212 protein-coding genes, 7 tRNA genes and 1 riboswitch (2 of these 220 running past the window's edge) are annotated in these 229,115 nt (G+C 55.9%); of the genes, 115 read left to right on the top strand and 104 right to left on the bottom strand.

Annotation, left to right across the window (positions count from 1 at the left end):
* Together E5C26_RS18355 and E5C26_RS18350 are read right to left on the bottom strand one after the other, a co-directional pair.
* On the bottom strand, nt 1-1,318 hold the 5' portion of the coding sequence (locus tag E5C26_RS18355) for a hybrid sensor histidine kinase/response regulator (RefSeq protein WP_135317580.1). The gene continues 467 nt to the left of window position 1, outside the view; the window shows 1,318 of its 1,785 coding nt (coding positions 1-1,318); it begins with the start codon at nt 1,316-1,318; the stop codon falls past the left edge of the window.
* Nucleotides 1,315-1,947, bottom strand: a complete 633-nt coding sequence (locus E5C26_RS18350) for a response regulator transcription factor (protein WP_135317579.1) — start codon at nt 1,945-1,947, stop codon at nt 1,315-1,317. Before E5C26_RS18350 ends, E5C26_RS18355 begins: the two co-directional genes overlap by 4 nt.
* A gap of 177 nt (nt 1,948-2,124) precedes the next feature.
* Between E5C26_RS18350 and E5C26_RS18345 the strand changes: the two genes are divergently transcribed.
* Together E5C26_RS18345 and E5C26_RS18340 are read left to right on the top strand one after the other, a co-directional pair.
* Nucleotides 2,125-2,439, top strand: coding sequence for a hypothetical protein (locus tag E5C26_RS18345; protein ID WP_135317578.1), 315 nt, complete (start codon nt 2,125-2,127; stop codon nt 2,437-2,439).
* Nucleotides 2,440-2,655: 216 nt separating this feature from the next.
* The gene (locus E5C26_RS18340) at nt 2,656-5,691 is read left to right on the top strand and encodes an autotransporter outer membrane beta-barrel domain-containing protein (protein ID WP_135317577.1); all 3,036 of its coding nucleotides are present in this window, start codon (nt 2,656-2,658) and stop codon (nt 5,689-5,691) included.
* A 23-nt stretch (nt 5,692-5,714) separates the two neighbouring features.
* Here the strand turns inward: E5C26_RS18340 and rluF are convergent, their stop codons facing one another.
* The gene (gene rluF, locus E5C26_RS18335; protein ID WP_135317576.1) at nt 5,715-6,515 is read right to left on the bottom strand and encodes a 23S rRNA pseudouridine(2604) synthase RluF; all 801 of its coding nucleotides are present in this window, start codon (nt 6,513-6,515) and stop codon (nt 5,715-5,717) included.
* Nucleotides 6,516-6,566: 51 nt separating this feature from the next.
* Here rluF and E5C26_RS18330 point away from each other — a divergent pair, with 51 nt between their 5' ends.
* The gene (locus E5C26_RS18330) at nt 6,567-7,022 is read left to right on the top strand and encodes a YcgJ family protein (RefSeq protein ID WP_312847933.1); all 456 of its coding nucleotides are present in this window, start codon (nt 6,567-6,569) and stop codon (nt 7,020-7,022) included.
* A gap of 30 nt (nt 7,023-7,052) precedes the next feature.
* Here E5C26_RS18330 and E5C26_RS18325 read toward each other — a convergent pair whose 3' ends face one another.
* Nucleotides 7,053-7,502: a winged helix-turn-helix transcriptional regulator gene (locus tag E5C26_RS18325; RefSeq protein WP_135317575.1), complete on the bottom strand. Its 450-nt coding sequence runs from the start codon at nt 7,500-7,502 to the stop codon at nt 7,053-7,055.
* Nucleotides 7,503-7,598: 96 nt separating this feature from the next.
* On the opposite strand from E5C26_RS18325, the gene E5C26_RS18320 reads away from it, so the two are divergent.
* The 4 genes from E5C26_RS18320 (at nt 7,599) to E5C26_RS18305 (ending at nt 12,018) form a co-directional block, all read left to right on the top strand.
* Entirely contained in the window at nt 7,599-8,834 is a 1,236-nt protein-coding gene (locus E5C26_RS18320; RefSeq protein WP_135317574.1) for an MFS transporter, read from the top strand.
* 116 nt (nt 8,835-8,950) lie between these two features.
* Nucleotides 8,951-9,658 (top strand): GntR family transcriptional regulator, encoded by a 708-nt coding sequence (locus tag E5C26_RS18315; RefSeq protein ID WP_135317573.1) that lies wholly within the window; start codon nt 8,951-8,953, stop codon nt 9,656-9,658.
* A gap of 9 nt (nt 9,659-9,667) precedes the next feature.
* The gene (locus E5C26_RS18310; protein WP_135317572.1) at nt 9,668-10,645 is read left to right on the top strand and encodes a TIM barrel protein; all 978 of its coding nucleotides are present in this window, start codon (nt 9,668-9,670) and stop codon (nt 10,643-10,645) included.
* Nucleotides 10,646-10,752: 107 nt separating this feature from the next.
* Complete coding sequence (locus E5C26_RS18305) at nt 10,753-12,018, top strand: MFS transporter (RefSeq protein WP_135317571.1); 1,266 nt, start codon at nt 10,753-10,755, stop codon at nt 12,016-12,018.
* 38 nt (nt 12,019-12,056) lie between these two features.
* Here the strand turns inward: E5C26_RS18305 and E5C26_RS18300 are convergent, their stop codons facing one another.
* Nucleotides 12,057-12,482 (bottom strand): GNAT family N-acetyltransferase, encoded by a 426-nt coding sequence (locus E5C26_RS18300; protein ID WP_135317570.1) that lies wholly within the window; start codon nt 12,480-12,482, stop codon nt 12,057-12,059.
* A 67-nt stretch (nt 12,483-12,549) separates the two neighbouring features.
* Nucleotides 12,550-12,641: riboswitch (TPP riboswitch) on the top strand.
* Between the two features lie 36 nt (nt 12,642-12,677).
* Here E5C26_RS18300 and thiM point away from each other — a divergent pair.
* The 4 genes from thiM (at nt 12,678) to E5C26_RS18280 (ending at nt 16,208) form a co-directional block, all read left to right on the top strand.
* Nucleotides 12,678-13,472: a hydroxyethylthiazole kinase gene (thiM, locus tag E5C26_RS18295; RefSeq protein ID WP_135317569.1), complete on the top strand. Its 795-nt coding sequence runs from the start codon at nt 12,678-12,680 to the stop codon at nt 13,470-13,472.
* Nucleotides 13,469-14,269, top strand: a complete 801-nt coding sequence (gene thiD / locus E5C26_RS18290; protein WP_135317568.1) for a bifunctional hydroxymethylpyrimidine kinase/phosphomethylpyrimidine kinase — start codon at nt 13,469-13,471, stop codon at nt 14,267-14,269. Before thiM ends, thiD begins: the two co-directional genes overlap by 4 nt.
* Nucleotides 14,270-14,356: 87 nt before the next feature.
* Nucleotides 14,357-14,815 (top strand): inhibitor of vertebrate lysozyme family protein, encoded by a 459-nt coding sequence (locus E5C26_RS18285; protein WP_135317567.1) that lies wholly within the window; start codon nt 14,357-14,359, stop codon nt 14,813-14,815.
* Nucleotides 14,816-15,173: 358 nt separating this feature from the next.
* Nucleotides 15,174-16,208, top strand: coding sequence for a methyltransferase (locus E5C26_RS18280; protein ID WP_061069179.1), 1,035 nt, complete (start codon nt 15,174-15,176; stop codon nt 16,206-16,208).
* Between the two features lie 57 nt (nt 16,209-16,265).
* On the opposite strand, the gene gutQ is transcribed toward E5C26_RS18280, so the two are convergent.
* The 16 genes from gutQ to E5C26_RS18200 form a co-directional block, all read right to left on the bottom strand.
* The gene (gene gutQ / locus E5C26_RS18275) at nt 16,266-17,237 is read right to left on the bottom strand and encodes an arabinose-5-phosphate isomerase GutQ (protein WP_135317566.1); all 972 of its coding nucleotides are present in this window, start codon (nt 17,235-17,237) and stop codon (nt 16,266-16,268) included.
* Entirely contained in the window at nt 17,230-18,003 is a 774-nt protein-coding gene (srlR, locus tag E5C26_RS18270; protein WP_020828112.1) for a glucitol operon DNA-binding transcriptional repressor SrlR, read from the bottom strand. Before srlR ends, gutQ begins: the two co-directional genes overlap by 8 nt.
* Before the next feature lie 83 nt (nt 18,004-18,086).
* Nucleotides 18,087-18,443, bottom strand: coding sequence for a transcriptional regulator GutM (gutM, locus tag E5C26_RS18265; protein ID WP_135317565.1), 357 nt, complete (start codon nt 18,441-18,443; stop codon nt 18,087-18,089).
* Nucleotides 18,444-18,495: 52 nt separating this feature from the next.
* Entirely contained in the window at nt 18,496-19,275 is a 780-nt protein-coding gene (gene srlD, locus E5C26_RS18260; RefSeq protein ID WP_135317564.1) for a sorbitol-6-phosphate dehydrogenase, read from the bottom strand.
* A gap of 10 nt (nt 19,276-19,285) precedes the next feature.
* Nucleotides 19,286-19,648, bottom strand: coding sequence for a PTS glucitol/sorbitol transporter subunit IIA (srlB, locus tag E5C26_RS18255; protein WP_135317563.1), 363 nt, complete (start codon nt 19,646-19,648; stop codon nt 19,286-19,288).
* A gap of 22 nt (nt 19,649-19,670) precedes the next feature.
* A complete protein-coding gene (gene srlE, locus E5C26_RS18250; protein ID WP_135317562.1) occupies nt 19,671-20,651 on the bottom strand; it encodes a PTS glucitol/sorbitol transporter subunit IIB in 981 nt (326 codons plus the stop codon).
* Nucleotides 20,652-20,666: 15 nt separating this feature from the next.
* Nucleotides 20,667-21,215, bottom strand: coding sequence for a PTS glucitol/sorbitol transporter subunit IIC (gene srlA, locus E5C26_RS18245; RefSeq protein WP_004941528.1), 549 nt, complete (start codon nt 21,213-21,215; stop codon nt 20,667-20,669).
* Between the two features lie 266 nt (nt 21,216-21,481).
* Nucleotides 21,482-22,531, bottom strand: coding sequence for a class I fructose-bisphosphate aldolase (gene fbaB, locus E5C26_RS18240; RefSeq protein WP_012146277.1), 1,050 nt, complete (start codon nt 22,529-22,531; stop codon nt 21,482-21,484).
* A gap of 214 nt (nt 22,532-22,745) precedes the next feature.
* Complete coding sequence (locus E5C26_RS18235) at nt 22,746-23,432, bottom strand: GntR family transcriptional regulator (RefSeq protein ID WP_135317561.1); 687 nt, start codon at nt 23,430-23,432, stop codon at nt 22,746-22,748.
* A 128-nt stretch (nt 23,433-23,560) separates the two neighbouring features.
* Nucleotides 23,561-25,033, bottom strand: coding sequence for a mannitol dehydrogenase family protein (locus E5C26_RS18230; RefSeq protein ID WP_135317560.1), 1,473 nt, complete (start codon nt 25,031-25,033; stop codon nt 23,561-23,563).
* A 58-nt stretch (nt 25,034-25,091) separates the two neighbouring features.
* Nucleotides 25,092-26,381, bottom strand: a complete 1,290-nt coding sequence (locus E5C26_RS18225) for an MFS transporter (protein WP_135317559.1) — start codon at nt 26,379-26,381, stop codon at nt 25,092-25,094.
* 88 nt (nt 26,382-26,469) lie between these two features.
* Entirely contained in the window at nt 26,470-27,486 is a 1,017-nt protein-coding gene (locus E5C26_RS18220; RefSeq protein WP_135317715.1) for a Zn-dependent oxidoreductase, read from the bottom strand.
* A gap of 14 nt (nt 27,487-27,500) precedes the next feature.
* Nucleotides 27,501-28,715: a D-mannonate dehydratase ManD gene (gene manD, locus E5C26_RS18215; protein WP_135317558.1), complete on the bottom strand. Its 1,215-nt coding sequence runs from the start codon at nt 28,713-28,715 to the stop codon at nt 27,501-27,503.
* Between the two features lie 191 nt (nt 28,716-28,906).
* Nucleotides 28,907-29,824 (bottom strand): lipid kinase YegS, encoded by a 918-nt coding sequence (gene yegS / locus E5C26_RS18210; protein ID WP_135317557.1) that lies wholly within the window; start codon nt 29,822-29,824, stop codon nt 28,907-28,909.
* A gap of 489 nt (nt 29,825-30,313) precedes the next feature.
* Entirely contained in the window at nt 30,314-31,666 is a 1,353-nt protein-coding gene (gene trhP, locus E5C26_RS18205) for a prephenate-dependent tRNA uridine(34) hydroxylase TrhP (protein ID WP_135317556.1), read from the bottom strand.
* A 178-nt stretch (nt 31,667-31,844) separates the two neighbouring features.
* Nucleotides 31,845-32,183: a YegP family protein gene (locus tag E5C26_RS18200; RefSeq protein ID WP_037417767.1), complete on the bottom strand. Its 339-nt coding sequence runs from the start codon at nt 32,181-32,183 to the stop codon at nt 31,845-31,847.
* A gap of 352 nt (nt 32,184-32,535) precedes the next feature.
* On the opposite strand from E5C26_RS18200, the gene E5C26_RS18195 reads away from it, so the two are divergent.
* Both E5C26_RS18195 and E5C26_RS18190 read left to right on the top strand, forming a co-directional pair.
* On the top strand, nt 32,536-32,799 hold the full coding sequence (locus E5C26_RS18195; RefSeq protein ID WP_135317555.1) for an antitoxin: 264 nt from the start codon (nt 32,536-32,538) through the stop codon (nt 32,797-32,799).
* Nucleotides 32,800-32,801: 2 nt separating this feature from the next.
* On the top strand, nt 32,802-33,188 hold the full coding sequence (locus E5C26_RS18190; protein ID WP_135317554.1) for a type II toxin-antitoxin system VapC family toxin: 387 nt from the start codon (nt 32,802-32,804) through the stop codon (nt 33,186-33,188).
* Here E5C26_RS18190 and baeR read toward each other — a convergent pair.
* Genes baeR through E5C26_RS18160 form a run of 6 tightly spaced genes read right to left on the bottom strand, consistent with a single transcriptional unit; the run spans nt 33,185 to nt 44,164 of the window.
* Entirely contained in the window at nt 33,185-33,901 is a 717-nt protein-coding gene (baeR, locus tag E5C26_RS18185) for a two-component system response regulator BaeR (RefSeq protein WP_135317553.1), read from the bottom strand. The genes E5C26_RS18190 and baeR overlap by 4 nt on opposite strands.
* Nucleotides 33,901-35,283, bottom strand: a complete 1,383-nt coding sequence (baeS, locus tag E5C26_RS18180; protein ID WP_135317552.1) for a two-component system sensor histidine kinase BaeS — start codon at nt 35,281-35,283, stop codon at nt 33,901-33,903. The genes baeR and baeS overlap by 1 nt, the downstream gene beginning before the upstream one ends.
* Entirely contained in the window at nt 35,283-36,713 is a 1,431-nt protein-coding gene (locus tag E5C26_RS18175; protein ID WP_135317551.1) for an MFS transporter, read from the bottom strand. Before E5C26_RS18175 ends, baeS begins: the two co-directional genes overlap by 1 nt.
* A gap of 13 nt (nt 36,714-36,726) precedes the next feature.
* Entirely contained in the window at nt 36,727-39,807 is a 3,081-nt protein-coding gene (gene mdtC, locus E5C26_RS18170; protein WP_135317550.1) for a multidrug efflux RND transporter permease subunit MdtC, read from the bottom strand.
* Complete coding sequence (locus E5C26_RS18165) at nt 39,804-42,923, bottom strand: MdtB/MuxB family multidrug efflux RND transporter permease subunit (protein ID WP_135317549.1); 3,120 nt, start codon at nt 42,921-42,923, stop codon at nt 39,804-39,806. Before E5C26_RS18165 ends, mdtC begins: the two co-directional genes overlap by 4 nt.
* Nucleotides 42,923-44,164 (bottom strand): MdtA/MuxA family multidrug efflux RND transporter periplasmic adaptor subunit, encoded by a 1,242-nt coding sequence (locus E5C26_RS18160; RefSeq protein ID WP_135317548.1) that lies wholly within the window; start codon nt 44,162-44,164, stop codon nt 42,923-42,925. The genes E5C26_RS18165 and E5C26_RS18160 overlap by 1 nt, the downstream gene beginning before the upstream one ends.
* A 270-nt stretch (nt 44,165-44,434) precedes the next feature.
* On the opposite strand from E5C26_RS18160, the gene E5C26_RS18155 reads away from it, so the two are divergent.
* Entirely contained in the window at nt 44,435-45,388 is a 954-nt protein-coding gene (locus tag E5C26_RS18155; protein WP_135317547.1) for an aldo/keto reductase, read from the top strand.
* Nucleotides 45,389-45,412: 24 nt separating this feature from the next.
* Here the strand turns inward: E5C26_RS18155 and E5C26_RS18150 are convergent, their stop codons facing one another.
* Complete coding sequence (locus tag E5C26_RS18150) at nt 45,413-45,979, bottom strand: GNAT family N-acetyltransferase (RefSeq protein WP_135317546.1); 567 nt, start codon at nt 45,977-45,979, stop codon at nt 45,413-45,415.
* A 153-nt stretch (nt 45,980-46,132) separates the two neighbouring features.
* Nucleotides 46,133-47,485 carry a molecular chaperone gene (yegD, locus tag E5C26_RS18145; protein WP_135317545.1) on the bottom strand — a complete coding sequence of 451 codons (1,353 nt, stop codon included), beginning with the start codon at nt 47,483-47,485 and terminating at the stop codon, nt 46,133-46,135.
* A 166-nt stretch (nt 47,486-47,651) separates the two neighbouring features.
* On the opposite strand from yegD, the gene alkA reads away from it, so the two are divergent.
* On the top strand, nt 47,652-49,148 hold the full coding sequence (alkA, locus tag E5C26_RS18140; protein WP_135317544.1) for a DNA-3-methyladenine glycosylase 2: 1,497 nt from the start codon (nt 47,652-47,654) through the stop codon (nt 49,146-49,148).
* A gap of 5 nt (nt 49,149-49,153) precedes the next feature.
* On the opposite strand, the gene E5C26_RS18135 is transcribed toward alkA, so the two are convergent.
* The 3 genes from E5C26_RS18135 to E5C26_RS18125 form a co-directional block, all read right to left on the bottom strand.
* Complete coding sequence (locus E5C26_RS18135) at nt 49,154-49,504, bottom strand: DNA-binding protein (RefSeq protein ID WP_135317543.1); 351 nt, start codon at nt 49,502-49,504, stop codon at nt 49,154-49,156.
* Nucleotides 49,505-49,752: 248 nt separating this feature from the next.
* Nucleotides 49,753-51,186 carry a magnesium transporter gene (gene mgtE, locus E5C26_RS18130; RefSeq protein WP_135317542.1) on the bottom strand — a complete coding sequence of 478 codons (1,434 nt, stop codon included), beginning with the start codon at nt 51,184-51,186 and terminating at the stop codon, nt 49,753-49,755.
* A 190-nt stretch (nt 51,187-51,376) separates the two neighbouring features.
* Nucleotides 51,377-51,556 carry a YfgG family protein gene (locus E5C26_RS18125; protein WP_135317541.1) on the bottom strand — a complete coding sequence of 60 codons (180 nt, stop codon included), beginning with the start codon at nt 51,554-51,556 and terminating at the stop codon, nt 51,377-51,379.
* 398 nt (nt 51,557-51,954) lie between these two features.
* Here E5C26_RS18125 and E5C26_RS18120 point away from each other — a divergent pair, with 398 nt between their 5' ends.
* Nucleotides 51,955-54,174, top strand: a complete 2,220-nt coding sequence (locus E5C26_RS18120; RefSeq protein ID WP_240776082.1) for an EAL domain-containing protein — start codon at nt 51,955-51,957, stop codon at nt 54,172-54,174.
* 32 nt (nt 54,175-54,206) lie between these two features.
* On the opposite strand, the gene ppx is transcribed toward E5C26_RS18120, so the two are convergent.
* Both ppx and ppk1 read right to left on the bottom strand, forming a co-directional pair.
* Nucleotides 54,207-55,757, bottom strand: coding sequence for an exopolyphosphatase (gene ppx / locus E5C26_RS18115; protein WP_135317539.1), 1,551 nt, complete (start codon nt 55,755-55,757; stop codon nt 54,207-54,209).
* A 10-nt stretch (nt 55,758-55,767) separates the two neighbouring features.
* The gene (gene ppk1 / locus E5C26_RS18110; RefSeq protein ID WP_135317538.1) at nt 55,768-57,831 is read right to left on the bottom strand and encodes a polyphosphate kinase 1; all 2,064 of its coding nucleotides are present in this window, start codon (nt 57,829-57,831) and stop codon (nt 55,768-55,770) included.
* A gap of 395 nt (nt 57,832-58,226) precedes the next feature.
* Between ppk1 and E5C26_RS18105 the strand changes: the two genes are divergently transcribed.
* The 3 genes from E5C26_RS18105 to pstB are packed head-to-tail and all read left to right on the top strand — an operon-like array spanning nt 58,227 to nt 62,891.
* Nucleotides 58,227-60,401, top strand: a complete 2,175-nt coding sequence (locus E5C26_RS18105; protein WP_135317537.1) for an ABC transporter permease subunit — start codon at nt 58,227-58,229, stop codon at nt 60,399-60,401.
* Complete coding sequence (gene pstA, locus E5C26_RS18100) at nt 60,398-62,050, top strand: phosphate ABC transporter permease PstA (protein WP_135317536.1); 1,653 nt, start codon at nt 60,398-60,400, stop codon at nt 62,048-62,050. Before E5C26_RS18105 ends, pstA begins: the two co-directional genes overlap by 4 nt.
* 28 nt (nt 62,051-62,078) lie before the next feature.
* Nucleotides 62,079-62,891, top strand: a complete 813-nt coding sequence (gene pstB, locus E5C26_RS18095) for a phosphate ABC transporter ATP-binding protein PstB (RefSeq protein ID WP_135317535.1) — start codon at nt 62,079-62,081, stop codon at nt 62,889-62,891.
* A gap of 80 nt (nt 62,892-62,971) precedes the next feature.
* Here pstB and speG read toward each other — a convergent pair whose 3' ends face one another.
* On the bottom strand, nt 62,972-63,526 hold the full coding sequence (speG, locus tag E5C26_RS18090) for a spermidine N1-acetyltransferase (protein ID WP_099062596.1): 555 nt from the start codon (nt 63,524-63,526) through the stop codon (nt 62,972-62,974).
* 145 nt (nt 63,527-63,671) lie between these two features.
* Between speG and relB the strand changes: the two genes are divergently transcribed.
* Both relB and E5C26_RS18080 read left to right on the top strand, forming a co-directional pair.
* Nucleotides 63,672-63,866, top strand: coding sequence for a type II toxin-antitoxin system RelB family antitoxin (relB, locus tag E5C26_RS18085; RefSeq protein WP_135317534.1), 195 nt, complete (start codon nt 63,672-63,674; stop codon nt 63,864-63,866).
* Between the two features lie 3 nt (nt 63,867-63,869).
* Entirely contained in the window at nt 63,870-64,157 is a 288-nt protein-coding gene (locus E5C26_RS18080) for a type II toxin-antitoxin system RelE/ParE family toxin (RefSeq protein ID WP_135317533.1), read from the top strand.
* A 32-nt stretch (nt 64,158-64,189) separates the two neighbouring features.
* Here E5C26_RS18080 and purN read toward each other — a convergent pair whose 3' ends face one another.
* Entirely contained in the window at nt 64,190-64,828 is a 639-nt protein-coding gene (purN, locus tag E5C26_RS18075; RefSeq protein WP_135317532.1) for a phosphoribosylglycinamide formyltransferase, read from the bottom strand.
* Entirely contained in the window at nt 64,828-65,865 is a 1,038-nt protein-coding gene (gene purM, locus E5C26_RS18070) for a phosphoribosylformylglycinamidine cyclo-ligase (RefSeq protein ID WP_135317714.1), read from the bottom strand. Before purM ends, purN begins: the two co-directional genes overlap by 1 nt.
* 255 nt (nt 65,866-66,120) lie before the next feature.
* Here purM and upp point away from each other — a divergent pair, with 255 nt between their 5' ends.
* Complete coding sequence (gene upp, locus E5C26_RS18065; protein WP_017893631.1) at nt 66,121-66,747, top strand: uracil phosphoribosyltransferase; 627 nt, start codon at nt 66,121-66,123, stop codon at nt 66,745-66,747.
* 61 nt (nt 66,748-66,808) lie between these two features.
* Nucleotides 66,809-68,098, top strand: a complete 1,290-nt coding sequence (uraA, locus tag E5C26_RS18060; RefSeq protein ID WP_135317531.1) for a uracil permease — start codon at nt 66,809-66,811, stop codon at nt 68,096-68,098.
* Between the two features lie 52 nt (nt 68,099-68,150).
* Here the strand turns inward: uraA and E5C26_RS18055 are convergent, their stop codons facing one another.
* On the bottom strand, nt 68,151-68,666 hold the full coding sequence (locus E5C26_RS18055; RefSeq protein ID WP_135317530.1) for an E3 ubiquitin--protein ligase: 516 nt from the start codon (nt 68,664-68,666) through the stop codon (nt 68,151-68,153).
* A gap of 228 nt (nt 68,667-68,894) precedes the next feature.
* Between E5C26_RS18055 and hda the strand changes: the two genes are divergently transcribed.
* On the top strand, nt 68,895-69,596 hold the full coding sequence (gene hda / locus E5C26_RS18050; RefSeq protein WP_026142482.1) for a DnaA inactivator Hda: 702 nt from the start codon (nt 68,895-68,897) through the stop codon (nt 69,594-69,596).
* A gap of 51 nt (nt 69,597-69,647) precedes the next feature.
* Here hda and arsC read toward each other — a convergent pair whose 3' ends face one another.
* Nucleotides 69,648-70,001, bottom strand: a complete 354-nt coding sequence (gene arsC, locus E5C26_RS18045) for an arsenate reductase (glutaredoxin) (RefSeq protein WP_135317529.1) — start codon at nt 69,999-70,001, stop codon at nt 69,648-69,650.
* Between the two features lie 20 nt (nt 70,002-70,021).
* On the bottom strand, nt 70,022-71,491 hold the full coding sequence (locus E5C26_RS18040; protein WP_099062589.1) for a beta-barrel assembly-enhancing protease: 1,470 nt from the start codon (nt 71,489-71,491) through the stop codon (nt 70,022-70,024).
* A 348-nt stretch (nt 71,492-71,839) separates the two neighbouring features.
* Between E5C26_RS18040 and E5C26_RS18035 the strand changes: the two genes are divergently transcribed.
* Both E5C26_RS18035 and E5C26_RS18030 read left to right on the top strand, forming a co-directional pair.
* Entirely contained in the window at nt 71,840-72,382 is a 543-nt protein-coding gene (locus E5C26_RS18035; RefSeq protein ID WP_135317528.1) for an RrF2 family transcriptional regulator, read from the top strand.
* Nucleotides 72,383-72,530: 148 nt separating this feature from the next.
* Nucleotides 72,531-73,739 (top strand): NAD(P)/FAD-dependent oxidoreductase, encoded by a 1,209-nt coding sequence (locus E5C26_RS18030; RefSeq protein ID WP_135317527.1) that lies wholly within the window; start codon nt 72,531-72,533, stop codon nt 73,737-73,739.
* A gap of 49 nt (nt 73,740-73,788) precedes the next feature.
* On the opposite strand, the gene E5C26_RS18025 is transcribed toward E5C26_RS18030, so the two are convergent.
* Nucleotides 73,789-74,250 (bottom strand): Lrp/AsnC family transcriptional regulator, encoded by a 462-nt coding sequence (locus E5C26_RS18025; RefSeq protein ID WP_135317526.1) that lies wholly within the window; start codon nt 74,248-74,250, stop codon nt 73,789-73,791.
* 194 nt (nt 74,251-74,444) lie between these two features.
* Here E5C26_RS18025 and E5C26_RS18020 point away from each other — a divergent pair, with 194 nt between their 5' ends.
* Both E5C26_RS18020 and E5C26_RS18015 read left to right on the top strand, forming a co-directional pair.
* Nucleotides 74,445-75,062: a LysE family translocator gene (locus tag E5C26_RS18020; protein ID WP_135317525.1), complete on the top strand. Its 618-nt coding sequence runs from the start codon at nt 74,445-74,447 to the stop codon at nt 75,060-75,062.
* A 172-nt stretch (nt 75,063-75,234) separates the two neighbouring features.
* Nucleotides 75,235-76,305, top strand: a complete 1,071-nt coding sequence (locus E5C26_RS18015) for an AI-2E family transporter (RefSeq protein WP_135317524.1) — start codon at nt 75,235-75,237, stop codon at nt 76,303-76,305.
* A gap of 49 nt (nt 76,306-76,354) precedes the next feature.
* On the opposite strand, the gene bcp is transcribed toward E5C26_RS18015, so the two are convergent.
* Together bcp and E5C26_RS18005 are read right to left on the bottom strand one after the other, a co-directional pair.
* Entirely contained in the window at nt 76,355-76,819 is a 465-nt protein-coding gene (gene bcp, locus E5C26_RS18010; protein ID WP_135317523.1) for a thioredoxin-dependent thiol peroxidase, read from the bottom strand.
* Between the two features lie 2 nt (nt 76,820-76,821).
* Nucleotides 76,822-77,427 carry a glycine cleavage system transcriptional repressor gene (locus E5C26_RS18005; protein ID WP_206194290.1) on the bottom strand — a complete coding sequence of 202 codons (606 nt, stop codon included), beginning with the start codon at nt 77,425-77,427 and terminating at the stop codon, nt 76,822-76,824.
* 110 nt (nt 77,428-77,537) lie between these two features.
* Between E5C26_RS18005 and dapA the strand changes: the two genes are divergently transcribed.
* The 6 genes from dapA to ypfH all read left to right on the top strand — a co-directional run bounded on the left by dapA (nt 77,538) and on the right by ypfH (nt 84,232).
* Nucleotides 77,538-78,419 carry a 4-hydroxy-tetrahydrodipicolinate synthase gene (gene dapA / locus E5C26_RS18000; protein WP_135317522.1) on the top strand — a complete coding sequence of 294 codons (882 nt, stop codon included), beginning with the start codon at nt 77,538-77,540 and terminating at the stop codon, nt 78,417-78,419.
* Nucleotides 78,420-78,435: 16 nt separating this feature from the next.
* Nucleotides 78,436-79,488 (top strand): outer membrane protein assembly factor BamC, encoded by a 1,053-nt coding sequence (gene bamC / locus E5C26_RS17995; protein ID WP_135317521.1) that lies wholly within the window; start codon nt 78,436-78,438, stop codon nt 79,486-79,488.
* A 124-nt stretch (nt 79,489-79,612) separates the two neighbouring features.
* Nucleotides 79,613-80,326 carry a phosphoribosylaminoimidazolesuccinocarboxamide synthase gene (purC, locus tag E5C26_RS17990; RefSeq protein WP_135317520.1) on the top strand — a complete coding sequence of 238 codons (714 nt, stop codon included), beginning with the start codon at nt 79,613-79,615 and terminating at the stop codon, nt 80,324-80,326.
* A gap of 166 nt (nt 80,327-80,492) precedes the next feature.
* Nucleotides 80,493-81,359, top strand: a complete 867-nt coding sequence (ypfJ, locus tag E5C26_RS17985; RefSeq protein WP_135317519.1) for a KPN_02809 family neutral zinc metallopeptidase — start codon at nt 80,493-80,495, stop codon at nt 81,357-81,359.
* 53 nt (nt 81,360-81,412) lie between these two features.
* Nucleotides 81,413-83,425 carry a tRNA(Met) cytidine acetyltransferase TmcA gene (locus E5C26_RS17980; RefSeq protein ID WP_135317518.1) on the top strand — a complete coding sequence of 671 codons (2,013 nt, stop codon included), beginning with the start codon at nt 81,413-81,415 and terminating at the stop codon, nt 83,423-83,425.
* Nucleotides 83,426-83,542: 117 nt separating this feature from the next.
* Nucleotides 83,543-84,232, top strand: a complete 690-nt coding sequence (gene ypfH / locus E5C26_RS17975) for an esterase (protein WP_135317517.1) — start codon at nt 83,543-83,545, stop codon at nt 84,230-84,232.
* Nucleotides 84,233-84,260: 28 nt separating this feature from the next.
* On the opposite strand, the gene E5C26_RS17970 is transcribed toward ypfH, so the two are convergent.
* The 4 genes from E5C26_RS17970 to E5C26_RS17955 are packed head-to-tail and all read right to left on the bottom strand — an operon-like array spanning nt 84,261 to nt 86,609.
* Nucleotides 84,261-84,446, bottom strand: a complete 186-nt coding sequence (locus E5C26_RS17970) for a YpfN family protein (protein WP_135317516.1) — start codon at nt 84,444-84,446, stop codon at nt 84,261-84,263.
* 2 nt (nt 84,447-84,448) lie between these two features.
* Entirely contained in the window at nt 84,449-85,123 is a 675-nt protein-coding gene (locus tag E5C26_RS17965) for a M15 family metallopeptidase (protein ID WP_135317515.1), read from the bottom strand.
* Nucleotides 85,120-86,247, bottom strand: coding sequence for a succinyl-diaminopimelate desuccinylase (gene dapE, locus E5C26_RS17960; protein WP_135317514.1), 1,128 nt, complete (start codon nt 86,245-86,247; stop codon nt 85,120-85,122). The genes E5C26_RS17965 and dapE overlap by 4 nt, the downstream gene beginning before the upstream one ends.
* Nucleotides 86,244-86,609 (bottom strand): ArsC family reductase, encoded by a 366-nt coding sequence (locus E5C26_RS17955; protein WP_085118090.1) that lies wholly within the window; start codon nt 86,607-86,609, stop codon nt 86,244-86,246. Before E5C26_RS17955 ends, dapE begins: the two co-directional genes overlap by 4 nt.
* 229 nt (nt 86,610-86,838) lie before the next feature.
* Here E5C26_RS17955 and E5C26_RS17950 point away from each other — a divergent pair, with 229 nt between their 5' ends.
* Nucleotides 86,839-87,264 carry a GNAT family N-acetyltransferase gene (locus tag E5C26_RS17950; RefSeq protein ID WP_135317513.1) on the top strand — a complete coding sequence of 142 codons (426 nt, stop codon included), beginning with the start codon at nt 86,839-86,841 and terminating at the stop codon, nt 87,262-87,264.
* A 15-nt stretch (nt 87,265-87,279) separates the two neighbouring features.
* Here E5C26_RS17950 and E5C26_RS17945 read toward each other — a convergent pair whose 3' ends face one another.
* The 6 genes from E5C26_RS17945 to yncE form a co-directional block, all read right to left on the bottom strand.
* Nucleotides 87,280-87,885 (bottom strand): GNAT family N-acetyltransferase, encoded by a 606-nt coding sequence (locus E5C26_RS17945; protein ID WP_135317512.1) that lies wholly within the window; start codon nt 87,883-87,885, stop codon nt 87,280-87,282.
* A gap of 24 nt (nt 87,886-87,909) precedes the next feature.
* Nucleotides 87,910-88,230, bottom strand: a complete 321-nt coding sequence (locus tag E5C26_RS17940) for an isochorismate lyase (protein ID WP_135317511.1) — start codon at nt 88,228-88,230, stop codon at nt 87,910-87,912.
* Nucleotides 88,231-88,253: 23 nt separating this feature from the next.
* Complete coding sequence (locus tag E5C26_RS17935; RefSeq protein WP_135317510.1) at nt 88,254-88,685, bottom strand: GNAT family N-acetyltransferase; 432 nt, start codon at nt 88,683-88,685, stop codon at nt 88,254-88,256.
* An 11-nt stretch (nt 88,686-88,696) separates the two neighbouring features.
* Complete coding sequence (locus tag E5C26_RS17930) at nt 88,697-89,176, bottom strand: tetratricopeptide repeat protein (RefSeq protein WP_135317509.1); 480 nt, start codon at nt 89,174-89,176, stop codon at nt 88,697-88,699.
* Between the two features lie 130 nt (nt 89,177-89,306).
* Complete coding sequence (locus tag E5C26_RS17925; protein WP_135317508.1) at nt 89,307-91,478, bottom strand: TonB-dependent siderophore receptor; 2,172 nt, start codon at nt 91,476-91,478, stop codon at nt 89,307-89,309.
* 8 nt (nt 91,479-91,486) lie between these two features.
* Nucleotides 91,487-92,557, bottom strand: a complete 1,071-nt coding sequence (gene yncE, locus E5C26_RS17920; RefSeq protein WP_135317507.1) for a 7-bladed beta-propeller protein YncE — start codon at nt 92,555-92,557, stop codon at nt 91,487-91,489.
* 339 nt (nt 92,558-92,896) lie between these two features.
* Between yncE and ypfM the strand changes: the two genes are divergently transcribed.
* Nucleotides 92,897-92,956 (top strand): protein YpfM, encoded by a 60-nt coding sequence (gene ypfM / locus E5C26_RS17915; RefSeq protein WP_112349006.1) that lies wholly within the window; start codon nt 92,897-92,899, stop codon nt 92,954-92,956.
* A gap of 120 nt (nt 92,957-93,076) precedes the next feature.
* Here ypfM and acrD read toward each other — a convergent pair whose 3' ends face one another.
* Entirely contained in the window at nt 93,077-96,214 is a 3,138-nt protein-coding gene (acrD, locus tag E5C26_RS17910) for a multidrug efflux RND transporter permease AcrD (RefSeq protein ID WP_135317506.1), read from the bottom strand.
* Between the two features lie 281 nt (nt 96,215-96,495).
* Between acrD and E5C26_RS17905 the strand changes: the two genes are divergently transcribed.
* Nucleotides 96,496-96,774, top strand: a complete 279-nt coding sequence (locus E5C26_RS17905) for a winged helix-turn-helix domain-containing protein (protein ID WP_017893610.1) — start codon at nt 96,496-96,498, stop codon at nt 96,772-96,774.
* Nucleotides 96,775-96,800: 26 nt separating this feature from the next.
* On the opposite strand, the gene E5C26_RS17900 is transcribed toward E5C26_RS17905, so the two are convergent.
* Both E5C26_RS17900 and narQ read right to left on the bottom strand, forming a co-directional pair.
* A complete protein-coding gene (locus E5C26_RS17900; protein ID WP_135317505.1) occupies nt 96,801-97,433 on the bottom strand; it encodes a response regulator in 633 nt (210 codons plus the stop codon).
* 161 nt (nt 97,434-97,594) lie between these two features.
* The gene (gene narQ, locus E5C26_RS17895) at nt 97,595-99,277 is read right to left on the bottom strand and encodes a nitrate/nitrite two-component system sensor histidine kinase NarQ (RefSeq protein WP_135317504.1); all 1,683 of its coding nucleotides are present in this window, start codon (nt 99,275-99,277) and stop codon (nt 97,595-97,597) included.
* A gap of 403 nt (nt 99,278-99,680) precedes the next feature.
* Here narQ and napF point away from each other — a divergent pair, with 403 nt between their 5' ends.
* From napF to nudK, 6 genes are all read left to right on the top strand, one after another.
* Nucleotides 99,681-100,178: a ferredoxin-type protein NapF gene (napF, locus tag E5C26_RS17890; RefSeq protein WP_135317503.1), complete on the top strand. Its 498-nt coding sequence runs from the start codon at nt 99,681-99,683 to the stop codon at nt 100,176-100,178.
* A complete protein-coding gene (napD, locus tag E5C26_RS17885; protein WP_167796670.1) occupies nt 100,168-100,434 on the top strand; it encodes a chaperone NapD in 267 nt (88 codons plus the stop codon). Before napF ends, napD begins: the two co-directional genes overlap by 11 nt.
* Entirely contained in the window at nt 100,431-102,917 is a 2,487-nt protein-coding gene (napA, locus tag E5C26_RS17880; protein WP_135317502.1) for a nitrate reductase catalytic subunit NapA, read from the top strand. The genes napD and napA overlap by 4 nt, the downstream gene beginning before the upstream one ends.
* A gap of 55 nt (nt 102,918-102,972) precedes the next feature.
* Nucleotides 102,973-103,422 (top strand): nitrate reductase cytochrome c-type subunit, encoded by a 450-nt coding sequence (napB, locus tag E5C26_RS17875; protein WP_135317501.1) that lies wholly within the window; start codon nt 102,973-102,975, stop codon nt 103,420-103,422.
* 11 nt (nt 103,423-103,433) lie between these two features.
* Complete coding sequence (gene napC, locus E5C26_RS17870) at nt 103,434-104,051, top strand: cytochrome c-type protein NapC (protein WP_135317500.1); 618 nt, start codon at nt 103,434-103,436, stop codon at nt 104,049-104,051.
* Between the two features lie 130 nt (nt 104,052-104,181).
* The gene (nudK, locus tag E5C26_RS17865) at nt 104,182-104,757 is read left to right on the top strand and encodes a GDP-mannose pyrophosphatase NudK (protein ID WP_135317499.1); all 576 of its coding nucleotides are present in this window, start codon (nt 104,182-104,184) and stop codon (nt 104,755-104,757) included.
* Between the two features lie 145 nt (nt 104,758-104,902).
* Here nudK and tkt read toward each other — a convergent pair whose 3' ends face one another.
* The 3 genes from tkt to E5C26_RS17850 form a co-directional block, all read right to left on the bottom strand.
* Entirely contained in the window at nt 104,903-106,897 is a 1,995-nt protein-coding gene (gene tkt / locus E5C26_RS17860) for a transketolase (RefSeq protein ID WP_135317498.1), read from the bottom strand.
* Nucleotides 106,898-106,914: 17 nt separating this feature from the next.
* Nucleotides 106,915-107,865, bottom strand: coding sequence for a transaldolase (gene tal / locus E5C26_RS17855; RefSeq protein WP_135317497.1), 951 nt, complete (start codon nt 107,863-107,865; stop codon nt 106,915-106,917).
* Between the two features lie 286 nt (nt 107,866-108,151).
* Nucleotides 108,152-108,745 carry a lytic polysaccharide monooxygenase gene (locus E5C26_RS17850; protein ID WP_012146190.1) on the bottom strand — a complete coding sequence of 198 codons (594 nt, stop codon included), beginning with the start codon at nt 108,743-108,745 and terminating at the stop codon, nt 108,152-108,154.
* A 405-nt stretch (nt 108,746-109,150) separates the two neighbouring features.
* Here E5C26_RS17850 and E5C26_RS17845 point away from each other — a divergent pair, with 405 nt between their 5' ends.
* On the top strand, nt 109,151-110,092 hold the full coding sequence (locus tag E5C26_RS17845) for a LysR family transcriptional regulator (RefSeq protein ID WP_135317496.1): 942 nt from the start codon (nt 109,151-109,153) through the stop codon (nt 110,090-110,092).
* 97 nt (nt 110,093-110,189) lie between these two features.
* On the opposite strand, the gene E5C26_RS17840 is transcribed toward E5C26_RS17845, so the two are convergent.
* Entirely contained in the window at nt 110,190-111,689 is a 1,500-nt protein-coding gene (locus E5C26_RS17840) for a glycosyl hydrolase family 18 protein (RefSeq protein ID WP_135317495.1), read from the bottom strand.
* Between the two features lie 296 nt (nt 111,690-111,985).
* Here E5C26_RS17840 and E5C26_RS17835 point away from each other — a divergent pair, with 296 nt between their 5' ends.
* The 5 genes from E5C26_RS17835 to maeB all read left to right on the top strand — a co-directional run bounded on the left by E5C26_RS17835 (nt 111,986) and on the right by maeB (nt 115,825).
* On the top strand, nt 111,986-112,312 hold the full coding sequence (locus E5C26_RS17835; RefSeq protein WP_135317494.1) for a phage holin, lambda family: 327 nt from the start codon (nt 111,986-111,988) through the stop codon (nt 112,310-112,312).
* Entirely contained in the window at nt 112,302-112,703 is a 402-nt protein-coding gene (locus E5C26_RS17830) for a M15 family metallopeptidase (protein WP_135317493.1), read from the top strand. Before E5C26_RS17835 ends, E5C26_RS17830 begins: the two co-directional genes overlap by 11 nt.
* On the top strand, nt 112,700-113,083 hold the full coding sequence (locus E5C26_RS17825) for a DUF2570 family protein (RefSeq protein WP_135317492.1): 384 nt from the start codon (nt 112,700-112,702) through the stop codon (nt 113,081-113,083). The genes E5C26_RS17830 and E5C26_RS17825 overlap by 4 nt, the downstream gene beginning before the upstream one ends.
* The gene (gene lysC / locus E5C26_RS17820; protein WP_167796669.1) at nt 113,064-113,237 is read left to right on the top strand and encodes an Rz1-like lysis system protein LysC; all 174 of its coding nucleotides are present in this window, start codon (nt 113,064-113,066) and stop codon (nt 113,235-113,237) included. Before E5C26_RS17825 ends, lysC begins: the two co-directional genes overlap by 20 nt.
* 308 nt (nt 113,238-113,545) lie before the next feature.
* Nucleotides 113,546-115,825: an NADP-dependent oxaloacetate-decarboxylating malate dehydrogenase gene (gene maeB, locus E5C26_RS17815; protein WP_135317490.1), complete on the top strand. Its 2,280-nt coding sequence runs from the start codon at nt 113,546-113,548 to the stop codon at nt 115,823-115,825.
* A 48-nt stretch (nt 115,826-115,873) separates the two neighbouring features.
* On the opposite strand, the gene mmuM is transcribed toward maeB, so the two are convergent.
* Both mmuM and mmuP read right to left on the bottom strand, forming a co-directional pair.
* Nucleotides 115,874-116,812, bottom strand: a complete 939-nt coding sequence (mmuM, locus tag E5C26_RS17810; protein WP_135317489.1) for a homocysteine S-methyltransferase — start codon at nt 116,810-116,812, stop codon at nt 115,874-115,876.
* Entirely contained in the window at nt 116,802-118,211 is a 1,410-nt protein-coding gene (gene mmuP, locus E5C26_RS17805) for an S-methylmethionine permease (protein ID WP_012146182.1), read from the bottom strand. The genes mmuM and mmuP overlap by 11 nt, the downstream gene beginning before the upstream one ends.
* 194 nt (nt 118,212-118,405) lie before the next feature.
* Here mmuP and E5C26_RS17800 point away from each other — a divergent pair, with 194 nt between their 5' ends.
* From E5C26_RS17800 to E5C26_RS17785, 4 genes are all read left to right on the top strand, one after another.
* Nucleotides 118,406-119,257, top strand: a complete 852-nt coding sequence (locus E5C26_RS17800) for a ChaN family lipoprotein (RefSeq protein WP_135317488.1) — start codon at nt 118,406-118,408, stop codon at nt 119,255-119,257.
* A gap of 102 nt (nt 119,258-119,359) precedes the next feature.
* Nucleotides 119,360-120,160, top strand: a complete 801-nt coding sequence (locus E5C26_RS17795) for a TonB family protein (protein ID WP_135317487.1) — start codon at nt 119,360-119,362, stop codon at nt 120,158-120,160.
* Nucleotides 120,161-120,237: 77 nt separating this feature from the next.
* A complete protein-coding gene (locus E5C26_RS17790) occupies nt 120,238-122,361 on the top strand; it encodes a S9 family peptidase (RefSeq protein WP_135317486.1) in 2,124 nt (707 codons plus the stop codon).
* 131 nt (nt 122,362-122,492) lie between these two features.
* The gene (locus E5C26_RS17785; protein WP_135317485.1) at nt 122,493-124,736 is read left to right on the top strand and encodes a TonB-dependent receptor domain-containing protein; all 2,244 of its coding nucleotides are present in this window, start codon (nt 122,493-122,495) and stop codon (nt 124,734-124,736) included.
* Nucleotides 124,737-124,753: 17 nt separating this feature from the next.
* Here E5C26_RS17785 and E5C26_RS17780 read toward each other — a convergent pair whose 3' ends face one another.
* The 3 genes from E5C26_RS17780 to amiA all read right to left on the bottom strand — a co-directional run bounded on the left by E5C26_RS17780 (nt 124,754) and on the right by amiA (nt 127,098).
* Nucleotides 124,754-125,209: a YaiI/YqxD family protein gene (locus E5C26_RS17780; protein ID WP_135317712.1), complete on the bottom strand. Its 456-nt coding sequence runs from the start codon at nt 125,207-125,209 to the stop codon at nt 124,754-124,756.
* On the bottom strand, nt 125,209-126,129 hold the full coding sequence (gene hemF / locus E5C26_RS17775) for an oxygen-dependent coproporphyrinogen oxidase (protein ID WP_135317484.1): 921 nt from the start codon (nt 126,127-126,129) through the stop codon (nt 125,209-125,211). Before hemF ends, E5C26_RS17780 begins: the two co-directional genes overlap by 1 nt.
* A gap of 69 nt (nt 126,130-126,198) precedes the next feature.
* A complete protein-coding gene (amiA, locus tag E5C26_RS17770; protein ID WP_135317483.1) occupies nt 126,199-127,098 on the bottom strand; it encodes an N-acetylmuramoyl-L-alanine amidase AmiA in 900 nt (299 codons plus the stop codon).
* 205 nt (nt 127,099-127,303) lie between these two features.
* On the opposite strand from amiA, the gene E5C26_RS17765 reads away from it, so the two are divergent.
* Nucleotides 127,304-127,729, top strand: a complete 426-nt coding sequence (locus E5C26_RS17765; RefSeq protein WP_061808110.1) for a GNAT family acetyltransferase — start codon at nt 127,304-127,306, stop codon at nt 127,727-127,729.
* A 43-nt stretch (nt 127,730-127,772) separates the two neighbouring features.
* Here E5C26_RS17765 and E5C26_RS17760 read toward each other — a convergent pair whose 3' ends face one another.
* The gene (locus E5C26_RS17760) at nt 127,773-128,171 is read right to left on the bottom strand and encodes a YgiW/YdeI family stress tolerance OB fold protein (RefSeq protein ID WP_135317482.1); all 399 of its coding nucleotides are present in this window, start codon (nt 128,169-128,171) and stop codon (nt 127,773-127,775) included.
* Between the two features lie 175 nt (nt 128,172-128,346).
* Between E5C26_RS17760 and E5C26_RS17755 the strand changes: the two genes are divergently transcribed.
* From E5C26_RS17755 to cysM, 8 genes are all read left to right on the top strand, one after another.
* Entirely contained in the window at nt 128,347-128,811 is a 465-nt protein-coding gene (locus tag E5C26_RS17755) for a DUF2919 domain-containing protein (protein WP_135317481.1), read from the top strand.
* A 133-nt stretch (nt 128,812-128,944) separates the two neighbouring features.
* Nucleotides 128,945-129,529 (top strand): RpoE-regulated lipoprotein, encoded by a 585-nt coding sequence (locus E5C26_RS17750; protein WP_135317480.1) that lies wholly within the window; start codon nt 128,945-128,947, stop codon nt 129,527-129,529.
* A gap of 167 nt (nt 129,530-129,696) precedes the next feature.
* Entirely contained in the window at nt 129,697-130,596 is a 900-nt protein-coding gene (locus tag E5C26_RS17745; protein WP_135317479.1) for a Dyp-type peroxidase, read from the top strand.
* A 201-nt stretch (nt 130,597-130,797) separates the two neighbouring features.
* A complete protein-coding gene (locus E5C26_RS17740) occupies nt 130,798-131,820 on the top strand; it encodes a sulfate ABC transporter substrate-binding protein (RefSeq protein ID WP_135317478.1) in 1,023 nt (340 codons plus the stop codon).
* Nucleotides 131,820-132,653 carry a sulfate/thiosulfate ABC transporter permease CysT gene (gene cysT / locus E5C26_RS17735; protein ID WP_012146168.1) on the top strand — a complete coding sequence of 278 codons (834 nt, stop codon included), beginning with the start codon at nt 131,820-131,822 and terminating at the stop codon, nt 132,651-132,653. The genes E5C26_RS17740 and cysT overlap by 1 nt, the downstream gene beginning before the upstream one ends.
* Nucleotides 132,653-133,528: a sulfate/thiosulfate ABC transporter permease CysW gene (cysW, locus tag E5C26_RS17730; protein ID WP_017893587.1), complete on the top strand. Its 876-nt coding sequence runs from the start codon at nt 132,653-132,655 to the stop codon at nt 133,526-133,528. Before cysT ends, cysW begins: the two co-directional genes overlap by 1 nt.
* Nucleotides 133,518-134,606 carry a sulfate/thiosulfate ABC transporter ATP-binding protein CysA gene (gene cysA, locus E5C26_RS17725; RefSeq protein ID WP_135317477.1) on the top strand — a complete coding sequence of 363 codons (1,089 nt, stop codon included), beginning with the start codon at nt 133,518-133,520 and terminating at the stop codon, nt 134,604-134,606. The genes cysW and cysA overlap by 11 nt, the downstream gene beginning before the upstream one ends.
* A gap of 83 nt (nt 134,607-134,689) precedes the next feature.
* Nucleotides 134,690-135,571, top strand: a complete 882-nt coding sequence (cysM, locus tag E5C26_RS17720) for a cysteine synthase CysM (RefSeq protein ID WP_135317476.1) — start codon at nt 134,690-134,692, stop codon at nt 135,569-135,571.
* A 2-nt stretch (nt 135,572-135,573) separates the two neighbouring features.
* Here cysM and E5C26_RS17715 read toward each other — a convergent pair whose 3' ends face one another.
* Entirely contained in the window at nt 135,574-137,523 is a 1,950-nt protein-coding gene (locus tag E5C26_RS17715) for a MacB family efflux pump subunit (RefSeq protein WP_167796678.1), read from the bottom strand.
* Nucleotides 137,524-137,525: 2 nt separating this feature from the next.
* Nucleotides 137,526-138,719 (bottom strand): efflux RND transporter periplasmic adaptor subunit, encoded by a 1,194-nt coding sequence (locus E5C26_RS17710; RefSeq protein ID WP_135317475.1) that lies wholly within the window; start codon nt 138,717-138,719, stop codon nt 137,526-137,528.
* Nucleotides 138,720-138,894: 175 nt separating this feature from the next.
* Here E5C26_RS17710 and E5C26_RS17705 point away from each other — a divergent pair, with 175 nt between their 5' ends.
* Nucleotides 138,895-139,575, top strand: coding sequence for a response regulator transcription factor (locus E5C26_RS17705; RefSeq protein WP_012146164.1), 681 nt, complete (start codon nt 138,895-138,897; stop codon nt 139,573-139,575).
* Between the two features lie 5 nt (nt 139,576-139,580).
* Nucleotides 139,581-140,903 carry an ATP-binding protein gene (locus tag E5C26_RS17700; protein WP_135317474.1) on the top strand — a complete coding sequence of 441 codons (1,323 nt, stop codon included), beginning with the start codon at nt 139,581-139,583 and terminating at the stop codon, nt 140,901-140,903.
* 75 nt (nt 140,904-140,978) lie between these two features.
* Here E5C26_RS17700 and crr read toward each other — a convergent pair whose 3' ends face one another.
* The 5 genes from crr to cysZ all read right to left on the bottom strand — a co-directional run bounded on the left by crr (nt 140,979) and on the right by cysZ (nt 145,878).
* Nucleotides 140,979-141,488, bottom strand: coding sequence for a PTS glucose transporter subunit IIA (gene crr / locus E5C26_RS17695; RefSeq protein ID WP_012146162.1), 510 nt, complete (start codon nt 141,486-141,488; stop codon nt 140,979-140,981).
* A 49-nt stretch (nt 141,489-141,537) separates the two neighbouring features.
* Nucleotides 141,538-143,265: a phosphoenolpyruvate-protein phosphotransferase PtsI gene (gene ptsI, locus E5C26_RS17690; protein ID WP_135317473.1), complete on the bottom strand. Its 1,728-nt coding sequence runs from the start codon at nt 143,263-143,265 to the stop codon at nt 141,538-141,540.
* 46 nt (nt 143,266-143,311) lie between these two features.
* Nucleotides 143,312-143,569: a phosphocarrier protein Hpr gene (ptsH, locus tag E5C26_RS17685; protein ID WP_004936458.1), complete on the bottom strand. Its 258-nt coding sequence runs from the start codon at nt 143,567-143,569 to the stop codon at nt 143,312-143,314.
* 395 nt (nt 143,570-143,964) lie between these two features.
* Nucleotides 143,965-144,933 carry a cysteine synthase A gene (cysK, locus tag E5C26_RS17680; protein WP_135317472.1) on the bottom strand — a complete coding sequence of 323 codons (969 nt, stop codon included), beginning with the start codon at nt 144,931-144,933 and terminating at the stop codon, nt 143,965-143,967.
* A gap of 183 nt (nt 144,934-145,116) precedes the next feature.
* Nucleotides 145,117-145,878, bottom strand: coding sequence for a sulfate transporter CysZ (cysZ, locus tag E5C26_RS17675; protein ID WP_135317471.1), 762 nt, complete (start codon nt 145,876-145,878; stop codon nt 145,117-145,119).
* 221 nt (nt 145,879-146,099) lie between these two features.
* Between cysZ and zipA the strand changes: the two genes are divergently transcribed.
* From zipA to E5C26_RS17660, 3 genes are all read left to right on the top strand, one after another.
* A complete protein-coding gene (gene zipA / locus E5C26_RS17670; protein WP_135317470.1) occupies nt 146,100-147,098 on the top strand; it encodes a cell division protein ZipA in 999 nt (332 codons plus the stop codon).
* Nucleotides 147,099-147,176: 78 nt separating this feature from the next.
* Nucleotides 147,177-149,198: an NAD-dependent DNA ligase LigA gene (ligA, locus tag E5C26_RS17665; RefSeq protein WP_135317469.1), complete on the top strand. Its 2,022-nt coding sequence runs from the start codon at nt 147,177-147,179 to the stop codon at nt 149,196-149,198.
* Nucleotides 149,198-149,413, top strand: a complete 216-nt coding sequence (locus E5C26_RS17660) for a DUF3820 family protein (RefSeq protein ID WP_012146156.1) — start codon at nt 149,198-149,200, stop codon at nt 149,411-149,413. The genes ligA and E5C26_RS17660 overlap by 1 nt, the downstream gene beginning before the upstream one ends.
* 34 nt (nt 149,414-149,447) lie before the next feature.
* Here the strand turns inward: E5C26_RS17660 and E5C26_RS17655 are convergent, their stop codons facing one another.
* Nucleotides 149,448-150,440, bottom strand: a complete 993-nt coding sequence (locus E5C26_RS17655; protein WP_135317468.1) for a bile acid:sodium symporter family protein — start codon at nt 150,438-150,440, stop codon at nt 149,448-149,450.
* Nucleotides 150,441-150,535: 95 nt separating this feature from the next.
* Here E5C26_RS17655 and E5C26_RS17650 point away from each other — a divergent pair, with 95 nt between their 5' ends.
* The 3 genes from E5C26_RS17650 (at nt 150,536) to E5C26_RS17640 (ending at nt 153,057) form a co-directional block, all read left to right on the top strand.
* A complete protein-coding gene (locus E5C26_RS17650) occupies nt 150,536-151,456 on the top strand; it encodes a LysR family transcriptional regulator (protein ID WP_135317467.1) in 921 nt (306 codons plus the stop codon).
* Nucleotides 151,457-151,601: 145 nt separating this feature from the next.
* Nucleotides 151,602-152,363: an integrase gene (locus E5C26_RS17645; protein WP_135317466.1), complete on the top strand. Its 762-nt coding sequence runs from the start codon at nt 151,602-151,604 to the stop codon at nt 152,361-152,363.
* Nucleotides 152,356-153,057, top strand: a complete 702-nt coding sequence (locus E5C26_RS17640) for an RES family NAD+ phosphorylase (protein ID WP_135317465.1) — start codon at nt 152,356-152,358, stop codon at nt 153,055-153,057. The genes E5C26_RS17645 and E5C26_RS17640 overlap by 8 nt, the downstream gene beginning before the upstream one ends.
* Nucleotides 153,058-153,078: 21 nt before the next feature.
* Here the strand turns inward: E5C26_RS17640 and E5C26_RS17635 are convergent, their stop codons facing one another.
* Both E5C26_RS17635 and E5C26_RS17630 read right to left on the bottom strand, forming a co-directional pair.
* Nucleotides 153,079-153,555, bottom strand: a complete 477-nt coding sequence (locus E5C26_RS17635; protein WP_135317464.1) for a FlxA-like family protein — start codon at nt 153,553-153,555, stop codon at nt 153,079-153,081.
* A 59-nt stretch (nt 153,556-153,614) separates the two neighbouring features.
* Nucleotides 153,615-154,163: a nucleotidyltransferase family protein gene (locus E5C26_RS17630; RefSeq protein ID WP_135317463.1), complete on the bottom strand. Its 549-nt coding sequence runs from the start codon at nt 154,161-154,163 to the stop codon at nt 153,615-153,617.
* A gap of 141 nt (nt 154,164-154,304) precedes the next feature.
* On the opposite strand from E5C26_RS17630, the gene E5C26_RS17625 reads away from it, so the two are divergent.
* Complete coding sequence (locus tag E5C26_RS17625; RefSeq protein WP_135317462.1) at nt 154,305-155,690, top strand: ethanolamine ammonia-lyase subunit EutB; 1,386 nt, start codon at nt 154,305-154,307, stop codon at nt 155,688-155,690.
* A complete protein-coding gene (eutC, locus tag E5C26_RS17620) occupies nt 155,687-156,478 on the top strand; it encodes an ethanolamine ammonia-lyase subunit EutC (RefSeq protein ID WP_135317461.1) in 792 nt (263 codons plus the stop codon). Before E5C26_RS17625 ends, eutC begins: the two co-directional genes overlap by 4 nt.
* Here eutC and E5C26_RS17615 read toward each other — a convergent pair.
* Nucleotides 156,457-157,359, bottom strand: coding sequence for a LysR family transcriptional regulator (locus E5C26_RS17615; RefSeq protein ID WP_135317460.1), 903 nt, complete (start codon nt 157,357-157,359; stop codon nt 156,457-156,459). The two genes, eutC and E5C26_RS17615, sit on opposite strands and share 22 nt — an antisense overlap.
* Nucleotides 157,360-157,794: 435 nt before the next feature.
* Here E5C26_RS17615 and budA point away from each other — a divergent pair, with 435 nt between their 5' ends.
* The 3 genes from budA to E5C26_RS17600 all read left to right on the top strand — a co-directional run bounded on the left by budA (nt 157,795) and on the right by E5C26_RS17600 (nt 162,034).
* A complete protein-coding gene (budA, locus tag E5C26_RS17610) occupies nt 157,795-158,574 on the top strand; it encodes an acetolactate decarboxylase (protein ID WP_135317459.1) in 780 nt (259 codons plus the stop codon).
* 39 nt (nt 158,575-158,613) lie between these two features.
* A complete protein-coding gene (gene alsS, locus E5C26_RS17605; protein ID WP_135317458.1) occupies nt 158,614-160,299 on the top strand; it encodes an acetolactate synthase AlsS in 1,686 nt (561 codons plus the stop codon).
* 139 nt (nt 160,300-160,438) lie between these two features.
* Nucleotides 160,439-162,034, top strand: a complete 1,596-nt coding sequence (locus E5C26_RS17600; RefSeq protein ID WP_135317457.1) for an ABC transporter substrate-binding protein — start codon at nt 160,439-160,441, stop codon at nt 162,032-162,034.
* A gap of 182 nt (nt 162,035-162,216) precedes the next feature.
* On the opposite strand, the gene E5C26_RS17595 is transcribed toward E5C26_RS17600, so the two are convergent.
* The gene (locus E5C26_RS17595; RefSeq protein ID WP_135317456.1) at nt 162,217-164,496 is read right to left on the bottom strand and encodes a TonB-dependent siderophore receptor; all 2,280 of its coding nucleotides are present in this window, start codon (nt 164,494-164,496) and stop codon (nt 162,217-162,219) included.
* 324 nt (nt 164,497-164,820) lie between these two features.
* Here E5C26_RS17595 and fes point away from each other — a divergent pair, with 324 nt between their 5' ends.
* The 3 genes from fes to E5C26_RS17580 are packed head-to-tail and all read left to right on the top strand — an operon-like array spanning nt 164,821 to nt 170,349.
* Entirely contained in the window at nt 164,821-166,191 is a 1,371-nt protein-coding gene (gene fes, locus E5C26_RS17590) for an enterochelin esterase (RefSeq protein ID WP_135317455.1), read from the top strand.
* Nucleotides 166,166-166,372, top strand: coding sequence for an MbtH family protein (locus E5C26_RS17585; protein WP_135317454.1), 207 nt, complete (start codon nt 166,166-166,168; stop codon nt 166,370-166,372). Before fes ends, E5C26_RS17585 begins: the two co-directional genes overlap by 26 nt.
* A 32-nt stretch (nt 166,373-166,404) precedes the next feature.
* On the top strand, nt 166,405-170,349 hold the full coding sequence (locus E5C26_RS17580) for an enterobactin synthase subunit F (RefSeq protein WP_135317453.1): 3,945 nt from the start codon (nt 166,405-166,407) through the stop codon (nt 170,347-170,349).
* A 75-nt stretch (nt 170,350-170,424) separates the two neighbouring features.
* Here the strand turns inward: E5C26_RS17580 and E5C26_RS17575 are convergent, their stop codons facing one another.
* Genes E5C26_RS17575 through fepD form a run of 3 tightly spaced genes read right to left on the bottom strand, consistent with a single transcriptional unit; the run spans nt 170,425 to nt 173,323 of the window.
* The gene (locus E5C26_RS17575) at nt 170,425-171,228 is read right to left on the bottom strand and encodes an ATP-binding cassette domain-containing protein (RefSeq protein WP_135317452.1); all 804 of its coding nucleotides are present in this window, start codon (nt 171,226-171,228) and stop codon (nt 170,425-170,427) included.
* Nucleotides 171,225-172,250 carry an iron-enterobactin ABC transporter permease gene (fepG, locus tag E5C26_RS17570; RefSeq protein ID WP_135317451.1) on the bottom strand — a complete coding sequence of 342 codons (1,026 nt, stop codon included), beginning with the start codon at nt 172,248-172,250 and terminating at the stop codon, nt 171,225-171,227. Before fepG ends, E5C26_RS17575 begins: the two co-directional genes overlap by 4 nt.
* Entirely contained in the window at nt 172,250-173,323 is a 1,074-nt protein-coding gene (gene fepD / locus E5C26_RS17565) for a Fe(3+)-siderophore ABC transporter permease (protein ID WP_135317450.1), read from the bottom strand. The genes fepG and fepD overlap by 1 nt, the downstream gene beginning before the upstream one ends.
* Before the next feature lie 135 nt (nt 173,324-173,458).
* Here fepD and entS point away from each other — a divergent pair, with 135 nt between their 5' ends.
* Nucleotides 173,459-174,727 carry an enterobactin transporter EntS gene (gene entS / locus E5C26_RS17560; protein ID WP_135317449.1) on the top strand — a complete coding sequence of 423 codons (1,269 nt, stop codon included), beginning with the start codon at nt 173,459-173,461 and terminating at the stop codon, nt 174,725-174,727.
* Here the strand turns inward: entS and fepB are convergent.
* A complete protein-coding gene (gene fepB / locus E5C26_RS17555) occupies nt 174,714-175,673 on the bottom strand; it encodes a Fe2+-enterobactin ABC transporter substrate-binding protein (protein WP_135317448.1) in 960 nt (319 codons plus the stop codon). The genes entS and fepB overlap by 14 nt on opposite strands.
* Before the next feature lie 198 nt (nt 175,674-175,871).
* Between fepB and E5C26_RS17550 the strand changes: the two genes are divergently transcribed.
* Genes E5C26_RS17550 through dhbA form a run of 4 tightly spaced genes read left to right on the top strand, consistent with a single transcriptional unit; the run spans nt 175,872 to nt 180,333 of the window.
* The gene (locus E5C26_RS17550; RefSeq protein WP_135317447.1) at nt 175,872-177,080 is read left to right on the top strand and encodes an isochorismate synthase; all 1,209 of its coding nucleotides are present in this window, start codon (nt 175,872-175,874) and stop codon (nt 177,078-177,080) included.
* Between the two features lie 8 nt (nt 177,081-177,088).
* A complete protein-coding gene (locus tag E5C26_RS17545) occupies nt 177,089-178,717 on the top strand; it encodes a (2,3-dihydroxybenzoyl)adenylate synthase (protein ID WP_135317446.1) in 1,629 nt (542 codons plus the stop codon).
* A 3-nt stretch (nt 178,718-178,720) separates the two neighbouring features.
* On the top strand, nt 178,721-179,575 hold the full coding sequence (locus E5C26_RS17540) for an isochorismatase (RefSeq protein WP_135317445.1): 855 nt from the start codon (nt 178,721-178,723) through the stop codon (nt 179,573-179,575).
* Nucleotides 179,575-180,333, top strand: coding sequence for a 2,3-dihydro-2,3-dihydroxybenzoate dehydrogenase (gene dhbA / locus E5C26_RS17535; protein WP_135317444.1), 759 nt, complete (start codon nt 179,575-179,577; stop codon nt 180,331-180,333). Before E5C26_RS17540 ends, dhbA begins: the two co-directional genes overlap by 1 nt.
* Nucleotides 180,334-180,549: 216 nt before the next feature.
* On the opposite strand, the gene E5C26_RS17530 is transcribed toward dhbA, so the two are convergent.
* The 4 genes from E5C26_RS17530 to E5C26_RS17515 form a co-directional block, all read right to left on the bottom strand.
* Nucleotides 180,550-180,625 (bottom strand) — tRNA-Lys (locus E5C26_RS17530).
* Nucleotides 180,626-180,632: 7 nt separating this feature from the next.
* A tRNA-Val gene (locus tag E5C26_RS17525) sits at nt 180,633-180,708 on the bottom strand.
* 39 nt (nt 180,709-180,747) lie between these two features.
* Nucleotides 180,748-180,823 (bottom strand) — tRNA-Val (locus E5C26_RS17520).
* Between the two features lie 40 nt (nt 180,824-180,863).
* Nucleotides 180,864-180,939, bottom strand: a tRNA-Val gene (locus E5C26_RS17515).
* Nucleotides 180,940-181,231: 292 nt separating this feature from the next.
* Between E5C26_RS17515 and gltX the strand changes: the two genes are divergently transcribed.
* From gltX to E5C26_RS17495, 3 genes are all read left to right on the top strand, one after another.
* Nucleotides 181,232-182,641, top strand: a complete 1,410-nt coding sequence (gene gltX, locus E5C26_RS17510; RefSeq protein ID WP_135317443.1) for a glutamate--tRNA ligase — start codon at nt 181,232-181,234, stop codon at nt 182,639-182,641.
* Between the two features lie 260 nt (nt 182,642-182,901).
* Nucleotides 182,902-182,977: transfer RNA gene (locus E5C26_RS17500), tRNA-Ala, on the top strand.
* Between the two features lie 60 nt (nt 182,978-183,037).
* A tRNA-Ala gene (locus E5C26_RS17495) sits at nt 183,038-183,113 on the top strand.
* A gap of 126 nt (nt 183,114-183,239) precedes the next feature.
* Here E5C26_RS17495 and E5C26_RS17490 read toward each other — a convergent pair.
* A complete protein-coding gene (locus E5C26_RS17490; protein WP_135317442.1) occupies nt 183,240-184,427 on the bottom strand; it encodes a NupC/NupG family nucleoside CNT transporter in 1,188 nt (395 codons plus the stop codon).
* 378 nt (nt 184,428-184,805) lie between these two features.
* Here E5C26_RS17490 and E5C26_RS17485 point away from each other — a divergent pair, with 378 nt between their 5' ends.
* The gene (locus tag E5C26_RS17485) at nt 184,806-186,038 is read left to right on the top strand and encodes an Nramp family divalent metal transporter (RefSeq protein ID WP_135317441.1); all 1,233 of its coding nucleotides are present in this window, start codon (nt 184,806-184,808) and stop codon (nt 186,036-186,038) included.
* A gap of 44 nt (nt 186,039-186,082) precedes the next feature.
* Here the strand turns inward: E5C26_RS17485 and E5C26_RS17480 are convergent, their stop codons facing one another.
* Complete coding sequence (locus tag E5C26_RS17480; RefSeq protein WP_135317440.1) at nt 186,083-186,493, bottom strand: DUF2502 domain-containing protein; 411 nt, start codon at nt 186,491-186,493, stop codon at nt 186,083-186,085.
* A 229-nt stretch (nt 186,494-186,722) separates the two neighbouring features.
* Nucleotides 186,723-187,712, bottom strand: a complete 990-nt coding sequence (mgrA, locus tag E5C26_RS17475; RefSeq protein ID WP_135317439.1) for an L-glyceraldehyde 3-phosphate reductase — start codon at nt 187,710-187,712, stop codon at nt 186,723-186,725.
* Between the two features lie 248 nt (nt 187,713-187,960).
* Between mgrA and E5C26_RS17470 the strand changes: the two genes are divergently transcribed.
* On the top strand, nt 187,961-189,622 hold the full coding sequence (locus tag E5C26_RS17470; RefSeq protein ID WP_135317438.1) for an alpha-keto acid decarboxylase family protein: 1,662 nt from the start codon (nt 187,961-187,963) through the stop codon (nt 189,620-189,622).
* Here E5C26_RS17470 and E5C26_RS17465 read toward each other — a convergent pair.
* Nucleotides 189,598-190,488, bottom strand: a complete 891-nt coding sequence (locus E5C26_RS17465; RefSeq protein WP_135317437.1) for a LysR family transcriptional regulator — start codon at nt 190,486-190,488, stop codon at nt 189,598-189,600. The two genes, E5C26_RS17470 and E5C26_RS17465, sit on opposite strands and share 25 nt — an antisense overlap.
* A gap of 157 nt (nt 190,489-190,645) precedes the next feature.
* Here E5C26_RS17465 and E5C26_RS17460 point away from each other — a divergent pair, with 157 nt between their 5' ends.
* Together E5C26_RS17460 and E5C26_RS17455 are read left to right on the top strand one after the other, a co-directional pair.
* Nucleotides 190,646-191,098, top strand: coding sequence for a multidrug/biocide efflux PACE transporter (locus E5C26_RS17460; protein WP_135317436.1), 453 nt, complete (start codon nt 190,646-190,648; stop codon nt 191,096-191,098).
* Between the two features lie 66 nt (nt 191,099-191,164).
* Nucleotides 191,165-191,857 carry an aspartate/glutamate racemase family protein gene (locus E5C26_RS17455; protein WP_135317435.1) on the top strand — a complete coding sequence of 231 codons (693 nt, stop codon included), beginning with the start codon at nt 191,165-191,167 and terminating at the stop codon, nt 191,855-191,857.
* On the opposite strand, the gene E5C26_RS17450 is transcribed toward E5C26_RS17455, so the two are convergent.
* On the bottom strand, nt 191,854-193,101 hold the full coding sequence (locus E5C26_RS17450) for an ion channel protein (protein WP_135317434.1): 1,248 nt from the start codon (nt 193,099-193,101) through the stop codon (nt 191,854-191,856). The genes E5C26_RS17455 and E5C26_RS17450 overlap by 4 nt on opposite strands.
* Between E5C26_RS17450 and E5C26_RS24660 the strand changes: the two genes are divergently transcribed.
* Nucleotides 193,100-193,258, top strand: coding sequence for a hypothetical protein (locus E5C26_RS24660; RefSeq protein ID WP_167796668.1), 159 nt, complete (start codon nt 193,100-193,102; stop codon nt 193,256-193,258). The two genes, E5C26_RS17450 and E5C26_RS24660, sit on opposite strands and share 2 nt — an antisense overlap.
* A 182-nt stretch (nt 193,259-193,440) precedes the next feature.
* A complete protein-coding gene (glk, locus tag E5C26_RS17445) occupies nt 193,441-194,406 on the top strand; it encodes a glucokinase (RefSeq protein WP_135317710.1) in 966 nt (321 codons plus the stop codon).
* Nucleotides 194,407-194,469: 63 nt separating this feature from the next.
* On the opposite strand, the gene E5C26_RS17440 is transcribed toward glk, so the two are convergent.
* Nucleotides 194,470-195,696: an L-lactate MFS transporter gene (locus E5C26_RS17440; protein WP_135317433.1), complete on the bottom strand. Its 1,227-nt coding sequence runs from the start codon at nt 195,694-195,696 to the stop codon at nt 194,470-194,472.
* A 394-nt stretch (nt 195,697-196,090) separates the two neighbouring features.
* Here E5C26_RS17440 and E5C26_RS17435 point away from each other — a divergent pair, with 394 nt between their 5' ends.
* Nucleotides 196,091-196,438 carry a DUF2502 domain-containing protein gene (locus E5C26_RS17435; RefSeq protein ID WP_135317432.1) on the top strand — a complete coding sequence of 116 codons (348 nt, stop codon included), beginning with the start codon at nt 196,091-196,093 and terminating at the stop codon, nt 196,436-196,438.
* A 10-nt stretch (nt 196,439-196,448) separates the two neighbouring features.
* Here E5C26_RS17435 and E5C26_RS17430 read toward each other — a convergent pair whose 3' ends face one another.
* The 3 genes from E5C26_RS17430 to E5C26_RS17420 form a co-directional block, all read right to left on the bottom strand.
* Nucleotides 196,449-197,183: a LytR/AlgR family response regulator transcription factor gene (locus tag E5C26_RS17430; protein WP_135317431.1), complete on the bottom strand. Its 735-nt coding sequence runs from the start codon at nt 197,181-197,183 to the stop codon at nt 196,449-196,451.
* Nucleotides 197,180-198,871, bottom strand: a complete 1,692-nt coding sequence (locus E5C26_RS17425) for a sensor histidine kinase (RefSeq protein ID WP_135317709.1) — start codon at nt 198,869-198,871, stop codon at nt 197,180-197,182. The genes E5C26_RS17430 and E5C26_RS17425 overlap by 4 nt, the downstream gene beginning before the upstream one ends.
* A 109-nt stretch (nt 198,872-198,980) precedes the next feature.
* A complete protein-coding gene (locus E5C26_RS17420; RefSeq protein ID WP_135317430.1) occupies nt 198,981-200,225 on the bottom strand; it encodes a DUF1479 domain-containing protein in 1,245 nt (414 codons plus the stop codon).
* A gap of 188 nt (nt 200,226-200,413) precedes the next feature.
* Between E5C26_RS17420 and E5C26_RS17415 the strand changes: the two genes are divergently transcribed.
* The 3 genes from E5C26_RS17415 (at nt 200,414) to E5C26_RS17405 (ending at nt 202,943) form a co-directional block, all read left to right on the top strand.
* Entirely contained in the window at nt 200,414-200,953 is a 540-nt protein-coding gene (locus tag E5C26_RS17415) for a GNAT family N-acetyltransferase (RefSeq protein ID WP_135317429.1), read from the top strand.
* A gap of 121 nt (nt 200,954-201,074) precedes the next feature.
* Complete coding sequence (gene alaC / locus E5C26_RS17410) at nt 201,075-202,310, top strand: alanine transaminase (protein WP_012146114.1); 1,236 nt, start codon at nt 201,075-201,077, stop codon at nt 202,308-202,310.
* Between the two features lie 108 nt (nt 202,311-202,418).
* Nucleotides 202,419-202,943 (top strand): cytochrome b, encoded by a 525-nt coding sequence (locus E5C26_RS17405; RefSeq protein ID WP_135317428.1) that lies wholly within the window; start codon nt 202,419-202,421, stop codon nt 202,941-202,943.
* Between the two features lie 68 nt (nt 202,944-203,011).
* On the opposite strand, the gene ypdK is transcribed toward E5C26_RS17405, so the two are convergent.
* On the bottom strand, nt 203,012-203,086 hold the full coding sequence (ypdK, locus tag E5C26_RS17400) for a membrane protein YpdK (RefSeq protein WP_112349011.1): 75 nt from the start codon (nt 203,084-203,086) through the stop codon (nt 203,012-203,014).
* A 361-nt stretch (nt 203,087-203,447) separates the two neighbouring features.
* Here ypdK and E5C26_RS17395 point away from each other — a divergent pair, with 361 nt between their 5' ends.
* Nucleotides 203,448-204,212: a CDP-diacylglycerol diphosphatase gene (locus tag E5C26_RS17395; protein WP_135317427.1), complete on the top strand. Its 765-nt coding sequence runs from the start codon at nt 203,448-203,450 to the stop codon at nt 204,210-204,212.
* A 257-nt stretch (nt 204,213-204,469) separates the two neighbouring features.
* Here the strand turns inward: E5C26_RS17395 and E5C26_RS17390 are convergent, their stop codons facing one another.
* Nucleotides 204,470-204,919 (bottom strand): hypothetical protein, encoded by a 450-nt coding sequence (locus E5C26_RS17390; RefSeq protein WP_135317426.1) that lies wholly within the window; start codon nt 204,917-204,919, stop codon nt 204,470-204,472.
* Nucleotides 204,920-205,207: 288 nt separating this feature from the next.
* Between E5C26_RS17390 and mltB the strand changes: the two genes are divergently transcribed.
* Entirely contained in the window at nt 205,208-206,293 is a 1,086-nt protein-coding gene (mltB, locus tag E5C26_RS17385; RefSeq protein WP_135317425.1) for a lytic murein transglycosylase B, read from the top strand.
* Between the two features lie 56 nt (nt 206,294-206,349).
* Here mltB and E5C26_RS17380 read toward each other — a convergent pair whose 3' ends face one another.
* On the bottom strand, nt 206,350-207,501 hold the full coding sequence (locus E5C26_RS17380; RefSeq protein ID WP_135317424.1) for a porin: 1,152 nt from the start codon (nt 207,499-207,501) through the stop codon (nt 206,350-206,352).
* 474 nt (nt 207,502-207,975) lie between these two features.
* On the opposite strand from E5C26_RS17380, the gene E5C26_RS17375 reads away from it, so the two are divergent.
* Nucleotides 207,976-208,899, top strand: a complete 924-nt coding sequence (locus E5C26_RS17375) for a DMT family transporter (protein WP_135317423.1) — start codon at nt 207,976-207,978, stop codon at nt 208,897-208,899.
* A gap of 337 nt (nt 208,900-209,236) precedes the next feature.
* Here E5C26_RS17375 and dsdC read toward each other — a convergent pair whose 3' ends face one another.
* The 4 genes from dsdC to E5C26_RS17350 form a co-directional block, all read right to left on the bottom strand.
* Nucleotides 209,237-210,166 carry a DNA-binding transcriptional regulator DsdC gene (gene dsdC, locus E5C26_RS17365; RefSeq protein WP_135317421.1) on the bottom strand — a complete coding sequence of 310 codons (930 nt, stop codon included), beginning with the start codon at nt 210,164-210,166 and terminating at the stop codon, nt 209,237-209,239.
* Between the two features lie 184 nt (nt 210,167-210,350).
* The gene (locus E5C26_RS17360; RefSeq protein ID WP_135317420.1) at nt 210,351-210,890 is read right to left on the bottom strand and encodes a DUF2058 domain-containing protein; all 540 of its coding nucleotides are present in this window, start codon (nt 210,888-210,890) and stop codon (nt 210,351-210,353) included.
* A gap of 187 nt (nt 210,891-211,077) precedes the next feature.
* Nucleotides 211,078-211,152, bottom strand: a tRNA-Arg gene (locus E5C26_RS17355).
* 130 nt (nt 211,153-211,282) lie between these two features.
* A complete protein-coding gene (locus tag E5C26_RS17350; protein ID WP_135317419.1) occupies nt 211,283-212,212 on the bottom strand; it encodes a formate/nitrite transporter family protein in 930 nt (309 codons plus the stop codon).
* A 241-nt stretch (nt 212,213-212,453) separates the two neighbouring features.
* Between E5C26_RS17350 and ccmA the strand changes: the two genes are divergently transcribed.
* From ccmA to mlaA, 10 genes are all read left to right on the top strand, one after another.
* Nucleotides 212,454-213,086: a cytochrome c biogenesis heme-transporting ATPase CcmA gene (gene ccmA, locus E5C26_RS17345; protein ID WP_135317418.1), complete on the top strand. Its 633-nt coding sequence runs from the start codon at nt 212,454-212,456 to the stop codon at nt 213,084-213,086.
* The gene (ccmB, locus tag E5C26_RS17340) at nt 213,086-213,745 is read left to right on the top strand and encodes a heme exporter protein CcmB (RefSeq protein ID WP_135317417.1); all 660 of its coding nucleotides are present in this window, start codon (nt 213,086-213,088) and stop codon (nt 213,743-213,745) included. Before ccmA ends, ccmB begins: the two co-directional genes overlap by 1 nt.
* A 118-nt stretch (nt 213,746-213,863) precedes the next feature.
* On the top strand, nt 213,864-214,601 hold the full coding sequence (locus tag E5C26_RS17335) for a heme ABC transporter permease (RefSeq protein ID WP_012146102.1): 738 nt from the start codon (nt 213,864-213,866) through the stop codon (nt 214,599-214,601).
* Nucleotides 214,598-214,834: a heme exporter protein CcmD gene (gene ccmD, locus E5C26_RS17330; protein WP_012146101.1), complete on the top strand. Its 237-nt coding sequence runs from the start codon at nt 214,598-214,600 to the stop codon at nt 214,832-214,834. Before E5C26_RS17335 ends, ccmD begins: the two co-directional genes overlap by 4 nt.
* The gene (ccmE, locus tag E5C26_RS17325) at nt 214,831-215,325 is read left to right on the top strand and encodes a cytochrome c maturation protein CcmE (protein WP_135317416.1); all 495 of its coding nucleotides are present in this window, start codon (nt 214,831-214,833) and stop codon (nt 215,323-215,325) included. Before ccmD ends, ccmE begins: the two co-directional genes overlap by 4 nt.
* Nucleotides 215,322-217,292 carry a heme lyase CcmF/NrfE family subunit gene (locus tag E5C26_RS17320; RefSeq protein ID WP_135317415.1) on the top strand — a complete coding sequence of 657 codons (1,971 nt, stop codon included), beginning with the start codon at nt 215,322-215,324 and terminating at the stop codon, nt 217,290-217,292. Before ccmE ends, E5C26_RS17320 begins: the two co-directional genes overlap by 4 nt.
* Nucleotides 217,289-217,840 carry a DsbE family thiol:disulfide interchange protein gene (locus E5C26_RS17315; protein WP_037423648.1) on the top strand — a complete coding sequence of 184 codons (552 nt, stop codon included), beginning with the start codon at nt 217,289-217,291 and terminating at the stop codon, nt 217,838-217,840. The genes E5C26_RS17320 and E5C26_RS17315 overlap by 4 nt, the downstream gene beginning before the upstream one ends.
* Nucleotides 217,837-218,310: a cytochrome c-type biogenesis protein gene (locus E5C26_RS17310; protein ID WP_135317414.1), complete on the top strand. Its 474-nt coding sequence runs from the start codon at nt 217,837-217,839 to the stop codon at nt 218,308-218,310. Before E5C26_RS17315 ends, E5C26_RS17310 begins: the two co-directional genes overlap by 4 nt.
* Nucleotides 218,310-219,521 (top strand): c-type cytochrome biogenesis protein CcmI, encoded by a 1,212-nt coding sequence (gene ccmI / locus E5C26_RS17305; RefSeq protein ID WP_135317413.1) that lies wholly within the window; start codon nt 218,310-218,312, stop codon nt 219,519-219,521. Before E5C26_RS17310 ends, ccmI begins: the two co-directional genes overlap by 1 nt.
* A gap of 35 nt (nt 219,522-219,556) precedes the next feature.
* Nucleotides 219,557-220,315, top strand: coding sequence for a phospholipid-binding lipoprotein MlaA (mlaA, locus tag E5C26_RS17300; RefSeq protein WP_135317412.1), 759 nt, complete (start codon nt 219,557-219,559; stop codon nt 220,313-220,315).
* 113 nt (nt 220,316-220,428) lie between these two features.
* Here the strand turns inward: mlaA and fadL are convergent, their stop codons facing one another.
* A complete protein-coding gene (gene fadL / locus E5C26_RS17295) occupies nt 220,429-221,706 on the bottom strand; it encodes a long-chain fatty acid transporter FadL (protein WP_135317411.1) in 1,278 nt (425 codons plus the stop codon).
* A gap of 407 nt (nt 221,707-222,113) precedes the next feature.
* On the opposite strand from fadL, the gene E5C26_RS17290 reads away from it, so the two are divergent.
* The 4 genes from E5C26_RS17290 (at nt 222,114) to sixA (ending at nt 226,967) form a co-directional block, all read left to right on the top strand.
* Nucleotides 222,114-222,410: a YfcZ/YiiS family protein gene (locus E5C26_RS17290; RefSeq protein WP_135317410.1), complete on the top strand. Its 297-nt coding sequence runs from the start codon at nt 222,114-222,116 to the stop codon at nt 222,408-222,410.
* A gap of 193 nt (nt 222,411-222,603) precedes the next feature.
* Nucleotides 222,604-223,914: an acetyl-CoA C-acyltransferase FadI gene (fadI, locus tag E5C26_RS17285; protein ID WP_135317409.1), complete on the top strand. Its 1,311-nt coding sequence runs from the start codon at nt 222,604-222,606 to the stop codon at nt 223,912-223,914.
* A complete protein-coding gene (gene fadJ, locus E5C26_RS17280; protein ID WP_135317708.1) occupies nt 223,914-226,079 on the top strand; it encodes a fatty acid oxidation complex subunit alpha FadJ in 2,166 nt (721 codons plus the stop codon). Before fadI ends, fadJ begins: the two co-directional genes overlap by 1 nt.
* Before the next feature lie 405 nt (nt 226,080-226,484).
* The gene (gene sixA / locus E5C26_RS17275; RefSeq protein WP_135317408.1) at nt 226,485-226,967 is read left to right on the top strand and encodes a phosphohistidine phosphatase SixA; all 483 of its coding nucleotides are present in this window, start codon (nt 226,485-226,487) and stop codon (nt 226,965-226,967) included.
* Nucleotides 226,968-227,033: 66 nt separating this feature from the next.
* Here sixA and smrB read toward each other — a convergent pair whose 3' ends face one another.
* Nucleotides 227,034-227,564 carry an endonuclease SmrB gene (gene smrB, locus E5C26_RS17270; RefSeq protein WP_099065657.1) on the bottom strand — a complete coding sequence of 177 codons (531 nt, stop codon included), beginning with the start codon at nt 227,562-227,564 and terminating at the stop codon, nt 227,034-227,036.
* Between the two features lie 170 nt (nt 227,565-227,734).
* On the opposite strand from smrB, the gene prmB reads away from it, so the two are divergent.
* Nucleotides 227,735-228,667: a 50S ribosomal protein L3 N(5)-glutamine methyltransferase gene (gene prmB / locus E5C26_RS17265; protein ID WP_135317407.1), complete on the top strand. Its 933-nt coding sequence runs from the start codon at nt 227,735-227,737 to the stop codon at nt 228,665-228,667.
* 62 nt (nt 228,668-228,729) lie between these two features.
* On the top strand, nt 228,730-229,115 hold the beginning of the coding sequence (aroC, locus tag E5C26_RS17260) for a chorismate synthase (RefSeq protein ID WP_135317406.1). The gene runs 700 nt beyond the window's last position; the window shows 386 of its 1,086 coding nt (coding positions 1-386); it begins with the start codon at nt 228,730-228,732; the stop codon falls past the right edge of the window.

The raw sequence follows: 229,115 nt of genomic DNA, 5'->3' as shown, positions 1-229,115 counted from the left end.
GGGAACCCTTGCCTTCAACGGAGTGCATGCCGTATTTCACCTTCATCAGCTTGGCGCAGCGTGCCACTACCGCCAGCCCTAATCCATGACCGGCACTATCGATTTTCCACGCCAGTTCGGGACGATAATAAGGGGAAAAGACTTTACCTTTTTCTTCGTCGGCAATGCCAACGCCGGTATCCCACACCTCGAACAGACATTCACTCCCTTGCGGGCGGATCGCGATCAATACGCCGCCTTTGGGTGTGTAACGCAGTGCATTTTGTATCAGGTTAATCAGTGACTGCCTGATGAGTAGCTGATCGCCCACCACGAGAATTCGTCGCTTGGGCCGCCAGGTCCGCAATGACAATTTCCGACTATTCGCCTCTTCACGAAACAGGGTAATTACCGAGTCGAGCAGCGTTCCAATGTCCACATGGGTCGTTGCTGTGCTGACGTTGCCGGATTCAATCTTGCTGAGATCGAGCAAGGAATTAAACATAAGATGCACGGATCTTACACTTTGCTGCAGATCCAATAGCTGGGGGATGAGCGTGACATCGCGGTTTTTATGGATGATGGCTTCGATCAAAAAACCCATGGCGTGCACCGGTTGACGCAAATCATGACTGGCGGTAGTAAGAAATTGGTTTTTATCCAATAAGGCCTGTTCTGCTTCCTCTTTAGCCTGCCTGAATTGCTCCGCAAGACGGGAACTCTGCTCTTCGAGGCGGGCCTGCTGGATAAAGAATTTATGGGAACTCAATGCGTGGCGGTAGATGGCGAACCCATAAAGCAGGTTAAGCATCAGTACAATGAGCATGACATCGTTTAATCGCCAGATGATGCCAATATTCAGCATGCCCCAACAAGAGAAGAAAAACAGGGTAAAGGTGCTAATGACGGGTGTTAAGTGTGTTGCATTGGCCGCGACGATAGCCGCTATGCTGATATTTAACAGCAGGAAGAAATCAAAGTTATTTATCTGTGGGGTGATTAAATATAAGGAAGAAATACCCAGCCCATGAACAAAGGCAACCTTATTGATATGGGGGAGCCAGCGGCGAAGAATAACCTCTGCATCTTTTGTCTCTGTTTCTTTTTTATAGCTGCGATGCCATAACCTGATGGCGACGGCACAGAACAAATATAAGACTATCCAGATAGTAATCGGCCATAGGGTTTCACCCAGTAAATAAATCCAAATAGCAAAAGGAATGCCAACAAAGGGTACTGCGCTGAAGCTAAATACCAGGCGTATAAAGGTATTGTCCAGCAAACGGATTTGCGCCCGGGGAGAAATACCATCATCTTGTAAAGATTGAAGTAACTTCATTGCAACGGCCCCGATCTGCCGTGGATCAGGGTGATCGCTTCCACCCGACTATTCACACCTATCTTTTTCAGAATATTACTGATGTGCTCTTTCACTGTGGGTTCTGAAATAGAAAGTTGTGAGGCTATTCTTTTATTAGGGAAACCACGTAACATCATGGCAAGCACTTCAATCTGTCGCGGTGTTAAATTTAAATTTTGCAGATGGTTTTGAACGGGAATTACACCCGTCGCACTATCCTGAGGAAACCATAGTCGATTGTCTATGAGTGTGGCTACGGCTTTGGCGAATAATTCAGGAGATTCATTTTTAAGCACGAAACCATGGCCGCCGGCTTCTCGAACCTTTTGCCCTATTTCATTGTTGTCGTCGCCACTGACTACCAGTAAGCGAATTTGCGAATAACGTTCACTCACCTCTTTGAGTAATTTAAGAGCAGTGCCATTGGATAACCAAAAATCGATAACCATTAAACGAGGAGGGCCATTTAGCATAATGTGGCGATAGCAATGATCTTCGTTGGTCGCCATGTGGACATGTTTAAATCGACAATGCGTATTAAGAAAATTGGCGATGCCACTTGCCACCAAAGGATGGTCATCAACGACCAGTGCATACTCCTGTCCCAAAGCTATCTCCTTCGTATAAACGTATCGGATGGTTCCAATAATCTTTTATTATCCACCCTCCCTACTTTAGGAGGGTTTTTTCGTTTAGGAAAGAGAAATATATTATGCGGGGATTTGGATAAGATAAAACATAGAGCCATTCAGCGTTTGGATCTGTTTGGTTGAAAAGGATAATTTATGAAGAAACCATTTATCGCTCTGGCCGTGACTTTACTGGTCGCCGGTTGTTCAACGTTGAAAACCGATCAGGCAATACCTTTGCTGCAGGCGGAAACGGCTAAAATGCTGGGTCTGGGATCATCAGACGAAATTACCGTGACCAATGTTAACGGCGCTCAGCCCGACGCACTGGGTGGACAAAAACTCTCTTACCGCGCCACCACTGAAAAAGGGCGGATTTTCGACTGCTCTTCGATGATGATGCCTGGGTTTTTAGGATCTGCGCCATCGCTGACCGCCCCGAGCTGTACACCGGTTGTCACGCATAAATAATCTCCTGTGGGCGTGAGCCGAGGGGAAATCAGTATTGATCCGCAAGCCCAATAAGTTTGGCATCGGGGCATTAGCGCTGGGGGGCAATAAGCTGGCGTCTCGATGGCAATCCGTTTATGTTTGCGGCATTACGCACTCTACACCCTCTAATACATTGAATTTTTCATATAAATAATAATTTTGATGGTACTAAGTTAATTAGGCCGGAGAGAAAACATGAAAGATAAAATATCGCATCATTTAGCGGTAAGAAAACCGCTTTCCAAAATTTACCTCGCACTTTTTTCCGCGCCATTGATATTGATCGGATCTGCCGATATTGCTCGGGCCGACGATGTTATTTTCGATGGTGAATCCAAAGTGACAGAACCCTTAGCCTACAGCGGGAATGTCTACGTCGGTCGCAATCAAAGTGGAAGCCTGTTGATCGATAATGGCCAGGTCGGCGGCTATAACATCAACATCGGCACCCGTTCAGACGGCAAAATTTATGAAAGCCTGGTCACGGTCAGAGGACCTGATGCGGTATTGAGCGCCGTCAACGATCAAAATGTTCTGCGTGGCAGTTTAAACCTCGGCCAGGGGACACTGCGGGTTGAAGATGGCGGGCTGGCCAGTGCGAAAGAAATTATCGTCGGCACCACTGGAGGTTACGACAGCCATTTGAATGTCAAAGGTGCCGGTTCCAGGGTGACCAGCGACAGGCTTGGCATCGGCTTTGGGCAAGGCGCGCGTTCCACTCTGTTGATTGAAGATGGCGGGGTGGTGACCACCACGGCCGCCGCCAGAATAGACAGCGGATTCATCCCCGATGAGGCCGACAAGCTGAACCCCAAAGCCACGGTGACGGGCAAAAACTCGCAGTGGAACATCGGCCAAACGCTCACGGCTAACGGCGATGTGGACGTGCTCAATGGCGGCGTGGTTAACGTCGGCAGCGCGGAAATTGCCGGCGTTTCTGGCTCGCGCAAAACTGCCGAACTTTATATCGCCGGTGAGAACTCGCGCTTTACCAGTGCCGGCAGCGTCAACGTGGGGGACTATGGCAACGGTGTGCTGTCGCTGGTGGACGGCGGAACATTCTCCGCCGGGGCTAACGAGCTGCGGTTGGGCGATACCGGCTCCGGTTCGAACCGGGGCGCGCTAATCATCGGCAGCCGCGGCAATATGGATACCGGCACCGGTCTGACCGAACCCACGCTAGGTGCAGCAGGCGGTGCGGGTACTCTCGATGCCCAAACGGTGGTCAATCTGCGCGGTGGGTTATTCGGTAGCTACGTGTACTTTAACCATACCTCTGACAACTACGAATTCCGCAACAAGATGGTTGGCGAAGGTGAAGTGATCAACACTGCCGGGCAGACGACGCTGAGCGGGGATCTTACCCAGCTTAAGGCGAACGTAACCGCCCGTGGTGGCAAAATCATCATTAACAGCGATATCAATACGCAGCCAGAAGACAGTCCTTTCGACGTGCAGACCCTGAGTGCCGAAAATGGCGGTACATTGATTCTTAATGCGACCGCCGGCTCCGACGTCAGCAATGGTCTGGGTTACAGCAGTGCCGCGTCGATCAAATCCGGCGGCACGTTGGGCGGCAATGGCACTTTAGGTCAGACAGAAATTCAGTCCGGTGGTCATATTTCTCCCGGCGACGGGAATATTGGCACTCTGACGCTGAAACGCTATCTGAATTTCATTGGTGAATCTTTCTACGACGTTGATATCGCCGGCGATGGCAGCAGTGACAAACTGGTGGTTACGGGTAAAACCACCATCAGCGATCAGGCCAAGGTGCAGGTGACCGCGCTGGACCCGCAAACCAGCTATAAGACCGGCCAGAGCTACCGTATTTTAACCTCGGAAGGGGGAATTGACGGGCAGTTCGCCGAAGCGGTCTCAAAATCTGCGTTCCTGGACGTGGCGCTCAAACACGATGCTAACGCCGTGGATCTGACGATTGCGCAGAAAGGGGGCGGCGAGAACCCAGGCGGTGAAAATCCAGGTGGGGAAAACCCAGGCGGTGAGAATCCGGGGGGTGAAAACCCAGGCGGCGAGAATCCGGGCGGTGAAAACCCGGGAGGCGAAAACCCAGGTGGTGAGAATCCGGGAGAAGGCAGCGGCAAGCCCGGTATTTTCCAGACGGTGGCACAAACCGACAACCAATGGAATACCGCGGGTGCGCTCTCGACTCTGGCGCAAGGCGGCCCTTCATTGGCCCTGTACAACTCACTGTTGTTATTGAGTGCGCCCGAAGCACGTGAGGCATTCAATCAACTTTCTGGTGAGGTCTATCCTTCCATGCAATCTAACCTGATTGCCGGCAGCACCATGCTGTTCAATGTGCTCAATCAGCGTATGCTGCGCGCGTTCGATAACGATGCGTTGCCTATCCCACCTTTAGCGATGACGCTGGTTCAACCGGCCAAGGCTGAGAGCAGTGGTGTTTGGGGGCAGACGTTTGGCTCATGGGCAAGAAACAAGGGTAACGACAACGTCGGAAAACTCGATGGCAACACCAGCGGTTTCCTGTTGGGGGCGGACCATAAATTAGCCGACCACAGTATCCGCGTTGGGGGATATTTTGGATATAGCCGTGGTGACTACGATATCGACAGTCGTCGCTCCAAATCCGACAGCGATAATTATCACCTAGGTCTGTATGCCGCAGGGCAGCAGGGTGCCTTCTCGTTACGTGGCGCGTTGGGTTACACCTGGCACCGGCTGGAAAATGAACGCAACGTTAACTTCGGCAATTACTCGGATCGGCTTAAGGCAGACTATGATGCTGACTCGCTGCTGGCGTTCACCGAAGCGGGCTACCGTTTTGGGCAGTCGGACGCGAATCTTGAACCCTTCGTCAATCTGAGCTACATCCGTCTGCATACGGATAACTTTGAGGAAAGTGGCGGTGCCGCCGCGCTGAGCGTGCGTAATGAAACGATGAATACCTTCTATTCCACGTTGGGCGTGCGCGGTACGGTTGAACTGCCGCAGAACGTCAGTCTTTACGGCTCATTGGGTTGGCAGCATGCCTACGGCGATAAAACCACCTCTTCGCGTATGGCCTTTGCCGGCAGCGATGCGTTTACCACGCAGGGCACCGCGGTTGATGACAACCTGATGGTGGCAGACGTTGGGGTGAGCGTGAAGCTGTCGCGATCCACTAGCCTGGATCTTGGCTATCAGGGGCAATACGGTTCTGATACCCAGGTTAATGCCGTTAATGCCAACATCCGATGGTCATTCTGATTTCTTGATAAATTTGGTTTTAGTTATAACGGGGTATCGTTGGGCAGCAGGTTATTGTTGCCTGGCGGTATCTCGGCTCCCTGTGGCAGGTCGAGGTCCTCGGACGAAGAGTGCTCAAGCAGCTTGAATAACTCGGTCCGTTCATCCTCACTCAAGTCCCGCCATTCGCCCAGCGCTAATCCTGCCAGACTGATGTTCATAATGCGCACGCGCTCAAGTCGGGTGACTTGATAGCCGAAGTATTTGCACATGCGGCGGATTTGGCGGTTAAGCCCCTGCACCAGCGTAATGCGAAACACCTGCGGAGCTTCTTGCTCCACCTGGCATTTATGGGTCACCTTGCCCAATATCGGCACGCCCGCTCCCATGGCCCGAATAAACTCATCGGTCAGCGGTTTGTCGACGGTGACAAGGTACTCTTTTTGGTGATTGTTGCCGGTGCGCAGGATCTTATTGACCAGTTCACCGCGGTTGGTCAGAAAAATCAGCCCCTGAGAATCTTTATCCAGACGGCCGACGGGGAAGGTGCGCTGGCTGTGGTTAACGAAATCCCCGATGTTGTTCGGCACGTGTTTGCCCATGCTGGTGATGATGCCCACTGGTTTATTCAGCGCGATCAGCACCAGATCTTCATCATTACGCGGCGCTATCTGCTGCCCGTCAACACTGACAACATCCCCAATAAATACCGGCGCACCCACTGCGGCCAGGCTATCGTTGATAAAAACCTTACCCAATTTGATATAGCGATCGGCCTGACGGCGGGAACAGATGCCGCTGTCGCTAATGTATTTATTCAGGCGAATAGAAGATTGAATTGGCATGGTGTCCCCGTAAAACGCGGACTATACAGCACCCGGGGGGCATTGCGAAGATTGCTTAAAATTGCACATCGTCAAAGCCCTTTTTTTTATGGCAGTATGATGCTCAAAATAACGGGCGCTCTGCCATTAAAAGAGGCTGACTCATTGAATAAAATAGCACTTTCTTTCTCACTGACTCTGCTGCTTGCCGCATCCGCGATGCCTGTGCAGGCGAAGCAAAATTCATCCCTCAAGTCACCTGCATCAGGCGTGTTGTGCGACCGTTATGCCTGTGCGAATGGCACCGATGGCGTTTCCCGCCTATTGACCGAAAAGTATCTCGGCAAGAAAGCCGCCAGCAAACTGTATTCGCAAGGTGACTTCGACCCGACCGAGTTCACCTTTGCCAATGGCATTTTCTGCGATGTCAAAGAGCGGCTGTGCCGCGAGGATCGCTACTACGGCGAAGGCGGTAAACGCACCGGAGCCGTTTCCAGGAAATACACCGAGCTGCTTTTCGGCCACTAATAGCCCAGCATGCACCCGTCCAGGGATCCGTCAGGCCTCGTCGACCTTCACCACCAAAGTATTCAGCGGCGTAAGAACCTGCCCGGCGCTGCCGGTCGGTGTCATTCGCGGGATCGGTTGGCCGCTGTCGCTTTCGACCAATGTTGATCTTGCCTCTTGTGCGTCAAACAGATAATCCTCACCCCACTGGCGCAGGCCGACAATCACCGGGAACAGGGCGCGTCCCTTGTCGGTGAGAATATATTCCTGATAGGCACTGCCGTCCGAGGCAGGGGCAATTTCCAGAATGCCGTGCGCCACCAGAGTGCGTAGCCGGGTGGAAAGAATATTCTTCGCCATCCCCAGCCCCTTTTGAAATTCACTGAAGCGGCGCACACCGTCGAAGGCGTCGCGCACAATCAGCAGCGACCACCAGTCACCAATCACATCCAGCGTACGTGCCACCGGGCACTGTGCATCTTCCAGACTTTTACGTTTCATGGTTTTCCCTTCCTGTAGCGATATCTGGTTGCATTATAAAACCTCTGTGCGTAAAGTTCATTGGGTTTAATAATGAAACCACTTTAGAGGCGAACGATGAGTGATAAAACGCTGGATCCTATTTGTGCCTCGCAGGGCGGAGCGCTGAGCCGTCTGCCTGCGTCGCTGGTATTGCTGCTGGCGGGGGCCAGCGCCTTTAGCGTGGCGAATGTGTATTACGCTCAACCTTTGCTGGATGCCATTGCCCAGGATTTTCATATCAGCCTGGCGTCGGTGGGCATGGTGATCACTGTTACCCAATTAGGCTGCGCATTGGCCTTGTTGTTGGTGGTGCCGCTGGGCGATCGGGTTGATCGCCACCGGCTGTTGGCGGTTCAGCAACTGCTGCTGATTGCCGCACTGTGCATGGTCGGTTGGGCGAGCAGCAGCCTGTTATTACTGGTCGGTATGCTGCTGGTGGGGTTACTGGGGACCGCCATGACCCAGGGATTGGTCGCCTTCGCCGCTACTTTGGCAGCGCCGCATGAGCGGGGACGGGTCGTGGGTGCTGCGCAAGGCGGGGTGGTTCTCGGGTTGTTATTGGCGCGCACGCTTTCCGGTGCACTGGCGGACATCGGCGGCTGGCGAGCGGTCTACTTTTTCTCGGCGGCAGTAACCTTGCTCCTGTTGCCGGTGCTGGCGCGTCTGTTGCCCGTCCTCCACACAGCGCCTTCAACACTCAGTTATCCGGCGCTGTTGAGATCTATGCTGACGCTGCTGTGGCGCGATCGCACGCTGCAGATCCGCGGCATGCTGGCGCTGCTGATGTTTGCGGCATTCAGCATTTTCTGGAGTGCCCTGGTTCTGCCACTCAGTCAGGCACCGTTTAATTTTTCACATTCGGTGATTGGGGCTTTTGGTCTGGTGGGGGCAGTGGGGGCGCTGGCGGCGGTGCGAGCCGGGCATCTGGCCGATCGCGGGCTGGGGCAGTTGGCAAGCGGGGTTTGTCTGTTGTTGTTGGTGCTGGCCTGGTTGCCGCTCGGCCTGTTGGGATACGGTCTGGGGTGGTTGATTCTTGGCATTGTGCTGCTCGATCTGGCCGGGCAGGCCATTCATGTACTGAATCAGAGTCTGATTTTCAGAGCACATCCGCAGTCTCATAGCCGGTTAGTCGGCTGCTACATGTTGTTCTACGCGGCAGGTAGCGGGCTGGGGGCCTTTGCCAGTACTCACGTCTTTGCCATGGCGGGTTGGTCTGGCGTGTGCTGGCTGGGGGCGGCCGTCAGCCTGGCGGCCTTGTTGTTCTGGGGGCTGACGCTGCGTGCAATGCCAGCCTCAGGCGCGACGCATTAGCGGGCATCCTCTCGGTTCTGGGACAGGAGTCACATATAAAATTCGGTGCCCCCATTGTTTGTCATAATTCACCGCGATACTGTTAGGTAATCTGGTTTAAACCAATTGAGTGAGCTATGGAAAACAACTCCACCGTTGAACTGGCCAAGCAAAGGCTTAATGACTGGCTGAGTCAGGGCGCAATAGCCCCCGGCGACAAGCTTCCTTCGGAGCGAGAACTGGGGGAATTGCTGAACATTAAGCGCATGACACTGCGTCAGGCGCTGCTGTTCCTGGAAAGCGAGTCGCGGATATTCCGCAAGGATCGTCGGGGCTGGTTTGCGGCATTGCCACGCTTTAACTACAACCCCAATTCGTCGACCAGCTTCAAACAGGCGGCTATTGAGCAGGGCCGTTTTCCTTCCTGGGGTTATATGACCAAGGAGCGGGTGTTGACGGCACCGGCGGCTATTTGCGATGTGCTGCAGGTTAGCGAAGGGGCAGAGATCTACAAAATCTGCGGCTGGGGGGCACTGGACAATCACATCGTGTTTTATCACGAAACCTTTATCAGCCCGCAGGTAGCCCCCGCCTATATTGAACGCTTGGGTGAGTCCTCATTCGCCGAAGTGTGGGAAAACGCCTACGCCACTCCCACCCGCACCCGCCACCTGGCTTTTAAACCGACCCGATTATCCGGCGATGCCTGCAAGGTGATGGGCGGCAACGCCAGCACGCCGTCGATTCTGGTAGAAAAGCATCGTGCCGATGCCCAGCGCCGTATCGTGCAGGTGGATATCGAATACTGGCGTTTCGAGTCGGTAGACTTTTTCATTAACTTATAGGTGAACACCATGGATCGCTTAACGGCGGAGAAAGTCCTTTTACGGGCACCAAACGTGCCCCTTTACCTGCATGCCTATGCTTATCATCTCAACATGCGCATGGAGCAAATCTTGCCTGAGGATCTGCTGACCATTGCCCACCAGCAGCGGTTGCGCGGTGTGAAGGTGCATGTGTTGGACGGCGAGAGTCAGGCGCTTTGCCATGCCGATGACGCGCGCTTGCGCAGCTTTGCTGAACTGGCGCAGCGTTATGGGTTGGATATCCATATCGAAACCAGCGCCTCCGACGCGCAAACTATAGATCAAGCGGTGAACATTGCCCTTAAAACCGGCGCCAGTTCGGTGCGTTTTTATCCGCGCTATCAGGGGGCCTTGCAGCAAGTGCTGGCGCGCATTGCTGAAGATATTCAGTACATCAAGCAGCGTTATCAGCACAGCGGTCTGAGCTTTACTTTGGAGCAGCACGAGGATCTTAAAAGTCATGAACTGGTTAGCCTGGTGCGGGCGGCAGAGTTCCCGCAACTTTCCCTGCTGTTTGATTTTGCCAATATGATCAACGCCAATGAAGAGCCGCTGCAAGCCTTGGCGACAATGGCCGAGGACATCACCCAGGTGCATATCAAGGATGCGCTGATTGTGCGTGAGAATAATGGCATGGGGCACCGGGCCTGCATTTCCGGACAGGGGGATTTACCCTTCCGGGAACTGCTGTTGGGGCTAATTTGTCTGGGCGAAGAGTGGCCGCAGGTCACCGCTTATGGGCTGGAAGAAGAAGTGGATTATTACGCGCCACCGTTTCGGTTCAATGGAGAGGGCGATAACCCGCATATTCCATGGCGGGAAATGAGTGAAACCGCGTTACCGGAGCAAGGGCTGGAGGAACGACTAAAAAAAGAATCTCAGGATGCATTAAATCAAATTCACCATGTTCGTACCATTATTGACCGTTTGATAAAGCAAGCCCGGGAGCTGCTAACCCCGGCATAATATAATAAATAAATTTATAACTAACACATTCTCAATGATGTGGATAAACACCCGTCCCGTCACTGAGGTAACAACACCGCTTATTATCTAATGGCTGTGAGGGGATTATGCTGACTAAAAAAAGATGGGCACTATTTAGCTTGTTGGTCTTATGTGGCGGGACAATATATAAATTGCCCTCGCTTAAAGATGCGTTTTATGTGCCGATGCAAGAATACTTTCACCTGAGTAACGGGGAAATTGGTAACGCCATGTCGGTCAACTCGATTGTCACCACCATTGGCTTCTTCTTATCGATTTATTTCTCCGACCGCCTGCCGCGACGCTTTACCATGTCGTTTTCACTGATCGCCACCGGTTTGCTGGGTATTTATTTGTCCAGTATGCCGGGTTACTGGGGCATTCTGTTTGTCTGGGCATTATTTGGGGTCACCTGCGACATGCTGAACTGGCCGGTGCTGCTCAAATCGGTGAGTATGCTGGGGGACAACACTCAACAAGGGCGGCTGTTCGGCTTTTTCGAAACCGGGCGTGGCGTGGTGGATACCGTCGTAGCATTTTCCGCGCTGGCATTGTTTACCGCGTTTGGCAGCGGTTATCTGGGCTTTAAGGTCGGGATACTGTTTTATTCGGCGATCGCCATTATCGTAGGCATCATTATTCTGTTGGTGATGAAAGAAAGCCCAGAGGAAAAAACCTCATCGCAAAGTGAAGCGCCAGTCAATAAAAAACCGGGTATGAGCAGTGTATTAAAAAACAAAACGGTTTGGCTGATTGCCTTCAGCGTCTTCTGTGTTTATGCCGTCTATTGCGGGCTGACGTTCTTTATTCCTTTCCTGAGCCATGTCTATGCATTGCCGATTGCCCTGGTGGGCGCCTATGGAATTATTAATCAGTATTGCCTTAAAATGGTGGGTGGGCCGATTGGTGGTTTGATTGCGGATAAAGTATTAAAGTCCCCGAGCAAGTATTTATTCTACACCTTTATTATCAGCGCCATTGCGCTGGCCTTATTGATCCTGTTGCCGCATGAGCAAATGCCGGTGTATTTGGGCATGGCCTGTACGCTGGGATTTGGTGCGGTGGTCTTTACCCAACGCGCGGTGTTCTTTGCCCCGATCGGTGAGGCGGGTATTGATGAAGAACACACCGGTGCGGCGATGGCGTTAGGCAGCTTTATCGGCTACGCCCCGGCGATGTTTTGCTTCAGCCTGTATGGCCACATTCTCGATGCTTTCCCAGGGCTCACCGGCTACAAGATTGTCTTTGGCCTGATGGGCATGTTTGCCTGCGCCGGGATTATCGTGTCGGGGCTGCTGGTCAGAAATATCCGCGCACGCGGCAAATTGACCCCGGCGGTATCTGCCGTCTGACCTGGGTTTATGGAGGGGCGGCGTAGTACGCCGTCCCCTTACTTTGTCGGTGAGTGCAGCAGGTAATAATCTTCCCCACCGTCATTGCCGGGAGCGATCGTCCGCCAGCCGTGTTTATGGTAAAACGCCAGCGCCTTCTCATTCTTCACCAGGCATTTCAGCGAGCCGGTGGCGGTGAATGTCTGCTCTGCTGCCTGCAACAGGGCGCTGCCAACGCCAAGCGGCGGCAAGTGAGGGTCGACATACAGATTGTGAATAAAGTTATCCTGACGATAAATCGAGACGAACCCCAGCCGCTTGCCGTTTTCTTCCGCCACCCAAATGTCCTCACCCAACGTCGAGCGATCGAAATCCTCCAGTCGGTAATCTTCGGTATCACGCCAGGGGAACGCCGCTTTGCGCGATGCCAGATACAGGGTGCGCAGGAAGGGGCGATCGGCTTCTTGGTATTTTCTTATGCGCATGGTGGCTCCTTTTTATTTTTTGCCACTATAGCGCGATTGACCTCATCGGCGGCAACCCCAATAATGGCGGTCTGACTCGGGGTGCCTCTAGGGGCTGAGATTTTACCCGTATTACCTGATCTGGATTATGCCAGCGTAGGGAAGTCTCGGTGCCCCAACCGGTACCCGCCTTCTTGAACGCCGGTTGGGAGGAATATGCTCGCTCGACCTGATGCTTTACCCGGCGCCCGCGCCGCGGCCTGTTTAACCCAATTTAAACGCCAACCCCCCTTGATTCACTGCCTGACCAACGAAGTGGTGCAGGAGCTGACGGCTAACGTGTTGCTGGCGCTCGGCGCTTCCCCGGCGATGGTGGTGGAGCCGACCGAAGCGGCACAGTTCAGCCAACTGGCGGATGCCTTGCTGGTCAATATCGGCACCCTCAATGCCGCGCGGGCCGAATCCATGCTGGCAGCAGTAGAAGCCGCTAATGCGGCAGGCACCCCCTGGACGCTGGATCCGGTCGCCGTCGGTGGGCTGGTGTATCGCTCTGCCTTTGCCCAACGTATACTGGGCGAAAAGCCGGCGGCAATCCGCGGCAACGCTTCTGAAATCATGGCGCTAAGCGGCCTGCAGGCGAGCGGGCGCGGCGTCGACAGCGCTGACGATTCACTGGCGGCGTTACCGGCTGCGCGAGAGCTGGCCCGTCTCAGTGGCGCGGTGGTAGCGGTGACGGGAGTGGTGGATTACATCACCGACGGCCAGCGTGACTGGGCGGTTGCCGGTGGCGACGTGCTGATGACGCGAGTGGTCGGCACCGGTTGCGCGCTTTCGGCCGTAGTGGCGGCATTTTGCAGCCTGCCGGGCGATCGGCTGGACAACGTGGCGACCGCCTGCCGGGTGATGTCACTTTGCGGCGAGATGGCCACGCACCGCGCCGCCGGGCCGGGCAGTTTTACCCCGGCATTCCTTGACGCTCTGTACCAACTACGCCCGGAGGATCTGCAATGAAACGGATTAACGCGTTGACCATCGCCGGCACCGATCCGAGCGGGGGGGCCGGGATCCAGGCCGATCTGAAAGCTTTCTCCGCGCTGGGGGCCTATGGCACCTCGGTAATCACCGCGCTGGTGGCGCAAAATACCCGCGGCGTGCAGTCGGTGTATCACATCGAACCGGCTTTTGTTGCCGCCCAGCTTGATTCCGTGTTCAGCGATTTGCGTATCGACAGCACCAAGATTGGCATGTTGGCCAACGCCGATATTGTGCAGGCGGTCGCGGAGCGTTTACGTCACTATCAGCCATCGTTTGTGGTGCTCGATACGGTGATGCTGGCGAAAAGCGGTGATCCTTTGCTGGCACCTGCGGCGGTGGAGTCGATTCGCTGCGAGCTATTGCCGCTGGTGTCGATCATCACGCCCAACCTGCCGGAAGCGGCGGCCCTGCTGGAATGTGCCCCGGCGGAAAATGAACGCCAGATGCGTGAACAGGGGCGGGCACTGTTGGCGATGGGTTGCCAGGCGGTATTGATGAAGGGGGGCCATCTTAGCGAAAGCGAAAGCCCGGACTGGCTGTTCAGTGCGGGGCTGGAACAACGCTTTACTGCACCGCGCGTAATGACCCGCAATACGCACGGTACCGGCTGCACGCTGTCTGCCGCATTGGCCGCTTTGCGTCCGCGTCACGACGACTGGGCAGGCACGGTGGCTGCCGCCAAGGATTATCTGCAAAAAGCCTTGCAGCAGGCCGATACGCTGGAAGTGGGGCACGGCATCGGGCCGGTGCATCATTTTCACGCCTGGTGGTGAGCCAACTTTTTGCTACCCTTGTGGTCTGACTAGATCCAGGCCCGGCATTGGCCGGGCGCTATCAAATTTTTATCAAGGGAGAAGGCCATGACAGGACAAAACGCACTTCGCGGTGCCATCTTCGGCGCGTTGATCAGCTTTAGCGTGGGTGGCTTTGCCCAGCAGATCGTCACCACCTCGGACGTGATCCAGCAGCCTGGCTATCAGACCAGTTGGCAGAACATGGTGAAGGGACAGGCCCGTCTACCGGGCTGGGCACGCAAAGGGGTGGGGACTTCGACTCCGGCGCAAAGCCTGAGCTGGAAGGGGCAAAACTATCTGGTGGGTAATATCTGTAAACCCCACGACTGTGCCAACAACTTTATGATGGTGGCATTTAAAGAAGATAAGTCGCAGGCCTGGGCAGTACGCGTCGAGGTGGCAAACAAGCCGGAAGCGGTTGACCATCCGAAGAAATACGCCAAATACCAATGGCTGGGTAAACCGAACGACGATATGAAGGCGTTGCTGAAACAACAGTTTGAGAATAATCCCGACTGGAAATAATCAGTTTTCGGCTGAATGCAGATGCCTTTAGCCGAATTTTTAAGGTATGTGTCTATTATTTAAATGAAATTTATATAAAATAAATCCTAGTTAGGAATATATTACTTCATCATGAATTAATTATCTAATTGTATCTATGCTTTATCATTTTGTTTTTCCTGTTATATATATTCCTTTGCCATTTAATTGGTTGCATGATTTATGGTTGTTTTTTTCTGATAACCTTGTTGTATTTATGGTTTTATTTTATTTAGTGTCTATGCTCTTGTTTGGCGAATTTATTTCACCTGAAATAAATAATCATTGTTAATTTTGCAATGGTATCTGGGGTTAAATATCCAAACGGAGCATTATGATCATGGCAACTAATCACGTCACTCTTTCTGAAGATGAAAAAGCCTCTTTGTATTTGTTGGATCAAACGATGGGATTCACCGTGCAGGCCGCCTTGCGGGCTGCGGCTGAGCTGTGCGTGGCCGATCATCTGATCGACGGCCCCAAAACGGCCCAGGAGCTGGCAAGGAAGCTGGAAGTAAATAGCAGAATGCTGCATCGGGTCTTGAGTATTCTGGCATCGCGCAATATTTTTTCCGTTTCCGAAGACGGACGTTTCTCGCTTAACCCAGTAGCGCAATATTTACGTTCAGACTTGCCGGATTCACTGCGCGGCGGTGTAATGATGCTGACGGATGAAACAATGTGGCGTCCGTTGGGAAAATTGGCAGCAACGTTACGCGGCGAACCGGTATTTAAACAAATATTCGGCATGCCATTCTATGATTATTGGTCGCAAGAGGATATTCCTGACGCGGAAAATGATTTCCATATCGGCATGGCATCGATGTCGGCGTTGGAAAATAAAATTTTGATGCGTAGTTATAAATTCCCCGAGCATTCTACGGTGGTAGATATCGCTGGGGGATTTGGCGGATTACTGCTGAGCGTATTACGCGCCAATCCGACGGTTAAAGGCATTCTTTTTGACCAACCGCAGGTATTGCCAAGAAACCGCCTTGGTGAGTTGGGTGATGATTCACGTTGGGAAACCTGCGCGGGCAGTTTCTTTGAAGCCTGCCCGACGGCAGACTTTTATCTGTTGAAATTTATCGTCATGGACTGGGCCGATGAGCCGGCCAGTCGCATATTACGCACCTGTCGTAATGCGATGCACCCGCAATCGAAGCTATTGCTTATTGAACCTGTAATAGTGCCGAATAACACCGCCTGGGACAGCTGCCGGGAGCTTGATTTGGTTCTGATGGGCAGTTTTGACGGTGGGCAGGTGCGCACCGAAGAAGAACTGAAGGCGCTGTTAGCCAGCGCCGACCTGAAGCTGAACCGGATTATCGATACCGGTTGTTATTTGTCGATCGTCGAGGCTGTACCGAATTGATACCCGAGATGAATAGGCAAGGAGGAACCCGCATTGCTGCGGGTTTCTTCAGTTTAATTAGCCGATCCCGGCCTGATGCAAATCGTGCAGGTTGATCGCGCCGACCAGCACACCGTCCAGATTGACCACCGGTGCGGCACTGATATGCTGTTCGTGCAAAGCTTCCAGCGCTTCTCCGGCGCGCCATTGTTCCGGTAAGCGGTAGCCGGGGCGAGTGATCGCCGGGCTTAATGCATCCTGCAGGCTATTGCCCTTCACCAGCCAGCGGCGCAGGTCACCATCGGTAAATACCCCCACCACTTTCTGCTGTGCGTCGCACACCGCGACTAACCCCAGCCCGGTGCGGCTCAGTTCGAGCATGGCTTCCATCACGTTGGCGCTTTCACTGACTTTCGGCAGACGATCGCCGGTGCGCATCAGATGATGTACCCGGTTGAGCAAGCGCGCACCCAGGCTGCCGCCCGGATGGGAACGGGCAAAGTCTTCGGCGTTGAAACCGCGCTGGCGCATTAAAGCCATTGCCAATGCGTCGCCCATCATCAGCGTATTGACCGCGCTGGAGGTCGGCGCCAAACCCATCGGGCAAGCCTCGCGTTCGACGCTGATATCCAGCATGCAGGCCGCAGCCAACGCCAGAGGTGACTCTTTGCCGCCGGTGATGGCAATCACCGGGATGCTATTTTCCGCCAGCAACGGCAGGATCAGATCCAGCTCCTTGGCACGGCCGGAATAAGAGATAAACACCACCACGTCGTCGGCGCCAATCATGCCGAGATCGCCATGCAGTGCTTCTGCCGGGTGCACGAAGAACGACGGAGTACCGGTACTGGCCAGCGAGGCGGCAATTTTTTTACCGATGTGGCCGGATTTGCCGATGCCGGAAATCACCGCCTTGCCCCGGCAGTTCAGCAGCAGTTCGCAGGCGCAGACGAAATTATCGTCCAGTCGCGCCAGCAGGCGTTGTGCTTCAGTCAGCTCAATTTCCAGCGTTTCGCGGGCAAAGGCCAGCAGGGCAGCGGCGTTACTCATCAAAATCTCCTACCAGAATGATATTGATCCCTTTCGCCTGCAATGCGGCGAGGTAATCCGGATTGATGTTTTTATCGGTGATCAGGGTATCCACGGCGCTCAGGTCGCAGACCACGTTCGGGCTTTTGCGGCCGAACTTTGACGAGTCCACCAGCAGGATAATGCGGCTGGCGGCTTCGCACATCGCCTTGCTGACGTTGTGCACTTCGTTAAAGGTGGTAACACCGGCATTAAGGTCCACGCCGTCCGCCCCGATAAACAGCTTATCAAAGCTGAACTGCTGGAAAGCCGATTCCGCCAGGCTGCCGTGAAAGGACGCCGACTTTTTGCGATAGGTGCCGCCAGGCATCAGGATGGTTTGGTCGTTATCCAGCTCCACCAGCGCATTGACGATGTGCAGGCTGTTGGTCATTACCGTGATGTTATTGAACTGCGCCAGATGCGGCACCATTTGCAGTACCGTACTGCCGGCATCGAATATCAGCGAGTCACCGTCGTTGATAAGCCCAATGGCGGCGTAGGCGATCTGGCGTTTCTTTTCAGTATTGATATGCGTTTTTCGGTCTATGGGCTGGTCGCCATCGTCGCGGCTGAGCACGACGCCGCCGTAGGTGCGGATCACCTCACCTTCCTCTTCCAGCAGGGTGAGATCCTTGCGGATGGTGGTGCCGGTGGTGGCAAAATGTGCCGCCAGGGCATCCACTGCCGTTTTGCCATGCCGCTGCAGATATTCAAGGATAGCGGCCTGCCGCTGCTTTGGTTTCATAGCCCGTCCTGTTCACAAGAGTTGCGCATTTCCCTTCGGCTAACAATTCAATATGAAAGGTAATGTCTTTTAATGTGAAAATATCATGATTTAGGGGCAATCGCTAACGATAGTGCAGTCTGGCATGCGCGATCCTCGGGGAAGATCACATCCGGGCGAAGATCGCGCTGATGCAGGCCGTGCAGCCGGGCGATAGGTTTCGGTTGGGCAAAGATGGTCAGGCCACGCATTAACATGCTGCCGCAAACCCGCCGCTCGGAATCAAAGGCCAGCGCCAGCACCACCCGGGGTTGAAAGCGCCCGCCGGAACGCCCGACACCGACGGCACCCAGCCGGCACAGGCCGTCGAAGGCACGGTTGAAACGTTGGATCTGCCACCAGCCGAGGGCGATTTGCAGTAGCCAGGCCAGAACTGCGAAGGTGATTAATGCCTGGGTCATATAGCCTCCTGTTTGTTTTCCCTCTCCAGAAGGAGAGGGAGCTTTGACGAGATCAGAACATCACCTGACCGCCGGTAATGTTGATCGACTGGCCGGTGCAGTAAGAAGCCTTATCGCTGGCGTAAAACAGCAGGGTATTCAGCACGTCCTGATAGTCACATCCGCGTTTCAGCGGCACCTTGTCGGTGTAATACTTTTCAACCTGATCCGACGCGATCCCCAGTTTTTGTGCGTACTGCGGCAGCAGCGACTGGAACATCGGCGACTTCAACAGGTTACCCAGCATTAAGGAATGCACGGTAATGCCGTATTCGGCCAGATCAAGCGCCAACGACTGTGTCAGCCCCACGCCGCCGAACTTGGCGGCGCTGTAGCCCGAGTTGTGCTTGCTGCCGACCTTGCCGGATTTAGAGTTGATCTGAATGATGCGTCCGGCAATGCCGTCGCGGATCATCAGGCGAGAAAACTCGCGGGCACAGAGAAAATAGCCCACCAGATTGACCTGCAGCGAGCGATCAAAATCCCCTAATGGAAAATCGGTGATCGGTGCGGCTTTGGCGATACCGGCGCTGTACACCAGCAGATTGGCCGGGCCGAATTCATCGTCAACCGCTGCCGCCAGCGCAATCACACTTTGTTCGTCGGTGGCGTCGGCCTGAAAACCACGCGCGCAGCCCGCGCCGTATTGGTCGTTAATCTGTTGTGCTACCTGCCGGGCGTTATCCGCGTTTAAATCGGCGACCGCCACGCGATAACCCGCCTGCGCCAAACCCTGGCACAGAAATGCACCCAACGTTTGGCCACCGCCAATCACTACAGCTACTTCAGACATGTTTTACTCCTTATGCGATAAATTTCAGCGTGCTGCCCAGCGGGATATCCGCCGGCGTGGTGCCGGATACGTGGATCGAACCGGGAAATTCGGCCTGATTTTCCCCGTCGAAACGCACGGTAAGGTGGCCCAGTTCACGCAGATTTTGGCTGGCGACGTCGCCAACGGCGGTAATCGGATAACGCTGCTCCGCCAGCTCCATCCAGCCGCCGGTCTGCAGTTCGCCGAGGGTATTGCCGTGCCGATGGATAAAGCAAAACTCTTCGATGTCTGCCGGTGCGCCTTCACGGAAGGTGATCAGCATGTCGTCCAGCAGCGCCTCGCGAGCACTGTCGCCAATCTGGGTGATGGTGGTTTGGAAAATGGTGTTCATAGCTAGCCCCTGGCAGTAAAAGTTATTGGTAGATGAAGGCCGAGGCGGCCCAGGCGATCAGCACCGTAGGGGCGCCGGTCAGGAAACGCCCGACCAATACCGAAGGCACGCCGACCCGCACCGTGTCCTGTTTGGCTTCCGCCAGAGACAGACCCACAGGGATAAAGTCGCAGGCGGCCTGCGCGTTAATCGCAAATAGTGCGGGCAGTGCCAACTGGGGGGGAATATGGCCGAGGCCAATCTGAACCCCGACCAGCACGCCGATCACCTGAGCTATCACCGCGCCAGGGCCGAGGAACGGCGACAGCAGCGGGAAGGAACAAATCAGCGCCAGCGTTACCAGGCCAATCGGGCTGTTGGCTAATGGCGTCAGGCCGTGGGCAATAAAATCCCCCAGGCCGGAGGCCATGATGATGCCGATCAGCGCCGAGACGAACGCCATAAACGGCAGAATGGTTTTCAGCACCGTGTCGATGGTGTCGCGCCCGGCCTGGAAGAACACCGCCACCACCGAACCCATGCCCATACCGACTTTCGCCAACAGGCCGTCGCTCTGTTCAGTGATTTTTTTGCTGGTGTCGTAATCCCGCCCCTTGGGTTGCGGGGCGGGGGCCGCTTGCGCCGTCTCTGTTGCCGATTCAACCCGGCTGATGTTGCTGTCGCGTACCCCGGAGACGTAAATATCCTCGAGGATAAATTTCGCCAGCGGGCCGGATTGACCGGTGGCGTGGATATTGACCGTCGGAATACGACGTTTGGGGTACAGACCGCAGCGCAGGGTGCCGCCACAGTCAATGACCATCACGCCAATCTCTTCCGCCGGTGGTTCGCCTTCCTTAAAGCCATCGACGGCCGGCCAGCCGGTCAGTTCGCTAAGCCGGTCGACGATCGATGGGCGGGTACCGGCAGTGATGTACACCACTTTTTTTCCCGGCTCGATCGGTAACTGCAATGGGCCACCCCAACCGCTATCGCCTTTCTCAATACGGATAAAAGCACTCATGCTGAACTCCACGAATTAAAGTTGCACCTGGCGATCCAGGCGGATCCCCATCTTGCGTTCGAACAGGCTGGTGGTGAGATCGGTTACCCAACCGCGGAAAAAGTTGGTGAACAGCCCGACCAGAAAATAGCTCACCGCCAGCGGCCCCAGTGGCAGGCCGAGGGTGGTCAACCCGCTGGCAATGCCGAGATAAACGAAGAGTTCGCCGGGGTTGATATGCGGGAACAGGCCATTCATCGAGTGGCAACTGTAGGACGCTGCCGCGTAATAGCTGGGTTTGTATTTCTCTGGCATAAAGCGCCCGAGGCTGAGGGTCATCGGATTGCAAAAAACAAAGGTGCCGATCAGCGGCAGCAGCAGATAACGAGAAACCGGGTTCCCCGCACAGCGCTGCGCCAAGCGTTCGATACGTTCCTGGCCTACAAACTTGATCAGCGCGTTCATAATGACCAACAGGCTGATTAACAAAGGTAAAATGCCCGTCACCATGCCGACAAACACTTCACCGCCTTTCTGAAACAGGCCGATAAACCATTCGGCTCCGTGGGTGATTAGCTCAATCATTATTATTCTCCTGTGATGGAAGGTATGGCCTGGAGCGAACGGCGGCTCTGTCGCCATGGGCCTTACACTAATCACTTTATGGATTCATTTGTTTTAAATAGATCACAATTTGAAAGATAAATATTTTATTGTGAAAGTTAATAATGAAAGAAAAATAACATAAAAGCGCGATAGCCGTCAGGCCAAACGGAGGAGAGCAGCAGATTAAGGGCAGAAAAAAGCCCGGCGAACCGGGCTGGGGGAAACAGGTTTCTCGAGTGGCGGGATCAGGCGATGGTGACTTTCTTGTCCAGATAGGTGTCCTGAACGGCATTGATCAGTGCGACACCTTCTTTCATCGATTTCTTGAACGCCTTGCGCCCCAGAATCAGGCCCATGCCGCCTGCGCGTTTGTTGATGACCGCAGTGCGCACGGACTCCTGCAGATCGTTTTCACCAGCGGCACCGCCAGAGTTAATCAACCCGGCGCGACCCATATAGCAGTTAGCCAACTGGTAACGCACCAGATCGATCGGGTGGTCGGTGGTCAGCTTGCTGTAGACGCGATCGTCGGTGTAGCCGAATTTCACCGCACGGTAACCGCCGTTGTTTTCCGCCATTTTCTGCTTAACGATATCGGCGCCGATGGTGGCGGCAATATGGTTGGCCTGGCCGGTGAGATCGGCGCTGGAATGATAATCCACCCCGTCTTTGTTAAATGCCGGGTTACGCAGATAGGCCCACAGCACGGTAACCATGCCCAGTTCGTGGGCGCGCTCAAAGGCGCTCGAAATTTCTTCAATCTGGCGGCGTGACTGTTCGGAACCAAAGTAAATGGTGGCTCCGACCGCGACTGCGCCCATATTGAAAGCCTGTTCGACGCTGGCATACAGGGTCTGGTCGTATTGCGTCGGATAGCTCAGGGTTTCGTTATGGTTCAGTTTGACCAGAAACGGAATTTTGTGGGCATAACGGCGCGATACCGATGCCAGTACGCCGTAGGTGGAGGCGACGCAGTTACAACCGGCCTCAATCGCCAGTTCAACAATATTTTTCGGATCAAAGTACAGCGGGTTGGCGGCGAAAGACGCGCCGGCGGAGTGCTCAATCCCCTGGTCAACCGGCAGAATCGACAGATAACCGGTACCAGCCAGACGGCCGTGGTTGAGCAGGCTTTGCATGGAACGCAGGACGGTGTTGGGTCGGTTGTTATCTATCATGATCCGGTCGACGAAGTCGGCGCCCGGCAGGTACAGATTTTCAGCAGGGATGGTGGTACAGCGGTGTTGCAACAGGTCTTCCGCTTCCTTTCCTAACAACTGCGCAATATCAGTCATGATTAACTCCTGATTAGCTTCCTCATACACCGGCAGAAAAAACCAGTAAGGTATGTATGGTCACCGGCGTAGTAAAAAGCAGTGATTAAAGCTGTAAAAACGATAGTAATGAAATCCTGATGGCAAGGAGAAACAATAGATGCGATTGAGAAGAAATGCCATTTGGAAAGCCAAATAGCGGGGGGCGATCGCCCCCTTGAAGGTCAGTGCTTGACTATTCGGCGTCGAACCACTCGGTATTCTGCAAAGCGATGGGCGTAATAGAATAGATGATCTCTTGCAGGTGCTCATGGATGGCGCGCTCGGCGGCATCGGCATCCTGTGCTTTCAGCGCAGCAAAAATGCGGTAATGTTGCTGGAGCAAACTTTCCGGCGGTGAGACTTCGCTCAGGCTGAGAAAACGCACCCGGTCCATGGTGGCCTTGATGGTTTCGATGGTCTCCCAGGCTAATGGGCAGTCGGCAAAATGGGTGAGTAACTGGTGAAACTCATCGTCGAGCATCAAGAACTCACGCGTCTGCTTGTTCTGTGCCGCCAGTTCCTGACGGTGCAAATTATGCTCCAGCGTCATCAGTTGTTCCGGCGTGATCCGTTCCGCCGCGCGACGTACGATCGCGCATTCCACCGCCTGACGGATAAAACGTCCGTCGGCCACCCGTTTGGCCGAAATCTTCATCACGAAAGTCCCGCGCTGCGGCAAGATCTGCACCAGTCCGGCCTCCGCCAGCTTGATAAAGGCTTCGCGCACCGGCTGGCGTGAAACGCTAAAGCGGGTAGAAATCTCTTTCTCTGACAACAGGGTGCCGGGGGGAATGGTGCAGTCGACGATATCCTTACGCAGGAAACGGTAGATTTGCTGATTAACCGGAAGGCTGTTGGTGAGATTATAGGATTCAGACATGGTGACGATCGGTCATCTGGCTTGGATTCGGATGCCACCATACTAGCAGATTATCTTGCTGCCGCGGCGGATAATTCTTAATGCAGCCAGGCGAACGCTGAGTGGGTTCACTCAGCGTTTTATCCAGATCAAACGGGCAGTAATCTGGCCACACTCTCTTTGGCACCCTGCGCCAACAGCCCCAGATAGGCCTCGGTTACGGCACTGACGAATCGTGGGCTATCAGGAAGATCGCGGCCAAAGACCGTATCAAGTTGCAGCAGCGCCAGCACCCGCTGCGGGCCTTCATTGCTGTTGTCGACCAGCTCTGTCAGGCGTTCACTTAATGGATCGCTTATCTCGATTGTCTGGCCTTGCTCGTCCCGGCCACCGACGTAGCGCATCCAACCGGCGACGCCTAAGGCCAGACAGCTGAAATCGCTGCCGTGCGCCAGATGCCAACGAATGGCGTCCAACATGCGCTGCGGCAGTTTTTGCGTGCCGTCCATGGCGATCTGCCAGGTTCGGTGTTTTAGCGCGGGATTGCGGTAACGGGCCAGTAGCGAGTCGGCGTAGTGCGTCAGGCTCAGATTACGCACCTGCAGTGTCGGTGCCTGCTCGGCCAGCATCAGGTGACGTGCCGCTTTAACGAAATCCTCGTCCTGCATGCAGTCGCTGATATGTGTATAGCCGGCCAGATAGCCCAGATAAGCGAGAAACGAATGGCTGCCGTTGAGCATCTGCAGCTTCATCTCTTCGTAGGGCAGCACGTCGCTGACCAGTTCGGCACCGACTTTTTCCCACGCCGGGCGTCCCTGCGGAAAGTTATCTTCGATCACCCATTGGCGGAAGGGTTCGCAGGCGACAGCAACCGGATCGGCGATGCCGCCGAGTAAAGCCTCGATGTGTTGCCGTGTTTCCGCCGTGACCGCCGGGACAATGCGGTCGACCATGGTTGATGGAAACGCGACCTGTTGTTCGACCCAGGTGGCCAGTTCCGCATCCTGCCGCTGTGCCAACTGGCTGAGTACGTTGCGGGTTACCTGACCGTTGGCCGGCATGTTGTCGCAGGACATCACGGCAAACGCCGGCAGGCCCCGTTGCCGACGCCGCCGCAGTGCAGCCAGGATCAGACCGGGGGCGGATTGCGGGTGCAGCGGGTTGGCGATGTCATGCTGAATATCCGGATGTTCAGTCAGTAACTGGCCGCTGGCAGGCTGGTAACAGTAGCCTTTCTCACTGATGGTCAGCGAAACGATGGCCACCTCCGGCTGCGCCATGGCCTCGAGCACGGCTTCCAGTCCGTCAACCTGCAGATGTAACGCCTGCCTGACAACGCCGATCACCTGACCCTGCCAGCCATCGCTGTCCATTTCGGCGACCGTATACAGTAAATTCTGCTGCTGCAGGTCGGCGATTTTTTGCCGGCCGTTGTGCATGCTGATGATGCAGTAACCCCAGTCGCTGGCGTGCTCGTTAGCCAGCTGTTCGGCATACACCGCCTGATGCGAGCGAAAAAACGCGCCAAAGCCCAGGTGCACGATGCGCGGTTTAATCTGTTCGCGAGGGTAACCCGGCTGCGCAACTGCCGCCGGCAGCACGCTGTTGCTGGAAAGTGTCATGCTGGAATTCCTGAAAGTGGGGGCAGAAAAGGGGGCGACGTTAGCCGCCCCGGATGCGTTAGGGTTTTGAAATTTGCGGTTGCACGCTATTGCGTGGCGCTTTGATCACCAGCAATACCAGCACCGCCCCGAGCGCGGCCACGCCGCCCGCCAGCATAAAGGCGCTGTCGAACTTGCCGGTGTTTTGCACAATGTAGCCGGTCACCACCGGGCCAATGATGCCGGAAACGCTGCCGACCAGATGGATAAAGCCGCTGGCGCCACCGACTCGGGATTTATGCACCACGTCCTGGATAATTGCCCAGTAAATCGCCCCGGTGATGTACAGGAAGAAGATTGATACCGACATTAGCATGACCGCCGGAACCACGCTGCTGACGGTACCCGCCAGTGCCACGCAGACAGCCGCCGCCAGCAGGCTGGTGACCAGTACAATCTTGCGCGACAGCAGCAGTTTGCCGGTGATATTGAAAATCTTGTCGGAGATATAGCCCCCGAGCGCCAACCCGACAAAGCCGACAATCCATGGGATCATGGTGGTGAGGCTCATTTCCTTGATGTTCAGGTTGTGCGCCTGCACCAGGTACGACGGGAACCAGCTCAGGAAGAAGAACAGGATGTAGTTGTAGCAGAAGAAGGCGAATGCCGTGACCAGGATGATCGGCTGCTTCAGATAATAACCCAGCCCGTGCGCGGCATTGCTCAGCTCTTCTTCGGCGCTGTGAGTTTCTTCTTTCAACTGGTTAATCAGCGCCAACTCTTTATCACTGACGCGTTTGCTTTTCGCCGGGTTATCCGCCACCACGAAGAACCACACCAGCATCCAGACGATGCCGATCGAGCAGATGATCATAAACGCCGGTCGCCAGCCGAACGCCAACGCCAGATAACCGACGATCGGCCCGGCCACGGCACCGCCCAAAGGGGAACCGGCGCTGAGCAGGCCCATCGCGGTCGCCGCCTGCTTCTTCGGGAACCAGCCGTTGATCATTTTATTGGCGGAGGCGCAGATCGGCCCTTCGGCCATGCCGAACAGCACGCGCAGGATCAGCATGGAATAGAAGCCGGTGGCTAATGCCGTCATGCCACAGAAGATAGACCACAGGCCGACGGCGATGCCGAGTACCAACGTCGGGCCGAATTTGTCTACTGCCAACCCACCGATAAAGTTAAAGATGGCGTAACCGAAGAAGAAGCTGCCAAAGATGATGCCGAACTGCTCGGCATTCAACATCAGATCCTTCTCGATCATCGGTACGGTAATCGACAGCGCGACGCGGTCAAGGTAGTTGATCATGTAAACCATAAACAGCAGGAATACGATGGTCCAACGCAGGTTTTTAAACATAAAAGCACTCCACTTGATGTTGTTTTAATCGCGATGCTTTGTTGTCTGCAAAGGCGGCGCTAAGCCGCCCGATGCCCCGGTGAAAAAATTAACTAAATTGCAGTAATACCTTGCAGCAGGTGCGCTGATCTTTTTCGAACATCAGCATCGCCTGTTCAACCTCGTTGGCCGGCACGCAGTGAGTAATGAGTTTCTGCGGGTCGATTTTCCCGCTGGCCATCCAATCGATCACCTGTGGGAAGCGTGCGCTGTTGAGGCGCGAGGAGAAAATTGACAGCTCTTTACTGGTGATGCTTTGTTGAGTAATGGTGCAGGCCTCGCCGGAGAACCCCATGATGCCGATGCGCGCTGCCGGGGACGCCAGATTGATCGCCTCTTGCAAAATGGCCGGATGACAGGCGGCGTCGACGATCAACGTCGGGCGGATGCCGCGTCGTTCCAGCTCGGCGGGCAATGACGCTTCGGCATTGTTGAACGTCCAGTCGGCGCCGTTTTCCTGGGCCATCACCAGCCGCTCCCTGATGCGATCGGTGACGATCACCTGTTTCACGCCGTAGACGCCTTTCAGCGTTTGGATCACCGTCAGCCCCATTGGCCCGGCACCGTAGATCAGCGCAATGTCATCGGCATTGGGCTGCAGATGAGCGGTGATATTGGCGGCAATGGTGAAGGGTTCGACCATGGCTGCGTGGCGATCGCTGATGCTATCCGGAATGCGATAGGCGTTGCGTGCCGGGGCGCAGGCGTAGTCACTGAAGCCGCCATCGCGATGCACACCAATCACCTGCAATTCGGTGCAGACGTTGGGACGGCCGATGGAACAAGGATAGCAATGGCCGCAACTGACGACCGGATCGACAGAAACGCGTTCGCCAAGACGTTGCGGACTGACATCGCTGCCCACCTGGTCAATCACGCCAAAAAACTCGTGACCGATGACGCGTGGGTAGCGGGCGAACGGGTTGTGACCATGATAGATATGCACGTCAGAGCCACAGATACCGGCATATTTAACCTTTACCCGCACTTCGTTGGCGGCAGGCTGTGGCAGAGGGCGCTGCTGGATAGCCAGCAGGCCGGGTTGTTCAATGACCACGCTGTGCATGGCGGTTTCTCCTGTTACCAGTTCCATAAGGTGCCATCCTCCAGGCGTGCGACCGGCAGATAAGCCGGTTCGTACGGATAACGGGCGGCCAGTTTTTCGTCGAACTCGATGCCCAGCCCCGGTTTGTTGCCAGGGTGCATGTAGCCGTCGTTGAAGGTCCAGCTATGTGGGAATACCTCGAGCATTTGTTCGGAGTAACCCATGTATTCCTGTACGCCGAAGTTCGGTACCCACAGATCAAAGTGCAGGGCTGCGGCCATGCAAATAGGGGACAGATCGGATGGCCCATGTGACCCGGTACGCACCTGATACAGCGAGGCAAAGTCGGCGATACGGCGCATGCCGGTAATGCCGCCGGCGTGGGTCAGGGTAGTGCGGATATAGTCGATCAGCTGTTCTTCAATCAGCTGTTTACAGTCCCAGATGCTGTTGAACACCTCGCCGACGGCGATTGGCGTAACGGTATGCTGGCGGATCAGGCGGAAGCATTCCTGATTTTCTGCCGGCGTTGGGTCTTCCATCCAGAACAGGCGGTATTGCTCGATGCTTTTGCCAAAGCGCGCGGCCTCGATCGGCGTCAGCCGGTGGTGCATGTCGTGCAGCAAGTGCTCGTCAAAACCAAAGCGGTTGCGCACCGCTTCGAACAATTTTGGGGTGAAATCGAGGTATTTTTCCGTTGACCACAGTTGCTCTTCCGGCCAGTTGCCCTTGGTGGCAGGTTCGTAAGCCAGCCCTTTGCCTTTGGCCATGCCGTAGGTGGTTTTCATACCCGGCACGCCGCACTGGGCGCGAATGGCTTTAAAGCCCATCTCTTTATGTTTGGCGTAGTCGTCGAGCACTTCGTCGATGGAGTGACCGGTGGTGTGGCAGTAAACCATGACGCCGGTGCGCGATGCGCCGCCCAGCAGCTGATACAGCGGCATGTTGGCGGCCTTGCCCTTGATATCCCACAGTGCCATGTCGACGGCAGAAATCGCGGACATGGTCACCGGGCCGCGCCGCCAGTAAGCGCCCTTATAGAAGAACTGCCAGATGTCTTCAATCTGATGGGCATCACGACCAATCAACTGCGGGCAAACGTGATCTTTCAAATAGGACGCCACTGGCAGCTCGCGGCCGTTAAGGGTAGCGTCGCCAATGCCGGTAATCCCTTCATCAGTGGTTAACTTCAGCGTGACAAAATTCCTGCCAGGGCAGGTCACAAAAACCTCTGCGTTGATAATCTTCATACGTCGAATCCTGTTCCCATGGTCATCATAATGGACGAAAAATACGCCATGACATAACTACCATACAAGTATGATTTAAAGAATTTGCCGGAGAGGATCACATTTTGTCGCGCAAAAAGAGGGCAGGGAACCAGGGACTTGCAGAGGGGCCCGGCACAGAGGCCGAGCCTTATATCAAGCGGTGTCGGCGGTTATACGGACGCTTGTGTTTGCCCAAGTAGCGCACAGTTTGGCGGCAGACGGCATTCGATGGCGTTCGGCAGTACTTCAATGCGGAAGTGCCTGCCTTTAAGCGGTTCGCCGTCGAGATTAAAGGTCATTTCATGTGGGGCATCGATTTCCAGCCACGGCAGGGCAGCACCGATCACGTTTTTGTTTTCTTCATCGTTAAACAGGCTGGCGATCAGTGCCGGTAACAGTTCGTCAGCAATCAACAGCCGCAGTTGCAGCAGGCCATCGTTGATCAGGGCATCCGGGCATAATTGCTGTCCGCCACCGGCCTGCTTGCCATTGCCGATACCAATCACCAGCGCGTCGCCGGACCAATGGAAATCCGGACCGCGGATCTCGCAGCGATCGGCTTTTAGCGTGTCCATGCGTAGCAAGCCGTGGATAAAGTAGGACACGCCCCCCAACGCTGCCTTCAGTTTTTCCGGTGTTTCGGTAGTGATTCGGGTACCAAAACCGCCGGTCGCCATATTAATGAAATAGCGATGATCGTTAACCTTTGCCAGGTCTATCGGGACGGCACGGCCTTTCACCGCCAACCGCAGCGCCTGTTCCGGCATCAGCGGGATATTGCAGGCCATGGCGAAGTCGTTGGCGGTACCGAGCGGCAGAATGCCCAGTACCGGCCGTCCTTTAGACGGTAACGCGGCCAAGGCTGCAGCCACCTCATTGATGGTGCCATCACCACCACCGGCAATCAGCGTGACCACTCCAAGCTGGCAGGCTTCCTGAACATAGCGCGCAGCATCACCCTGTTCCCAGGTCACACGAACGTGCAGGGTTTGGTTCTCATCCCGCAATTTTTGTACCGCCAGGCGAACCTCTTCGTTGCCGGCGCCTTTGCCATTAATGATAAGCAGCGCTGGTGCTGGTGGATGCATTCCCGATATCTCCCGGCTGTAAAACAGATAATGAGCAACGATAAACTACCCACCAGCGACAGGCCATCAGAATATTCAGTTAATTCTGGGGAGAAGCTGTTGGGCAGAGATTATTCCTGCATAATTGACTTAATTTGAGATATGCGAGATAGATAAGTTAGCGATTATTGTTAATAGATTAATTAATTGCTGCAACATTGATTTTATATCGTCAGGGAAACGAAGGGTTATTAAAAATAGAAAATGTGACGACTTGAATAAGGGAGCGCTATATTAGCGAGGCTATAAGGCGTAGTGATCTGAAACCAAAGAAAAAGCCAGTCCAAGGGAGATTGGACCGGCTAAGGAGGTGGTTCCTAGTATTGCTATGCAAATATTTTTCGTTCTTAGTTTTAAGCAGCCTGATGTTAACCAAGCTGCGCACTAATTGATGTGATCTAATTCTAATATTTGCCAAAAACCGCCATTAAAAGATGGTGGGCGGAATTTTTACATCGCAGGACTATTGGTATCCGGCAAATTGCGGATCAGCAACGCGTAATTGAGATCGATATCTGACGGGATGGGCAAATAAACGATATGCCCATTGCCCGGTGCCACGTCGATCGCTTCACCTTTCTTATTTTGCATGCTCTCCAGGGTAAACAAGACGTTACCGCCGGGGGTCATCATCTCGACACTGTCGCCGACCATGAACTTGTTTTTTACATCCACTTCTGCCCAACCATCACGGCGAACGCCGGTGAACTCACCGACAAACTGCTGGCGTTCAGAAAGGGAGGAGCCGTAATCGTAGTTTTGCTGGGCTTCGTGCACATGGCGGCGCAGGAAACCTTCGGTATACCCACGATGGGCCAGGCCTTCGAGCGTGGTGAGCAGGGTCGGATCGAACGGCTTGCCCGCGACGGCATCGTCGATGGCACGGCGGTAGACTTGTGCGGTGCGTGCGCAGTAGTAAAAGGATTTGGTGCGGCCTTCGATTTTCAGCGAATGCACGCCGAGCTGAGTCAGGCGTTCCACATGCTGGATGGCACGTAAATCCTTTGAGTTCATGATGTAGGTGCCGTGTTCATCTTCAAAGGCGCTCATGTACTCATCAGGTTTCTGCGCTTCGGACAGCATAAACACTTTGTCGGTCGGTGCGCCGATGCCCAACGTCGGTTCAACGGTCTGCACCGGGATAGGTTCATGCATATGCACGATATTGCCGGTCTCGTCCTCTTTGCCTTCTTCTGCTTTGTACTGCCAGCGGCAGGCATTGGTGCAGGTGCCCTGGTTAGGATCGCGCTTGTTGATATAACCGGACAACAGGCAGCGGCCGGAGTAGGCCATGCACAGGGCGCCGTGGACGAAGATTTCCAGTTCCATCTCAGGGACCTGAGCGCGGATCTCGGCGATCTCCTCCAGCGACAGTTCGCGCGACAGGATCACTCGCGTCAGCCCCATTTGTTGCCAGAATTTCACCGTCGCCCAGTTAACCGCGTTCGCCTGTACCGACAAATGAATGTCCATTTGCGGGAAGGCTTCGCGCACCATCATGATCAGGCCGGGATCGGACATGATCAGCGCGTCCGGCCCCATGTCGATCACCGGTTTAAGATCGCGCAGGAAGGTTTTCAGCTTGGCGTTATGCGGGGCGATATTCACCACGACGTAGAATTTCTTGCCCAGCGCGTGGGCTTCGTTAATCCCCTGCGCCAGGTTCTCGTGATTGAATTCGTTGTTGCGCACCCGCAGGCTGTAACGCGGTTGGCCGGCATAAACGGCGTCGGCGCCATAGGCAAAGGCGTAACGCATGTTTTTCAGCGTACCGGCCGGGGAGAGGAGTTCCGGTGTAAACATAATGAGTCTCGGTCTGATTTCAGGTCAGTACCGCACCACCAAATGGCGCAGTAAAAGCGGGGGATTGTAGCGGCAGCGCGGCAAGAAATCAGCAGGTAACCGGAATTATTACAGGGAGATTGATCCTGGTCATAAGAAAAACGCGCGATGGCGACCACCGCGCGTCGCCCAGACGATGTTATGCACTTAAATCGCGTACGTCGGTGTTTGGGCCGTTTTTGATTACCGACTGAATACCGTTTTTTGCAGCAGTTTCGGAGCTGTACATTTCGCTGACGCCGATGACCTGGTGGTTCTTGGCTTTCAGCACAAAGTAGGGCTGATTGCTGGTGCTGTGTTTCAGTTCGTATTGCGCTTCGTGAGGGGAATTGGTTTGCACTGAAGCAATGCCATTCTCCGCCGAGGCCTTGCTGGCGTACATCTCACTGGCCAGAATGATTTCGCCATTACTGGCTTTCAGGTTGAAGTGGTACTGTCCATTCTTAGCTTTTTTCAGCTCATAGTGACCAATTGCCATGGTTCCTCTCCTGTGGGTTCCGATAAGTGTTGTAAGTGTAGCCAATAGCTTGAAATTGGGTGGCTAATAAACCTGACTTGCGCACCATAGCGCAAAAAACAGGCAATTTTTTTGCGCTGGCGTTGAGTTTCAGCCAGCGAAAAGTGCTGTAGCACGAGATGCTAATGGCGAATTGTGATGCCGAAAGTTTGCGCAGCTTGCCGCATTCTTGGCTGGTGGGTATTTCGCCGAGGGTCATGGGGAGCTAAGGTGAGGCGGTTGCGCAAGCGGTGGTTAAAAAACAAGCGCAGCCTCTTGGCATCGACTCTCAACAGGCATATGCTTAGGCCTATGCCTGACAGAGGAGATGGAAATGGAAAGAATCGCGAAGCTGTTTAAAAACGGCAGAAATCAGGCGGTGAGATTGCCCGTGGAATTCGAATTCGACACAGATCGCGTGTATATCCGCCGCGATCGGGAGGGGAACGTGATTTTATCAAAATATCCGGCAAAACCTGACAGCTGGGCTCCGTTACTGCAAATGATCGCACAAACTCAGGTGCCGCAGGACTTCCTGACCGCGGAGGATCGTCAGCAGGGCATGGCCAGCCGCGATCCCTTCGCCGAGGACGAGTGAGTATGTATATGTTTGATACCAATACGGTCAGCCAGCTGTTTCGCGGGCATCCTCGCTTGCTCGGCATAATGGAAAAGATCCCGCCTTCGGCGGTCTGCATTTCCAGCATTACCGAGGCGGAATTGCTCTATGGTGTCGCCAAACGGCAGAGCCTGGCACTGAAGGCGACGGTCGCGGCATTTCTTGATTCCGTGACGGTGCATGCCTGGGACAGCAAAGCCGCGCATTGTTATGGCGCGATGCGGGCAGATATGGCGAGAAACGGGCGGGTGATGGGGGCATTGGATCAACTTATTGCCGCACACGCGCAGAGCTGCGGTGCGACAATTGTCACTAATGACCAGGCGTTCGCCATGGTGCCGGGTCTGGCAGTAGAAGACTGGACTTAAAGCCCATTCACCAGCCGACAAGGCTCGGCTTCCCAGCGATAGCCCACGCCGTACACCGAACGGATAAAGGATTTTTCGCCGTCGATCAGCTCCAGCTTGCGCCGCAGGTTTTTGATATGGCTGTCAATGGTACGGTCGGTGACGACCCGGTAGTCGTCATACAGGTTATTCAGCAGTTGCTCACGTGAGAACACATTACCCGGCTGGCTGGCCAGCGTTTTCAGCAGGCGAAACTCGGCCGGGGTAAGATCCAGCATTTGGCTCTGATAGCTGGCCTGGAAGCGCGGTTCATCAATGTGAAGCTGGGTTTCTTCCTGCGAATTGTCTAAGGGGCGGTAGCAACGACGCAGAATGGTTTTCACCCTGGCGACCACTTCACGTGGGCTGTAAGGCTTGCAGATATAATCATCTGCGCCGATCTCCAGCCCCAGCAGGCGGTCGATCTCCTCAATTTTCGCCGTCACCATCACCACCGGGATATCGGTAAAGCGCCGCAGTTCACGGCATACCGTCAACCCGTCACTGCCCGGCAACATCAGATCCAGCAGGATCAAGGCAGGGGCATGTGCATGCACCGCCGGAATCACCTCATTGCCATTGGTCAGCCAGTGCGTGGCGTATCCCGCGGCCTGCAGGTAGTCCACCAGCAGCTGGCCGAGCTTGGGTTCATCTTCAACAATCATAATTTGCAACGGCTGATTCTGGGTTTCCATCAAGACGCCTTATTCATTACCGGGGTGGCGAATTCTACTGTAATCCGCACGCCGCCCAAAGGCGAGTGCTGCGCGTAGATCGTTCCGTTGTGTGCTTCCACAATGTTTTGGCAGATCGACAGCCCCAGCCCGGAGCCGCCGCTGGCGCGATTGCGCGAGCCTTCAGTACGGTAGAAGCGTTCGAAAATACGTGCCAACTGTTCGTCATTGACGCCCGGAGCGCTGTCCTGCCAATAAATTTGCAGGTGGCCCGGCAGCGATTCTGCTCCAATCTCCAGCTTACCGCCGGCATCGGTATAACGCAGGCTGTTTTCCAGCAGGTTGTTAAACAGCTGATTAAGCCGGTCAGGATCGCCAAACAGTGGGGCTTGTTCCGGCAACAGGGTCACTATCTCCAGCCCTTTAGCGTGGAAGCGGTCGCGGAAACTGGCGACTGCAATTTGCAGCAAGTGCACACAATCGACCGGCGATTTACGGTAGGCGAGCGCGCCGAGATCGGATAATGACAATTGGTGCAGGTCATCCACCAGCTTGGTCAGGGTGGCGACTTCCGCCAGCAGTGAGCTCAGCGAAGCCGGGGTGGGTTGGCGTACGCCATCTTGCAGGGCTTCAAGTTCACCGCGCAATATCGCCAGCGGGGTGCGTAGTTCGTGTGAGACGTCGGCCATTACGGCCCGTCGTATCTGCTCATTTTTTTCCAGCGACGTGGCTAGCTGGTTGAAGTCCTGGGCCAGCCGCCCCAGTTCATCCTGGCTGCTGACGGCGACGCGAGTGCTAAAATCACCGGCCGCCAGCCGATGCGTGCCAGCGACCAGCCGTTTCACCGGTGCCAGTAGCCCGCGCGACATCAGCCAGGTGACCCCGGCCGCCAACAGTGTCGAGAGGGCGACAATCATCCAACTGGTGCGTCTTTGTTGTTGGTCGAAGTTGATGTCGGTATTGCGCGTCAGTCTCTCTACCGGGGTGGTGATCACCCAGCCGACAATTTCATTGTTGTAGCGGATGGGGTGACGCGGGCCTTCTTTGGGCACCGGGCCGGAATGCCCAACCAACCGGTTAAACTGGCTGTCCACCACCCAGAACTGGGTACGCCAGCCCTTGGGCGGCAGATTATGGCTGCTGTCGCTGTTTTGTTCGAACGACCGCATGATCTGGTAAACCACCTGGTCGTTATTGCGCAGAAAAACCCAGTTTCCGTGGCGGCTGTACTGTTCTTCCAGCGCTTCACCCAGCATGTTGATGCGTTGTTCGTTGCTGTTCTTGATGTAGTCGATAAAACCGCGTTCAAAGCTGACACGCACACCCCAGTGCATGGTGATTAACACCAACATGCAGGTGGCGAAAATCGCCATGAACAGTTTGCCGGTAATGCCTATTTTCATTATTGCAACCTCGTGGAGCCTGTGCCCGGCTCTTTGGTCAGTGTACGGTTGGGCGCGGTATCGGCCGGGACGCGGGCGAAGGCCAACGCGGGTAGAGCAATGATTAACGCCATGCAACAGTAGCTGTAAATAAATGCGCTGTGGATTGCCGGGCTGTCGGCGACCACCTGGTGGTGGGCAAAGCTGCCAATCAAAATACCGGCGATGCTGACACCCAGGCTCATCGACAGTTGCATCACCATCGACAGCAGGCTGTTGCCGCTGCTGGCCAACCGGTCCGGCAAATCTTTCAGCGTCAGGGTATTCATCGCCGAGAAGCGCAGTGAGTTAACCATGCCCTGGAAGAACAACACCACCGGCAGCAGCCAGATCCAGCCAAGCATGGCCACCAGCGGGAAACTCAGGCTGACCAACGCCAGCATCAGCGTCGCGGCCACCAGCACGTTACGGTAACCGAAACGGTTAACCACTCGCACCACAATGCGTTTCATCCCCATGCTACCGATAATCATCGGGATCATCATCAGCCCGGCGTGGAACGGGGAAAATCCCATACCGACCTGCATAAACAGCGGCGTCATAAACGGCAACATGCCGCTGCCGATACGGCCCAGCAGGCTGGCCGTCAGCCCAACCTTATAGGTCTGGGTTCTGAACAGTCGCAGCGAGAACAATGCCCGGCTGTTGCCATGCGCATGCCACCAGTATCCCGCCAACGCCGCTATGCCAGCCACCACCAACCCGGCGATGGCGGTGGCAGACAGCCCCATGCCCTTATGGCCGTCAAGCGCCAGCGTCAGCGTCGCCATGCCGATCGCCAGCATGATAAACCCACTGAGGTCGAAACGCCGGGTCTGCATGCGGTAGTTGGGCATCAGCAGCAGAGTGGCGATGGCCCCGGCAATTCCCACCGGAATATTGATCAGGAAAATCCAGTGCCAGCTGGCGTATTGCACCAAAAAACCGCCTAGCGCCGGCCCCATCAGCGGGCCGATTTGGCCGGGCAGAGTAACGAAGGTCATCGCCGCCATATACTGCTCGCGCGGGACAATTTTCATCACCGTCAACCGGCCGACCGGCACCATCATGGCACCGCCAATGCCCTGAACCACACGCGAGGCGATCAGCTCGTTCAGGGTTTCCGAGCGGGCGCAGAGAATCGAGCCCAGAGTGAACAGCACGATGGCGCTGAAGAACACCCGCTGCACCCCAACCCGATCCGCCAGCCAGCCGCTGGCAGGCAACATCACCGCCACCGTCAACACATAGGAGACGATCACCGACTGCATGCGCAGCGGGTTCTCCCCCAGGCTGACGGCCATCGACGGCAGGGCGGTATTGACGATGGTGGTGTCCAGCGTCTGCATAAAGAAGCCGAACGCCACAATCCAGAGTTGCCACTGTACTGAGGCGGTGTGTTTTATGGGCATCAATCAGTCATTCTTATTGGGGCAGTGGATCCAGTTTCTTGCCGCGACGGAACTTCATCTGCAGCCGGTCAAAATACAGGTAAACCACCGGGGTGGTGTACAGCGTCAGCAGTTGGCTGACGATCAGCCCCCCTGCGATAGTAATGCCGAGCGGCTGACGCAATTCGGCACCGTCGCCATGTGTCAACACCAACGGCAGTGCGCCAAAAAGCGCCGCCAGCGTGGTCATCATTATTGGCCTGAAACGCAGCAGGCACGCCTGGAAAATGGCGTCACGCGCGCTGATGCCGCCGTTGCGTTGTGCATCCAGGGCAAAGTCGACCATCATGATGGCGTTCTTCTTCACTATGCCAATCAGCAGCATGATGCCAATCAGCGCAATCAGGCTGAATGGCGCACCAAACAGCTCCAGCGCCAGCAGCGCACCGACACCGGCAGAGGGCAGGGTGGACAGAATGGTCAGCGGGTGAATATAGCTTTCATAGAGAATGCCGAGCACGATATACACCGTGGCAATGGCGGCGGCGATCAGCAGCAACTGGGATTTCAGCGTTTCCTGGAATACCTGAGCGGTACCGGCAAAGGCGCCACGAACGGTAGCGGGGACGCCAAGCGCCGTCATGGTGCGTTCCACGGCAGCGGTGGCATCCGACAGGCTGCCACCATCGGGCAGGTTAAACGAGATGGTCGAGGCGGCCGACAGCCCCTGATGGTTGACCGACAGCGGTGCATTGGCCGGTCGCCAACGGGCGAAATAGGACAGCGGGATCGCCTTGCCGTCCTTGTTGATCACAAACATCTTGTCCAGCGAACTGACGTCCTGGGTATAAGGCGGTGCGACTTCCATCACCACCTTGTACTGATTGAGCGGCTGGTAGATGGTCGAAATCTGGCGCTGACCGAAGGCGTTGTTCAGCAGGTTATTGGCGTCCGAAACTGAAATCCCCAGCCGGGCCATGGTCTCGCGATCGTAAACCAGATCCATTTCCGAGCCTTTGTCCTGCTGATCGGAGTTGACGTCGGCCAGCTCCGGCAAGGCGGCCAGCGCGGTGCGGATCTTCGGTTCCCACTCGCGGAGTGCGGCGAGGTCATCTGCCAGCAGCGTGTATTGGTAGCTGGCATTAGCCTGCCTGCCACCGACGCGGATATCCTGCACCGCCATCAGGAACAGGCTGGCCCCCGGCTCTTTGGCCAATTTGGCGCGCAGGCGGGCGATCACTTTCTGCGCGTCATCGCTGCGCACCGCCAGCGGTTTCAGCGAGATAAACATCGATCCGCTGTTGGTACGTGAGCCGCCGGTGAAACCGGTGACGTTTTCCACATCCGGATCTTCACGCACGATTTTCATGAAATCTTCCAGCTTAACGCGCATCGCCTGGAAGGAAATGCTCTGGTCAGCCTGAATAAAGCCCATCAGCCTGCCGGTGTCTTGTTCGGGGAAGAAGGTTTTCGGAATACTGACGTACAGCCACACGTTGAGCGCGATGGTGGCCAGAAACACTGCCAGTACCCAGCGTGAGTGGCCAAGCACCCAATTCAGCGAACGGGCGTAGCCCTGCTGCAATGCCAGTAGCATTTTACCGAAGCCGCGTATGCGCCGCTGCGCGCGCGGCGGCTGGTGGCGCAGCAGGTAGGCGCACATCATCGGCGTCAGCGTTAGAGAGATAATCAGCGACAGCCCGATCGATACCGACAGGGTGACGGCAAACTCGCGGAACAGGCGGCCGGGCAGGCCTTCCATCAGCAGCAGCGGAATAAACACCGCCACCAGCGACACGCTCATCGACAGCACGGTGAAGCCCACTTCACGCACCCCGATCAGCGCTGCATTAATGGGTTTCATGCCGGCCTCGATGTGGCGAGAAATATTCTCCAGCACCACGATAGCGTCATCGACCACGAAGCCGGTGGCGATGGTCAGCGCCATTAGCGACAGGTTATTCAGACTAAAACCGCACAGATACATGGCGGTAAAGGAGCCGATCAGCGAGACCGGAACCGCTACCGCCGGGATCAGCGTAGCGCGGCCGGAACGCAGGAAGATGAACACCACCAGGATCACCAGCCCGATGGCAATCACCAGCGACTGCTCCACCTCGGCCAGTGAGGCACGGATGGTCGGTGAGCGGTCCTGGGCGATATTCAATTGGATCGATGCCGGAATATTGTCTTGCAGCGCAGGCAATTCGGCGCGGATCCGATCGACGGTTTCAATGATATTGGCATCCGGTGCCCGGCTGATGGCCAGAATAATCGCCGGCTTGGCATTGGTCATCCCGGCGTTGCGTACGTCCTGTACCGAGTCGTTGACTTCGGCCACGTCGCTCAGGCGCACCGCCGAGCCGTTGTTGTAGTGAATAATCAGTGGCCGATAGGCATTGGCGGTTTTTAACTCGTCGTTGGCCTGGAGCTGCCAACGCTGCTGCGGATCCTCCACCGCGCCCTGAGGCCTGCGCACGTTGGCATTGCTGATGGTCTGGCGCACTGCATCAAGCGATATGCCCTGATTGAACAGGGCGCTTGGGTTGAGTTCGACCCGCACCGCAGGCAGTGAGCTACCGCCAACCGAGACGTCGCCCACCCCTTCGGTCTGGGCAATTTTCTGCGCCAACTGGGTAGAGGCAAAGTCGTAAAGCTGGCCCTGGCTATAGGTATCCGAGGTCAGCGTCAGGATCATGATCGGCGCATCGGACGGGTTGACCTTACGGTAACTGGGGCGGCTTGGCATGCCGGTGGGCAACAGGCTTTGTGCGGCGTTAATTGCCGCCTGCACGTCACGCGCGGCGCCGTTGATATCACGATCGAGATCGAACTGCAGAATCACTCTGGTGCTGCCCAGCGAGCTCATCGAGGTCATCTCATTGACCCCGGCAATTCTGCCCAGCGCCCGTTCCAGCGGTGTGGCGACCGACGAAGCCATGGTTTCCGGATCGGCACCCGGCAGTGAAGCGCTGATCGAAATCACCGGGTAGTCGACCTGCGGCAACGGTGAAACCGGCAGCAGGCTGAAGCTAATCACGCCACTGATGGCGATGGCCAATGTCAGCAGCGTAGTGGCGACCGGCCGATAGATAAACAGGGCGAAGAATTTCACGGCAGCTCCTGCACATCCGGCTGGTGACGAGTGTTACGCGCCAGCTTGTCAAACAGCAGGTAGATAACCGGCGTGGTGAACAGCGTCAGAATTTGGCTCATCACCAGCCCACCGACCATACAGACCCCGAGCGGATGTCGCAGTTCCGCACCGACGCCGGTGCTGAGCATCAGCGGCAATGCCCCCAACAGCGCAGCCAGCGTGGTCATCAGGATCGGCCTGAAACGCAGCAGGCAGGCCTGATAAATTGCGTCATACGGCGTCATTCCCTGCTCACGCTCAGCGGCCAGGGCAAAGTCGATCATCATGATGGCGTTTTTCTTCACGATGCCGATCAGCAAAATGATGCCGATTATGGCGATCACGTCCAGTTCGCTGCCGGCCATCATCAGCGCCAGCAAGGCACCGACCCCGGCGGTGGGCAGGGTGGAAAGAATAGTTACCGGGTGAATAAAGCTCTCATACAGCACGCCCAACACGATATACATCGCCACGACCGCCGCCAGGATCAGCCATAAGGTGCCGCCCAGTGCTGCCTGGAACGCCAGCGTCGCACCCTGGAACTGGGTGGTGATGTCTTTCGGCAGGTTGAGGTTTTTTTCCGCCAGAGTGATGGCATCGACCGCTTCACCGAGTGAATAATTACCCGCCACGTTAAAGGAGATGGTGGCTGCCGGGAATTGATCCAGATGGTTAACCGACAGCGGCCCGAAACGCTGTTCAATTTTGGCGATGGTGCTCAGTGGCACTATGGTGCCGTTGCTGCTGGTCAGACGGATATCATTCAGCGCCGCCAGCCCTGGCGTGGTGCTGACGTCATGCTCCAGCACCACGCGGTACTGGTTGGCCTGGGTGTAAATGGTGGAGATCAACCGCTGACCAAAGGCGTTGTACAGCGCATTATCCACGTCGCTCATGCTGATACCGAGGCGAGAGGCCGAATCACGATCGACGTTGACATAGGCCACCAGGCCTTGGTCCTGCCAGTTGCTGGTCACGTCCGCCAACTGCGGCGTTTGTTTCAGCTCCGCCATCAACTGCGGCACCCACAGGCTGAGATCGTCCAGTGACATCGCTTGCAGGGTGAACTGATACTGGGTGCGGCTGACCTGAGTATCGATAGTCAGATCCTGTACCGGCTGCAGATACAGCTTCACACCGGGGAATTGGGTACTCATCTGTTGCAGGCGGGTGATGATGGCCGGAATCCGCTCGCTGCGTTCGCTTAAAGGCTTAAGGTTAATCTGCAGTCGGCCGCTGTTGAGCGTGGCGTTGGTGCCGTCGACACCGACAAACGACGTCAGGCTTTCTACCGCCGGATCTTTAAGAATCTCTGCCGCCACCTGTTGCTGCCGCTCGGCCATATTGCTGAATGACACCGACTGCGGCGCTTCCAGCGTGCCCTGAATGATGCCGTTGTCCTGCACCGGGAAGAAGCCTTTCGGGATCAGCAGGTACAGCAAGACGGTGAGCACCAGCGTACTGAATGCCACGCCGAGCGTCAGCCACGGGTGATTGAGCACCGTTTTCAGCCATTTACCGTAGCGGGCGATAACCCGATCAAAGAAACGCTCTGAGGCGGCGGAAAAACGGTTCTGTTTACGCAAGGATTCGTGGCTCAGCATGCGTGCGCACATCATTGGCGTCAGCGTCAGCGAAACCACGGCGGAAATCAAAATCGCCACCGCCAGCGTCACGGCAAATTCGCGGAACAATCGGCCGACGATATCGCCCATAAACAGCAGCGGGATCAGCACCGCCACCAGTGAGAAGGTCAGTGAAATGATGGTGAAGCCGATTTCACCGGCCCCTTTCAACGCCGCATCGAGCGGTTTCTCCCCCTTTTCGATATAGCGCGAGATGTTCTCGATCACCACGATAGCGTCATCGACCACAAACCCGGTGGCGATGGTCAATGCCATCAGCGTCAGGTTGTTAATGGAGAAGCCCAGGAAGTACATGGCGGCAAAGGTACCGATCAACGACAGCGGGACTGCGACGCTAGGAATAATGGTGGCCGGCACGTTGCGCAGGAACACATAAATCACCATTACCACCAGCGCCACCGCCAGCAACAGTTCGAACTGCACGTCGCTGACTGAGGCACGAATGGTGGTGGTGCGATCGGTCAGTACCTTGACGTCGACCGACTTCGGCAGGCTTTTAATCAGAGTAGGCAGCATCTCGCGAATGCTGTCGGCGGTGGTGATCACGTTCACCCCCGGCTGGCGCTGAATGTTCAGCACAATGGCCGGTTGCTTGTTGGCCCAGGCCGCCAGCCGGGTGTTTTCTGCGCCTTGTTCGATGGTAGCGATATCTTGCAGACGGATCGCCGCGCCGTTTTGGTAGGCAACAATCAGTTGGCGGTAATCGTCGGCGGACTTCATCTGATCGTTGGCCGACAGCGTGACCGAGCGCGTCGGGCCATCCAGGCTGCCTTTGGCGGAGTTGACGTTGGCATTGCTGATGGCGGTGCGGATGGTTTCGCTGTCCAGGCCGTAGGCGGCAACGGCCGCGGCATTAAGTTTTACGCGCACCGCCGGCCGCTGACCACCGGAAATAGTGACCAAACCGACGCCGGTGACCTGCGATATTTTCTGCGCGACGCGGGTTTCCACCATGTCTTCTACCTGGGTCATCGGCATGGCGGATGAAGTCACGGCCAGTGTCAGGATCGGCGGATCGGCAGGGTTAACCTTGCTGTAAATCGGCGGGTAGGGCAGATCGCTCGGTAACAGGTTGGTGGCGGAGTTGATCGCCGCCTGCACTTCCTGTTCGGCAACGTCGAGCGGCAGTTCAAGCTGGAATTGCAGCGTCACCACCGAGGCGCCGCCGGAGCTTTGCGACGCCATCTGTTTCAGACCGGACATCTGACCAAACTGGCGTTCCAGCGGGGCGGTGATGGCCGAAGTGACCACGTCCGGGCTGGCCCCGGGGTACAGCGTGACCACCTGAATGGTCGGGTAGTCGACTTCCGGCAGGGCGGAAACCGGCAGAGCGCGATAACCGATAATCCCCGCCAGCAGGATCGCCACCATCAACAGCGTGGTCGCGACCGGGCGCAGAATAAACAGGCGGGAGGGACCGCCGCCGGGGTTAGGTGGCATCACCTGCATCAGGATTTCCCCTGAGTACGCGATGGGTGGCCGGATTGGGTCGCTGCCGGGGTCTTTTGCGGCGTGACGACCTCAACCTGCATGCCCTCGGTCAGGCGATCGATACCGTCGGTCACCACCCGATCGCCGACGTTCAGACCGGCGTTGATCACTACCTGTTGGCTGTCCTGCATACCGGTAGTCACCAGGTGCTTACTGACCTTGTTCTCTTCACTCAGGGTCCAGACGAAGTTGCCTTCGTTGCCCATTTGCAGCGCCGCAGTTGGGATGACCATGGCATCGTGCAGTGTCGCCACCTTCAGGCGTGCATTAACAAACTGGTTGGGAAACAGGGCGTCGTCCTGGTTGGTGAAACGCGCTTTGAGTTTGATGGTACCGGTGGTGGTGTCGATCTGGTTATCCAGACTGAGCAATGCACCGGTAGCCAGTTGATTTTGGTTGGTGCGATCCCAGGCTTCGACGCTGACCGGGCCGGCTTTTTGCGCTTTGATCAAGTCGCTGATATTGGCTTCCGGCAGGGTAAATACCACGTCGATAGGGTGAGTCTGGGTGATCACCACAATGCCGGTTGTGCTGCCGCTGGTGATGTAATTGCCAACATCCACCAGTTTCAGGCCGACGCGGCCGTCGATCGGCGCGGTGATGCGGCTGTAGGTGATTTGCAGTCTGGCGCTGTCGACCGTGCCCTGATCGGCTTTGATCGCCCCTTCAGTTTGTTGCACCAATGACAATTGGGTGTCCAGATCCTGCCGTGAAACCAGATTGGTTTTGGCCAACTGTTGGTAACGGGCCAAGTCGCGCCGTGCATTAGCGAGCGTGGCCTGGTCTTTTGCCAGTTGCCCCAATGCCTGGGTCAGTTGTACTTCAAACGGGCGCGGGTCGATTTCCACCAGCAAATCGCCGGCCTTGACCTGTTGACCTTCGGTAAAGTGGATAGCCATCAATTGGCCGTCAACCCGACTGGTAACGGTCACGGTGTTGGCGGCGGTCGCGGTGCCTAGCCCGGACAGATAGCGTGGCACCGTTTGCTGTGTGACGGTGGCCGCCTGCACTGGTGACATCGGTGCCCCGCGTCGGCCACCGGCAGCCTTGCCACTGGTTGCTTGGCGGGCACCCGGCTCGGCATCCGCCGCCGGTTGCGAAGCGCTGAAGTGACGCCAAATCAGCACGGCGGCAATAGCCACAATAACCACCACCAGCAGGCGCAGTATCAGTGAACGACGTGGGTTTTTTGCATTCATGGTGGCGAAAATCTCTCCAAAAGGCAGGCGTGCGGGCACTCATTGCCAAAAAAGTTACACTCCTTACAGAATACTAGTTTAGCCAGCCAAGACGGCATAAAAATGAAGGAAATATGGAGTAACCGTCAGCATTGTCCTAATAAGTTGCAGATTTGTGCATCCCCGTCTTATAAGAGACTTAATCCGGCTTATAGCCAATACGTTTTGGCGTATTTTCTGGTTTGGCGCTAATAATTATCCTGCAAATTATTAATCCCCTTGGAGCATACAATGAGCAACAGAGAACTGGGCCGTTCGGGCATCAAAGTACCGGCATTGACCTTCGGCGGTAACGTGTTTGGTTGGACAGCCGATCGCGAAACCTCATTCAGCCTGCTGGATGCGCTGGTGGAGAATCAGCTCAATTTTATTGATACCGCCGACGTGTATTCCAGCTGGGCTCCGGGCAACCAGGGCGGAGAGTCCGAAACGACCATTGGCCAGTGGCTGAAAAAAAGCGGTAAGCGCGAGCAGGTCATCATTGCCACCAAGGTCGGCAAGCCGATGGGCGAAGGCAAACAGGGGCTGTCGCCGCGCTATATCCAGCAGGCGGTGGAGGAGTCGCTGCGCCGTTTGCAGACCGATTATATCGACCTTTATCAGTCACATGATGATGACCGGGACACGCCGCTGGCGGAAACCCTGGCGGCGTTTGATGCGTTGATCAAGGCCGGCAAGGTGCGGGCGATAGGTGCTTCCAACTACCAGGCCAATCGTCTGGAAGAGGCACTGAACGTCAGCGAGCGGGAAGGGTTGGCGCGTTACGAAACCCTGCAGCCGGAATATAACCTGTATGCGCGTGAAGGTTATGAGCAGGGGCTGGAAGCAGTGGCGCAGCGCCATGGTTTAGGCGTGATTAACTTTTTCTCGCTGGCCAGCGGTTTCCTGACCGGTAAATACCGCAGTGAGCAAGATATCGGCAAGAGCCAGCGTGGCGACAGGGTGATAGAGCAATATCTCAATCCGCGCGGTTTAAAAATTCTGACGGCGTTGGATAGCATTGCGGCGAAGCACCACACTTCACCGGCACAAGTTTCATTGGCCTGGTTGATAGCGCGGCCCAGCATCACTGCACCGATCGTCAGCGCCACTTCGCTAAAGCAGTTGGATGAGTTGGTTAGCGCCACCCGTCTGCAGTTGGATGCCGAAGATATCAGTACCCTGAACCAGGCCAGCGCCTGGTAATCTTATCAACAGCGGCTGGCGGGGTTAGCCGTGGAGTTTTTCCCGCCAGGTTTGCTGTGTCAGCCGATACAGAATATGTTTTTGCAGCGGATGGCCCTGCGGCAGCCGTGGGTGCAGGAAACTTTCGCCGTGGCACGTCATGTCAATACGTTCCATAACCCGGCGTGATGCCTGGTTGGCCTCGGCGGTAAAAGACACCACTTCGGCCAAATTCAACCCTTCGAAGGCGTGGCATAATGCGCTGCGGGCGGCCTCAGTGGCGTAGCCTTTGCCCCAGTGCGCCGCCGATAACCGCCAGCCAATTTCTACGCAGGGGGAGCAGGGCAGATCTTCCGCCGGGATAGCCAGCCCGACAAAGCCGATAAAAGGCGCGCCATCTTTTTCTTCCACCGCCCATAAACCCCAGCCGTTTTGCTGCATGAACTGACGAATTTTGTCAGCTTGAGCGTAGCTTTGTTCGGCTGTCAGCGGGGCAGGGAAATAACGCATCACCAGGGGATCGGCGTTGAGGGCGGCAAATGCCGGTAGATCTTCGTCACGCCAGGCGCGCAATAGCAACCGGTCGCTTTCGAGGGAAAATATTTCACACATCGACTTTCCTCCAATAACCAAGTGCTTTGCGGTTTCATGGTAGGGGCGCTGCATGCTGCGCCCAATAGCATAATCAATGGGTTAAATCGGGTCGAACCTGTTCGACCCCTACCGTTTATAGCCCTGTGCGGGTTTGCCTGTAGTCTAAAGCCATTAACGGAACAGCGTTTGTGCCCAGCGTGCCAGCCCGGCGGTGACCGAGCCGAAGTCGTTGCCACCGACGATTGGAATGCCCGGCAACTGCTGTTGCAACGCGGCGCGCAGCAACGGTGAACGTGCGCTGCCGCCGGTGAGATAAATCACCTGTGGTGCGGTCTGGCTGCTGGCCAGCGCGGCGCTGACCTGTTCCTGAATGCGCAGCAGCGGCTGAGAAATAGCTTCGGCAAGCTGATCCTGGCTGATGGTTTCCGTCAAATCAGTCTGGACGAAAGCCAGCGGTGCGCTGATGTTTTGCTGCGCGGACAGGGCGATTTTACTCTCCTCCGCCGTGCGCACCAAACGGTAGCTCAGACGTTGCTGATGGACTTTCAGCAGGCGTTTGACCTTTTCCGGCTCGGCAGCATCGCGGATCAGATCGCGCAGCATGCGGCCATTGGCGACGCTGTAAAAGTCGTTCTGCGCCGGTACGTCATTGGTGGCGACCGCGTTCCAGTAAGGCAGTGCAGGCAGGGCGATACCCTTGCCGGTTTCGCCACCCATGCCGAACAGTGGCATCAGCTGTTTGAATGCCAGCATGATATCCAGGTCGTTACCGCCCACGCGGCAACCGCTGTGCCCCAGCAGGCTTTGCTGGCGATCGGCGCGGTCACGCCATTGTGGCCCCATCAGCAGCACCGAGCAGTCGGTGGTACCGCCGCCGATGTCGACCACCAGCACGGTTTTTTCTTCTGTCAGGGTGGCTTCAAAGTCCAGGCCTGCCGCGACCGGCTCGAACTGGAATTCAATGTCTTTGAACCCGGCACGCTCGGCAGCGCGTTGCAAAATGCCCTGCGCCTGCTGGTTGGCATCTTCACCGCCCATGCCCTGGAAGTTGATCGGGCGACCGATGACCGCCTGACTGATGCTGTCCTGCAGGACGTTTTCCGCCTGACGCTTGATGTGGAACATCATGGCGCACACCAGATCTTCAAACAGCGCGATCTGCTGTGGCTTCAGGCCGTTGGCACCGAGGAAGGATTTCGGTGAGCGAACAAAATACACCTCTTCCGGATCTTCAACGTAGTGTGCCAGCGCTTGCAGGCCGAACAGTACGCTGTTGCTGGCGACCGGGATATCTTCTTCACGGTTGTAGTTGATCGCCCGGCGCAGCAGTTGCTGGTTCTCTTCGCTGCCGGTGGGGACTTGCCAGTGACGGTGCAAACACTCGCTCACGGCTTCACGCGTCGGTGCGCACAGCATCGACGGCAGATAGGGTTCGTTGTTTTCCAACGTCAGCAGCTCGGGGCCGTTATCACGCATCACTGCAACGGAACAGTTGGCCGTTCCGTAATCGAATCCAATAAACATGTCTTTTCTCACTCCCCATGCCGATGAAGGGGGGCGACTTTACCCGAGACTTGCCCCTCGGGCAACGTGCTAGCGCATAACAGACGAAAATTTTCGCGGTGAACGAGAGTGCGTGCTTAACTTAATGTCCGAATCCCGCACGTCAGCGCAGCAGCCGAGTCGCATAATGAACAAAAAACTGACCCCGAGCCTTGCCATGAAAAACCAACAACAGGCGCTGTATCAGGCACTGAGTGCGCGCGATCGCAAATTCGACGGCCGCTTCTTTGTCGGCGTTTCTTCGACCGGCATTTATTGCCGCCCGGTGTGCAGTGCCCGTACGCCGAAAATCGAGAACTGTACCTTTTACCCGAGCGCAGCGGCGGCAGAGCTGGCGGGGTTTCGGCCCTGTCTGAAGTGCCGGCCGGAATTGGCGCCGGGGCTGGCGTTGATTGATCTGGGCAATCGCTATGCCCAGGTGGCGGTACAGCTGATTGAACAGGGCTATCTGTCGGAGCACAGCTGCGAGCAACTGGCGGCGCGGTTGGGCATTTCCGACCGTCACCTGCGGCGTATCTTTGCCGATCAGTTTGGTGCATCGCCGATTGATTACGCCCAGTCGCACCGGTTGTTACAGGCCAAGCGGCTGCTGGCGGATACCGATATGCCGCTGAGTGAGGTGGCATTTGCCGCCGGTTTCGGCAGCCTGCGGCGCTTTAACGAGTTGTTCAAGGCACGCTACCGGCTGATCCCCTCGGCGCTGCGCAGCAGCAGCGGCCGCAATGAACGCGCCGTAGCCAGCGGGCTGGTGTTTCATCTGGGTTACCGACCGCCCTATGACTGGCCGCGTATGTTGGGCTTTTTACAAACCCGTGCGGTGAGCGGGGTGGAAAAAGTTGAAGGGCAGCAGTATCTGCGGGCGATCGCGATTACTCAGGGGGGCATTGATTATCACGGCTGGGTCAGCGTGCAGCCGGAAGAGAGCTATAATCGGGTGCGGGTAGAGATTGCTCCGGCGCTCAGTCGAGTGACCACGGAAGTGCTGCGTCGCATACGCCAGCTGTTTGATCTGGACGCGGCACCGGATCTGATCACCCAGGCGTTGGGCGCGCTGGCCGAGGATGCGCCGGGGTTACGGCTGCCCGGCTGTGTCAACAGCTTTGAACAGGCGACCCGGGCGGTGCTCGGGCAGTTGGTCAGCGTCAAGATGGCGGCGACCTTTGCCGGACGGATGGCTGAACGCTGGGGAACGCCGCTGGAACAGCCTTACGCCGGCATTACGCATGTGTTTCCCAACGCTGAGCAAATTGCACAACTGCAACCCGAAGAGCTGCGCCCACTGGGAGTGCAGCTGAAACGCGCAGCGGCGATTATCGCCATCGCGCGGGCGGTCACCGAAGGGCGGTTACAGTTGGAAAACGTGCTGGATATTGAGCAAGGGATCAAGGCACTGACCGCGTTGCCGGGGATTGGCAGTTGGACGGCCAGTTATATCGCCATGCGGGCCTGGTCATGGCCGGACGTGTTTCTGACAGGGGATTATCTGATCAAACAGCGCTTTCCTGGGATGACGCCGCGCCAGATTGAAAACTATGCTGAACGCTGGCGGCCCTGGCGCTCCTACGCCACGCTGCATCTGTGGCATAACCCGGATTGGGCACCGTCAACGGACAGCGACGGGTAGCCGCGTTATTCTTCGGTGGCAATGAGCGCCAGCAGGCTGTCGATCCCTTCACGCATCAGGAAGGATAGGACTTTCTCACGTTCGCTTTCGCTCAGGTGATAGTAATACTCCACCCAAACCGCCAGCGGATCCTGGCGTTCAACCTGATATTCAGCGGGATCTTCTTGCAGTACCAACAGGCTGCGCGCGCCGATCGGCAGGCTGTTGATGTGGTATTCCACCGCTTTGCCTTGTACGCCTTTTCGACGGCGACTGATCCAGCCTTCGCGGCGGGCCATCAAATTGATTCCCTGCGGCGAGGAGGGCAGTCCTGCAATGCCGGTAAGCTCTCTGGCGGCAAACCACTCGTTTTTCATAGCCATTATCCCTGAGCAATCACGTTTATAGATGGTGGTGGAAATTAACGCGCGTGCTGATTTCCGTATCGAAGTATTGTTCAAACGATTAACTTTAACTCGTTAGTTATACCACTAACCTCAGGCAGGCTAAGCAAAAAAAACGTGATCGGGGCAGGCGGGCAATGACACCGTAGCCCGAAAGGCAACGGAGTTAGGTTGGATAGGGTGTTGTTGCAAAAGCCGGCGTTGCCGCCGGCCTTCAGGATTTAGAGCAGGAAAACGGTGGCCAGACCGAGGAAAATAAAGAAGCCACCGGTGTCGGTCAGTGCGGTGATCAGGACGCTGGAACCGACCGCCGGATCGCGTCCCATTTTTAGCATGGTCATCGGGATCACCACCCCCATCAGCGCCGCTACCAGCAGGTTGAGGATCATCGCCAGCGTCATTACGCCGCCCATTGCCCAGTCGCCATACAACAGCCAGGTGACTATGCCCATAATACCGCCCCAGACCACGCCGTTGATGATGGCGACGCCCAGTTCCCTGAACATCAGGCGCGAGATATTACCGACTTCAATTTGGTGCAGCGCCAGCGCGCGGACGATCATGGTGATGGTCTGGTTACCGGTGTTGCCACCGATACCGGCGACGATCGGCATCAATGCCGCCAACGCCACCAGTTGCGAAATAGTGTGTTCAAACAGGCCGATAACGCGTGACGCGATAAATGCGGTACACAGGTTGATCGCCAGCCAGGCCCAACGGGTTTTCACCGCTTTGCTGACCGGGGCAAACACGTCTTCTTCCGGGCTTAAGCCGCCCATGCGGCGCAGGTTGCTGTCGCTTTCCTCATTCACCACGTCAACGATTTCTTCAATGGTTAAACGCCCCATCAGTTTGCCTTTGGCATCGACCACCGGGGCACTGATCAGGTCATAACGTTCGAACGCACTGGCCGCAGCCTCGGCTTTCTCTTCCGGCAGAAAACGGGTGGGATCGCTGTCCATCACCGCCTGGACCGGTGTTTCCGGATCATTGAGCAGCACCGCGGTGAGCGGCAACTCGCCGAGCAGGGTATTTTTACGATCGGTGACAAAGAGTTTATCGGTGGCCGCCGGTATGGTTTTGCGCAGGCGCAGGAAGCGATGCACCGCGCCGAGGGTGACGTCCGGGCGCACCGTGACCAGTTCAAAATCCATCATCCAGCCGACGGTGTCCTTGCCGTAGTGGATCATCTCGCGCACCTGAGCGCGCTGCTCCGGTTCCATCGAGGTCAGCAGGCGGCCCATCAGGTTGCGCGGCAGGTACTGCGCCAGATAGGCCTGTTCATCCACGTCCAGCGTTTTGATCGCTTTGAGCAGGTCTTTATCGCTCATTTCTTCGATCAGGCTGTCCCACACCGGTTCGGCGACTTCCACCAGTGCCTGGCCGCGTTTGGCATTACCCACCAGCCGCCACAACGCCAGACGTTCGTCCTGCGGCAGCGCTTCGAGCAAGTCAGCCAAATCGGCGGCATGCATACCGTCCAGCAGGCCGGTAATTTCAGCGGTCTGGTTGAGCAGTTCGCTTTTGCTAAGGGCGTTTTCGTCCCCCGGTCGGCCGAGAATACCGTCGACCAGGTCTTTGTTATTTAACAGCAGAGAAATAATGCGCTGGCGGTGCTCAGCGACTTTTTGAACATTATGCGTTGCAGCTGACATGGTATTCCTTACTGGCACTCAGGGGTCCTTACAGACAAGCTCTGAACAACAGAGAGCTTAGTGAATGCAGACGTCATTTTTATGAAATGGCAGCAGAAGCTGAGGAATAAGTAAGGGGCCTGGCATGCCGAAACGCCGGCAGGCTGCTTAACTATTCGCAAGCCCTGCAGAGCAGCCTGGATCTTTGAAATCAGGGAGAGGTGTCCTGTTTTTCGCCACCGGCCTCGGTGGTAGTTTGATAAGGGGCGAGCTTTTTTTCCTGATGATGGGGTACCGCGACCACCGCCGCATACAGCAGACGGCCAACCAAAATGATAAAGCTGACAAACAACACTATTTTTGTCATCTGTCCGGTGGTTTTTTTACGCATATATCACCCGGCATGCCGGTTTCCTGTGTCATTCAACGACGGTGAAAGCCGATAAATTGTAAACGGAATTTTAGCTATCGATGACAAATATTGTCCATTTATTTCCAGTTGGTCTCACCGGATATTTCACTTATGTTTATCCCAGGTTTCGGTTTATCTATAAGATCATGGGGTTAAGATAATACTAAAAATAGGCTTACACATTTTTACCCAACTTTTCCTTCTTGCTTGATCGCAGTCAAACCCTCTCTGACCCTGGCGCATAAAATTCCACTCCATTCTCCTGTCGCATATGTTACTTTCACTTTGCCTCATGAATGGATAGAGGTACGTAAAGGAACCTGCCTTATTACCTGAACGCGCGAATGGAATTGCGCCCTGACGGACTCGTTATTTTTATGGTCAAGCCAATATTCTGGAAGCATTTACGCGAGCGCTGGTGGGGTTATCCCCTCATCTGGGGCTTGTTGCTGATCCCGTTCGCCGGTTGGCTGTCACCGCGCATTATGCTGCCTGAGGCTAAAGTCTATCTGCTCTATTTGCCACTGGCCGCCTGCATTGCGTTGCTGATGGTCTACGACTGGCGGGCACTGCCGGGCATTACCCTGGCCATCATGTTTCGATACGCCAGCCGACTGGGGCTGGAGAGCGGCATATTGGTCACCTCGCTGTACCTGCTTTGTCTGATCCTGTGCTGGTTGGGGTATCGCAGCCAGACTCAGCGTCGCTGGTGCGCGGCCCCCGGCGTACCGGCCCTGGTCAAAGCGCGCTTGATCTGGTTGGTGGTGCTGCCGGCGTTGCTGTTTGTTTTCGGTCTGAAACTGCTGGTCGGTCTGGCACAAGTGCCTGACGAACTGGGGATGATGCCCGGTGACAGTGACTATTTGTTGGCTTTGGTCAATTTTCAGGCGCTGCTGTTGGGGTGTCTGTCCGCTATGCCGTTGTTCTACTTTATGTTACGTCTCTTGAACAAGCCCAGGTTCGCACTGACGCTATGGCGGCGTTTTGGCCGTGAAATGGCACCTACTGTCGATAGAAAAGAGTTGTCTCTGTGGCTGCTGGTGCTGGGCAGCATGGTGGCCTTGCTGTCTTACTACGCCAAAAATGCCCCCCCTTTGCTGCTGGGGGGCTATGGCCTGATATTGTTGCTGCCGGTGATGCTGTACGGTGCGATGCGCTTTGGCTATCAATTCAACTGTATTATCTGGTCTTCTACTTTACTGGTGCTGTTTTTCCATTATCCCGGCTATGCGCAGCGTGACAATTTATTGCATAACCTGGCGGTCATCTCTTCGATGATGGTGGTGTTTACCCTGTGCATTTACCTGATGTCGGCGCTCAATACCCGCCAGCGGTTAAGTCATGCCAGGGCGCAAAGCGCCGCGCTGCAAGATCCGGTGATTGGCTTGCCTAACCTGCGTGCCCTCAAGCGCGATCTGGCTCAGTCATTACCCTCAACGCTGTGTTTCCTGCGTGTTAGCGAGCTGGATTTGCTGAGCCGCAATTACGGTATGCAATTGCGCATTCGTTTCAAACAGCAGCTGGCGGCGCTGCTGCATCAGGTACTGGCCCCCGGTGAGGGGGTTTATCATCTGCCGGGTTATGATTTGTTGCTGCGGGTGGATGGCGAAGACAGCGAAGAAAAGGTTTTGCAGATTTACAGCGCGCTGGAGAAATTCCGTCTGATATGGAACGGGTTGCCGCTCCATCCCCCGCTGGGTTTAGGCTATTGCAGCCTGAATGCCGATTTCGAACATCTCTACCTTCTGCTGGGGGAACTTAGCTCGTTGGCCGAAGTATCATTGACCAGCGGCAAACCGGAGAGTGTGCAAAACGGCGGGCAATGGGTGCAGGAGGAAATCAAACGCAAAGTCGCGCTACTGCATGGCGTACAGCATTCGCTGGATAATGATGGGTTTATTCTGATGGCGCAGCCGATCGTGGGCCTGCGCGGTGACCGATATCATGAGATCCTGCTGCGCATGCGCGACGCGTGTGGAGAAATTATATCGCCTAATGATTTCCTGCCGGTGGCACATGAATTCGGCCTGGCCTATCGCCTGGACCTGTGGGTACTGCGCAATACACTGAAATTTATGGATCAGCATCGTGTCGAACTGCCCAGTGCGCGCTTTGCGGTTAATTTATCACCTACTTCGCTGTGCCGACCTATGCTGTGCCACGATGTCAATAACCTGCTGGAGCAGTACCAGATAGAGCCATACCAACTGACGCTGGAAGTGACCGAATCGCATCTGTTGCAAGATACTGCCTACGCCGGGGCCAACTTACAGGCACTGCGTGAGATGGGGTGTCGTATTGCGCTGGATGACTTTGGTACCGGCTATGCCAGCTACGACCGGCTGAAGATGCTGCCGGTCGACATGTTGAAAATCGACGGCAGTTTCGTGCGCGACATGCTGGCCAATCCGGTGGATTTCCAGGTGATTACGTCTATCTGTAAAGTGGCGCGTATGAAGCGGTTGACGATAGTAGCGGAATATGTGGAGAGCATGGAGCAGTTGGTCGCACTGAAAGGGGTCGGCGTGGATTATATGCAGGGCTACTTCATCGGCGAGCCACAGCCCTTGCTGGCGCTGTTACCGACACCACGTTGAGCGTTGCCCCCTGCAGGCAGGGGGCGAAAGACTCAGGCAGAGCGTTGCTCGTTTTGGGTATCTTCTTCTTCGCAAATCAGCTTCCAGCCGACGACGTCATTCCAGTAGGCCTGTTCACGTTCGAGATCCAGTTGTACCAGGTTGTTTAACGCCAGATAGCCGGCCGGGAAACGCAGCGTCCAGTGATTATCGTCGGTACTCAGGCGCAGCGTCTCGGGGGTGGTGGTCGACTGACGCTGGTTGTTGAGCAGGGTGCTCAAACGCAGCAGTTGGATCAGCGGCAGGTAATGCTTTTTCTTGAACAGGTTCAGCCGCGGCAGTTCTTCCAGCTTGATACCCTTGCGGTGGAAACGCACCAGCGCCGCCAGCAGCAACTGCTGCTCCTGATTAAAGCCAGGCAGGTTGGTGTTTTGCAAAATATAGGCCGAGTGGCGATGCATGCCGCTGTGGTTGATGCTCAGCCCCACCTCATGCAGCATGGCGGCCCATTTCAGCAGCGCTTCCAGCTGCGGATTTGCCAGCTTGGTGTTTTGCGCCATCCACTGGGCGTACAACAGCTCGGTGGTATCCAGCACTCGCTTGGCCTGTTCGCGATCGATATTGTAGTGATCGGCCAGGCTTTTGGCGGTACGGCTGCGGATGTCCTGATGGCGGAAACGGCCCTCCATCTCGTACAGCACACCTTCGCGCAGTGCACCGTCGGAAAGACGCAGATCGCGGATTGCCAGCGCGTCGAACACGCCGCACAGGATCGCCAGACCCGGTACAAACACCGACTGACGGTCTTCCGACAGCCCCGGCAGGCTCAGCGAACTGAAGCTTTTAAACTGCAATACCTGTTCTGCCAGCATTTCCAGGCGTTCCAGGGTGATCAGGCCATCTTTTTCGCCCATCTCCACCAGCACTTCGTGTGCGGCCTTGATGGTGCCGGAGGCACCCAATGCGTATTGCCAGCCCTGGATGCGGTACTGCCAGGCCAGGGTTTCCAGTTTTTGTGCCGCTGCCAGGCGCGCACGCTTGAAATTGTTTTTGCTGATTTCCCCTCCTGGGAAAAACTGCTGAGCAAAGCTGACGCAGCCCATGCGGCGGCTTTCCGCCAGCAGCGGCTCAAAGTCTTCGCCGATCACCAGCTCGGTAGAACCACCGCCGATATCGATCACCAGCTTGCGGCCTTTTTCAGGCTGAGTGTGCTCCACGCCCATAAAGATCAGACGTGCTTCTTCCTGCCCGGCGATGATTTCAATCGGGTAGGGGATCACTTTGGCTGCACGTTTGAGAAACACTTCCGCGTTAACGGCCTGACGCAGGGTGTGAGTACCGACGATGGTGACGTTATCCGCCGGGAAACCCTGCAGCCGTTCGGCAAACAGCGCCAGGCAGGCCAGTCCACGCTCTATTGCCTCTTCACTGAGCACATTGTTGCTGTCCAATCCATCGGCGAGGTGAACCCGTTGTTTTAAACGGCCCAATACCTGTAAAGCGCCGTTGACGACGCGGGCAATCACCATATGGAAGCTGTTCGACCCGAGGTCGATGGCAGCAATTTCCTGCGGTTTGTTTGTTGCAGTGCTTTTTAGCGGCATAGTTGCTGGCCTACTGTCCTGGTTGTTCCAGAGCTTTTAAATACTCGTAAATGGCAACCTGAGAACGGACTTTACGGCGATTGCCGCGTGGTACGTACTGGTTGCTCAGTTCTTTATCGAGGTAACGTGCCTTGACCGTGTCGCTGAACAGGATTTCCAGAATATCCAGAACCCGTTGTTTCAGCGTTGGATCCAGCAGCGAGACCGCGACTTCGATGCGGTAATCTATGTTACGGGTCATCCAGTCGGCGGAGGACAGATAAACCAGTTTGTCACCTTTGTTTTCGAAAACGTAAACCCGGTCGTGTTCCAGATAGCGGTCGACGATGCTGATTACTTGAATATTGTCACTGATCCCCGGCAGGTTGGGAATCAAAGAACACATACCTCGCACCAACAGGCGGATTTTTACACCGGCGCCGGATGCGGTATATAACCGATCTACCAGCCCTTTATCCACCAGATTGTTGATTTTCAGCATAATGCCGGCGGGAAGCCCGGCCTCGGCATTGGCAATTTCCCGGTCGATCAGCTCATACAGCTTCAGGCGCGAGTTCTGCGGCGACACCATCAGGTTGTCGAAGGTGACCGGCCGGTACGGGTTTTCGATAAAGTTAAACACCCGACGCACTTCGTTGGTGATGCGTGAGTCGGCGGTCAGCAACGAATAGTCGGTATAAATACGCGCGGTTTTCTCGTTAAAGTTGCCGGTACCGATATGAGCATAGCGCACAATCTCGTCGCCTTCACGGCGTGAGATCAGGAACAGCTTGGCGTGAATTTTCAGACCCGGAGCCGAGAAGATAACGTGCACGCCGGCTTCCGTCAGACGCTTGGCCCAGTGGATGTTGGCCTCTTCATCAAAACGGGCCTGCAGCTCCACCACCACCGTGACTTTCTTGCCGTTATGGGCGGCGTGGATCATCGATTCGATAATGCGCGAGTCTTTCGCCACGCGGTAAATATTGATTTTTATCGCCAGCACACTCGGGTCAAACGATGCCTGACGCACCAGTTCTAGCACGTGTTCAAAGGTGTGGTACGGGTAGTAAAGCAGCACGTCCTGTTCGCGGATGGCATCAAAACCGTTGCGGAACTTTTCGAACCAGGTATGGCGCAGGCGTGGCAGCGGCTTATTGACCAGATTGGCCTTGCCGACGTTCGGGAAACCAATAAAGTCTTTAAAATTATGGTAGCGGCCACCGGCGATCACCGAGTCGTAGTTGGAGATACCCAGCTTGCCGCGCAGCAATTCCACCATTTCATTCGGCATGTCGCGCTGATAAACAAAACGTACCGGCTCAGCGGTCAGGCGCTGTTTCAGGCTGGAGGACATCAGTTCCAGCAGGCTCGATTCCATCTCGGTGACCAGATCGTATTCCGCGTCGCGGGTCATTTTCATCGAATAGGCATTGAGCGCGTCGTAGTCGAAAAAGCCCTTGAAAATATCGTCCAGGCAGTAGCGCAGAATGTTGTCCAGCAGGATCATCGGTTTGCGACGGCGCGGGGCTTCCGGCGGCAGGTTGACGAAGCGTGGCACCTTGTCGGACGGGATCTCCAGCAGCGCGTACTCGATATGCGTGCCACGGATAATCTCTACCGCCAGATAGGTGTAATCGTCTTTCAGGAACTGCACCAGGTTGGTTTCGTGGTTGATCAGGATGGGCGTGATGTGCTGACGCAGATGCTGCTTGAAGTATTGTCGTAGCCAGATTTGCTGGTTCTCCGACACCTGACGTTCGTTGATCAGGAAGATCTGATTACGTGCCATTTCCAGCAGCAAATCGTTATACAGGCTGTCGAATTCTTGATCGGTTTTTAATACCTTGGCCTGGATCTTTTTCAGCAGATGGCGAGAAGCGCCGCCAGAGCCTTGTTCTTCGCTGATCAGGATGCGTCGTTTGAGATCGGCAAAGCGGACCTTATAAAACTCATCAAGGTTATTGGAATAAATGCCCAGAAAACGCATGCGCTCAATCAGGGGATTGCTCTTATCTGCGGCTTCCTGCAATACGCGTTCATTAAAGGATAACCAACTTAGTTCTTTTTCGATGTAGAGCTTTTCCAGACCCATTGCCACTCCAGTTCAATTTTAGAAAAGGATCCAGGACGCAGCCCGGATGCCGCTTCAGTATTCTTCATCATTATTGCGAGAGATTGACAGGAAAGTCCAACATATCCATTACCTTGATACGAGGCCTTTTTAAGGCGTAAAAATATTTTCTGCGGCCCTGGCGCGGTTTGTCATTTCCTGTTGGCATAAAATGGCATCTTTCATGCTTTATAATTATAGATATGATCGGGTTTATCATCATTTTTCAGCAATATAACCACCTCATAATGCCGCTTGGCAGCGTAATATTCGATGCGCCAGATGAGCATCTTTGTCATGCAAACGTCATAAAACTGACATAAGATGCCCGGTTATTCTATGGCGCAAGCCTGCTTACTTCAGTGACAGCGAGAGACATGGCACAAACTACGGTAAACCAACATCCCCGGGATCGCCTGCGTGCGCGCATCGACCGTAGCGTGCAGGCGGCCGTGACCGTCAGCGGGCTGCTGGTGCTGATGACGTTAATGCTGATCTTCGTTTACCTGCTGTTTGCGGTGCTGCCGCTGTTTAAACCGGCGGCGATGGGGCAGGCAAAGCCGTTACCGATTAGCGCCACCGCGCCTGCGCTGGCACTGGGTATGGATGTGCAGCAGCGCATCGGCTATCGCATTGATGCGCAGGGGCTGGGGCAGTTTTACCGTCTGACGCCGCAGGGCTCCGCCGGGGCCGGATCACCGCTGACGCAGCAGCCATTGCTGACCAAACCGATGTTGCTGACCCAGGCGGCCGGGGAACGTGACCTGTTTGCCCTGGCGCAGGCCGACGGTCGCTTTATCGTTGCCAGTGCGGATTTCGCCGCTGCGAGCACCTCTGCACCACAGTGGTTGTTCCCGCTTGGGCAACGGCCATTGGCGCTGGATAAACAGGGGCGCCCCTTGGCATTGTTGGCACTGTCTGAAGCGCGGCACGGTCAGTATTTGCTGGCCGGGGTGACCGAAGACCGGCGTTTGGTGTTTGGCCGTTTTGGCAGCGACCAGGCGCCGCAGCTGAGTGAAAGCCCGCTGGAGAGCGCGGTGCAACAGTTGGTGCTGACGCCGGACGGCCGTCAGTTGTATCTGCTGTCGGGTAACCGACTGGCGCGCTATCAAATTAATGACACCCAATTACAGCTTAAAGAAACACGTATCCTCGGCGATCGCACTCCCTATCAACTGACTGCCTTGCCCGGCGGCAGTGCGTTATTGATTGAAGCGGCTGACGGTAGCCTGCGTGAATGGTTTGATGTTGAAAAAGATCGGCGCTGGCAACTGACGCCAGTGCAGCATTTCGACCATCAGTCCGAGCCACGGGATTTGCTGGTGGCCGAACCTTATCGTCGGGTGTTCGCTACCCTGAGACCCGACGGGGGCTTCTCGCTGTTTTCCAGCATTCAGCCGCAGCCGTTGTTGAATGGCAGGTTGAGCACCGGCGTACAGCAAATGGCGTTTGCTCCACGTGGTGACGGCCTACTGCTGGAAACGGCGCAGGGCTGGCAGCATTATCCGATCGATAACCCTTATCCCGACGTCACCTGGCGCTCACTGTGGCATAAGGTGTGGTATGAGAATTACCCCGAACCGGCCTATGTATGGCAATCCACTTCCGGTGAGGACAGCTATCAGGCCAAGTTCAGCCTGATGCCGGTCATTTTTGGCACCTTTAAGGCGGCGGCCTATGCCATGCTGTTTGCCATTCCGCTGGCATTGGCCGGGGCCGTTTACACCGCCTATTTCATGTCGGCCGGACTACGGCGGGTGATCAAGCCGGCGATCGAGGTGATGGGCGCACTGCCAACGGTGGTGATTGGGCTGGTGGCCGGTATCTGGCTGGCGCCGGTAATTGAACATTATCTGTTGGCGGTGCTTTCACTGCCGCTGTTGTTGGCGGTGGTGGTGCTGGCCTGCGGTGCTCTGGTGAACAAGCTGGCACCGCGCCGCTTGCCGCCGGGTATGGATCTGCTGATCCTGCTGCCGCTGATGATACTGACCGTCTGGCTGGCGTTCAGCGTGGGGCCGTGGCTGGAGGTCAAACTGTTTGGCGAGCCGCTGCATTTCTGGCTGGGCGATGATTACGACCAGCGCAATGCACTGGTGGTGGGTGTGGCAATGGGTTTCGCACTGGTACCGATCATCTTCTCACTGGCGGAAGACGCCTTGTTCAGCGTACCGGCCACCCTGAGCCAGGGATCGCTGGCGCTGGGCGCGACCCAGTGGCAAACCGTGATGCGGGTGGTGTTGCCTTCGGCCAGTGCCGGTATTTTTTCGGCGCTGATGATCGGCTTTGGCAGAGCGGTGGGTGAAACCATGATTGTACTGATGGCGACCGGCAACACGCCGGTGATCGACGGCAGCCTGTTCCAGGGCTTGCGCGCCCTGGCGGCCAATATCGCCATTGAAATGCCGGAGGCGGTGGCCAACAGCAGCCACTACCGGGTCTTGTTCCTGACCGCACTGGTGCTGTTTATTTTCACCTTTGTCTTCAACACGCTGGCGGAGGCTGTCCGTCTGCGTCTGCGTAAACGCTATACCCTGAATCAGGAGGCGCCATGAGGCTTTGGGCCAAGAGCGGCTCGCCGTGGATCTGGCTGACAGCCGGATCGGTGGCCGTCAGCCTGCTGGCGTTGATTGGCATTATGCTGTTGCTGGCCGGGCAGGGGATGCGCTATTTCTGGCCCAGCCCGGTCTACCAGTTTGAACTCAATCAGAGCGGCGCAGGTTCGGTGACCCTGATTGGCGAACTGTACCAACAGCAGAGCATTCCGCGCCGTCAATTGCTGGAGTCCGGCGTTGCCTTGCCGCCAGGAGATGCGCAGAGTTTTGAGCGCTATCTGATCAAAGTGGGTAACCGTGAGAGCGAAGGGCAAGACTTCCGCACACTGTTGGCCGGTGACATTCTGAGCCAAAGCACGCCGCGTAATCTGCTGGTACTTGAGCGCAATAATAATGGTACCGCCTATGGGTATCTGGCCGGCATGCTGGAGGACGGCCAGCCGTTGACCGGGCGAAATCTCAGCCAGGCGCTGTTGCAGCGTTTGCCGCAAATTGCTGCGCTTTCGCGACAGGCGCATGATATTCAGTTCCGCGATATGGCGCGTATCAACCAACGGTTTGATGCGCTGCGCCTGCGGGAGAAAAGCCTGCTGCATGACGACAAGCTCGACGCCCGTGCGCAGGCGTCCATCAACGCTGAGAGACTGGAGCTGCAACGTCAGTATCGGTTGTTGTCTGACCGACTGGAAGGCTTGAACCGCGATCGTCATCGTGATGCGCTGCTGCTGCGTGATATGCACGGCCAGGTTCATACGATTGCGCTCAGTCAGGTGCGCGATGCCTGGTATCCCAACGCGATGAATACCACACAGAAGCTGGTGCACTGGGGCGAGCAGGTAAAGAAATTCCTTACTGACAGCCCACGTGAGGCCAATACCGAAGGCGGCGTATTCCCGGCCATTTTCGGCACGGTGCTGATGGTGATCCTGATGTCGATTGTGGTGATGCCGTTTGGCGTCATTGCCGCGGTTTATCTGCACGAGTACGCCGGTAATAATTTGCTGACGCGGTTGATCCGCATTGCGGTGGTGAATCTGGCTGGCGTACCTTCGATTGTCTACGGGGTGTTTGGTCTGGGCTTCTTTGTTTATATGATTGGCGGCACGCTCGATCAACTGTTCTTCCCGGAGTCGCTGCCCAACCCGACCTTTGGCACGCCGGGCGTGTTGTGGGCGGCATTGACGCTGGCGCTGCTGACGCTGCCGGTGGTGATTGTCGCCACCGAAGAGGGGCTGTCGCGTATTCCTGCCTCTCTGCGTCAGGGGTCGTTGGCTTTGGGGGCCAGTCGGGCGGAAACGCTGTGGCGCATTGTTTTACCCATGGCAGCCCCCGCGATGATGACAGGCTTGATCCTGGCGGTAGCGCGCGCCGCGGGAGAGACCGCGCCGCTGATGCTGGTGGGCGTGGTGAAATCCGTGCCGGTGCTGCCGGTAGATGATATTTTCCCGTATCTGCATCTGGAGCGGAAGTTTATGCACCTGAGCTTCCAGATTTACGATATGGCCTTCCAGAGTCCGAGCGTAGAAGCCGCCCGGCCGCTGGTGTTTGCCACCGCCTTCCTGCTGGTGGCGATTGTGGTGGGGTTGAATCTGGCGGCGATGGGCATCCGACACTCGCTAAGGGAGCGGTACAAAGCATGGTCGCAGTAACAATGAAGCTATTGCTGGAGAGTGCCCAATGGGTTTGATGACGCCAGGCAGTTTGCCCCGGCTGGATGTCCAGCATCTTGATGATGAAGATACCGCGTTGGCGGTAAAGAGTCTCAACCTGTTCTATGGTGAAAAGCAGGTATTGCACGATATTTCACTGCGTATCCCGAAACACCGGGTGACGGCGCTGATCGGCCCCTCCGGCTGCGGTAAATCGACGCTACTGCGCTGTTTCAACCGCATGAATGATTTGGTGGATAATTGCCGGATTGAGGGCGAACTGCAACTTAACGGCCAGGGTATATCCGGGACGCAGATCGACGTTGCGGCGCTGAGACGGCGGGTCGGTATGGTGTTCCAGCGCCCGAATCCCTTCCCGAAGTCGATTTATGAAAACGTGGTTTACGGCCTGCGGCTGCAGGGCGTGCGTGACAGGCGCATTCTTGATGAAGCGGTGGAACGTTCGCTGCGTGCCGCGGCGTTGTGGCACGAGGTAAAAGACCGGCTGCGCGAGAACGCGTTTCGCCTTTCCAGCGGCCAGCAACAGAGGTTGGTGATTGCGCGGGCGATCGCCATCGAACCGGAAGTGCTGCTGCTCGACGAACCGACCTCGGCGCTGGATCCGATCTCCACGCTAACCATTGAAGAGCTGATTTCTGCGCTGAAGCAGCACTACAGCGTGGTGTTGGTGACACACAACATGCAGCAGGCGGCGCGGGTATCCGATTACACGGCGTTTATTCACCAGGGTCGATTGGTGGAATACAACGATACCGATGACATTTTCACCTCGCCGCGCCAGCGCCGTACCGAGGATTACATTACCGGGCGCTATGGTTAAACAGCCATGATGGCTTGCCGTTGGTGACAGTGAACGCAGGTATTGATGATGCTAAAAACCCGCTTTCGCGGGTTTTTTGTTCACTTCACCAGGGGTTTATCGCTGGCAGCGGTTTTGAACTTCGCCATGTACTGCGGCTGGAAAATACACATGCGCAGCACGGTGCGGTATTCACCGTAAACGAAGAACTCATCGATCAGCTCACCTTCTACCTCGAAGCCCAGCTTGCTGTAAATGTGGATCGCCTTCGGGTTCTCTTTGTCGACGATCAGATACAGCTTATACAGGTTCAGCACCGAGAAGCCGTATTCCATCGCCAGCTTGGCGGCGATAGTGGCGTAGCCTTTACCCTGATGGGTCGGGTCGATGATGATCTGGAATTCCGCGCGGCGGTGGATGTGGTCGATCTCCACCAGTTCCACCAGCCCGACTTTGGCGCCCTGGTGTTCGATAATAAAGCGGCGTTCGCTCTGATCGTGGATGTGCTTGTCGTACAGGTCGGAAAGCTCAACAAAGGCTTCGTAAGGTTCTTCGAACCAATAACGCATCACGCTGGCGTTGTTGTCCATCTGGTGGACGAACGTCAAATCATCCCGTTCCAGTGGGCGTAGCTTGACGTTGGTAGGGCTGGACATGGGGGTTCCTTATGTCGTGGATGGGTACCAATGATAATACCGGACAATATATTATGGTCAGGATAAGGGGCGGAGTCGCGTATTTTTTCGTAAACAAAGCCGTTATACTGCCTGAAATATAGACAATTTAGAGAGGGCGTATTCCATGGCGATAAAACCTCCACTTTCTACCTTGCCGGTGCTGGGTTCGGCCGAGCAAACAGAGAGCTACGATCGGTGGTACCGGGGCAAGATTGAGGCAGCCATTAACAGTGAGCAGCCAAGAATTCCGCACGAACAAGTGATGACTGAACTGCAAACTCGTTTAGCGGCAAAGAAAAAATTGCGCAAAATGGGATGATCAATGCGGATAGAATGGAGCAGTGAAGCTCAGGAAGAGCTATGGAGCATTATTGATTATATCGATGACAGAAACCCGCGGGCTGTGCGAAAATTGCAGCACGAAATCGAAGCTGTGGTACCTTCCCTGCCGTTAAACCCCTTAATGCACCGTTTGGGTAGGGTAGATAATACGCGTGAAATTGTCGTCCATCCCAACTACCTGATTGTTTATAGAATCATCGGACATATAGAAGTTCTGAGTGTTATTCATGCCAAACGAGAATATCCCCGAATAAAAAACCCCGGCTGAAAGCCAGGGTTTGAAGAATCTCAAGAGACACTTTAGTCAGCGGCATGCCCTTGTTCGGGCAGGCGCTTGCCATCGAGCCAGGCCGCGCCATCACGCATCGCCAACCGACCTTCGACAAACCAGTTCACCACCAGCGGGTAAATCAGGTGTTCCTGTGTTTGCACTCGCTCAACCACCTCATCCTCCTCGTCACCGGGGAAGATTGGCACCTTGGCTTGCAAAATCACCGGGCCGCCGTCGAGCTGTTCGGTCACGAAGTGCACCGAGGTGCCGTGTTCGCTGTCACCGTTGTCGATGGCTTGCCGGTGGGTGTGCAAGCCAGGATATTTCGGTAACAGGGAAGGGTGGATGTTCAGCATGCGTCCGGCAAAATGCTGCACGAACTGCGGGCTGAGAATGCGCATATAACCCGCCAGCACCACCAAATCCGGTTGATACTGGTCAATGGCTTCTGCCAGTGCGACGTCAAACGCCGCACGGTCGGCATAGGCCTTGGCATCCAGCGCATGGGCGGCAATGTCTGCCGCTTGCGCACGTTGCAGGCCATAAGCCTGCGCCCGGTTGCTGAATACCGCCACAATTTCGGCGGCAATCCGGCCCTGCTGGCAGGCATCAATCAGCGCCTGGAGATTACTCCCCTGGCCGGAGACCAACACCACGATCTTTTTCATCAGTTGATGACCACTTGTTGTTCGTCAGAAGAAGCGGTCAGTTTACCGATCTTCCACGCTTTTTCACCGGCAGCGGTCAACAATGCGATGGCGGACTCAACCAATTCTTCCGGCAGTGCGATCACCATGCCCACGCCACAGTTAAAGGTGCGGTACATTTCATGACGGCTGACGTTGCCGGTCTGCTGCAGCCAGCTGAAGACGGCCGGCCACTGCCAGCTGGATTCGTCGATCACTGCCTGCATGCCTTCCGGCAGTACGCGCGGGATGTTTTCCCAGAAGCCGCCACCGGTCAGGTGAGCGATAGCGTGCACGTCGATTTTCTCGATCAGCTCCAGCACGGATTTCACATAAATTTTGGTCGGGGCCAGCAAGTGGTCAGCCAGCGTTTTGCCTTCCAGATCGGTAGTGGTTGGGTCGGTGTTGCTGACTTCCAGAATTTTACGCACCAGCGAGTAGCCGTTGGAGTGCGGGCCAGAAGCGCCCAAAGCAATCAGGGCATCGCCGGATTGAACCTTGCTGCCGTCGATGATTTCGGATTTTTCGACCACGCCGACGCAAAAGCCGGCCACATCGTAATCTTCGCCATGATACATGCCCGGCATTTCGGCGGTTTCACCCCCTACCAACGCACAACCGGACTGCTTGCAGCCCTCGGCGATACCGGTGATCACGCTGGCCGCGGTGTCCACGTCCAGTTTGCCGGTTGCGAAGTAATCCAGGAAGAACAGAGGCTCAGCGCCCTGTACTACCAAGTCGTTCACACACATTGCAACCAGATCGATGCCGATGGTGTCGTGTCGTTTCAGGTCCATCGCCAGACGCAGCTTGGTGCCTACGCCGTCGGTACCGGAAACCAGTATCGGTTCGCGGTATTTCTGCGGCAACGCACACAGGGCGCCAAAACCGCCCAGACCACCCATCACTTCAGGGCGGCGGGTCTGTTTAACTACACCTTTGATGCGGTCTACCAATGCATTGCCAGCATCGATATCGACACCTGCGTCTTTATAGCTGAGAGAGGTTTTGTCGGTCACTGCGCGATCCCCACGACGGTTTGCGGTTTGAAAACTGTGCATCCGGCATTGATTCCGGACTAAGGCGCGGCAATTCTAACAGCGCAGGCAAACGTTTGCGAGTGGCTTGTGAACCAGCTCCGCTTTTTCGTCATCTATACTGTTATTCAATCTTTTGTTGATCCTGATCGGGCTATTGTGGGTGGCGCAGTCGGCAAAAGGAGGTATAATCCGGCGATTTTTTTGGCCGTCAACCACCTTAATAGGAGAAAAATGATGAAGATCGTTGAGGTGAAACACCCGCTGGTGAAACACAAGCTTGGCCTGATGCGTGAAAATGACATCAGCACCAAACGCTTCCGTGAGCTGGCTTCGGAAGTGGGTAGTTTGCTGACCTATGAAGCGACCGCCGATCTGGAAACAGAGAAAGTGACCATCGATGGCTGGTGTGGTCCGGTTGAAATTGACCAGATTAAAGGGAAAAAAATTACCGTCGTACCTATCCTGCGTGCCGGTCTGGGCATGATGGAAGGGGTACTGGAAAACGTCCCTAGCGCGCGCATCAGCGTAGTTGGCGTTTACCGTGACGAAGAAACCCTGGAGCCGGTACCTTATTTCCAAAAGCTGGTGTCCAACATCGAAGAGCGTCTGGCGTTGGTGGTTGATCCGATGCTGGCGACCGGTGGCTCGATGATCGCCACTATCGATCTGCTGAAGAAAGCCGGCTGCAACAGCATCAAGGTGCTGGTACTGGTCGCGGCACCGGAAGGTATCGCTGCGCTGGAGAAAGCGCATCCGGACGTTGAACTGTACACCGCTTCTATCGATCAATGCCTGAATGACAAGGGCTACATCGTGCCGGGCCTGGGTGATGCGGGCGATAAGATATTTGGTACCAAATAAAAATTGAAGCCGACGTGAGTCGGCTTTTTTTTGACCGGAAAATAATTAGAGGAAAAACCCCATGACTCGTCGCGTCATCGGCGTCAGTGAACGCCCGCCGCTACTGCAGACCATTCCGCTCAGCTTCCAGCATCTGTTCGCCATGTTTGGTGCTACCGTGCTGGTGCCTATCCTGTTCAAGATCAACCCGGCGACGGTGTTGCTGTTTAACGGCATCGGCACGCTGCTGTATCTGTTTATCTGCAAGGGCAAGATCCCGGCCTATCTCGGTTCCAGCTTTGCCTTTATCTCTCCGGTACTGTTGCTGCTGCCATTGGGTTATGAAGTGGCGTTGGGTGGTTTCATCATGTGTGGGGTGCTGTTCTGCCTGGTAGGGCTGCTGGTCAAAAAAGCCGGAACCGGCTGGCTGGACGTGATATTCCCGCCGGCGGCGATGGGGGCGATTGTCGCGGTTATAGGTCTGGAATTGGCGGGTGTGGCGGCCAATATGGCGGGCCTGCTGCCGGCCGACGGCGTTAGCGCGGATACCACGACCATAACCATTTCGCTGGTGACGCTGGGCGTGACGATCCTCGGTTCGGTGCTGTTTCGCGGTTTTCTGGCAATAATCCCGATATTGATTGGCGTGTTGGTGGGCTATGCGCTGTCGTTCTTTATGGGCGTGGTGGATTTAACCCCGATCCGTGAAGCGCACTGGTTTGCGTTGCCGACTTTCTACACGCCACGTTTTGAATGGTTTGCCATCTTCACCATTCTGCCCGCGGCACTGGTGGTGATCGCCGAGCACGTCGGTCATCTGGTGGTGACGGCCAATATCGTGAAAAAAGATTTGCTGCGTGACCCTGGTTTGCACCGTTCCATGTTTGCCAACGGCATCTCGACGGTGATCTCCGGTTTCTTCGGCTCAACGCCCAACACCACCTACGGTGAGAATATCGGCGTGATGGCAATCACCAAGGTTTACAGCACCTGGGTGATTGGTGGCGCGGCGGTTCTGGCGATCCTGCTGTCCTGCGTTGGCAAGTTGGCGGCGGCCATTCAGGCGGTGCCGGTGCCGGTTATGGGCGGCGTATCCCTGTTGCTGTACGGGGTGATCGGTGCGTCCGGTATTCGCGTGCTGATTGAATCCAAGGTGGATTACAACAAGGCGCAGAACCTGATCCTGACGTCGGTGATCCTGATTATCGGCGTCAGCGGTGCCAAGGTGCATATCGGTGCTGCCGAGCTGAAAGGCATGGCGTTGGCGACCATTGTTGGCATCGGTCTCAGCTTGCTGTTTAAGGTGATCAGCCTGTACCGCAAGGAAGAGGTCGTTCTCGAAGAGCCGGATGAACCCGCTGAACAGAAATAATGAATGAAAAACGGGCAGCCCATGAGCTGCCCGTTTGTTTGCTATCCACTCATTATTGTTGTGTTGTCGGCTGGGTATTGTTGGTCCCTGCGGCATCGACATCACTTTTTAATTCTTCCGCTTTATTCTCTGCGCTGTTTTTAATCGCTTCGGTTTTCGCTTTGGCTTGTTCGGTCAGGTCGTTGGCACCATTAATGGCGTCGTTCTTAATGGCTTTAGCCTGATCGACCAACTGCTGGCTTTGTTTGCTGGCGTCTTCTTTGATGGCATCGGCCTTGGCTTTGGCATCATTGGTGATGGCATCCGCCTGCTTGCCGGCATCGTCTTTAATCGCCGAGGCCTTGTCTTTAAGCTGGTCCGCCTGAGTGGTAGCCTCTTTCTTGATGTCCTTGGCCACAGCTGCGGCTTTGTCGGTCAGATCGTCCGCTTTTTTCTGGGCGGCATCTTTCATCTGCTCTGCGCTGTCTTTGGCTTTTTCAAGATTGGCGTCGACCTTGGATGAGTCATCACAGCCGGCAAGCACTAGCCCAATGAGTGAGGCCAAAAGCACTTTATTCCATACTTTCATCGTCTATATCCTTGTAGAAACCTTGTTTATGGTGATTGCGTTTCGCCTTTCTATACTAGGATAAGTCTTGGATAAAAGACAAATTTCACCCACTCTGTCCGTGAGGCATTTGGCTTCTCATGGCGCTTTTGCTCACTATTGCGGCATAAAATCCTGCCGGTTCAACAGCACCTATTTTCTGTGGTAGACTGACCGCGTTTTCCTGCCAGTTTTGGTTGAGGTGCTTTTCTGAATACGCCGGCACAGCTTTCACTGCCACTTTATCTTCCCGATGATGAAACTTTTGCCAGTTTTTATCCGGGGGAGAACCCATCCCTATTGAGCGCGATCCAGTCTGCCGTTCGTCAGGAACATGGCAGTTATATCTATTTCTGGTCACGCGAAGGCGGTGGGCGCAGCCACCTGTTGCATGCGTCCTGCGCGGAGCTTTCATTGCGTGGCGAGGCCGTAGGCTATGTGCCACTGGATAAGCGAGCCTATTTCGTGCCTGAAGTATTGGATGGCATGGAGCAGCTGGCCCTGGTGTGTATCGATAATATCGAATGCATTGCCGGTGACGAAGAGTGGGAAATGGCCATCTTCAATCTCTACAACCGCATTCTGGAAACCGGCCGTACACGCCTGTTTATTACCGGCGATCGTCCGCCGCGCCAATTAAATCTCCATTTGCCCGATCTGGCTTCACGCCTGGATTGGGGGCAAATCTACAAATTACAGCCGCTGTCGGATGAAGAGAAATTGCTGGCGCTGCAACTACGCGGCAAGCTGCGTGGTTTTGAATTGCCGGAGGACGTGGGGCGTTTCCTGTTGAAGCGGTTGGATCGCGAAATGCGCACGCTGTTTATGACGTTGGATCAACTTGATCATGCCTCCATCACCGCCCAGCGCAAGCTGACCATCCCGTTTGTGAAAGAGATCCTGGGGCTGTAAGCGGTTCATTTCTATCATTTGGGGCACCATAATCAGTGCCCACTATCACGTTTACAGAATCTCCAGCACCTGCTCAGGCGGTCGGCCGATACGTGCCTTGTTGCCGTTAACCACGATAGGGCGTTCGATCAGCTTCGGATTCGCCACCATGGCGGTTAACAACTGGGCTTCGCTCAGGCTTTCATCCGCCAGCTTCAATTCCTTGTACAGATCTTCTTTCTTGCGCATCAGCTCGCGCGCCGAGGTGAAACCCAGCTCCTTCAGCAGTTTTTTCAACTGCTCCACCGACGGTGGCGTCTCCAGGTACAGCACCACTTCAGGCGTTACGCCATGCTGTTCCAGCAGCGCCAGGGTTTCGCGGCTCTTGGAGCAGCGTGGGTTGTGGTAAATAGTGACGTTTTTCATTTAACTCATCCTTTTCAAAATCAGCTGCGCTGGTACTGGCGGAAACGCTCTTGCAACTGGCGCAACTGGTCGATGCGCGCATCATAGCGCGCCTGTTTCAGACTGCCGAGTTTTTGCAACGAACTGGCATTGCTGAGCAAACCGATGGCCTGATCGAGACGGCCGGTTAACGCCAGGCTTTCAGCACGGGCGGAAAGCTCTTCATCGCGCAACCCTTGAGCGGCGCTGGCCTGGGCCAGCAGATCCCAGGCATTGGGATCGTCAGGGTGGGCGAAGGTATAACGGTTAAGAATTTTGGATGCCTGAGCCGGCTGGTTGCCTTCAACATAGGCGTTAGCCAGGTTAAGCTGCAGCACCGGATTGTTGCTTTGGGCAGCATTGGCGGCCTGCAGGCGGGCGATGGCCTGCGGCGCACGTTTCTGGCCAAGGTCGATGTCGGTCATCAGGTCGAGCAGCCAGACGTTTTTTGGATCTTGCGTCAGCAGCGGCTGAATGATGTTACGGGCGTCGTCATATTTTTTCGCCTCATAGAACAGAATGGCACGGCCATACTTGGCGGCGGTCTGTTCACGTATATTGCCTTTGCTGTAGGTATCAAGCAGTTCTTCGCGTAGCCCGTAACCTTCGGAGCTGTACATCCCCAGAGAACGCACTTTGGCCATCAGGTAATCCTGGGTGGACTGCACCAGATGCTTGGGCATCTGATTGGCGCGGTTGCGTGCGTCAGACAAACGGCTGTCAGGTAATGGGTGGGTCAGCAGCATTTCCGGCGGTTTTGACGCGTAGCGCGACTGATCAGACAGTTTCTGCAAGAAATCAGGCATGGCTTCCGGATCAAATCCGGCACGTTGCAATACCTGAATACCGATGCGGTCGGCTTCCTGTTCGTTTGATTGGGTAAAACTGATCATGCCCTGTTGGGTACCGGCCAGGGTGCCGCTTAGCGCCGCCATGCCCATCGTTGGGTTAGCCATCGCCAGCAGGATTGAACCGAGGGCGCCGACCCAGGTCAGCGGGGCATTACGTTGTTGGTCTTCCATCGCCCGCGCCAGGTGGCGCTGGGTCACGTGCGAGATTTCATGCGCCAGCACCGAAGCCAGCTGGCTTTCGTTGTCAGTTTCGCGGAACAGTGCGGAGTGCAGCACCACGTTGCCACCGAAGAAGGCGAAGGCGTTGATTTCGTCGTTACGCACCAGATAGAAATGGAAGGGCGTACGTACCGAATAGGCGCTTGCCACCAGCCGGTTGCCCAACTGGTTAATATATTGAGTCAGCAACGGGTCATTGATCAGCGGTGCGCTGGCGCGAAGCTGACGCACGTAGAAATCCCCCATGGCCATTTCCTGGCCAATGCTTAGGGTGCCGCCCGCAGAGGTGCCCATATCCGGCAGTTGATCCTGAGTTTCCGCCTGCACCGGCGCCATTGCCGTGGCGTTGAGTGTGCCAAGCAACAGTACTGCAATCGCTGTTTTGGTTAACCGGGTGGTCATAGTCAGGCCTTTCCCTTAAAGAGTCATTTCTAAGACGTCAGCATCACTTAAGAGTTCTTGTTCCCTAACGGACTTGCCAAAACAATCAGTGCGAAAGCGTATTGGCTCACAAAATGCACGCGTTGTGGCGCTCTGTTGGTCGTTAACATCATAGTCAGCCGGAAGCGACAATGAAACTTCTGTTCGGCAATAATCAGACAGAAAAGCTTTATTTTTCATTTCTCAATATTGCGATTGGGGTTGCCAGATAAAACAAAGACAAAGTTTGTCCGCGTTTTAAATTGACAGAATAAACGTGGACTCATATAGTCTGTGTTATTGAATTCATAGATACACCTCAAACCCAATATGGCTTACATCACTACCAGCGTTGAATATGGCATCCACTGTCTGCTTTGGTTAGTCGGCGACAATCAGCGCGCGCTCAGCAGCCGTGAACTTGCCGAACTGCAGGGGATCTCACCGAGTTTCCTTGCCAAAATCTTTCCCAAGCTGGAGAAAGCGGGGATTGTCGCCGCGAGCGAAGGCATCCGCGGTGGCTATCGGCTGGCCCGCCCGGCGGATGAGATCACTTTCCTGGAGGTCATTGATGCCATTGAAGGGCACAAGCCGTTGTTCGATTGCCAGGAGGTACGCGGCCGTTGCGCAGTATTTGACGACAGCCCACCAGACTGGGCGGTATCAGGCAAATGCGCGATCCATGCAGTGATGCTGCAGGCCGAAAAGGCCATGCGCGATGCACTGGCGGTACAAACTCTGGGGGCCGTCGCCACGCGTTTCGGGCGCAAGGCGCCAGAGGGATTCTTTGGTGAGGTCAACCTGTGGATGGATGAACGCATGAGCGAGCGTACCACCCGCAGCGGCAAACCGGCCCGCACCAAGTCTAAATAACGTCTCAGCAGTTTCTCTGATTCTTTTTTACCGCCTGTGTGCCACAGGCGGTAGCCCTTCTGCACCCTTTTGACAGGTGGCGGAACGGCGCCACTCGCCTGGAAAATAGTACAGGCATCTGATTAAACCTGTAGGAAGGAGTTATTCCATGACGCAAAAAATAGTGATCGCCGGTTCTGGTTTTGCTGGTTTTTGGGCTGCAGTTTCTGCCATGCGAGCGATAGCGTTGGCCGGTAAGGAAGGGGACATCGAAGTGACGATGGTTTCGCCGACACCGAATGTCACCATTCGCCCAAGGTTGTATGAAGCGCTGCTGGAAAACATGAGTCCGGATATCTCGGCACAGCTTGCCGCGATTGGCGTTGGTCACCTGGCCGGTTTGGTTGAACAGATAGACAGTGAGAAACAGACGCTGATTGTTGCCGGTGCTACAGGGCAAAAGCACCAACTGGATTATGACCGCCTGGTGTTGGCGACCGGTAGCCAGCTGTTTATTCCTCCGGTTGCCGGGTTTGCCGAGCACGGGTTCAATGTGGATACGTTGCAAAGCGCACAACGACTGGATGCCCATTTAAAGGCATTGGCGACACAACCGGAAACCCCGGCGCGCAATACTGTAGTTGTGGTTGGCGGCGGGCTCACCGGGCTGGAAAGCGCGTCCGAAATGCCAACGCGCCTGCGTGCGATTCTGGGCAGTGAAGCGGACATCCGCGTGGTGATTGTCGATACCGCGGCAGAAGTGGGGGCGGGTATGGGTGCCGAACCTGGCGTCGTGATCCGCCAGGCGTTGGAAGAATGTGGTGTTGAATCGCGGGCCGGGATGCGCGTTACGGCGATCGATGCCGACAGTGTTACTTTGTCGAATGGTGAGCGTATTGCCGCCAACACGGTGATATTGGCTGCCGGTGTACGGGCAAATCCATTGGTCGAGCAAATTCCGGGCGAGCGTGATGGCTCCGGACGCATCGTTGGCGACGCCTTCCTGCATGCGCCGGCGGCGGCTGGCGTTTTCGTTACCGGGGATACGGTTAAGGCAGCGAGCGACGAATTGGGCAACCATAACCTGATGACCTGCCAACATGCGATGAGCCTGGGGCGCGTCGCCGGGCATAATGCCGCAGCGGAACTGGTGGGGCTGCCGCTGCACCCTTACAGTCAACCCAAGTACGTGACCTGCCTCGATCTCGGTGCCTGGGGCGCGCTCTACACCGAAGGTTGGGATCGCCAGGTGCTATTCACACGTGCAGAGGGCAAAAAGATCAAACAGGAAATCAACACCCAGTGGATTTACCCACCGGCAGCGGATCGCGATGCGTTGTTTGCCGTCGCCAATCCAGATTTTGTGATTGTGCCTTAAGCCTTAACTCACCAACAACTCACCAACGGGAGCAGAGACGCTCCCGTTGTTATTTCCCCAGCGGTAAAAAGGAGCGCTCCGGCACCACGGTTTTCATCACCAGTGTAGAACTGAGGCGCTGAACGCCGGGCAGGGCGGAGAGCTTTTCGTCGTACAGCTGCTGGAAAGCGGGCAGATCGCGGGAGATCACATGCAGCAGATAATCGGGGTCACCGAACAGTCTTTGTGCCTGCACCACCTGAGGAATATCGACCATCGCATCCTCAAAGGCGGCCACGGCGTGGCGATCGCCTTCTCTCATGGTGACGAAAACCAATGCGGAAAAGTTATACCCCAGGCTGGTGGGCTCAAGCTGGGCGCGATAGCCCCTGATCACCCCTGATTCTTCCAAAGCCCGTACCCGGCGATGGCACGGCGAAACGCTAAGCCCGACACGTTCGGCCAGTTCGGTGACAGAAAGTCGCCCATCCGTTTGTAGTTCAGCAAGTATTTTGCGGTCTATCTTGTCCATTTAGAAAAATTTCCCCGAATTTGGAGTTTTCAGGCAAGTAATTGGCAACACATTTTAACGCCCTAAAGATATTCTTTCCAATCATTAAGTGGCCGGGGCCGATCGCGCTTAACGCGGTTTACAGACCCCTATGATGAGGAAAGTCAGGTGAAAATACGCGTAACAGAGCAACCTCGGCAGCGGAGCAATTTGTCATGACGCTGGCCATTTTTGCCGCCTTCTGGGCCGTCTCTATTTTGTTTGTTATCACGCCGGGCATGGATTGGGCATACGTGATATCGGCGGGCATACGCGGCAGGGTGGTGGTACCGGCAGTCGCCGGACTGTTGATGGGGCACCTGCTGGCCATTGTGATTGTGGCGGCCGGTGTCGGCGTGTTGGTTGCCGGTAACCCACTGATCCTGACGGTGCTCACCGTCGTGGGGGCAGTCTATCTGCTGTGGATCGGTATCAATTTGCTGTTGGATCCTCCGGTTCCCGATGCTGCGGCGAAACAGAGCTCAGATTCATGGATGCGCTGGGCGGGCAAAGGGGTTTGCATCAGTGGTATGAATCCAAAGGTCTTTCTGTTATTTCTGGCCCTGTTGCCACAATTTACCGATCCGCATGCCCTGTGGTCGATTCCGACGCAGATCCTGGCACTCGGTCTGCTGCATCTGGTCAGTTGTGGGCTGGTTTATCTGCTGGTGGGCTATGGTTCGCAGTCGGTATTACAGACGCGCCCACAGGCGGCGCGGGTGGTCAGCCGCATCTCCGGTATTGCTATGACCCTCATCGCCGTTGCCCTGCTGGCTGAGCAGGCGCTCAAATGAGGGCGAATATTTAGAGTGATTCGACAGTGATAGCTGGATGGCAAATGGCCGGCATGGTACAACGATACGCTTGAACCCCGGTTCGCATCGGGGGAGCAATAAGCTAAAAAATATCCCACCACAGGAACCGCAACGCAATGCCTGCCAGTCAAACCTCTAGGAGCACTCTCTGATGCTGGAGATGTTATTACAGTGGTACCGTCGTCGTTTTACCGATCCGCAGGCCATCGCGCTGTTGGTGATCCTGGTTGCCGGCTTCCTCATCCTCTATTTTCTGCATGGCATTCTGACCCCGCTGCTGGTGGCGATAGTGCTGGCGTACCTGCTGGAGTGGCCGACCGCGCGCCTGCAGCGCATTGGTTGTTCGCGTAACTGGGCGGCGAGCATGGTGATGATCATGTTTGCCGGCATCGCGATGCTGCTGGTGTTTGTGGTGGCGCCGACCGCCTGGCAGCAGGGCATCAACCTGATGACCGATCTGCCGGGTATGCTCAATCAGTTCTACAATTATGCCGCGACGCTGCCGAAGCGTTATCCGGCGCTGGTGGACGCCGGCATCATCGATATGATGGCGGAAAACCTGCGTGGACGCCTGTCGGGTATGGGCGAGTCGGTAGTGAAATTCTCACTGGCCTCTCTGGTCGGGCTGCTGACGCTGGCGATTTACCTGATCCTGGTGCCGATGATGATGTTCTTCCTGCTGAAGGACAAAGAACAGATGCTCAACGCGGTGCGCCGCGTGTTGCCGCGTAATCGCGGGCTGGCCGGGCAGGTGTGGATCGAAATGAATCAGCAGATCACCAACTATATTCGCGGCAAGGTGCTGGAGATGGTGATCGTCGGCGTAGCGACCTATCTGGTGTTCGTTGTTCTGGATATGCGTTATTCGCTACTGCTGGCGGTGCTGGTCGGTGTCTCGGTGCTGATCCCCTATATCGGTGCGGTACTGGTGACCATTCCGGTGGTGGTGGTGGCGATGTTCCAATGGGGTATCGGGGCTGACTTCTGGACGCTGATCGTCGCCTATCTGGTGGTGCAGGGGCTGGATGGGAATCTGCTGGTGCCCATTTTGTTCTCTGAGGCGGTTAACCTGCATCCGCTGGTGATTATTTTGTCGGTGATCATTTTCGGCGGATTGTGGGGTTTCTGGGGCGTGTTCTTCGCTATCCCGCTGGCGACCTTGGTGAAGGCGGTGATCCACGCCTGGCCGGACGAACTGCGAGTGGAAACGGAAGCGGAATAAGCGGGAAAAACGAAGCGCAGCAGGATCAGGTCGCTGCGCTTCGGTTTAATTATTGCTGCAGATAGCTCAGAACGATGTCGTGATGATTGGCGGTTTTGAAATCATCAAACACATGTTCAACCTTGCCTTTGCCGTCGAGCAGGAAGCTGATGCGGTGAATACCATCATAGGTTTTGCCCATAAAGGTTTTCTCACCCCAAACGCCGAACTGCTGCGCTACCTGATGATCCTCATCAGATAACAACGTGAAGTTTAACAACTCTTTCTCGGCAAAACGCGACAGCTTCTCTGGTTTATCCGTGCTGATGCCCAGAACTTCGACACCTGCTTTTTTCAGTTCATCCATGTTATCCCGCAAACCGCAGGCCTGTACGGTACAGCCCGGCGTCATCGCCTTGGGATAAAAATAAACCAGTACTCGTTGTCCCTGGAAGTCGGCCAGATTAATTTCCTCACCGTCCTGGTCAGGCAAACTAAAGTTTGGCGCTGTGTCACCGGCTTTCAATGGGGTCATCACTACTCTCCATCTTTCTCATCATGCTGTGGATAGTTCACAACGCTAATACTGCCTTGTGCTTTCAATTCTGTACATAGGCGATGAAAGGCTTGCTCAATATTTGATGCATCGGCATTGCCAGGGCTGTGTGCGGTGATCTGGATATGAAGCTGGGGCGGCAGGTCGCTTTCTGCCGGTTGGGTGCGCGACACCAGCTCGGCAATGTTCATCTGGCTGGAGTGGAACAGATCGGTAAAACGCTCAATGATATGCGGGGAGTCCTTCACCTCAACCTGCACCCACACCGTAGCCGGCATCGGTGGCCTTTCGTGCGAGTTGGTGCGCTTCATCACAATCAGCAGTTCCAGCTCCGCCCCTTTTTGCGGCAGGGTAGATTCAATCAGGGTAATGGCGTTCCAGCTGCCGGAAAGCAGCATGATGAAAGTGAACTCCTCACCCAGCATGGCCAGACGGCTATCTTCGATATTGCATCCGCAACTGCTGACGTGGCGGGTGATGGCATTGACGATCCCGGGGCGGTCGGTACCGAGCGCGGTAATCACGAGATAGTGTTCATCTGGCTTAGGCAAAATGGAGCTTCCTGTCGTGCACAATGGGGTTACCATGGTAAACATAAAAAAAACCGCCTGCCAAGCGCTTACAACACCGTTGTTTGCTTGCTTTTGGATAGGCAGCAAAAGTACCATGAGTGACTTGTTTGTGGAGGGGACGGCCAATGTTTACGGGAAGTATAGTTGCACTGGTTACGCCGATGGACGACACAGGTGCTGTCGATCGCGCGAGCCTAAAAAAATTGATTGATTATCATGTAGCCAGTGGAACTGCGGCCATCGTTTCCGTAGGGACTACCGGCGAGTCCGCAACGCTTGCCCATGACGAGCACGTTGACGTGGTATTGCAGACGCTGGAACTGGCCGCAGGCCGTATTCCGGTGATCGCCGGTACTGGCGCCAACGCCACCGCCGAAGCCATTTCGTTGACTCAGCGCTTCGAAAATAGCGGCGTAGTGGGTTGCCTGACGGTCACGCCTTACTACAATAAACCGACTCAGGAAGGGCTGTATCAGCACTTCAAGGCCATCGCCGAAAGCACCGCACTGCCACAAATCCTCTATAACGTGCCTTCTCGCACCGGGTGTGACATGCTGCCGCCGACGATTGCGCGCTTGGCAAAAATCAAGAATATTGTTGCTGTTAAAGAAGCAACAGGGAACTTAAGTCGTGTAAGTCAGATCCAAGTGCTGGTTGATGATGAAGATTTCATTTTGCTGAGCGGCGATGACGCCAGCGGTCTGGATTTCATGCAACTGGGTGGCAAGGGCGTGATTTCCGTGACGGCCAACGTGGCTGCACGTGAAATGGCGCAACTTTGCGCGCTGGCAGCACAGGGCAACTTTGCTGAAGCACGCCGCTTAAATCAGCGCTTGATGCCGTTGCATCAGGATTTGTTTGTAGAAGCAAACCCAATTCCGGTGAAATGGGCCTGTAAGGCATTGGGATTGATGGCAACCGATACAATGCGTCTGCCTATGACGCCGTTGACCGACGCTGCTCGTCCGATCGTTGAACGCGCGTTGAAAAGCGCCGGTTTGCTGTAACTCTAAGGGAAATTTGATGGTTTATTCATTGCAAAAGTCGACGGTAGCAAAAGTCGTGGGTATTTCACTGGTTATGATGCTGGTGGGCTGTACTACCGATCAACGTTACAAACGCCAGGTTAGCGGTGATGAGTCTTACCTCGACGCGTCGGTGCTCAAGCCACTGAACGCACCAGCAGGTATGATCCTGCCGGTACAAAGCGGTAATTATGATGTCCCGGCCACCACGCTCAAGGGCGGCGTCGGCAAGCAACTGGATATTCGTCCGCCAGTACAGCCACTGGCATTGCTGAGCGGGTCACGTGCGCAATACGCTGGCGACAGCGGTACTTTGCTGTTGGAAAACAGCCCGCAGAACCAGAACCTGTGGTCACGCGTTACCAGCATGCTGCAAACGAAGAACATCGCAATCGCCTCACGTCAGGACGCTACTCAAACTCTGACCACCGACTGGGTGAAGTGGAACCGTCTGGATGAAGACAACCAGTACGAAGGCCGCTACCAGATCAGCGTACAGCAGCAGGGTTACCAGCAGGCGCTGGTGGTGAAAACCGTCGGTCTGCAGCAGCAGGGTAAAACCGAGCAGGTGACCGATCCATCCGAAGTGCAGCGCTACAACGGCATGATGATGAACACCCTCGTCGAAGGCCTGGACAAGCAGGACACCCTGGCGAGCAATCAGTCTGCCAACCGTTTCGGTGCGCTTGACGTGCAGAGCGGCGCGGATGATACCGGTCTGCCAATGTTGGTAGTGCGTGGTCCTTACACCGTGGTGTGGGATCGCCTGCCAGCGGCATTGGAAAAACTTGGGATGAAAGTGGGTGACCGCAGCCGTCCGCAGGGCACCGTTGCCGTGACCTACAAATCCCTGAGCAGCAGTGACTGGGATGCGTTGGGCGTCAAGGATCCTGAGCTGAAAGAAGGCGATTACAAACTGCAGGTGGGTGATTTGAACAACCGTACCAGCCTGCAATTTATCGATCCTAAAGGGAAGCCATTAACCCAGTCGCAAAACGACGGCCTGGTTGCGGCATTCCAGTCAGCATTCAGTAAAACCAGCGTTAAATAACTGAAAAGGGGCTACGGCCCCTTTTTCTTTTGTTAATACGGTATCGTTTGCGTCGCGGGTTTGGCACAATAGACCCATCATCCTTGCAGCGTTTTTAAATAATTCTTTTATTGGAGTAAGTCAGATGCAAAAGCTAGCTGAGCTGTATCGCGGAAAGGCAAAAACCGTCTACACCACTGAAAATCCTGATCTGTTGGTGTTGGAATTCCGCAACGATACGTCAGCACTGGATGGTCAGCGCATTGAGCAGTTTGATCGCAAAGGCATGGTGAACAACAAGTTCAACCATTTCATCATGAGCAAACTGGAAGAAGCCGGCATCCCGACGCAAATGGAACGCCTGCTGTCAGACAACGAAGTGCTGGTGAAGAAGTTGGACATGGTGCCGGTAGAGTGTGTGATCCGCAACCGTGCCGCCGGTTCACTGGTGAAGCGTCTGGGCATTGAAGAAGGCCTGGTACTGAACCCACCGCTGTTTGACCTGTTCCTGAAAAACGATGAAATGCACGATCCCATGGTCAACGAATCCTACTGCGAAACCTTTGGTTGGGTGAACAAAGAGCACCTGGCACGCATGCGTGAGCTGAGCTACCAGGCGAACGACGTGTTGAGCAAGCTGTTTGACGACGCAGGCCTGATCCTGGTCGACTTCAAGCTGGAGTTTGGCCTGTTCAACGGCGAAGTGGTGCTGGGCGATGAGTTCTCGCCGGATGGTAGCCGCCTGTGGGACAAAAACACCCTGGACAAGATGGACAAAGACCGTTTCCGCCAGAGTCTGGGTGGCCTGATCGAAGCCTACGAAGAAGTGGCTCGCCGCATCGGCGTCAAACTCGACTAAGCGTTTTCCTGCTATACGGGGTCTCTCCGGCCCCGTCATTATCCTTACTTTCCCCGCCGTCTATTCTCGTTTGCCTGCATTTCCAGAAAAATTCTACATTTCCTTTGCCGCTGAGCATTTATAATGATCTACGTAACATGACAAAAACCTAATCTGGAGTTTACTTATGCGTTGGCAAGGGCGTCGGGAAAGTGACAATGTTGAGGATCGTCGCGGGCAGTCTTCAGGTCTGGGTGGCGGTGGCGGCGGTTTCCGCGTGCCTCGCGGCAAAGGCGGTATCGTTATTCTGGTGGTAGTGTTGGTGGCCGGTTATTACGGCGTCGATCTTTCACCACTGTTGAACGGCGGGGACGTTAGCCCGCAAACTCAGCAACAGAGCGCCAGCATCAGTCCAAAAGACGATGAGCTGGCCAAATTTACCTCGGTGGTGCTGGCCTCCACCGAAGATAACTGGAAAGAAGTTTTCCAGCGCATGGGGAAAACCTATCAACCACCCAAGTTGGTGATGTATCGCGGCGTAACGCGTACCAGCTGCGGTACCGGTCAGGCGGCGATGGGGCCATTCTATTGCCCGGGCGACAAAACGGTGTATATCGACCTGTCGTTCTATCAGGATATGAAAACCAAACTGGGTGCCGGCGGCGACTTTGCCCAGGCCTATGTGGTGGCGCACGAGGTCGGCCACCATGTGCAGAACCTGTTGGGCATTGAGTCCAAAGTGCGTCAAATGCAGCAGGGTGCCAGCCAGGCAGAAGTGAATCGTCTGTCGGTGAAAATGGAACTGCAGGCGGACTGCTTTGCCGGCGTGTGGGGCAAATATGCCGAGAAGCAGCAAATGCTGGAAGAGGGCGACCTGCAGGCGGCATTGAACGCTGCGCAGGCGATCGGCGACGACCGTTTGCAGCAACAAGGGCAGGGGCGCGTGGTACCGGACAGCTTCACCCACGGGACCTCACAGCAGCGTTACACCTGGTTTAAACAGGGCTTTGACAGCGGTGACCCTAACACCTGCAATACCTTCGCATCCCGTTAACATAATGCCGGAGCCTGACTCCGGCATTTTTTCAGCTCTGGGTCTGGATACTGATGTTACAGGCAATGCAACAACTTATGCAGCAGCAGGGCATCAGACGCCTGCTGGTGCTCAGTGGCGAGCCGCAATGGTGTCGTCAGCAAGCACACCGGCTAGTGACCACCCAGCCGGGCGACTGGCCTTGGGTGGGGGAAAATCCGCCCAGCGGCATGCAAGCGCTGGCCAGTGGTGCGGTACGGACATTGCTGGGGCAGGAGCGATTACATGCGGTGTATGACGCGACCGATGGTTTGGATGTTGAAGCGCTGGCCGCGCTGGCCGGTACGCTGCGAGCCGGCAGTTGGTTGTTGCTGTTAACGCCACCCTGGCAGTCCTGGCACCAACAGCCGGATAGCGACAGCCTGCGCTGGAGCGATTGCCCCCAGCCGATCACTACCCCGAATTTCATTCACCATCTGCAGCAACACCTGGCGGCGGACAGCGAAGTCACTGTCTGGCGACAGGATGAGCCGCTAACGTTGGCACCCTTGCCAGTCCGCCCGCAGTGGCAAGCGCCCAATGGCCAACCGACTTGCGAGCAGCAAGCGTTACTGGCGCAATTACTCGGCGCCGAGCCAGGCGTTTGGGTGCTGACTGCCGCCCGTGGGCGCGGCAAGTCAACGCTGGCGGGGATGCTGGTGGCGAATACGCCGCTCACCTGCTGGCTCACCGGGCCAAGCCGAGCGGCTACCGAGGTTGCTGATGAATGGGCGCAGGGCCGCGCGCAATTCTGGGCACCGGATGCACTGCTGGCCCATTGCCGCGAACACGATGTCAGCGATGTGGGTTGGCTGTTGGTGGACGAGGCGGCGGCGATCCCCGGCCCGTTATTGCAGCAATTGGTTAACCATTTCCCCCGCATTCTGCTGACCACCACGGTACAGGGCTATGAAGGCACCGGCCGGGGTTTCTTGCTTAAGTTTTGCGCCGGGTTGCCTGAGTTTCAGCCTCTGGCGTTACAGCAGCCCATGCGTTGGGCGCCGGGTGATGCGCTGGAGCGTGTCATCGATAATGCGCTGCTGTTCAACGAACTCCCGCTGTGGCAGGCGACGGATCAGCCCGTCAGTATCTCTGGGGCTGAACAAAAGGCGCTGTGTGCCGATCCTCAGCGGTTAGTGCGTTTTTATGCCCTGTTGAGCAGTGCCCATTACCGGACTTCGCCGCTTGATTTACGGCGGTTGATGGACGCTCCCGGCATGCATTTTGGCCTGGCACAGGTTGAAGATGAGGTCGTTGGCGCGTTGTGGCTGGTGGAAGAAGGCGGGCTGAGTGCCGAACTGGCGCACGAAGTCTGGGCCGGCAGGCGGCGACCGCGTGGCAACCTGGTGGCCCAATCGCTGGCGGCGCACGGTGGCCAGTGGTGGGCACCAACGCTGCGTTCAAGACGCATTACCCGCATTGCGGTATTACCCGCCTTGCGTCAGCAGGGCATCGCCCGCAGGCTGATCGAGCAGCAGCGTCAGCAGGCACAAGGGTTGGATTATCTTTCGGTCAGCTTTGGTTACACCGAGCCGCTGTGGCGCTTTTGGCAGTCCTGTGGTTTTGAGCTGGCGCGCATCGGCAGCAAGCCAGAGGCCAGCAGCGGTTGCTACAGCGTCATGGCCATCCTGCCATTGAGCGAGCAGGGTGAGGCGCTGCGGCATGCGGCGCATAAGCACCTGGCGCGTGATTGGCGCTGGCTGCAGCCACGCATCGATCTGCAACTGGAAATCATCGGTGACGACGGCGACACCCGGCTGGGCGAGGACGACTGGCGTGAACTGGCCGGGTTTGCCTTCGCCCACCGGCCGTTGGAGGCCAGTCTGGGGGCGCTGCAACGTTTACTGTTAGCCAGCCCTATGCCGCTGCCCGCACTGCGGCTGCATCTGCAACAGCAAACGACGGCGGCAGGTTGCGTGGAGCTACTTGGCTTCAGCGGCCAGAAGGCCCTGTTGCGTCGCTGGCGGCAAGAGACGGGAATGGCGCTTGAACAGCTCGATGCGCAGCATTGCCTGCGCTGGCACGACTGGTCGCAGTCATTGCAATAAATTGAAGATGTTGCTCAATAAAACCCGATTTTCCTGAATTCTCAGCGGCGTATAGTAGCTGACAGGAACCGGGGCATCTGGCGCCGGGCAGAATTTGATCAACACGAGGAGTCACCGATGAAACATGAGCATTTTGTTGTACAGAGCCCGGCAACCCCGGCTGCGCAGCTGATCCTGCTGTTTCACGGTGTTGGCGATACCCCGGTGGCGATGGGCGAGATTGGCAGCTATTTCGCCAAAGACTTTCCGCAGGCACTGGTGGTCAGTATTGGTGGCCCTTTTGCCTTCGGTAACGGTGGTGGTCGCCAGTGGTTTTCAGTGCAGGGCGTGACCGAAGAAAACCGTGCCGAGCGTATTGCTGAAGTGATGCCGAAGTTTATCGAAACCGTGCGTTACTGGCAGCAACAAAGCGGCGTGAAAGATGCCGGTACCGCGCTGGTCGGTTTTTCTCAGGGCTCAATCATGGCGCTGGAAGCCCTGAAGGTAGAACCCAGGCTGGCCGGCCGCATCGTGGCTTTCAGCGGGCGTTTTGCCGGATTGCCTGATAAAGCGTTCGGTGACAGCGTGGTGCATTTGATCCACGGCGAACAGGATGCGGTGATCGGGGTGCAACATGCCAGAGCGGCGGCAGAGCGGCTGCAGGCTATCGGCGTCGATTTCACGCTGGACGTGGAAGAAGACGTGGGGCATGCCATTAATCAAGGCATGATGAATGATGCCCTCGAACGGCTGCATTACTACGTCCCGCAACGCTACTGGGACGAAGCGATGTTTGGCAAGCGCGGCGATTTGGTCGCCTTTAAATAAACTTCAGGGCGCATTAAGCGCCCTGAAATCATTTTTTCTTCGGCCAGTCGTCGTCGGCGTCCCACTCGGCGTTGTTATCACGGTGCGGTGGCAGCTCCGGCTTATCGGCCAGATAGCGTTTGACGTCAACACGGCGCAGCTCTTTGATCCCGCTGATGATCATCCCGACCAGAATCAGCAGGATAATCCACCAATAATCTGCTAACCATTCCATATTCACTCCTTCCCTTCAGGGCGTATAAAACGCGAAAATAACGATGGCAAATGCTCTTCAAGCCATTGTGCACCGGCAACGTCCTTATTTTTCCAGGCCGCCAGCAGCAGCTCCGGCGTCAGCAACTGCTCGGCTTCAAGCGCCAGCGGACGGTAGCTCAGATGCCAGGGCTCCACCGCCACGCCGTCACCCTCTTCGGTAAACGGACGGTAAAAACCAAATTCGGCCATATGTTCCGTCATCCACTGATTGAGTGGATAAAAATAGCCGCCTTGCTCGTATTCCCAGGGCTCCAGTTGCAGCTTTTGCCCGGCAGGCAAGAGCGAAGGATCGTAGACATCCAGGTCACTGCCCCAGTGATGGCGACTGGCGCCCGGCAAGGCCGACCAGCGCAGGATCGCTTCGCAAATTTCGCCGGTGGACAGCCGCGAGATGTCGATTGGCTGACTGTCCTTATCTAATACTGGGCGCTCGCCGCAGAATTTTCCATTCCAGATCGCCTGTTGCCGGCCAAAATCACGAAATGTGCTGGCGGGTTGCAGATCAAACCCGGCCTCCAGTGCCGCCTGCTGCATGGCGAGGAACGCAGCCACTGCGGCGGGCTGCAGCCGGTGGTTACCGCTCAGCGGTGCCAGATGGTCGGTTGAGCACCCGGTCAGCATTTCAGGTGTGATCATGCAACCAGTTGCTCCATGATGCGCTGGTACATACGGCTCAGCAGTTGCAAATCGGCCGCGTGCACGCATTCGTTGACCTTATGGATAGTCGCGTTGACGGGCCCCAGCTCAACCACCTGCGCCCCCATCTGGGCGATAAAGCGGCCGTCTGAGGTGCCCCCGGTGGTCAGCAACTGCGGCGTCAGTTCGGAGTAGTGTTCGACGGCGTTAACCACCGCATCCACCAGTGCGCCGCGCGCGGTCAGGAAGGGTTGACCCGACAGACGCCATTCGATGCTGTAGTTCAGCTGATGGCGCTCAAGCAGTTCTTCTACGCGCTGTTTAATCGTCGCGTCGGTCGATTCGGTACTAAAGCGGAAGTTGAACTGAACGAACATCTCGCCCGGGATCACGTTGTTGCTGCCGGTACCGGCCTGCACGTTGGCAATTTGCATGCTGGTTGGCGGGAAGAATTCATTGCCGTGGTCCCACTCGATCGCCACCAGCTCATTGAGGGCCGGCATGGCGCGGTGCACTGGATTATCCGCCAGATGCGGATAGGCCACGTGGCCCTGAATGCCGTGAATGTGCAGGTTGGCGGTGATTGAGCCGCGACGCCCGTTCTTCACCACGTCGCCGACGCGTTCGGTACTGGACGGCTCGCCGACCAGGCAATAATCCAGGCGCTCATTGCGCGCCATCAGCGCTTCCACCACTTTCACCGTGCCATGGGTCGCGCTGGCTTCTTCATCGGAGGTGATCAGGAAGGCCAAACGGCCCTGATGATGCGGGTTGGCCGCGACGAAACGTTCGGCCGCCACCACCATTGCCGCCAGCGAGCCTTTCATGTCTGCCGCGCCACGGCCATACAGCATGCCGTCGCGGATGGTCGGCTCAAACGGTGGGTTGTCCCAGCGTTTTTCGTCGCCGGTTGGCACTACGTCGGTGTGGCCGGCAAACGCCAGGGTTTGGCCTTCGCCACGCCAGGCCCAGAAATTCAGGGTATCGCCGAAAGGCATTGGTTCAACGGTAAAACCAATGGCTTGCAGACGTTCGATCATCAGTGCCTGACAGCCTTCATCGTGCGGGCTGAGCGACGGGCGTTTGATCAACTGTTGAGCCAGTTCGATAACCGGGCAAATCATGCTGCCACCTCGGAAATGAATTGCTGATAACCTTCGGCACTGAAGCCGAGCAGGGCGTGTCCGTTGCCGTCGTCCAGCAGTGGGCGTTTGATGATTGCCGGCTGCGCCAGCATCAGCGCGATGGCGGCATCGGCATTGTCACAGGCGGTGCGCTGAGCTTCATCCAGCTTGCGCCAGGTGGTGCCGCGGGTATTGAGCAGCGGTTCCCAACCGAGGCGTTCGACAAAACCGCGCAGTTGCTGTTCGTCCAGCCCGTCGGCGCGGTAGTCATGAAATTGATAAGCCACACCCTGTTCTTCCAGCCAGCGGCGCGCTTTTTTGATGGTGTCACAATTTTTGATGCCGTACATGGTCAACGTCATGGAGTAAGAACCTTCTCTGCAACCTGACACCGGCGCGTGGGGCCGGTGGTAAACCGCCGGTGGCGGTGAAATGAAAGCCAGCGACCAGCATGCCGAAAAATGGCGGGGAGTTCCACCGTACAATGGTCTGAAAGACCGGGGAAAGATGAAAAAATCCCGCTCGCGTTTATTGCGGTGCTTTTTTGCTAATCTCAATGTGCTACTCAGTTACCCCACATAGAAGAAGACCATGGAAAATTACCGCATTGAAATCACCGAAAGCGCCATTGATGAAATAGAGGAGCTGATCGCCGAAGGGTTGAATCAATATAACGATGAAGTCACCGGCACCAACGATCGCCGCCCGTTGGCGGTGGTGGTGAGAGACCCGAACAGCGGCGAGGTGCTGGGCGGGATTAGCGGGCGTTCATCGCTGGGCATGCTGTTTGTCGATCTGTTTCATCTGCCAAAATCGTTGCGTGGCTCAGGGTTGGGCAGTGAGTTGCTGCGCCGTTTTGAGCTGGAAGGGCGACGCAGGGGCTGCGTTTCCGCCGTGCTGTACACCATCAGCTTTCAGGCGCCGAAGTTTTATGAGTTGAACGGCTGGACGCGTTTTGGCGAGGTGCCCTGTCTGCCGGCAGGCACCAGCCGAGTCTTTATGATGAAAACGCTGTAGATGACTGGCCGAAAATTATTCTCTGGCCTGACGTAGTTTATAACTCAGGCTTTTTTTCACCATCGGCCATTCGTGGTCGATGATGGAAAAAACCACCGTATCTCGATAGCTGCCGTCCGCATTTTTCTGGTGATTCCTCAGTACGCCGTCTTGCTTGGCCCCCAGGCGCGTGATAGCTGCTCTGGAAACGTGATTATGCCAATGGGTACGAAACTCAACGGCAATCACCGCAAGAGATTCAAACAGATAACTGAGTAGCAACAGTTTACATTCGGTGTTGACGGCAGTTTTCTGATGGCTTTTGGCATACCAGGTGTAGCCAATTTCAGCACGACGATTTTGCCCGTCAGCATGACAAACCCGGGTGGTTCCGATGATTTTCTGCGTGGCGTTGTGGACTACAGCGAACGGCAATGCTCGCCCGGCAACCTGTTCACTTAAAGCCAGGTCGATATAGTCTTCTACGCTGTCTTCAGTGGGTACCGAAGTAAACCAAAGTTCCCAGAGACTCCCGTCTGTAGCCGCTTCAACCAGCTGTGGCGCATGTTTTTTACGTAACGGAATAAGGCTGATGCTTTCGCTTTTCAGTTCGGTTTCTACCAGCCAGGATGAGTCAGACATATTTTGCAGCTTCCCTTGTTGGATTCACTTTCCGGCCTGATCCTGGGACCAATGTTTCATTTCTTCGCTGATAAAATAGTTGACCAGGTCGCGATACATTTTTTCTATCACCTCCGGGCTTAAACCTTGCTCATCGGCCCAGATTCGTCTTTGCAGCAGCATGGCCTCAAAGCGTTCTTTGGCTCGCACCGCATCGGGGCTGGTCTTGAATTTGGCCGCCGCCTTTACGTAGGCGAAGCGCTGGGCGATCAGTTTAATGATGTTCTCGTCCATCATGTCTATTTCAGCGCGAATATCATTCATGTTCGCACAGTCCTGCGGAGACAGCCGATTTTCAATGAGCAATGGAAGGTTCCTTTAAGGTTTTTTCAGCGGATATAGCCGTTTTGCTGCAGGCGCGCCAATGCCGCGCTGTCGGCGTAGACCATACCGGTGGTCAGCTCACGGAAGTGGTATTTTTTGTAGAATTCCAGCTTGTCGGGCACCGAGTAGATAAACACTTTGCCGAGCGGGGCCAGATCCTGCATCACCCGATCCATCAATTGACGTCCCAATCCCCGGCCCTGAAAATCCGGATGCAGGGCGACGTCGGCCAGATAGGCAACCGAAGTCATGTCGCTAATAGCGTGGGCGGTGGCGATCAGCCGACCCTCCAGGTAGCCCCAGTAGCAAAATTGGCTGTGCTGATAAACGCGCTGTAATACCTGCGGATCGCGCTGGCCCAATCCGGCGGTTTCCAGTAGCCCGGCCAACTGCAGCCAGTCGACGCCGTAGCGGTTTGGGTCGGTCACTATTTCCATATCAGCCTCGCTTAGCCAATCCGATCCAAGTCGGCGGCGTATTGACGGATCGCACGTTGGTAGCTGCTGATGTCACTATGCGAGGAAGTTTCCGCCAGCAGCAGCAGTAAATCCGCGACCGCCTGTTTGGTTTCGCCCAGGTTATACAGCGTCATGGCGCGGAACAGCGTGAGCTCTTTGGCCTGCGGGAACTCGCTCAACCCGTCGTCGAAGGCGGCCAGTGATTGTTGGTACAGGCCGAGCGCCCGGTAGGTACTGCCCAGGCCAAGCCAGGCTTCCTGCCGTTGTGTTGCCGGCAAAGTGCGCGCCAGCGCTGCGAGGTAGCAGGGAATGGCCTGCTGCTCAAACCCCTGTACGTCATACAGGCAAGCCAATTGGTAGTGCAGCCCGGCGGCTTCCGGCTGTTGCAGCAACTGTTGTTGCGCCAGTTCGGTCGCTTCCTGATAGCGGCCCAACTCTTTCAATTGTTCGATGGTCAGCGTAGGGGACATTACATGGCCTTGGGTGAGTAGGGTTTTTGTCTCTTTTGCACGCTACTACGGAAGAATTCATCACACAAGGGGTAAGGCATCACAGCGGGAAGGTTGGCCCCGTGATCCGGGGCCGTTTTACTGCGGGCGATCAGAACTCGTGCTTGAGCGTCAGCATGAAGTTGCGCGGTTCGCCATAGTTACGGGTACTGTAGAAATTAACCTGCGAGTAGTATTTCTGGTCGAAAACGTTGTTCAGGTTAAGTTGCACCGAGGTCTGCGGCGTCAGCCTGTAACGTGCCATCGCGTCAACCAGAACGTAAGATCCTTGTTCGGCTTTACGATTGACCATTTCACCGTTATCGGCCCCACTAACGTTGGCGTAAACCTTGCTCTGCCAGCGTGCGCCACCGCCCAGCGTCAGGTCGCGCAAAGCACCCGTCAGTTGGTAGGTGGTGAACAGATTGATGCGCGTGCGTGGCTGCTCGGTGTTGAGATCGACCTTATCCTTGTCCTTCAGCGAGAAGTGCGTGATGCCAAACTGCGCGTTCCAGCCCTGGGCCAGTTCGCCGTTCAGTTCGAACTCGATGCCCTTGCTGGTGGCCCCCTGGCTCTCATGATAGGTCTGCTGCAGCCAGTCCAGATTGGCGGTGTCTTCGTCCAGCACGCCCAGCTTGTCCTGCGTGATGCGGAATGCCGACAGTGACAGATTGAGCCGGTCATTGAGCAAGGCGGCTTTAATGCCCACTTCCTTATTCACCCCTTCAATCGGTGCCAGGTAGTGACCGCTGCTGTCGAGCAGGTTCTGATCTTTGAAGATATTGGTGTAACTGGCATAGGCAGAGACCTGTTCGGTTAATTTGTAGACCGTACCGACGAATGGCGTGACCTTGTTTGCGGTGGTGGTAGTGGTGTTTTTAAAGCTGTTGAAGCGGGCGCCGAGCACCAGATCCAGCCGGTCGGTTAGCGAAAAGTCAGCGCTGCTGTAGAAGCCGATTTGCCGCGTACGGTAATCCATCTGTGGCATTTTGTCCGACCACTCGGGTTCGCCCAGCCCACCGTTCCAGTCCAGTAAGCTGCCGCTAAACAATTGTGAGGCGCTGGCGCTACGATAAGTGCTGTAACTGTGCTGCCAGGCGGAAGAACTGCCCACCACAAATTTGTGGTTGCGGCCCAGCAGGCTGAAATCACCGTTCAGTTTCAGGTCTACCGCATGCTGATCGCGGTAACCCTCATAACGCCCGGCATAAGGGCTTGAAGGTTTCACCGCCCAGGTATCGTGATCGATCAGTCCGCTCAGGCTCATCGCCATTTTGGCATCGAAAGCCTGACGGCTATGAGTGTAGTTGGCCACGCCTTTCCAGTCGTTGTCGAACTGGTGCTCCAGCGTCGCGAACTGGGTGCTGAGCGTGGTATCCCAGCTTGACCAGTCAGAGGCGCCGCTGTAGTGGCGATCCCAATTGATCTCGCTGCCATCGCTGAACCAGCCGGTCGGCAGGGCACCGCCCCAGGTGGAGGCTTTAGGCCGGTTCTGCTGATAATCGGCCCCCAGCCGCAGCAGGGTATCGCGGGTCAGATCGGCTTCCAGCGTGCCATAGAGAGTGCCTTTGCGTTCCTGATGCCTGTCCATAAACGAGTGGCTGCGCTCGCCGGCGGCCGCGATGCGCACCCTGACGCTACCTTCGTCATTGAGCGGTGTGCCGACATCGACCGTGGTGCGGTAATGATCCCAGGAACCGGCGGAGAGTTCGACGCGGGCAAAAGGCGAAAGGCTGGAGGCTTTCTTTCTCACCAGGTTGATGGCAGCCCCCGGATTACCGACGCCGTTCAGCAAACCGGCGGCACCTCTGACGATTTCGACATGATCGAGGGTGATCGAGTCAATTTCTGACTCACCGCCGGAATAGCCGGAATCAAAGAAGGTAGGAACGCCGTCATATTGATAATTATCGACGCTAAAACCGCGGTAATTGAACGAGGAGCGTTCGCTATCGTAGTTACTTTCGCTGACGCCGGTGGACCAGCGCAGAATATCTTTCAGCGAGTAAGCGTTGATATCGTCAATCTGCTGACGAGTGATGACCGAAACCGACTGCGGCGTATTTTTGATGCTCAGCGGCAAGCCGGTCGCGGTGCTCATTTGGCTGGTGGTGTAAGAACCGGTGTTTTCGGTGCTGCCGTCATCGCTCAGTGGCGAAGCGACTACCTCCAGCGTTTCTTCTTTCTGTGGGCGGGGAGCCTGATCGGTGCCCGCAGCCTGCGCTACCATGACCGGCAGGCAAAGCAGTACCCCACTGGAAAGGCGAGTCATAAAATTGGCCATTGCCTGCCTCACAGTCCGCCAAGGTTAATCTTGAGCAGATAATCCTGCTTTTTCTCCATCTCTTCCTTGGACTGCTTGATGCTGGCAAAGAGGGTATTGCCGTCCGCAGAAAGGGCCAGGCTGTTGGGCAGTGCGGTGGTGGTGATGCTGTTTTTGACCTGATAGCTGTTGCTGTCCACGATGCTGATGCGTTTGGCCTCGCGGTGCGTGATGTAGATTTCGCTGCGGGCCGGGTTGAACAGCACCGCCAGTGAGTTGATCACCTCAATCTGGTGCAGGATTTTGCCGCTGTTGATATCGACAACCAGCACTTTCGGCAGGTCAGGATCGGTGATGAAGGCACGGCCGGTTTTGCTGTCCAGGCTGATGTTCAGGAAAAAGTGTTTCTTGGCGGGCTCCACTACCAGGCGTTTGAGGATTTTGTGGCTGCTGATGTCCAGGGTAATGAGTTCACCGCCGCCATTAACGCAGTAGATATGGCCACGTTCGGTGTCCAGAGCAAGACCGGTGGGGTATTCGCCGACGTTGCTGATGGTGGCAATCTTTTCCCGTTTGGCGGTGTCGATCACCCACAGCACGCCTTGCTTCGCAGTGCCAGAGACATACAAACGCTGATTTTTCTTATCAAGCACCATTTCACGCGTTGGGGTGAACTGGTCCTCTTTCATGCTTTCGCTGAGTTGGATGGTGGCGAGTTCTTTACCGCTCTGGGTATCAATCAGGGTTACGGAACCGTCGACGGTATTGCCGATGTACAGAACGTGGCGTTCTTCATCCAGCGCGGTGGCGAAGGCGCGGCGTTGGGTAACGATCTTCCCCTCGGTGGCCAGCGTGGCCGGATTGATACGGTAGACAATGCCGCTGTTCTTGTCTTTGGCGAATGAAGGGGAAGAGGCGGCAAACAGGGTGTTGTTTTGGCCATCAAATGCCAGCTCATACAGGCCGTATCCCACCGGTTGGGTTTGGAAATGGCTTTCTGGCAGCTCAGCGGCCAGCGTTGAGCAAGACAGCAGCAGCATGGCGGAAGTCAGGGTGCTGAAAGAGAAACTTTTGCCTGGGGTGAACAGGTGCAACTTCATATACATTCCTTTACATCAATTTACGATTTGAGAATCGTAATGATATTGATAATTAATATCAATATCATTTTGTAATCATATGAAGTTATTGATGTCGACCTTGGCTGAGCGGTTGGCTGCCAGGGGAATGGCCCACCGCGGCAGATTTAGATCTTTTAGGTGCGTTGTTTGATGGATTAATAACGGAAGAGAATAGTCGGGATTAACCATTGATAAGATAAATACGAAAATGTGCACTATCCCCGGTTTTCGCGGGTGGCATCGTTCCCGAACCTCTTCACTTGCTCAAAAAACAGGCGTAGAATTCGCTTCGTCTATTAATTGAGGTTGTAAATTATTATGGTTGATCGTGAGTTGGGAAACTGGAAAGACTTCATCGAAGAGATGTTAGGTAACTGACACTGCGTTGAGGTTGATAACAAGGTTGGTTTATTTGTTCGTGATTAAAGCACCCTGGGAACGAGACGCTCGTTCGAGATAAAGCAGCATCGGTTTCCCGACGCTGCTTTTTTTTGCCTGCTATTGCGCGCTGTCTTGCGCTTTGGTGGTGGCTGCTGCCTTACCAGGGAAGCGGCGGCGCACCAGCACAAAGAACAACGGTACGAAGAAAATCGCCAGCAGGGTGGCGGAAATCATACCGCCCATCACCCCGGTACCCACCGCATGCTGGCTGCCTGAACCGGCCCCACTGCTGATGGTCATCGGCAGTACGCCGAAGATAAAGGCCAGTGAGGTCATCAGGATTGGCCGCAGACGCATACGTGAGGCTTCCAGGGTGGCCGACATCAAATCCTGACCTTTATGATTTAGCTCGTTGGCGAATTCGACGATCAGAATAGCGTTTTTCGCCGACAATCCGATGATGGTCAGCATCCCGACCTGGAAGTAAACGTCATTTTCCAGCCCGCGTAGCCAGGTGGCGGCAACGGCACCAATCAGGCCCAGTGGCACCACCAGCATCACCGAGAATGGAATCGACCAGCTCTCATACAGCGCCGCCAGACACAGGAACACCACCAACAGCGAAATGGCATACAGCGCCGGAGCCTGCGAGCCGGACAGACGCTCCTGGTAAGACATGGCGGTCCATTCCAGCCCGAAACCGGTCGGTAACTGGCTGACGATCTTCTCCATTTCGGCCATGGCGGTACCGCTACTGACGCCACTCGCCGCTTCGCCAACAATTTCCAGCGCCGAGCTGCCGTTATAGCGTTCCAGACGTGGAGAGCCATATTCCCAATGGGAGGTGGCAAAGGCGGTGAACGGCACCATGCCGCCCGCGCTGTTGCGCACGAACCATTTATCAATGTCGCCAGGCAGCATGCGGAACGGTGCGGCCGCCTGCACATAGACTTTTTTCACCCGACCGCGGTCGAGGAAGTCGTTAACGTAGGTTGACCCCCAGGCGGTTGACAGCGTGTTGTTGATGTCATCGATAGACACGCCAAGGGCCTGTGCCTTGCGCTGGTCAATATCAATCTGCAACTGCGGGCTGTCATCCAGGCCATTGTGGCGCACGCGGGACAGCAGCGGGTTAGCGGCGGCCAGTTGCAGCAGTTGATCGCGCGCCGCCATCAGTTTTTCGTGACCCAGCCCGGCGTGGTCTTCCAATTCCATATCGAAACCGGAGGAGTTGCCCAGACCGGTGATCGCCGGTGGACTGCTGGCAATCACCCGCGCCTCGTTAATTTTGCTGAAGGCCTTGGTGGCACGGTCGATGATATCGAAAGAGCTGTTGGCACCGGAGGTACGCAGTTCCCAATCTTTCAAACGAATAAACATACGTGCCACGTTTTGTCCATTCCCCCCCGGCCCCGCGCCGATGGTGGAGAACACCGACAACACGTCCTGCTTCTCTTGAGTCAGGAAGTATTGCTCAACCTTTTCCACCACTTTGGTGGTCTGCTGCAGGGTCGATCCCGGCGGCAACTGCACCTGCACGGTGAATACCCCACGGTCTTCCTGCGGCAGGAACGAGGTCGGCAGCTTGATAAACAGTAATGCCATACCGCCAAGCAGCAACAGGTAAATCACCATATAGCGGATGCTTGAGTGCAGCACCCGTGCCACGCCGCGCTGGTAGCGGTCGGCGTTGCGGTTGAACATGCGGTTGAACCAGCCGAAGAAGCCACGTTTACCGTGATGATGGCCTTTGGCAATCGGTTTGAGCAACGTGGCGCACAGGGCAGGGGTCAGGATCATCGCCACCAACACCGACAGCACCATGGCAGAAACGATGGTGATCGAGAACTGGCGGTAAATCGCCCCGGTGGTACCGCCGAAGAACGCCATCGGGATAAACACCGCCGACAACACCATGGCGATGCCGACCAGCGCACTCTGGATCTGCCCCATGGATTTGCGAGTGGCATCCCTGGGCGACAGGCCTTCTTCGCTCATCACGCGTTCGACGTTTTCCACCACCACGATGGCGTCATCCACCAATAGCCCAATGGCCAGCACCATGGCGAACATGGTCAGGGTGTTGATACTGAATCCGCAGGCCGAAAGAATAGCGAAGGTGCCCATCAGTACCACCGGCACGGCGATGGTTGGGATCAGCGTGGCGCGGAAGTTCTGCAAGAACAGGTACATCACCAGGAATACCAGCAAAATGGCTTCCAGCAGGGTTTTTACCACGTCTTTGATTGAGGCTTTAACGAACGGGGTAGTTTCATAGGCGACCTTCGCCTCCAGCCCGTGCGGGAAATACTGCGACAACTGGGCGATTTTGTCTTTCACCAACTGGTCGGTTTGCAGCTCGTTGGCACCGGAGGCCAGCTTGATGTTCATGCCGGCGGCCTGCATGCCGTTATAGCGGCTGAGATAGTCATAGTTCTCGCCGCCCAGCTCGATGGTGGAAACATCACCCAATGTCACCAGTGAACCGTCCTGGTTGACCCGCAAGGTGATTTGTTTGAACTGTTCCGGCGTTTGCAACTGAGACTGTGCGTTAATGGTGGCGTTAAGCGCCTGTTTATCGACGGAGGGCGTACCGCCGAGCTGGCCGACCGCCACCTGAGCATTCTGCGACTTGATTGCGGTGACGACGTCCTGGGTGGTGAGTTGGTAACTATTGAGCTTGTTGGGATCAAGCCAGATGCGCATCGCGTATTGCGAGCCGTAAACGTCCATGCTGCCCACGCCGTTGATGCGGCTGAGCGGATCCTGCAGGTTGGAGACGATGTAATCGGCAATGTCCTGCTTGTCCATGCTGCCGTCGGTGGAGACAAAGGCCACCATCATCAGCGTGGTATCACCGGATTTCGACACCGTCACGCCCTGGGTCTGCACCGCCTGCGGTAGCCGCTTAATCGCCGCCTGCAGTTGGTTTTGTACCTGCTGCATTGCCTCGTTAGGGTCGGTACCGGCCTCAAAGGTCAGCGTTACCGTGGCTCGTCCGGTATTGGTGCTCTGCGACGACATATACATCATGTTGTCCAGGCCCGTCATGTTTTGTTCGATAATCTGGGTGACGGTGTTTTCCAGCGTTTGTGCCGAAGCGCCGGGGTAGGTGGCGCTAATGCGAACGTTCGGCGGGGCCAGGTTCGGGTATTGTTCCACCGGTAAGGAAGAAATCGCCAAAGCGCCTGTCAGGCAAAGAATAATTGCCAGAACCCAGGCGAAAATCGGGCGATCAATAAAAAAATTGGCCATGCAGCGCGAACCTCGTTATGACTTGTTCTATCTTTAAGACGCATCGGAATTGCGTTTCTCAGCGGCTGGGAAGGATTCCGGCACTAATGCACTTTACGCGTGAAGGGGGAATAAAGCGTGGAGAAAAAAAGGAGATAATGTAAATAACGGTAGGAGAAACCCCTAATCACGCCGTCATTGCCATTAACACCGCGATTAAGACAATTTAATGACAATCAAGGACCTGGCCACTCGGGTTTCTCAAAAAATAATCAGGACTCACTTTAATGCAGGAGCAAGGCATGGAAATTAACCCGGTATTTGCCCGCCGTCTCTATCTGTGCTGGCTGATCAGCCACAGCGAACGGCCAAACGTCCCGCGTCTGATGGAGCTGACCGGCTGGCCGCGCCGTACCCTGCAAGACGTGTTGAAAGCCTTGCCTGGCCTGGGGGTGGAGTTGCAGTTTGTTCAGCAGGGTGTACGCAATAACGACGGTTTTTACCAGTTGGAAAACTGGGGACCTATCAACAAGGGCTGGGTTCACCAGCATCATCAGGCGCTGCTCGCCGCTATCGAATAAAGCCTCCCCGGCACGCCGGGGAAGGATTAATGACTCTTGTGCTCCAGATACATCACCGTTGCCGCCACGCGTGAACGTACGTCCAGCTTGCGCAGCATATTGCGGATGTGCACTTTCACTGTCTCTTCAGAAATGTGCAGCTGTGTCGCTACCTGCTTGTTGGACAGGCCACGCGCCACTTCCTGCAGCACGTCCAGCTCGCGTTCGGTCAGTTCGGCAAAGGGGTCGTGTTGTTCACTACGGGATGACAGATAGTCCGCTACCGCGTCGCTGATCACGTTCTGTCCTTCCGCCGCCGCGCGAATGTGCTCCAGCAATTGTTCCGGTTCACTGTCTTTGAGCAGGTAGCCGTCGGCGCCGGCGTCGATCAACGCGTACACGTCGTTGCGTGAATCCGATACCGTCAGCACGATAATACGGGCGTCCACGCCTTCATTGCGCAGCGCTTTCAGCGTGTCCAGACCGGACAACCCTTTCATATTCAGATCGAGCAGGATCACGTCCGGTGTGTGCTGCAGTGCGAGTGCAATGGCTTCGTTGCCGCTGCTGGCTTCGGCCAGCACGCTAAACAGCGGATCCAGCCCCAACAATTGTTTGATGCCGCGGCGCATCAGCGGGTGGTCGTCGACGATCATCACTCGGTAATTCTTCATCACCATGAAATATGCTCCCTGTAGCGAGTAAAGCCACTCAAACGCGCCGTGCAGCACGCTTCACAGTGGGACAGACTCTTATAAAATAGTGGCAATTGACGCCACAAACATCCTGAAATGACCGTTAGACTTCGCTAAACCGTAACGAAGGGTGAACAGTCCTGATTTTATGACGGGAATGTCAGGCGGACTTCCGTGCCGTCCGGCTCACCCCGCTGGATGCGCAGCGTTCCTCCCAGTCGCGCAGCGCGCTCGCTCATGATGGTCAAACCATAGTGGCCTTCAGGTTCATTCAGGCTGGCGATGCCGCAACCGTCGTCAGCGATGCTGATGCTGTTATCACCCTCGGTCGTCATTTCGCAGCGAATCACGATTTCCTGTGCTTCGGCATGTTTGATGGCGTTAAGCACCGCTTCGCGCACAATCTGTAGCGCATGCACCTGCTGCTGGGCATTGAGCGCCTGGGAAGAAAGCCGACAGTGTAACTGAATCCGCGCGCCGGTAAGAACCTTTAATGGCGCCAGCAATTGGTGCAGCGCGGTGTTCAAATCGGCCTCCTGAATGTTCAGGCGGAAGGTGGTCAGCAGCTCACGCAGTTGGCGATAGGCATCGGCCAGTGCCTGGTCAAAATCGCTAATAATCTCTTGTGCTTCAGGGGGGCTGTCCGCCAGCGTACGCTTGAGCAGGGTTAGCTGAATACGCAAAAACGACAGTGCCTGTGCCAGAGAATCATGCAGCTCGCGGGCGATGGTGGCGCGTTCTTCCATTAGCAAAAATTGCATATGCTGTTTTTGCGCGCGGTTAAAATAAATCCCCCGGCTCAGCATATTGGCCACGCTCTGCATCAGGTGCGGGTGGGGTGGCTGTTCTTTTTGCTGCCAGCTCAGTTCACCCAGGGGTTTGTCGCCCTGGACGATGGTCAGCGATTGCCAATCCAGCGTTGCCGAAGGGCTGCCGCTGTGCAAGTGCCATTCGCTGAGATTGTCTGCCACCTTTAGCCGGATACAGTGCAAATCTTCGCTTTGGCGCACAATATGCAGGATTTGTTCGAATGCCTGTTGGTCTATCTGCCGCACGCTCAGGGCTTGCGAGCAGGTATACAGCACTTCCAGCGTTTTGTTTGCCTGCTGCAGACGCTGGGTTTTCTCCCGAACTTTCTGCTCCAGCGATTGATATAATTTGGCCAGGTCGCCCGACATGGCGGTAAAGGCCTGTGACAAAACGCCCAGCTCATTCGGCAGGGCGATATCCAGTGGCGGATGGTTAAAGTCCCGCTGTTGCACGCGCTGGCTGGCATCCACCAGGTGCTTTAGCGGCGCGACCACCTGACGGCGCATAAAACGGATGCAAAACAGCACCAGGCCGATGATGGCGATAAAGCCCAATACGCTGATGGCCGCCACGATGGTCAGTTTCAGTTCTGAATAGCGCTGTAGCGCCAACACAAAATGGTCAATCTGGTTAACATAGCCGGCGATATTGGCCTGATAGTCGGCCGACTGTCCGGCCCGGATCTGCTGTGCCAGGGGTTGCCAGGCATGCTGCAACGACAGGTACTTTTCCCGCACCTCCGCAGGCACGTAAAAACGATCCAGCTTCTGCAACGCCGGGGCCTGCAGCGATTGCTGATACTGCAACAGATGCTGTTCCAGCTCCGGAGCCGGGCGAGTGAGATCGTAGGCCAGCCGGTAGCTCTGCATGCGCAACGAACCGGCAATGTTGACCGCTTCGGCGTCGCGCAGGCTGTCAGCCACGGTGGTCAGCGCCAGCCCGGTGGAGAGCACGGACAAAATCACAATGCAAAACAGCGCCTTGGCCAGGCTGCTGGTCACTGAACGTTTAACAAGCAATCATGCATCCTTTTCTCACGGGCGATGAGCATCGACGGGTTTCATTCGAAAGCAAAATTATAAGTTTTGCAACTAAAATGCGTAGCGTTTTGCATTAAATTGGCTGCCATCTTCATAAAAGGTCGACGCTGTATAATCAGCTAGATAGCGACTGGCAGGGGATCTTGCGGCTAACGACTCGAATAGATTGATCTGGCGCAAGCTACCCCCGCATTTACCCCTTTAGGGTAATTATATACCCCTCGCACTCCTCTTATCTTACCCACGTCTTTATCAAGGTTTATGCCTGCCGTTTTTCACGTCATGACGGCAACGGGAAATTCCTTGGCAATAACTACAATAACAATACAAAAACAGGTTCTATTTCACGCGGTGGCGTGTTTGCAATGTCGAGGATAACAGCATGACCGTATTGTCACGGCGTAACCTGCTCGGTGGACAATGGCGTCAGCCAGTCGCAGCGATCCGCCCCCCGTGGTCGCTGCAAGGATCCCTTTTTATTACCGGCTGCACTCGCTGCCAGGCCTGCGTTCGCGCCTGCGAAACCGGTGTGCTGATTAGCGGCAGCGGCGGTTTTCCCGAAATTGATTTTCAACGAGCAGAATGCACTTTCTGCGGGCGCTGCGTGCAGGCCTGCGAAGAACCGCTATTTCGCCCGTTGGCAGAAACCCCCTGGCGACAACATGCGGTATTCGATACCGGCTGCCTGGCGCAGCGGGGCGTGGAATGCCGCAGTTGCCAGGATAGCTGCGAGACCCAGGCGATCCGCTTTCGGCCCCGTCTGGGCGAAATGGCTCAACCGCTGCTGGATGCCACGGCCTGCACCGGCTGTGGTGCCTGTGTCGCCGGTTGTCCGGCCGGTGCCGTCACCCTAACCCAGAGCGAAAATAATGATGAATAACGAATGGCACGTCAGCGGGCTGGTGGTGCAGGCGCGGCCGGAAAAAATGCCACGGCTGGTCGCCGATTTGCTGGCGATAGCGGACACGGAAATCCCGGCCCAGGACCCGCAGCACGGCAAGCTGGTGGTGGTGATGCAGGCAGCTTGTTCCCATCAGCTGCTGGAAAAAATTGAGTCGGTACGCAATTTGGATGGCGTGCTGGCAGTATCGCTGGTTTATCACCAGCAGGACACTCAAGGTGAGGTAACGCCATGAAACTCAGTCGTCGAGACTTCATGAAAGCAAACGCCGCGGTCGCCGCTGCGGCAGCCGCCGGACTGACTATTCCCACGGTGGCGCAGGCGGTGGCAGGTAGTGCAGACGCTATCAAATGGGACAAAGCCCCTTGTCGTTTCTGCGGCACAGGTTGTGGCGTGCTGGTCGGTACCCAGAACGGCCGCATTGTTGCCTCACAAGGCGATCCGGAAGCGGCGGTCAACCGTGGGTTGAGCTGTATCAAAGGCTATTTCCTGCCAAAGATCATGTACGGCAAAGATCGTCTGACTCAGCCGCTACTGCGCATGAAGGACGGTCAGTACCACAAGGAAGGCGAGTTCACGCCGGTCAGTTGGCAGCAGGCTTTCGATATTATGGCCGAAAAGTTCAAGCAGGCCCTGAAAGAGAAAGGCCCGGAGGCGGTGGGCATGTTCGGTTCCGGCCAGTGGACGGTGTGGGAAGGCTATGCCGCCGCCAAACTGCTCAAAGCCGGTCTGCGCTCCAATAACCTGGATCCGAACGCCCGTCACTGTATGGCGTCAGCGGTAGTGGGCTTTATGCGCACCTTCGGCATGGACGAGCCTATGGGCTGCTATGACGATATCGAGCAGGCCGATGCCTTCGTGCTGTGGGGTTCCAACATGGCGGAGATGCACCCGATCCTGTGGTCGCGCATCACCGACCGTCGCCTGAGCAATGAGAAGGTCAACGTGTCGGTGTTGTCGACCTTTGAACACCGCAGCTTCGAACTGGCGGACAACGGCATGGTATTCACGCCACAGACCGACCTGGCGATCATGAACTACATCGCCAATTACATCATTCAAAACAACGCGGTCGATCAGGACTTCCTGAATCGGCACGTCAACTTCCGCCGTGGGGCGACGGATATCGGTTACGGCCTGCGTCCAACCGACCCACTGGAAAAAGCGGCGAAAAATCCGGGCAGTGACGCTTCGGACCCGATGAGTTTCGAGGAGTACAAAACCTTCGTAGCGGACTACACGCTGGAAAAAACGGCCAAAATGAGCGGCGTGCCGGAAGACCAACTGGAAGCGCTGGCGAAGTTGTATGCCGATCCGAACATCAAGGTGGTGTCGTACTGGACCATGGGCTTTAACCAACATACGCGCGGCGTGTGGGCCAATAACCTGTGCTACAACCTGCATCTGTTGACCGGCAAAATCTCCAAACCGGGCTGTGGGCCGTTCTCGCTGACCGGCCAGCCTTCCGCCTGCGGCACCGCGCGTGAGGTGGGCACCTTTGCTCACCGTCTGCCGGCCGACATGGTGGTCACCAACGAAAAACATCGGCAGACGGCCGAGCATAAGTGGCAACTGCCTGCCGGCACCATCCCGGCCAAAGTCGGGTTGCATGCGGTCGCGCAGGATCGTGCGCTGAAAGACGGCACACTGAACGCCTACTGGGTGATGTGTAACAACAACATGCAGGCCGGGCCAAATATCAATCAAGACCGCATGCCGGGCTGGCGCGATCCACGCAACTTTGTGGTGGTGTCGGATCCTTACCCGACCGTCAGCGCCCTGGCAGCCGACCTGATCCTGCCGACCGCCATGTGGGTGGAAAAAGAGGGGGCCTACGGTAATGCGGAGCGCCGCACTCAGTTCTGGCGCCAGCAGGTGAAAGCGCCGGGCGAGGCCAAATCCGATCTGTGGCAACTGGTGGAGTTCTCCAAACGCTTTACGGTGGAAGAAGTGTGGCCGGCCGAATTACTGGCACAGAAGCCGGAATATCGCGGCAAAACGCTGTACGACGTGCTGTTTGCCAACGGCGAGGTCAATAAATACCCGCTGACGGAGATCCCGGCGGATCAGCTTAACGATGAAGCGCGTGACTTCGGCTTCTATTTGCAAAAAGGGCTGTTTGAGGAATATGCCGGTTTTGGTCGCGGTCATGGCCACGATCTGGCGCCGTTCGATAGCTACCATCAGGCTCGCGGTCTGCGCTGGCCGGTGGTGGAGGGCAAAGAGACGCTGTGGCGCTACCGCGAAGGGACTGACCCGTACGTTAAAGCCGGAGAAGAAGTGCGTTTCTACGGCAAGCCGGACGGCAAGGCGGTGATCTTCGCGCTGCCGTTCGAACCGGCGGCGGAAAGCCCCGATAAAGAATATGACCTTTGGTTATCCACCGGTCGGGTGCTGGAACATTGGCATACCGGTTCGATGACCCGCCGGGTACCTGAGCTGCACCGTGCCTTCCCGCAGGCGGTGGTGTTTATCCACCCGCTGGACGCCAAAAGCCGCAACCTGCGCCGTGGCGAGAAGGTCAGGGTGCTGTCGCGCCGTGGCGAATTGATCAGCACGGTCGAAACTCGCGGCCGCAACCGTCCGCCAAGGGGACTGGTGTATATGCCGTTCTTTGATGCGGCGCAGCTGGTCAACAACCTGACACTGGACGCCACCGATCCGCTTTCCAAAGAAGTCGACTTCAAAAAATGCGCGGTGAAGTTGGAGAAGGTGTGAGGTTGATGCATTGCGCGATGAACACCCCATTTAATGACCCGGGAGCCAAATAAAAATGAAAAGCCCTGTTGTGAAAAAGACGCTTGCCCTGTGGGTGACCTTGTTGTCGCTGGCCTTTGCCGGCCTGGCGTTTGCTGCCAGTGATGTCGATCTCAGTAAGTCTCCGGAAGTGTCCGCGACTGCCAGCGGGCCGATCTCGATGCCAAAGCAGCAGGAGCGGATGGCGCTGAACTACGTCAATCAGCCGCCGATGATCCCGCATAGCGTGGATGGTTATCAGATCAGCAAGAACACCAACCGCTGCCTGCAGTGCCACGGCGTGGAACATTACCGCACCACCGGTGCGCCGCGTATCAGCCCGACGCATTTTATGGATCGGGACGGCAAGGTGCTGAGCGAAGTCGCGCCGCGTCGCTATTTCTGTCTGCAGTGCCACGTACCGCAAACCGACGCGGCGCCGATTGTCGGCAATGATTTCCAGCCCATGCCGGGCTTTGGGCATTAAGCGGGGGAGCTATGAGCGAAGACAAACACACCACCACTGAAAAAAAGCCCGGCCGCCTGTTGCGATTATGGCGCTGGTGGCGCAGGCCAAGCCGCCTGGCGCTGGGGACGCTGCTGTTGCTCGGCTTTGGCGCCGGCATCATCTTCTGGGGCGGTTTTAATACCGGCATGGAGGCAGCCAATACCGAACAGTTCTGTATCGGCTGCCATGAAATGCGCGAAAACGTCTATGAGGAATACATGGGCACGGTGCATTACAACAACCGCAGCGGCGTGCGCGCCACCTGTCCGGATTGCCACGTGCCCCATGAGTGGGGGCCGAAAATGTTGCGTAAGATTAAGGCCAGCAAGGAGTTGTACGCCAAGGCGTTCGGGCTGATCGACACGCCACAGAAATTTGATCAGCATCGGTTAGCGATGGCGAGCAATGAATGGGCACGCATGAAGGCCAATGACTCGCAAGAGTGCCGCAACTGCCATAACTTTGAATATATGGACTTTAGCGCGCAAAAAACCGTGGCGGCGAAGATGCACGACAAGGCGATAACCGAAGGCAAAACCTGTATCGATTGCCACAAGGGTATCGCCCATAAGCTGCCGGATATGCGCGACGTCCCTAACGGTTTCTAAATATCGTTGAGGGTAAAAACCCCGTGGTTCTGTATGAGCTGCGGGGTTTTTTGTTGCAAATCCGTTGTCACTTCGGCGCTTAATCGCGGTATCCTTTTTGCGTTTCAGCTAACGGAAAAGAGAAGGGTTCATGTCAGCGAAAATTGAGAATGTGAAAAAAGAGCTGTTGTCGGATAACTGGTATGTGCTGCACAAATATACTTTTGATCTCAAGCGCAAGGATGGCGGTTCCGTTCAGCAGATGCGCGAAGTCTACGATCGCGGTAACGGTGCGACCATTTTGTTGTATAACCGCGCCAAGGGCACGGTAGTGCTGACCAATCAATTCCGTATGCCGACCTATGTTAACGGCAATGAGAGCGGCATGCTGCTGGAGGCCTGTGCGGGCCTGCTGGATGCCGATTCACCGGAACAATGTGCGCGACGTGAGGCGGTGGAAGAAACCGGTTTTCAGGTCGGTGAGGTGAAGAAGGTTTTCGAAGCCTATATGTCGCCGGGCGGCGTGACCGAAATTATTTATTTCTTTATTGCCGAATACCATGACGATGAACGTCATGCGGCCGGTGGCGGTATCGAAGACGAAGATATTGAAGTGGTGGAACTGCCGTTCACCGAGGCGGTGGCGATGATCGCCGACGGGCGCATGAAAGACGGCAAGACCATTATGCTGCTGCAGTACCTGCAAATTCACCGCATTATGGAATAAAAAAACCCGGCATCGCTGCATGCCGGGCTGATGAGAGCAATATATTCAGTCACCCTCTCCAGGGGGAGAGGGCCGGGGTGAGGGGCTTTAGCCTCTGTTCTGCCTGTTTCCCCTCACCCTAAACCCTCTCCCAAAGGAGAGGGAACTATTTCAGCAGTGCCTGCGCCTTGGCCACCACGTTGTCCACGGTGAAGCCAAACTCTTTGAACAGCTGCTCTGCCGGGGCTGACTCACCAAAGGTGGTCATGCCGACGATGGCGCCGTTCAGGCCCACGTACTTGTACCAGTAGTCCGCGATACCCGCTTCTACCGCCACACGCGCCGTCACGGCCGCCGGCAGCACGGATTCACGGTAGGCCGCATCCTGCTTGTCGAATGCATCGGTGGACGGCATGGAGACCACACGCACCTTACGGCCCGCGGCGGTCAGCTGGTCTGCCGCTTCCACGGTGATACCCACTTCCGACCCGGTGGCAATCAGGATCACGTCCGGCGTACCGGCGCAGTCCTTCAGCACATAACCGCCACGGTAGACGTTGGCCAGCTGCTCTGCAGTACGCGGCTGCTGGGTCAGGTTCTGACGCGAGAAAATCAGCGTGGTCGGGCCGTCGTTGCGCTCAATGCCGTACTGCCAGGCCACCGCCGACTCCACCTGGTCACACGGGCGCCAGGTGCTCATGTTCGGGGTCACGCGCAGGCTGGCCATTTGCTCAACCGGCTGGTGCGTCGGGCCGTCTTCGCCCAGACCGATGGAGTCGTGGGTGTAGACGAACACGTTGCGGATTTTCATCAGCGCCGCCATACGCACCGCATTACGGGCGTATTCCACGAACATCAGGAAGGTCGCCGAGTACGGCAGGAAGCCGCCGTGCAGCGCGATGCCGTTGGTGATGGCGGTCATGCCGAACTCGCGCACGCCGTAGTGGATGTAGTTACCCGCCAGGTCAACGTTCAGCGGTTTGGAGCCGGACCACATCGTCAGGTTGCTCGGTGCCAGGTCAGCGGAGCCGCCGAGAAATTCCGGCAGCACCTTGCCGAAGGTTTCCAGCGCGTTCTGCGAGGCCTTGCGGCTGGCGATATTGGCCGGGTTGGCCTGCAGTTTTTCCACGAAGGCTTTGGCTTCGGCTTTCCAGTTGGCCGGCAGTTCACCGTTCACACGGCGTTTGAACTCGGCAGCCAGCTCCGGGAAGGCCTTGGCGTAAGCGGCGAACTTGTCGTTCCAGGCCGCTTCCTTGGCCTTGCCGGCTTCCTTGGCGTCCCACTGGGCATAGATGTCCTGCGGGATTTCGAAGGCGGCGTATTTCCAGCCCAGGGCTTCGCGGGTGGCGGCCACTTCGGCGGCGCCCAGCGCCGCACCGTGCACGTCGTGGGTCCCGGCCTTGTTCGGGGAGCCAAAACCAATCACGGTTTTGCACATCAGCAGGGACGGCTTGTCGGTGACCTTGCGGGCTTCTTCAATCGCGGCCTTGATGGCGTCCGGGTTGTGACCGTCAACGTGACGCACCACGTGCCAGCCGTAGGCTTCAAAGCGCTCGGCGGTGTTGTCGGTGAACCAGCCTTCCACATGACCGTCGATGGAGATGCCGTTGTCATCGTAGAACGCGGTCAGTTTGCCGAGCTTGAGGGTACCGGCCAGCGAGCAGACTTCGTGGGAGATACCTTCCATCATGCAGCCGTCGCCCATAAAGGCGTAGGTGTGGTGGTCAACGATGTCATGACCCGGGCGGTTGAACTGCGCGCCCAGGGTGCGTTCGGCAATGGCGAAACCGACGGCGTTGGCGATACCCTGACCCAGTGGGCCGGTGGTGGTTTCGACGCCAGGGGTGTAGCCGTATTCCGGGTGGCCCGGGGTTTTGGAGTGCAGCTGGCGGAAGTTTTCCAGCTCGCTCATCGGCAGGTCGTAGCCGGTGAGGTGCAACAGGCTGTAAATCAGCATGGAGCCATGGCCGTTGGAGAGGACGAAGCGGTCACGGTCAGCCCAGTGCGGGTTGGTCGGGTTGTGGTTCAGGTAGTCACGCCACAGGACTTCGGCGATGTCCGCCATGCCCATAGGTGCACCCGGGTGGCCGGAATTTGCTTTTTGTACGGCGTCCATGCTGAGTGCGCGGATGGCGTTGGCAAGCTCTTTACGAGAGGACATGTTTTACTCCAGTGTGATTACAGTTCGGCGGCCAGCATGTCTTCCAGCTTCTGCTGGTCAACGGCGAACAGACGGATACCTTCGGCCAGTTTTTCAACCGCCATGGCGTCCTGATTGTGCTGCCAACGGAATTCAGATTCTGCCAGTGGGGCAGGCTGATGGAAACCTTCGGTGGATGGCGTCAATTTACGCTCGACCGGTTGCTGGCTTTGCTTGAGTTGTTCCAGCAGGTTTGGTGCGATGGTCAGGCGATCGCAACCGGCCAGGGCCAGAATTTGCTCTACCTTGCGGAAGCTGGCCCCCATGATCACCGTCTGATAACGGTGCTGTTTATAGTATTCATAAATGCTGCGTACCGATTTCACGCCAGGATCCTGCTCGGCGTCGTAGTCAGCCGCAGGCTGTTTAGCCTGATACCAGTCATAGATACGGCCAACGAAAGGTGAAATCAGGAACACGCCGGCTTCGGCGCAGGCGCGGGCCTGGGCGAAAGAGAACAGCAGCGTCAGATTGGTATTGATGCCTTCTTTTTCCAGCTCCTCGGCGGCTTTGATGCCTTCCCAGGTAGAAGCCAGCTTGATCAGAATACGTGACTTATCAATGCCCTGTTGCTGATACAGCGCGATCAGTTTGCGCGCCTTGGCCACGCACATACCGCGGTCGAAGGACAGGCGGGCATCCACTTCGGTGGAAATACGGCCCGGTACGCTTTTCAGGATTTCGACGCCGATGTTGACCGCCAGTTTGTCGCAGGCATTGATCAATTGGGTTTCTTTGCTGCCGCCTTGCTGGCGGGCATAGCTGAGGGCTTCGAGGATCAGTGGCTTATATTGAGGCAGTGCAGCGGCCTTCAGGATCAGGGAAGGGTTGGTGGTGGCGTCTTGCGGTTCGAACTGGCGAATAGATTCGATATCGCCGCTGTCGGCTACCACCGTAGTAAGCTGCTTGAGTGCATCCAGTTGATTCATTTATAAGCTCCTTGACCAAACGTCAATGTAGGGAAATGAGAACGTTTTCCATCATAGGCTGCACACACTGCATCAGATGCCTGCCGATTAAAATGCGCTTTTTCTGATTGTTGCAATGGATAAGAACGATGGATCCCCTCCAAAGCCAGGCAGACTGCGGCTTTATGGCTGTTGTAGGCTGTCAAGAAAGCGGGGCTTGATGAGAAAAATCAGGCTTATAAGCGGTAACAGGCAATAAAAAAAGGGTTCAGCACCCGGCTGAACCCTGTGGTATTCCCCCTCCTTATTATTTAGTCAAATTAACGTCAATTGCCTGATAGAAGGCATTGGCCGTATCTGCCACATCCCACACGGCGAGGATCACGTGCGAACCACTACGGTCTGCCGGTATGTTGCAGTGGTGGGTGACTTGCGCGGCAGGGATCGCGCCGCCGTCGTTCTGTTGGCAGAACGGCGTCAGGTCAAACGACGCACGGGTCAACGGCTGGGAGGCATCCCAGTTCGGCTTGGTAATGAAATAACGCCAGCTGGTGGTGCTATGGCGAGCCGTTAGCGTCCAGGTGAAGGAGTTGGCACCGGTGTGCAGGTTGATTTTGTTCCAGCGGGTCGGGGTTTGCTGATCCAGCTCGAAGAAGGTGGATTTGTCGGCGCTGGCGATATGCCCATCTGCCGGACCGGCCTGTGGGAAGCCTTTCAACCCTTCAACGCTTTGCGGTTCGTATTGCACGCTACCGCACTGGGTATTGAGTTGCAGTTTGCACTGGTAGGAACGGCTGGCCGGGGTTTCGACATAGCCGTGGGCGGCAGCCTGTTGCGATACGCCGAACAGTGCGGCGCTCAGCAGGCCGAGGGACATGAGGGTACGGGAAGTATTGTTCATAAGTCACTCCTGACTGAAGTTGTATTGTAAGTCGGATTTATTTCACCGGTGAAATGAGAGGTTATTAACGAAATTAAAAACATCATTCTTGGCGGCTTGTTTTATTTTTACTCTTAGTCTTGGTCGTCAGGTTGGAATGTTTTATAGGCTATTAACTAAAATTATTATGATGATTCTCTTTCGTTTCCTGGTTGAATTTATTTAAACACTGCTGTCTAAAAAAGCGGCGTCATGATGAATTTTATTTAAAGGATTGATGAATAGTCTTTCAGATGACGTTCTCCGATATGGAGTATATTGCTTGTGGTTTTACTTACTCTTGTGTGACTTGAACGACTTTTACGCGCCAACCACTTGGGAATTTAGTGTCAATTTTTTCTTATTTTATTTCAAAGAGGAATTTGTATGACTAGATTATCCCTGGATGCGATTAAAATAATCAGCACCATAAAAAGTACCGGCTCTTTCTCAATGGCGGCGGAGGCATTGCATAAAACGCCTTCGGCGATATCCTATCGGGTATCCAATATTGAAAGTAAACTCTGCGTGAAACTTTTTCATCGTAATGGCCCGATGATTACCCTGACAGATGAAGGGGAATTCCTGCTGCAGGAAGGCAGTTGGATTTTAAATGCGGTGCAGGATCTTGAGAGCAGGGTGAGAAACATCCCAAAACTCGACAATAATATCCGCATCGTCGTCGATAATTTCTTTCCACTGGAAACTATCACCCAGGATATCCGTGACTATATCCAGCACAGCCCGAATGCCAACATTGCGGTACAGCGTGAAGCGCTGAATGGGACCTGGGATGCTCTGAAGAACAACCGGGCGGATTTGATTATCGCCATCGGCCAAATCCCGGACAGCGTGCAGGCCAAGACGCTGATGCTCGGCAAGCTGAATTTTGTGCTGTGCGTTTCACCTTCGCACCCTTTTGCGGCGCAGAAAAAGCCGGTGGACAAAAACCAGCGACTGAACGATATCGTGGTGGTGATAGCCGACAGCAGCCACGAGTTGCCCAAGCGCAATCACGGTACCATGCCGTTGCAGCGCCAACTGGTGGTGTGCGACGTCGAAAGCAAGCTGGGGCTCCTCAAGCGCGGCATTGGTCACGGCTTTCTGCCACCGGCGCTGATAGAAAAAGAGCTGGCGAGTGGTGAGCTGGTAACGGTACCGGTCGATATGCAAAAAGGTGACGAAATGATTTGGCTGGCCTGGCACCCGGCCAGCAAGGGCGCCGGGTTTAGCTGGTGGCACGAACGGCTGACGCGCAAGAGCGACGTCTTTAGCCTGCTGGGGCGCGAAGTGATACGTGATGGGGGTTACCCTTGGTGTAACAACTGAGGGAATTGACCACGAAGGGATGCGAAAATTAAACCTTTAATACAGTAAAAACCCCGTTGCCATTGGCCCCGGGGTTTTTTAATGCGGCAACCTGCCGTTATGCCACGCGGCCCACTTTCAGCCAGGCGCTGTCCGAGCCAGGTACGGAGGTGATGTAGCCCCACTTGGTCTGCCAGACGTAGCCAAGATAAGACACCAGCGCCCCCTGGTTATAGGTGGTACCGGCAACGTAGGCCGGGGCGCTCATGATTGGCAAATTACCCGGCCCAACGCCGGTATAACGCAGACCGGTGCCCATATCCAGTTGACTGTCATCGTAGTCCGCCGCGTTGAAATAGCGGTCCAGCGACGCCAGCAGGTCACCGTTACGGTTATCCTGGCCCAGGTGCCAGAACATCACGCCGCCCAGTTGCTGCTGCTTGATGTACTTCGCCTTGTACTTGAAGCTTTCGACGTCGTCATAGGTAACGAACAGGCCGTTGGCCGCGTGATACAGGTACGGGGTTTTGGTCTTGTCGTTCCACAGGCGCTGATAGCCGTAGTTGCCCAATAGCATTTGCTCCAGTTGGCGGTAGGAGGCGATGCGCGGATCCTTGTCGCGGACACATTCTTCGCAACCCACCAGCCAGTAATCGGTGCCCGGGAACGGATCTTCCCCCGGCGTACTATGGCTGCTGTACTGGCCGCCATTGCTGCTGCTGACGCCCTTGAACGCACGGCCATAAAACGGCACGCCCATGACGATCTTGTTGCTCGGCACGCCTTCCAGCATCAGATGCTGCTGGACTGCCGCATCGACCGTCAGGCTGAACGGGCTTGGGAAGGCGCGGGTCAGTTCTTCCCAGCTCCAGCCCAGGTTGGCTTCGCGTAGCGCGTTATAGAAGGTTGGCCCGGCGCTGTCGCCGAACAGTCCCGCCTGGTGGTTGGTGATTTTTTCCCATGGGCCGGCCAGATCGTAGGTCATCAGGTTGATGTAATCGAGTGAGGCGACGATCTGCGGCAGCTTGCTGTAGTAACGCGACAGGAAGAAAGCGCCGCCGGCACCGGCAATGGTCAACTGGTACGGCAGCGTCTGACGGCCGTCAGCCAGGGTTTGCTGGTTCAACAGAGTACGGATCTCCTGCAGCGCGGCGACAAAACCGTCCACTTCGCTGCTCTGCGGGTACTCCCAGTCAATATCCACGCCGTCAAAGCCATAGTCTTTCATGATGCGCACGCAAGATTGCGCGAATTTGGTCCGCGCCGCCGGGGTTTTCACCGCGTTGACGTAGTTGGCATGGGAAACCCCCAGATCGTTGGAGTAATACCAGCCGCCGATGGAGAACATGATCCGCAGGCTGGGGTTGTGTGCCTTCAGCGCGGTTAACCGGCTGACCACGTCACGCGCCTTGACATCATTAGTGGCGGGATCCCAGGCGCACTCCAGATTGCTGTTAATGTCGAGGAACGAGAAATTAATGTGGGTCAGCTGTTTGGCTTTGGCCGGTGTGATGTTGGATACCGGGAAGGGCACGATTGAAGTATCAGACTCGGTATAGTTATTAATTTGGTTGGTTGGAATGAAATAATAACCAATAACGGCTTTACGTTCGGACATGGTATTTCTCCAGGGTTGAGGTTTGTTGTTATTGAGAGCCATTCTCTCGCCGCTATTAATGTTTATTTTCCTGATAAAGAGAAGTCGAAATAAATCACAGTAAAGATGAATTTTTTATCCTTAGGTGACGTTATTTGTCAGGACTTGTTGTGCCATGGCTGAGCATGAATCAATTTGAACTTAGAGGCTGTATTTATTCATTTGCTTTGTTATAGCATCCTTAACTAGATTCTGAAGGTACCGATATCCCACCGGCCGTGATTGGCAGTCAATTAAAATAAAACAGGAGTTCAGCTATGTCTAATTTAGAGCCAGACGCTGTTGGCTTAATTATCCAGCGAGCATGTGAATATCTTCAGCCGGTGATGAATGCCATTTTGGCCGGCATCATGGCGTTATTGCATGGTGCCTATAGAAACGTAGGCATGCGGCGCCGACTATTAAATGCCGGTATGTGTGCGTTATTGGCCTGGACGGTGCGTGATGCATTAGCGCTGGCCGGGCTGGAATTAAAGTGGGCGAATCTTGCCAGTGTATTGATCGGTTTTCTTGGTACCGATTATATCAGCGCATTAATTAAAAAAATCATAGGAAAAAAAACGGGGCTTAAAAATGATAAATGAAATTGAAGATATTCGGTTTACCGCACGCAGTGAGGCGAATTTGGTGGGGGTTCATCCGGATCTGGTGCGGGTGATACGGCTGGCGTTGCAGTACTCGCTGGTGCCGTTTTCCATCACCGAGGGGCTGCGTACCATGGCGCGTCAACGCGATCTGGTGCGGGGTGGCCAAAGTCAGACGCTGAAAAGTCGCCATTTAACCGGCCACGCGGTGGACGTGGTGGCCATGCCGGCGGGTGTGGTGTCGTGGGAATGGGACTATTACGCGCAAATCGCGGTAGCGGTGCGCCGTGCGGCACGCGAATGCGCGGTTAACGTTGAGTGGGGAGGCGAATGGAAAACGCTGAAGGACGGGCCACACTTCCAGCTTTCCTTCAGGGATTACCCGGCATGAGCGCCTGGATAAGCCGGTTGGCGCAGGGGGGATTGTTGCTGCTGCTGTTGGCCGCCATCTGCCTGGCCGCTTATAGCTCGCTGTTGTCGCACCGGCTGGATCTGGCGCGACAGCAGGCGAGCGAACAGCAAAAGACTCTGGCGCAGCAGGCAGGGTTGATTGCCACGCTGCAAACCCAGGATGCACAGAACCGGGCGCTGATGGCGGCTCAACAGCAGCAGGAACAGCAGTTGCGCCAGCAAAGCGACGTTTACCAGAGGAAATACCGTGATGCGATTAAAAATGACGCCTGTGCTGGGCAGCCTATGCCTGGCGCTGTTATTGAGCTCCTGCGCCCAACCGCCGGAGGCGGCAGCACCGGTGGTGCTGTTGCCCCCTGAGTCGGTGTTTACCCCGTGCGAGCAGCCGCAGCTGCTGGGTAACACCTGGGGCGATGCGCTGAGTTATACGCTGGCACTACAAACCTCGTTACAAATTTGCGCAGGCCGGGTGACGACGCTCAATGCCTGGCGAGCCCAACTGCCGTCGCACTGACGAAATGAGTTTGATGTTAAGCCTGAGATACCCGGGCCTAGCGCACCGAGGGGCGCTCCGGCGGCCAAGGCCGCTACGACCCCTTCGGCACGCTCTCCCTAATAACGAGCATTGTTTTTGCCTGGCAGCCGTCGCACTGACGGCAGTGTTTTTCTTTTCCGTCCTGTGGTACTTCTTTTTTTACTTTTAAAAAACTATTTCGATCAAGGTTATGGCCCGGTTCAAAGTTTGTGACGTTTCTCTCACTATACTGGTCTAGCCTTACAAGTCTTACCTCAACATAAAAGCAAAAAGCATAGGAACCCATAATGGACGAACAGCTCAAACAGAGTGCGCTTGATTTTCACCAGTATCCGACCCCAGGGAAGATCCAGGTATCTCCAACCAAACCGCTGGCAACGCAACGCGACCTGGCGCTGGCCTACTCGCCGGGCGTTGCTGCCCCTTGCCTGGAAATTGCGGCCGATCCTCTCGCGGCCTACAAATACACCGCACGCGGCAACCTGGTGGCGGTGATTTCCAACGGTACGGCGGTTTTAGGGCTGGGTAATATCGGTGCCTTGGCCGGTAAGCCGGTAATGGAAGGGAAAGGCGTGCTGTTCAAGAAATTTTCCGGTATCGACGTGTTTGATATCGAAGTCGATGAGCTAAACCCTGACAAGCTGATCGACATCATCGCTGCGCTGGAGCCGACCTTTGGCGGCATCAACCTGGAAGACATCAAAGCGCCGGAGTGTTTCTACATCGAGCAGAAACTGCGTGAGCGCATGAAGATCCCGGTGTTCCATGACGATCAGCACGGCACCGCCATTATCACCACCGCTGCAGTGCTGAACGGCCTGCGGGTAGTGAAAAAGAATATTTCCGACGTGCGACTGGTGGTTTCCGGTGCCGGCGCCGCGTCGATTGCCTGTTTGAACCTGTTGGTGGCGCTGGGGCTGCGTCAGCAGAACATTACCGTCTGCGACTCCAAAGGGGTGATCTTCAAAGGGCGCGACGCCAACATGGAGCAGACCAAGGCGGCCTACGCCATTGAAGACAACGGCCAGCGGACGCTGGGGGATGCTATCCCGGATGCCGATATCTTCCTCGGCTGCTCCGGCCCGGGCGTATTGACCCAGGACATGGTGAAAACCATGGCCAGGGATCCATTGATCATGGCGCTGGCCAACCCGGAACCGGAGATCCTGCCGCCGCTGGCGAAAGCCGTGCGTCCGGACGCCATTATCTGTACCGGCCGTTCCGACTACCCGAACCAGGTGAACAACGTTCTTTGCTTCCCGTTCATCTTCCGCGGCGCGCTGGACGTGGGTGCCACCACCATCAACGAAGAGATGAAACTGGCCTGCGTGCACGCAATTGCCGATCTGGCATTGGCGGAGCAGAGCGACGTGGTGGCTTCGGCCTATGGCGATCAGGACCTGTCATTTGGCCCTGAATACATCATTCCAAAACCTTTCGACCCGCGCCTGATTGTTAAAATCGCTCCGGCGGTCGCCAAGGCGGCGATGGAGTCCGGCGTGGCGACGCGTCCGATCGAAGACTTTGACGCCTACGTCGAAAAACTGTCCGAGTTTGTCTACAAAACCAACCTGTTCATGAAACCTATCTTCGCCCAGGCTAAAAAAGAGATGAAGCGCGTGGTGATGGCGGAAGGGGAAGAGGAAAGGGTGCTGCATGCGACTCAGGAAATGGTGTCGCAGGGGTTGGCTTATCCGATCCTGGTCGGTCGTCCGAGCGTGATTGAAATGCGGCTGAAAAAACTTGGCCTGCAACTGACGCCGGGTAAAGACTTTGAAGTGGTGAACAACGAGTCCGACCCGCGTTTCAACGAATACTGGGGCGAATATTACCAGATCATGAAGCGTCGCGGCGTATCGCAGGAACAGGCACGGCGTGCGGTGATTGGTAACCCAACGCTGATTGCGGCGATCATGCTGCATCGCGGCGAGGCGGATGCGATGATCTGCGGCACCATCGGTAGCTATCACGAGCATTACGACGTGGTCGAGAAAGTGTTCGGCTTCCGCGAAGGGGCACACGTCGCCGGGGCGATGAATGCGCTGCTGCTGCCAAGCGGCAACACCTTTATTGCCGACACCTATGTCAATGACGATCCGACGCCGGAGCAACTGGCGGAAATCACCCTGATGGCGGCGGAAACCGTGCGTCGTTTCGGTATCGAGCCGAAGGTCGCGCTATTGTCCCATTCCAGCTTTGGTTCTTCCGATAACCCGGCGGCTTGCAAGATGCGTAAAACGCTGGAGCTGGTGAACAAGATGGCGCCGGAGCTGGAGATTGACGGTGAGATGCACGGTGACGCCGCGCTGGTGGAAAGCATCCGTAATGATCTGATGCCGGACAGTCCGTTGAAAGGCTCGGCCAACGTGTTGATCATGCCGAATATGGAAGCGGCACGCATCAGCTACAACCTGTTGCGCGTATCCTCTTCCGAAGGGGTTACCGTCGGGCCGGTGCTGATGGGGGTATCGAAACCGGTACACATCCTGACGCCAATCGCCTCGGTACGCCGCATCGTCAACATGGTCGCGCTGGCCGTGGTAGAAGCGCAGACCACGCCGTTATAAGCCTTGAGTGACTACCAGCCTCCTGCGTTTCGGCGCCGGAGGCTTTTTTTATGCCTTGCAGCGTGCGGCGATCTGGCGGATATCCTGCGGTGTCGTGCGGCAACAGCCACCAATCAGCCGGGCGCCGATGCGTTGCCATTCGCCAATTTGATCAAGCAGACTGCCGTGTGCGCCACCACAGGCATGCCAGGTTTTGCTTACCGCGTCGTAGTGTTCACCCGAGTTCGGATAGACCAGCAGCGGCTTGTCAGCCAGTGCGGCAAACTGTTGCAGCGCCGGGGCCACATTTTCCAGCGCAATGCAGTTAATGCCTATCGCCAGCACCTGGGGATTGGCGTGCAGCAGAGCCATGACCTCGGTCAGCGGTGTCCCGTCGCTGAGGTGTTGACTGTCGCGCAGGGTGAAAGCGAACCAGGCACCCAGGGTGGGGAACTCTTCCAACAACGTCAGCAACGCCTGCAGTTCGCTGAAGGACGGCAGGGTTTCGCAAGCCAGTAAATCCACCCCGGCTTCGGCTAACGCCTGGATACGCGGGCGGTGGAAGGCGATCATCTCTTCCTGCGGCAGTGAGTAATCGCCGCGATATTCAGATCCGTCGGCCAGATAAGCGCCATACGGCCCCACCGAGCCGGCAACCAACAAGGGAGCAGCTTGCGGGTGCTGCGCCAGATAGTCGCGGCGTGCCTGCTGCGCCAGTTGCACGCTTTTGGCAATCAGCGCCAGTGACTGCGCTTGACTCAGGCCCCGGCGCAAAAAGCCTTGTGGCGTGGCCTGATAACTGGCGGTGATGGCGCACTGCGCCCCGGCGTTGAAATAGTCGAGATGCACCTGATAAATCAGCTCAGGGTTTTCAATCAGCACTTTCGCCGACCACAACGGGTCGCCCAAATCACAGCCGCGGGCTTCCAGTTCGGTAGCCAATGCGCCGTCTAAAATCAGCGTAGGCTGGGCGCTCAAAAGTGTGGCGACAGGGTTGTTAACCGACATGATTTTCTCCCAGAGAGGTTTTTTGCCCGGCACGGCGGGTCAGATAATAGGCGATGTAGCACAGGGCGACAAAAGGCAGCCCGCAGTAAAGCGCGATGCGTTGCTCTGGATCGAACGCCAGCCCGACACAGGCCAGCAGGCACAGGGTGAAACCGACGATCGGCGTTAGCGGGTAACCCGGCGCACGGTATTTCAGGCCGGAGATGGGCTGGCCGCTGCGGACATAATGACGGCGGAAAGCGAAATGCGAGGCACAGATACTCAACCAGACCACCACCACCGCAAAGCCGGAAATCGCTGACAGCGCCACGAACACCGTGTCCGGGGCGATCACGCTGGTCAGCAATGCCAGTACACCGCCGAGCATGCTGAAGGTTAGCGCGTTGATCGGGATGCCGCGTTTATTCACGCGGGAGAAATAGGCCGGCAGGGTACGCTGGTTAGCCAGCGACCACAGCATGCGCCCCGAAGCGTACAGGCCCGAGTTGGCCGCCGACAGGATGGCGGTGAGGATCACGAAATTAAAGATATCGGCGGCATAGGGCACGCCGATGCGTTCAAACACCAACACAAACGGGCTTTTGACAATCCCGGCCTGATCCATCGGGATCAACGCGGCCAGAATAAATACCGTACCGATAAAGAACAGCATCAGGCGGATCACCGTGGTCCGTATCGCCCAGGGCACCACCTTTTCCGGATTCTCGGTTTCGCCGGCGGCAATGCCGATAAGCTCAGTGCCGGAGAACGCGAAATTCACGGCCACCATGGTCATCAGGATCGGCAGTGTGCCGTTTGGCAGCCAGCCGGAGGCAGTCAGGTTATGCAGGAAGGGCGCTGGCGTGCCGTCTTTCATCGGCAGCAGGCCGAACATCGCCGCACCGCCGAGGATGATAAACGCCAGAATGGTCACGACCTTGATCAACGAGAACCAGAACTCGCTCTCGGCAAAGAAGCGGGTGGTGACCACGTTAAGCAGGAAAATCGCCGCGCAGAAGATCAAACACCACAGCCACACCGGCGATTGCGGGAACCAATATTGCATGCAGAAACCGGCGGCGGTCAGGCTGGAGCCCAGTGCTACCGTCCAGGTCAGCCAGTACAGCCAGGCGACGGTGTAACCGGTGGCCGGGCCAAGATAGCGTGATGCGTAGACGTGGAAGGCGCCGGTTTCGGGCATCGCCACCGACAGTTCGCCCAGGCACAGCATCACCAAATAGACCACCAGCGCGCCGATCAGATAGGCCAGCAGGGTACCGAGAGCACCGGTAGTGGAAATGATATAGCCGGTGTTGAAGAACAGCCCGGTACCAATCACGCCGCCCAGTGACAGCATCACCAGATGTCGGGCTTTCATGGTGCGTTTGAACTGCCCTTCGGCGGGAACGGCTGAGTGCATAATATTCTATCCGTGTAGACGTCTAAACAGCTAAATGGCTATCGTTTATACTCGCAATATTTCATGAAATCAATGCGTGAGCAGAAACCACAAAGTAAAAATATAGTTATCAGTGTTTCAGGACAGGTTGTCGCCTATATGCAAATGATAATTATTATCTATAATGTCGTCACTTTTTATCACAGGGCAACATCATGAGATTTTTGATTTTATTGGCCGCGCTGGCACTGGGCGCCTGCAGTCAGGCCCCGGTTCCGTCGCCGAAAAATACCCCCGATAACCTGGGGAAAATTACCGACTTGCGCAGCGGCGAAAGCTTGTCACCTGAGCAATTGCTGAGCCGATTGGCCGCTCAGCCACGGGTCATCGTCGGGGAAAAACATGACAACCCGTACCACCACCAGATTGAATTGTGGCTGGTGGAAAACCTGCCGCAACAGCGGCCGCAGGGCAGCGTACTGATGGAGATGATTAACCCGAATCAACAGGCCAAAGTGAGTCAGGTGAAACAGTGGCTACAAGGTAATCCGGCGGTGCGTGACAGCCGTGTGGCGGAATTGATCGACTGGCAGCCGGGCTGGAAATGGTCGCTGTACGGTGACCTGACGATGGCAGCGATACGCGCGCCATACCCACTTTGGTCGGCCAACCTGGATCGCGATGAAATTATGGCGTTTTATCAGCAGCCCAGTTTCCCGCAGGGCCAACTGTCGGTGCGCCCAGCGGTGCAGAAGGCGCTGGAAGAAACTATCCGTACTTCACACGGTGGGAAAATTGAACCTCAACAGCTGCACGCCATGCTGGCGATCCAGCAGCAACGTGACCGGCGTATGGCCGAACGTTTACTGGCCGCCCCGACACCGACGTTGCTGATTGCCGGTGGCTACCATGCTTCCAAATCGGTGGGGGTGCCGCTGCACGTGCAGGATCTGCAACCGACCGCGTTGCCGACCGTGTTAATGCTGGCAGAGCCCGGTGTACAGGTCGATAAACTGGTGGCGGATTACCTGTGGATTACCCCAGCGGTTACCACTGAGGTTAAATGATTAGGTTAAGACTGTGAAAAGAACTGTTAATACAAATTACAAATGATTATCATTGGCAAATGAGATCTGAAATCATTCGTAATTAAGTAATCTACTATCCCTATGCTAACTCAGGCTTTAACTTATCCGCTCGCTTCAATGCCACAGCCGCGCTGGGCGCGCGGATTTTTATGTGCGCTAGCGGCACATCTGGCGCTGGTACTGCTGTTTTATTGGCCGTCCACATCGTTGCCGCCGATGCAGTTACCACCACCGGCGGTGATGATGAGCTGGGCGGCGCAGGTTGAAGCACCGGAAAGCCCGAAGCCGCTGCCGTTGGGCGTGCAACAGGCCGAGTCATCTGCAGCGCAACCGGCCGAGCCGCAGGAGCAGCCCGATTTACCCAGGTTGGCGCGGGCCGACAAGACCAAAATTAGCGTGGCCGAGAAAAAGCGGACCGAACATCGGCCGCCACAGAAAGCCCCGCCAAAGCCGGAAGAACAGGTTAAAGAGGTTAAACGCGCCGCAGCTTCCAGCGCTGCCGCACCGAAAGCCTTGAACATAGCCCGGCAGACGGCCGCGCCGCTGAACAGCGATTCTGCTAGCAGCGAGCAGGCCAAACTATCGTGGGAGAGCCTGGTGAAAGGGACCCTAAACCGTATCAAACGCTACCCGGCGGATGCCCAGCGTCGTCGCCGGACCGGCATGCCGCAGGTGTCTTTTTCTGTTGATGCGCAGGGGCGGGTTTTCGATCTGACCTTGCATACCCCGTCGGGCACTGCTTCGCTGGATCGGGAAGCGTTGGCCGTGGTTATGCGGGCGCAGCCGCTGCCGCCACCGCCGGTCGAAATGCTGCGGCAAGGCAAGGTTCTGGTGACGATGCCCATCGATTTTAATCTGGCGGCATTGAGCGCCGGCCAATAATGTATTCCGTGAGCAGCGGCTTTTTATTTACCTAATCAAAGGGCAGGGCTGCTGATGTCAAACCATCGTGAGGGATTATGAAACATCCACTTCTGTCGGGCCGAACGGTCATCTATGCCGTGATTTCATTGAGCTTATTGGGCCAGGCTGCCTGGGCGGAGCCGCTGGCACCCAGCGCTGAGATTATCCCGCATCAATTAATTGCCCAGGGGGAGACTCGGGTGGACGATTATTATTGGCTGCGAGATGACAGCCGGCAGAATAAAAAGGTGCTGAATTATCTGACGGCGGAAAACCGTTATACCGAGCAGATGATGCAGCCGTATAAAAAACTGCGCGACACGCTGTATCAGGAAATGCTGGGCCGCATCAGCCCGGAAGATCGCTCGGTGCCTTATCAACTGAACGGGTATCGCTATCAGGAAAGCTATGCGGCAGGCAAAGATTTTGCTCTGTATCAGCGCCAGGCCCTGACTGCCGATGCGCCTTGGAAAACCTTGCTGGATGCCAATCAACGCGCGGTGGGACAGGATTATTATCGTCTGGGTGGGATGGAGATAAGTCAGGATAACCAGCAGATGGCGATCGCTGAAGATCTGCAAGGGCGCAGGCAGTACCGCATCTCGCTGAGTGAAATAGATAGCGGGAAATGGGCGCCGGAAGTGATTGAAAATACCTCCGGTGATATGGCGTGGGCCAACGACGGCAAGACGCTATTTTATATCCGTAACCATCCGCAGACTCTGTTGCCGTATCAGGTTTATCGCCATCAGACCGGCACGCCGGTAGCGGACGACAAGCTGGTGTATCAGGAAAATGATGGCGGGTTTTATCTGAGTCTGAGCCGTTCTTCATCGCGTGACTACGTGATTATTACCATCAGCGGCAATACCACTTCCGAGGCGCGGCTGATTGACGCTAATCAACCGCTGAGCGCCCCGGTGCTGTTCGCTGCACGCAAGAACGGCCTCGAGTATTATTTAGATCACTATCGTGGTGAGTTCTACCTGCGTTCCAACCACCAAAGCCCGCATTTTGGCCTGTACCAGACTGCGGCAGTCGGCAAGCCATGGCAGACGCTGATAGCACCGCAGGAAAAACGCGAGGTGGAAGGTTTCACGGTGTTCCGCGACTGGCTGGTGGTGAAGGAACGTGCTGATGGCTTGGTACAACTGCGACAAATCAGTTGGGACGGCAAGACCCAGCGCAGTATTCCGTTCGATGATGCCAGTTATATGGCCTGGCTGGGCTATAACCCGGATCCGGACAACCAGCAACTGCGCTATGGCTATTCGGCGATGACGACTCCAACCCGCACCTACCAATGGGATCTTGATAAAGGCGTGCGTACCCTGCTGAAACAGCAGGAAGTGAAAGGGGTGGATCCCAGCTTGTACCACAGCGAGCGGGTGTGGATTAACGCGCGCGACGGTGTGAAGGTGCCGGTCTCGCTGGTCTACAACAAAGCCATGTTCAAACCGGGGCACAGCCCGCTACTGGTGTACGGCTATGGTGCCTATGGCATGAGTATGGATCCGGCCTTTAGCGCCAATCGCATTAGCTTGCTGGATCGCGGTTTCGTTTATGCGCTAATCCACGTGCGCGGTGGCGGTGAGCTGGGGCAGGACTGGTACCAGCAGGGCAAGTTGACCCATAAGCCAAACACCTTCAGCGACTTTATCGATGCCACCCAGGCATTAATCCAACAGGGTTATGGCCAGCCGGGCCGCATTTACGCCATGGGCGGCAGTGCGGGTGGGCTGCTGATGGGGGCGGTAATCAATCAGGCACCGCAGTTATATAACGCAGTAGTGGCACAGGTGCCTTTCGTGGATGTGCTGACCACCATGCTGGACGACAGTATTCCGCTGACGGTCGGTGAATACGAAGAGTGGGGCAACCCGAATCAAGCGCAGGCTTATGCGTTGATCAAGTCCTATAGCCCGTATGACAACATACGTAAACAGGCCTATCCGAACCTGCTGGTCACCAGCGGCCTGTACGATTCGCAGGTGCAATATTGGGAACCGGCCAAATGGGTCGCCAAACTGCGTCGTTTTAAACAGGGCGATTCAGTGTTACTGCTGGCGACCGATATGACGGCCGGCCACGGCGGAAAATCGGGCCGTCTGACGCGGCTGGAAAATAACGCGCTGGAATACAGCTTTATTATGGCGATGGATCAGAAAACACAGAAATAACCACTATCACCGTCGGGTAATAAACCCGGCGGTTTATTAAAACTATAAAAAATTAATTTACCGTCTATTTCGGCGGGCTTTTTGCTGGGCATTGTCGGCCATCAAATCTTTTTGGCAATTTCTGGGGATATATGAAAATTAAATTAATAGTAAGCCTGATCGGCGCGGGAATCGCGCTGAGCGGGATGGCGACGGCTGCGCAGAACGGGGTTGAAGAGGGAAAGGGCAAGGTCGTTTTCAGCCCATTGAATGTTTCGGCGGCAGAAAACGCTAACAGTAGCAGTGAAAAAGAAGCGCTGGAAAAGCCCGGCGCTTTCAGCTCACGCGGGGAAAATAAGAATCTGGAGTCGGTAGACAGCATTCTGCGCAGCATGCCGGGTACCTATACCCAGATCGATCCAGGCCAGGGTTCGGTCAGCGTCAATATTCGCGGCATGAGCGGCTTTGGCCGTGTTAATACCATGGTCGATGGTATTACTCAGAACTATTATGGCAGTTCACCGAGCGACGCGGCGCATGGCGGTTTGCCCACCAGTCAGTTTGGTGCGCTGATCGATCCCAACTTTATCGTCGGCGTTGACGTAGCGCGCGGTAATGCGACGGGTTCCGCCGGTGTTAATGCATTGGCAGGCAGCGCTAACTTCCGCACCATTGGCGTGGATGACGTGGTGTTTTCGGATAACCCTTTTGGCGTGCGCACCAAGTTTTCCGTTGGCAATAACGGTATTGGCCGTAGCGGTATGATCGCAGTGGGGGGGAAAACGGATGCATTCGGCGACGGTGGTAGCCTCGGTGCCATGGCCGCTATCAGCGGCAGTTCGATCACCTCTAATTATAAGAATGGCGCAGGGTTTGACAGTGAAGAGTTTAATGTCGATAAAACTTATCGCCAGAATCCCAAATCTCAGTTATTTAAAGTGGATATTAAACCGGATGCGTTCAATAGCATTGAACTGTCGGCCCGAACTTATCAGAACAAGATCACCCGCCGCCATATCGACAGCAATGACTTTTATATTAAATATCATTACGCCCCGTTTTCAGAGCTGATTGATTTTAATCTGACCGCCAGCACTAGCCGGGGCGAACAGCAGTTTATGTCCGATAATATGGCGGGATTCAGCGACAGCACCGCAAAAAATATCTCCGACGCGCTGGATGTGAACAATACCAGCCGTTTCAGCCTGCAGGAGGTCGATTTTGCCTTTAGCTACGGCGGCAAACTGATCCGCAATGAATACAAGAAGCGCGCTTCCGGGCTGGTGACAGATGAGGGGCAGGCGGAAAGCTCGCCGGTGGGTATTGCAGGCAAACAAAACATTGCCAGCCTTTACAGCGGGCTGCAGCTTAATTACGGCATCTGGCAGGGTAACTTTGACCTGAACTACAGCGCCTATGATATCTCCGGCTATAAACCGGCCTGTGACGATCGGGTGCAATGTTTCCCGCAGGGGGCCAGCAACATCAATTTGAAAGAGCACGGCTTTAACCCGGCGGTGATGTTGTCCGCACAGGTAACACCGTGGCTGCAGCCGTTCGTCAGCTACAACAAATCGATGCGTGGGCCGAATATTCAGGAAGTGTTCTTCGCCAACAGCGGCGGGCAGTCGATGAACCCTTTCCTTAAGGGGGAAACGGCAGAAACCTATCAGGCGGGTTTTAACGCCAATGCGCATGACCTGCTGTTTAAACAGGACAGTTTCCAGCTCAAGGCGGTGTATTTTGAGTCTAAAATCAAAAACTACATTTCCAGTCAGACTTACATGGTGTGCAGTAACCGTCAGAAATGCAATCGTTCCCAGGCGACTCAGGAAGAGTGGGATAACGCCGATGTGAATGTCTTAATGACCATGTACAGCAACTCTTACGAGCCAGTCAGGTCGCGTGGGGTGGAAGTAGAGGCAATGTACGATGCCGGTTTTGCCTACAGCAAGCTGTCTTTGAGCAAGGAGCACACCAGCCAGCCGACCAATCAGGCCAGCAATGAGTTCGGTGCCGGTGACATTAGCGAGTTACCGGAGTTGTACTTCACGCTGGATACGGGTGTGCGTTTGCTGGATGAGAAATTGACGCTGGGCGGGCTGGTGAAATACACCGGCAAGGCGGTTCGCCTTTCGCCAAGTTCGGAGCGCGACGAGAACGAGCAAGTGCTGAAAGAGCCTGCGCCGCATATTCCGACCGTTATCGATCTGTACAGTACCTATCAATTCAACCGCAATCTGCTGTTGAAATTCAGCGTGCAGAACCTGATGAACAAAGACTATTCCGATGCATTGAACAAGATGAACGCCATGCCGTCACAGTCTCAGGATTTCTCACCGACCAACACCGCCCGCGGCCGAACCTATATCTTCGGCGGCGAGGTGCGATTCTAAGCGAAATGCGGGCGCAATTACTGCGCCCGTTTTGCCTGCTGCAACCACTTGTCCAGCTCGTTGGCGAACTGCTGACGGTCACGCTGATTCAGCGTATTCGGGCCGCCGGTCTGGATGCCGCTGGAGCGCAAAGTGTCCATAAAGTCACGCATGTTCAGGCGCTCACGAATGGTGTCCGGGGTGTAACGTTCACCGCGTGGATTCAGCGCCACCGCCCCTTTATCTATCACTTCTGCTGCCAGCGGGATATCGGCGGTGATCACCAGATCGCCTTTCTCACAGCGGCGCACGATTTCGTTATCCGCCACGTCAAAACCGGCCGCTACCTGCAGGGTGTGGATGTGTTTTGACGGCGGCGTTCTCAGCGGCTGGTTCGCTACCAGCGTCACCGACATCGCGGTGCGCTCTGCCGCCCGAAACAGCACTTCTTTGATTACGTTGGGACAGGCGTCCGCATCAACCCAAATCTGCATCATTCCGGCTCCTTCAGCCAATCGCGTACCGGCAGGAAATCACGGTACAGCGCCGCTTCCGGACTGTCTTCCGCCGGTTGATAATTGTATTCCCAGCGCACCAGCGGCGGCATCGACATCAGGATGGATTCGGTACGACCGCCGGTTTGCAGGCCGAACAGCGTGCCCCGGTCCCAGACCAAATTGAATTCCACGTAACGGCCACGGCGATACAGCTGGAACTGGCGCTCGTGATCGCCCCAGCTCAGTGTTTTGCGTTTCTCTACGATCGGCAGGTAAGCATCCAGGAAGCCTTCGCCCACCGCCTGGGTAAAGGCGAAGCAGGTGGCGAAGTCCGGGGTGTTCAGGTCATCAAAGAACAGGCCCCCGATGCCGCGAGCCTCGTTGCGGTGCTTGATAAAGAAATAGTCGTCGCACCACTTTTTGTATTTGGGATAAACCTGCTCACCGAAGGGCGCGCACAGCCGCTCGGCGGTGCGGTGCCAGTGAACGGCGTCTTCTTCGAAGCCATAAAACGGCGTCAGGTCAAAGCCCCCGCCAAACCACCACACCGGTTCTTCACCCGGTTTTTCCGCAATGAAAAAGCGCACGTTGGCGTGGCTGGTAGGAATGTAGGGGCTGCGCGGATGGATCACCAGCGAGACGCCCATCGCCTGGAAGCTGCGTCCGGCCAGTTCGGGGCGATGCGCGCTAGCGGAAGCGGGCAGGGTAGCGCCGGAGACGTGTGAAAAGTTGACGCCCGCCTGTTCGAACACCGCACCGTCGGTCAACACCCGGCTGCGGCCACCGCCGCCTTCTTCACGCGTCCAGCGGTCTTCGTTGAAAACGGCGCTGCCGTCGGCCTGGGCCAACTGGCTGCAGATGCGGTCCTGCAGCGCCAGCAGGAAGGATTTTACTTCTGCGATGGTCGATAAACTCATACGGAATAATTCACAGCGTCTGACTGAACAAGGCGCAGAGTATACCTTTATTCACCGCGGCTGGCAGTATCAGCCGGGTTTTCGTTGGTGCGTATCGTAATAGCTGAAGAAACTGATCACCCCATCGGCAATGGCGCGGGCGATTTTCTCGCGGAACGCGGTGGTGCCGAGCAGGCGCTCTTCTGCCGGGTTGGTAATGAACGAGGTTTCGACCAGCACCGACGGGATAGACGGGGATTTCAGCACCGCAAATGCCGCCTGTTCCGTACTGTTGCTGTGCAGGTGGTGTACCGGACGGATCTGGCCGAGCACGTGGCGACCGAGCGTCAGGCTGTTGTTGATGGTATCGGTCTGCACCAGATCAAACAGCACCTGTTGCAGATAGTTGTCTTGGTTTTTGTACTTGCCACCGGCCACGTCATCGGCGGCATTTTCACGGTTGGACAGGTAACGCGCCATGGCGCTGCTGGCACCGCGATTGGACAGGGCAAACACCGAAGCGCCCGAGGCTTCCGGGCTGGTAAAACCGTCGGCGTGAATGGAGATAAACAGGTCGGCCTGATGCTGGTGGGCAATCTCCACCCGTTGGAACAAGGGGATAAATTCGTCTTCTTCCCGCGTCAGACGGACTTCGACGTGTTCCTGTTCGTGCAGGATGCGACGGACGTGGTTGGCAATCTCCAACACGACGTGCTTTTCCTGTGAGCCTTCGCTGCCGACCGCGCCGGAGTCGATACCGCCGTGACCAGGGTCGATCATCACCAGCCTTTTGCTGCCGGACGGTTTGGGTGCCGGCTTGCTTGTCGGTTTGGGATGTTGGTTGCGCAGCATGCCACCGGACTCGGCTTCGGCGCTTTGGCTTTTGCTGCCGAGCAGTACCAACGCCAGGCCGGAGAGCAGTAATTGACGTCGCGTGGGGGAAACGGAGAGCGGCTTAAAATTGAGGAATTGTTTAACCTGCTTTTTCATAATGCTACGCTCCATCGACAAATTCTATTTTGCGACGTTATATCGTATTGATAATCATTAATCGACCTGATAACTATGTCCATTTATTACGCGGGTTACCGACTATTTCTGGATAATTGCTGGGGTAAATCGCAGTTTGATATTGCGTAAGTGAATAATCACGCGATAATCAGATAAACATCTTAATTAACAGCGGCGAACATCGATGGAAATTCGCGTATTTCGACAAGACGACTTTGAAGAAGTCATTACCCTGTGGGAGCGCTGCGATCTGCTGCGACCGTGGAACGATCCTGAGATGGATATTGAACGTAAACTGAATCACGATCCGGACCTGTTTCTGGTCGCCGAAGTGGGCGGAGAAGTCGTGGGCTCAGTGATGGGCGGTTACGATGGCCATCGCGGTTCGGCGTATTATTTGGGGGTACATCCGGATTATCGCGGGCGCGGTATTGCCAATGCGTTAATTAACCGTCTGGAGAAGAAGCTGATCGCGCGTGGATGTCCGAAGATCCAGCTGGTGGTGCGTGAAGACAACGACACGGTGATCGAGATGTACGAAAAACTCGGTTACGAGATCCAGAACGTGACCAACCTGGGCAAACGACTGATCGAAGATCAGGAATATTGAGTGGTCATTCGGGCGGTGAAATTTCACCGCCCGTTGCTGCGTGTTAAGGCAGTTTTTTGATGTTCTTCACATCCACTTCCACACTGCTCCAGTCTTTATCCACTTTCCCTTCCAACTGCACTTTATCTTTCGGGGTGATGGTCTGGCCGTTCCAGCGTTTTTTGTCGATCTCCACCGTCAGGGTGCCGCTGGCGTCGCGGAAGGTATAGGTGTCGTCACCGACGCGCTGCAAAATATTGCCCTGCAGCATCACCCAGGTGTCATCGCTCATCGACTTCACCTTGTCTACCGTGGTCAGCGCCGCGCTTGGGCCGGAGAAGCCGCCCTGCTGGGTATTTTGCGTTTGTGTCTGCGGCGCGGCTGGATCGAGGAACCCGCCTTGCTGTGCCAGAACCGGTGCGCTGCACAGAGCGATTAATGCGGCCAGGGTATATTTTTTCATTTGAAGCTTCCTTATCTCAATCGAGAGTCAAAGCCCTGCCAATCAGGACTGCTGGTTTGATGGAGTTAAGTAAAGCATGAAAATCTTAAGGGGTTCTTAAGCGAGCACATTGAAAACGCTAAACAGGACTCCCATTTGAAGGAGTAATAATAATGCAATTGGCAAGGAACCGACGTTGAAGCCACTCCCACACCATTTTTCCCCCGACGATTATGATCATCATGGCGCGCTGCGTTTGCCGCTGTGGTTTTGGGGCGTGCTGGTTTTACAGGCCCGGACCTGGATTTTGTTCGTGATGGCCGGTGCTTCACGCCAGCAGGGAGAAGGGCTGCTGCAGCTGTTTTACCCTGACACCCAAAGGTTCTGGTACGGCATCATGCTGGGGCTGCCGGCGGCGCTGGCATTTCTGTTGGCTCCACGGCGTCACCAATGGCCGCGATTGTGGCGTGCCTGGCGTTGGGTGCTTTGCCTCTCGCTACTGGCGGCACTGGGCGGTTCGGTGTTCAACCTGTGGCAACAGGCCGACAATCAGCCACCGCTGGATGCTGTCCTGATACTGCTTGATGCATTGGCCCTGGCCTATTTGTTGCTGAACCCGCGGTTGAAAGCCTGTTTTACCGTACAGAACGAAGCCGGGTAATTAGCGCCTGCGGCGGCACTTTTCCTATTTTCTGCACTCCAAGCTCGCAACCGATGGCGAAGCGTGGGCAGTTGTGAGAGGCTGGCACGCAGCAAAACGCCGGGCCCATGCCTTTGATGTTAAGGAGCTAGAGATGAATATTCGCCCACTGCTGTTAGGACTCCCGCTGTTACTGACTGGCTGTTCGACGATGTCGAACTTCTCCTGGTCGAGCCTGTCGCCACTTAACTGGTTTGGCAGCAGCCTTGAGGTCAGCGCCAAGGGCGTTGGCGATTTGAACGCCGGTACTCCGATGTCGGAAAGCGCCATCAACGACGGCTTGAAAGGCGATTACCGCCTGCGCGGCGGCATGGCTACCAGCCAGGGCCAGATAGTTTCTTACTATCAGGCGATGGACGGCGATGACGTGAAACTGGTGATCACCGGTGAACCCAAGGGCCACGTGCAACGGGTGGACGTGATGGACAGCAAGGTGGCGACCGAGTGGGGCAGCAAACTTGGCACGCCGTTCAGCGACCTGTACAGCAAGGCGTTCGGTGCCTGTAAACCGGCCGACGGCGACGATGCCGGCAAGGTGGAGTGTGTGGCGGAGCAGAGCAAGTACGTGACCTACATCTTCAGCGGCAAGTGGGCCGGCCAGCAGGACATCATCCCACCGGATGACACGCTGAAAAGCTGGACGATCAGCAAGATTATCTGGCACGCCAAACCTCAGTAAGCCTTTCTTTTTGGGCGCCCGATTTGCGGCGCCCCAGCATCCTTCATCATGACGGATATCCTTATTTTCTTTGCGTTCGGGCAAGGCAATTACCCTTGCTTGCGGTATGATGCTGCGCATTCGTAACAGGCTACTGTTACCCGATTCTGCTATTGAGGATAACGACAATGACACAGGTTCAGAGCGGCATTTTGCTGGAACACTGCCGTTTCGCCATTTTTATGGAAGCCACCGTTCAGGGCGAATTTGCCGAACTCCGTCAGGGCTGCAAGCAGTTTTGCCAGACGTTGACCGAGCTGCAACAGCAGTTCCCCGATGCGCATTTGGGTGCGGTGGTTGCCTTTGGCTATGACGTTTGGCACGACCTGTCCAGCGGTCAGGGCGCCAAAGAGCTGAAGCCATTCACCCCGCTCGGCAAAGGGCTGGCACCGGCCACCCAGCGCGACCTGCTTGTCCATATTCAATCCCTGCGTCATGATGTCAACTTCACGCTGGCCCAGGCCGCGCTGGCGGCGTTCGGCAACGCCATCAAAATTGAAGAAGAAACCCACGGTTTCCGCTGGGTGGAAGAGCGTGACCTGAGCGGCTTTATCGACGGCACGGAAAACCCGCAGGGCGACAAGCGACCGGAAGTGGCGGTGATTGCCGAAGGCGAAGAAGACGCAGGCGGTAGCTACGTGCTGGTGCAACGTTACGAACACAACCTGCGTCAGTGGCAGCGTTTCACCACCGAACAGCAGGAGCAGATTATCGGCCGTACCAAGCATGACAGCGAAGAACTGCCGCCGGAGCAACGTCCGGACACCTCACACGTCAGCCGGGTCGATCTGAAAGAAGAGGGCAAGGGCCTGAAGATCCTGCGTCAAAGCCTGCCTTACGGCACCGCCAGCGGCAAGCATGGGCTGTATTTCATCGCCTACTGCGCGCGCCTGCACAACATCGAAAAGCAGCTGCTGAGCATGTTCGGCGATCTGGACGGCAAACGCGACGCGATGCTGCGTTTCAGCCGCGCGGTGACCGGTAGTTATTACTTTGCGCCATCACTGACGCGCCTGCTGTCGCTGTAACACCTCTACCGGGGCTGGCGACGCCTGCTCCGGTTTTACTTCCCCCCTCTGCCATGCCGCTCCGTTCCTGCCTTATAGCGTTTGATGCTTGAAAATCACTAAACGGTATATAAAAGCGTTACAGCTCCGCACCTAGTTATAAATACACTGGTCAACATCAGGGCGAAAGCCCGACGGAATGACTCAGTAATAAGGTGCGCAATGAAACAAACTCGGGTTAAAAATATCGTACTGAAAGGATGGCTGGCGGCGGCGCTGTTAGCCAGCGGCACCGTCTCGGCAACTGAATTGCTGAACAGCTCCTATGACGTTTCCCGTGAATTGTTTACCGCGTTGAATCCTGGCTTTGTGCAGCAATGGAACCAACAGCATCCGGGCGACAAGCTGACCATCAAACAATCCCATGCCGGTTCCTCCAAGCAGGCGCTGGCGATCCTGCAGGGCTTGCGCGCCGATGTCGTGACCTACAACCAGGTGACCGATGTGCAGATCCTGCACGATCGTGGCCAATTAATCCCGGCTGACTGGCAGTCCCGCTTACCGAACAACAGCTCTCCTTTCTATTCCACCATGGCTTTCCTGGTGCGCAAGGACAATCCAAAAGGCATTCATAACTGGAATGATTTGGTGCGTGATGACGTGAAGCTGGTGTTCCCGAACCCGAAAACTTCCGGTAACGGCCGTTATACCTATCTGGCCGCCTGGGGGGCCGCCAACCAGGCGGATGGCAATGATCAGGCCAAAACCCGCGCTTTTATGACCCGTTTCCTGAAAAACGTGCTGGTGTTTGACACCGGCGGCCGCGGCGCGACCACCACCTTCGTCGAACGTGGCCTGGGCGACGTGCTGATCAGCTTTGAGTCGGAAGTGAACAATATTCGCAAGCAGTATGGCGAAGACAAATACGAGGTGATCGTCCCGCCGGTCGATATTCTGGCGGAGTTCCCGGTAGCCTGGGTCGATAAAAACGTGGCAAGAAATGGCACCGAACAGGCGGCCAAAGACTACCTGAATTATCTCTACAGCCCGGCAGCGCAGCAGGTGATCACCAGCTACTACTACCGCGTTTACGACAAGCAGGCGATGGCCGCAGCCAAAGGCCAGTTCCCGGATACCAAGCTGTTTCGGGTGGAAGATCAGTTTGGCGGCTGGCCACAGGTGATGAAAACCCATTTCGCCACCGGTGGCGAGTTGGATCAACTGTTAGCAGCAGGGCATAAGTAATGTTGTCGTTGACCAGCAAACGGGTTCTGCCTGGCTTCGGCCTCAGTCTGGGAAGCAGCCTGTTTTACACCTGCCTGATCCTGTTGCTGCCACTGAGTGCGCTGGTGATGCAGTTGGCGCAGATGAGCCTGGCACAGTATTGGGAAGTGATTTCCAACCCACAGGTGGTGGCGGCTTATAAAGTCACGCTGCTGGCGGCGGGCGTTGCCAGCCTGTTTAACGCGGTGTTCGGCATGCTGATGGCCTGGATCCTGACTCGCTATCGTTTTCCTGGTCGCACCTTGCTGGACGGCCTGATCGATCTGCCGTTCGCACTGCCGACAGCCGTCGCCGGTCTGACACTGGCGGGGCTGTTTTCCACCACCGGCTGGTATGGCCAATGGCTGGCGCATTTTGACATCAAAGTGACTTTTACCTGGCTCGGCATTGCCGTGGCGATGGCCTTTACCAGCTTGCCGTTCGTGGTGCGCACCGTGCAGCCGGTGCTGGAAGAGCTGGGGCCGGAATATGAAGAGGCGGCCGAAACCCTGGGCGCGACACGCTGGCAGAGCTTTCGCCGTGTGGTTATCCCCGAGTTGGCACCGGCGCTGTTGGCCGGTACGGCGATCTCCTTTACCCGCAGCCTGGGTGAGTTTGGCGCGGTGATTTTTATCGCCGGCAACATCGCCTGGAAGACGGAAGTGACCTCGCTGATGATTTTTGTGCGTTTGCAGGAATTTGATTATCCGGCGGCCAGTGCGATTGCTTCGGTGATCCTGGCGGCCTCGCTGCTGTTGCTGTTCAGCATTAACGTTCTGCAAAGCCGCTTTGGCCGACGCATCGGGGGGCACTGATGGCGGATATCTCTGAGTTCAACGGCGTCGAACGCCCACGCGTTAACTGGGGCAAGTGGACGCTGATCGGTATCGGCGTGCTGTTTTCGGTATTGCTGCTGGTGGTGCCGATTATTTCGATTTTCGCCGAGGCCTTTTCCAAAGGCATTGGTGTGATGTGGGGCAACCTGGTCGATCACGACATGTTGCACGCTATCTGGCTGACGGTGCTGATTGCTTTGATTACCGTGCCGTTCAACCTGATCTTCGGCACGCTGTTGGCCTGGTTGGTGACGCGTTTTACCTTCCCGGGGCGTCAGCTGTTGCTGACGCTGATCGACATCCCGTTCGCCGTTTCGCCGGTGGTGGCGGGGCTGATTTATCTGCTGTTTTACGGCAGCAATGGCCTGCTGGGCGGTTGGCTGGATGCGCATAATATCCAGCTGATGTTCTCCTGGCCGGGCATGGTGCTGGTGACCATTTTCGTGACCTGTCCGTTTGTGGTGCGTGAGCTGGTGCCGATGATGCTCAGCCAGGGCAGCCAGGAAGACGAGGCCGCTATTTTACTGGGCGCTTCCGGTTGGCAGATGTTCCGCCGGGTGACGCTGCCAAACATTCGCTGGGCGCTGTTGTACGGCGTGGTACTGACCAACGCGCGCGCCATCGGCGAGTTTGGCGCGGTATCGGTAGTGTCCGGTTCTATTCGCGGTGAGACCTTCAGCCTGCCGCTGCAGGTTGAGTTATTGCAACAGGATTACAACACGGTCGGCTCCTTTACCGCCGCCGGCTTGCTGACCCTGATGGCAATAGTGACCCTATTTTTGAAGAGTGGCCTGCAATGGCGTCTGGAACGTCAGAATGCACGTCTCGAGCGGGAGGAAAATCATGAGCATTGAGATTAGCGGTATCAATAAGTTCTTCGGTCGTACCAAGGTATTGAACGATATCTCGCTCGATATTGCCTCCGGTGAGATGGTGGCGCTGCTGGGGCCGTCCGGCTCCGGTAAAACCACGCTGCTGCGTATTATTGCCGGGCTGGAAAGCCAGAGCGGCGGGAAGCTGGGCTTCCACGGCACCGACGTCAGCCACGTGCATGCACGCGATCGCCGGGTGGGCTTCGTGTTTCAGCATTACGCGCTGTTCCGTCACATGACGGTGTTCGACAACATCGCCTTTGGCCTGACCGTGCTGCCGCGTCGTGAGCGTCCGAATGCCGCGGCGATCAAACAAAAAGTAACCCAGCTGCTGGAAATGGTGCAGTTGGCCCATTTGGCTAACCGTTATCCGTCACAGCTTTCCGGGGGCCAGAAGCAGCGCGTGGCACTGGCGCGTGCTCTGGCGGTCGAACCGCAAATTCTGTTGCTGGACGAACCCTTCGGTGCGCTGGATGCGCAGGTGCGTAAAGAACTGCGCCGTTGGCTGCGTCAGCTGCATGAAGAGCTGAAATTCACCAGCGTATTCGTCACCCACGATCAGGAAGAGGCAATGGAAGTGGCCGATCGTATTGTGGTGATGAGTCAGGGCAATATTGAACAGGTCGGTTCGCCGGAAGAGATTGTACGTGAGCCGGCCAGCCGCTTCGTGCTGGAGTTTATGGGCGAAGTGAACCGCCTGAGCGGCGAGATCCGCGGTTCGCAGCTGTTCGTCGGCGCGCACCAGTGGCCGCTGTCGTTCCAGCCAATGCATCAGGGCAGCGTAGACTTGTTCCTGCGCCCGTGGGAAATGGAAGTCGGCACCGAGAGCAGCGACCGCTGCCCGCTGCCGGTGCAGGTGCTGGAAGTCAGCCCGCGCGGCCATTTCTGGCAGATGACCGTACAGCCGATTGGTTGGCATCAGGAACCGATCAGCGTGGTGCTGCCGGATGGCAATGAACCGCCGGTACGCGGCGGCCGTTACTACGTTGGCAGCCTGAATGCGCGGTTGTACGCCGGCGACCAACTGCTACAACCTGTTGCGTTAGCTAAAAGCGCCTGATAGTTTTCAGTCCCCAGGTTAATTTTAAAGGCAACCCCGGGGTTGCCTTTTACTTTTCGTACTTCAACACACAGGCCAAGATCGTGACAACGCTCGAACAATGCATCGGTAATACCCCGCTGGTAAAATTACAACGTCTGGCTACAGGCCTGGGCAGTGAGGTTTGGCTCAAACTGGAAGGCAATAACCCCGCCGGTTCGGTGAAAGATCGCGCCGCGTTGGCGATGATCCAGCAGGCGGAACTGCGTGGCGAGATAAAACCCGGCGATCGCTTGATCGAGGCTACCAGCGGTAACACCGGTATTGCGCTGGCGATGATCGCGGCGCTGAAAGGCTATTCGATGACCTTGCTGATGCCGGAAAACATGAGCCAGGAACGTCAGGCGGCGATGCGTGCCTATGGCGCAGAGTTGATCCTGGTCAGCCGCGAGCAGGGGATGGAAGGCGCACGCGATCTGGCGCTGGAAATGCAGCATCAGGGGCAGGGCAAGGTATTGGATCAGTTCAATAATCTGGACAACCCATACGCCCACTTCACCACCACCGGCCCGGAAATCTGGCAGCAGAGCCATCAGCGGGTGACTCATTTTGTTTCCAGTATGGGCACCACCGGCACCATTACCGGTGTGGGCGGCTACCTGAAGAGCCAGAACCCTCAGGTGCAGATTATCGGCCTGCAGCCGGCAGAAGGCAGCAGTATTCCCGGTATTCGCCGCTGGGCACCGGCTTATATGCCAGGCATATTCCGTCCGGATCTGGTGGATCAGGTGTTGGATATCGAACAAAGCGACGCCGAACAGACCATGCGCCAGTTGGCGCAGCGCGAGGGTATATTCTGCGGTGTCAGTTCCGGCGGTGCGGTGGCCGGCGCGCTACAGATTGCGGCAGCCAATCCGGGCAGCGTGATTGTGGCGATTATCTGCGATCGCGGCGATCGTTATCTCTCTACCGGCGTTTTTGCCTGAGTTTATTCCCTTTCCAACGCATGTATCGGATCCATCCCGGCGGCGCGTTTCGCCGGGAAAAAGCCAAAAATAACCCCGATCAGCGTCGAACAGATAAACGCTGCGACGATGGATTCGGTGGAGTAAATCATCCTGAAGTTGTCACTGAATTGGCTGAACACCACGCCGATCGCCAATGACAACAGCACCCCCAGCGTGCCACCCAGCAAGCATACCAGCACCGCTTCAATCAGGAACTGTTGCATGATGTCGCTGGCGCGAGCACCAACTGCCATACGTACGCCGATTTCACGCGTGCGCTCGGTGACTGAGACCAGCATGATATTCATTACCCCAATACCGCCGACCACCAGTGAGATCAGTGCGATCATCGACACCAGTAGCGTCAGGGTGGCGGTGGTTTGTTCAATGGTCTGGCGAATGCTGTCGGTGTTCATCACAAAGAAGTCCTTGCCGCCGTGGCGCTGGCTCAGCAGACGAGTGACGCCATCTTCGGCGCTGGCAAGATCGATATCGTCGTTAACCCGCACGGTAATGCTTTTCAGGTAGCTCTGGCCCAGCATGCGTTTCATGGCGGTGGTGTAGGGGATCCAGACGTTGAGGTTTTCATCGCTGCCGAAGCCACTTTGTTTTTTGGCGGCGACGCCGATAATGCGGCACGGCAACGAACCGAGCAGGATCACTTCGCCCAGCGGATTGACGCCGTGGGGAAACAGCTTGTCGCGGGTATTTTCGTCGATCACCGCTTCCTGCATCAGACGGTCGACGCTTTGGCGGTTAAACGCCATGCCGCTGTCAATGTTGTAGCCGCGCACCAGAAAATACTGTTCGCCGACGCCATTGACCGTACCGCTGACTGATTGGTTGCCGTAGCGAAAAGTGGTGCTGCTGGAAACGGTTGGCGTCACGCTGTGCACGTAGTTCTGCTGTGCCAGCGCGTCGGCGTCGGTGGCGCGCAACGTTTGTACTGCGGCAGAGCGCATATCGCCGAAATCTTTGCCCGGATAAATCTCCAGTGTGCTGGTACCCATGGCATTAATGTTCGCCAGCACCTGTTGTTGAGAACCTTTGCCCAGCGCCACTACCGACACCACCGAGGCGATGCCGATGATAATGCCCAGCATGGTCAGCAAAGTGCGCAGGCGTTGAGAGGCCATCGCCAGCAATGCCATTTTAAACGCCTCATGCAGGCGGTCGCGTTGTGATTGCCAACGGCCGGCGGCGTTATCCGGTGTCTTTGGCAGGCGTGCGGCGGTTTGTGCGGTTTTCTGCCGGTCGGCGACAATCTCGCCGTCGCTGAGCTCAATGATGCGCTGGGCATGTTCGGCGATCTGCATATCGTGGGTGACGATCACTACCGTGTGGCCGTGTGCGTGCAGGTCTTTCAGGATACCGATCACTTCTTGCCCGCTGTGGCTGTCCAGCGCACCGGTCGGTTCGTCTGCCAGGATCACTTCGCCGCCGTTCATCAATGCCCGGGCGATACTGACGCGTTGCTGCTGGCCACCCGAGAGCTGGCTGGGACGGTAATCCAGCCGTTGTGCCAGGCCCAATCGCTGTAGCAGATCGGCGGCGCGCTGTCGGCGTGCACTGCGCTGATGGCCGGCATACACCGCCGGGACTTCCACATTGCCCTGCGCGCTGAGATCTCCCAGCAAATGATAACGCTGGAAGATAAAACCGAAGTGTTCGCGGCGCAGCTCGGCCAGGCTGTCGCTACCCAGTTGCCCGGTGCTGCGACCGGCTACCTGATAATCGCCTTCACTGGGACGGTCAAGGCAGCCGAGAATGTTCATCAGCGTCGATTTACCGGAGCCGGAAGCCCCCACGATCGCCACCATTTCGCCCTGAGCAATGGTGAGATTGATATTGTTCAGCACCGTCACGTTTTGCTCGCCGGCCCGAAAATGGCGGCTGATGCCGCGCAGTTGCAGCAGAGACTGTTGGCTCATCATCACATCCCCATCGGCGGCGGACCCATGCGTCGGGTGCTGCTTTTAGTCGTGGCTGTGGTCTGGCTGACAATCACTTGCTCGCCAGCCAGCACGCCGCTGATAATCTGTGCATCGACGTTGTTATTGATGCCGACCTTGACCGGGCGGCGGGCAATATTGCCTTGTTTATCGACCACCTGTACCCAATTGCCTTGCAGTGCCGTCGCGGGGATCACGACAGCATTCTCTGCCTTCGCCAGCACGATATAGACTTGCGCGGTCATTGATATGCGTAGCGCACCGTCCGGGTTGGCCACGTCAAACAGACCGTTGTAGTAAATCGCGGTGCTGGAGCTGGAGGAACTGCTGGAGCTGCTGGTACTGGACGACGTGGTCGTGTCGTTGATGGAGTCCGGCGCGGGTTCTATCGCCCGCAGGGTCGTGCGGTAGCGCTTGTCCGGTTCGCCGAGGATGGTGAAGTAGACCGGCATGCCGGATTTCACCCTCACTACGTCGGCTTCAGAGATTTGCGCCTCGATGGTCATGGTGGCCAACTGGGCGACTTTGACGATGGTGGGTGCGCTTTGCACTGCGTTCACCGTTTGGCCTTCCTCCACGGGGAGGGCGACAATGGTACCGTCGATCGGTGAGGTGATTTTGGTGTAACCGAGATTGACCTGTGCGGTGTTGACCGCGATCTGCGCCTGAACGATTTGTGCATCCAGCGCATTGATGTCGGCCCTGGTAGCAATCAGCGTCGCCTGGGCGTTGTCCAAATCCGCTCGTACGCCGACGCCGCGCGCCACTATCGCCTGCTGGCGCTGATAAACCAGCTGATTGTTATGCAGTGCCGCCATTTTGGAGGCGCGCTGTGCCTGAACGTTTTTTAATGCCGCTTCTGCGTCTCTCAGGGCGTTCTGCTGGGTTAAGTCGTCAATCTCGGCTACCCGTTGCCCTTTATGTACTTTATCGCCCAGCGCCACGTACAGGGCCTTTATCTGGCCGGAGACCTGGGCGCCGACGCTGACCTGCTTTTGCGCTTCAATGGTGCCGTCAGCCAACACCGTTTGTTCCAGGTCGCGCGTTTGCGCCACGGCGGTGATATAACGGGGAGTTTCTTCGCTGCCTTGCGACCTGAAGTAGAGAAATAAGGCGATAGCAGCCACAATAACGGTGGGCAGCAGATAACGTTTTGAGCGTTGAAACGATGACATGGCGGTGAGCTTCCCTGGCATAAAAGCACGGCAAAAATCTGTTGGCACTAATTTAACGCGCCGTCGGCCGGGCTGCGGTTAAGTGGCGTTCAGGAATATGTAAGGATTGAGTAAAACCGGCTGCGAAGCAGACAAATAGACGTGAAAATGGCGAAAATCCGCGAAGGAGCAAGGCATGAAAATTTTATTGGTCGATGATGACCTCGAACTCGGCACCATGCTGAGCGAATACCTGACCGGCGAAGGCTTTAACGCCACGCTGGTGCTGACCGGCAAGGCCGGGGTGGAAGGCGCGTTGTCGGGTGATTACACCGCGATGATCCTCGACATCATGCTACCGGACATGAGCGGCATCGACGTACTGCGCGACGTGCGTAAAAAGAGCCGCATGCCGATCATCATGCTGACGGCCAAGGGCGATAACATCGACCGGGTTATCGGCCTGGAAATGGGGGCCGACGACTATATGCCCAAGCCGTGCTATCCCCGCGAACTGGTGGCGCGCCTGCGTGCGGTACTGCGCCGCTTCGACGAGCGCCCGGATGAGGTTGACGATGAGATTGCGATTAATTTCGGCGAGCTGACCCTTAACCCATCGACCCGCAGCAGCGAATGGCGAGGTAAGGCGTTCGATCTGACCGCTTCCGAATTCAACCTGTTGGAGTTACTGCTGCGCGCGCCGGAGCGTGTGGTATCAAAAGACGAGCTGTCAGAAAAAGGTTTAGGCCGCCCTCGGGAAGCCTACGACCGCAGCGTTGACGTGCACATCAGCAATATCCGCCAGAAGCTGGGGGCGTTGACGGACAACGCGCTCAGCATTGAGACGGTGCGCAGCATCGGCTACCGCATCCGATAATGCCTATGCGTGGAAGACTGTTCTGGAAAATCCTGCTCGGTTTCTGGCTGACCTTTATCATCATGACTCAGGCGCTGTGGGTCGCTTTTTCCTTGTATGGCGATCGTTACGAGCCACCGGAAAACGCCATGGCCCGGCGGGTGGTCACGCTGCAGTTGACCTCTGCCGCTACGCAATTGCGCAGCGGTGGAATGCCTGCGCTCAATGCCATGCTGAAAGACTGGTCGGATGATGACCGACGTTTATTGACCGTGACCCCGCTGGCTAAGCCGCCTGCACCGGCCGCTGAGGAACCGGTGTTTGAGGGCCGTCGGATGCCAAAAACGATCACCGCCTGGGTAGAGGGTGAGGGGGGCAAGGGCTATTGGCTGAGTTACGACATGCGTGGCCTGCGGGACGAGTATCGGCCGAACAAGCGTTCGCATTTCTTCAATATTCCTGCGCCGATGCTTTGGGTGGGCGGGCTGGCAGGATTGTTGTTCAGCGCAGTACTAGCCTGGAACCTGACCCGGCCGATGCGCAAGCTGCGCGACGGTTTTGATCGCGTAGCGCAGGGCGACTTGTCGGTACGTCTGTTCCCGGCAATGCGCCGACGGCATGATGAGCTTTCTGAGGTAGCGCGTGACTTTGACAGCATGGCCGAACGGCTGGAACTGTTGGTCAGTGCCCGTGAGCAGTTGCTGCACGACGTTTCGCACGAACTGCGCTCACCGTTGGCCCGATTGCAATTGGCGATTGGCCTGGCGCGACAGAATGAGGGTAACGTAGAAAACTCGCTGCAGCGCATTGAGCACGAAGCGGGGCGGTTGGATAAAATGATCGGCGAACTGTTGGCGCTGTCGCGTGCCGAGAGCAACAGCCTGCCGGATGAAGAGTATTTCGACCTGTACGGGCTGGTGGACGCGGTGGTGAGCGATGCGCGCTACGAAGCGCAGATCCCAGGGGTAGAAATCGTGCTGCAGGCCAGTTCGGACGTGGACTACACCGTCAAGGGTAATGCCGAACTGATGCGGCGAGCGGTGGATAATATCGTGCGTAATGCGTTGCGTTTCTCCAGCCACGGGCAGCGGGTGACGGTGGTGCTGACGCGTATTGAGCAACTGTTCCAGATTGAGGTCAGCGATCAGGGACCGGGTGTGGAAGAGTCGAAACTTTCCAGCATTTTTGATCCCTTCGTCAGGGTGAAATCGGCGATGTCAGGCAAGGGCTACGGGCTGGGGCTGGCGATCACCCGCAAGGTGGTATTGGCACACGGCGGCCAGGTTGAGGCGCGCAACGGTGAAAAGGAAGGGCTGGTGATTACCCTGCGAATTCCACGCTGGAGTTAATCGCTGTTACGATTGGCTTGAATGGCAGAGATAAAAAAACGGCGCCGAAGGCGCCGTTCTTGCGTTCATTCGCGATTACTTCTTGATGCGGATGATCGGGGTCTCACCGACGGTGACGTTACCGGTCAGTTTGATCAGTTCTTTGATCTCGTCCATGTTGGAGATAACCACCGGCGTCAGGATAGACTTGGCTTTCTCTTCCAGCAGGGCCAGATTGAACTCAATAACCACATCACCTTTCTTGACGCGCTGGCCTTCTTCAGCGATGCGTTTGAAGCCTTCGCCTTTCAGTTCAACGGTGTCGATACCGAAGTGGACAAACAGCTCGATGCCGCTGTCGGATTCGATAGAGAAAGCATGGTTGGTTTCGAAAATTTTACCGATGGTGCCGTCAACCGGAGCAACCATTTTGTTGCCTGTTGGTTTGATGGCAATACCATCGCCAACGATTTTTTCAGCGAATACTACGTCAGGTACATCTTCGATATTAACGATTTCGCCAGAAAGTGGAGCTACGATCTCGATAGTGCCCGTGTCTTTCTTGTCATCAGAAACCAGAGATTTCAACTTATCGAACAAACCCATGATCTTCTCCTAAGCATTAAATTGGGCGGCGTTCCAGTGTCGTGGAAGTTTAGCAGAGCGTTTTTTCTTCGATGAATTTATTCACGCAATTCATCAGATCTTGCGCCGTTGGCTGTGCCAAGGCTTGCGCTGCCAACGCCTTCACATCTTCGAAATTAGTATTACGTATAATTTTCTTGATGCGCGGGATTGAAATCGCACTCATGCTGAACTCATCCAGCCCCATGCCCAATAACAACAGTGTAGCACGCTCATCGCCAGCCAGTTCACCGCACATACCGGTCCACTTGCCTTCTGCGTGAGATGCATCAATAACCTGTTTGATCAGGCCAAGCACTGATGGGGACATCGGGTTATAGAGATGAGAAATCAGCTCGTTGCCGCGATCTACTGCCAGAGTATACTGGGTTAGATCGTTTGTCCCAATACTAAAGAAGTCGACTTCTTTCGCCAGGTGATGGGCAATCACCGCCGCGGCCGGTGTTTCCACCATCACGCCCACTTCAATTGTTTCGTCAAACGCCTTGGCTTCTTCACGCAGCTGCGCTTTCAGCGTTTCGATTTCGCCTTTCAGATCGCGAACTTCTTCCACCGAAATGATCATCGGGAACATGATGCGCAACTTGCCGAACGCGGAGGCGCGCAGGATGGCACGCAGCTGGGCATGCAGGATTTCTCTGCGATCCATGGCGATACGGATGGCGCGCCAGCCGAGGAACGGGTTCTCTTCTTTCGGCAGGTTCATGTACGGCAGGTCTTTGTCGCCGCCGATATCCATGGTGCGTACGATCACGGCCTGTGAGCCCACGGCTTCCGCAACGGCTTTATAAGCCTGGAACTGCTCGTCTTCGGTTGGCAGTGAGTCGCGGTCCATGAACAGAAATTCGGTACGATACAGGCCGACACCTTCAGAGCCGTTGCGCTCTGCACCTGCGACGTCGCGCACGGTGCCGATGTTGGCACAGACTTCAACCTGATGACCGTCCAGCGTAATTGCCGGCAGGTCTTTCAGCTTGGCCAGATCGTTTTTCTCGGTGAGGTACTGGTTCTGTTCGGCTTTCAGCTGATCGATAACGTCAGCGGTTGGGTTAACGTAAATTTTATTGTTAACCGCGTCCAGAATCAGGTAGTCGTCGTTCTTCACCTGCTTGGTTACGTCGCTGGTGCCCACGATTGCCGGCAATTCCAGGGAGCGCGCCATGATGGAGGTGTGTGAAGTCCGGCCGCCGAGATCGGTGATGAAGCCCAGAACCTTGTCCAGGTTCAACTGCGCGGTCTCAGACGGGGTCAAATCGGTAGCAACCAGGATCACTTCGTCCTGAATTGAGCTCAGATCGACGATAGCCAGGCCCAGAATGTTCTGCAGCAGGCGTTTACCGATGTCACGTACGTCGGCCGCACGCTCTTTCAGATACTCATCGTCGAGTTCTTCCAGCGCTTTCGCCTGGCCTTCGATGATGGTGTAGGCAGCCGCATCCGCAGAAGCCAGATCATCTTTGATTAGGGCTATGATTTCCTGCTCAAGCTCTTCGTCTTCCAACAGCATGATATGGCCTTCGAAGATAGCTTCTTTCTCTTCGCCGAAGGTTTCGCCAGCTTTGGTCTTGATCGCTTCCAACTGCACGGATGCCTTGGCGCGGCCATCAAGAAAACGTTGGACTTCCTGCTCTACAGCGTCTGCAGAGATTTTCTTCCGGTTGATGACAATTTCATCTTCTTTCAGTAGGAGAGCCTTACCAAAAGCGATACCCGGTGATACTAAAATGCCTGAAATCATAACCCTACCTTACTCTTGACTGGTGTTAACTAAGAAGACGGGCCGATTACTCAAGCTCTGCCATCAGTTTTACCAAGTGTTCAACGGCTTTCTGCTCGTCTTCACCTTCAGCGGAGATGGTCACTACGGTCCCTTGAGTCAGCCCCAGAGTTTGCAGTTTGAACAGGCTTTTGGCGCTGGCGCTTTTACCGTTAGAGGTCACGGTGATGTCAGACGTGAAGCCTTTGGCTTCTTTCACGAACTGAGCGGCAGGGCGAGTGTGCAGACCATTCGGAGCGGTAATAGTAACTTCTTGCTGGAACATTGATGTTTCCCCAACTTATTGGTGTGTTGTGGAGCTAAAGTTTAGCCCAAGGGTATGACTTTAGCTTGTCTGGTTAGCGCCTGACTATGGTACAGGGGCGAGCATTGATGCAACAGAAAACGACGAGTTTGGCACTTCAGATCAAAAAAACCGGCTTCTGCCGTCGTTTAAATCCGCTCTCCATTATGCCGTGTTTACCGCATCCGCGACAAACGAGTAAATCGATTCAGCCTAAACAACGAATGGAGGGTGATTAATTTCGCGCATCGAAATAATGCACCGTTAAATACTAAAGCTGGCGGGTAAAATCAATCTTCGACTGCTATAAACTTTGATCCAGTCCACAAAAAAGCACCCCGTAAGGTGCTTTTTTAGCGATTAGTGCGCGGCTGGCACTACTGTTGCAATTCTTGTTCGGTGAACAAATCGGCGAACAAGGCGGTGCTCAAATAGCGCTCGCCGGAGGAAGGTAATATCACCACGATGGTTTTATCGGCGAACTCTGGTTCTTCAGCCAGTTTCACCGCTGCGGCCACGGCGGCACCGGAGGAAATGCCGGCCAGAATGCCTTCTTCGTCCATCAGGCGACGCGCCATGCTGATGGCTTCGTCGTTGGTGATTTGCTCAACGCGATCAACCAGATCGAGATCCAGGTTGCCGGGGATAAAGCCTGCGCCGATACCCTGAATTTTGTGCGGGCCCGGTTTGATTTCTTCACCGGCCAGCGCCTGGGTGATCACCGGTGAGTCGGTAGGTTCTACCGCCACGGTGGTAATCGCCTTGCCTTTGGTGTTCTTGATATAGCGGCTGACACCGGTCAGCGTACCGCCGGTACCGACGCCAGAGATGAAAACGTCAACTTCGCCATCGGTATCTTCCCAGATTTCCGGGCCGGTGGTTTGTTCGTGGATCGCCGGGTTGGCCGGGTTGCTGAACTGCTGCAGGATCAGGTAACGGTTGGGATCGGTGGCGACAATTTCTTCCGCCTTGGCGATCGCGCCCTTCATGCCTTTAGCGCCTTCGGTCAGCACCAGGTTGGCGCCCAGCGCCTTGAGCAGTTTGCGGCGTTCGATGCTCATGGTTTCCGGCATGGTCAGCGTCAGCTTATAGCCGCGTGCGGCGGCGACGAACGCCAGTGCGATACCGGTGTTGCCGCTGGTTGGCTCCACCAGTTCTTTGCCGGCAACCAGGACACCGCGTTTTTCTGCGTCCCAAATCATATTGGCACCGATGCGGCATTTGACGCTGAAGCTCGGGTTGCGTGATTCAACCTTGGCCAGAATGCGTCCGTTGCCGATACGGTTCAGACGAACCAGCGGCGTATGGCCGATTGTTAATGAGTTGTCTTCATATATCTTGCTCATAGCCCGTCCTTTAACTCTATGAAAATGTGGGGAACGTCGAAAGCATACGCTAACAGTACCGGCAGGGAAGTAAAGAATTGGTATATCTATATGTTATTAGGAAATAAGTTTTAAGCACAAGGATAAGGGCGCAAATTGCGCGCCCTGTCGAAGAATTAATCGTAATGTGGCCGATAAAACGGCTCAGGAACGAACGAATTGTGGACGGTAACGATCAACCCACATCGCCGTGGCACCACAAACCGCGACCGGCAGGATCACCAGGTTGAGGATTGGGATCATGGTAAACAGGCTGACCATAGCGCCAAACTGCAGATTGTCGGTCTTATGCTGGCGCAGTGCGCGGCGCATATCGGCGAAGCTCACCTTGTGGTTATCGAACGGATAGTCGCAATACTGGATTGCCAGCATCCAGGCGCTGAACAGGAACCACAACACCGGTGCCACCGTCTGGCCAATGCCCGGAATGAAATAGAGTATCAGCAGCAGCAGCGCGCGTGGCAGGTAGTAGGCCAGCTTGCGCCATTCACGCGCCATAATGCGCGGCAAATCTTTCACAATGCCAAAGATACCGGTGTCCGGCAGCGGTTTGCCGGTCAGGCTACCTTCCAACTGCTCGGCCAGCAGGCCGCAGAAGGGGGCGGCAATCAGGTTGGTGATGGTGCTGAACAGATAGCTGAACACCAGCAGTACCGAAATGACCGCCAGCGGCCACAGTAAATAGCTCAGCCACTGCAGCCAGGTGGGAACATGGCTCATCATGCTGGGGATCCAGTCGCCGAGCTGACTGAACAGCCACCAGAAGGCGGATCCCATCAGCAATACGTTGACCAGCAATGGCAATACTACATAGCGTTTAATCCCCGGGCGTGAAATCAGGCGCCAGCCTTCGGCAAAATAATGCAGGCCGCTGGTGGAGTGAGAAGGTGACTGCGTATAGGACATATCTTAAGTTATCTCTTTGTCTGAACAGGCTTAGCTATCATATCGGGATGATTTTCTACTGGCTAGGGTGACATTGGCTGAAAAAACAGCAAAAAAAGGCAGTATAATCATCTTTATTGGCATAAAGTTCAGCACGGACTTGCACTTGTGTGCTCGGGCAAATAGAGTTAAAGAGTGAATGTTTGCCGCGGTGGCAATGTATTGGAACAACAGAGATAGCAATGATGCAGGATTTGCGTCTGATATTAATCGTTGTTGGCGCGATCGCCATAATAGCGTTGTTATTGCACGGTCTTTGGACCAGTCGTAAGGAACGCTCATCGCTTTTTCGCGATCGCCCAGCCAAACGTTCCAAAAAGGAACGTGAACAATCCCCGATCGACGAACTCGATGAAGGTGTGGGGGAGGTGCGTGTACGCTCCGCTCACCCGGAAGACGAGCCGTCCTTTGGTCATTTTGATGCCGCTCGCGAAGAACCCGTGGTTGCGCCCAAGCCTGCTCCGGCGGCTGAGCCAGCACCGCGTGCCGTTCAACCGGCTGCCCATCAGACTCCGCCACCGCTGTCCCAGCGGCCGGATTATGATGACATCCTGTTGGACAACTACGCGCAGGACGAAGACGACGAGCCGCAGCAGCCTGCGCCGCGCCGTGAACCGCGCGTTGACGATCTCCCGCCTGTGGCACCTGCAGCAGAGCCGGCGTTCCATGCCGAACCTGCTCATCAGCCGCAGCCGGAAGTGAAGCCAGCGGTGGCGCACGAGCCTCAGCCTGCTCCAGCTGCCATCAAACCGGCAAAACTGAAAGAAACCGTACTGGTGCTGCACGTTACCGCACATCAGGGTGGCGTGATCGGCGGCGAAATCCTGCTGCAGAGCGTGCTGCAGGCGGGCTTCCAGTTTGGTGAAATGGGCATCTTCCATCGCCATATCAGCCCAGCGGGCAGCGGTCCTGTGCTGTTCAGCCTGGCGAATATGGTTAAGCCAGGGTCCTTTGATCCTGAGATGATGTCTGATTTCTCTACGCCGGGCGTGTCGATGTTCATGATGGTGCCGTCTTATGGCGACGCTAATCAGAACTTCAAGCTGATGCTGCAGTCGGCACAGCGGATCGCCGACGATGTGGGCGGTGTGGTGCTGGACGATGAGCGCCGCATGATGACCCCGCAGAAGCTGGAAACCTACAAAGCGCGCCTTCGTGAAGTGTTGGAAAACAACGCCTGATCGACGGCCACGCGCACTGAACATCCGTAACAACAAAGCCCCCGCTTGCCGGGGGTTTTTTATCTTTGATGGTGAGCCATGGAATCGATAATCCAACAAATCAATCAACTACGAACCTCACTGCGCCATCACGAATATCAATACCATGTGCTGGACGCACCGGAAGTGCCGGATGCGGAATACGATCGCCTGATGGGTGAACTGCGTGCGCTGGAAAGCGCCCACCCGGAGTTGATCACCGCTGATTCGCCGACCCAGCGTGTGGGCGCCGCCCCGCTGGCAGCGTTCGATCAGGTTCGTCATGAAGTGCCGATGTTGTCACTGGACAACGTCTTCGACGAAGACAGCTTCCTGGCATTCTATAAACGCGTGCAGGATCGCCTGAAGAGCAGCGATCCGCTGACCTTCTGCTGCGAGCTGAAGCTGGACGGTCTGGCGGTCAGCCTGCTGTACGAAGATGGCGAACTGGTTCGCGCGGCCACCCGCGGCGACGGCACTACCGGTGAAAACATTACCTCTAACGTGCGCACCATCCGCGCCATTCCACTGCGGCTGACCGGTGACAATATCCCGCGTCGGCTGGAAGTGCGTGGCGAAGTGTTTATGCCGCAGGCCGGTTTCGAGCAGATGAACGAAGAGGCGCGTCGCAAGGACGGCAAGATCTTCGCTAACCCGCGTAACGCCGCCGCCGGCTCGATTCGTCAGCTTGACCCGCGCATTACCGCCAAGCGTCCACTGACTTTCTTCTGCTATGGCGTTGGCCTGCTGGAAGGCGGCGAATTACCGCGCAGTCACTGGCAGCGCCTGATGCAATTCAAAGACTGGGGCTTACCGGTCAGCGATCGCGCCAAACGTTGCACCGGCAGTGACGAAGTGCTGGCGTTCTACCGTCAGGTGGAGCAGGACCGCACGCAACTCGGGTTTGATATCGACGGTGTGGTCGTAAAAATTGACGATATCGATCTGCAGGAAACGCTGGGATTTGTGGCGCGTGCGCCGCGCTGGGCGACAGCATTCAAATTCCCGGCGCAGGAACAGATTACCCAGGTGCGCGAGGTGGAGTTCCAGGTTGGTCGTACCGGTGCGATCACGCCGGTGGCAAGGCTGGAGCCAGTGCTGGTTGCCGGGGTGATCGTCAGCAATGCCACGTTGCATAACGCCGATGAAATTGAACGTTTGGGCCTGCGCATCGGCGATACGGTGATTGTGCGCCGTGCCGGCGACGTGATCCCGCAGGTGGTGGGAGTGATAGCCGATCGCCGTCCAGCGGACGCGCGTGAAATTTTGTTCCCGCAGCATTGTCCGGTATGCGGTTCCGACGTTGAGAGAGTGGAAGGCGAAGCGGTAGCACGATGCACCGGCGGGCTGATCTGCGCGGCACAACGCAAAGAAGCGCTGAAGCACTTTGTTTCCCGTCGGGCGTTGGACGTCGATGGCATGGGCGACAAAATCATCGAGCAGTTGGTGGAAAAAGAGTATGTGAAGAACCCGGCCGATCTGTTCCGCCTGTCCGCCGGTATTCTGACCGGGCTGGATCGCATGGGGCCAAAATCGGCGCAGAATCTGGTCAATGCGCTGGAAAAATCCAAGCAGACCACCTTTGCCCGTTTCCTGTATGCACTTGGCATCCGTGAAGTCGGCGAAGCCACGGCGGCCAATCTGGCTGCACACTTCGGTACGTTGGATAAGCTGTTAGCCGCCGATATCGAGGCGTTGAAAGAAGTGCCGGAGGTCGGTGAGATCGTGGCGAAGCACACGCGTCATTTCCTTGACGAAGAGCTCAACCAACAGGTAATCCAGGAACTGGTCAGCGACGAAATCGGTATTAACTGGCCGGCCCCGGTGGTGATAGTCGCGGAAGAGATCGACAGCCCGTTCGCCGGTAAAACCGTGGTGTTGACCGGCTCGTTGAGCCAGCTTTCACGCGATGAGGCCAAAGATCGCCTGACGGCGCTGGGTGCCAAGGTCAGCGGCAGCGTCTCGAAGAAAACCGATCTGGTGATTGCAGGTGAAGCCGCCGGTTCCAAACTGGTGAAGGCGCAGGAACTGGGTATTGAGGTTATCGACGAAGCGGAAATGATCCGCCTGCTGGGTGCCTGATGGAAAAAGAGAATCTGTTGGAGATTGCCAATACGGTAATGCCGTTCGGCAAGTATCAGGGGCGGGTGCTGATTGACCTGCCCGAAGAATACCTGTTGTGGTTTGCCCGAAAGGGAGAGTTTCCCCAGGGCAAGCTCGGCATGCTGATGGAAATGACGTTGGCGATTAAAATTGAAGGGCTCGACCACCTGGTCAAGCCGCTGAAGAAAAGTTGAGTTGCCGGGCGCGGTATCCGCCGCACCCATTTATTTATTCCCGCACGGCTTGCCCGTTGGGCGTCGCCTGTTGTTCCTGCTGTTTTTTCTGATAGCGTCGAGCCAGCACCGCACAGGTCATCAATTGCACCTGATGGAACACCATCAGCGGCAGCACCATAATGCCCACGGTTGAGGCCGGGAACAGGATATTGGCCATCGGGATACCGTTCGCCAGGCTTTTCTTCGAGCCGCAGAACACGATGGTGATTTCGTCGGCTTTGCTAAAGCCCAGCCAGCGCGCCATATAAGTGTTCACCACCAGCACAATCGTCAACAACACCAGGCTGCCCACCACAATAAATACCAGCGAACCGATGCCGACCTGATGCCAGATGCCGTGCGTTACCGCTTCGCTGAAGGCGGCATATACCACCAGCAGAATCGAAGTCTGGTCAGTTTTGCCGATCAGTTTGCGGTTGCGTTCAATCCATTTACCGATCAGCGGCCGTGACAGATGTCCGGCGACAAACGGCACCAGCAGTTGCAGCACGATGGAGCCTACCTGTTGCAGGCTGCCGGTTTCCCCGTGCACATTCATCAGCAAGCCGACCAACAGCGGCGAGACGAAAATCCCCAGCAGACTTGAAGCCGATGCGCTGCACACCGCAGCGGCCACGTTGCCGCCCGCCAGCGAGGTAAAAGCGATGGCCGACTGTACGGTTGCGGGCAGAATGCACAGGTAGATAAAGCCGGAATACAGTTCGGGGCTGACGTTGACCGGCGACCACCATTTAAACAGCACGCCGAGCGCCGGGAAAATAATAAAGGTGCTGAACATCACCCACAGGTGCAGCCGCCAGTTATTGCTGCCGGCCAGAATGGCTTCGCGCGACAGTTTGGCACCGTGCATAAAGAACAGCAGGGCGATGGCGGCGATGGTCAGTGCATTCAGCCAGCCGACGAACTCGCCGCGTGCAGGCAGGAACGAAGCCAGCAGCACGGTGGCGATCAGCGTCAGGGTAAAGCGATCGGGCAAAAATCTCATGGCGGCGTACTCGAAGAAAAATCAATGCGCCCATTGTCGCGCGACCGGATATAATAATTAAATTGATTTATTTAATTCATATATGAATAAAAAACATGAATTACTCGATTAAACAACTCAAAGTCTTTGTCGCTATTGCCCGGCACCGCAGTTTCAGCCGGGCCGGTGAGGCCATTGGCCTGACGCAGTCTGCGGTTAGCCACAGCGTGAAAGAGCTGGAGGCGGAGATCGGCGTTCGCCTGCTCGATCGTACTACCCGTGAAGTGCTGCTGACCGACGCCGGGCAACGGCTGGCCAACCGTGTCGAGCGTCTGCTGGATGAGTTGCAGTCGTCATTGTTGGATGCGCGCAGCTTTGGCGTACAACGCAGCGGTACGGTGCGGGTGGCGTCGAGCCAGACCATCTCCGCGCACCTGATGCCGCAGTGCATTGCCGCCGGGGAAAGGCAGTATCCGGATATCCGCATCATGTTGCGTGATCAGGCGCAGCAGCAGGTGCTGCACAGCATTCGCAATGCAGAGGTCGATTTTGGCATTGTGGTCGATCCGGTGCAGGCGGTAGATCTGGACTGCGAACCGATCCTGCACGAGCCTTTCCTGTTGTTGTGTCGTAACGATCATCCGTTTGCCGAATTGTCAGAAGTGCACTGGTCGGCACTCAGCGGTAGTCGCCTGGTGTTGCAGGATTATGCTTCAGGCAGTCGGCCACTGATTGACAGCGCGCTGCGCCAACAAGGGGTGGAGGCGACGGTGGTACAGGAGATCGGCCACCCGGCTACGCTGTTTCCTATGGTGGCCGCGGGTATCGGTATCAGTATTTTCCCGGCGTTGGCATTACCCTTGCCGGAAGGCGGCCAGTTGAAGGTTCGCCGCTTGGTACCGGAAATCAACCGTGCGCTGATGTTGGTGCGGCGTAAAAACCGCTCGCTGACCCCAGCGGCAGAGGTCATCTGGCAGGTGGTGGGACAGCAGGCGGCCTTGCTGCAACAACAGCGTCAGCGGCAGGCGGATTACTGAGTCAAATATCCACATCCACGGCACAAGGAAGGTTGGGTTACCCTGTCTTAATACGATGAAGCCTGTTTTTTGAGCAGTATTGACGGTCGGGCTAATCGGAGTACCATAACGAATATAAGCGATATAACGATATTCAGGCGGTAATATGGTCATTAAACAGCGGACACGTCACGAAGTACAAACGTCGTTGAACATTCAGACGATTAGCGGGGCTGAGCTTCACAAGCTTGAAACCAAATCTAATGCTGAGTATTTGGTGATAGAGCTTGGCGATTTAACCGGACATATTCCGCATTTTACTGACGCCATCAAAGCGGCGATGAAGGCGGCTATTACTTCTTTGGCTACGGCATTTTCTGGTGATGCAGATATGATATTACCTAGCGCAGAGCCACAAAAAGAGGTGAAGGGTCCCGATAAAACGGCCAAATTGACGGTATCAGCGAAAGATAAAACGCCGACTGTTCAAGCAAGAACCCACCAAAATGACAAAACTGAACGTCAACGTCGTCATGCAGAACGTTTGGCGAAGCACAATGCCGCCATCATAGAAGATTCAGTGTGGTTAACGGCACATGATTTGTCGCAAAAAACGGGTTTTACATCAGCAAATCCTAGCGCGGGCCCGCATCGTTGGAAATCTTCAGGTAAAATTTTTGCCATTCAGTTGCAGGGAAAGGATTTTTACCCACAGTATGCTCTGGATGAAGGGTTTCGTCCGCTGCCGATAATTAAAAAAATCCTCCTGATGTTTGGTGAAAGGAAAACCCCATGGGGTTTAGCCGCCTGGTTTGGGGCCGATAATAGCTGGTTGGGGGGGCGTAAGCCCAAAGACATGCTGGTCAGTGCGCCGGAACAGGTGCTGCTTGCGGCCAGAGAGGAAACGTTGAGGGGAACTCATGGATGACAGCAGGGATGAAAATGACGTTAAACGGAGGATCCGTACGCCGGTTACCGAGCTGCAGGTAAACTTTTCCACCTGGCCATCAGGGCAAAATATTTATCGTATTCATTCCATTTGCTATACCGCCATACAGTTCAATCCTGGAACGCGGGGAAATGCCAGATTTAGTCCTGTCTATGACAGCCGAAAGCAACGAGTACCCACACTCTATGGCGGCATTAACACAGGCGTTGCTGTGATGGAGACCCTATTTCATGATCTCCCGGAACATACTGACGGAGTCGCTTATGATATGGGGAATTTGCGAGGGATGGCTCATTCGGTTATTGCGCCGAAAGTGGATTTAAATCTGGTCGATCTCAACCCTAAAACCATGAAAAAAATGGGGGTCAACAGAGCGCAGCTTCTGGACTCGACAGCCGATCAGTATATCTATACCCAGGAATATGCGACCGCCATTCATGCGGCTCACCCCGCAGCACATGGGTTGAAATGGTCATCCAGGCAGCATGGCGATAGCGCTTTAATGCTGTTTGGCGACCGGGTTCACCCAGATCAGTTGGCTGTCATCAGTGAATCGGAAGTGATCATTGATTCGAACAGGGTGCTGGACGCAATTGACGAAGAGGCGGATCAGCTTGGCGTGGTACTTCTTGATGCCGATGAAGAGCCTGATATCTCAGGCCCAATTCAATGATTCGCCTGCCGAAAGAACATTTCAAATATACACATCCACGGCGTTAAGCGCGGTTGGACGGTTGATGCCGTCGCCTTTGGTCGGGGCGCTACTATCGGCAGCTTTAGCCATTTGCTCTGCCTGCTGTTTTTCCATCTCTTCTTTCTGAATGCGCGCGATCTCGGCCTGCAGCATTTTGATCTGCGCCTGAATCAGCTGTTTCTGTTTTTCAATTTCTTTGGGATCGGCATCCGAGTCTTTCAGGTCGGCCAGTTTCTGTTGCAGCCCCTGGATTTGCTTGTTCAGCGACTTGATACGCGCTGAAGCACTGCTGTCGGCCACTTTCACCTGATCGTTACCGTCAGTTTCCCTGGCTTCTTTCATCTTGCCGCCTTCCGGCTGCTGGTTGACCGGCTTGGCCATCAGCAACTGGCCCTGGTTACCGGGGGCGCTAAAAACGTTGCTGATGCCGGGTACGGTGTTTTTCACCGGGACAATCATGGTAATGCTGGTCGACATAACACTCTCCCTGAGTTTTGATTCCGCTGCTCAGGGTATCGGCAGAATGGGGCAAAACTTTACTCGCGGATTTGCCGCAGGCGCGGCCAGCGTTGCAACCAGCCTTTGGCGATCACTCGCTGTTCATAGGCGTTGAGGTCGCCGTTTTTGGCATTGAAGGTGATGGTGTCATCGAACAGGCCGTTGAGGCCGAATGGCGCCACCAACTGTAGGCTGTCGTCCGCATTCAGCCGCACGCCAACCGCCGTTTCCACCTCGGTCCAATAGCTGATGGCGTCCTCGCTGTTAAGGTAGGGCGCCCGACCGCTGCGCAGGTGCATACGCGCCTGATTTTTCACTGACCAGGGCTGCGGCAACCATTCTTGTAGCCGTGCTTCCAGCATCTGGTCACGCTCCGCTTCCGGGCGCTGTGCGTCAAAATGGATCACGTCGATATCGTTGAGCGGGGTTGGCATGGCGTAATCGTGCAGCCGATCCCATACCAGATTACGCACAAAGCCGGCACCCAGGCACCAGTCATTCAGACCGAGCCGACGGGCGGTGCGCAATATCGTCATTCTTTCACTATCTTGCTGTAACCATTGGATAATTTTTTGTTGCTGAGTCATTACCTCTCCTTTGTTGCGGCTACTGTAACCTGAAGTGGCCGTGGGCGAAACCGCAGGCGAATATATTCGCCGGTCGACTGACTACACTTGGTATAGGGTTTGCAACTTCAGGTAAGCATTCAGGGCAAAACAGGGGACGCTATGTATCAGGCAACGCTTAGCCGGCGCAGCTATCGTTTCAGCGATTTACGCCAGTTGATGGCCAAGGCATCACCGGCCCGTTCCGGCGACTATCTGGCGGAGGTGGCAGCGGACAGCGCAGAGGAGCGTATGGCGGCCCGCATAGCACTGGCAGAGGTGCCGCTGAAAACGTTTCTCCAGCAGTTGCTGGTGCCCTATGAACAAGACGAGGTCACCCGGCTGATTATCGACAGTCACGACACATTGGCCTTTGCGCCAATTTCACACCTGACGGTGGGGGATTTTCGCGACTGGTTGCTGAGTGAGCAGGCGGACAGCGCGATGTTGGCGCGGGTGGCCACCGGCATTACGCCGGAAATGGCGGCGGCGGTGAGTAAGTTGATGCGCAATCAGGATCTGATCCTGGTGGCCAGGAAATGCCGGGTGATCACGCGTTTTCGTAACACTATTGGCCTGCCGGGCCACCTCAGCGTGCGGCTGCAACCGAACCATCCGACCGACAGCTTACAGGGCATCGCGGCCAGCATGCTCGACGGCTTGCTGTACGGCAGTGGTGATGCGGTGGTGGGGATCAACCCGGCCAGCGACAGCCTGCCGCTGCTGGAAAAACTCAATCACATGCTGGACGACGTGATCCAGCGTTTCGCTATTCCTACCCAATCCTGCGTGCTGACGCACGTCACCAATACGCTACGCCTGATCGAGCGCGGTGCACCGGTGGATTTGGTGTTCCAGTCGATCGCCGGTACCGAGGCGGCCAACGCCGGTTTTGGCATTAATCTGGCGCTGCTGGCGGAGGCACAGCAGGCGGCGCTGAGTCTCAATCGCGGTACTCTGGGCAACAACGTCATGTACTTTGAAACCGGGCAGGGCAGCTGTTTGTCGTCCAATGCGCACCATGGCGTCGATCAGCAAACCTGCGAAGCACGCGCTTACGCGGTGGCACGACATTTCTCCCCGTTACTGATCAACACCGTGGTCGGGTTTATCGGGCCGGAGTATTTGTACGACGGCAAGCAGATTATCCGTGCCGGGTTGGAGGATCACTTCTGCGGCAAGCTGCTCGGCCTGCCGCTGGGTTGCGACGTGTGTTACACCAATCACGCAGAGGCGGATCAGGACGATATGGACACCTTGCTGACGCTGCTGGCTACCGCTGGGCTGACCTTCCTGATCGGCGTACCGGGAGCGGATGACATCATGCTCAATTATCAAAGCACTTCATTCCACGACGCGCTATATATCCGCGAACTGTTGGGGCTCAAGCACGCGCCGGAGTTTGCCGACTGGCTGACGAAAATGCATATCACCGACGATCTGGGTCGACTGCGCGAGACCGCGGCCAATCACCCGTTGCTGCTGGCGTTACAGGGAGAGCAACCATGAACAAGCCAGTTCACGTTAACCGTTGGGATGCGCTGCGAGCTTTTACCGATGCGCGCATTGCGCTGGGGCGTACGGGATCCAGTTTACCGACCCAGGAGTTGCTTAAATTTGGCCTGGCGCATGCGCAGGCGCGTGATGCGGTGCATCAGCCGTTCGACAGCGATACGTTGGGCGGGGCGTTGCAGGATCAGGGCTGGCAAACCTTGACGGTGCACAGCCAGGCCATCGACCGTACCGCTTATCTCAGCCGGCCGGATTTGGGACGTCGGTTGGCTGCGGACAGCCGTAGCCTGTTGTTGGGCTTGCCTGACAAGCCGGTGGATTTATTGCTGGTAGTGGCAGACGGTTTATCCTCCAAGGCGGTACATCGTCAGGCACTGCCGTTGTTGCAGGCGCTGCGGCCTTATCTCGAATTATTGGGCCTTTCGCTGGCACCGGTGGTGCTGGCGCACCAGTCGCGGGTGGCGCTGGGGGATGATATCGGTGAATGTTTAGGGGCCAGAGCTGTGGCGATGCTGATTGGTGAGCGGCCGGGCCTGTCATCACCGGACAGCCTGGGGATCTACCTCACTTGGGGGCCGACTACCCAGCGGCGCGAGTCGGAACGCAATTGCATTTCCAACGTTCGTCCGGAGGGGCTGGACTACCCGCAGGCGGCGTTCAAACTGGCGTGGCTGCTGGAACAGGCTTTTCAGCGTCGACTGACCGGCATAGAGCTGAAAGATGAAAGTGATAACCCGGCGTTGCAGGGGCGAATAACACCGCTTCATTCCCAGCTCGGTGGCTGACCGATACTTTGTTTGAGTAAGCTGATGAACAGATTCAAGCGGGTTGAAACCTTGGCTACCGGCCGCAACAGATAAATTCCCTGTTGATCCTGGCGCGGATCCTCCAGTACCGGCAGCAACCGACCGGCCTGAATATCCGGCCCGACCACCCAGTTGGGTAAAAAGGTGATCCCCATTCCCAGCAGTGCGGCTTCGCGCTGAGCGGTAAAGTCATCGCAACGCAGTACCAGACTGCAGCGATCCATCAAAGAGGCACTGAGGATCTGCGCCCAGCAGGCCGGCTGTTGCTTATGGTAGCGGGCAATCAGCCGATGCTGCGGCAAAGCGTTCAGGTCGGCAGGCCTGCCGTAACGAGCGAGATAATCAGGGCTGGCGCACATGACCCAGCGCTGGGTAGCTATCCGACTGGCGTACAGGCTACTGTCTTTCTGCTCGCCGATGCGAATGGCGGCATCCAGCAGTTCCTGGGTTGGATCGGTCTGACGTTCGGTCAAATCCAGTTCAACAAACAGTTGGGGATAGCGTTCAGCCAGCGTCGGCAACAGCGGCAGGATATAGGTTTTGCCAAAGGTCGGCAGGCAACTGATGCGCAAGGTACCTTGCGGTCTGTCGTTCAACGAAGTCAGTTCTGCGCGGATATCGCTGATGTCTGTCAGCAACGTGGTGGCACGCGCCTGCAACATTTCCCCTGCATCTGTCAGCATCAGGCCGCGCGTTGAGCGGATAAACAGCGTGGTGCCCAATGCATTTTCCAGCGCATCGATGTGGCGTACCAGGGACGAAGGCACCATTCCGAGCTTGCGGGCGGCGGCGGAGAAGCTGCCCAGCAGGGCGACCTCGAGAAATATCGGCAGATGTTCAACATAACGGGCGTCATTCATTTTTGCATTATATGCAAAAGCGTTTCTTATGAATACCAGGTTCTCCGTCTACCGTATTGCAGCTACTCTTTTTTGGGGCTTATGGCGGGCAAGGGTATGCCATGAATTCCACCGCAGAGAGAAAATGCATAAAGCACGCGGTTTTTAGAATATTAGAACACTTGTATTGCCCAGGTATCACTGTATGCCTGCGGTATTGATAGCTGCTTCAACACCAGATTAACCGTTCAATTTGACGCCCTGTTTAACAACAATGGTTAGTGAAACTAAACCGTTGTTGACATTGGGCGTCGCCGGCCTGCCGTGCCGGTTTTTTTGTCGCCGATGGCTGAATCGTTCCAACCGAGCGGGTTACCGGCGACATCTTTGCTCACTTTCTGGTGAGCATTTTGAACGCGCGGGGCATTTCACTCCGTGCTGGTGGAGGAGTAGGTTATGAACGAAGATCACGGGTGTGCCTGTGCGCAGCATTTGGCGCAGGGCTTTGCCAGGCAGTCGCTGAGCGTTGGGGAGGGCGAGATCTACCAAATTTCGCTGATGAGCGCGTTAATCAGCGGTGTTTACGAAGGGGAGGTCACCATTGGCGAGTTGCTCAGGCACGGCAATTTTGGCCTGGGGACTTTCAACCACCTGGACGGCGAACTGATCGCCTTCGACAAGGAAATTCACCAGTTGCGTGCCGACGGTAGCGCGCGGCCAGCCAGTCTGCAGCAGAAAACCCCGTTTGCCGTCGTCACTTTTTTCCAACCCAGCGTTACCCAACACTTCGATCGTCCGATCACCAAGGCGCAGCTGCACCAATGCATTGATGAACAGGTGGCTTCGCCGAATCTGTTCTGCGCGGTGCGCGTCGACGGCGAGTTCAGCCACGTGGAAACCCGGACTGTGCCCCGTCAGGAGCGCCCCTATCGCCCGATGCTGGAAGCGATTGAAGAGCAGCCTACCTTTGCCTTCCATCACTGCCAGGGCACCCTGGTCGGTTTTCGCTCGCCCGATTATATGCAGGGCGTTGGTGTGGCCGGTTATCACGAGCATTTTGTCACCGAAGACCGCAACGGCGGTGGCCACGTGCTGGATTACCAGCTCGACCACGGCCGTCTGCAGTTTGGTGTGATCATCCGTCTCAATCTTCAGTTGCCGCATGACGCGGATTTTCTGCGCGCCGACCTCTGTCCAGAGGATTTGGACCGCGCAATTCGTTCTGCCGAGGGTTAATTCCGCGACAGTCTTGGGTTAGTTTTCAGGAGGTATTCCATGAACAAGGCAAAAACAGACAATAACTGGGCATGCGGCGCAGATTTGGTGGTGAAAAATCTGGAAGCGCAGGGCGTCAAACACGTATTCGGTATTCCGGGAGCCAAGATAGACCGGGTATTTGATTCGCTGGAGGATGCGCCGTCTATAGAAACGGTGGTGGTGCGTCACGAAGCCAACGCGGCATTTATGGCAGCGGCGGTCGGGCGCTTGACCGGCAAGGCCGGGGTGGCGCTGGTGACCTCCGGGCCGGGCAGTTCCAACCTGATCACCGGGCTGGCGACCGCCACCTCGGAAGGGGATGCGGTGGTGGCTTTTGGCGGCGCGGTGAAACGTGCCGATAACCTCAAGCAGACCCACCAGAGCATGGACACCGTCAGCATGTTCCGGCCGGTGACCAAGTATTGTGCCGAGGTGCATGCCGGTTCGGCGATTTCAGAAGTGATCGCCAACGCCTTCCGCCACGCCGAGTTCGGCCGTCCGGGGGCTTCTTTCATCAGTCTGCCCATGGATATCGTCAATGAGCCGGTCAGCGCGCCGGTGTTGGCGGGTTGCCGACTGCCACGTATGGGGGCGGCGGCGGCCGAGGATATTCGCGCCGCGGTCAAATTGATCCAGCAGGCGAAATGCCCTGTGCTGCTGTTGGGCTTGCAGGCCAGCCGTCCGGAAAACAGCGAGTCGGTACGTCAGTTGCTGCATCGCACCCACATGCCGGTGGTGGGGACCTATCAGGCGGCAGGGGTGATCGACGTTAACCACTTTGCGCGCTTTGCCGGGCGCGTTGGATTGTTCAATAACCAACCCGCCGACCAGCTATTGCAGAAGGCCGATCTGGTGGTCAGCGTCGGTTATGGCCCAATTGAATACGATCCCTGCATGTGGAACAGCCAGGGCCGATTGAAACTGGTGCATATCGACGTGCTGCCGGCGGATATCGACACCTGTTATCGCCCGGACATTGAGCTGGTGGGCAATATCAGCGCTACCCTCGACATGATGACCGAAGCCTTTAGCGGCGTGGTGAGCGTGCCGACGGAGGTGGAATTGATCCTCAGCGATCTGGGCCGCCAGCGCCATGAACTGGCGGAACGCGCTGCACGGCGCGGCGGCATGCCAATTCACCCATTGCGTATCGTGAAAGAGTTGCAGGATATCGTCAGCGACGACGTAACGCTGTGCGTGGATATGGGCAGTTTCCACATCTGGATTGCCCGTTATCTTTACAGCTTCCGCGCGCGCCAGCTACTGATTTCCAACGGCCAACAGACCATGGGGGTGGCGTTGCCGTGGGCGATCGGTGCGGCGCTGGTGCGGCCGGGCGATAAAGTGGTCTCTATCTCCGGTGACGGCGGTTTTATGCAGTCGAGCATGGAGCTGGAAACCGCAGTACGACTGAAAAATAACATCGTGCATGTCATTTGGGTGGATAACGCCTACAACATGGTAGAAATGCAGGAGGTGAACAAATATCGGCGTAAATCCGGGGTGGAATTCGGCCCGATTGATTTTAAAGCCTATGCTGAAGCCTGCGGCGCGGTCGGGTTTGCCGTGCAGTCGGTGGAAGACTTGCGGCCGATGCTGCGCAAGGCCATGGAAATTCAGGGGCCGGTGGTGGTCGCTATCCCGGTGGATTACGCCGACAACTACAAACTGATGGCGCAGATGAACTTCAGCCAGATGATTTAATTTCAGCAAGCCGGACAACTACGGGGAATGCCGCATGCAGCACTCCCCGTTTTTTATGCTCATAATTTGTGCTTTACATCCCTAACTGCATGATTTATTGGTATCCATCGAGTCTGTTTTCTACTCTGGGGATGGAACAATGAATAAAAAAGCAATAACAATGACGTTGGGACTATTGACTCTGACGGTGATGGGCGGCGCACGCGCCAGCACGCTGGTTTATTGTTCCGAAAGCTCGCCGGAAGGGTTTAATCCGCAGTTGTTTACCTCTGGCCCGACGGTCGATGCCAGTTCGGCGACGATTTACAACCGGCTGGTGGACTTCAAAGTCGGTACCGTCGAGCTGCAACCCAGCCTGGCGGAAAGCTGGCAGGTGAGCGAAGACGGTAAGAATTACACTTTTCATCTGCGCAAAGGGGTGAAATTCCAGAGCAATAAATACTTTACCCCCACCCGCGACTTCAACGCCGACGACGTTATCTTCTCCTTTATGCGGCAAAAAGACCCCAATAATCCCTATCACAAGGTCTCCAACGGCGCTTACACCAACTTTGAGTCGATGGAGTTTGGCACGCTGATCAACAACATTGTCAAAGTGGACGACAACACCGTGCGTTTTGAGCTTTCGCGTGCCGAAGCGCCGTTTGTGGCCGATCTTGGCATGTATTTCGCCACTATTCTCTCGGCCGAATATGCCGATGCGATGCTCAAGGCCAGCACGCCACAGCGAGTGGATAACGATCCTGTCGGCACCGGGCCGTTCCAACTGGTGCAGTACCAGAAGGATGCGAAGATCCTCTACAAGGCATTCGACCAGTATTGGGAAGGGAAACCGAAGATAGACCGGCTGGTGTTCTCGATCACCCCGGATGCGGCGGTGCGTTTTGCCAAACTGCAAAAGAATGAATGCCAGGTGATGCCGTTCCCTAACCCGACGGATCTCAAGCGCATGCGCGAGGACAAAAATATCCAGGTGATGGAGAAATCCGGCCTGAACATCGGTTTCCTGGCGTTCAATACCCAGAAAAAACCGCTGGATAACCTCAAGGTGCGGCAGGCGCTGGCGCTGGCGGTAAACAAACCAGCGATCCTCGAAGCGGTATTCCACGGTGCCGGCCAGCCGGCGAAGAACCTGCTTCCGCCGACCCAGTGGGGGAGCAATAACCAGATTGAGGACTATCCGTACTCTCCGGAAAAAGCCAAACAGTTGTTGCAGGAGGCCGGGCTGGGGCAGGGGTTCGCCATCGATCTGTGGGCGATGCCGGTACAGCGGCCATACAACCCGAATGCCAAACGCATGGCGGAGATGATCCAGGCCGACTGGGCGAAAATCGGCGTGAAGGCCAGGATTGTCACCTTTGAGTGGGGCGAGTATTTGCAGCGGATAAAGAACGGGGAACATCAGGCTGCGTTGATGGGCTGGACCACCGCCAACGGCGATCCGGATAACTTCTTCGGCCCGCTGTTTACCTGTGTTTCGGCCAACGGCGGTTCAAACTCGGCCAAATGGTGCTATCCGCCGTTCGACAAGCTGATCCAGCAGGCGCGTGAAGAGAACGATCACGCCAAACGGGTGGCGATGTATCAGCAGGCGCAGGTGATGATGCATGACCAAATGCCGGCGATGATGATTGCCCACTCAACCATTTTTGAGCCGGTACGCAAGGAAGTGAAGGGCTACGAGATTGACCCGTTCGGCAAGCACATCTTCAAACAGGTTTCGCTGGAGAAATAATTAAAAAGGGGCTGCATGGCAGCCCCTGAGGTCGTTGGCAATCGGCTCTGCTTTTTAATGGTAGGGGCGCTGCATGCTGCGCCCAGTTGCATAAACACTGGGTTAAATCGGGTCGAACATGTTCGACCCCTACCGGTTTAGCCCCTTAGTGGGGGGTTAGCAGTCTCGATTAAGCTGGCCGTTTAGAAATGGGTATTCACGCTCATATAGTAAGTCCGGCCCGGCTCGTTGTAGGTGGCAGCACCTGCACCGGCAATGTTAATTGCGCCGGTGGTCGGGTCACCCACGTTCTGCGAGTTACCTTCACGGAACTGGCGTTTGTCGAACAGGTTGTCGATACCGGCCGTCAGGCTGACGTTCTTGGTCACATCATAGGTGGCGCTGGCGCCCACTACGGCGTAAGGGCTGACTTCCTTGGTTTCTGTTCCGCTCACCGGCTTGCCCTGATAGTTGTATTTCTTCGGCTTCTGACGGCCGTACCAGGTCAGGGTCGACTGCATCGACAGTTCCTCTGTGGCCTGCCAGCTCAGGGTCGAGTTGATGGTGAATTCAGGAATAATCGACAGGTAATCACCGGTAGTCTTATTCTTGTTTTCAATCATATAGGTGGCGTTGTTGGTCCAGGAAACGGTCTCGCTGACCGGCACGTTCAATGTACCTTCCAATCCTTGCACTACTGCTTTAGGCACGTTCTCCCACTGGTAAATCGCGGTACCGGTGCTGCTGGTGCCGATGCGAGAGTTACCCGCTTCGATTTTGTTGTGGTAGTCATTGCGGAAGTAGGTCACGCCGGCCAGCCAGCCGTCATTATGGAACTCCAGGCCCACTTCTTTGTTGACGCTGGTTTCCGCCTTCAGATCGTCGTTACCCAACAGGTAACAGCCATTTTTGACATCGCTGGACGAGCAACCTTGCCCTTTGCTGTAGAGCAAATAGTTCGGGTTGGTCTGGTACAGGTTCGGTGCCTTGTAGGCGCGCGCGATACCCATCTTCAGGGTGAAGAAGTCACCCAGTTCCTGCGACAGATTCAGCGATGGGCTCCAGTTGTTACCGGCCTCGGAGTGCAGGTCGTAACGCAGACCTGGCGTCAGCATGGTGCTGTCGGTCAGCTCCATGTTGTCTTCAGCAAACAGCGAGAAAATATGCGCGGAGGCATAAGGGCTGCGGGTGCCGGTTGCCTGGCCAGGAATGGTGCCGCCCATCAGGGTTTGGCTGGTGGAAGAGCCATCTTTCATCTTCTGCTGGTTCCATTCGGTGCCCAGCGTGGCGGTTTGCGTCACGCCCAGTTCAAACGGCACGCTGATTTCGCTGTGCGCCAGGAAATCGTCCAGCTTGGTGGTGCCAAACCCTTCGTTTTTGGTATCGAAGATGCCTTCGGTACCGCCGGCCAGACCTTCGTTCAGACGGGTATTACGAGTACGTTCGAACTGAATATAGTTGTTGGTGCTGACGCCACTATCCCAGGCACCCCGGTGGTTGAGGCCGAAGGTTTCACGGTAAATACGGTTGGTCTCTTTGCCGTAGTTGCTTTGCACCAGCGCGTTGGAGTTGGTGTTTTGAGTATCACCGGCATACAGGTTGCCCTGACGACCGTAGGCATACTCAAACTCCAGTGACTGCAAGTGCGCAAAATCCCAATGCAGCATGGCATCGATGTTTTTGTCTTCCACGCCCTCACGCCCGGAAGGCGTACTGTTGGCATAAATGCCTACGCGCTCGGACTTATGCGATTCGTTGATATCCCAGGCATCGGCCTGGGTTTTGCTGTAACCGCCGAACAGGCGGAAGCTTAATTCGTCGGTCAGCGGGCCAGAGAGGCTGAAATCGGTGCGCTTGGTCGAGCCTTCCTGCTTGTGCTGCGGCACGTTGAAGAAGGCATTTAATGAGCCGTGCAGCTCTTTGGTGTTCTTTTTGGTGATGATATTGACCACGCCGCCGGCGGCACCGTTGCCGTAGCGTGCCGCTGCCGGGCCGCGCAGCACTTCGATGCGTTCAATCATCTCCGGCGGTACCCAGGCGGTATCGCCACGGGTATCACGTTCGCCACGCCAACCCTGACGTACCGAATTACGGCTGGTAGCCGGTTTGCCGTCGATCAGGATCAGGGTATTTTCCGGGCCCATGCCGCGAATATCGATCTGGCGGTTGTTGCCGCGCTGGCCGCTGGTGGAGTTACCGGTCAGGTTAACGCCTGGCATGGTGCGGATCAGTTCGCTGATATCACGTGCCGGCGGGCGTTTTTTGATTTCGTCGGCGGTGATGGTGGAAACGCCGGGTGCTTGCAGGTTCTGCTTGGCGGCGGTGACGACAATGGTCTCCTCGGCGGCTTGTTTTTTGTTTTTGGCCGTCGAGTCGGTTTCTGCGGTGGTATCAGTTTGCTGTGCGGCGTGCGCAAAGGCGGACGCGCCTAATCCTAACCCGATGAGTGTGGCTAAGGAATAACGAGATAATTTGCGGTTCATGTGAGAGTTCCTACCTTGCTGCCTTTCCCGGGGCACCGAAAGCTGGCCTCCGGCAGTGAGAAGGGCGGTTGTAGTTTTTGTGTTTTCGGAATAAAAATCCAACCGGTCGAGACGCGACAACACCGACACCGACATTGGATTCAGCGCTAAAACCCGGTATCCATCCCTGTTGAAGAATACCTGCCCGGTTTGCGAGCCTACACACACTATTGCAAACGCAAATAATTATCAATAGTATTCGGTTTACCGTTTTCTTGGGCAGCGCCTCGCGCCGCGAATTTACCGGCTTTCCTGAAGCTGCCAGCTAAATAGTGAATAGGCGTTTTGAAAACAAAATCCGAGTCAGAAAGCAGCAGATTATTATCGAGCAAGCACGCCGGGCGTCATGGATGGTGGCTGAATATTGCCAAACGCGGTACGCCGCTGGTGGAGCTGCAAGGGGATGGGCGAGGGAAGGTCACATTTTTATGGCGCGATCCGCAGGGATGTGAACTCACTTCAGCCTATCAACGTGTCTGGATCCACATCAATTGTCTGACCGACCACCACCAGTCATCGCCGCCACAGAGCCTGCAACGGCTGGAAGGGACCGACGTCTGGTACTGGCAAACCGAGCTGAGCGCCGACTGGCGTGGCAGCTACTGCTTTATTCCCTGTATGGATGACCGACCGCTGGAACACAGTGATGAGGATGCGCACGCCAATATGCATTCGATCCGTCACTGGTGGCATCAGGTGTTTGCCGGTGCCACTCAGGATCTGCTTAACCCTCATCGTTCCTGGGCCGGTGTTGGCGGCCACGTGCTGTCCGGGCTGCATATGCCGCAGGCTCCCGCGCAGCCGGCCTGGCAGGATTTTGATCGCTACGCCGTGGCCAGTGGACGTTGTACGCCAGCGCCGCCTGCGCGGCTGCAGCGCCACAGTTGGCACAGTGAGCGGTTGGGAAATACCCGCGACGTCTGGGTGTACACCACTGGCGACAGCAACCCGGCGCAGCGACCACTGGCGGTATTGCTGGACGGCCAGTTCTGGTCGAGCAACATGCCGGTCTGGGATCCGCTGATGCAGTTGACCCGTGAAGGCCAATTGCCGGAAGCGGTTTATCTGCTGATCGACATTATCAGTCTCAAGCACCGCACTCAGGAGCTGGCCTGCAACGAGGATTTCTGGCTGGCGGTGCAAGAAGAGCTGCTGCCGCAGGTGGCCGAATGGGCACCTCACAGCCGTGATCCGGCCACGACGTTGGTATGCGGTCAGAGTTTTGGCGGCCTGTCGTCGCTGTATGCCGGGTTGCACTGGCCACAGTGCTTCGGCGGGGTGATCAGCCAGTCCGGTTCATTCTGGTGGCCGCGTCGCGATATGTATCAGCACGAAGCCATACCGGCCGATGCCGGTTGGCTGCTGCATCAGGTTGAGCAGGGCGTCGGCCAAGGGCAACTGAAGGTGTTTATGGAAGCCGGGGTGCACGAAAAAGTGGCGCATCGGGTAAACGACCGGATGGCGGATTTGCTGTGTGATGCCGGTCACCGGGTGCAATACCGGGTCGTGGCGGGCGGGCATGACTACCTGTGCTGGCGTGGCGGTCTGATCGACGGGCTGCAAGCGCTGTGGGCGGATAGTCTTCCTGCCTCTGCGGCCAAACTCACCTTCACTGTCCAGGGAGTCCGTGATGGAAACTCAGAACCCGTTCGATGACGAACAACAAATTTGCCTGATTGTGTGCAATGACCAACTGCAGTACAGCCTGTGGCCTGAGTTTAGCGCAGTACCGGCGGGGTGGACGTCGGTATTCGGCCCGGCGGCGCGGCCGCTGTGCGTGCTGTGGCTGGAACAACATTGGCAGGATATGCGGCCCGCATCATTGCGTAAGGCGTGATGGCAATAATACCGAGAACAGGAGTCAGTCCCTTGTCAGACAGCACTTTATTATCAATCGAACAGCCACTCGCCACTGAGTTGCCGTTGGTCGCCGCGCAGCCCGGGATCTGGGTTGCCGACCAAATTTCACCGCACGCCAACGCCTATGCGGTTTCCCACTATATCGAGCTCTGCGGGCCGCTGGATCAGGATTGCCTGTTGCAGGCGATCGCGCAGGGGCTGTCCGAAGTGGATACTCTGCAGTTCCGCTTTGAAGAGCGTGACGGGGTGCCGATGCAGTGGCGAGACCTGCAACTGGCGATCCTGCCGGTTGAGTTGATTGATCTGCGTGGCTCCCCCGATGCCGCAGCGGCGGCGCGAGCCTTGATGCAACTGGATATGTCCGGTGACTTACGCATCGGCAGCGGCAATGCGCTGTATCGTCATATGTTGATCCGCCTGTCGGATCAGCGTTGGTTCTGGTATCAGCGCTATCACCATATTCTGGTGGATGGCTTCAGTTTCACTGCCATTGCCCGCAGGATTGCCCATATTTATAGCCGGATGTCACGCAATGAGCAGCCGGACCCGACGCCGTTTAGTGCCTTCAGTGAAGTGGTTGAAGAATATCAACGCTACGCACAATCGGCGACTTGCCAGCGTGACGCGGCCTTTTGGCTGAACAAGGCAAAGCAGTTGCCTGCGCCAGCCACGCTCTGTCCGCAGCCATTGGCTGGCCAGACGCCGACCACCCGTATTCATCGGTTATCACAGCTGTGCGACCGGCAGGACTTTAGCCAACTGGTGAACGCCGGTCAGCAGCAGTTCAGCGTGGCAGATATGGCGCTGGCCCTGGTGGCGCTGTGGGTGTCTCGCCTGAGCGGCCACGCCAGCTTCAGCGCCGGCTTTATCTTTATGCGGCGTACCGGCTCGGCCGCGTTATGCGCTAACGGCCCGGTGATTAACGTGCTGCCGATCGAAATGCACCTCGATCCTCAGGCGACGCTGAGCGAGGTCGCCGGCAATATCGGCCGTGAGCTGAAAACCGTCCGGCGCCATCAGCGTTACGAGGCGGAACAGGTGCAGCGCGACCTGGGGCGGATTGGCGATGCCCAGCCGCTGTACGGCACCGTTTTCAACTTTAAGATGTTCGATTTCCAGTTGGACTTTGGCGATATCGAAGGCATTACTCATGAGCTGGCCTCCGGCCCGGTGCGTGACCTGGAAATTGCGCTGTATCTCGATGAGGCCGGTACGCTGAAGGTCGATCTGCTGGCCAATGCCGAGCGTTATCAGCGGGATGAGTTGGCGGCACATCTGCAGCGCCTGCCGCTGTTACTGCGCCAGTTTGCCGCGCAGCCGCAGATGCCGATCGGTGACGCCGATTTGCTTACCGAGCAGGATCACCAATTATTGGCTCGGGTCAACGACACCGCTTATCCGGTGGCGCCGCAAACCCTCAGTGGCCTGCTGGCGCAGCAGGCACAGAAAACCCCCGATGCACCGGCGCTGGCCGATGCGCAGTATCAATTTAACTACCTCGAGACCCGCGAACAGGTCAGCGCGTTGGCGCGCCAACTGGTGGCTCAGGGCGTGCAACCCGGCGATATCGTTGCCGTTGCCCTGCCGCGTTCGGTGTTTCTGTCGCTGGCGTTAATGGCCATTGTCGAGGCCGGGGCAGCTTATTTACCGCTGGATACCGGTTACCCTGATGAGCGCCTCGGCATGATGCTGGAGGACGCCGCACCACGTCTGATTATCACCGAACCTGGCCAGCAGGCGCGTTTTGCCGGCAAGGGTGAAATTTTTCTGTATGACGCGCCGCTGACTTTAGACAGCGCGGCGGAGGTGGTGCTCAGCGGACCCACGCCGCACCATCCGGCTTACATTATCTTTACCTCGGGTTCGACCGGACGGCCGAAAGGCGTGCTGGTGGGCCATCAGGCGATCGTCAACCGTTTGTTGTGGATGCAGCATCAGTATCCGATGGCGGCGGGCGATGTGGTGTTGCAGAAAACCCCCTGCAGTTTTGACGTCTCGGTGTGGGAGTTCTTCTGGCCGTTGATGGTGGGTGCCCGGTTGGTGATGGCACCGCCGGAGGCTCATCGCGATCCGGAACAGCTGCTGAAACTGATTGACCGCTATCGGGTCACCACTATGCACTTTGTGCCTTCGATGCTGGCGGCGTTTGTCGGTGCGCTGGACACTCGGCAGGCGGTGGCGTGCTGTGCGCCGTTGCGGCAGGTGTTCTGCAGTGGTGAAGCGCTGCCGGCCGAGCTGTGCCGCCTGTGGCAAAGCCGCACCGGGGTGCCGCTGCATAACCTGTACGGCCCGACCGAAGCGGCGGTGGATGTCAGTTGGCATCCGGCCTGGGGCGAGGCGTTGGCTGCCGTCACCGGGGCTAACGTGCCTATTGGTCTGCCGGTATGGAATACCGGGTTGCGCATTCTCGATGCACGCTTGCGGCCGGTGCCGCCGGGTGTCGCGGGTGATTTGTATCTCACCGGCGTACAACTGGCGCACGGCTATCTGGGGCGACCAGAACTGACCGCCAGCCGCTTTGTGGCTGACCCGGCTGGCGACGGCGGGCGGATGTATCGCACGGGCGACGTCGCGCGCTGGTTACCGGGCGGCGAAGTGGAGTATCTCGGCCGCAGTGACGATCAACTGAAAATTCGTGGTCAACGCATAGAACTGAGTGAAATCGATCATGCGTTGCTGTCGCTGCCGGGCATCAAACAGGCGGTGACTCATGCGCTGGTGCTGGATAATACGCCGACAGATCCGGCCGGTGGCGATGCCCGCCAACTGGTGGGTTATTTGGTCGCGCAGCCGGGTGTACGCCTTGATCTGGAAGTATTGCGAGCCGCACTGGCCGATCGCCTGCCGCCACATATGGTACCGGTAGCGCTGGTTGAGATGGAGTTCCTGCCGCTGAGTGCCAATGGCAAACTGGATCGCAAAGCGTTGCCGCAACCGCAAAGCGGGGTCAGAGCCGCAGGGCGTGAACCTGAAACGGGGCTGGAGATGGCGATCGCGGCGGTGTTCGCCCGTTTGCTGCAGCGTGAAACCGTGTTCGCCGATGATGATTTCTTTGCTCTTGGTGGTCACTCGCTGCTGGCGATGCGCCTGGCGGCGGAACTGCGTCGTGAACTGGGTAAAGCGGTGTCGGTTGGGCAGGTGATGGTGGCTTCCCGCGTGGAACAGCTGGCGCAACTACTGGCGGAAGATCGCACACAGGAAGAGGCCGATCGGACCGGTTTCGACAGCGTACTGCCGCTGCGTACCACCGAAGGCCCAACGCTGTTCTGCCTGCACCCGGCCTCCGGATTCTCCTGGCAGTTCAGCGTGCTGCCGCGCTATATCGACCAGCATTGGTCGCTGGTGGGTATTCAGTCACCGCGCCCCGACGGCCCGCTGGCGCTCAGCGAGAATATGGATCAGGTGTGCGACGCGCATCTGGAGCAGGTATTGCAGGTACAGCCGCAGGGCCCGTATCACTTTATCGGTTACTCACTGGGTGGCACTCTGGCGCAGGGCATCGCCGCCAGATTGCAGGCGCGAGGGGAAGAAGTGGCCTTCCTGGGGCTGCTGGATACCTATCCGCCGGAAACCCAGAACTGGGACGTGATGCTCGATGACAACGTACTGAAAGAAGTCCAGCGCGAGCGCGAGCAGTTCCTGGCGGTTTCCGAGGATGCGCTTGATCCGGCATTGGGCGAAACCCGGGTGGCGATGTTCGATAATATCGAAGCCAACTATGCCGATTCAGTGCGCCTGCTTTCAGCAACCCATACGGCGAACTTCAAAGGGCAGGCGACGCTGTTTGTCGCGCGTCAGACTTTGCAGGAAGGGATGGACGTGCAGCAGACCTGGTCGCAATACGTCGATGCCTTGCAGGTGCATGAGCTGGACTGCGCGCACGTCGATATTGTGTCCCCAGCGTCGTTCAAGGTGTTGGGACCGTTGCTGAACCGTATATTACGCGCTCTATAATACCCAGTGACGGGTAGGGGGCGCATAGATTCGCCCCGATTAACAAGGGCCCAGCATGCTGGGCCCCTACAACATCTATGACTTACCCAGTGGCACCACCAGCGGCGTATGCGAAACCGGATCGTCAATGATCATACAGCGCAGGCCGTACACCTCTTCGATCAGTTCCGCAGTCACGATATCCTTCGGCGCCCCTTCGGCCACTACCTTACCGTCGCGCATGGCAATCAGATGTGTGGCGTAACGGCAGGCATGGTTGAGGTCGTGCAGCACCACCACCAGCGTATGGCCGTTTTCACGGTTTAGCTGACGCATCAGCTCCAGCAGATCGATCTGATGGGTGATATCCAGCCAGGTGGTTGGCTCATCGAGCAGCAGCAGCGGTGTTTGCTGCGCCAGCACCATTGCAATCCACACTCTTTGACGTTGTCCGCCGGAGAGGGTATCGACCGGTTGTTCGGCCAGCTCGAATACGCCGGTAGAGCGCATCGCCTGGTCCACGGCCTGCTGATCTTCTTCGCTCCAACGACTGAACAGGCGCTGATGCGGATAGCGGCCGCGGGCCACCAGATCAAACACGGTGATATCACCCGGCGCGGTGGAGCTTTGCGGCAGCAGCCCCAACTGGCGCGCCACCTCTTTAGTGGCGTATTCGCTGATGTGTTTACCGTTCAGCCAGACAGCCCCGGCCTGCGGTTGCATCAGGCGGCTGAGAGTACGCAGCAGGGTGGATTTACCGCAGGCATTCGGCCCGATAATCACCGTCAGTTCGCCGTGCGGGATAGAGACGGACAGGTCGCTGGCGACAATCTTTTTGTCGTAGCCCAGCGTCAGGTGTTCGGCGCGCAACGGCGCGGACTGCAGGGGTTCAGCATTCATTTTTTTCGTGACTCACGGATTAATAGCCAAATCAGATAAATGCCGCCCAGACTGACGGTCAACACCCCGACCGGCAACTGATAAGGCATAAACAGGCGCTGTGCCGCGATATCGGCAAGCAGCAGCAGCAGGGCACCGATCAGGGCGGTCAGCAGCAGCACGCTACGGTTGGCACACAGGCGTCGCGCAATCTGCGGGGCCACCAGCGCAATAAAGGAGATTGGCCCGGCCACAGCGGTGGCTGCGGCCGTTAGCGTTACGCCGATCAACAGCAGCATAATGCGCGAGCGTTCCACCGGCACGCCCAGCGCGCAGGCGGTATCGTCACCCATCTCCAGCAGCCGCATACGGTGGGTCAGGGTCAGCAACAGCAGGCAGCACAGGGTAATCACCGCCAACACCGGCAGGCTTTTCGCCCAGCTTACGCCGTTGAGTGAACCGGCGCTCCACAGCCCGGCGGTCATGGCGGACTCCAGTGAGGCGCTGATGATAAGCCAGGTATTGCCGGCCACCAGCAGGGCGCGTACCGCAATACCGACGATAATCAACCGGAATGACTCGACGCCATTACGCCATGCCAGCAGATAAATCAGCGCGGCGGTTAACAGGCCACCGGCCAGTGCCCCGCTGGTGATACCGATAACGCCGCCGTTAAACAGCACTATGGCCACCAGCACGCCGCTGTAAGCACCGGTATTAAAGCCAATCACGTCCGGGCTGCCGAGCGGGTTGCGCAGTATCGACTGGAAAATGGCCCCGCTGAGGCCCAGTGCCGCCCCCAATAGCAACGCCATGATCACGCGTGGCAAACGCCACTGGGTGACGATCACCGCCAGATTGGCCGGGCCTTCGCCACGCAAGGCGTCAATCACCTGTGCAGCCGTCAGTGACAAGGCACCTGAACCCAGGGCGTAAATCGCCAGCGCCAAAGCCGCCAGCAACAACAGCAGGGCGGTCAGCGCCGGACGCGACAGAGCGCGGAGTTTGTGAATGGCCATCAGACGGGCAGCGGAGGTCGACATCAGCGCTGCCTCCTGAACATATGGCGTTGCCGCACCAGCATGATCAGCAGCGGGGCACCAATCAGGGCGGTGACGATGGAAACGCGCAGTTCACCGGCCACCAGGAAGCGGCCGATCAGATCGGCGCTCAGCAGCAGGATAGGGGTCAGTACCAGCGTCCATGGCAGCATCCAGTGCAGTTCGGAGCCGCCCAGCCGCCGGGCAATATGCGGCATCATCAGGCCAACAAAGGCAATCGGGCCGACGGCGGCGGTCGCGCCACCACACAGCAGGGTAATTGCCAGCAGCCCCAGCAGCTGAGTACGGACAATGCCGGTACCCAGCGCGGTGGCCAATTCATTACCCATGCTCAGGCTGTTCAACGACTTGCTCATCCACAGCGTAATCAGCGTACCCAACAGGATCGGCAGGGCGACGGTGCGCACCACCTGCATATTTTGAATATCCAGCGAACCGGCCTGCCAAAAACGGAGCTGGTCGAAAACCAGTGGGTTCAGCAGGGAAATCCCGGAGGTCATGCCTTCCAGCACCGCCGCCAGCGCGACACCGGCCAGCGTCAGGCGCACCGGGTTGAGACTGCTGCCACCCAGAGCGCCGATCAGCGCCACCAGCAGTGCAGCAAACATCGCGCCGGCAAAGGCGAACCACAAATATTGGCTGACGTCGATGGCACCGAAAAAGGTGATCCCCAGCACCACGGCAAAGCCTGCTCCGGCGTTAACCCCGAGAATGCCAGGATCGGCCAGTGGGTTGCGGGTGAGGGTTTGCATTAGCACGCCGGACAGGCCCAGCGCGATGCCGGCCAGAATACCAACCAGCGTACGTGGCAGCCGGGCGTGGGTGATGATGGTGCAGTCCGCGCCGCTGCACTGGCCTTTCAGCGCCTGGATAACCGTGTCGAAGGGGATAGATTTAGCGCCGAGTGACAGGCTGAGGAGCATAACGATCAGTAGCGCACCAACGGCAATCAGCAGGCCTAACAGCCTGCGACGAAATGAACGGGAAGTGCCGCCAATAAGACGCTCCTGGGGAGCGGGGACGGGCTGTGTGCCTGGGCGTGTAATCCGTAACATACCAATCCATTATTTAATTGAATATAAATGAGTTTTATTATCATTATTGATTGCTTTCATCTATGGTACCATGAGTCCCTTCGCTATTGCAGCCCAGACGCTGCCCCTTTTTCTTTAGTTTTGGTGAGAAAGCTCATGAGTAAGCCCTCTATTTTGCTTGATTTTGGCCTGCTTAAGACCAATGGCGCTTTTCGTGCCGTTTTTTGCGCACGCTTTATTTCGATTTTAGCGTTGGGGTTAATGGCCATTGCGATCCCGGTGCAGATCCAGGCCTTGACCGGGTCGACGTTGCTGGTCGGGTTATCGGTAACGCTGGTGGGTAGCGGCATGTTTGCCGGCTTGCTGATGGGGGGCGTACTGGCCGACCGCTACGAACGCCGTCGCCTGATATTGTTCGCGCGCTCCACCTGCGGCATTGGCTTTGTCGGCCTGTGCCTGAACGCCGCACTGCCCGCACCTTCATTAACGCTGATTTACTTGCTGGCAGTCTGGGACGGCTTTTTCGGTGCGGTTGGCGTCACGGCGCTGCTGGCGGCGACACCGGCGTTGGTGGGGCGTGAAAATATTGTGCAGGCCGGGGCCATCAGTATGCTGACGGTGCGTTTTGGTTCAATTCTCTCCCCGGCGATCGGCGGGCTGGTGATTGCCAACGCCGGTGTGGCATGGAACTACGGTCTGGCCGCATTTGGCACCTTGCTGACGCTGATCCCGTTACTGCGTCTGCCACAGTTGCTGCCGCCTCCGCAGCCGCGTGAACATCCGCTACGTGCGCTGGCAGGTGGCTTTGGTTTTCTGTTCCGCAACCGGGTGATTGGCATGGTGGCGCTGATCGGCGCGCTGTTGACCATGGCCAGTGCGGTGCGGGTGCTGTATCCGGCGATGTCAGGTATGTGGCAGGTCAGTGCAGCTCAGCTGGGCTTTATGTATTCCGCGGTGCCCCTGGGCGCAGCCATTGGTGCCTTTACCAGCGGCCGGGTGGCTCATGTCGCGCGGCCGGGCTGGATGATGCTGATGACGGCGATTGGCGCTTTCGTCGCTATCGGCCTGTTCGGTCTGATGCCGTGGTACGGCCTGGCACTGTTCTTCTTGGTGGTTTTCGGCTACCTGAGCGCGCTGAATTCACTGCTGCAATATGGGTTGATCCAGAATCTGACGCCGGATGCGTTCCTCGGCCGTATCAATGGCCTGTGGACGGCGCAAAACGTGGTGGGTGACGCACTGGGCGCGCTGCTGTTAGGGGCAATGGGGGCGTTTATGCTGCCGGCAATGACTTCCACCAGCTTTGGTTTTGGCGTGGCGCTGCTCGGCGTGGTGCTGGCTTTTGCGATGCGCGGTTTGCGTCAGGTGGGCAATGGCGGGCAGGAAAAAAGTCTCCAGCCCGCCGCGGAGTCTACTGAGAAGTAAACTGTTTTTCCAACAGCGTCAGCAGGTTGCTGGCGCTGTAGTAATCGAGTCGGAAGGTGTCACTCCCCAGCGCATAAACCCGCTTGTGCTGCACCGCCGGCAGGTCTGCCAGGAAAGGATTGGCCATCAGACGCTGGACATCGCTGTCGTTGTTGGCGAACAGCAACAACGTCTGGCCGTTCAGGCCTTCTGCCAGGTTCTCACCGCCCAGTTGAATAATGTCCTTGCGCATCCCCTGGCTGGTGCTGTTGTTCAGCTTGGCCGGGAGCGTCGCCAGCGTGAAACCCAACTGCTTAAGCATTTGCCCCTGGGAAGAGGCGGCGGTCCACAGGTTGGCGGATTTTCCATCGGCGTTGAAGACCAGGGCAGAAACCGGCTGTTCCGGCAATTTCATGCGTTGTTTCAGCGATTGTTCACGCGCATCGAAATCACTGACAACTTTCTGTGCCTGAGCTTCATGCCCGGTGGCCTGGCCCAGTTCAAGTGCCAGTGCCTGCCAGCTTTTGTCGTCGTAATTGACCACCAGCACCGGGGCAATGGCGGAAAGTTGATCGTACAGCCGCAGGGCGGAATCGGCACCGGTAGCCGAGATGATAATCAGATCGGGCGCAACGCCGGCGATAGCTTCCGCATTGGGTTCGCCGATATACAGTCGTTTAACGCCACGCTGCGTCGCGACAGCGCTCCATTGATGAAAGAACCCTTGTGAGTCTGCCACCCGGTTGTTGGGGGTGGTGGCGCCGCTGGCGACCACCGGTGCATCAATCGCCAGCAGGGTACCGGTAACGGTCACGCTGGTCGAAACGATGCGGGCAGGGGGCTGCGCGAGGGTCACTACGCCGTGTGAGGTTTCAATTTTGCGTGGCCAACCGGTGTCTGCGGCATGGGCCGTGCCAATCAGCATCAGGCCAAACAGCACCAGGCTGAAGATTGGGTTCTTCTTCACAATGCATTCCTTAGAAGTTAAATAGTAATACTTATCATTTATATAATTAAAGCTGCTGGTTTTATATCACGATTATGAATGGAAGAACTGTTTACATTTATTGACATAGCATATTCACGAGGGTAATTTAACGCGATTCAATACAAATGATAATCATTATTATACAGGTTATTGTTCATGATACGAAAGGGAGTACCGATGAGCGTTACACTAAACAGTACCGGGCAGAAGAAGCCGCAAGGCAAGGATAGCGAACAGGCTGCTGCAAATGTGTCGCCGACCTCCGGCTTTTTCTTTACCTCTCCTTTCCGTAGCCTGAGCACCCAAGGCTGTTTTGCCAAAATCACGCTGCCGGCCCAGGGTGGGGACCAGCTTAACGGCGAATTCCAGCAGGCGGTACAACATGCGTTTGCCGAAGCCAGGCTGGCGGGGGTTAAAAACCCGGTTCTGTGCGGCGCTATCCCGTTTGACACTCATCAGCCTTCCGCGCTGTTTATTCCTCAACACACACAGTGGTTTGAGCGCGATGCCTTTTTGGCTGGCGTCACTTCACCACAAGACGCGCTGCCGGAAATTATCCGCCAAAATGAAGTGCCTGCCCAGCAGCCCTTTATGCAGATGGTAGCGGATGCGGTGGCGGCAACCCGTGGTGACCAGTTGGATAAAGTGGTGCTTTCGCGCCTGCTGGAAATTGAAACGCGTGAGCCGGTAGACCGCCAGGCATTGATGGCACGGATCATCGCCCAGAATCCTCATGGCTTCCACTTCCATGTCCCGCTGGAACAGGGGGCATTACTGGGAGCCAGCCCGGAATTACTGCTACGTAAATCCGGCGCGCAGTTCTTCTCCAATCCATTGGCCGGTTCTGCCCGTCGTGATGCCGATCCGCAGCGGGATCTGGAAGTCAGCCAGCAGTTGTTGGTATCCGAAAAAGATCGTTATGAGCACCAGTTTGTCACCGAAGGGATGCGTCAGGTGCTGGCCGATCGCTGCCGTTATCTGAATATCCCTACCGTTCCTGAATTATTGAGCACCACCACGCTGTGGCACCTGTCCACGCCTATCGACGGGGAAGCCGCCAGCCGCGCTGAAAATGCGCTGTCGCTGGCCTGCCTGCTGCACCCGACACCGGCGCTGTGCGGTACGCCGACCGCGTTGGCGCATCAGGTGATCAAGCAGTTGGAGCCGTTTGATCGCGGCCTGTTTGGCGGCATCGTCGGCTGGTGTGACGCCGAAGGCAACGGAGAGTGGGTGGTGACCATCCGTTGCGGCACGGTACAGGGCAATCAGGTGCGACTGTTTGCCGGTGCCGGCATTGTGCAAGACTCTTCGCCGGAATCCGAATGGCATGAAACCGGCACCAAACTCAGTACCATTTCGCGGGCGTTTGGCCTGAACCAAGGATAGACATTCTGATGACCATTGCTTTTACCCCCTGGCCTGAGGCGTTAGCCCATCGTTATCGCGAACGCGGCTATTGGACCGACCGGCCCCTGACCGACATCATCACTCGCCAGGCCAAAAATGACGCCATCGCGCTGATCGACCCGGAGCAAAGCCTGAGCTATCGGCGGCTTAATCAGCTCTCCGATCGGCTGGCCGCTGCCCTGCAACGGCGTGGCATTCAAAGCGGAGAGACTGCGCTGGTGCAGTTGGGCAACGTGGTCGAGTTCTATGTGACCTTTTTCGCGTTGTTGAAAATTGGCGTGGTGCCGGTGAATGCGCTGTTCAGCCATCAACGTAACGAGCTGAACGCCTACGCCGTGCAGATCAAACCGGCGTTGCTGATTGCCGACCGTCAGCATGGCCTGTTTGGCAACGACGAGTTCCTGACGGCGTTTCGCGCCGAGCATTCTTCACTGCGCGTGGTGGCACTGCGCAATCAGGACGGGGGCGAGCAGTCGCTGGCGGCCTGGCTGGAAGAGGACAGCAGTGATTTTGTCGCGACGCCAAGCCCGGCCGATCAGGTAGCATTTTTCCAGCTTTCCGGTGGCAGCACCGGCACGCCAAAGCTGATCCCACGTACCCACAACGATTACTACTACAGCATTCGCCGTAGCGTGGAAATTTGCCATTTTGATGTCGATACCCGCTATCTGTGCGCGCTGCCGGTAGCCCACAACTATCCGATGAGTTCTCCGGGCATCCTTGGCGTGTTTTATGGCGCCGGGCTGGCGGTGTTTGCCAGCGATCCGGATGCCGGACAATGTTTCCGTTTGATCGAGCAGCATCAGATTAACGTGACGGCGCTGGTGCCGCCGGCGGTGACGCTGTGGCTGCAGGCGATTGAGGAGTGGGGCGGTTGCCAGCAACTGGCCAGCCTTAAGCTGCTGCAGGTGGGCGGCGCCAAGCTGAGTGAAACTCTGGCGGCACGCATTCCGGCCGAGATCGGCTGCCAGTTGCAGCAGGTGTTCGGCATGGCGGAAGGCCTGGTGAACTACACCCGCCTGGACGACGACGACCAGCATATCCTGACTACCCAGGGCTGCCCGATGTCACCAGATGACGAGCTGTGGGTGGCCGATGATGAAGGCAACCCGCTGCCGGTGGGAGAAACCGGGCGTCTGATGACCCGTGGCCCTTATACCTTCCGTGGCTATTACCAAAGTCCGGAGCACAACGCTGCCGCCTTTGATCAGGACGGTTTCTACTGTTCCGGCGATTTGATCAGCCTGACCGAAGATGGCTATGTGAAGGTTGAAGGGCGCCAGAAAGATCAGATTAACCGCGGTGGGGAAAAGATCGCGGCGGAAGAAATCGAAAACCTGTTATTGCGCCACCCGGAAGTGATCAATGCGGCGTTGGTGTCGATGCCGGATGAGCTGATGGGTGAAAAAAGCTGCGCCTATATCATCGCGACCAGCGCGTTGAAGCCGGTGGTGTTGCGCCGCCATTTGCGCGGCGAGGGCGTGGCCGAATTTAAATTACCCGATCGCTTCATACAGGTTGATACGCTGCCACTCACCCCGGTTGGCAAAGTGGATAAAAAACTGTTGCGCCAACGCCTGGAGGCGCAACAACTGACTCTGGTCCAGGGAGAATAAGTCATGGCCATTCCAAAACTTAATGATTACGCGTTGCCGACTCAGGCTGAACTGCCGACCAACAAAGTGAGCTGGACGGTGGAACCGCAGCGCGCTGCACTGTTGATCCATGATATGCAGCAGTATTTCCTGAATTTCTGGGGTGAAGACAGCCCGTTGATCAAGCAGGTGGTGGAGAATATCGCCAACCTGCGTCGTTACTGCAAATCACAGGGTATTCCGGTGTTTTACACCGCGCAGCCTAATCAGCAGAGCGATGAGGATCGTGCCTTGTTGAATGATATGTGGGGACCTGGCCTGAACAAGCACCCGGAACAGCAGGCGGTGGTCGCCGCTCTGGCACCGGAAGAAGACGATACGGTGTTGGTGAAGTGGCGCTACAGTGCTTTCCACCGCTCACCGCTGCAGGAAATTCTGCAGGAGTCGGGGCGCGATCAGTTGATTATCTGTGGCGTCTACGCCCATATCGGCTGCATGACTACGGCAATCGACGCCTTCATGCGTAATATTCAGCCGTTTATGGTGGCTGATGGCCTGGCCGATTTCTCCCGCGAAGAGCATTTGATGGCGCTGCATTATACCGCCGGCCGTTGTGGCCGCGTGGTGACCACCGCCGAACTGTTGCCGGGCATTGCCAACAAGGCTGCGCTGCGCCAGCAAATCATGCCTTTCCTCGATGAAGACAGCGAAGACATGGGCGACGATGAAAACCTGATCGACTACGGTCTGGATTCGGTGCGTATCATGGAGTTGGCGGCACGCTGGCGTAAAATTCGTGGCGATATTGATTTTATCGCGCTGGCCAAGAACCCGACCATCGATGGCTGGTGGGCGTTGTTGTCGGAGGGAAAAGCCTGATGGAGCAACGGGGCGATTTCGCCGGTAAGCGAGTCTGGGTCACTGGCGCTGGAGCCGGGATTGGTCTGGCAACGGCACTGGCATTTGTGCAGGCCGGTGCCGAAGTGATTGGCTTTGATAAACATTTTGGTGAGCCGGAATACGCATTCCGCACCGAAGTGCTGGATATCGCCGACAGTGACGCGGTAGACCGGGTTTGTGGGCGTTTGTTGGCGGAACAGGGTGAATTGGACGTGCTGGTCAACGGCGCCGGTATTCTGCGCATGGGGCTGGCGGACGAAACCAGCACCGCAGACTGGCTGGCTTGCCTGGCGGTCAATGCCGGTGGGGCATTTAATCTGTTCCGTCACGCCTTGCCGGTATTCCGCCGTCAACGACGCGGTGCGATTGTTAGCGTGGCGTCTAACGCCGCGCATGTGCCACGCGTAGGTATGGCGGCTTATTGTGCCTCCAAGGCGGCATTACGCAGCCTGTGCAACACCGTAGGGCTGGAAATGGCCCCTTATGGCGTACGTTGCAACCTGGTTTCGCCAGGATCGACCAATACGCCCATGCAGCGCGGTATGTGGCAGGACGAAACCGGCGAGCAGAACACCATTAACGGTTTCCCGGAACAGTTCAAACTGGGCATTCCGCTGGGTAAAATTGCTCAGCCACAGGAAATCGCCGATGCCATTTTGTTCCTGGCTTCCGATCGCGCCAGCCATATCACCATGCAGGATATTGTGATTGACGGCGGGGCGACGCTGGCGGCCTGATCATCAGGTTTTACCTTGTGGCTAATAGTAGGGGCGCCGCATGCTGCGCCCGATTGAATGATTAATAGGTTACATCGGGTCGAACATGTTCGACCCCTACCAATTAAGTGCCTACGCTGGTTGGCAACATTATGAGGTAAAGGGGAGTTATAGCGATCTGGATGACTTCCGGACGACAGATGCGAAAAAAGCGCCAAAAGGCGCTTTTTTCTGTATTGGTGGGTCGTGCGGGATTCGAACCTGCGACCAATTGATTAAAAGTCAACTGCTCTACCAACTGAGCTAACGACCCGCAGAAGTGGTGGGTGATGACGGGCTCGAACCGCCGACCCCCTCCGTGTAAAGGAGATGCTCTACCAACTGAGCTAATCACCCACTTCAGAACTTCCGGGTACTGCCAAACAAGAGAATGAGTGGTGGGTGATGACGGGCTCGAACCGCCGACCCCCTCCGTGTAAAGGAGATGCTCTACCAACTGAGCTAATCACCCTCATTCTTCTCATTTCTTACTGCTTTACTGCTCAACAAGATGGTGGGCGATGACGGGCTCGAACCGCCGACCCCCTCCGTGTAAAGGAGATGCTCTACCAACTGAGCTAATCGCCCCGTCTTGTTGGAGTCGCATTATAGGGATAGTTGAAAGTGAGTCAACGGTTTTTAAAATGATTTCAATCGTTCGCCGCAAATTTAAACAGGATGCGATATTTATCGCCTGCAATGTCGAATCTTTGCACATTGTTATGCGTAAAGCGCCGCAGAGATGATGAAATCAGCCATGGCAATATCGTGTCAGCGTTGAGGAATTAGCGCGTGGTGGTACAATGTTGCCCACTTTTTTAAATTCCGAGCAATCGTCGGCAACCGCCGACACGCGTTGCGTAATAAGGCAGTGAACCCAATGAAAATCAAAACCCGTTTTGCACCGAGCCCAACCGGCTATCTTCACGTCGGTGGTGCCCGTACTGCGCTTTACTCCTGGTTGTTCACCCGTCATGCGGGTGGTGAGTTCGTTCTGCGTATCGAAGATACCGATCTGGAACGTTCAACCCAGGACGCGATCGACGCAATTATGGATGGCATGAACTGGTTAAACCTGGATTGGAACGAAGGCCCGTACTTCCAGACCAAACGTTTTGACCGCTATAACGCGGTGATTGACGACATGCTGGTGCAGGGTACTGCCTATAAATGCTATTGCTCGAAGGAACGTCTGGAAGCGCTGCGTGAAAAGCAGATGGAAAACGGTGAAAAACCGCGTTACGACGGCCACTGCCGCGACAGCCAGTGCAGCCATACCGATGACGAGCCACACGTGGTGCGTTTCCGTAACCCGCAGGAAGGCTCGGTGATCTTCGACGACAAGATCCGCGGCCCGATCGAATTCAGCAACCAGGAGCTCGATGACCTGATCATCCGCCGCACCGACGGTTCGCCAACCTATAACTTCTGCGTAGTGGTAGACGACTGGGATATGGAAATCAGTCACGTGATCCGCGGCGAAGACCACATCAACAACACCCCGCGCCAGATCAACATCCTGAAAGCGCTGGGTGCGCCGGTGCCGGAATACGCACACGTTTCAATGATCCTCGGTGACGACGGTAAAAAACTGTCGAAGCGCCACGGTGCGGTAGGGGTGATGCAGTACCGTGACGACGGCTACCTGCCGCAGGCACTGCTGAACTATCTGGTGCGTCTGGGCTGGTCTCATGGCGACCAGGAAATCTTCTCTATTGATGAGATGAAAGAGTTCTTTACCCTGGAAGCGATCAACAAATCTGCCAGTGCCTTCAATACCGAGAAGTTGCAGTGGCTGAACCACCATTACATTAACCATATGCCGGCCGAAGAAGTGGCAGTGCACCTGGCGTGGCATGTTGAGCAGTTGGGTATCGAAACCCGTAATGGCCCTGAGCTGAAAGATATCGTTAAGCTGCTGGGCGAGCGCTGCAAAACGCTTAAGGAAATGGCCGAGTCTTGCCGTTACTTCTACGAAGACTTCAGCGAGTTCGACGCTGACGCCGCCAAAAAGCACCTGCGTCCGGTGGCTCGTCAGCCACTGGAAGCGGTGCGCGCCAAACTGGCCGCCATCACTGCCTGGACGCCGGAAAACGTGCATGACGCCATTCAGGGCACGGCAGATGAGCTGGGCGTAGGTATGGGCAAGGTAGGTATGCCGCTGCGCGTAGCGGTTACCGGTGCCGGTCAGTCACCAGGTATGGATGTAACCGTTCATGCTATTGGTCAGAAACGTTCTCTGCAGCGCATCGACCTGGCGCTGGCTTACATTGCCGGGCGTGAAGCTTAAGGCTGAGAGTTTCCCTGCCTGTTAATGACAAAGCCCCGTGGAGCAATCCCGGGGCTTTTTTGTCTCTGTTACTTGATGGCGAATTCCTGGTGCGCCGCGCTGGGGTCATAGTTTGGGGTATAACGCTCAATTTTTAACAGCAAACGCGCTGATTTGGCGGCTTTTTCAGCGCTTGAAGCAGGAATGCAATTTAGCCGTTGACAGCTAAGAGTGGGTTTCATATTATGCGCCCCGTTCACAGGTTTTTGTGATTGTGGATTGGGGCTATAGCTCAGCTGGGAGAGCGCTTGCATGGCATGCAAGAGGTCGACGGTTCGATCCCGTCTAGCTCCACCAACCTTTATCTCAGAAGGGTTGGGGAATGCCGTAACGCCGGTTAAAGCGTACCACTTTTGTGGGGCTATAGCTCAGCTGGGAGAGCGCTTGCATGGCATGCAAGAGGTCGACGGTTCGATCCCGTCTAGCTCCACCACCATTTAAAAAGCCGACCTCAGGGTCGGCTTTTTGCTTTCTGTCTTTCCTTTCCGAATACCGAATTGCAGGCATTAAAAAAGGCCGCCGAAGCGACCTTGGTATTGAGTGTGACTGATGTTTCGGTTTAGCCCAGAACCAGGCCTGCGATGGATGCAGACAGGATGCTGACCAGCGTTGAACCGTAAACCAGCTTCAGACCAAAGCGGGACACCACGTTGCCCTGATGCTCGTTCAGCCCTTTAATCGCACCGGCAACAATGCCGATGGAAGAGAAGTTGGCGAAGGAAACCAGGAACACCGACAGAATACCCATGCTGCGAGGAGAGAGTTCCGCAGAGATTTTCTGCAGTTCCATCATCGCCACGAATTCGTTGGAAACCAGTTTGGTCGCCATGATGCTGCCCACCTGCAACGCTTCGTGCTTAGGAATACCCATAATCCAGGCGAACGGATAGAAGAAGTAGCCCAGAATTTCCTGGAAGCTCAGACCGAAGATGGCGCTGAACAGACCGTTGAGCGCGGCGATCAGGGCGATAAAGCCGATCAGCATCGCAGCAACGATAATAGCGACTTTAAAACCAGCCAGAATGTATTCACCCAGCATTTCGAAGAAGCTCTGGCCTTCGTGCAGATTGCCCAGATGCAGCTCTTCTTCTTTACTGGTGTCATACGGGTTGACCAATGACAGCACAATAAAGGTGCTGAACATGTTCAGTACCAGCGCTGCTACCACAAACTTGGCGTCCAGCATGGTCATGTAAGCGCCGACGATGGACATGGAAACCGTAGACATCGCGGTCGCCGCCATGGTGTACATGCGCTTTTCAGACATCTTGCCCAGAATATCTTTATAGGCAATGAAGTTTTCAGACTGGCCCAGGATCAGCGAGCTGACGGCGTTGAACGATTCCAGCTTGCCCATACCGTTGACTTTTGACAGCACGGTACCAATGATGCGGATGACAAACGGCAGTACTTTAATGTATTGCAGAATACCGATCAGCGCGGAGATGAAGACGATGGGGCACAGTACCTTCAGGAAGAAGAAGGCCAAACCTTTATCACCCATACCGCCGAATACAAACTCAGTCCCTTGCCCAGCAAACCCGAGCAGCTTGTCAAACAGCGCTGCGAATCCTTTTACAAAGCCTAAACCCGCTTCCGAATGCAGGAAAAAATAGGCCAGCAGTACTTCAATAACCAACAGTTGAATAACGTAGCGAATGCGGATGCTTTTACGATCGCGGCACACTAAAAGTGCCAGGATCGCGACCACCACCAACGCTAACGCAAAGTGCGCAATATGGGACATGTTTGCTCCAAACTTGAGGCAGGCTGAATTTCGGATGTCATTTTATGTAACGCCACGTTTAAAAACGAGAGGTCTATAGCAAATATGGAAATTCATACTGGGAAACGTCCTAAACTAGTACGGTAAAGCATAAAAAATCAAGAGCTTAATGAAGTCATATGAAATTCCTATTCTTGGGGTAATTTGATAATAAGACGGAATATGCCCTGGATCCGGCCCGGAAGAGTGCGGAAAATGTTCATCTACCCGCTAAACCTTTCGTTAAACCCGTGGTTTTTAGCTATCGCAGAGATAAGTATTACCGCTCTAAATGCACTTGATAATTATTATCATTTACATAAAATGACCCCAGGCTTAATAGAAGTAAGGGTTCAGAACATGCTGAACAGTCGCGTGGTTGAGACCACTCCGAGTTCATCCAGGAAAATCAAACTTTCCCTGATGGGCCCCGCATTTATCGCGGCTATCGGCTACATTGACCCCGGTAATTTCGCCACCAATATCCAGTCCGGTGCCTCTTTTGGTTATACCCTGCTGTGGGTGGTGGTGTGGGCCAATGTGATGGCGATGCTGATCCAACTGCTGTCCGCCAAACTGGGCATTGCTACCGGAAAAAATCTGGCGGAGCATATTCGCGATCGTTTCCCACGTCCGGCGGTGTGGGCTTACTGGGTACAGGCAGAAATCATTGCCATGGCCACAGATCTGGCCGAATTCATCGGCGCGGCTATCGGTTTCAAACTGCTGTTGGGCGTGACGTTGCTGGAGGGGGCGATCCTGACCGGTATCGCCACCTTCCTGATCCTGATGTTGCAAAAACGTGGGCAAAAACCTTTAGAGTGGGTGATTGGCAGCCTGCTGCTGTTTGTCGCTTTGGCCTATATGGTGGAACTGGTGTTTTCCCAGCCACAGTTGGGCCCGCTGTTAAAAGGCATGGCGCTGCCGGATTTGCCGAACGGTGACGCGGTGTTTCTGGCCGCCGGGGTGCTTGGCGCCACTATTATGCCGCACGTGATTTATCTGCATTCGTCGTTAACCCAGGCGGCCGGGGAAAACTCCAAGGCCGACAGGTATGCTGCTACCAAGGTCGATGTGGCCATTGCCATGACCATTGCCGGGTTTGTTAACCTGGCGATGATGGCCACCGCCGCGGCTGCCTTTCACTTTAATGGTCACAGCGGTATTACCGATCTCGACCAGGCCTATCTGACGCTGCAACCCTTGTTGGGGCAGGCGGCGGCCACTATTTTTGGACTGAGCCTGGTGGCCGCCGGGTTATCTTCTACCGTGGTGGGCACGCTGGCGGGGCAGGTGGTGATGCAGGGATTCGTGCGTTTTTACATTCCGCTGTGGGTGCGTCGCGTGGTCACCATGTTGCCGTCGTTTATCGTCATTATGTTGGGGATGGATGCCACACGCATTTTGGTACTGAGCCAGGTATTGCTGAGTTTCGGTATTGCACTGGCGTTGGTGCCGTTGCTGTCGTTCACCGGTAATCGTGAGTTGATGGGCGAGATGGTGAACAGTCGCACCATACAGACGCTGGGAAAGTTGATCGTGGTGGTGGTGGTGGGGCTGAACGGTTATCTGCTGGTCAGTAGCCTGCTGTGAGCGGGGATGAAATGAAAGGCCGGCATGATGCCGGCCTTTTGCGGTCAGTCGTCGTGGTCGCCATGGTCATGGTGGCGATGATCGCGGTCATCATGACGTCGATCTTTCCAGTCATGCTTATCATGATGCTTGTAGTAGTGCTTATCGTATTTACGATAACGCCCATCATGATAGTAATAATTTTTGCGCCAGTAATCATTGTCGCGCCAGCGATAACCATCCCAGTTATAGCCCCGGCGGTTGCGGTCGCCCAGATAGCGCCCCTGGTGACCCTGCCACCAGTCACGGTCGCGCCAGTCATAACCGTCCCAGTAACGGCCACGGTTGTCTTGTTCACCGATGCGTAATGAAACGCCCGGCATCAGATCGATACTGAGGCCGTCAGCCTGGGCTTGCTGCATGGCGGGCAGTGTCGACGCCACCAACAGGGCGGCCAATAACAGAGGTTTAAACATGAATTCTCCTTTCCGCCGCAGCGGTTTGGCCGATTTATAAGTAATGAAGCGCGTTCATCAGTTTATAAAATGGCCTTATAGTTTTACCTGCAATAGCGGCATCTTAGCCTGTGCGGATAGGGTTGAATCTTAGAGAGAATCTGAAAAACGATCGGGGACGAGTGATTTAAGATTTGTCTGGCGTAAAGAGGGTATCGCCGGTGGGGAGACCGGCGATAATTGTAAGCGATTACATTAATATCTGTTCGATCTGAGCTATTTCGTCATCGCTGAAGCTGCGATTAGCCAACATGCCGACAGCATCTTCTATCTGGCTGGTCTTGCTGGCACCAATCAGTACCGAAGTGACGCGGTCGCCTCGTAATACCCAGGCCAGCGCCATTTGCGACAGCTTCTGCCCGCGCTGTTGCGCCAGTGCATTGAGCCGGCGCACTTTATCCAATTTATCATCGGTAAGTTGACCAGGTTGCAGGAATTGGCTGCTGCTGGCGGCGCGTGAATCTTGCGGGATCCCCTGCAGATAGCGATCGGTCAGCAGGCCACCGGCCAGCGGTGAGAAGGCGATGGAGCCAACACCGTGCTCTTCCAGCGTGTCCAGTAGTTCTGGCTCAACCCAACGTTCAAACATCGAGTATTTCGGTTGGTGGATCACGCACGGCGTGCCAAGTTTTTGTAGAATATCAAACGCCTGGCGTGCACGGTCGGCCGGATAATTGGACAGCCCGACGTACAGTGCCTTGCCCTGACGCACCAGCAAATCCAGCGCCGCCATGGTTTCTTCCAGCGGCGTATCCGGATCCGGGCGGTGGTGGTAGAAGATGTCCACATAGTCCAGCCCCATGCGCCGCAGGCTTTGATCCAGGCTGGCAACCAGGTATTTTTTCGATCCCCAGTCGCCATAAGGGCCAGGCCACATGGTGTAACCGGCTTTCGAGGCGATGATCAGCTCATCGCGCCAGGGCTTCAGGTCAGCGCTGAGAATACGGCCGAAGTTTTCCTCGGCGGAACCGGGCGGTGGGCCATAGTTGTTGGCCAGATCAAAATGAGTGATCCCACGGTCGAATGCGCAATGGATCAATTTACGCGCATTGTCATACAGCGTGGTGTCGCCAAAGTTATGCCATAGGCCGAGTGAAATGGCCGGCAGTTTCAGGCCGCTACGGCCGCAGCGGCGATATTCCATATTTTGGTAACGTGAAGAATCAGCCTGGTAGAGCATAGGAACCCTTTTCAGCAGAGGTGAAATGAATTTTAGTGTATGCGTTTTCACAAGGGTTGTCAGAGTCCCCGATCACGCTTAATCGCCACAGCGTTATCAATATGACTAATGAAGTCTTTCTCCTGCCTGCCAATAGGGCACGGGTGTAACGTTGGGTTGCCAAGCGCTTTTTAGATATAAAGCTCGAAATTTGTCCATCACCTTCGATACTTAATACTAATAATCTCAGGTGCTGGCAGGTGATGATCATGAATAAGACTTATAGAGTGGCTGATTACCTACTCGATCGTTTGGCTCAGATCGGCATTCGGCATTTCTTTGGCGTACCGGGTGACTACAACCTGCAGTTTCTCGATCATGTCATCAGTCATCCGCAAATTACCTGGGTAGGCTGCGCGAATGAACTCAATGCCGCCTATGCCGCAGATGGTTACGCACGCTGTAAACCGGCCGCCGCTTTACTGACCACCTTTGGCGTAGGCGAACTCAGCGCGCTCAACGGTATTGCCGGTAGCTACGCCGAATATCTGCCGGTGATCCACGTGGTGGGTGCCCCAACGTTACGCGCGCAGCGGGCCGGGGATTTGCTGCACCATTCGCTGGGGGATGGTGACTTTGGCCACTTTGCCCGTATGGCGAAAGAGGTGACCGTGGCGCAGGCCAGCCTTACCCCCGACAACGCCGAGGCGGAAATCGATCGTCTGTTGACCATCGCGCTGTTTGAGCACCGTCCGGTCTATATAGTGTTACCCAGTGAGGTGGCGGAAGCCCCCTTAACCTCCCGGCCTGCGCCGCTGGTGCTACGCCAGGCGCATCTTTCCCAGGCGTCACTGCAAGCCTTTATCGCTGCCGCGCGAGAAATGCTGTTACCGGCCAGGCGGGTTTCGCTGCTGGCGGATTTTTTGGCGGAACGTTTTGGGGCGGAAAAAGTGTTGGAACAGTGGATGAATGAGGTTGAGATACCGCATTCAACCATGCTGCTGGGCAAGAGCGTATTGGATGAAACCCATGCCTGCTTTACCGGCACCTACGCCGGTGCCGCCAGCGATCCACAGGTGAAGCAACTGATTGAAGGGGCCGATGTGGTGATTAACGTCGGCGTGCGCTTTACCGATACCATTACCGCCGGCTTCAGCCATCATCTGCCGGCAGAAAAATGCATTGATCTTCAGCCGTTTGAAGCGCGAGTCGGGCAGCAGGTCTTCAGCCAAATCCCGCTGCGTAACGCGGTAATAGCACTGCACCAGTTGACGTTGTCGTTGGCAAAACAATGGTCATTACCGGCGATTAAACGCCCGGCGTTGCCGGACTCGAGCGGCAGTGGCCTGGATCAGCACGGATTTTGGCAACAGATACAGGACTTTCTGCGCCCAGGCGATATTTTGATCGCCGAACAGGGCACCGCCTGCTTTGGTGCGGCGGCGCTTGGCCTGCCGCAAGGCTGCCGGTTTATCGTCCAGTCGCTGTGGGGTTCTATCGGTTACACCCTGCCGGCGGCGTTCGGTGCACAGACGGCGGAGCCGGATCGGCGGGTGGTATTGCTGATTGGCGATGGTTCGGCTCAGCTCACGGCGCAGGAACTGGGATCGATGCTGCGTGATGGGCAAAAGCCGGTGATCTTCCTGTTGAATAATGACGGTTATACCGTTGAACGGGCGATTCACGGCCCGCAACAGCGTTACAACGATATCGCCCAGTGGAACTGGACGCAGTTACCGCAGGCGTTGGCGGGCGAGCATCAGGTGAAAACGCTGCGGGTCGCTGACCCGGAACAGTTACGCCAGGCGCTGAAAGAAGTGGGCGACAGCCCGCAACTGGCCTTTGTGGAAGTGATGCTGCCGAAGATGGACATTCCCGAACTGCTCGATAGCGTTTCACGCGCCATTCACTCGCGTAACGCGGCAGCCTGATCCGCCGCGTTCTCCAGCAGGCGTTCCAGCAACCAATACCCCGCCGGCCCTGGCGGGGTCAGTTTCGACCATACCGCATCCACTGAAATCAGCTTAGGCCAGCCGCGGGGCTTGAGCTCGGTCAACTTGTCATGGCCGTATTGTTTCACCAGCCAGTGGGGTAACGCGGCCCAACCCACCCCTTGCTCCGCCATTTCCAACAGCATCAGGTAACTGGGGGCCGACCACACCCGGCCCTGAGGACGGGAGGCACCGCTGCCGGTGTAGGTGTTCAGATAGAGTTGGCGGGTGCTGGCCAGTTGCTCCGGCGTCGGGGCGGGTGTCTGAGCCAGCGGGTGCGAGTGGGTGACGAACAGCCCCATTTCCGTTTGTTCCGGCAGGCGTGCAAAGCCGATGTCCGGCGGATAGCTGGCCTGAACCTCCACCATACCCAGATGCGCGCGGCCGCTTTGCAAGAGATCCAATACGTCGCCGTCTTCGGCGATCATGCACTCCAGCTCGATATCCTGATAGCGTTGTTCAAAGTGCTGCATCAGGCGATCGTGGTGGGTGGGCTGATAGGTATCGGAAAAGACGATGGTCAGACGGGGTTCTATATTGCCCGCCAGCCGAATGCTCAGTGCGTCGAGACGTTCGCTGGCCGTGAGGATCGCCTGTACATGACCCAGCACCTTATGGCCGGCGGCGGTTAATACCGGCTGTCGCGCCTGACGATCAAACAGCGTCAGCCCGAGGTCGGCCTCCAGGTTGGCGATCGCGGTACTGACGGTGGACTGGCTTTTGCGTAGCTTGCGTGCGGCGGCAGAGAAGGAGCCGAGGGCGGCAGCCTCAACAAACGCCTGTAGGGCTTCAGGGGAATAGCGCATGATGTATCTACTTTATCGATGGAACCTATTTTTAATCTACCCAAAAAATCGATGATAATCACCTGAGTTTAGTAGGGGGCGAATATATTCGCTCCAATTTATGCGGGCGCGGCATGCAGCGCCCCTACAAATTCATAAGGGATAAAACAGGTGATGTATGCAACTGCAAAACAAGTCTTTCATTGAACGTATCGTCCACGCCGTCGGTTTCGAAGCCATCGCAGTGATGATCTGCGCCCCGTTGGGCGCGTGGTTGCTAAACCGTTCGATGGTACAGGTCGGTGCGTTGGCAGTGATGTTGTCCACCGTCGCCATGGTATGGAACATGGTTTATAACACCGTTTTTGACCGCCTGTGGCCAGTGGGCCGCGTGGTGCGTAATCTTAAGGTACGGGTGTTTCATGCGCTGGGCTTTGAGGCCGGGTTTGTGTTGATCGGCGTGCCGATTGCCGCCTGGATGCTGAACATCTCTTTTGTGCAGGCGTTTATGCTGGAACTTGGTTTCTTCCTGTTCTTCCTGCCGTACACCATGTTCTATAACTGGGCGTACGATACCCTGCGTCAGCGTTGGTTCGAGGCACGTCAGCCGGTCAATTCCTCGGCTAAATAAGGCGTCGTCATCACTGCGATTCTCAGGTAATGTCGGATAATTACAGCAATGATGGAGGAGCAAAGGATGAAAGTGTTGGGCCTGCTGGGCGGCATGAGTTGGGAATCAACCATCCCTTATTACCGCATGATCAATGAACAGGTTAAAGAGCGCCTCGGTGGCCTGCACTCGGCCAAAATTGTGCTCTATAGCGTCGATTTTCACGAGGTTGAACGCCTGCAGCATCAGGGCGACTGGGACGGCGCGGGGCGTTTGTTGGCTGCGGCTGCGGCCTCGCTGCGTGCCGCCGGTGCGCAGGCCATCGTCATTTGTACCAACACCATGCACAAGGTGGCGGACGCGGTTGAACAGGCCAGCGGTTTGCCGTTGATCCACATTGCCGATGCCACGGCATTGCAGGTGCGCCAGCAGGACATTCGCCGCGTCGGGTTACTCGGCACGCGTTTTACCATGGAGCAGGAGTTTTACCGTGGACGCTTGCAGGAAAAATACGGCATTGAAGTGGTGACCCCGGTGGCGGCCGATCGCGATATTGTGCACCGCATCATTTATGAAGAGCTGTGCCTGGGGAAGATCCGCGATGCGTCGCGCGATGAATACCGCCGTATTATCGGCAACCTGGAACAGCAGGGGGCGCAAGGCATCATTTTCGGCTGCACCGAGATTGGCCTGCTGGTCGGCGCGCAGGATGCATCAGTGCCGGTCTTCGACACCACCGCTATCCATGCGCGCGCCGCAGCGGAATACGCGCTTGCTTAATCGTCCTGCGCAGAGTGGCGTTTGCCCACCAGCATCAGCGGTTTGCCCGCCAGCACCAGCCAAGCGGGCAGCATCACTACACAGAGTACCGGCAGCAGATGCATCTCCGGCACCACGGCCACGGCCATAAACAGGCTGAGCCAGCCGTCGCGCGAGACCACCAGCACCAGGCCCATGATGGCGCAGGAGACGGTAATGGCCGCCGGCACTGCCGGAACATGCTGATGCAGCATCAGCCCCAGCGCCACCCCGATAAATACGGCCGGGAAGATGCGTCCGCCACGAAAACCGCTGGCGGCAGCAATCACCAGCGCCGCCAGCTTGGTCAGTGTAATCAGCAGCAGCTCCGTGACCGAAAAGTTCTCGCCCATCGCCAGCCGCTTCATTTCATCGAGCCCTTTAAACAGGGTGATGTCACCACCGATTAACGCCAGCAACCCAAGCACAAAACCGCCCAACCCCAGCATCAGCACCGGATTTTTTATCGAGTGGAACAGCCGGTGGGCGTGCGGAAAGCTCCATAGCGCCACCATGCCCAGCGCGATGGCGATCAGGGCGACGATGGAACCACTGAAAATATCCGACAGCCGGGTGACGGTGTAGGGGTCAAGCTGCAGGGCAAAGTTCGGCGTGAAAAAGAGCTGTGTAGTGACCGCACCGGCCGCCGCCGCCATTAACGGGGCAAATAGCCGATCCCACAGCGGCACGTCATTATTACCGGCCAGGGTTTGCGAAAAGATCAGCGCGGCGGCAACCGGGGTACCAAAAAGTGCGCCGATGGTGCCGGCCGCAGCCAGAATAATCCAGTCCATGCGCGGGACTTTCGGTAGCAGGCGCGAACCTATTGCCACCACCAACGCAATATTGATGGCGGTGATGGGGTTTTCCGGCCCCAGGCTGACGCCGCCGACCAGGCCCACGAGCAGTGCCAGTGCAAGACCGGGCAGCGCCGAAAGCGGCAATGGCATACCAATCAGGGATTCCGTGGCCGGATCGGGCCCTGCATGGCCAGGCATATAGCGGATTATCAGCCCAACGGCGACACCGGTCAGCGTCAGAATGCCGATCAGCCACCAGGGCGAATGGGTATCGATATTCATAGCCGCAGGAATATTCACCCACAGCAGCCGCTGCAGCGCATCGGCGAATTTCATCACCAGAATAAGCACCAGGCTTGAGGCCGAACCGATAACGAGAGCGGGCAGAGCGAAAGCCAACATGGCATTGGCGCGCGGGTGCAGCATGCAAGGATCCCTTATCAATGGCCCTGGATGGCAGGCCGAACGGGTGATGGTTGTGGCCACAGCTTGCCAGACAATTGGCACGCTGGCACGCATGATATTTCCGGCCGGGCGTGAAGGCCGCAGCCGGTTAATAGTGCCTTTCTGTCATGACGGTTAACAGTGACCATGGCGCGTTTTTTGCCGCAATTTGTTTCAGATGGGGATGAAAAGGGTTGGCTGAAACGTTTTTTGTGATCCGGATCGCTAATGGATGGCTGCGCAGAGGATGGTGATTGTTGTTTTTGCAGCGGGATTTTACAGTGTGGGCAGCTTTCTATTATTCATTTCGCGGAGAAGATACTGATGACTTATGCCCTCGTAGGTGATGTAGGCGGCACTAATGCCCGCCTGGCGTTGTGCACTGTGGCGACGGGTGAAATTACCCAGGCGAAAACCTATTCCGGCCTGGAGTTTGACAGCCTGGAGGCGGTCATCCGCCAATATTTGAAAGAGCAGGATCTCCAGGTGCAGGACGCCTGTATCGCCATTGCCTGCCCGGTGACTGAAGACTGGGTGGCGATGACCAACCATACCTGGGCGTTTTCGATTAAACAGATGAAGGCCAGTCTGGGGTTGAGCCATCTGGAAGTGATCAACGACTTTACCGCCGTTTCGATGGCGATCCCGATGCTGTCGCAAGACGACGTATTGCAGTTCGGCGGTGGCAGCGCGCAGAAAGACAAACCGATTGCGGTGTATGGCGCCGGGACCGGTTTGGGGGTGGCGCATCTGGTGCACGTTAATCGTCGTTGGGTGAGCCTGCCGGGCGAGGGCGGCCACGTTGATTTCGCACCGAACAGTGAAGAGGAAGATATCATTCTGGAGGTGTTACGCGCTGAAGTGGGCCATGTGTCTGCCGAGCGCGTGCTGTCCGGGCCGGGGTTGGTCAATCTTTACCGCGCTATCGTCAAATCCGATAACCGTCTGCCGGAAAAGCTGGAGCCGAAGGACATTACCGAGCGCGCATTGGCCGACAGCTGCATTGATTGCCGCCGCGCGTTGTCGCTGTTCTGCGTAATTTTAGGGCGTTTTGGTGGCAACCTGGCGCTCAGCCTCGGCACCTTTGGCGGCGTTTACATCGCCGGTGGCATAGTGCCGCGCTTTATGGAGTTCTTCAAAGCCTCCGGTTTCCGTGCTGCGTTCGAGGATAAAGGACGCTTCAAGGATTACGTGCATGACATTCCGGTATTTATGATCACCCACGGGCAACCCGGTTTGCTGGGTGCCGGCGCTCACCTGCGCCAGACTCTGGGTATGCATCTGTAATAATCGCAGCGATAAAAAAAGGGGCGCAACCCACAGGTTGCGCCCCTTTTAGCGTTTAAGGCGTTAGGCTTTTGCCAGATCCGCCTGCGAGAAGTGTTCTTCTTCCTGGGCTACCGCTTTCGGTGCTTTGATGAACAGGGTGATAACCAGGGAAGCAATGGACAGCACACCAATCACGATGAAGGTTGCGTGGAAACCGCCGAAGTATTTGGCGACAAACGAACCGGCCAGTGCGCCCAGACCGAAGCCCTGATAGATGATGCCGTAGTTTTTGCTGTGGTTTTTCAGGCCGAAGAAGTCACCGACAATGGCTGGGAAGACGGTGATGTTGCCACCGAAGCAGAAGGCGACGGCACCGACGCAGATGAAGAATAAGGTGTGGTTCAGGGTCAGGAAGCTCAGCGCCACAATCGCCAGTACGGTAACCAGCATGGTGAAGCTGATGACGCGCATGCGGCCCACTTTATCGGACAGCGTCCCCAGAATGATGCGGCCCGCGGTGTTGAAGATGGCGACGGCAGAAACGGTGTTGGCGGCGGTAGCCAGGTCCATCCCGGCCAGTTGTACGCCCATGTCTTTCACGATGCCAATCAGATACAGACCACTCATACAAGCCGCGAAGAAGATGATGAACAACAGGTAAGCTTCTTTGGTCGCCAGCATTTGGCGAACGCTGAAGTCATTGCCCAGGCCGCTTGTATTTTGCTGTGCAGACTGGCTCACCAGTACCGGCTCTTTCAACAGCAGAGAGCCCAGCACAATCAGCGCCATCACAATGGCACCCCAGTAGAAGAAGGCAGAGGACACACCAACGTCGGCAATCAATGCGGCGTTAACGTATTTGAACAGCAGGCTGCCGCTACCGAAAGCCCCGACCGAGATACCGGAGATCAGCCCTTTGTTGGCCGGGAACCATTTGATCAGGTTAGACAGGGTAGAGATATAAGCGATACCGACCGCGAAACCAACCACCACACCGGCCAGCAGGTAAATCATATCCAGTGAGCTGACGTAGGCGCTGGCAATCAGGCCGAGCCCCACCAGGATGCCGGAGCACAGGGTCAGGTTGCGGATGCCGAAACGTTCCTGCAATTTGCCGGCAAATAAAGTGGCGAAGGCCAGGAAGAAGCTGGTGATGGAGAAGGTGGTGGCAACGTCGCCGAGGCCCCAGTGGAACTTGTCGACCAACGGCTGGTTGAACAGACTCCAGGTATAGATAGTACCGAGACCCATCTGGCAGATGATGGTACCCAGAACGATTAAGCTGCGATTTGCCGGTTTGGTGTTCATGGCCGGGCTCCTTCCTGTGTGTGCATTGCCGGGCGTTAGCCGTTGGCTGAAATTTGCGGGCGCTGTCTTGAACCCCGCGGTATGGGCATATTATATGGCTGGTAGTACCAGCCGGCGGCGGATCTGGAATGAGTTGCACAAGGGAAGGAATGAAATGCCGCTGAGGGCGCATGAGTTGCCGTTTTAGGGCCTAAAAGGGGGTGAAATGCAGCTGGCGCCACGTGATCTATATCAAGAATGTTAGCGATTGTTCGCCCATCTTGCGGCGGTGATTGTGTTCAAATTGTGAAGGATATGAGTGAAAGGCGTAAATGGGCATTGTTCCTATAGAGCGGCGTTCGGTGCAGATCTATGTTATCTGCGAACGGACAGGTTCCGCTCTGCAGGAGTTGAAATGAAAAAAATACTGTTGTTATTGGCCGCGCTGCTGTCACTGCCATTGGTGAGCCACGCGGACGTATCGATTGGCGTAAATGTACCGGGCCTTTCATTACACATTGGCGATCGCGATGATCGTGGTCACTATTGGGACGGTGGTCGCTGGCGCGATCCGCGCTGGTGGTCCGAACATCGGGGTTATGAATATCGGGGCTATGAACGCCCGCGCGGATATTACTATGGTCCGCCGCCACGGGTGATTTATTACGGCCCGCCACGACGTGAATGGCGAGAACGCCCGCATTACCGCATGCCACCACCGCCACCACCGGGCTATTACTACCGCCCAGGGCCGCGTTGGTAACGGCTGGCGATTATAAACGCATCAGTTTGCGAAACTCTTTCACCTTGCTGCGGCTGACCGGCACTTCAAAATCCAGATCGCTCAGCCGCAGAATATAAGTGTTGTTGAACCAGGGCACGATTTCACGGATTTTTGACAGATTGACGCAGTAGGAACGGTGACAGCGGAAGAAGTGCTCTTCAGGCAGGCGACCGTAAAACTCGGTCAGGTTCATCGGCATCACAAACTCTTCGCGCCGGGTATAAACCCGCGTCACTTTCTCATCGGCGGCGGCATAGTAAATGTCGTTGATGTCGGTAACGATAATCCGCTCGTCTTTGATCAGGTTAATGCTGTGGCTGCTGCGATTCGGTGCGCTGGCCTGCTCCGGTAACGTGGCGGGGCGGTTATGCAGCGCCTCCAATTTCTGCAGCATGGTGACGATGCGCGCTTCGTGATAGGGCTTGAGGATATAGTCAAAGGCTTCGATTTCGAATGCCTCCACCGCGTGCTCTTTATAGGCGGTGATGAAAACAATAGAAGGACGGTGCGCGAATTTGCTGATGTTCTGCGCCAGCAGCACCCCGTCCAACGATGGAATATTGATATCGAGAAAAATGGCGTCAACCTGATGGGTTTGCAGGTATTTCAGCACGTCCAGCCCGTCCTCGAAGGTGGCTTCGATCACGATATTGCTGTGTTTTTTAATCAGATAGCTGAGTTCTTCCTGCGCGAGGAATTCGTCTTCAACGATGATGGCTTTCATGAGAGTTCCCCGACCGGCAGTGTGTTGTTCTCTACCGGCAGTTTGCCGCCATTTTTGCTGATGTAAAAGGCAATTTCGGTGCCCGGCTCCAGACGACGGATGCGTAGCCCTTCGCCGTACAGCAGAGACACCCGGTGATGCACGTTCAGCAGACCGATGTTGTGCCCTGGCATCTCATTGCGGGCCACGCGTTCGATGACCTGTGGGTCGATACCGTGGCCGGTATCTTTGACCGAAATCTTGACCCGGTCACCCTGATCTTTCACCGCGATCACCACCACGCCCTTGCCTTTACAGGGTTGGATGCCGTGCACGATGGCGTTTTCCACCAGCGGCTGGATCAGCAGGCTGGGGATGCGCACCGAGATATCGTCATCGATATCATAAATCACCGTCAGCTTGGCGCCGAAGCGTGCCTGTTCGATGGCAATATAATCCTGGATTTGATGCAACTCTTTGCGGATGTCGATTAACTCGTCATTCAGCTCCAGGTTATAGCGCAGGTAGCGTGACAGGTTGATAATCAGTTGGCGCGCGGTGTCCGGATTGGTGCGGATCGAGGACGAAATGGCGTTAAGCGCGTTGAAAAGGAAGTGCGGGTTGATCTTGCTTTGCAGGGCGCGCATTTCCGCTTTGTCCGCCATCTGGCGCAGATGCTCAATGCGCGAGACTTCCATTTGGGTGGAGATAATCTGCGACAGGCCGACCGCCATCACCTTCAGCGTATTGGTGATCTGATGGGCGTGGCAGTAATAAATTTTCAGCGCGCCGGTCACTTCGCCTTTCTCCCACAGCGGGATCACCAATTGCGAGTGGATCTGCGGCGTGGCCGGGTTTTCCAGATTGTTTTTGATAATGATCTTGCCGTGCCGGATGCTTTCACGGGTCACGCGGCTTAATCCTTCGCGGCCAATCGGATAGGCTTCTTCACCCACGCCGACATAGGCCAGCACCTGATGAGTATCGGTGATGGCTACCGCATCGGCCTGAATATCCTGGCGGATAATGTCGCAGATGGTGGCCAGCGTTTCACTGTTGATATTGCGAAAATAAGGCAGCGTTTTGCGGGCAATATCCAGCGCCAGTTTGGCCTGACGGGCTGCGATCACTTCTTTTTCGTCTTCCACGCTCTGCACCAGCAGCACGATCAGGCCAATACATACCGTACCGAGGATCATCGGCAGGGCAATTTTGGAGACGATATCCAGCCCCAGTTCGGTAGGTTTGGCCCACAGGACGATCAGCAGCATGGTCAGGCATTCGCACAGCATGCCGCCGATGATCCCGGCACGCCAGCGCTGCTCTTTCTTCACCTTCAGGTTGATATACCCGGCACCGATCCCGGCAATGATACTGGTGATCAGGCAGGGAACCGAGGTTATGCCATCGATATCTATCAGGTAGCGATGCACCCCGGCAATGATGCCGGTAATAATCCCCACCCAGGGGCCGAACAGAATGCCGCCGGCCATGATGGCGATCACCCGAACGTTGACCAGTGAACCTTCAACGTTAACGCCGGAATAGGTGCTGAACAGGGCAAACAGCGAGAAGATGGCGGTGACCATGGCCAGCTCCAGCGGCGTATGGTCTTCTTTTTGCAGCAGCTGACGGAACAACCGGGTGCGGGTGAGGAAAAACAGACAGATCAACATCAACGCGGCGCGATCAAATACCGCTAACAGCATTTCAAAAAAGGGGTGCACGGCGGGCTCTCGCTGCGGCGGAAAGATACGGGGAGTATATCACAGCGAATTAACCCCGTGATGGCCAGGCGGCGCGCCACGGGGCAGCGTATTATTGAATGCCCAACTGTTCCTTGCCGAGCGGGGTCAGCAGGTCAACCGTAGCCCGGCCGACGAAGTCCACTTCGAAATCATCCGGGGCGAAATCCGGCGGGGTTTTGCCGGCGATAAAGCTGGGCAGCTGACGTTGCAGGTAGGCATCGTTTTTCTCGCAGCCCGGCGCGGCAGCGATGTACATGACGTTGCTGTCGAATTCGCCGTTATGCTCATTTTCCACCGCGTGGATCACGTCACAGTGCCAGAAAACCGTGTCGCCCGGCTCTAAATCGGGAATAGGGGAAATCCCACTGATTAAAAGGGGATGCCATTTTTCGGAGATCGAAAGTGCCCGACCCGGAGCGGCATCACACAGATCATCATCGGCGACGTCATCCTGCAGCGCACGCAACAACACATAAGCCATGGCGTTGGCCACTGGCACCAGGTTCAGCGTGCCGGCATTGGTGCGCTGCGGCGTCAGCGCCGTCCAGCCCTGGAAGGTACGGAACATCGAGCACACTGCCGGTGAAGCGATTTCACGCACTTCGGTGCGGCCGTCGGCGGCGAACGGATCGTAATCCTGCCAGTTGCCGGAGAACACGTGACGATAGACGTAACGGAAGTTCTCATCCAGCCAGCGTTCAATGGTGCCGCTGTCTACGTGTGGCGACAGGCCCAGTGAAGAGGAGTTCGGTGGGCGGCGACGGGTGCGATCGGCATAGGTGGCTACGCGGGTCGGGTCAAAATGCTGTTTGCCGTTGCTCTCGGTTTCCCACAGGCTGTTAAGGAACACCTGTACCGCGTGCATCCGTGCGTCCTGACGGGCTTCCACCTGCGGTTTTGACCAGTAAATGCCGTAGATTTGTGGCTTGCTGGCGGCCAGCTTGCCGAAGTAGTTGTCCTCGGCAGCCCCTTTCAGACGTTCGACAAAGTTGTTGCGGTCGAGATAGTCGCCGATCTCCCGGTTCCAGGCATCAGCCTTGGCGCGGGGGAAAACACCACGGATGGCGCAGGCACCGCGCTGTTTGATCAGCGCTTTTTGCTGCTCGCTGACGCGTTGTTGCAGAATATCCTCGGCATCGATTTGCGGCACCGGGTTTTGACCGGCGGCCAGCGCCTGGCGGATTTGTTCGACCTGCTGACGGATGTTGTCTTCCAGCGCCAGGAAGGTTTCGCGGTAATTCGGTAATGCCTGGCGCAGTTGTTGTTTGACGGTTTTAATTGCGCCTGGAATATCGTCAATTTGTAAGGAAGCCATGGTGTTCTCCTCGCGCTGCGGGTGGGCAACGACAGACGGTTGTAGGGGAGCGGGTAAGGCGTTATGGTTTTGTTGTTTTGACGTTAATGATTATCTGGATTTAATAGAGGAAAATAAAGGGATATCTTTCATTCGTAACTTCCTCATTTTCGTTTTTCGGAGATCCCCATTTTTAGGAGACAGAAACAATGAAGTTGCTCACTGAGCGTTTGACCCTGGAGTCGTTGACAGCCGACGACTGGCCGCTGTTTTTAAGCCTGTATCAGGATCCTGATGTGATCCGTTACATCTCCGACCCGTACAGCGAGGAGGGCATCATCAGTCGTTTCGAGGCTCGTCTGCCCACCTGGGACAAGCATTCGGATCAATGGTTGTGCCTGGTGTTGCGCGAGAAAGACAGCGGAGCTGTGGCTGGCATCACCGGCTTTCGTCCGATGTGGCAGCCTCATCAACAGGCGGAAGTGGGCTACGCCTTGCTGCCGTCCGCGCAAGGTAAGGGCTATGGCAAGGAATCACTGCGTGCGGTGCTGGATTTTGGTTTTAACGCCTGCGATTTCCATAAGCTGACTGCGACGGTGACCGCAGGCAATATTGCTTCGCGCCGGTTGCTGGAGTCTTGTGGCTTTCTGCTGGAAGGCACGCTGCGTGATAACTACCGGCTGGCGGGGCAGTGGCGTGATGACTGGCAGTTCGGGCTGCTGGCGAGGGAATTTAAGACCGGGGAATAAAAAAGTTGGACTGGGTATCGACAAGCCTGCCGAGGCTGGGATATGTTCAATATCCGGTCAATCTTTAGGTTGGCCAGCGTCGCTCGGATGGTCCGGGCGCTAACGTCTCTTCGAGGTATCTATGGCTGATAATAGTCCGCAACGCCGTTTCACGCGTATTGAACGTCTTCCCCCTTACGTATTCAACATCACCGCCGAACTGAAGATGGCTGCGCGCCGTCGTGGCGAGGATATTATCGATTTCAGCATGGGCAACCCTGACGGGCCAACCCCGCCGCACATTGTGGAAAAGCTTTGTACCGTTGCCCAACGCGACGATACCCATGGCTACTCCACTTCGCGGGGGATCCCGCGTTTGCGCCGTGCTATTTCACGCTGGTATGCCGATCGCTACCAGGTGGAGATCGATCCCGAAAGCGAAGCCATTGTTACCATAGGTTCAAAAGAGGGGCTGGCACACCTGATGCTGGCGACGCTCGATCACGGTGATACCGTATTGGTGCCGAATCCGAGCTACCCGATCCACATTTACGGTGCGGTGATTGCCGGTGCTCAGGTGCGTTCGGTGCCGCTGGTGGAAGGAGTGGATTTCTTTGGTGAGCTGGAGCGCGCCATTCGTGAAACCATTCCACGTCCGAAAATGATGATCCTCGGCTTCCCGTCAAACCCGACCGCCCAGTGTGTAGAGCTGGACTTCTTTGAGCGCGTGGTCGCGCTGGCCAAGCAGTACGACGTGCTGGTCGTTCACGATCTGGCCTATGCCGATATCGTTTATGACGGCTGGAAGGCGCCCTCGATTATGCAGGTGCCTGGTGCCAAGGACATTGCGGTGGAGTTTTTCACCCTGTCGAAAAGCTACAATATGGCGGGCTGGCGTATCGGCTTTATGGTCGGTAATCCGGAGTTGGTCAACGCGCTGGCACGGATTAAGAGTTACCACGACTACGGTACCTTCACCCCGTTGCAGGTGGCTGCCATCGCCGCGTTGGAAGGCGATCAGCAGTGCGTGCGGGATATCGCGGAGCAGTACCGTCAGCGCCGCAATGTGCTGGTGAAAGGTTTGCATGAAGCGGGCTGGATGGTGGAGAACCCGAAAGCGGCGATGTACGTCTGGGCCAAAATTCCCGAACCTTATGCGCATCTCGGTTCGCTGGAGTTTGCCAAACGTCTGTTGGCAGAAGCCAAGGTGTGCGTATCGCCAGGTATCGGCTTTGGTGACTATGGTGATACTCACGTGCGTTTCGCGCTGATAGAAAATCAGGATCGCATCCGTCAGGCAGTTCGCGGCATCAAAGCCATGTTCCGGGCTGATGGGCTGATCAAACCGGCCAAGAGCAGCCCGGCAACCACCAAGTAATCACTTCAGGCCGGCGTATTCACGCCGGTTTTTTTCTTGCCCCAAGGTTTTCTTCATTATTCACCCATTATTCTCTAATAAGATTTTCTTTATTTATCGGGGGAGTTTATGGGGAACCGTTACGCGAACTCACAAATTGTGTTGCATTGGTTGACGCTGTTGATGGTGATCCTGACTTACGCGGCGATGCTGCTGAAAGATTCGGTGCCGGATGACATAGCGCCATTGATAAAAAATCTGCATTTTAACTTTGGCGTGGCCGTCTTTTTACTGATGTTCATTCGGTTGGGATTGCGTCGGCGACATGGCACGCCGGCCACCACCCCGCCGCTTGAAGAGTGGCAGGATGTGGGGGCAAAAATCTTTCATTGGCTGCTGTATGTGATATTCCTGACCTTGCCGGTATTGGGGATGCTGACTCTGGCCTATGGCGGGAAAACCTGGGTGTTGCTAGGCTGGCAGGTACCGCAGTGGATAACGCCGGATCCGGTGATGCGGCGTTTGCTCAAAACGACTCACGAAACGCTGGCCAACATAGGCTATTTTATCATTGGCGCACATACGCTGGCGGCGCTCTACCATCATTATCTGCGCAAGGATGACACCTTGCGCCGCATGCTGCCGGGCAAATAGTCCCGAATTCAGAAACAACAAAGGGGCGCTAATGCGCCCCTTTATCTATGTTCCCGGTTATGCCTTGGTTATGCAACCATCAGCATAAAGGTGCCAATCCATGTAACCAACATGAATGAAACGCCAAATACGAAATATTTCACTGAACAACTCCCGTCTGGAGTCCCTCGCAAGCCAATGATCCCGATTGTTGTGCTGAGTATTTTGTGGATAGTCGGTGGTGGAGAGGCGGATCCTTCAATAGGAAGAACAACGTCCTTGACCACAGATTACCCGGTTGTCGTGCTTCATAGTCCGTGAGGTAAAACATGAACCACGACAGGATCGGCGTTAATGTACTCCCAATATCAGCCTGATTACAATACTGTGTTTTTGATCACACTTTTTGACGGTTTTTTAACCAGCACTAACTGTTTTTAAACGATTTTTATTTCTGATAATCCGATTCAGTTTTACTGTGGCTCAGTGATATTCTGAGGCAGGCAGTCTGATAGGAAATGGAACGTGTTGATATTGGCAAAGTCACGATTTTTTTTAGCATTGATACTGCTGTTTTCAGCTTTACCTTCGTTCGCCAGCAGTGCTTTATGGCGGGTGGTTAATAATATCTGTGTTTTTAATTATCAAACACTTGGTACATCTTTGCCCTGCGAAAAAGTCTATTTGAATGAGGGCAAAGAGAAAGGTTACGCGATAGTTCGCGATCCGGAAACTCGCTATCACTTTTTGCTGGTACCTACTTTGAAGTTGAAAGGTATTGAAAGCCCAGAATTGCTTTTACCCGCGACTGTGAATTATTTTGCCCTAGCTTGGCAGAATCGTCACGTATTGGATAAGGTCTATGGTAAGGCATTGCCGCGTAATGCTTTTGCCCTGACAATTAACTCTCAGAGTGGGCGTACGCAGGGTCAATTGCATATTCATATTGCATGTCTGAAATCGCATATTCGACGCAGTATCGACAGGCAACTTCCAGACATCGGTGATGACTGGACAGAGTTGTCTGAAAATTTGGTGGGCCAACATTATCTGGGCAAACGTATCCGGCAGAACAGTTTGACAGGTGTTTATCCTTTTGTGCAGGTTGGCCGGCAACTGGCCATAAACAACAATGACATGAGGAAATTTGGTGTTGTGGTTGTACCTGTGACATTCGAAAATAAACAGCCGGGTTTTGTATTATTGGCAGATGAAGCCGGACGAGTAAAAAATAATACGGGGCACACAGAAAACCTGCTTGATTTTACGTGTAAAGGGTTTGCTAGGTAGGTTTTTGGCATGATCCATGGCAGCCGTAATAGGTTTAGGCTGCCATGGGAAAAGCCACATAGGTTCATGCATAAAGCAGCTTGAGTTTATTCGAGCGCAGTAGCAATACCAATTGCGACAATGGTCAAAAACAGCGCACTGGATAGCATCATGGCTATCCAGGTATCACGGCGACTCCACTGCATTGTTGGGCCTTTGATGGGGTGAATATTGTCCAGTAACAACCACATCGGCCAGCGGTGGAAAAAGTTTAATTTTTATTTAGTCTGGTGATGTAGCGTTTCTATTACCGAGGTTTGTACCTCATATCCCAAGAGGTAAAGGGCCTGTTCCAGCGCTTCTACCTTGGAGGCATAGGCCACATCCAACAGGCGGTCCATTTGACCGGCGTTAAAGCCCAGTTTGCGCGCCAGGCTGGCTTTCGAAGTGGTACTGGCCAGCATAATGTTATGCAACTCGAGCTTGAGTTTAACCAGCACCGGCAGGTGGATCGCCAGCTCATCAGGCAGGGCAGGAGAAGGGACAGGTACCGGGCGGCCTTCTTCCATTTCCAGCGCGATGGCAATCAGCAGGCTTTCCTGTGCTTCCAGCTCGATGTCTTCACGTTTATAGCAGGCGGCCTGCTGCTGAGGAAAATCACGAAACTGAATCTGCCAGGCGTCGCTTTCGTTATCAAAGGAGTAGTGGGCGGGATAGTGGCAAGACATGGTATTTCCTGTTTGGGCCGGGAATGGTGCGGCATTGTGACCGCTTGGCCCACAGATAGCCAGTGTTGCGCCGGGTGAGATGATAGTTGTTCTCATTGGCATCAGGTATTGATTGCCGTTGGAGCAGCTACTTACCCTAAGTCATTCTTTGTTTCTGTGCTTCTCATCACGTTTTATAGAGTTTTGACTCGTGGCGGTGTGATCGGCGACATAATCCAGTTTGTTCGTACCTGACAATGGATTAACATAACCCACACTTATCACTGGCCTGGCTTATATGGATATCCGATGCGTCATTTAGTTGTTCTTCTCCCCCTGCTTACCTTACTCACTGCCTGTAGCAGCGGGCCGAAGTCGACCCCAGCCACGCCTCAGGACAACACCGTGAAAGGCGGTTTTCTGCTGACACCAGCGCATTCCGGTCAGCCGCTGGGAGGCGATTTTGCCAACAACCCGAACACCGCTCGTTTTATCGATAAAATGGTGCAGGAACACGGTTTCGATCGTCAACAGTTGCATGACGTGCTGGCCCAGGCCAGGCGGTTAGATTCTGTACTGCGGCTGATGGATCGTCAGGCGCCGACACCGACTACCCAAGCACCGTCCGGTCCTAATGGTTCCTGGCTGCGTTACCGCAATAAGTTTATTACGCCGGATAACGTGCAAAATGGCGTGCAGTTCTGGAATCAGTATCAGGATGCGCTGCAGCGTGCTTATCAGGTCTACGGTGTGCCACCAGAGATTATTGTCGGCATTATCGGTGTTGAAACCCGTTGGGGCCGCGTAATGGGCAAAACCCGCATTATCGATGCGCTGTCTACCCTGGCGTTCGACTATCCGCGCCGTGCCGACTACTTTGCCGGTGAGCTGGAAACCTTCCTGTTGATGTCACGTACCGAAGGGGATGACCCGCTGGAGCTGCGCGGTTCCTTCGCCGGCGCTATGGGTTACGGTCAGTTTATGCCGTCCTCGTTCAAGAGTTATGCGGTTGATTTCAACGGTGACGGCCACGTTAACCTGTGGGATCCGGTGGATGCCATCGGCAGCGTTGCCAACTACTTTAAAGCACACGGCTGGACAAGGGGTGAACCTGTGGCCGTGCCGGCCAGCGGCCAGGCACCGGGGCTGGAAAATGGCTTTAAAACCCGCTATTCGGTTGCCAGTTTGTCAGAAGCTGGGCTGACGCCGCAAGGGTCGCTTGGTGGCAATCAGGAGGCCAGCCTGCTGCGCCTGGATATGGGAACCAGCTACCAGTATTGGTACGGTTTACCCAACTTCTACACCATTACCCGCTACAACCACAGTACCCATTATGCGATGGCAGTGTGGCAGTTGGGCGAAGCGGTGGGCCGCTCGGCGCGCGGCGGATTCTGATTGGGTTCCAAAACTGAAAAAGGCCGCTAAAGCGGCCTTTTTTACGTCGCTAGCAATTAGAAATCGTAACGTAGACGCACCAGCGTCATATCGCCCAGGTTGTCGGTGCTTGACGTCAGCACGTGTTCCACATCAACGCGGAAACCGTAATCAAACTGCACGGTCACACCCAGACCGTTATCAATACGCTGATAGTCACGGCCACTGACGTACTGCAAACGGTCGCCCATAAAGTACGGCATCACGGATTTCACCGCATATTGCCCAACCGGCACGGTGTAACCGGCCAGATACTCAATACCCCAGGCGTCACCGGCGAAGTAGTCGTTAACGTTGGCCTTTTTGGTGGTCAGGAAGTTGTTGTACCAGCCACCGCCGAAGGTCAGCGTCCAGTTATCCGGTTTCCAGCTAAGCGCGGTACCCAGGATGTTCTGGTCATAATCTTTCGTAGCGTGGGTGGCAGGATCACGCATCTCGGCGCGGGTATAGTTCCACGCGGTACCCCAGGTCAGGTCCGGCGTCAGGTGATAATCCATACCCAATGAACCGCCGCCCTCGCGCTTGTAGCGCAGGCCATTCCCCGGCAGGTATTCGTTATCGCTGAACAGGTAAGAGGCATACACATCCGCATCGCCGAAGGTATTTTTGTACTTCAGCATTTTACGTGAACGGTAAGAACCGTCGTAATCCCCGTTGATGCCGTTCCCCGGAGCCTGGGCCAGCATGTCGTAATCCCAGATATCGGTTTTGGCGCCCACCACGTCGTAGTACACGCTGTTTTGTTGGCCAAAGGTCAATTGTCCCCAGGTTTTGCTTTTCAAACCGGTGTACAGCATGCGGCGGCTGGTGTTGTTGGCACCCTCTGCATAGTGGTTATCCCAGTTGAACAGTGCAGGGATATTCACCCCCAGCTCGTAGTAGCTGATCCAGCTAATGTCGTCGAACAGGTAGTAATCGGCGGCGAAGCGGAAGCGGGTGCCGCCGTCAAAACCGTTACGTTTGTAAGAGCCTTTATCACCATCGCCGGTCATATTGTTGAACTGCGGACGGATGCTGCCGCCGACGGTAAAATTAAGCCGGCTCAGCGGGTCGCCCGCCTGTGGATCCTGCTTTAGCAGGGTAATTTCAGCCTGAGCGGCGAAAGAAGCACTGCCAACTACCAATCCCAGAGCAATTGCCTGGGTTAATGCGCGCAATTTGTATGTCATTTTTTATCCCTGTGTGTACTTGCCGACCTCACTGAACCTTCTGGCATCAGTGATTTGCTCAGGAAGTTTTCTGAGCGTTTTCATTGCTTTTAGCGTGGGTGAAGCGAAACGCATATGTAACACAATGCGCGCCACAAAAAGTTACTTTTCCTGCTAATTATTGGTTTTTTCTGTAACTGTCAGCAGGGAAGTGCCGAGATGCCGCCCGGAGGTGGAAAAACTTAACGTAAAGGCGCAGCAATGACGATGATGTTCGGATGAATTCAGCTAACACGAAGGTTTATATTTTTCACTTGTCAGTGAAGGGTATATATCGTGTAATTTCAGCGTGACGAAAGATGTTTTTATAATTAACTCGGAAGTATCCGTAAGAAAAACCAGAGCTATATATTTCTCTCCAGTTTTATCGATCATTACTTTTATTAGCGGTGAGGGAAGAGTGTATTTTCATTTAAGCGCTTTGCGGGAGGCGTGATGAGTGCCAGAAACAACATAGATAGCAGAGCTGCCGCCGCCATGATGATGATATGCGCCATTTGGGGACTGCAGCAGGTGGCGATCAAGGCCGCCGAACCGGACATTTCTGCGGTACTGCAAATCGGCATTCGATCGGGTATTGCCGCTTTGGCGGTTTATCTCCTGGCGCGTTACCGCCGCGAAAAGTTCGTATTTGATCGCCCCACGCTGTTGGCAGGTCTGTGCGTAGGTTGTTTATTCGCGCTGGAATTCTTTTTCGTTTCCGAAGGGTTGCGCTATACCAGCGCATCGCATATGGCGGTCTTTTTGTATACAGCCCCCTTATTTTCCGCCATCGGGCTGCATTTTGTTATCCGGCATGAGCGATTGTCGTTGATACAGTGGGTCGGTATTGCCATCGCCTTTGGCGGCGTGGTGTTCGCCATCTCCGGGATGAGTGACCGTCAGGGCGCAGAGAATCCGTTGCGTGGCGATATTTACGGTCTGTTGGCGGGAATGTCATGGGGCGGCTCGACCATCGTCATTCGTACTACCGGGTTGGCAAATTGCTCATCAAAACAAACATTATTGTTTCAGCTCTCGGGGGCCTGCATTCTGTTATCTCTGCTGGCGATAACCACGGAGAGCGTTCATTTCAACCTGACTACAGTGGCCTGGACCAGCCTGATATTCCAAACGCTGGTGGTTTCTTTTATCAGCTATTTAATCTGGTTTTCTCTGCTGCGTCATTATCAGGCGTCCTCGTTGGGCATTCTGACCTTTATGACGCCCATTTTTGGTATTTTAGCCGGCGTGGTGATATTGGGTGAACCGTTGCAGATTGAGTTTGTATTGGGTTCTATCCTGATTGTTTTAGGCTTGATTGTCGTGAGTTGTTCTTATTTATTTTATCTCAACAGAGGGATTGTACCTAAAATATAAATTATGGATGTAGATGTTAATACCTATCAAATAATCTGTGAAAGTCAATTTTCCATTACCATGCAAATATCGAAATATGCCTGGGGTTATCCTTTGATCACACTCAGTGATAATGGCGATTTTTTCGTGGTGAAAAATACCCAGCGTGGGCGGTTATCTAACCAGACTCCGGTTGAGATAATAAAATTCGCTAATCACGCTACGGTGGTGTGGGATAATAGCCGCAAACATATTTATTATTCCAAAGATGGACAGTTGTACAGCTGCGCGCTTGAGTTTTCTTATAGCCCAAAGAAGTGGTAATCATTTTTGAACCACCGGCCCAAGCCTCTGGTTATCAGACCAGAGGCTCTATTTTCATCATCCACTGCTTGAATGCGATGATCTTCGGCCACTGACGTTCGGATATGGTCGAAACAAAATAACAGTGTTCGCAGGGCAAAATCATATTGGTAAAGGGGATAATCAGCTCGCCGCTTTTGATCCAGTCTTGCACCAGATTGAGTCGGCCCATGGCGACGCCAAGATGCTGGGCCGCCGCCAGCACCGCCAAATCAGAACGATCAAACTCCATGCTTTTGCTGTCGGTATCCAGTTCTAAATCAAAATGTTGTGCCCAGGTCAGCCATTCGTCTTCGCCCGAGTTATAGCGGTCATGCAACAGGGTGCAGTGCGCCAGGTTTTCAGGAGCATTGTGGAGGTCATGCGTTTTGGCGTATTGCGCAGTGCAGATCGGCACCATGGACTCAGACATAAAGGTTTCGTCCAGCTGCTTGCCGGACGGCAGACGGCCAAAGTACAGCGCCAAATCAACGCCCCGGTTGGCCAGATTGATATTTTCCTGCCCGGTGAGAATATTCAAATGAATGGTGGGATATTGAGCAATAAACTCGCCGATCCGCGGAATCAGCAAACATTGAACGATGGAGGGGTGGGAATAAATGGTCAGGGTACCCGTCAGTTCACTGTTTTTAATATCAAGAATTTCCTGCGTCAGTACATCGAAGGAGTTGCTTAACGACCATTGCATCCGCTCACCTTCCGGCGTGAGCGTAATTCTGCGGTGAAAACGCTGGAATAAAAGAAACCCCAACTCTTTTTCAAGTAGATTAATTCTGTGGCTTACGGCGCTGGGAGTAATTGACAGTTCATCTGCCGCCAATGAAAAAGATAGATGACGGGCGACGCATTCAAAGGTATGCAATCGTGAAAATTGATAGCTGGTTAACGGATTGGCTCGTTGTGAATATTTCTTGTTGGGGAACATGCTATTACTCCATGCGCGAGGTGGAGCAATAATAACATTTTAGTCAATGAAACTAAAACGCAATTTATTCTTCGATGGCCGGGGTGATATTTTTATTGAGGTAGGGCAATGGTCGCAGCCCATTGCCCTAAAATAATATGCCGTGATATACGGCAGGAGTGTGATAGCAATACGTTCTTTTTCTTTACCACATCAAATCATCAGGAACAACAAAGTCGGCATAAGGATCTTCTTCGTCTTGAGCCTCCTGACTAAGAGCCGCATTTAACACAATACTGCTCGCATCTCGTTGCGCGATTTTATCGGCTACGACCGCAGGTATAATAGCGTATTCGTTATCAACCCCATTATCCGCAACCAGACGCGCAATGGCGAGACGGCCATTAATTAACTGAGCCTGAGTGGTTTTATCGACATTGATATTTTTAATTAAATTTTTGTCTGTGAAGTTATAGCTAATACTTCCCTTTGAAATAACGATCCTGTTCATTTCAATGAGCTGTTTTACCTGGGCCTTATACTCTTTAGACAAAGCGGCTTGCTTTTGTTGCTCACTCAGCTGTTTATCACGTTCGATTTGTGCCTTTTTATTGACCTCGACCGCCTCTCTGGCCTCACGAGCCTGAATGCGTGATTTTTTAGCGGTTTTTTGCACTTTCGCCAGTTTCTTACTGTTGACCAATCCGGCTTTAAGCATCTGCTCTTGTAATGTTAGTTTTGTCATGTTCGTTTCTAAAATCGAGTAAATAGTATCTGCGATTATACCTTTAATCCTGGAAGCTGTGCCAGATTGTGGGCAGTGCTCACGCATCATGCTGATAACAAGGGCGGTATTTAGGCGACGAAAATGGCTTAAGGCTGTGTGTGACGCGGTTTCTGCGGATTTTGATAGCGGTGAGTCGATAGGCTTATGGTGTCCCCGACTGGAATCGAACCAGTAACTAGCCCTTAGGAGGGGCTTGTTATATCCGTTTAACTACGGGGACGCTGCGGGCAGGCAACCTGAGGCTGCCGGGGCAGTATACCTTTTTTTACCCGCAGAATAAGCGCTTAGCGGTGCGTTTGCTCATTCCATCGCCAATATGCGCTGATTTTCGCATGCTGCGCTGACCGCGATCACGGTTTTCTCGCCCTGGCGGTCTGTTTTTCTGCCTCCAGCCGCGCCGCTTTGTTTTTATCGCTCATATCATTGCGGATCTGTGCATGGCTGATTAACGCAAAAATAAAGGTGCCGCCGATAATGTTGCCGGCCAGCGTTGGAATGGCGAACGGATAGAAAAAATCTTGCCAGGGGATCACACCGCTAAACACCAGATAAAGGATCTCTACCGATCCAACCACGATATGGGTCAGGTCGCAGATCGCCACCAGATAGGTCATCAGGACGATCACCCAAATCTTGGCGGCCCCGGCGGAAGGGAACATCCACACCATGGTGGCGATGATCCAGCCGGCCAAAATACCGTTGGCAAACATTTCTGACGGTGAGTTTTGCATCACTTCTTCCGACAGGCTAACGAAAGCGCTGCGAGTGCTTTCATCAAAAATCGGCATGTGAATAAACGCCAGCGATACCAGCCCGGTGCCAATCAGGTTGCCCAGCAGCACCACACCCCACAGGCGAAACAGGATGATGAAATTTCTCGGTGTCGGTTTGTGCATGATAGGTAGCACGGCGGTCACGGTGTTTTCGGTAAACAACTGCTGGCGGGCCATAATCACGATGATAAAGCCAAAGGTGTAGCCAATATTCTCAATAAAGAAGCGGCTGGGGTCGTCCGGCAAACGGGCGTGAAAAATCCCTTTTGCCATCAGTGAAGCCCCCATCGACAGCCCGGCGGCCACTGCCGACCACAGCAAGGCCAGCCAGTCACGCTCCAGCTCTTTCTCACCCTCCATGCGGATCTGCTCATGCACCGCTGCCGCGCGTGAGGGCAGGTTCTGTTCCTTTACTTCGATTTCGCTCTTGCCCTGTTCATGCTCTTTACTCTCTACCTGCAGATGTTCATCGGTATCCGTCTTCGGGCGCTGTTGTGGGTCGCTCATGATCTGCTCTCTCCTTAAACTGCTGCCGGGGTCACGGATTAAGCATAGCTGGCCTGAAAGCCAGGTCGCAAATTGCAGAAAAAAGTAACAAGAGTTTAACGCCGTCGGTTTTTTCTTCGCATTATTGATCTGGGGCGCAATATTACCCCTATTGGAGTAGCTGAGTGGCCTGCGGCGGGCTACGTGCCGCAGATGGCTTATGCTATGATCGCTATCCCAAAGAAAAATATGAGTTCTCCCGATGCTGGAAGCTAAAAATCTGAGCTGCGTCCGCGATGAACGCACCCTGTTTAGCGGGTTAAGCTTTACAGTGAAACCGGGCGATATTATTCAGGTGGAAGGGCCAAACGGCGCGGGCAAAACCAGTCTGCTGCGCATTTTGGCCGGTCTGGCGCGGCCGGAGGGCGGTGAAGTCCACTGGCATGGGCAAAATACGTTGCGCCATCGTGAACGTTACCATCAGGATTTGCTGTTCCTTGGCCATCAGCCGGGGATTAAAACCATGTTAACGCCCTTTGAGAACCTGCAGTTTTACCAGGCGGTGAGTAGCGTTCCCGACAGTCAGGCCATTTGGCAGGCGCTGGAGCAGGTAGGGTTAGTGGGCTATGAGGATTTACCGGTGGCGCAGCTTTCCGCCGGGCAGCAACGCCGGGTAGCTCTGGCGCGTTTGTGGCTCAGCGACAGCCCGTTGTGGATCCTCGATGAGCCGCTGACGGCCATCGACAAGCAGGGCGTGGCTGAATTAATTAGCCTTTTTGAGCAACATGCGCAGCAGGGCGGCATGGTATTGTTGACCACCCATCAGGATTTGGCCGGCGTAACGCAGGCGGTAGGTAAAATCAGCCTGACGGAAAATCGCATGGAGACACTTTGATGTTTTTGACCGTATTGCGCCGCGAACTGAAGATTGCCTTTCGCAAAGGGTCGGAAATCGTTAATCCGCTGTGGTTTTTTCTGATTGTTATCACGCTGTTTCCATTAGGTATTGGGCCGGAGCCGCAGTTACTGGCGCGTATTTCGCCGGGGATTATTTGGGTCGCTGCGCTGCTGGCGGCGTTGTTGTCGCTGGAGCGTTTGTTTCGCGATGATTTTCTTGATGGCTCGCTGGAGCAACTGCTGTTGCTGCCGACACCGCTGCCAATGACGGTGTTAGGCAAAGTGTGTGCTCACTGGGTGGTAACAGGCCTACCCCTGTTAATCCTGTCGCCGCTGGTGGCGTTGCTGCTGTCGTTGGATATCAATACCTGGCTGGCGGTAGCGTTTACGCTGCTGCTGGGCACGCCGACGCTGAGTCTGGTCGGCGCTATCGGCGTGGCGCTGACCGTTGGGCTGCGCAAGGGGGGCGTGCTGCTTAGCCTGCTGGTGCTGCCGCTGTATATACCCGTGTTGATATTTGCCACGGCCGCCATCGACGCCGCCTCTATGGGCATGCCAATAGAGGGGTATCTGGCGATCCTGGGCGCCATGCTGGCGGGCAGTATCACGCTGGCACCCTTTGCTACCGCAGCGGCGCTGCGAGTGAGCGTGCACTAGCTAACGTATTGAAATGCGGGTTAACGCCATTAAGAGCGTGTTCCGCCGCACCTGTAATTTTCGTCGCCTTGGTCAACAGGGCGGCCACCGTATAAATTTACCGTGAGCAATGACGACAATGTGGAAATGGTTACATCAGTTTGCCCAGCCTGAACGGCTGTATCGTGTCTGTGGCCGCTTTATCCCCTGGCTGGGGTTGGCCGGGGCGGCCTGCCTGCTGCTGGGTTGGGTATGGGGTTTTGGCTTTGCGCCCAAGGATTATCAGCAGGGCGACAGCTTCCGCATCATGTATATCCATGTCCCGGCCGCCATGTGGTCGATGGGGATCTATGGCTCCATGGCAGTAGCGGCATTTATCGGCCTGGTGTGGCAGATGAAAATGTCCGATACGGTGGTCGCAGCGATGGCGCCGGTCGGCGCGGTATTTACCTTTATTGCCCTGGTCACCGGTTCTGCCTGGGGCAAGCCGATGTGGGGCACCTGGTGGGTGTGGGACGCACGCCTGACTTCTGAACTGGTGTTGCTGTTCTTGTATATCGGCATTATTGCGCTGTACAACGCCTTTGAGGATCGTCGCCTGGCGGGCCGCGCCGCCGGTATTCTGGTGCTGGTGGGCGTGGTGAACATCCCGATTATTCATTTCTCGGTCGAATGGTGGAACACGTTGCACCAGGGATCGACCAATATGCAACAGAGCATCGCGCCAAGCATGCGCACCCCGCTGCGCTGGGCGATCCTCGGCTATCTGCTGTTCTTCATTACCCTCACGTTGATGCGTCTGCGTAATTTGATTTTGTCTCAGGAAAGTCAGCGTCCGTGGGTCGCCGGGCTGGTCAATAAGGAGCGCCAACCATGAATGCCGCATTTACTTCCTGGCAGGCGTTTTTCGCCATGGGGGGCTACGCCTTCTACGTCTGGCTGGCGGTGGCCGTTACGCTGCTCTCGCTACTGGGCCTGGTGGCGCATACTTTCTGGCAGCGCCGGCAATTGCTCGATGAGATCGGCCGCCGTCAGGCGCGCGAACGACGCATTCGTCAATCGCAGCAGTCGAAACAAAAATCCGCCAACCCGCGGGAGAAATCATTGTGAATCCACGTCGTAAAAGTCGCCTGTATCTGGCGATCGTAGTGCTGATCGGTGTTGCGCTTACCGCGACCCTGATGCTGTATGCGCTGCGTTCCAACATCGATCTGTTTTATACCCCAAGCGAAATTCTGCAGGGCAAGGGCGAAAATCATGAGAAGCCGGAAGTGGGCCAACGCCTGCGGATCGGCGGCATGGTGATGCCCGGTTCGGTAAAACGCGATCAGAAAACGCTGCAGGTCAGCTTCAAGGTCTACGATGCGCGCGGTGCGATCGACGTCACCTACACCGGTATCCTGCCGGACTTGTTCCGTGAAGGGCAGGGCGTGGTGGCGCAGGGCGTATTGGGCGAAGGGAACGTGGTCAATGCGCGTGAAGTGCTGGCGAAACACGATGAGAAATACACTCCGCCGGAGGTGGCCGACGCGATGAAAGAAAACCATAAGGGGCCGGCTTCGGCTTACACCACCCCGCAGAACGAGGGCGCTAAATCATGATGCCGGAAACGGGAAGTTTTCTGCTGTGTCTGGCGCTGGCGATTTCGCTGCTGCTGAGCATTTACCCGCAGTGGGGCGCAGCGCGTCAGGATCGCCGCATGATGGCGGTGGCACGTCCACTGACCTACGGCATGTTTGCCGCTATCGCGCTGGCGTTCATCTGCCTGGTGTACGCCTTTATTACCAATGATTTTACCGTGGCCTATGTGGCCGCCAACTCCAACACCCAACTGCCGGTGTATTACCGTATCGCGGCTACCTGGGGCGCCCATGAAGGGTCACTGCTGCTGTGGGTGTTGCTGCTGAGCTGTTGGTCACTGGCGGTGGCGTTGTGCAGCCGTGCGATGCCGCAAGATGCGGTGGCGCGCGTGCTGTCGGTGATGGGCATGATTACCGCAGGTTTCCTGCTGTTCATTATCATGACTTCCAACCCGTTCACCCGCACCTTGCCGAATTTCCCGATCGACGGCAGTGACCTCAACCCGTTGCTGCAGGATATCGGCCTGATTTTCCATCCGCCGTTGCTGTACATGGGCTATGTCGGCTTCTCGGTGGCCTTTGCTTTTGCTATTGCCTCACTGATGGCCGGTCGGCTGGATACCGCCTGGGCACGCTGGTCGCGTCCCTGGACCACGGCGGCCTGGGTGTTCCTCACCATGGGTATTGTACTGGGCTCTGCCTGGGCTTATTACGAACTGGGCTGGGGCGGCTGGTGGTTCTGGGATCCGGTAGAGAACGCTTCATTTATGCCGTGGCTGGTCGGGACGGCGCTGATGCACTCGCTGGCGGTGACCGAAAAACGCGGGACTTTCAAGGCCTGGACGGTGCTGCTGGCGATTACCGCCTTCTCGCTGTGCTTGCTGGGCACCTTCCTGGTGCGTTCCGGCGTGCTGGTGTCGGTGCACTCCTTTGCCTCCGATCCGGCGCGCGGCATGTTTATCCTCGCCTATCTGGTGATTGTGATCGGCGGTTCTTTGCTGTTGTACGCGGTCAAAGGCGGCCAGGTGCGCAGCCGGGTGCAGCATGAAACCTTCTCGCGTGAAACCTTCCTGTTGGGCAATAACGTGCTGTTGATTGCCGCGATGCTGGTGGTGTTGCTGGGGACGCTGTTGCCGCTGGTGCATAAACAGCTTGGCCTGGGCAGTATTTCTATCGGCGAGCCGTTCTTCAATACCATGTTTACCTGGCTGATGGCCCCGATGGCCTTGCTGATGGGCATCGGCCCGTTGGTGCGCTGGCGTCGTGATGAACCGACCAAGCTGTGGCGTCGCCTGAGCGTGGCGCTGGTGATTACGCTGGTGCTGTCTATCCTGCTGCCGTGGCTGCTGCAAGACAGCGTTGCCGGTATGACGGTGGTGGGGCTGATTATGGCGGTCTGGGTCATTATCCTGACGCTGATGGAACTGCACGAACGCGCGACTCATCGCCACGGTTTTTGGCGTGGCCTGAGCCATCTTTCCCGCAGTCACTGGGGGATGGTGTTGGGTCACCTTGGCGTCGCGGTGACGGTCATCGGCATTGCCTTTAGCCAGAACTACAGCGTGGAACGCGACGTCCGCATGAAAGCTGGCGACAGCGTGGATATCCATAACTATCACTTTGTGTTCCGTGATGTGCACGATATCCGTGGGCCGAACTACACTGGCGGTGTTGGTATCATTGATGTCACGCGCAACGGCAAGCCGGAAGCGACGCTGCACGCGGAAAAACGCTACTACAGCGTGGCGCGTAGCATGATGACCGAAGCGGCTATCGACGGCGGCTTCAGCCGTGACCTGTATGCGGCACTGGGCGAAGAGCTGGACGACGGTTCCTGGGCCGTGCGGTTGTACTATAAACCCTTCGTGCGCTGGATCTGGTTCGGTGGGGTATTTATGGCGATCGGCGGCATCCTGTGTATTCTCGACCCGCGTTATCGGATGAGCAAAAAACTCAAGCGTGAAGGCAAGCTGGAGGAGCAGGCATGAACCGTAAGCTGCTGTTTATCCCGTTAATCCTGTTCCTGTTGCTGGTGGCGGCGTTTATGGTGCAATTGACGCGCAATGCCGGTGGTGAGGATCCGACCATGCTGGAGTCGGCGTTGATCGGCAAACCGGTACCGGCCTTCAAGCTGGAATCGCTCGATCAGCCCGGCAAGACTTACGATCAGGCGGTGCTGCGCAATGGCAAACCCATGCTGCTGAATGTCTGGGCCACCTGGTGCCCGACCTGCCGTGCCGAACATCAATACCTCAATACGTTGGCCGCGCGCGGTATCCGCGTGGTGGGGCTGAACTATAAAGACGATCGCAGCAAGGCGGTGACCTGGCTGAACTCGCTGGGTAACCCGTATGCGCTCAGCCTGTATGACGGCGACGGCATGCTGGGGCTGGATCTGGGCGTGTATGGCGCACCGGAAACCTTCCTGATCGACGGGCAAGGCATTATTCGTTATCGCCACGCCGGGGATATGAATGAGCGAGTCTGGCAGCAGGAAGTGTTGCCGCTGTACAAAAAATACGGGGGTGAGGCATGAGGCTGTTGACCCTGGTCTTCGCTATGCTGCTGAGCTGGAGCGCGGCTGCGGCTATTGATACCTATCAGTTCAAATCGGTGGAGCAGGAACAGCAATACCGTGAACTGACCGAGCAACTGCGCTGCCCGAAATGCCAGAACAACAGCATTGCCGACTCTAACGCCATCATTGCGGCAGACATGCGCACCAAGGTGTATGAGCTGATGATGCAGGGGCAGAGTAAGCCGCAGATCATCGATTACATGGTGGCGCGCTACGGTAATTTCGTCACCTACGAGCCGCCGGTGACTCCGGCGACGCTGATCCTGTGGATCGGCCCGTTGCTGTTTGTGCTGATCGGCGGTGCGGTAGTGATACTGCGTACTCGCCGTCGCCGCGTCGGTGCTGCTAACGCTAACGATGAATTCTCCGAGCAGGAGCAACAGCGTCTGGCGGCGCTGCTGAAAGAGACTGACAGGAAGAAACCCTAATGGCTTTTTGGCTGATTATTATTGTCTTGCTGGTTGGCGCTGCGGCGTTGCTGGTGGTGCCGGCGATGCGACAAAGCGACAAAAGCACTGCCGCTAGCCGCGATACGCTGAATAAAGCGTTTTATCAGGATCGTCTGCACGAACTGGAGCAGGACGAAGATCAGGGCGTGGTTGCCGAGCGTCCGGAGATGGTGAAGGAACTGCAGCAAAACCTGTTGAATGATATTCCCGGTCAGCAGGACGCGCAGGCAAAGCCGATCAACCTCTGGGCGCTGGTGCCTGGCGTAGCGTTACTGGTGGTGGTCACCCTGGGGTTTTATCTGAAAACCGGTGGGTTGGCACAGGTGCTGGACTGGCAGCAGGTGGAAGCTCAAATGCCGGAGCTGCGTGCCCGGGTGGCCAATGAACGTGCCCAACCGCTGAGCATGGAAGAAATTGCCCGTCTCGGCCTGGGGCTGCGTACTGCGCTGCAACAGGACGACCGCAACATCAACGACTGGATGATGCTGGGGCGGGTCGGTATGGCGCTCAATAACGCCACCACCGCGACTCAGGCCTTCGCTCATGCTTATCAACTCGATCCGAATAATCTGGAAGTGCGCCTCGGTTATGCGGAAGTCTTGACGCGCTCTAACGATCCAGAGGATAACAAGCAGGCCACTCAGATGCTGCGCAAGATGATCGCCGAAGATCATACCAATCTGCGCGTGTTGAGCCTGTTGGCGTTTAATTCCTTCGAGCAGGGTGATTTCAAGCAGGCAATCGGTGCCTGGCAGGTGATGCTGAAACTGTTGCCGGCTAACGATCAACGCGCTGAAGTGATAAAGCGCAGTATTGAACAAGCAAAAACGCAGGTAAGCGGAGAAACTGTTAAACTTGGCGTTAACGTGACGTTATCGCCGCAGGCGACTAACGCTTTGCCGCAGCAAGGGACGCTGGTCATTTCGGTGACCGATGGGACCAATCCGGTGCCTGTTGCGGTGAAACAACTGCCTTTAAGCCGTTTCCCGCTGTCATTCTCTTTGGATGACAGCAATGCCATGATGCCTGAACGCCTGCTTTCGGCCCAGCATCAGGTCAAGGTGCGGGTGCGGATTTCTCAGGACGGTCTGGCTACGCCACAGGCGGCTGACTGGTTCGGTGAGAGTGCGCTGCAGAATTTCAGCGGTAAAGAGCAGATTGACGTTCAGATAAACAAACAGGTCCCCTGAATAAAAAGACCGAACGTGTTTTCATGGAGAAGAATATGAACTTTCGCCTGACTGGGCTGGCTTTCACAACGGTGTTATTGGTGGGCTGTGCCAGCACGCCACAAGATGAACCACAAGGGCGATCCGATCCTCTGGAAGGATTCAACCGGACGATGTTCAACTTTAACTATAACGTTCTGGATCCGTATGTCTTGCGTCCGGTGGCCGTGGCCTGGCGTGACTATTTGCCGATGCCGGCGCGTAATGGCATCAGCAACTTCACCTCCAACCTGGAAGAGCCGGCCAGCATGGTCAACTCCTTCCTGAAAGGTGACCCGTACAAGGGGATGATTCACTTTAACCGTTTCTTCCTCAATACCCTGTTGGGGATGGGCGGTTTGATTGACGTGGCCGGCATGGCTAACCCGAAACTGGCGCGTGAAGAGCCGAACCGTTTCGGCAGCACCCTGGGGCACTACGGAGTCGGCTATGGCCCTTATGTAATGTTGCCGGGCTATGGCAGCTTTACCCTGCGTGAAGAGGGCGGTGACTGGGCAGATAACATCTATCCGGTGCTGAGCTACCTGACTTTCTGGATGTCGGCGGGTAAATGGGTGGTTGAGGGGATTGAAACTCGTGCCGAACTGCTCGATTCCGACGGTCTGTTGCACAACTCTTCCGATCCGTACCTGATGGTGCGTGAAGCCTACTTCCAGCGCAACGATTTCCTGGCGAACGGCGGCTCGCTGAAGCCGGAAATCAACCCGAACGCTCAGGCAATTCAGGGCGATCTGGACGAGATCGACTCGCAATAATCTCGGTTAGCGAAAATAACAAACCCGTCGGCTGGCGGGTTTTTTTTCGCCCGGCAAATATTGGGCAATAAAAAAGCGCCCCTGGGGGCGCTCTGACTTCATTATCGAAAGGATTAGAAGCGGTAGTTGAAGTTGGCGCCGTACAGCCAGGCCTTGCCTTCAGACTCGAAGGTGTAAGGGCCTTCTTTGATGGTGACTTTCTGGCCGTGCATGTAGGAAATACCGACGTCAACCGAGGCATCTTTGTTGAACGCGTAGCTGGTACCGGCGCTCAACCAGAAGCGGTCCTGATCCGGGATCGAGATAGAACGGTTCTGTGCAGGGACCGGGCTGTCATCGAAGGCGATACCGGTACGGAAGGTCCAGTTGTCGTCGTAGAAGTAAGTGGTACCCAGTGCGATGCGGTAAGCGTCTTTGAAGCCTTCATGCTTCTCAAACAGCGTCTGGCCGTTGTTACCGGTGGCTTTCAGCTCCTGGAACTGGCTCCAGCTGGTGTAGGCCATGCTGTAGTGGATAGCCCACTGTGGTGCCACCTTGTTGTAGCCTGAGATTTCCCACATTTCCGGCAGGTTCAGGGTCAGAGAGCCAGGAATGGTGTTGCCATCAGTACCCCATGGCAGACCGGTTCTTCCCTGCAACGGGTTCAGACGGGATGGAATGCTGCTTTTGTAGTCACCGTCGAAGTCAACTTTCACCTCTGAACGGTAAGTTAAGCCGTAGCGGTTGTTTTCGTCCACTTCATACAAAATACCGGCGTTCCAGCCATAACCCCATTCATCGCCCTTCAAATGAGAGATTTGAGTGTCAGCCGGCATACCGAGAGCGGCGCCGCTTTCACCCGCATAACGCTCAAGTTTGGCTTTGGCATAAACCGCATCAAAGCCCAGACCGAAGCTGAAATGTTGATTAAGGCGATAAGCCCCGCTCAGGTTCAGGTTCACGGTAGTCAGGTCGGTTTTACCGCCGTAAGCGCCTGCGGTATAGCCGTCGTTGAATTCGGTAGCCAGACCGTAGTTGCTGGTGACCGAGCCACCCACGGCGAACTGATCGTTAATCGGATGCACATAGTGCAGGTTTGGCACCCAGGCGGTAGGAGCGATGTTCTTGGAGTCCAGGCTGGCGCCAGAAGGTGACTTGCCGGTGATATCTACGTCCGGGTCGATAAATACCGCACCGATAGACAGTTCCGGGCGGGTATACATCATCAACAAGGCTGGGTTGCGGCTGGCGGAAGCCGCAGTGTCTGCCATGGCGCCTTCGCCAGAATACGAACGTCCCAAACCAGCTGATGAGAACTCATTCAGCTGGAATCCGGCGGCAGACACGTTTGAAGAAATAATTGCCACTGCAGCTGCGAGAGCTGATTTAGTAAATAGGTTTTTCTGGCTCATGACCAAAACCTCATTTTATGTGTTTATTATTTAAACATGTTACATAAAGTAACAAGGAAGCGCGCGATTGTAGGGTCCGATCTCATTCAGACAAATCAGACCAGTGGCTGAATTATAGGTCCGACCTGTGAGAATGTTGCAACATTGTTTTTGAAATATTTCCAAATTGATATCAAAAGGGAGATCTGGCTAACAAAAAACCAGTGGTATATAACAAAATTCTTACTATTCCTTAGCAGACGACGATTTTCATTTGTGATTTCCATCACTTAAAACACCCATAAAAAGTAAGTGCTAGTGATCGGTTTCGCCGCAGAGTAAAATAGACGCAGAAACTTGTATCTTTGCGCCAGTCTCTAAATGGCAATTCGGATGCGCGTAATGGCGGTCCCTGAGGAGAATTAACCATGTCAAATTCACTTAATAAATGTAGCGCCCAGGAAACTGCGGCCTGTTGCTGTGTTGACGTTGGCACCGTAATGGACAACACCGATTGCACCGCTTCTTACAGCCAGGTGTTTGCCAATCAGCAGGATGCAGAGAAAATGTTGGCCGCGTTGACTGAAAAAGCCCGGGGTGTGGAATCCGACCCTTGCGACATCAGCAGTAGCATTAAACCGGTTGACGGTGGTGTAGAACTGGTGGCTGATTTCACCTTTGCCTGCCAGGCAGAAACCTTTATTTTCCAGCTCGGCCTGCGTTAATTGCTGCTTTAAAAGGGTGCGGGGCTGACCCGCACCGTCACCTGCCCCATAATCCCTCTCTGGAAAGTTGCTCCTGCTCTCAGTTTTCACTTCTGCCGGTTTGCCAAATGTAAACATTTGGTTAACAATGACCCCATCAGGTCAGACCTCTTTTTGGCCGTTGCGCTGACGTTATTCTTTATCAGGAGCGTTTATGAGTAAGGCACTGCCGTTGGTGACCCGTCACGGTGACCGTATTGCGATTGTAAATGGACTGCGCACCCCCTTTGCCAAACAGGCGACCGCTTATCACGGTATTCCGGCGGTAGATTTGGGTAAAACGGCGGTAAGTGAACTGTTGGCCCGCAGTGGCATCGATCCGGCGCTGATCGAGCAACTGGTGTTCGGCCAGGTAGTGCAAATGCCTGAAGCACCGAACATTGCGCGTGAAATCGTGCTCGGTACCGGCATGAGCGTGCACACCGATGCCTACAGCGTGTCACGTGCTTGCGCCACCAGCTTCCAGGCGATTGCCAACGTGGCGGAAAGCATCATGGCCGGCAGCATTAGTATCGGTATTGCCGGTGGAGCAGATTCTTCTTCCGTATTGCCTATTGGCGTCAGCAAAGCGCTGGCGCGTACGCTGGTGGACGTCAACAAGGCCCGAACCCTGTCACAGCGCCTCAAGCTGTTCAGCCGACTGAAATTCCGCGACCTGTTGCCGGTGCCCCCGGCGGTGGCGGAATACTCTACGGGCCTGCGTATGGGCGATACTGCCGAACAAATGGCGAAAAGCCACGGCATCACCCGTGAAGAGCAGGATGCGTTGGCGCACCGTTCGCATCAGTTAGCGGCCAGAGCCTGGGAACAGGGGCTGCTGCACGATGAGGTGATGACTGCCTATGTGCCGCCGTATCGCACCCAAATTAGCGAAGACAACAACGTCCGCAAAGACTCCAGCCTGGCTTCCTACGCGAAACTGAAACCGGCATTTGACCGCAAGCATGGCAGCGTTACCGCAGCCAACAGCACACCCCTGACCGACGGTGCCGCGGCAGTGCTGATGATGAGTGAATCGCGGGCGAAAGAATTGGGGTTGCAACCGCTGGGCTACCTGCGCAGCTTTGCTTTTTCCGCCATCGACGTGTGGGAAGACATGTTACTCGGGCCGTCTTACGCGACCCCGCTGGCATTGGATCGGGCCGGTATTGGTCTGGCCGACCTGACACTTATCGACATGCATGAAGCTTTCGCCGCGCAAACCCTGGCCAACCTGAAGATGTTTGCCAGCGACGAGTTTGCCCAACAGAAATTGGGTCGCAGCCGGGCGATTGGCGAAGTGGATATGGATAAATTCAACGTATTGGGCGGCTCGATCGCCTATGGCCACCCGTTTGCCGCTACCGGCGCGCGCATGATCACCCAAACGCTGCACGAGCTGAAACGCCGTGGCGGCGGGCTGGGATTGACCACCGCCTGCGCGGCCGGGGGGTTAGGGGCCGCAATGATCGTAGAGGTGGAATGATGAGCTTTGAAAACGCATTGCACGAACAGCGAGCCAAACCTTCAGCCTTTCAGCTGACAATACGGCCGGACAACATTGGCGTGATCACCATTGATGTCCCCGGCGAGAAGGTGAATACGCTGAAGGCCGAATTTGTCGAACAGGTCAACGACGTCCTGATCCGCGCGCAGCAGCATCCGGCGCTGGAAGGCCTGGTGATCATTTCCGGCAAGCCGGACTCATTCATTGCCGGGGCGGATATCACCATGATTGCCGCCTGTAGCACTGCCAAAGAAGCTGAAACGCTGGCGAAAAAAGGCCAAAGTACCCTGGCGCAGATTGCCGCGTTTCAGGTTCCGGTCGTGGCTGCCATTCACGGCGCCTGTCTGGGCGGCGGGTTGGAGCTGGCTTTGGCCTGCCACGGCCGCGTCTGTTCGCTGGATGACAAAACCGCTCTCGGCCTGCCGGAAGTTCAGTTGGGGTTGTTGCCGGGTTCCGGCGGTACTCAGCGCTTGCCGCGGTTGATTGGTGCCAGCAAGGCGCTGGACATGATCCTGACCGGCAAACACATTCGGGCGCGTCAGGCGCTGCGTATGGGGCTGGTGGACGACGCGGTGCCGCAGTCCATTTTGTTGCAGGTCGCCATCGAACGAGTCAAACAAGGCTGGCAGAGCCGACGTGAATTGCCGTGGCAGGAGCGGTTGCTCAACGGCCCGCTGGGTAAAAGCCTGCTGTTCAGTATTGTACGCAAGAAAACGCTGGCAAAAACGCACGGCAACTATCCGGCGGCGGAGCGCATTATTCAGGTGGTGCGTACCGGTATGGAGAGTGGTAGCGCCAGCGGTTATGAAGCCGAAGCCAAGGCCTTCGGCGAGCTGGCGATGACGCCACAGTCGGCGGCGTTACGCAGCCTGTTCTTTGCCTCTACCGCGTTGAAGAAAGAACGCGGTGGCAATGCGCAACCTCATGCATTGCATCGTATCGGTATCCTCGGTGGCGGCTTGATGGGCGGTGGGATTGCCTGCGTGACCGCTACGCGCGGCGGCCTGCCGGTACGAATTAAAGACGTTAACGAAACGGGCATTAACCACGCGTTAAAATACAGCTGGGACGTGCTCAGCAAACGGGTTCGCAGTAAACGCATGCGCCCGGCAGAGCGACAAAAACAGATGATGCTGATCTCCGGCTCGACCGATTACACCGGTTTTGATCAGGTGGATGTGGTGATTGAGGCGGTGTTTGAAGATTTGTCGCTCAAGCAGCAGATGGTGGCCGAGATCGAGCAACACGCGGCCCCGCACACCATTTTTGCCTCCAATACCTCATCGCTGCCGATTGGTCAGATTGCCGCTCTGGCGCAGCGGCCGGAGCAGGTGATTGGCCTGCATTATTTCAGCCCGGTCGATAAAATGCCGTTGGTCGAGGTGATCCCCCATGCCACCACCAGCGAAGAAACCATTGCCACCACCGTGGCGTTGGCGCACAAGCAGGGCAAGACGGCGATTGTGGTCTCCGACAGCGCCGGTTTTTACGTTAACCGCATTTTGGCTCCTTATATAAATGAAGCGGCACGTTGCTTGCTGGAAGGTGAGCCGATCGAAGCGCTGGACAAGGCACTGGTCGATTTCGGCTTCCCGGTAGGGCCGATAACCCTGCTTGATGAAGTGGGCATTGATGTTGGCACCAAGATCATCCCGGTGCTGGTTGAACAATTAGGGCCGCGCTTTGCTGCCCCGGCGGCTTTCGATGCGGTGCTCAAAGACGGACGCAAAGGGCGCAAAAACGGCCGTGGCTTCTACCTGTATCCGAGCGAAGGCCAGCAACGTCAGCGGCACAAACGTGCCGATACCTCGGTGTATATTCTGCTTGGCATTACACCGAAGTCGCATTTGCAGCAGGCGGTTATCGCCCAGCGTTGCGTGATGATGATGCTGAACGAAGCGGCGCGCTGTCTGGATGAAGGTGTGATCCGTAGTGCACGCGACGGTGACATTGGTGCCGTGTTCGGTATTGGCTTCCCACCTTTCCTTGGCGGGCCATTCCGCTATATGGATCAGCTTGGTGCCGATAAGGTCGTTAAAACACTCGAGCACCTACAGCGCCAGCACGGGGAATCTTTTGCGCCCTGTGAACGTTTGCAGCGCATGGCCCAGCAGGGCGAGCGCTTCTATCCGCAGGGGTCTTGAGCGGCGCGTTGACGTGATTTGTACTAGAGTAGGATCAAGGGGCTTTGTGATCGTTATCACTCCTTGCACTACCGGCAATCCCACCCTCTGTACAGGGGGATAGGGACGAGGTAACGTAGTCCGATGGCGGTGAAAATCTGGCCGCCATCAATAAAATTTATAACGAACAGGTTAAAATTTAACCCGTTGAATTGGTTGTTATGTGAGCATTGAATTCGTGTCGAGGCGCCGTTGATGTAAAAAACAGCGTTTTCTTTACGTGAACTTTCAGGCAAAATGCCCGGCCGCCATAAAGAGACGGCGCGTTATCGTTTCAAAGCTTTTGCTTTGGGGTTGTAAAACTCGGCGATACAGCACGCTCGGCGTTTCTGTATAGCGTTATTTTGTCAACAACAGCGGTGCAATATGCAAGTTTTGATTATGCGTCACGGAGAGGCGGCACTCGATGCGGCCAGCGATTCGGTAAGACCTCTTACTGTTTGTGGCCGTGATGAGTCACGTCAGATGGCGGCCTGGTTAAATACCAAGTCTGTGGATATTGAACGAGTGCTGGTCAGCCCTTATCTGCGGGCCGAGCAGACGTTGGCCACGGTGCGTGAAGCCTTGACCTTGCCGGCGAGCGAAGAAGTGCTGCCTGAGCTGACGCCGGGCGGGGATGCCAGCCTGGTGGGCAGTTATTTGCAGGTGCTGGCGCAGCAGGGGATCGCCTCGGTGCTGATCGTCTCCCACCTGCCGCTGGTCGGTTACCTGGTGGCTGAGCTTTGCCCGGGTGAATGTCCGCCGATGTTTGCCACCTCGGCAATCGCCAATGTTGATTTGGCGGCAGACGGCAGCTGCGGTAAGTTTGAATGGCAGGTCAGCCCATCACAGGTGATGGCTAAAGTGTAGGGGCCGCGGGCCGGTTCCAAAACAAAAGGGCGATGTTCAATATCGCCCTTTTGTCATTTCTGCGGTTTACTCGGCCAGTTCGACCAGCAGCAAGATGGCCGCAGTACCGCCCCATTCCTTGGGGGCCTGATGGAACACCAGCACGTCGGGATGTTGTGCCAGCCACAGCGGGGTTTGCTGTTTCAGGATATGCTTGCCGTGACCGTGCATCACACAGGCGCAGTGTACGTGTTCGCGTCGACAAGCGGCGATCAATGCGCCCAGTTCCTGCTTGGCCTGCATTTGGGTCAGGCCGTGCAAATCGAGAAACAGCTCCGGTGAATAGTCACCGCGGCGCAGTTTTTTCAGCTCAAAAGCACTGTAACCGGGGCGGACATAGCGCGTCGGGCCTTCCTCTTCCAACTGCGGTTGGTATTCATCCGAGAAATAATAACTGGCGTCGACTTGTTCCTGCAGCAGACGCTGCGGCGCAATCTGCTTGGTTTTTGGTTTGGGTTTACGGTGGACAATGGTGTCCTGACGCAGCTTTTTTGCGTCTACTACCGACTCTCTGAAGAGCTGCAATTCATCTTTGCTCAGCGGGTGCTTGTTCTTCATTTTTTATTCACCGGAAATCATTTTTCGCGGTAGTTTACCTTGTCGCGGGTCTCTGTCGACGCAAAATTCGCGCCAAAATGAAAAGCGCAAGGGGTTAGCGTGATTTGTCGCGGGCTTCATGGCAAACTATGCGGCTAAATCATGAATTACAGTGCCTGCCGGAGGGCAAATTGGACAAAATTTTCGTCGAGGAAGCAGTGAATGAGCTGCACACCATTCAAGATATGCTGCGCTGGACGGTGAGCCGTTTTAACGCTGCCGATATCTACTATGGTCACGGAACAGATAATCCGTGGGACGAAGCGGTGCAATTAGTGCTGCCAAGCCTGTTCCTGCCACTGGATATTCCAGAGGACATGCACACTGCACGTTTGACCTCCAGCGAGCGCCACCGCATTGTTGAGCGCGTGATCCGCCGCGTCAACGAGCGCATTCCGGTCGCCTACCTGACCAACAAAGCCTGGTTCTGCGACCTGGAGTTTTATGTCGACGAACGCGTGCTGGTACCGCGTTCCCCGATTGGTGAACTGATCAACGATCGCTTCAGCGCATTGATCCCTCATCCGCCGAGCCATATTCTCGACATGTGTACCGGCAGCGGCTGTATCGCCATTGCTTGCGGCTACGCCTTCCCGGAAGCGGAAGTGGACGCGGTAGACATCTCCGCCGACGTGCTGGCGGTGACCGAGCGCAATATTCAGGCGCTGGGTGTTGAACAGCAGGTGACCCCGATCCGTTCCGATCTGTTCCGCGACGTTCCCGCGATCCAGTACGATCTGATTGTCACCAACCCACCGTACGTTGATGCAGAAGACATGTCCGATCTGCCGGAAGAGTTCCGCTTTGAACCTGAACTGGGTCTGGCGGCGGGTAGCGATGGCCTGAAGCTGGTGCGTCGCATTCTGGCCTGCGCGCCGGATTACCTGAGCGACGATGGCGTGCTGATTTGTGAAGTGGGTAACAGCATGGTACATCTGATGGAACAGTATCCGGATATTCCGTTCACCTGGCTGGAGTTCGAAAACGGCGGTGACGGGGTGTTCATGCTGACCAAACAGCAACTGGTAGATTGCAAAGAGCATTTCAGCCTCTACCGCAGCTAAGCATTCTCCGGGCCTGTCCTCGCGGGCCCAATAAAGATAATAATTAAGGGTAAGGATCCGCGATGGCAGGAAACAGTATTGGGCAAATTTTCCGCGTCACCACATTTGGTGAATCTCACGGCGTGGCGCTGGGCTGTATCGTAGACGGTGTGCCGCCGGGCATTCCGCTTACCGAAGCTGATTTGCAACACGATCTGGACCGCCGCCGTCCGGGCACCTCGCGTTATACCACTCAGCGCCGCGAGCCGGATCAGGTCCGTATTCTTTCCGGCGTGTTTGAAGGCGTGACCACCGGTACCAGCATCGGGCTGATAATCGAAAACACCGACCAGCGCTCGCAGGACTACGGTGCCATTAAAGACGTGTTCCGTCCGGGACATGCAGATTACACCTACGAACAAAAATACGGCGTGCGTGACTACCGTGGCGGGGGCCGTTCTTCGGCGCG

Origin of the sequence: Serratia proteamaculans, from assembly GCF_004684015.1 — a bacterium.
GTDB classification, from domain to species: Bacteria; Pseudomonadota; Gammaproteobacteria; order Enterobacterales; family Enterobacteriaceae; genus Serratia; species Serratia proteamaculans_F.
Note: the sequence above shows the minus strand (reverse complement) of the source record. Positions and strands in the feature narration are given on the sequence as shown.

Excerpts from the sequence above, each read along its gene's own strand:
- E5C26_RS18345 (WP_135317578.1), top strand. The coding sequence starts at position 2,125 with ATGAAGAAACCATTTATCGCTCTGGCCGTGACTTTACTGGTCGCCGGT.
- E5C26_RS18340 (WP_135317577.1), top strand. The coding sequence starts at position 2,656 with ATGAAAGATAAAATATCGCATCATTTAGCGGTAAGAAAACCGCTTTCC.
- rluF (WP_135317576.1), bottom strand. The coding sequence starts at position 6,515 with ATGCCAATTCAATCTTCTATTCGCCTGAATAAATACATTAGCGACAGC.
- E5C26_RS18325 (WP_135317575.1), bottom strand. The coding sequence starts at position 7,502 with ATGAAACGTAAAAGTCTGGAAGATGCACAGTGCCCGGTGGCACGTACG.
- E5C26_RS18320 (WP_135317574.1), top strand. The coding sequence starts at position 7,599 with ATGAGTGATAAAACGCTGGATCCTATTTGTGCCTCGCAGGGCGGAGCG.
- E5C26_RS18315 (WP_135317573.1), top strand. The coding sequence starts at position 8,951 with ATGGAAAACAACTCCACCGTTGAACTGGCCAAGCAAAGGCTTAATGAC.
- E5C26_RS18310 (WP_135317572.1), top strand. The coding sequence starts at position 9,668 with ATGGATCGCTTAACGGCGGAGAAAGTCCTTTTACGGGCACCAAACGTG.
- E5C26_RS18305 (WP_135317571.1), top strand. The coding sequence starts at position 10,753 with ATGCTGACTAAAAAAAGATGGGCACTATTTAGCTTGTTGGTCTTATGT.
- E5C26_RS18300 (WP_135317570.1), bottom strand. The coding sequence starts at position 12,482 with ATGCGCATAAGAAAATACCAAGAAGCCGATCGCCCCTTCCTGCGCACC.
- thiM (WP_135317569.1), top strand. The coding sequence starts at position 12,678 with ATGCTCGCTCGACCTGATGCTTTACCCGGCGCCCGCGCCGCGGCCTGT.
- thiD (WP_135317568.1), top strand. The coding sequence starts at position 13,469 with ATGAAACGGATTAACGCGTTGACCATCGCCGGCACCGATCCGAGCGGG.
- E5C26_RS18285 (WP_135317567.1), top strand. The coding sequence starts at position 14,357 with ATGACAGGACAAAACGCACTTCGCGGTGCCATCTTCGGCGCGTTGATC.
- E5C26_RS18280 (WP_061069179.1), top strand. The coding sequence starts at position 15,174 with ATGGCAACTAATCACGTCACTCTTTCTGAAGATGAAAAAGCCTCTTTG.
- gutQ (WP_135317566.1), bottom strand. The coding sequence starts at position 17,237 with ATGAGTAACGCCGCTGCCCTGCTGGCCTTTGCCCGCGAAACGCTGGAA.
- srlR (WP_020828112.1), bottom strand. The coding sequence starts at position 18,003 with ATGAAACCAAAGCAGCGGCAGGCCGCTATCCTTGAATATCTGCAGCGG.
- gutM (WP_135317565.1), bottom strand. The coding sequence starts at position 18,443 with ATGACCCAGGCATTAATCACCTTCGCAGTTCTGGCCTGGCTACTGCAA.
- srlD (WP_135317564.1), bottom strand. The coding sequence starts at position 19,275 with ATGTCTGAAGTAGCTGTAGTGATTGGCGGTGGCCAAACGTTGGGTGCA.
- srlB (WP_135317563.1), bottom strand. The coding sequence starts at position 19,648 with ATGAACACCATTTTCCAAACCACCATCACCCAGATTGGCGACAGTGCT.
- srlE (WP_135317562.1), bottom strand. The coding sequence starts at position 20,651 with ATGAGTGCTTTTATCCGTATTGAGAAAGGCGATAGCGGTTGGGGTGGC.
- srlA (WP_004941528.1), bottom strand. The coding sequence starts at position 21,215 with ATGATTGAGCTAATCACCCACGGAGCCGAATGGTTTATCGGCCTGTTT.
- fbaB (WP_012146277.1), bottom strand. The coding sequence starts at position 22,531 with ATGACTGATATTGCGCAGTTGTTAGGAAAGGAAGCGGAAGACCTGTTG.
- E5C26_RS18235 (WP_135317561.1), bottom strand. The coding sequence starts at position 23,432 with ATGTCTGAATCCTATAATCTCACCAACAGCCTTCCGGTTAATCAGCAA.
- E5C26_RS18230 (WP_135317560.1), bottom strand. The coding sequence starts at position 25,033 with ATGACACTTTCCAGCAACAGCGTGCTGCCGGCGGCAGTTGCGCAGCCG.
- E5C26_RS18225 (WP_135317559.1), bottom strand. The coding sequence starts at position 26,381 with ATGTTTAAAAACCTGCGTTGGACCATCGTATTCCTGCTGTTTATGGTT.
- E5C26_RS18220 (WP_135317715.1), bottom strand. The coding sequence starts at position 27,486 with ATGCACAGCGTGGTCATTGAACAACCCGGCCTGCTGGCTATCCAGCAG.
- manD (WP_135317558.1), bottom strand. The coding sequence starts at position 28,715 with ATGAAGATTATCAACGCAGAGGTTTTTGTGACCTGCCCTGGCAGGAAT.
- yegS (WP_135317557.1), bottom strand. The coding sequence starts at position 29,824 with ATGCATCCACCAGCACCAGCGCTGCTTATCATTAATGGCAAAGGCGCC.
- trhP (WP_135317556.1), bottom strand. The coding sequence starts at position 31,666 with ATGTTTACACCGGAACTCCTCTCCCCGGCCGGTACGCTGAAAAACATG.
- E5C26_RS18200 (WP_037417767.1), bottom strand. The coding sequence starts at position 32,183 with ATGGCAATTGGTCACTATGAGCTGAAAAAAGCTAAGAATGGACAGTAC.
- E5C26_RS18195 (WP_135317555.1), top strand. The coding sequence starts at position 32,536 with ATGGAAAGAATCGCGAAGCTGTTTAAAAACGGCAGAAATCAGGCGGTG.
- E5C26_RS18190 (WP_135317554.1), top strand. The coding sequence starts at position 32,802 with ATGTATATGTTTGATACCAATACGGTCAGCCAGCTGTTTCGCGGGCAT.
- baeR (WP_135317553.1), bottom strand. The coding sequence starts at position 33,901 with ATGGAAACCCAGAATCAGCCGTTGCAAATTATGATTGTTGAAGATGAA.
- baeS (WP_135317552.1), bottom strand. The coding sequence starts at position 35,283 with ATGAAAATAGGCATTACCGGCAAACTGTTCATGGCGATTTTCGCCACC.
- E5C26_RS18175 (WP_135317551.1), bottom strand. The coding sequence starts at position 36,713 with ATGCCCATAAAACACACCGCCTCAGTACAGTGGCAACTCTGGATTGTG.
- E5C26_RS18165 (WP_135317549.1), bottom strand. The coding sequence starts at position 42,923 with ATGCAGGTGATGCCACCTAACCCCGGCGGCGGTCCCTCCCGCCTGTTT.
- E5C26_RS18160 (WP_135317548.1), bottom strand. The coding sequence starts at position 44,164 with ATGAATGCAAAAAACCCACGTCGTTCACTGATACTGCGCCTGCTGGTG.
- E5C26_RS18155 (WP_135317547.1), top strand. The coding sequence starts at position 44,435 with ATGAGCAACAGAGAACTGGGCCGTTCGGGCATCAAAGTACCGGCATTG.
- E5C26_RS18150 (WP_135317546.1), bottom strand. The coding sequence starts at position 45,979 with ATGTGTGAAATATTTTCCCTCGAAAGCGACCGGTTGCTATTGCGCGCC.
- yegD (WP_135317545.1), bottom strand. The coding sequence starts at position 47,485 with ATGTTTATTGGATTCGATTACGGAACGGCCAACTGTTCCGTTGCAGTG.
- alkA (WP_135317544.1), top strand. The coding sequence starts at position 47,652 with ATGAACAAAAAACTGACCCCGAGCCTTGCCATGAAAAACCAACAACAG.
- E5C26_RS18135 (WP_135317543.1), bottom strand. The coding sequence starts at position 49,504 with ATGAAAAACGAGTGGTTTGCCGCCAGAGAGCTTACCGGCATTGCAGGA.
- mgtE (WP_135317542.1), bottom strand. The coding sequence starts at position 51,186 with ATGTCAGCTGCAACGCATAATGTTCAAAAAGTCGCTGAGCACCGCCAG.
- E5C26_RS18125 (WP_135317541.1), bottom strand. The coding sequence starts at position 51,556 with ATGCGTAAAAAAACCACCGGACAGATGACAAAAATAGTGTTGTTTGTC.
- E5C26_RS18120 (WP_240776082.1), top strand. The coding sequence starts at position 51,955 with ATGGTCAAGCCAATATTCTGGAAGCATTTACGCGAGCGCTGGTGGGGT.
- ppx (WP_135317539.1), bottom strand. The coding sequence starts at position 55,757 with ATGCCGCTAAAAAGCACTGCAACAAACAAACCGCAGGAAATTGCTGCC.
- ppk1 (WP_135317538.1), bottom strand. The coding sequence starts at position 57,831 with ATGGGTCTGGAAAAGCTCTACATCGAAAAAGAACTAAGTTGGTTATCC.
- E5C26_RS18105 (WP_135317537.1), top strand. The coding sequence starts at position 58,227 with ATGGCACAAACTACGGTAAACCAACATCCCCGGGATCGCCTGCGTGCG.
- pstA (WP_135317536.1), top strand. The coding sequence starts at position 60,398 with ATGAGGCTTTGGGCCAAGAGCGGCTCGCCGTGGATCTGGCTGACAGCC.
- pstB (WP_135317535.1), top strand. The coding sequence starts at position 62,079 with ATGGGTTTGATGACGCCAGGCAGTTTGCCCCGGCTGGATGTCCAGCAT.
- speG (WP_099062596.1), bottom strand. The coding sequence starts at position 63,526 with ATGTCCAGCCCTACCAACGTCAAGCTACGCCCACTGGAACGGGATGAT.
- relB (WP_135317534.1), top strand. The coding sequence starts at position 63,672 with ATGGCGATAAAACCTCCACTTTCTACCTTGCCGGTGCTGGGTTCGGCC.
- E5C26_RS18080 (WP_135317533.1), top strand. The coding sequence starts at position 63,870 with ATGCGGATAGAATGGAGCAGTGAAGCTCAGGAAGAGCTATGGAGCATT.
- purN (WP_135317532.1), bottom strand. The coding sequence starts at position 64,828 with ATGAAAAAGATCGTGGTGTTGGTCTCCGGCCAGGGGAGTAATCTCCAG.
- upp (WP_017893631.1), top strand. The coding sequence starts at position 66,121 with ATGAAGATCGTTGAGGTGAAACACCCGCTGGTGAAACACAAGCTTGGC.
- uraA (WP_135317531.1), top strand. The coding sequence starts at position 66,809 with ATGACTCGTCGCGTCATCGGCGTCAGTGAACGCCCGCCGCTACTGCAG.
- E5C26_RS18055 (WP_135317530.1), bottom strand. The coding sequence starts at position 68,666 with ATGAAAGTATGGAATAAAGTGCTTTTGGCCTCACTCATTGGGCTAGTG.
- arsC (WP_135317529.1), bottom strand. The coding sequence starts at position 70,001 with ATGAAAAACGTCACTATTTACCACAACCCACGCTGCTCCAAGAGCCGC.
- E5C26_RS18040 (WP_099062589.1), bottom strand. The coding sequence starts at position 71,491 with ATGACCACCCGGTTAACCAAAACAGCGATTGCAGTACTGTTGCTTGGC.
- E5C26_RS18035 (WP_135317528.1), top strand. The coding sequence starts at position 71,840 with ATGGCTTACATCACTACCAGCGTTGAATATGGCATCCACTGTCTGCTT.
- E5C26_RS18030 (WP_135317527.1), top strand. The coding sequence starts at position 72,531 with ATGACGCAAAAAATAGTGATCGCCGGTTCTGGTTTTGCTGGTTTTTGG.
- E5C26_RS18025 (WP_135317526.1), bottom strand. The coding sequence starts at position 74,250 with ATGGACAAGATAGACCGCAAAATACTTGCTGAACTACAAACGGATGGG.
- E5C26_RS18020 (WP_135317525.1), top strand. The coding sequence starts at position 74,445 with ATGACGCTGGCCATTTTTGCCGCCTTCTGGGCCGTCTCTATTTTGTTT.
- E5C26_RS18015 (WP_135317524.1), top strand. The coding sequence starts at position 75,235 with ATGCTGGAGATGTTATTACAGTGGTACCGTCGTCGTTTTACCGATCCG.
- bcp (WP_135317523.1), bottom strand. The coding sequence starts at position 76,819 with ATGACCCCATTGAAAGCCGGTGACACAGCGCCAAACTTTAGTTTGCCT.
- E5C26_RS18005 (WP_206194290.1), bottom strand. The coding sequence starts at position 77,427 with ATGGTAACCCCATTGTGCACGACAGGAAGCTCCATTTTGCCTAAGCCA.
- dapA (WP_135317522.1), top strand. The coding sequence starts at position 77,538 with ATGTTTACGGGAAGTATAGTTGCACTGGTTACGCCGATGGACGACACA.
- bamC (WP_135317521.1), top strand. The coding sequence starts at position 78,436 with ATGGTTTATTCATTGCAAAAGTCGACGGTAGCAAAAGTCGTGGGTATT.
- purC (WP_135317520.1), top strand. The coding sequence starts at position 79,613 with ATGCAAAAGCTAGCTGAGCTGTATCGCGGAAAGGCAAAAACCGTCTAC.
- ypfJ (WP_135317519.1), top strand. The coding sequence starts at position 80,493 with ATGCGTTGGCAAGGGCGTCGGGAAAGTGACAATGTTGAGGATCGTCGC.
- E5C26_RS17980 (WP_135317518.1), top strand. The coding sequence starts at position 81,413 with ATGTTACAGGCAATGCAACAACTTATGCAGCAGCAGGGCATCAGACGC.
- ypfH (WP_135317517.1), top strand. The coding sequence starts at position 83,543 with ATGAAACATGAGCATTTTGTTGTACAGAGCCCGGCAACCCCGGCTGCG.
- E5C26_RS17970 (WP_135317516.1), bottom strand. The coding sequence starts at position 84,446 with ATGGAATGGTTAGCAGATTATTGGTGGATTATCCTGCTGATTCTGGTC.
- E5C26_RS17965 (WP_135317515.1), bottom strand. The coding sequence starts at position 85,123 with ATGATCACACCTGAAATGCTGACCGGGTGCTCAACCGACCATCTGGCA.
- dapE (WP_135317514.1), bottom strand. The coding sequence starts at position 86,247 with ATGATTTGCCCGGTTATCGAACTGGCTCAACAGTTGATCAAACGCCCG.
- E5C26_RS17955 (WP_085118090.1), bottom strand. The coding sequence starts at position 86,609 with ATGACGTTGACCATGTACGGCATCAAAAATTGTGACACCATCAAAAAA.
- E5C26_RS17950 (WP_135317513.1), top strand. The coding sequence starts at position 86,839 with ATGGAAAATTACCGCATTGAAATCACCGAAAGCGCCATTGATGAAATA.
- E5C26_RS17945 (WP_135317512.1), bottom strand. The coding sequence starts at position 87,885 with ATGTCTGACTCATCCTGGCTGGTAGAAACCGAACTGAAAAGCGAAAGC.
- E5C26_RS17935 (WP_135317510.1), bottom strand. The coding sequence starts at position 88,685 with ATGGAAATAGTGACCGACCCAAACCGCTACGGCGTCGACTGGCTGCAG.
- E5C26_RS17930 (WP_135317509.1), bottom strand. The coding sequence starts at position 89,176 with ATGTCCCCTACGCTGACCATCGAACAATTGAAAGAGTTGGGCCGCTAT.
- E5C26_RS17925 (WP_135317508.1), bottom strand. The coding sequence starts at position 91,478 with ATGGCCAATTTTATGACTCGCCTTTCCAGTGGGGTACTGCTTTGCCTG.
- yncE (WP_135317507.1), bottom strand. The coding sequence starts at position 92,557 with ATGAAGTTGCACCTGTTCACCCCAGGCAAAAGTTTCTCTTTCAGCACC.
- acrD (WP_135317506.1), bottom strand. The coding sequence starts at position 96,214 with ATGGCCAATTTTTTTATTGATCGCCCGATTTTCGCCTGGGTTCTGGCA.
- E5C26_RS17905 (WP_017893610.1), top strand. The coding sequence starts at position 96,496 with ATGGAAATTAACCCGGTATTTGCCCGCCGTCTCTATCTGTGCTGGCTG.
- E5C26_RS17900 (WP_135317505.1), bottom strand. The coding sequence starts at position 97,433 with ATGGTGATGAAGAATTACCGAGTGATGATCGTCGACGACCACCCGCTG.
- napF (WP_135317503.1), top strand. The coding sequence starts at position 99,681 with ATGACCGTATTGTCACGGCGTAACCTGCTCGGTGGACAATGGCGTCAG.
- napD (WP_167796670.1), top strand. The coding sequence starts at position 100,168 with ATGATGAATAACGAATGGCACGTCAGCGGGCTGGTGGTGCAGGCGCGG.
- napA (WP_135317502.1), top strand. The coding sequence starts at position 100,431 with ATGAAACTCAGTCGTCGAGACTTCATGAAAGCAAACGCCGCGGTCGCC.
- napB (WP_135317501.1), top strand. The coding sequence starts at position 102,973 with ATGAAAAGCCCTGTTGTGAAAAAGACGCTTGCCCTGTGGGTGACCTTG.
- napC (WP_135317500.1), top strand. The coding sequence starts at position 103,434 with ATGAGCGAAGACAAACACACCACCACTGAAAAAAAGCCCGGCCGCCTG.
- nudK (WP_135317499.1), top strand. The coding sequence starts at position 104,182 with ATGTCAGCGAAAATTGAGAATGTGAAAAAAGAGCTGTTGTCGGATAAC.
- tkt (WP_135317498.1), bottom strand. The coding sequence starts at position 106,897 with ATGTCCTCTCGTAAAGAGCTTGCCAACGCCATCCGCGCACTCAGCATG.
- tal (WP_135317497.1), bottom strand. The coding sequence starts at position 107,865 with ATGAATCAACTGGATGCACTCAAGCAGCTTACTACGGTGGTAGCCGAC.
- E5C26_RS17850 (WP_012146190.1), bottom strand. The coding sequence starts at position 108,745 with ATGAACAATACTTCCCGTACCCTCATGTCCCTCGGCCTGCTGAGCGCC.
- E5C26_RS17845 (WP_135317496.1), top strand. The coding sequence starts at position 109,151 with ATGACTAGATTATCCCTGGATGCGATTAAAATAATCAGCACCATAAAA.
- E5C26_RS17840 (WP_135317495.1), bottom strand. The coding sequence starts at position 111,689 with ATGTCCGAACGTAAAGCCGTTATTGGTTATTATTTCATTCCAACCAAC.
- E5C26_RS17835 (WP_135317494.1), top strand. The coding sequence starts at position 111,986 with ATGTCTAATTTAGAGCCAGACGCTGTTGGCTTAATTATCCAGCGAGCA.
- E5C26_RS17830 (WP_135317493.1), top strand. The coding sequence starts at position 112,302 with ATGATAAATGAAATTGAAGATATTCGGTTTACCGCACGCAGTGAGGCG.
- E5C26_RS17825 (WP_135317492.1), top strand. The coding sequence starts at position 112,700 with ATGAGCGCCTGGATAAGCCGGTTGGCGCAGGGGGGATTGTTGCTGCTG.
- maeB (WP_135317490.1), top strand. The coding sequence starts at position 113,546 with ATGGACGAACAGCTCAAACAGAGTGCGCTTGATTTTCACCAGTATCCG.
- mmuM (WP_135317489.1), bottom strand. The coding sequence starts at position 116,812 with ATGTCGGTTAACAACCCTGTCGCCACACTTTTGAGCGCCCAGCCTACG.
- mmuP (WP_012146182.1), bottom strand. The coding sequence starts at position 118,211 with ATGCACTCAGCCGTTCCCGCCGAAGGGCAGTTCAAACGCACCATGAAA.
- E5C26_RS17800 (WP_135317488.1), top strand. The coding sequence starts at position 118,406 with ATGAGATTTTTGATTTTATTGGCCGCGCTGGCACTGGGCGCCTGCAGT.
- E5C26_RS17795 (WP_135317487.1), top strand. The coding sequence starts at position 119,360 with ATGCTAACTCAGGCTTTAACTTATCCGCTCGCTTCAATGCCACAGCCG.
- E5C26_RS17790 (WP_135317486.1), top strand. The coding sequence starts at position 120,238 with ATGAAACATCCACTTCTGTCGGGCCGAACGGTCATCTATGCCGTGATT.
- E5C26_RS17785 (WP_135317485.1), top strand. The coding sequence starts at position 122,493 with ATGAAAATTAAATTAATAGTAAGCCTGATCGGCGCGGGAATCGCGCTG.
- E5C26_RS17780 (WP_135317712.1), bottom strand. The coding sequence starts at position 125,209 with ATGCAGATTTGGGTTGATGCGGACGCCTGTCCCAACGTAATCAAAGAA.
- hemF (WP_135317484.1), bottom strand. The coding sequence starts at position 126,129 with ATGAGTTTATCGACCATCGCAGAAGTAAAATCCTTCCTGCTGGCGCTG.
- amiA (WP_135317483.1), bottom strand. The coding sequence starts at position 127,098 with ATGAAAAAGCAGGTTAAACAATTCCTCAATTTTAAGCCGCTCTCCGTT.
- E5C26_RS17765 (WP_061808110.1), top strand. The coding sequence starts at position 127,304 with ATGGAAATTCGCGTATTTCGACAAGACGACTTTGAAGAAGTCATTACC.
- E5C26_RS17760 (WP_135317482.1), bottom strand. The coding sequence starts at position 128,171 with ATGAAAAAATATACCCTGGCCGCATTAATCGCTCTGTGCAGCGCACCG.
- E5C26_RS17750 (WP_135317480.1), top strand. The coding sequence starts at position 128,945 with ATGAATATTCGCCCACTGCTGTTAGGACTCCCGCTGTTACTGACTGGC.
- E5C26_RS17745 (WP_135317479.1), top strand. The coding sequence starts at position 129,697 with ATGACACAGGTTCAGAGCGGCATTTTGCTGGAACACTGCCGTTTCGCC.
- E5C26_RS17740 (WP_135317478.1), top strand. The coding sequence starts at position 130,798 with ATGAAACAAACTCGGGTTAAAAATATCGTACTGAAAGGATGGCTGGCG.
- cysT (WP_012146168.1), top strand. The coding sequence starts at position 131,820 with ATGTTGTCGTTGACCAGCAAACGGGTTCTGCCTGGCTTCGGCCTCAGT.
- cysW (WP_017893587.1), top strand. The coding sequence starts at position 132,653 with ATGGCGGATATCTCTGAGTTCAACGGCGTCGAACGCCCACGCGTTAAC.
- cysA (WP_135317477.1), top strand. The coding sequence starts at position 133,518 with ATGAGCATTGAGATTAGCGGTATCAATAAGTTCTTCGGTCGTACCAAG.
- E5C26_RS17715 (WP_167796678.1), bottom strand. The coding sequence starts at position 137,523 with ATGAGCCAACAGTCTCTGCTGCAACTGCGCGGCATCAGCCGCCATTTT.
- E5C26_RS17710 (WP_135317475.1), bottom strand. The coding sequence starts at position 138,719 with ATGTCATCGTTTCAACGCTCAAAACGTTATCTGCTGCCCACCGTTATT.
- E5C26_RS17705 (WP_012146164.1), top strand. The coding sequence starts at position 138,895 with ATGAAAATTTTATTGGTCGATGATGACCTCGAACTCGGCACCATGCTG.
- E5C26_RS17700 (WP_135317474.1), top strand. The coding sequence starts at position 139,581 with ATGCGTGGAAGACTGTTCTGGAAAATCCTGCTCGGTTTCTGGCTGACC.
- crr (WP_012146162.1), bottom strand. The coding sequence starts at position 141,488 with ATGGGTTTGTTCGATAAGTTGAAATCTCTGGTTTCTGATGACAAGAAA.
- ptsI (WP_135317473.1), bottom strand. The coding sequence starts at position 143,265 with ATGATTTCAGGCATTTTAGTATCACCGGGTATCGCTTTTGGTAAGGCT.
- ptsH (WP_004936458.1), bottom strand. The coding sequence starts at position 143,569 with ATGTTCCAGCAAGAAGTTACTATTACCGCTCCGAATGGTCTGCACACT.
- cysK (WP_135317472.1), bottom strand. The coding sequence starts at position 144,933 with ATGAGCAAGATATATGAAGACAACTCATTAACAATCGGCCATACGCCG.
- cysZ (WP_135317471.1), bottom strand. The coding sequence starts at position 145,878 with ATGTCCTATACGCAGTCACCTTCTCACTCCACCAGCGGCCTGCATTAT.
- zipA (WP_135317470.1), top strand. The coding sequence starts at position 146,100 with ATGATGCAGGATTTGCGTCTGATATTAATCGTTGTTGGCGCGATCGCC.
- ligA (WP_135317469.1), top strand. The coding sequence starts at position 147,177 with ATGGAATCGATAATCCAACAAATCAATCAACTACGAACCTCACTGCGC.
- E5C26_RS17660 (WP_012146156.1), top strand. The coding sequence starts at position 149,198 with ATGGAAAAAGAGAATCTGTTGGAGATTGCCAATACGGTAATGCCGTTC.
- E5C26_RS17655 (WP_135317468.1), bottom strand. The coding sequence starts at position 150,440 with ATGAGATTTTTGCCCGATCGCTTTACCCTGACGCTGATCGCCACCGTG.
- E5C26_RS17650 (WP_135317467.1), top strand. The coding sequence starts at position 150,536 with ATGAATTACTCGATTAAACAACTCAAAGTCTTTGTCGCTATTGCCCGG.
- E5C26_RS17645 (WP_135317466.1), top strand. The coding sequence starts at position 151,602 with ATGGTCATTAAACAGCGGACACGTCACGAAGTACAAACGTCGTTGAAC.
- E5C26_RS17640 (WP_135317465.1), top strand. The coding sequence starts at position 152,356 with ATGGATGACAGCAGGGATGAAAATGACGTTAAACGGAGGATCCGTACG.
- E5C26_RS17635 (WP_135317464.1), bottom strand. The coding sequence starts at position 153,555 with ATGTCGACCAGCATTACCATGATTGTCCCGGTGAAAAACACCGTACCC.
- E5C26_RS17630 (WP_135317463.1), bottom strand. The coding sequence starts at position 154,163 with ATGACTCAGCAACAAAAAATTATCCAATGGTTACAGCAAGATAGTGAA.
- E5C26_RS17625 (WP_135317462.1), top strand. The coding sequence starts at position 154,305 with ATGTATCAGGCAACGCTTAGCCGGCGCAGCTATCGTTTCAGCGATTTA.
- eutC (WP_135317461.1), top strand. The coding sequence starts at position 155,687 with ATGAACAAGCCAGTTCACGTTAACCGTTGGGATGCGCTGCGAGCTTTT.
- E5C26_RS17615 (WP_135317460.1), bottom strand. The coding sequence starts at position 157,359 with ATGAATGACGCCCGTTATGTTGAACATCTGCCGATATTTCTCGAGGTC.
- budA (WP_135317459.1), top strand. The coding sequence starts at position 157,795 with ATGAACGAAGATCACGGGTGTGCCTGTGCGCAGCATTTGGCGCAGGGC.
- alsS (WP_135317458.1), top strand. The coding sequence starts at position 158,614 with ATGAACAAGGCAAAAACAGACAATAACTGGGCATGCGGCGCAGATTTG.
- E5C26_RS17600 (WP_135317457.1), top strand. The coding sequence starts at position 160,439 with ATGAATAAAAAAGCAATAACAATGACGTTGGGACTATTGACTCTGACG.
- E5C26_RS17595 (WP_135317456.1), bottom strand. The coding sequence starts at position 164,496 with ATGAACCGCAAATTATCTCGTTATTCCTTAGCCACACTCATCGGGTTA.
- E5C26_RS17585 (WP_135317454.1), top strand. The coding sequence starts at position 166,166 with ATGGAAACTCAGAACCCGTTCGATGACGAACAACAAATTTGCCTGATT.
- E5C26_RS17575 (WP_135317452.1), bottom strand. The coding sequence starts at position 171,228 with ATGAATGCTGAACCCCTGCAGTCCGCGCCGTTGCGCGCCGAACACCTG.
- fepG (WP_135317451.1), bottom strand. The coding sequence starts at position 172,250 with ATGTCGACCTCCGCTGCCCGTCTGATGGCCATTCACAAACTCCGCGCT.
- fepD (WP_135317450.1), bottom strand. The coding sequence starts at position 173,323 with ATGTTACGGATTACACGCCCAGGCACACAGCCCGTCCCCGCTCCCCAG.
- entS (WP_135317449.1), top strand. The coding sequence starts at position 173,459 with ATGAGTAAGCCCTCTATTTTGCTTGATTTTGGCCTGCTTAAGACCAAT.
- E5C26_RS17550 (WP_135317447.1), top strand. The coding sequence starts at position 175,872 with ATGAGCGTTACACTAAACAGTACCGGGCAGAAGAAGCCGCAAGGCAAG.
- E5C26_RS17545 (WP_135317446.1), top strand. The coding sequence starts at position 177,089 with ATGACCATTGCTTTTACCCCCTGGCCTGAGGCGTTAGCCCATCGTTAT.
- E5C26_RS17540 (WP_135317445.1), top strand. The coding sequence starts at position 178,721 with ATGGCCATTCCAAAACTTAATGATTACGCGTTGCCGACTCAGGCTGAA.
- dhbA (WP_135317444.1), top strand. The coding sequence starts at position 179,575 with ATGGAGCAACGGGGCGATTTCGCCGGTAAGCGAGTCTGGGTCACTGGC.
- gltX (WP_135317443.1), top strand. The coding sequence starts at position 181,232 with ATGAAAATCAAAACCCGTTTTGCACCGAGCCCAACCGGCTATCTTCAC.
- E5C26_RS17490 (WP_135317442.1), bottom strand. The coding sequence starts at position 184,427 with ATGTCCCATATTGCGCACTTTGCGTTAGCGTTGGTGGTGGTCGCGATC.
- E5C26_RS17485 (WP_135317441.1), top strand. The coding sequence starts at position 184,806 with ATGCTGAACAGTCGCGTGGTTGAGACCACTCCGAGTTCATCCAGGAAA.
- E5C26_RS17480 (WP_135317440.1), bottom strand. The coding sequence starts at position 186,493 with ATGTTTAAACCTCTGTTATTGGCCGCCCTGTTGGTGGCGTCGACACTG.
- mgrA (WP_135317439.1), bottom strand. The coding sequence starts at position 187,712 with ATGCTCTACCAGGCTGATTCTTCACGTTACCAAAATATGGAATATCGC.
- E5C26_RS17470 (WP_135317438.1), top strand. The coding sequence starts at position 187,961 with ATGAATAAGACTTATAGAGTGGCTGATTACCTACTCGATCGTTTGGCT.
- E5C26_RS17465 (WP_135317437.1), bottom strand. The coding sequence starts at position 190,488 with ATGCGCTATTCCCCTGAAGCCCTACAGGCGTTTGTTGAGGCTGCCGCC.
- E5C26_RS17460 (WP_135317436.1), top strand. The coding sequence starts at position 190,646 with ATGCAACTGCAAAACAAGTCTTTCATTGAACGTATCGTCCACGCCGTC.
- E5C26_RS17455 (WP_135317435.1), top strand. The coding sequence starts at position 191,165 with ATGAAAGTGTTGGGCCTGCTGGGCGGCATGAGTTGGGAATCAACCATC.
- E5C26_RS24660 (WP_167796668.1), top strand. The coding sequence starts at position 193,100 with ATGCAAGGATCCCTTATCAATGGCCCTGGATGGCAGGCCGAACGGGTG.
- E5C26_RS17450 (WP_135317434.1), bottom strand. The coding sequence starts at position 193,101 with ATGCTGCACCCGCGCGCCAATGCCATGTTGGCTTTCGCTCTGCCCGCT.
- E5C26_RS17440 (WP_135317433.1), bottom strand. The coding sequence starts at position 195,696 with ATGAACACCAAACCGGCAAATCGCAGCTTAATCGTTCTGGGTACCATC.
- E5C26_RS17435 (WP_135317432.1), top strand. The coding sequence starts at position 196,091 with ATGAAAAAAATACTGTTGTTATTGGCCGCGCTGCTGTCACTGCCATTG.
- E5C26_RS17430 (WP_135317431.1), bottom strand. The coding sequence starts at position 197,183 with ATGAAAGCCATCATCGTTGAAGACGAATTCCTCGCGCAGGAAGAACTC.
- E5C26_RS17425 (WP_135317709.1), bottom strand. The coding sequence starts at position 198,871 with ATGCTGTTAGCGGTATTTGATCGCGCCGCGTTGATGTTGATCTGTCTG.
- E5C26_RS17420 (WP_135317430.1), bottom strand. The coding sequence starts at position 200,225 with ATGGCTTCCTTACAAATTGACGATATTCCAGGCGCAATTAAAACCGTC.
- E5C26_RS17415 (WP_135317429.1), top strand. The coding sequence starts at position 200,414 with ATGAAGTTGCTCACTGAGCGTTTGACCCTGGAGTCGTTGACAGCCGAC.
- alaC (WP_012146114.1), top strand. The coding sequence starts at position 201,075 with ATGGCTGATAATAGTCCGCAACGCCGTTTCACGCGTATTGAACGTCTT.
- E5C26_RS17405 (WP_135317428.1), top strand. The coding sequence starts at position 202,419 with ATGGGGAACCGTTACGCGAACTCACAAATTGTGTTGCATTGGTTGACG.
- E5C26_RS17390 (WP_135317426.1), bottom strand. The coding sequence starts at position 204,919 with ATGTCTTGCCACTATCCCGCCCACTACTCCTTTGATAACGAAAGCGAC.
- mltB (WP_135317425.1), top strand. The coding sequence starts at position 205,208 with ATGCGTCATTTAGTTGTTCTTCTCCCCCTGCTTACCTTACTCACTGCC.
- E5C26_RS17380 (WP_135317424.1), bottom strand. The coding sequence starts at position 207,501 with ATGACATACAAATTGCGCGCATTAACCCAGGCAATTGCTCTGGGATTG.
- E5C26_RS17375 (WP_135317423.1), top strand. The coding sequence starts at position 207,976 with ATGAGTGCCAGAAACAACATAGATAGCAGAGCTGCCGCCGCCATGATG.
- dsdC (WP_135317421.1), bottom strand. The coding sequence starts at position 210,166 with ATGTTCCCCAACAAGAAATATTCACAACGAGCCAATCCGTTAACCAGC.
- E5C26_RS17360 (WP_135317420.1), bottom strand. The coding sequence starts at position 210,890 with ATGACAAAACTAACATTACAAGAGCAGATGCTTAAAGCCGGATTGGTC.
- E5C26_RS17350 (WP_135317419.1), bottom strand. The coding sequence starts at position 212,212 with ATGAGCGACCCACAACAGCGCCCGAAGACGGATACCGATGAACATCTG.
- ccmA (WP_135317418.1), top strand. The coding sequence starts at position 212,454 with ATGCTGGAAGCTAAAAATCTGAGCTGCGTCCGCGATGAACGCACCCTG.
- ccmB (WP_135317417.1), top strand. The coding sequence starts at position 213,086 with ATGTTTTTGACCGTATTGCGCCGCGAACTGAAGATTGCCTTTCGCAAA.
- E5C26_RS17335 (WP_012146102.1), top strand. The coding sequence starts at position 213,864 with ATGTGGAAATGGTTACATCAGTTTGCCCAGCCTGAACGGCTGTATCGT.
- ccmD (WP_012146101.1), top strand. The coding sequence starts at position 214,598 with ATGAATGCCGCATTTACTTCCTGGCAGGCGTTTTTCGCCATGGGGGGC.
- E5C26_RS17320 (WP_135317415.1), top strand. The coding sequence starts at position 215,322 with ATGATGCCGGAAACGGGAAGTTTTCTGCTGTGTCTGGCGCTGGCGATT.
- E5C26_RS17315 (WP_037423648.1), top strand. The coding sequence starts at position 217,289 with ATGAACCGTAAGCTGCTGTTTATCCCGTTAATCCTGTTCCTGTTGCTG.
- E5C26_RS17310 (WP_135317414.1), top strand. The coding sequence starts at position 217,837 with ATGAGGCTGTTGACCCTGGTCTTCGCTATGCTGCTGAGCTGGAGCGCG.
- ccmI (WP_135317413.1), top strand. The coding sequence starts at position 218,310 with ATGGCTTTTTGGCTGATTATTATTGTCTTGCTGGTTGGCGCTGCGGCG.
- mlaA (WP_135317412.1), top strand. The coding sequence starts at position 219,557 with ATGAACTTTCGCCTGACTGGGCTGGCTTTCACAACGGTGTTATTGGTG.
- fadL (WP_135317411.1), bottom strand. The coding sequence starts at position 221,706 with ATGAGCCAGAAAAACCTATTTACTAAATCAGCTCTCGCAGCTGCAGTG.
- E5C26_RS17290 (WP_135317410.1), top strand. The coding sequence starts at position 222,114 with ATGTCAAATTCACTTAATAAATGTAGCGCCCAGGAAACTGCGGCCTGT.
- fadI (WP_135317409.1), top strand. The coding sequence starts at position 222,604 with ATGAGTAAGGCACTGCCGTTGGTGACCCGTCACGGTGACCGTATTGCG.
- fadJ (WP_135317708.1), top strand. The coding sequence starts at position 223,914 with ATGAGCTTTGAAAACGCATTGCACGAACAGCGAGCCAAACCTTCAGCC.
- sixA (WP_135317408.1), top strand. The coding sequence starts at position 226,485 with ATGCAAGTTTTGATTATGCGTCACGGAGAGGCGGCACTCGATGCGGCC.
- smrB (WP_099065657.1), bottom strand. The coding sequence starts at position 227,564 with ATGAAGAACAAGCACCCGCTGAGCAAAGATGAATTGCAGCTCTTCAGA.